Source organism: Pseudomonas sp. Tn43 (assembly GCF_014192635.1).
Classification (GTDB): Bacteria; Pseudomonadota; Gammaproteobacteria; order Pseudomonadales; family Pseudomonadaceae; genus Aquipseudomonas.
On record NZ_JACHYG010000002.1, the window covers coordinates 342,378 to 569,149 of the forward strand.

At 59.1% G+C, this 226,772-nt stretch carries 216 protein-coding genes and 4 pseudogenes (2 of these 220 cut by a window edge); 128 read left to right on the forward strand and 92 right to left on the reverse strand.

From position 1 onward, the window contains the following. The 5 genes from thrC to FHW68_RS05885 form a co-directional block, all read left to right on the forward strand. On the forward strand, positions 1–645 hold the 3' end of the coding sequence (gene thrC / locus FHW68_RS05865; RefSeq protein WP_183679302.1) for a threonine synthase. 744 nt of this gene lie to the left of the window's left edge; only the last 645 of its 1,389 coding nucleotides appear in the window; its start codon lies off the left edge, out of view; the stop codon is at positions 643–645. After that, positions 642–1,079, forward strand: a complete 438-nt coding sequence (locus tag FHW68_RS05870) for an Lrp/AsnC family transcriptional regulator (protein WP_183679304.1) — start codon at positions 642–644, stop codon at positions 1,077–1,079. Before thrC ends, FHW68_RS05870 begins: the two co-directional genes overlap by 4 nt. A gap of 149 nt (positions 1,080–1,228) precedes the next feature. Next, positions 1,229–2,269 carry a homoserine dehydrogenase gene (locus FHW68_RS05875; protein ID WP_095633412.1) on the forward strand — a complete coding sequence of 347 codons (1,041 nt, stop codon included), beginning with the start codon at positions 1,229–1,231 and terminating at the stop codon, positions 2,267–2,269. Between the two features lie 13 nt (positions 2,270–2,282). Continuing rightward, positions 2,283–3,701, forward strand: a complete 1,419-nt coding sequence (locus FHW68_RS05880) for an aldehyde dehydrogenase family protein (RefSeq protein WP_183679306.1) — start codon at positions 2,283–2,285, stop codon at positions 3,699–3,701. 238 nt (positions 3,702–3,939) lie between these two features. Next, positions 3,940–4,554, forward strand: coding sequence for a LysE family translocator (locus tag FHW68_RS05885; RefSeq protein ID WP_183679308.1), 615 nt, complete (start codon positions 3,940–3,942; stop codon positions 4,552–4,554). A 177-nt stretch (positions 4,555–4,731) separates the two neighbouring features. On the opposite strand, the gene FHW68_RS05890 is transcribed toward FHW68_RS05885, so the two are convergent. Next, positions 4,732–5,193: a PRC-barrel domain-containing protein gene (locus tag FHW68_RS05890; protein ID WP_183679310.1), complete on the reverse strand. Its 462-nt coding sequence runs from the start codon at positions 5,191–5,193 to the stop codon at positions 4,732–4,734. Between the two features lie 286 nt (positions 5,194–5,479). Further along, the gene (locus FHW68_RS05895) at positions 5,480–5,995 is read right to left on the reverse strand and encodes a hypothetical protein (protein WP_183679312.1); all 516 of its coding nucleotides are present in this window, start codon (positions 5,993–5,995) and stop codon (positions 5,480–5,482) included. A gap of 246 nt (positions 5,996–6,241) precedes the next feature. On the opposite strand from FHW68_RS05895, the gene FHW68_RS05900 reads away from it, so the two are divergent. Continuing rightward, positions 6,242–7,600: an MATE family efflux transporter gene (locus FHW68_RS05900; RefSeq protein ID WP_183679314.1), complete on the forward strand. Its 1,359-nt coding sequence runs from the start codon at positions 6,242–6,244 to the stop codon at positions 7,598–7,600. Between the two features lie 329 nt (positions 7,601–7,929). Here the strand turns inward: FHW68_RS05900 and FHW68_RS05905 are convergent, their stop codons facing one another. Both FHW68_RS05905 and FHW68_RS05910 read right to left on the reverse strand, forming a co-directional pair. Then, positions 7,930–8,460 (reverse strand): glyoxalase superfamily protein, encoded by a 531-nt coding sequence (locus tag FHW68_RS05905; protein ID WP_183679316.1) that lies wholly within the window; start codon positions 8,458–8,460, stop codon positions 7,930–7,932. A 266-nt stretch (positions 8,461–8,726) separates the two neighbouring features. Continuing rightward, entirely contained in the window at positions 8,727–9,194 is a 468-nt protein-coding gene (locus tag FHW68_RS05910; protein ID WP_183679318.1) for a hypothetical protein, read from the reverse strand. A 297-nt stretch (positions 9,195–9,491) separates the two neighbouring features. On the opposite strand from FHW68_RS05910, the gene FHW68_RS05915 reads away from it, so the two are divergent. Beyond that, positions 9,492–10,109, forward strand: coding sequence for a LysE family translocator (locus FHW68_RS05915; RefSeq protein WP_183679320.1), 618 nt, complete (start codon positions 9,492–9,494; stop codon positions 10,107–10,109). 893 nt (positions 10,110–11,002) lie between these two features. Here FHW68_RS05915 and FHW68_RS27200 read toward each other — a convergent pair. Next, positions 11,003–11,154, reverse strand: a pseudogene (locus tag FHW68_RS27200) (PAAR domain-containing protein); the annotation flags it as partial. 1,148 nt (positions 11,155–12,302) lie between these two features. Then, positions 12,303–12,620 (reverse strand): hypothetical protein, encoded by a 318-nt coding sequence (locus FHW68_RS05920; protein WP_095631325.1) that lies wholly within the window; start codon positions 12,618–12,620, stop codon positions 12,303–12,305. 1,103 nt (positions 12,621–13,723) lie between these two features. Here FHW68_RS05920 and FHW68_RS05925 point away from each other — a divergent pair. The 3 genes and pseudogenes from FHW68_RS05925 to FHW68_RS05935 all read left to right on the forward strand — a co-directional run bounded on the left by FHW68_RS05925 (position 13,724) and on the right by FHW68_RS05935 (position 15,546). After that, on the forward strand, positions 13,724–14,263 hold the full coding sequence (locus tag FHW68_RS05925; RefSeq protein WP_183679322.1) for a hypothetical protein: 540 nt from the start codon (positions 13,724–13,726) through the stop codon (positions 14,261–14,263). Positions 14,264–14,356: 93 nt separating this feature from the next. Continuing rightward, a pseudogene (locus FHW68_RS05930) lies at positions 14,357–15,005 on the forward strand (tyrosine-type recombinase/integrase). 103 nt (positions 15,006–15,108) lie between these two features. Further along, the gene (locus FHW68_RS05935) at positions 15,109–15,546 is read left to right on the forward strand and encodes a hypothetical protein (protein ID WP_095631323.1); all 438 of its coding nucleotides are present in this window, start codon (positions 15,109–15,111) and stop codon (positions 15,544–15,546) included. Between the two features lie 669 nt (positions 15,547–16,215). Here FHW68_RS05935 and FHW68_RS05940 read toward each other — a convergent pair. The 3 genes from FHW68_RS05940 to FHW68_RS05950 all read right to left on the reverse strand — a co-directional run bounded on the left by FHW68_RS05940 (position 16,216) and on the right by FHW68_RS05950 (position 18,415). Further along, on the reverse strand, positions 16,216–17,133 hold the full coding sequence (locus tag FHW68_RS05940; RefSeq protein ID WP_095631322.1) for an AraC family transcriptional regulator: 918 nt from the start codon (positions 17,131–17,133) through the stop codon (positions 16,216–16,218). Positions 17,134–17,214: 81 nt separating this feature from the next. Continuing rightward, positions 17,215–17,472 carry an Atu4866 domain-containing protein gene (locus tag FHW68_RS05945; protein WP_183679324.1) on the reverse strand — a complete coding sequence of 86 codons (258 nt, stop codon included), beginning with the start codon at positions 17,470–17,472 and terminating at the stop codon, positions 17,215–17,217. A gap of 178 nt (positions 17,473–17,650) precedes the next feature. Then, positions 17,651–18,415 carry an SDR family NAD(P)-dependent oxidoreductase gene (locus tag FHW68_RS05950; RefSeq protein WP_183679326.1) on the reverse strand — a complete coding sequence of 255 codons (765 nt, stop codon included), beginning with the start codon at positions 18,413–18,415 and terminating at the stop codon, positions 17,651–17,653. A gap of 288 nt (positions 18,416–18,703) precedes the next feature. Here FHW68_RS05950 and FHW68_RS05955 point away from each other — a divergent pair, with 288 nt between their 5' ends. Further along, positions 18,704–19,648, forward strand: a complete 945-nt coding sequence (locus FHW68_RS05955) for a helix-turn-helix domain-containing protein (protein WP_183679328.1) — start codon at positions 18,704–18,706, stop codon at positions 19,646–19,648. Positions 19,649–19,829: 181 nt separating this feature from the next. Continuing rightward, positions 19,830–20,564, forward strand: a complete 735-nt coding sequence (locus tag FHW68_RS05960; RefSeq protein WP_095631318.1) for an SDR family oxidoreductase — start codon at positions 19,830–19,832, stop codon at positions 20,562–20,564. Between the two features lie 224 nt (positions 20,565–20,788). Here the strand turns inward: FHW68_RS05960 and FHW68_RS05965 are convergent, their stop codons facing one another. From FHW68_RS05965 to FHW68_RS05975, 3 genes are all read right to left on the reverse strand, one after another. Beyond that, entirely contained in the window at positions 20,789–21,511 is a 723-nt protein-coding gene (locus tag FHW68_RS05965) for an SDR family oxidoreductase (protein ID WP_183679929.1), read from the reverse strand. 16 nt (positions 21,512–21,527) lie between these two features. After that, entirely contained in the window at positions 21,528–22,373 is an 846-nt protein-coding gene (locus FHW68_RS05970; RefSeq protein ID WP_183679330.1) for a type 1 glutamine amidotransferase domain-containing protein, read from the reverse strand. 132 nt (positions 22,374–22,505) lie between these two features. Further along, positions 22,506–23,294, reverse strand: a complete 789-nt coding sequence (locus FHW68_RS05975; protein ID WP_095631315.1) for an SDR family NAD(P)-dependent oxidoreductase — start codon at positions 23,292–23,294, stop codon at positions 22,506–22,508. A 127-nt stretch (positions 23,295–23,421) separates the two neighbouring features. On the opposite strand from FHW68_RS05975, the gene FHW68_RS05980 reads away from it, so the two are divergent. After that, the gene (locus tag FHW68_RS05980) at positions 23,422–24,330 is read left to right on the forward strand and encodes a LysR family transcriptional regulator (protein ID WP_095631314.1); all 909 of its coding nucleotides are present in this window, start codon (positions 23,422–23,424) and stop codon (positions 24,328–24,330) included. 84 nt (positions 24,331–24,414) lie between these two features. Here the strand turns inward: FHW68_RS05980 and FHW68_RS05985 are convergent, their stop codons facing one another. The 3 genes from FHW68_RS05985 to FHW68_RS05995 all read right to left on the reverse strand — a co-directional run bounded on the left by FHW68_RS05985 (position 24,415) and on the right by FHW68_RS05995 (position 26,257). Further along, entirely contained in the window at positions 24,415–24,708 is a 294-nt protein-coding gene (locus FHW68_RS05985; protein ID WP_095631313.1) for a putative quinol monooxygenase, read from the reverse strand. 21 nt (positions 24,709–24,729) lie between these two features. Continuing rightward, positions 24,730–25,245, reverse strand: a complete 516-nt coding sequence (locus FHW68_RS05990; protein ID WP_095631312.1) for a cupin domain-containing protein — start codon at positions 25,243–25,245, stop codon at positions 24,730–24,732. Between the two features lie 262 nt (positions 25,246–25,507). Beyond that, on the reverse strand, positions 25,508–26,257 hold the full coding sequence (locus tag FHW68_RS05995; RefSeq protein WP_183679332.1) for an SDR family oxidoreductase: 750 nt from the start codon (positions 26,255–26,257) through the stop codon (positions 25,508–25,510). A 348-nt stretch (positions 26,258–26,605) separates the two neighbouring features. On the opposite strand from FHW68_RS05995, the gene FHW68_RS06000 reads away from it, so the two are divergent. The 8 genes from FHW68_RS06000 to FHW68_RS06035 all read left to right on the forward strand — a co-directional run bounded on the left by FHW68_RS06000 (position 26,606) and on the right by FHW68_RS06035 (position 38,001). Next, on the forward strand, positions 26,606–27,397 hold the full coding sequence (locus FHW68_RS06000) for a YfaP family protein (RefSeq protein WP_095631310.1): 792 nt from the start codon (positions 26,606–26,608) through the stop codon (positions 27,395–27,397). Between the two features lie 48 nt (positions 27,398–27,445). Continuing rightward, positions 27,446–29,170, forward strand: coding sequence for a DUF2138 domain-containing protein (locus FHW68_RS06005; protein ID WP_095631309.1), 1,725 nt, complete (start codon positions 27,446–27,448; stop codon positions 29,168–29,170). Further along, entirely contained in the window at positions 29,140–29,805 is a 666-nt protein-coding gene (locus tag FHW68_RS06010) for a DUF1175 family protein (protein ID WP_221217039.1), read from the forward strand. Before FHW68_RS06005 ends, FHW68_RS06010 begins: the two co-directional genes overlap by 31 nt. Continuing rightward, entirely contained in the window at positions 29,802–34,376 is a 4,575-nt protein-coding gene (locus FHW68_RS06015; RefSeq protein WP_183679930.1) for an alpha-2-macroglobulin, read from the forward strand. The genes FHW68_RS06010 and FHW68_RS06015 overlap by 4 nt, the downstream gene beginning before the upstream one ends. Before the next feature lies 1 nt (position 34,377). After that, on the forward strand, positions 34,378–35,997 hold the full coding sequence (locus FHW68_RS06020; protein WP_183679336.1) for a DUF2300 domain-containing protein: 1,620 nt from the start codon (positions 34,378–34,380) through the stop codon (positions 35,995–35,997). Between the two features lie 3 nt (positions 35,998–36,000). Further along, complete coding sequence (locus FHW68_RS06025; protein WP_095631305.1) at positions 36,001–36,816, forward strand: YfaP family protein; 816 nt, start codon at positions 36,001–36,003, stop codon at positions 36,814–36,816. Positions 36,817–37,138: 322 nt separating this feature from the next. Further along, positions 37,139–37,489, forward strand: coding sequence for a DUF6152 family protein (locus tag FHW68_RS06030; protein ID WP_095631304.1), 351 nt, complete (start codon positions 37,139–37,141; stop codon positions 37,487–37,489). Then, the gene (locus tag FHW68_RS06035) at positions 37,489–38,001 is read left to right on the forward strand and encodes a DUF6644 family protein (RefSeq protein WP_095631303.1); all 513 of its coding nucleotides are present in this window, start codon (positions 37,489–37,491) and stop codon (positions 37,999–38,001) included. Before FHW68_RS06030 ends, FHW68_RS06035 begins: the two co-directional genes overlap by 1 nt. 1 nt (position 38,002) lies before the next feature. Here the strand turns inward: FHW68_RS06035 and FHW68_RS06040 are convergent, their stop codons facing one another. Further along, a complete protein-coding gene (locus FHW68_RS06040) occupies positions 38,003–38,791 on the reverse strand; it encodes an alpha/beta hydrolase (protein WP_095631302.1) in 789 nt (262 codons plus the stop codon). Between the two features lie 121 nt (positions 38,792–38,912). On the opposite strand from FHW68_RS06040, the gene FHW68_RS06045 reads away from it, so the two are divergent. Both FHW68_RS06045 and FHW68_RS06050 read left to right on the forward strand, forming a co-directional pair. Further along, positions 38,913–40,196 (forward strand): NTP/NDP exchange transporter, encoded by a 1,284-nt coding sequence (locus FHW68_RS06045; protein WP_183679338.1) that lies wholly within the window; start codon positions 38,913–38,915, stop codon positions 40,194–40,196. Positions 40,197–40,318: 122 nt separating this feature from the next. Further along, the gene (locus FHW68_RS06050; protein ID WP_095631300.1) at positions 40,319–41,137 is read left to right on the forward strand and encodes an aldo/keto reductase; all 819 of its coding nucleotides are present in this window, start codon (positions 40,319–40,321) and stop codon (positions 41,135–41,137) included. Between the two features lie 180 nt (positions 41,138–41,317). Here the strand turns inward: FHW68_RS06050 and FHW68_RS06055 are convergent, their stop codons facing one another. Further along, on the reverse strand, positions 41,318–43,126 hold the full coding sequence (locus FHW68_RS06055) for a DAHL domain-containing protein (protein WP_095631299.1): 1,809 nt from the start codon (positions 43,124–43,126) through the stop codon (positions 41,318–41,320). Positions 43,127–43,354: 228 nt separating this feature from the next. Continuing rightward, positions 43,355–43,918 carry a GNAT family N-acetyltransferase gene (locus FHW68_RS06060; protein ID WP_095631298.1) on the reverse strand — a complete coding sequence of 188 codons (564 nt, stop codon included), beginning with the start codon at positions 43,916–43,918 and terminating at the stop codon, positions 43,355–43,357. Between the two features lie 223 nt (positions 43,919–44,141). Here FHW68_RS06060 and FHW68_RS06065 point away from each other — a divergent pair, with 223 nt between their 5' ends. Next, positions 44,142–45,062, forward strand: a complete 921-nt coding sequence (locus FHW68_RS06065; protein WP_095631297.1) for a universal stress protein — start codon at positions 44,142–44,144, stop codon at positions 45,060–45,062. Here FHW68_RS06065 and FHW68_RS06070 read toward each other — a convergent pair. Together FHW68_RS06070 and FHW68_RS06075 are read right to left on the reverse strand one after the other, a co-directional pair. Next, the gene (locus tag FHW68_RS06070) at positions 45,052–46,035 is read right to left on the reverse strand and encodes a zinc-dependent alcohol dehydrogenase family protein (protein WP_095631296.1); all 984 of its coding nucleotides are present in this window, start codon (positions 46,033–46,035) and stop codon (positions 45,052–45,054) included. The two genes, FHW68_RS06065 and FHW68_RS06070, sit on opposite strands and share 11 nt — an antisense overlap. Positions 46,036–46,068: 33 nt before the next feature. After that, positions 46,069–46,815: a cyclic nucleotide-binding domain-containing protein gene (locus FHW68_RS06075; protein ID WP_095631295.1), complete on the reverse strand. Its 747-nt coding sequence runs from the start codon at positions 46,813–46,815 to the stop codon at positions 46,069–46,071. A gap of 211 nt (positions 46,816–47,026) precedes the next feature. Here FHW68_RS06075 and FHW68_RS06080 point away from each other — a divergent pair, with 211 nt between their 5' ends. Continuing rightward, a complete protein-coding gene (locus FHW68_RS06080; RefSeq protein ID WP_095631294.1) occupies positions 47,027–49,408 on the forward strand; it encodes a phosphoketolase in 2,382 nt (793 codons plus the stop codon). Between the two features lie 6 nt (positions 49,409–49,414). On the opposite strand, the gene ftsH is transcribed toward FHW68_RS06080, so the two are convergent. Further along, complete coding sequence (gene ftsH / locus FHW68_RS06085) at positions 49,415–51,241, reverse strand: ATP-dependent zinc metalloprotease FtsH (RefSeq protein WP_183679340.1); 1,827 nt, start codon at positions 51,239–51,241, stop codon at positions 49,415–49,417. A 27-nt stretch (positions 51,242–51,268) separates the two neighbouring features. Next, entirely contained in the window at positions 51,269–52,885 is a 1,617-nt protein-coding gene (groL, locus tag FHW68_RS06090) for a chaperonin GroEL (RefSeq protein WP_183679342.1), read from the reverse strand. A 321-nt stretch (positions 52,886–53,206) separates the two neighbouring features. Here groL and FHW68_RS06095 point away from each other — a divergent pair, with 321 nt between their 5' ends. From FHW68_RS06095 to FHW68_RS06125, 7 genes are all read left to right on the forward strand, one after another. Continuing rightward, positions 53,207–53,704, forward strand: a complete 498-nt coding sequence (locus FHW68_RS06095; RefSeq protein WP_095631291.1) for a BCAM0308 family protein — start codon at positions 53,207–53,209, stop codon at positions 53,702–53,704. A gap of 212 nt (positions 53,705–53,916) precedes the next feature. Then, complete coding sequence (locus FHW68_RS06100) at positions 53,917–54,807, forward strand: universal stress protein (protein ID WP_095631290.1); 891 nt, start codon at positions 53,917–53,919, stop codon at positions 54,805–54,807. A gap of 70 nt (positions 54,808–54,877) precedes the next feature. After that, positions 54,878–56,641 carry an acetate--CoA ligase gene (gene acsA / locus FHW68_RS06105; RefSeq protein ID WP_183679344.1) on the forward strand — a complete coding sequence of 588 codons (1,764 nt, stop codon included), beginning with the start codon at positions 54,878–54,880 and terminating at the stop codon, positions 56,639–56,641. Continuing rightward, positions 56,638–57,621 carry a pyruvate dehydrogenase (acetyl-transferring) E1 component subunit alpha gene (gene pdhA / locus FHW68_RS06110; protein WP_183679346.1) on the forward strand — a complete coding sequence of 328 codons (984 nt, stop codon included), beginning with the start codon at positions 56,638–56,640 and terminating at the stop codon, positions 57,619–57,621. The genes acsA and pdhA overlap by 4 nt, the downstream gene beginning before the upstream one ends. Then, complete coding sequence (locus FHW68_RS06115) at positions 57,618–58,604, forward strand: alpha-ketoacid dehydrogenase subunit beta (RefSeq protein ID WP_095631287.1); 987 nt, start codon at positions 57,618–57,620, stop codon at positions 58,602–58,604. The genes pdhA and FHW68_RS06115 overlap by 4 nt, the downstream gene beginning before the upstream one ends. A gap of 40 nt (positions 58,605–58,644) precedes the next feature. Next, a complete protein-coding gene (locus tag FHW68_RS06120; protein WP_183679348.1) occupies positions 58,645–59,760 on the forward strand; it encodes a dihydrolipoamide acetyltransferase family protein in 1,116 nt (371 codons plus the stop codon). A gap of 9 nt (positions 59,761–59,769) precedes the next feature. Continuing rightward, the gene (locus FHW68_RS06125) at positions 59,770–60,033 is read left to right on the forward strand and encodes an acyl carrier protein (RefSeq protein ID WP_183679350.1); all 264 of its coding nucleotides are present in this window, start codon (positions 59,770–59,772) and stop codon (positions 60,031–60,033) included. A gap of 37 nt (positions 60,034–60,070) precedes the next feature. Here the strand turns inward: FHW68_RS06125 and FHW68_RS06130 are convergent, their stop codons facing one another. After that, a complete protein-coding gene (locus FHW68_RS06130; protein WP_183679352.1) occupies positions 60,071–60,637 on the reverse strand; it encodes a phosphoribosyltransferase family protein in 567 nt (188 codons plus the stop codon). Between the two features lie 253 nt (positions 60,638–60,890). On the opposite strand from FHW68_RS06130, the gene FHW68_RS06135 reads away from it, so the two are divergent. Beyond that, the gene (locus FHW68_RS06135) at positions 60,891–61,586 is read left to right on the forward strand and encodes a phosphoribosyltransferase (protein ID WP_183679932.1); all 696 of its coding nucleotides are present in this window, start codon (positions 60,891–60,893) and stop codon (positions 61,584–61,586) included. Position 61,587: 1 nt separating this feature from the next. Next, complete coding sequence (locus FHW68_RS06140) at positions 61,588–62,265, forward strand: dienelactone hydrolase family protein (RefSeq protein ID WP_183679354.1); 678 nt, start codon at positions 61,588–61,590, stop codon at positions 62,263–62,265. A gap of 6 nt (positions 62,266–62,271) precedes the next feature. On the opposite strand, the gene FHW68_RS06145 is transcribed toward FHW68_RS06140, so the two are convergent. Both FHW68_RS06145 and FHW68_RS06150 read right to left on the reverse strand, forming a co-directional pair. Next, entirely contained in the window at positions 62,272–63,639 is a 1,368-nt protein-coding gene (locus FHW68_RS06145) for an erythromycin esterase family protein (RefSeq protein ID WP_183679356.1), read from the reverse strand. Between the two features lie 158 nt (positions 63,640–63,797). Continuing rightward, a complete protein-coding gene (locus FHW68_RS06150) occupies positions 63,798–64,340 on the reverse strand; it encodes an Hsp20/alpha crystallin family protein (protein WP_183679358.1) in 543 nt (180 codons plus the stop codon). Positions 64,341–64,567: 227 nt separating this feature from the next. Between FHW68_RS06150 and FHW68_RS06155 the strand changes: the two genes are divergently transcribed. Continuing rightward, on the forward strand, positions 64,568–66,847 hold the full coding sequence (locus FHW68_RS06155; protein ID WP_183679360.1) for a heavy metal translocating P-type ATPase: 2,280 nt from the start codon (positions 64,568–64,570) through the stop codon (positions 66,845–66,847). Between the two features lie 10 nt (positions 66,848–66,857). Here FHW68_RS06155 and FHW68_RS06160 read toward each other — a convergent pair whose 3' ends face one another. Beyond that, complete coding sequence (locus FHW68_RS06160; protein WP_095631279.1) at positions 66,858–67,283, reverse strand: potassium channel family protein; 426 nt, start codon at positions 67,281–67,283, stop codon at positions 66,858–66,860. Between the two features lie 48 nt (positions 67,284–67,331). Then, positions 67,332–67,979, reverse strand: a complete 648-nt coding sequence (locus tag FHW68_RS06165) for a BON domain-containing protein (protein ID WP_095631278.1) — start codon at positions 67,977–67,979, stop codon at positions 67,332–67,334. A 290-nt stretch (positions 67,980–68,269) separates the two neighbouring features. Here FHW68_RS06165 and FHW68_RS06170 point away from each other — a divergent pair, with 290 nt between their 5' ends. Together FHW68_RS06170 and FHW68_RS06175 are read left to right on the forward strand one after the other, a co-directional pair. Then, positions 68,270–69,658, forward strand: a complete 1,389-nt coding sequence (locus FHW68_RS06170; RefSeq protein WP_095631331.1) for an MBL fold metallo-hydrolase RNA specificity domain-containing protein — start codon at positions 68,270–68,272, stop codon at positions 69,656–69,658. 44 nt (positions 69,659–69,702) lie between these two features. Next, a complete protein-coding gene (locus FHW68_RS06175; RefSeq protein WP_221217040.1) occupies positions 69,703–72,543 on the forward strand; it encodes a cation-translocating P-type ATPase in 2,841 nt (946 codons plus the stop codon). Positions 72,544–72,601: 58 nt separating this feature from the next. Here FHW68_RS06175 and FHW68_RS06180 read toward each other — a convergent pair whose 3' ends face one another. After that, positions 72,602–73,522, reverse strand: coding sequence for a universal stress protein (locus FHW68_RS06180; RefSeq protein ID WP_183679362.1), 921 nt, complete (start codon positions 73,520–73,522; stop codon positions 72,602–72,604). A 438-nt stretch (positions 73,523–73,960) separates the two neighbouring features. Here FHW68_RS06180 and FHW68_RS06185 point away from each other — a divergent pair, with 438 nt between their 5' ends. Continuing rightward, positions 73,961–74,878, forward strand: a complete 918-nt coding sequence (locus FHW68_RS06185) for a universal stress protein (RefSeq protein WP_183679364.1) — start codon at positions 73,961–73,963, stop codon at positions 74,876–74,878. Between the two features lie 67 nt (positions 74,879–74,945). Here FHW68_RS06185 and FHW68_RS06190 read toward each other — a convergent pair whose 3' ends face one another. Together FHW68_RS06190 and FHW68_RS06195 are read right to left on the reverse strand one after the other, a co-directional pair. Continuing rightward, positions 74,946–75,494 carry an Hsp20/alpha crystallin family protein gene (locus FHW68_RS06190; protein ID WP_183679366.1) on the reverse strand — a complete coding sequence of 183 codons (549 nt, stop codon included), beginning with the start codon at positions 75,492–75,494 and terminating at the stop codon, positions 74,946–74,948. Between the two features lie 144 nt (positions 75,495–75,638). Further along, on the reverse strand, positions 75,639–76,535 hold the full coding sequence (locus FHW68_RS06195) for a DMT family transporter (RefSeq protein ID WP_183679368.1): 897 nt from the start codon (positions 76,533–76,535) through the stop codon (positions 75,639–75,641). 88 nt (positions 76,536–76,623) lie between these two features. Here FHW68_RS06195 and FHW68_RS06200 point away from each other — a divergent pair, with 88 nt between their 5' ends. The 4 genes from FHW68_RS06200 to mqo all read left to right on the forward strand — a co-directional run bounded on the left by FHW68_RS06200 (position 76,624) and on the right by mqo (position 81,427). After that, positions 76,624–77,955: a PLP-dependent aminotransferase family protein gene (locus FHW68_RS06200; RefSeq protein WP_183679370.1), complete on the forward strand. Its 1,332-nt coding sequence runs from the start codon at positions 76,624–76,626 to the stop codon at positions 77,953–77,955. A gap of 170 nt (positions 77,956–78,125) precedes the next feature. Next, complete coding sequence (locus FHW68_RS06205) at positions 78,126–78,695, forward strand: YceI family protein (protein ID WP_183679372.1); 570 nt, start codon at positions 78,126–78,128, stop codon at positions 78,693–78,695. Positions 78,696–78,754: 59 nt separating this feature from the next. Continuing rightward, positions 78,755–79,465, forward strand: a complete 711-nt coding sequence (locus tag FHW68_RS06210; protein ID WP_183679375.1) for a GNAT family N-acetyltransferase — start codon at positions 78,755–78,757, stop codon at positions 79,463–79,465. A gap of 315 nt (positions 79,466–79,780) precedes the next feature. Continuing rightward, complete coding sequence (gene mqo / locus FHW68_RS06215; RefSeq protein WP_183679377.1) at positions 79,781–81,427, forward strand: malate dehydrogenase (quinone); 1,647 nt, start codon at positions 79,781–79,783, stop codon at positions 81,425–81,427. A gap of 93 nt (positions 81,428–81,520) precedes the next feature. On the opposite strand, the gene FHW68_RS06220 is transcribed toward mqo, so the two are convergent. Continuing rightward, entirely contained in the window at positions 81,521–81,898 is a 378-nt protein-coding gene (locus FHW68_RS06220; RefSeq protein ID WP_183679379.1) for a c-type cytochrome, read from the reverse strand. Positions 81,899–82,172: 274 nt separating this feature from the next. Here FHW68_RS06220 and FHW68_RS06225 point away from each other — a divergent pair, with 274 nt between their 5' ends. Continuing rightward, positions 82,173–82,865 carry an ion channel gene (locus FHW68_RS06225; protein ID WP_095630657.1) on the forward strand — a complete coding sequence of 231 codons (693 nt, stop codon included), beginning with the start codon at positions 82,173–82,175 and terminating at the stop codon, positions 82,863–82,865. A 77-nt stretch (positions 82,866–82,942) separates the two neighbouring features. Here FHW68_RS06225 and arcD read toward each other — a convergent pair whose 3' ends face one another. After that, positions 82,943–84,370 (reverse strand): arginine-ornithine antiporter, encoded by a 1,428-nt coding sequence (arcD, locus tag FHW68_RS06230; protein ID WP_183679936.1) that lies wholly within the window; start codon positions 84,368–84,370, stop codon positions 82,943–82,945. Between the two features lie 687 nt (positions 84,371–85,057). After that, positions 85,058–85,942: a LysR substrate-binding domain-containing protein gene (locus FHW68_RS06235; protein ID WP_183679381.1), complete on the reverse strand. Its 885-nt coding sequence runs from the start codon at positions 85,940–85,942 to the stop codon at positions 85,058–85,060. 157 nt (positions 85,943–86,099) lie between these two features. On the opposite strand from FHW68_RS06235, the gene FHW68_RS06240 reads away from it, so the two are divergent. After that, the gene (locus FHW68_RS06240; protein WP_183679383.1) at positions 86,100–89,123 is read left to right on the forward strand and encodes an FAD-binding and (Fe-S)-binding domain-containing protein; all 3,024 of its coding nucleotides are present in this window, start codon (positions 86,100–86,102) and stop codon (positions 89,121–89,123) included. Positions 89,124–89,224: 101 nt separating this feature from the next. Here the strand turns inward: FHW68_RS06240 and FHW68_RS06245 are convergent, their stop codons facing one another. Continuing rightward, positions 89,225–90,814, reverse strand: a complete 1,590-nt coding sequence (locus FHW68_RS06245) for a winged helix-turn-helix domain-containing protein (RefSeq protein WP_183679385.1) — start codon at positions 90,812–90,814, stop codon at positions 89,225–89,227. A 243-nt stretch (positions 90,815–91,057) separates the two neighbouring features. On the opposite strand from FHW68_RS06245, the gene FHW68_RS06250 reads away from it, so the two are divergent. Both FHW68_RS06250 and FHW68_RS06255 read left to right on the forward strand, forming a co-directional pair. Continuing rightward, positions 91,058–91,810: an SDR family oxidoreductase gene (locus tag FHW68_RS06250; RefSeq protein WP_183679387.1), complete on the forward strand. Its 753-nt coding sequence runs from the start codon at positions 91,058–91,060 to the stop codon at positions 91,808–91,810. Between the two features lie 43 nt (positions 91,811–91,853). Continuing rightward, entirely contained in the window at positions 91,854–92,267 is a 414-nt protein-coding gene (locus FHW68_RS06255) for a cupin domain-containing protein (protein WP_183679389.1), read from the forward strand. Between the two features lie 91 nt (positions 92,268–92,358). On the opposite strand, the gene FHW68_RS06260 is transcribed toward FHW68_RS06255, so the two are convergent. Continuing rightward, positions 92,359–93,321 (reverse strand): AraC family transcriptional regulator ligand-binding domain-containing protein, encoded by a 963-nt coding sequence (locus tag FHW68_RS06260; RefSeq protein WP_183679938.1) that lies wholly within the window; start codon positions 93,319–93,321, stop codon positions 92,359–92,361. 67 nt (positions 93,322–93,388) lie between these two features. Here FHW68_RS06260 and FHW68_RS06265 point away from each other — a divergent pair, with 67 nt between their 5' ends. The 3 genes and pseudogenes from FHW68_RS06265 to FHW68_RS27410 all read left to right on the forward strand — a co-directional run. Continuing rightward, the gene (locus FHW68_RS06265) at positions 93,389–94,243 is read left to right on the forward strand and encodes a sterol desaturase family protein (protein WP_183679391.1); all 855 of its coding nucleotides are present in this window, start codon (positions 93,389–93,391) and stop codon (positions 94,241–94,243) included. After that, complete coding sequence (locus FHW68_RS06270; protein ID WP_183679393.1) at positions 94,240–94,833, forward strand: NADPH-dependent FMN reductase; 594 nt, start codon at positions 94,240–94,242, stop codon at positions 94,831–94,833. The genes FHW68_RS06265 and FHW68_RS06270 overlap by 4 nt, the downstream gene beginning before the upstream one ends. Positions 94,834–94,841: 8 nt before the next feature. Further along, positions 94,842–95,193 (forward strand): annotated as a pseudogene (locus FHW68_RS27410) (LysE family translocator); the annotation flags it as partial. Between the two features lie 80 nt (positions 95,194–95,273). Here the strand turns inward: FHW68_RS27410 and katG are convergent. Beyond that, positions 95,274–97,562 carry a catalase/peroxidase HPI gene (gene katG, locus FHW68_RS06280; protein ID WP_095630670.1) on the reverse strand — a complete coding sequence of 763 codons (2,289 nt, stop codon included), beginning with the start codon at positions 97,560–97,562 and terminating at the stop codon, positions 95,274–95,276. A gap of 472 nt (positions 97,563–98,034) precedes the next feature. Between katG and FHW68_RS06285 the strand changes: the two genes are divergently transcribed. After that, complete coding sequence (locus tag FHW68_RS06285; RefSeq protein WP_183679395.1) at positions 98,035–98,406, forward strand: hypothetical protein; 372 nt, start codon at positions 98,035–98,037, stop codon at positions 98,404–98,406. Between the two features lie 3 nt (positions 98,407–98,409). Further along, on the forward strand, positions 98,410–98,592 hold the full coding sequence (locus FHW68_RS06290; protein ID WP_183679397.1) for a DUF1289 domain-containing protein: 183 nt from the start codon (positions 98,410–98,412) through the stop codon (positions 98,590–98,592). Positions 98,593–98,758: 166 nt separating this feature from the next. Here the strand turns inward: FHW68_RS06290 and FHW68_RS06295 are convergent, their stop codons facing one another. Beyond that, complete coding sequence (locus FHW68_RS06295; RefSeq protein WP_183679399.1) at positions 98,759–99,655, reverse strand: LysR family transcriptional regulator; 897 nt, start codon at positions 99,653–99,655, stop codon at positions 98,759–98,761. 129 nt (positions 99,656–99,784) lie between these two features. On the opposite strand from FHW68_RS06295, the gene FHW68_RS06300 reads away from it, so the two are divergent. The 3 genes from FHW68_RS06300 (at position 99,785) to FHW68_RS06310 (ending at position 103,248) form a co-directional block, all read left to right on the forward strand. Further along, positions 99,785–101,206, forward strand: coding sequence for an MFS transporter (locus FHW68_RS06300; RefSeq protein WP_095630675.1), 1,422 nt, complete (start codon positions 99,785–99,787; stop codon positions 101,204–101,206). An 84-nt stretch (positions 101,207–101,290) separates the two neighbouring features. Beyond that, on the forward strand, positions 101,291–102,265 hold the full coding sequence (locus FHW68_RS06305) for a quinone oxidoreductase (protein WP_183679401.1): 975 nt from the start codon (positions 101,291–101,293) through the stop codon (positions 102,263–102,265). A gap of 29 nt (positions 102,266–102,294) precedes the next feature. Beyond that, positions 102,295–103,248, forward strand: coding sequence for a LysR family transcriptional regulator (locus tag FHW68_RS06310; RefSeq protein ID WP_183679403.1), 954 nt, complete (start codon positions 102,295–102,297; stop codon positions 103,246–103,248). A gap of 57 nt (positions 103,249–103,305) precedes the next feature. Here FHW68_RS06310 and FHW68_RS06315 read toward each other — a convergent pair whose 3' ends face one another. From FHW68_RS06315 to FHW68_RS06360, 10 genes are all read right to left on the reverse strand, one after another. Continuing rightward, positions 103,306–104,769 (reverse strand): GDL motif peptide-associated radical SAM/SPASM maturase, encoded by a 1,464-nt coding sequence (locus FHW68_RS06315; RefSeq protein ID WP_095630678.1) that lies wholly within the window; start codon positions 104,767–104,769, stop codon positions 103,306–103,308. Positions 104,770–105,064: 295 nt separating this feature from the next. Further along, entirely contained in the window at positions 105,065–105,646 is a 582-nt protein-coding gene (locus tag FHW68_RS06320) for a DUF1842 domain-containing protein (protein ID WP_095630679.1), read from the reverse strand. A 54-nt stretch (positions 105,647–105,700) separates the two neighbouring features. Then, entirely contained in the window at positions 105,701–106,348 is a 648-nt protein-coding gene (locus FHW68_RS06325; protein WP_183679405.1) for a DUF1842 domain-containing protein, read from the reverse strand. Positions 106,349–106,389: 41 nt separating this feature from the next. Then, positions 106,390–106,578, reverse strand: coding sequence for a DUF1843 domain-containing protein (locus FHW68_RS06330; RefSeq protein WP_095630681.1), 189 nt, complete (start codon positions 106,576–106,578; stop codon positions 106,390–106,392). Between the two features lie 232 nt (positions 106,579–106,810). Next, on the reverse strand, positions 106,811–107,698 hold the full coding sequence (gene yghX, locus FHW68_RS06335) for a YghX family hydrolase (RefSeq protein WP_095630682.1): 888 nt from the start codon (positions 107,696–107,698) through the stop codon (positions 106,811–106,813). Between the two features lie 101 nt (positions 107,699–107,799). Further along, a complete protein-coding gene (locus FHW68_RS06340) occupies positions 107,800–109,365 on the reverse strand; it encodes an amino acid permease (protein WP_183679408.1) in 1,566 nt (521 codons plus the stop codon). A 157-nt stretch (positions 109,366–109,522) separates the two neighbouring features. Then, positions 109,523–110,683 carry an iron-containing alcohol dehydrogenase gene (locus tag FHW68_RS06345; RefSeq protein ID WP_183679410.1) on the reverse strand — a complete coding sequence of 387 codons (1,161 nt, stop codon included), beginning with the start codon at positions 110,681–110,683 and terminating at the stop codon, positions 109,523–109,525. A gap of 3 nt (positions 110,684–110,686) precedes the next feature. Beyond that, on the reverse strand, positions 110,687–112,078 hold the full coding sequence (locus FHW68_RS06350) for an aldehyde dehydrogenase family protein (RefSeq protein ID WP_183679412.1): 1,392 nt from the start codon (positions 112,076–112,078) through the stop codon (positions 110,687–110,689). Positions 112,079–112,087: 9 nt separating this feature from the next. After that, positions 112,088–113,461 (reverse strand): glutamine synthetase family protein, encoded by a 1,374-nt coding sequence (locus FHW68_RS06355; protein ID WP_183679414.1) that lies wholly within the window; start codon positions 113,459–113,461, stop codon positions 112,088–112,090. Positions 113,462–113,686: 225 nt separating this feature from the next. Then, complete coding sequence (locus tag FHW68_RS06360; protein WP_095630686.1) at positions 113,687–114,325, reverse strand: TetR/AcrR family transcriptional regulator; 639 nt, start codon at positions 114,323–114,325, stop codon at positions 113,687–113,689. A 100-nt stretch (positions 114,326–114,425) separates the two neighbouring features. Between FHW68_RS06360 and FHW68_RS06365 the strand changes: the two genes are divergently transcribed. Next, positions 114,426–115,124: an NAD(P)H-dependent oxidoreductase gene (locus FHW68_RS06365; RefSeq protein ID WP_095630687.1), complete on the forward strand. Its 699-nt coding sequence runs from the start codon at positions 114,426–114,428 to the stop codon at positions 115,122–115,124. A 140-nt stretch (positions 115,125–115,264) separates the two neighbouring features. Here the strand turns inward: FHW68_RS06365 and FHW68_RS06370 are convergent, their stop codons facing one another. Together FHW68_RS06370 and FHW68_RS06375 are read right to left on the reverse strand one after the other, a co-directional pair. After that, positions 115,265–116,386 carry a P1 family peptidase gene (locus tag FHW68_RS06370; RefSeq protein WP_095630688.1) on the reverse strand — a complete coding sequence of 374 codons (1,122 nt, stop codon included), beginning with the start codon at positions 116,384–116,386 and terminating at the stop codon, positions 115,265–115,267. 193 nt (positions 116,387–116,579) lie between these two features. Beyond that, on the reverse strand, positions 116,580–117,683 hold the full coding sequence (locus FHW68_RS06375; protein WP_095630689.1) for a polyamine ABC transporter substrate-binding protein: 1,104 nt from the start codon (positions 117,681–117,683) through the stop codon (positions 116,580–116,582). 111 nt (positions 117,684–117,794) lie between these two features. Between FHW68_RS06375 and FHW68_RS06380 the strand changes: the two genes are divergently transcribed. Beyond that, the gene (locus FHW68_RS06380) at positions 117,795–118,568 is read left to right on the forward strand and encodes a helix-turn-helix transcriptional regulator (protein WP_183679416.1); all 774 of its coding nucleotides are present in this window, start codon (positions 117,795–117,797) and stop codon (positions 118,566–118,568) included. A 24-nt stretch (positions 118,569–118,592) separates the two neighbouring features. Here the strand turns inward: FHW68_RS06380 and FHW68_RS06385 are convergent, their stop codons facing one another. The 4 genes from FHW68_RS06385 to FHW68_RS06400 all read right to left on the reverse strand — a co-directional run bounded on the left by FHW68_RS06385 (position 118,593) and on the right by FHW68_RS06400 (position 123,237). Continuing rightward, positions 118,593–119,534 (reverse strand): class I SAM-dependent methyltransferase, encoded by a 942-nt coding sequence (locus FHW68_RS06385; RefSeq protein WP_183679418.1) that lies wholly within the window; start codon positions 119,532–119,534, stop codon positions 118,593–118,595. 72 nt (positions 119,535–119,606) lie between these two features. After that, complete coding sequence (locus FHW68_RS06390; RefSeq protein ID WP_183679420.1) at positions 119,607–121,970, reverse strand: TonB-dependent receptor; 2,364 nt, start codon at positions 121,968–121,970, stop codon at positions 119,607–119,609. Positions 121,971–122,111: 141 nt separating this feature from the next. Beyond that, positions 122,112–122,648: a DUF4880 domain-containing protein gene (locus tag FHW68_RS06395; protein ID WP_095630693.1), complete on the reverse strand. Its 537-nt coding sequence runs from the start codon at positions 122,646–122,648 to the stop codon at positions 122,112–122,114. Next, a complete protein-coding gene (locus FHW68_RS06400) occupies positions 122,641–123,237 on the reverse strand; it encodes a sigma-70 family RNA polymerase sigma factor (protein WP_256582782.1) in 597 nt (198 codons plus the stop codon). The genes FHW68_RS06395 and FHW68_RS06400 overlap by 8 nt, the downstream gene beginning before the upstream one ends. Positions 123,238–123,435: 198 nt before the next feature. Between FHW68_RS06400 and FHW68_RS06405 the strand changes: the two genes are divergently transcribed. Together FHW68_RS06405 and FHW68_RS06410 are read left to right on the forward strand one after the other, a co-directional pair. Beyond that, a complete protein-coding gene (locus FHW68_RS06405; RefSeq protein WP_095630695.1) occupies positions 123,436–123,843 on the forward strand; it encodes a response regulator in 408 nt (135 codons plus the stop codon). Between the two features lie 129 nt (positions 123,844–123,972). Then, positions 123,973–124,641 carry an HAD-IA family hydrolase gene (locus FHW68_RS06410; RefSeq protein ID WP_183679422.1) on the forward strand — a complete coding sequence of 223 codons (669 nt, stop codon included), beginning with the start codon at positions 123,973–123,975 and terminating at the stop codon, positions 124,639–124,641. 130 nt (positions 124,642–124,771) lie between these two features. Here the strand turns inward: FHW68_RS06410 and FHW68_RS06415 are convergent, their stop codons facing one another. Beyond that, positions 124,772–125,431: an isoprenylcysteine carboxylmethyltransferase family protein gene (locus tag FHW68_RS06415; protein ID WP_183679424.1), complete on the reverse strand. Its 660-nt coding sequence runs from the start codon at positions 125,429–125,431 to the stop codon at positions 124,772–124,774. A 246-nt stretch (positions 125,432–125,677) separates the two neighbouring features. Here FHW68_RS06415 and FHW68_RS06420 point away from each other — a divergent pair, with 246 nt between their 5' ends. After that, positions 125,678–126,610 carry a pyridoxal-phosphate dependent enzyme gene (locus FHW68_RS06420; protein ID WP_183679426.1) on the forward strand — a complete coding sequence of 311 codons (933 nt, stop codon included), beginning with the start codon at positions 125,678–125,680 and terminating at the stop codon, positions 126,608–126,610. 66 nt (positions 126,611–126,676) lie between these two features. Here the strand turns inward: FHW68_RS06420 and FHW68_RS06425 are convergent, their stop codons facing one another. After that, positions 126,677–126,973: a DUF2388 domain-containing protein gene (locus tag FHW68_RS06425; protein ID WP_095630739.1), complete on the reverse strand. Its 297-nt coding sequence runs from the start codon at positions 126,971–126,973 to the stop codon at positions 126,677–126,679. Between the two features lie 321 nt (positions 126,974–127,294). Between FHW68_RS06425 and FHW68_RS06430 the strand changes: the two genes are divergently transcribed. Further along, positions 127,295–127,801 carry a DinB family protein gene (locus FHW68_RS06430; protein WP_095630698.1) on the forward strand — a complete coding sequence of 169 codons (507 nt, stop codon included), beginning with the start codon at positions 127,295–127,297 and terminating at the stop codon, positions 127,799–127,801. Between the two features lie 151 nt (positions 127,802–127,952). Here the strand turns inward: FHW68_RS06430 and FHW68_RS06435 are convergent, their stop codons facing one another. Together FHW68_RS06435 and FHW68_RS06440 are read right to left on the reverse strand one after the other, a co-directional pair. Next, positions 127,953–129,347 (reverse strand): HAMP domain-containing sensor histidine kinase, encoded by a 1,395-nt coding sequence (locus FHW68_RS06435; RefSeq protein ID WP_095630699.1) that lies wholly within the window; start codon positions 129,345–129,347, stop codon positions 127,953–127,955. Continuing rightward, complete coding sequence (locus tag FHW68_RS06440; RefSeq protein WP_095630700.1) at positions 129,325–130,008, reverse strand: response regulator transcription factor; 684 nt, start codon at positions 130,006–130,008, stop codon at positions 129,325–129,327. The genes FHW68_RS06435 and FHW68_RS06440 overlap by 23 nt, the downstream gene beginning before the upstream one ends. Before the next feature lie 271 nt (positions 130,009–130,279). Between FHW68_RS06440 and FHW68_RS06445 the strand changes: the two genes are divergently transcribed. The 4 genes from FHW68_RS06445 to hcnC all read left to right on the forward strand — a co-directional run bounded on the left by FHW68_RS06445 (position 130,280) and on the right by hcnC (position 134,540). Further along, positions 130,280–131,230 (forward strand): hypothetical protein, encoded by a 951-nt coding sequence (locus tag FHW68_RS06445; protein ID WP_183679428.1) that lies wholly within the window; start codon positions 130,280–130,282, stop codon positions 131,228–131,230. 361 nt (positions 131,231–131,591) lie between these two features. Next, positions 131,592–131,906, forward strand: coding sequence for a cyanide-forming glycine dehydrogenase subunit HcnA (gene hcnA / locus FHW68_RS06450; protein WP_095630702.1), 315 nt, complete (start codon positions 131,592–131,594; stop codon positions 131,904–131,906). After that, complete coding sequence (gene hcnB, locus FHW68_RS06455) at positions 131,903–133,312, forward strand: cyanide-forming glycine dehydrogenase subunit HcnB (RefSeq protein WP_183679430.1); 1,410 nt, start codon at positions 131,903–131,905, stop codon at positions 133,310–133,312. The genes hcnA and hcnB overlap by 4 nt, the downstream gene beginning before the upstream one ends. Then, entirely contained in the window at positions 133,305–134,540 is a 1,236-nt protein-coding gene (gene hcnC / locus FHW68_RS06460) for a cyanide-forming glycine dehydrogenase subunit HcnC (RefSeq protein ID WP_095630704.1), read from the forward strand. The genes hcnB and hcnC overlap by 8 nt, the downstream gene beginning before the upstream one ends. Before the next feature lie 79 nt (positions 134,541–134,619). Here hcnC and FHW68_RS06465 read toward each other — a convergent pair whose 3' ends face one another. Together FHW68_RS06465 and FHW68_RS06470 are read right to left on the reverse strand one after the other, a co-directional pair. Then, positions 134,620–135,231 (reverse strand): glutathione S-transferase, encoded by a 612-nt coding sequence (locus tag FHW68_RS06465; protein ID WP_183679432.1) that lies wholly within the window; start codon positions 135,229–135,231, stop codon positions 134,620–134,622. Positions 135,232–135,307: 76 nt separating this feature from the next. Beyond that, positions 135,308–136,228 carry a MurR/RpiR family transcriptional regulator gene (locus tag FHW68_RS06470; RefSeq protein WP_183679434.1) on the reverse strand — a complete coding sequence of 307 codons (921 nt, stop codon included), beginning with the start codon at positions 136,226–136,228 and terminating at the stop codon, positions 135,308–135,310. A gap of 311 nt (positions 136,229–136,539) precedes the next feature. Here FHW68_RS06470 and iolC point away from each other — a divergent pair, with 311 nt between their 5' ends. From iolC to FHW68_RS06535, 13 genes are all read left to right on the forward strand, one after another. Continuing rightward, entirely contained in the window at positions 136,540–138,477 is a 1,938-nt protein-coding gene (iolC, locus tag FHW68_RS06475) for a bifunctional 5-dehydro-2-deoxygluconokinase/5-dehydro-2-deoxyphosphogluconate aldolase (protein ID WP_183679436.1), read from the forward strand. A gap of 136 nt (positions 138,478–138,613) precedes the next feature. Next, positions 138,614–139,507 (forward strand): myo-inosose-2 dehydratase, encoded by an 894-nt coding sequence (iolE, locus tag FHW68_RS06480; protein ID WP_183679438.1) that lies wholly within the window; start codon positions 138,614–138,616, stop codon positions 139,505–139,507. After that, on the forward strand, positions 139,504–140,313 hold the full coding sequence (iolB, locus tag FHW68_RS06485; protein WP_183679440.1) for a 5-deoxy-glucuronate isomerase: 810 nt from the start codon (positions 139,504–139,506) through the stop codon (positions 140,311–140,313). Before iolE ends, iolB begins: the two co-directional genes overlap by 4 nt. A gap of 43 nt (positions 140,314–140,356) precedes the next feature. Further along, positions 140,357–141,859, forward strand: coding sequence for a CoA-acylating methylmalonate-semialdehyde dehydrogenase (locus FHW68_RS06490; protein WP_095630710.1), 1,503 nt, complete (start codon positions 140,357–140,359; stop codon positions 141,857–141,859). A 25-nt stretch (positions 141,860–141,884) separates the two neighbouring features. Continuing rightward, positions 141,885–142,706 (forward strand): TIM barrel protein, encoded by an 822-nt coding sequence (locus FHW68_RS06495; RefSeq protein WP_095630711.1) that lies wholly within the window; start codon positions 141,885–141,887, stop codon positions 142,704–142,706. A gap of 108 nt (positions 142,707–142,814) precedes the next feature. Beyond that, a complete protein-coding gene (iolD, locus tag FHW68_RS06500) occupies positions 142,815–144,746 on the forward strand; it encodes a 3D-(3,5/4)-trihydroxycyclohexane-1,2-dione acylhydrolase (decyclizing) (protein ID WP_183679442.1) in 1,932 nt (643 codons plus the stop codon). A gap of 39 nt (positions 144,747–144,785) precedes the next feature. After that, a complete protein-coding gene (locus tag FHW68_RS06505; RefSeq protein WP_183679444.1) occupies positions 144,786–145,796 on the forward strand; it encodes a Gfo/Idh/MocA family protein in 1,011 nt (336 codons plus the stop codon). 219 nt (positions 145,797–146,015) lie between these two features. Then, positions 146,016–147,068: a Gfo/Idh/MocA family protein gene (locus FHW68_RS06510; protein WP_183679446.1), complete on the forward strand. Its 1,053-nt coding sequence runs from the start codon at positions 146,016–146,018 to the stop codon at positions 147,066–147,068. A gap of 369 nt (positions 147,069–147,437) precedes the next feature. Continuing rightward, the gene (locus FHW68_RS06515) at positions 147,438–148,364 is read left to right on the forward strand and encodes a sugar ABC transporter substrate-binding protein (RefSeq protein WP_183679448.1); all 927 of its coding nucleotides are present in this window, start codon (positions 147,438–147,440) and stop codon (positions 148,362–148,364) included. Between the two features lie 69 nt (positions 148,365–148,433). After that, a complete protein-coding gene (locus FHW68_RS06520) occupies positions 148,434–149,999 on the forward strand; it encodes a sugar ABC transporter ATP-binding protein (RefSeq protein ID WP_183679450.1) in 1,566 nt (521 codons plus the stop codon). Positions 150,000–150,113: 114 nt separating this feature from the next. Beyond that, a complete protein-coding gene (locus FHW68_RS06525; RefSeq protein WP_095630717.1) occupies positions 150,114–151,136 on the forward strand; it encodes an ABC transporter permease in 1,023 nt (340 codons plus the stop codon). Between the two features lie 328 nt (positions 151,137–151,464). After that, positions 151,465–151,869 carry a TraR/DksA family transcriptional regulator gene (locus FHW68_RS06530; RefSeq protein ID WP_007907888.1) on the forward strand — a complete coding sequence of 135 codons (405 nt, stop codon included), beginning with the start codon at positions 151,465–151,467 and terminating at the stop codon, positions 151,867–151,869. Positions 151,870–152,456: 587 nt separating this feature from the next. After that, complete coding sequence (locus FHW68_RS06535; RefSeq protein WP_371916194.1) at positions 152,457–153,680, forward strand: methyl-accepting chemotaxis protein; 1,224 nt, start codon at positions 152,457–152,459, stop codon at positions 153,678–153,680. 23 nt (positions 153,681–153,703) lie between these two features. Here FHW68_RS06535 and FHW68_RS06540 read toward each other — a convergent pair whose 3' ends face one another. From FHW68_RS06540 to FHW68_RS27215, 3 genes are all read right to left on the reverse strand, one after another. Next, positions 153,704–153,943 carry a DUF2789 domain-containing protein gene (locus tag FHW68_RS06540; protein ID WP_007907886.1) on the reverse strand — a complete coding sequence of 80 codons (240 nt, stop codon included), beginning with the start codon at positions 153,941–153,943 and terminating at the stop codon, positions 153,704–153,706. Between the two features lie 76 nt (positions 153,944–154,019). Continuing rightward, positions 154,020–154,250 carry a hypothetical protein gene (locus FHW68_RS06545; protein ID WP_183679940.1) on the reverse strand — a complete coding sequence of 77 codons (231 nt, stop codon included), beginning with the start codon at positions 154,248–154,250 and terminating at the stop codon, positions 154,020–154,022. A 155-nt stretch (positions 154,251–154,405) separates the two neighbouring features. Beyond that, the gene (locus FHW68_RS27215) at positions 154,406–154,654 is read right to left on the reverse strand and encodes a hypothetical protein (protein ID WP_095630720.1); all 249 of its coding nucleotides are present in this window, start codon (positions 154,652–154,654) and stop codon (positions 154,406–154,408) included. 410 nt (positions 154,655–155,064) lie between these two features. On the opposite strand from FHW68_RS27215, the gene FHW68_RS06550 reads away from it, so the two are divergent. From FHW68_RS06550 to FHW68_RS06565, 4 genes are all read left to right on the forward strand, one after another. Beyond that, positions 155,065–155,535 carry a hypothetical protein gene (locus tag FHW68_RS06550; RefSeq protein ID WP_008067697.1) on the forward strand — a complete coding sequence of 157 codons (471 nt, stop codon included), beginning with the start codon at positions 155,065–155,067 and terminating at the stop codon, positions 155,533–155,535. Beyond that, positions 155,535–155,738 (forward strand): hypothetical protein, encoded by a 204-nt coding sequence (locus tag FHW68_RS06555; RefSeq protein WP_183679454.1) that lies wholly within the window; start codon positions 155,535–155,537, stop codon positions 155,736–155,738. The genes FHW68_RS06550 and FHW68_RS06555 overlap by 1 nt, the downstream gene beginning before the upstream one ends. A 117-nt stretch (positions 155,739–155,855) precedes the next feature. Further along, positions 155,856–156,872 carry an ABC transporter substrate-binding protein gene (locus FHW68_RS06560; protein WP_183679456.1) on the forward strand — a complete coding sequence of 339 codons (1,017 nt, stop codon included), beginning with the start codon at positions 155,856–155,858 and terminating at the stop codon, positions 156,870–156,872. Between the two features lie 243 nt (positions 156,873–157,115). Next, positions 157,116–157,553: a DUF3995 domain-containing protein gene (locus FHW68_RS06565; protein WP_095630723.1), complete on the forward strand. Its 438-nt coding sequence runs from the start codon at positions 157,116–157,118 to the stop codon at positions 157,551–157,553. Positions 157,554–157,655: 102 nt separating this feature from the next. Here the strand turns inward: FHW68_RS06565 and FHW68_RS06570 are convergent, their stop codons facing one another. From FHW68_RS06570 to FHW68_RS06600, 7 genes are all read right to left on the reverse strand, one after another. Continuing rightward, positions 157,656–158,018: a Na+/H+ antiporter subunit G gene (locus FHW68_RS06570; RefSeq protein WP_183679458.1), complete on the reverse strand. Its 363-nt coding sequence runs from the start codon at positions 158,016–158,018 to the stop codon at positions 157,656–157,658. Then, a complete protein-coding gene (locus tag FHW68_RS06575; protein WP_095630725.1) occupies positions 158,015–158,293 on the reverse strand; it encodes a K+/H+ antiporter subunit F in 279 nt (92 codons plus the stop codon). Before FHW68_RS06575 ends, FHW68_RS06570 begins: the two co-directional genes overlap by 4 nt. Beyond that, on the reverse strand, positions 158,290–158,778 hold the full coding sequence (locus tag FHW68_RS06580; RefSeq protein ID WP_183679460.1) for a Na+/H+ antiporter subunit E: 489 nt from the start codon (positions 158,776–158,778) through the stop codon (positions 158,290–158,292). Before FHW68_RS06580 ends, FHW68_RS06575 begins: the two co-directional genes overlap by 4 nt. Beyond that, positions 158,775–160,460: a monovalent cation/H+ antiporter subunit D gene (locus FHW68_RS06585; RefSeq protein WP_183679462.1), complete on the reverse strand. Its 1,686-nt coding sequence runs from the start codon at positions 160,458–160,460 to the stop codon at positions 158,775–158,777. The genes FHW68_RS06580 and FHW68_RS06585 overlap by 4 nt, the downstream gene beginning before the upstream one ends. Next, a complete protein-coding gene (locus FHW68_RS06590) occupies positions 160,457–160,801 on the reverse strand; it encodes a Na+/H+ antiporter subunit C (RefSeq protein WP_008029186.1) in 345 nt (114 codons plus the stop codon). The genes FHW68_RS06585 and FHW68_RS06590 overlap by 4 nt, the downstream gene beginning before the upstream one ends. Continuing rightward, positions 160,801–163,731 (reverse strand): monovalent cation/H+ antiporter subunit A, encoded by a 2,931-nt coding sequence (locus FHW68_RS06595; RefSeq protein WP_183679464.1) that lies wholly within the window; start codon positions 163,729–163,731, stop codon positions 160,801–160,803. The genes FHW68_RS06590 and FHW68_RS06595 overlap by 1 nt, the downstream gene beginning before the upstream one ends. A gap of 250 nt (positions 163,732–163,981) precedes the next feature. Continuing rightward, entirely contained in the window at positions 163,982–164,989 is a 1,008-nt protein-coding gene (locus FHW68_RS06600) for a DMT family transporter (RefSeq protein WP_177409304.1), read from the reverse strand. Positions 164,990–165,004: 15 nt separating this feature from the next. Between FHW68_RS06600 and FHW68_RS06605 the strand changes: the two genes are divergently transcribed. Further along, the gene (locus FHW68_RS06605; protein WP_095630730.1) at positions 165,005–165,568 is read left to right on the forward strand and encodes a helix-turn-helix domain-containing protein; all 564 of its coding nucleotides are present in this window, start codon (positions 165,005–165,007) and stop codon (positions 165,566–165,568) included. Positions 165,569–165,599: 31 nt separating this feature from the next. Next, positions 165,600–167,027, forward strand: a complete 1,428-nt coding sequence (locus FHW68_RS06610) for an FAD/NAD(P)-binding protein (protein WP_183679466.1) — start codon at positions 165,600–165,602, stop codon at positions 167,025–167,027. Between the two features lie 397 nt (positions 167,028–167,424). Here FHW68_RS06610 and ppnN read toward each other — a convergent pair whose 3' ends face one another. After that, complete coding sequence (gene ppnN / locus FHW68_RS06615; RefSeq protein ID WP_095630733.1) at positions 167,425–168,798, reverse strand: nucleotide 5'-monophosphate nucleosidase PpnN; 1,374 nt, start codon at positions 168,796–168,798, stop codon at positions 167,425–167,427. A gap of 225 nt (positions 168,799–169,023) precedes the next feature. Between ppnN and FHW68_RS06620 the strand changes: the two genes are divergently transcribed. Continuing rightward, complete coding sequence (locus FHW68_RS06620; RefSeq protein ID WP_183679468.1) at positions 169,024–169,551, forward strand: DUF3087 domain-containing protein; 528 nt, start codon at positions 169,024–169,026, stop codon at positions 169,549–169,551. A gap of 148 nt (positions 169,552–169,699) precedes the next feature. Continuing rightward, the gene (locus FHW68_RS06625) at positions 169,700–171,277 is read left to right on the forward strand and encodes a sensor domain-containing diguanylate cyclase (protein ID WP_183679470.1); all 1,578 of its coding nucleotides are present in this window, start codon (positions 169,700–169,702) and stop codon (positions 171,275–171,277) included. Between the two features lie 15 nt (positions 171,278–171,292). On the opposite strand, the gene FHW68_RS06630 is transcribed toward FHW68_RS06625, so the two are convergent. Further along, positions 171,293–171,679 carry a DUF2784 domain-containing protein gene (locus tag FHW68_RS06630; protein WP_095630736.1) on the reverse strand — a complete coding sequence of 129 codons (387 nt, stop codon included), beginning with the start codon at positions 171,677–171,679 and terminating at the stop codon, positions 171,293–171,295. A 167-nt stretch (positions 171,680–171,846) separates the two neighbouring features. On the opposite strand from FHW68_RS06630, the gene FHW68_RS06635 reads away from it, so the two are divergent. From FHW68_RS06635 to FHW68_RS06645, 4 genes and pseudogenes are all read left to right on the forward strand, one after another. Next, entirely contained in the window at positions 171,847–172,005 is a 159-nt protein-coding gene (locus tag FHW68_RS06635) for a hypothetical protein (protein WP_183679472.1), read from the forward strand. A gap of 139 nt (positions 172,006–172,144) precedes the next feature. Beyond that, positions 172,145–172,236: pseudogene (locus FHW68_RS27485) on the forward strand (hypothetical protein); the annotation flags it as partial. Positions 172,237–172,373: 137 nt separating this feature from the next. Then, a complete protein-coding gene (locus FHW68_RS06640; RefSeq protein WP_183679474.1) occupies positions 172,374–173,273 on the forward strand; it encodes a polysaccharide deacetylase family protein in 900 nt (299 codons plus the stop codon). A 250-nt stretch (positions 173,274–173,523) separates the two neighbouring features. Continuing rightward, on the forward strand, positions 173,524–173,775 hold the full coding sequence (locus FHW68_RS06645) for a DUF1652 domain-containing protein (RefSeq protein ID WP_183679476.1): 252 nt from the start codon (positions 173,524–173,526) through the stop codon (positions 173,773–173,775). Between the two features lie 29 nt (positions 173,776–173,804). Here FHW68_RS06645 and FHW68_RS06650 read toward each other — a convergent pair whose 3' ends face one another. Further along, on the reverse strand, positions 173,805–174,701 hold the full coding sequence (locus tag FHW68_RS06650; protein WP_095632597.1) for a LysR family transcriptional regulator: 897 nt from the start codon (positions 174,699–174,701) through the stop codon (positions 173,805–173,807). A 146-nt stretch (positions 174,702–174,847) separates the two neighbouring features. Between FHW68_RS06650 and FHW68_RS06655 the strand changes: the two genes are divergently transcribed. From FHW68_RS06655 to FHW68_RS06690, 8 genes are all read left to right on the forward strand, one after another. Then, the gene (locus FHW68_RS06655) at positions 174,848–176,008 is read left to right on the forward strand and encodes a muconate cycloisomerase family protein (protein WP_168185089.1); all 1,161 of its coding nucleotides are present in this window, start codon (positions 174,848–174,850) and stop codon (positions 176,006–176,008) included. A 10-nt stretch (positions 176,009–176,018) separates the two neighbouring features. Next, positions 176,019–176,309, forward strand: a complete 291-nt coding sequence (gene catC, locus FHW68_RS06660; protein ID WP_095632598.1) for a muconolactone Delta-isomerase — start codon at positions 176,019–176,021, stop codon at positions 176,307–176,309. Between the two features lie 55 nt (positions 176,310–176,364). After that, positions 176,365–177,294, forward strand: a complete 930-nt coding sequence (gene catA, locus FHW68_RS06665) for a catechol 1,2-dioxygenase (RefSeq protein WP_183679478.1) — start codon at positions 176,365–176,367, stop codon at positions 177,292–177,294. Positions 177,295–177,413: 119 nt separating this feature from the next. After that, positions 177,414–178,373 (forward strand): AraC family transcriptional regulator, encoded by a 960-nt coding sequence (locus FHW68_RS06670; protein ID WP_311655051.1) that lies wholly within the window; start codon positions 177,414–177,416, stop codon positions 178,371–178,373. Between the two features lie 297 nt (positions 178,374–178,670). Further along, on the forward strand, positions 178,671–180,035 hold the full coding sequence (benA, locus tag FHW68_RS06675) for a benzoate 1,2-dioxygenase large subunit (RefSeq protein WP_095632601.1): 1,365 nt from the start codon (positions 178,671–178,673) through the stop codon (positions 180,033–180,035). Beyond that, positions 180,032–180,520, forward strand: coding sequence for a benzoate 1,2-dioxygenase small subunit (gene benB, locus FHW68_RS06680; RefSeq protein ID WP_095632602.1), 489 nt, complete (start codon positions 180,032–180,034; stop codon positions 180,518–180,520). Before benA ends, benB begins: the two co-directional genes overlap by 4 nt. Positions 180,521–180,530: 10 nt before the next feature. Then, positions 180,531–181,544 (forward strand): benzoate 1,2-dioxygenase electron transfer component BenC, encoded by a 1,014-nt coding sequence (benC, locus tag FHW68_RS06685; RefSeq protein WP_183679480.1) that lies wholly within the window; start codon positions 180,531–180,533, stop codon positions 181,542–181,544. A 176-nt stretch (positions 181,545–181,720) separates the two neighbouring features. Further along, positions 181,721–182,494 (forward strand): 1,6-dihydroxycyclohexa-2,4-diene-1-carboxylate dehydrogenase, encoded by a 774-nt coding sequence (locus FHW68_RS06690; RefSeq protein ID WP_095632604.1) that lies wholly within the window; start codon positions 181,721–181,723, stop codon positions 182,492–182,494. Between the two features lie 38 nt (positions 182,495–182,532). On the opposite strand, the gene FHW68_RS06695 is transcribed toward FHW68_RS06690, so the two are convergent. Then, positions 182,533–182,895: an NUDIX hydrolase gene (locus FHW68_RS06695; protein ID WP_183679482.1), complete on the reverse strand. Its 363-nt coding sequence runs from the start codon at positions 182,893–182,895 to the stop codon at positions 182,533–182,535. A 220-nt stretch (positions 182,896–183,115) separates the two neighbouring features. Between FHW68_RS06695 and FHW68_RS06700 the strand changes: the two genes are divergently transcribed. Continuing rightward, positions 183,116–183,319, forward strand: coding sequence for an SPOR domain-containing protein (locus tag FHW68_RS06700; protein WP_095632606.1), 204 nt, complete (start codon positions 183,116–183,118; stop codon positions 183,317–183,319). 49 nt (positions 183,320–183,368) lie between these two features. Here FHW68_RS06700 and osmE read toward each other — a convergent pair whose 3' ends face one another. Both osmE and FHW68_RS06710 read right to left on the reverse strand, forming a co-directional pair. Then, complete coding sequence (gene osmE / locus FHW68_RS06705) at positions 183,369–183,731, reverse strand: osmotically-inducible lipoprotein OsmE (RefSeq protein WP_095632607.1); 363 nt, start codon at positions 183,729–183,731, stop codon at positions 183,369–183,371. A gap of 11 nt (positions 183,732–183,742) precedes the next feature. Continuing rightward, a complete protein-coding gene (locus tag FHW68_RS06710; RefSeq protein WP_095632608.1) occupies positions 183,743–183,982 on the reverse strand; it encodes a hypothetical protein in 240 nt (79 codons plus the stop codon). Positions 183,983–184,073: 91 nt separating this feature from the next. Between FHW68_RS06710 and FHW68_RS06715 the strand changes: the two genes are divergently transcribed. The 4 genes from FHW68_RS06715 (at position 184,074) to FHW68_RS06730 (ending at position 186,365) form a co-directional block, all read left to right on the forward strand. Then, complete coding sequence (locus tag FHW68_RS06715) at positions 184,074–185,300, forward strand: RtcB family protein (protein ID WP_183679484.1); 1,227 nt, start codon at positions 184,074–184,076, stop codon at positions 185,298–185,300. A gap of 103 nt (positions 185,301–185,403) precedes the next feature. Continuing rightward, positions 185,404–185,640: a hypothetical protein gene (locus FHW68_RS06720; protein ID WP_095632610.1), complete on the forward strand. Its 237-nt coding sequence runs from the start codon at positions 185,404–185,406 to the stop codon at positions 185,638–185,640. A 74-nt stretch (positions 185,641–185,714) separates the two neighbouring features. Then, a complete protein-coding gene (locus FHW68_RS06725; protein ID WP_095632611.1) occupies positions 185,715–186,050 on the forward strand; it encodes a hypothetical protein in 336 nt (111 codons plus the stop codon). An 84-nt stretch (positions 186,051–186,134) separates the two neighbouring features. Then, positions 186,135–186,365 carry a hypothetical protein gene (locus FHW68_RS06730; protein ID WP_095632612.1) on the forward strand — a complete coding sequence of 77 codons (231 nt, stop codon included), beginning with the start codon at positions 186,135–186,137 and terminating at the stop codon, positions 186,363–186,365. Between the two features lie 265 nt (positions 186,366–186,630). Here the strand turns inward: FHW68_RS06730 and FHW68_RS27220 are convergent, their stop codons facing one another. Next, positions 186,631–186,825: a hypothetical protein gene (locus FHW68_RS27220; protein WP_095632613.1), complete on the reverse strand. Its 195-nt coding sequence runs from the start codon at positions 186,823–186,825 to the stop codon at positions 186,631–186,633. A 186-nt stretch (positions 186,826–187,011) separates the two neighbouring features. Between FHW68_RS27220 and FHW68_RS06735 the strand changes: the two genes are divergently transcribed. The 3 genes from FHW68_RS06735 (at position 187,012) to FHW68_RS06745 (ending at position 188,045) form a co-directional block, all read left to right on the forward strand. Next, positions 187,012–187,206: a hypothetical protein gene (locus FHW68_RS06735; RefSeq protein ID WP_095632614.1), complete on the forward strand. Its 195-nt coding sequence runs from the start codon at positions 187,012–187,014 to the stop codon at positions 187,204–187,206. A 165-nt stretch (positions 187,207–187,371) separates the two neighbouring features. Further along, the gene (locus FHW68_RS06740; RefSeq protein ID WP_095632615.1) at positions 187,372–187,677 is read left to right on the forward strand and encodes a hypothetical protein; all 306 of its coding nucleotides are present in this window, start codon (positions 187,372–187,374) and stop codon (positions 187,675–187,677) included. A 113-nt stretch (positions 187,678–187,790) separates the two neighbouring features. Beyond that, positions 187,791–188,045 carry a hypothetical protein gene (locus FHW68_RS06745; RefSeq protein ID WP_095632616.1) on the forward strand — a complete coding sequence of 85 codons (255 nt, stop codon included), beginning with the start codon at positions 187,791–187,793 and terminating at the stop codon, positions 188,043–188,045. Between the two features lie 187 nt (positions 188,046–188,232). Here FHW68_RS06745 and FHW68_RS06750 read toward each other — a convergent pair whose 3' ends face one another. Next, positions 188,233–188,646 carry a CBS domain-containing protein gene (locus FHW68_RS06750; protein ID WP_095632617.1) on the reverse strand — a complete coding sequence of 138 codons (414 nt, stop codon included), beginning with the start codon at positions 188,644–188,646 and terminating at the stop codon, positions 188,233–188,235. 142 nt (positions 188,647–188,788) lie between these two features. Then, on the reverse strand, positions 188,789–189,481 hold the full coding sequence (locus tag FHW68_RS06755; RefSeq protein ID WP_183679486.1) for an SOS response-associated peptidase family protein: 693 nt from the start codon (positions 189,479–189,481) through the stop codon (positions 188,789–188,791). Between the two features lie 227 nt (positions 189,482–189,708). Between FHW68_RS06755 and FHW68_RS06760 the strand changes: the two genes are divergently transcribed. The 10 genes from FHW68_RS06760 to FHW68_RS06805 all read left to right on the forward strand — a co-directional run bounded on the left by FHW68_RS06760 (position 189,709) and on the right by FHW68_RS06805 (position 201,772). Then, on the forward strand, positions 189,709–190,152 hold the full coding sequence (locus FHW68_RS06760) for a CopD family copper resistance protein (RefSeq protein ID WP_095632619.1): 444 nt from the start codon (positions 189,709–189,711) through the stop codon (positions 190,150–190,152). A gap of 117 nt (positions 190,153–190,269) precedes the next feature. After that, complete coding sequence (locus FHW68_RS06765) at positions 190,270–191,616, forward strand: coproporphyrinogen III oxidase (RefSeq protein ID WP_183679488.1); 1,347 nt, start codon at positions 190,270–190,272, stop codon at positions 191,614–191,616. A 22-nt stretch (positions 191,617–191,638) separates the two neighbouring features. After that, a complete protein-coding gene (gene hemN, locus FHW68_RS06770; protein WP_095632621.1) occupies positions 191,639–193,027 on the forward strand; it encodes an oxygen-independent coproporphyrinogen III oxidase in 1,389 nt (462 codons plus the stop codon). Between the two features lie 109 nt (positions 193,028–193,136). Next, positions 193,137–195,317, forward strand: a complete 2,181-nt coding sequence (gene nosR / locus FHW68_RS06775) for a transcriptional regulator NosR (protein WP_183679490.1) — start codon at positions 193,137–193,139, stop codon at positions 195,315–195,317. Positions 195,318–195,373: 56 nt separating this feature from the next. Further along, complete coding sequence (nosZ, locus tag FHW68_RS06780; protein ID WP_095632622.1) at positions 195,374–197,293, forward strand: TAT-dependent nitrous-oxide reductase; 1,920 nt, start codon at positions 195,374–195,376, stop codon at positions 197,291–197,293. Between the two features lie 27 nt (positions 197,294–197,320). Beyond that, positions 197,321–198,607 carry a nitrous oxide reductase family maturation protein NosD gene (locus tag FHW68_RS06785; RefSeq protein ID WP_183679492.1) on the forward strand — a complete coding sequence of 429 codons (1,287 nt, stop codon included), beginning with the start codon at positions 197,321–197,323 and terminating at the stop codon, positions 198,605–198,607. Next, positions 198,604–199,527: an ABC transporter ATP-binding protein gene (locus FHW68_RS06790; RefSeq protein ID WP_183679494.1), complete on the forward strand. Its 924-nt coding sequence runs from the start codon at positions 198,604–198,606 to the stop codon at positions 199,525–199,527. The genes FHW68_RS06785 and FHW68_RS06790 overlap by 4 nt, the downstream gene beginning before the upstream one ends. Next, positions 199,524–200,354 (forward strand): ABC transporter permease, encoded by an 831-nt coding sequence (locus FHW68_RS06795; RefSeq protein WP_183679496.1) that lies wholly within the window; start codon positions 199,524–199,526, stop codon positions 200,352–200,354. Before FHW68_RS06790 ends, FHW68_RS06795 begins: the two co-directional genes overlap by 4 nt. A 31-nt stretch (positions 200,355–200,385) precedes the next feature. Next, a complete protein-coding gene (locus FHW68_RS06800; RefSeq protein ID WP_183679498.1) occupies positions 200,386–200,913 on the forward strand; it encodes a nitrous oxide reductase accessory protein NosL in 528 nt (175 codons plus the stop codon). A gap of 115 nt (positions 200,914–201,028) precedes the next feature. Next, on the forward strand, positions 201,029–201,772 hold the full coding sequence (locus tag FHW68_RS06805; protein ID WP_183679500.1) for an SDR family NAD(P)-dependent oxidoreductase: 744 nt from the start codon (positions 201,029–201,031) through the stop codon (positions 201,770–201,772). Positions 201,773–202,269: 497 nt separating this feature from the next. Here the strand turns inward: FHW68_RS06805 and FHW68_RS06810 are convergent, their stop codons facing one another. The 11 genes from FHW68_RS06810 to FHW68_RS06860 form a co-directional block, all read right to left on the reverse strand. After that, positions 202,270–203,760 (reverse strand): nitrite reductase, encoded by a 1,491-nt coding sequence (locus FHW68_RS06810; RefSeq protein WP_183679502.1) that lies wholly within the window; start codon positions 203,758–203,760, stop codon positions 202,270–202,272. Then, on the reverse strand, positions 203,757–204,596 hold the full coding sequence (cobA, locus tag FHW68_RS06815; protein WP_183679504.1) for a uroporphyrinogen-III C-methyltransferase: 840 nt from the start codon (positions 204,594–204,596) through the stop codon (positions 203,757–203,759). Before cobA ends, FHW68_RS06810 begins: the two co-directional genes overlap by 4 nt. A gap of 70 nt (positions 204,597–204,666) precedes the next feature. Continuing rightward, the gene (gene nirJ / locus FHW68_RS06820; protein ID WP_183679506.1) at positions 204,667–205,845 is read right to left on the reverse strand and encodes a heme d1 biosynthesis radical SAM protein NirJ; all 1,179 of its coding nucleotides are present in this window, start codon (positions 205,843–205,845) and stop codon (positions 204,667–204,669) included. Positions 205,846–206,044: 199 nt separating this feature from the next. After that, positions 206,045–206,560: an Lrp/AsnC family transcriptional regulator gene (locus tag FHW68_RS06825; protein WP_095631809.1), complete on the reverse strand. Its 516-nt coding sequence runs from the start codon at positions 206,558–206,560 to the stop codon at positions 206,045–206,047. Then, positions 206,535–206,981, reverse strand: coding sequence for an Lrp/AsnC family transcriptional regulator (locus FHW68_RS06830; protein WP_183679508.1), 447 nt, complete (start codon positions 206,979–206,981; stop codon positions 206,535–206,537). The genes FHW68_RS06825 and FHW68_RS06830 overlap by 26 nt, the downstream gene beginning before the upstream one ends. After that, positions 206,974–207,489: an AsnC family protein gene (locus tag FHW68_RS06835; RefSeq protein WP_183679510.1), complete on the reverse strand. Its 516-nt coding sequence runs from the start codon at positions 207,487–207,489 to the stop codon at positions 206,974–206,976. Before FHW68_RS06835 ends, FHW68_RS06830 begins: the two co-directional genes overlap by 8 nt. Continuing rightward, complete coding sequence (locus FHW68_RS06840) at positions 207,486–207,944, reverse strand: Lrp/AsnC family transcriptional regulator (protein WP_183679512.1); 459 nt, start codon at positions 207,942–207,944, stop codon at positions 207,486–207,488. Before FHW68_RS06840 ends, FHW68_RS06835 begins: the two co-directional genes overlap by 4 nt. Before the next feature lies 1 nt (position 207,945). Then, positions 207,946–209,124, reverse strand: coding sequence for a cytochrome D1 domain-containing protein (locus tag FHW68_RS06845; RefSeq protein WP_183679514.1), 1,179 nt, complete (start codon positions 209,122–209,124; stop codon positions 207,946–207,948). Continuing rightward, positions 209,121–209,447 carry a cytochrome c gene (locus FHW68_RS06850; protein ID WP_095631814.1) on the reverse strand — a complete coding sequence of 109 codons (327 nt, stop codon included), beginning with the start codon at positions 209,445–209,447 and terminating at the stop codon, positions 209,121–209,123. The genes FHW68_RS06845 and FHW68_RS06850 overlap by 4 nt, the downstream gene beginning before the upstream one ends. 16 nt (positions 209,448–209,463) lie before the next feature. Beyond that, positions 209,464–209,778: a c-type cytochrome gene (locus tag FHW68_RS06855; protein WP_052964437.1), complete on the reverse strand. Its 315-nt coding sequence runs from the start codon at positions 209,776–209,778 to the stop codon at positions 209,464–209,466. Between the two features lie 24 nt (positions 209,779–209,802). Beyond that, positions 209,803–211,494 (reverse strand): cytochrome D1 domain-containing protein, encoded by a 1,692-nt coding sequence (locus tag FHW68_RS06860; protein ID WP_183679516.1) that lies wholly within the window; start codon positions 211,492–211,494, stop codon positions 209,803–209,805. A gap of 199 nt (positions 211,495–211,693) precedes the next feature. Between FHW68_RS06860 and FHW68_RS06865 the strand changes: the two genes are divergently transcribed. The 6 genes from FHW68_RS06865 (at position 211,694) to FHW68_RS06890 (ending at position 217,380) form a co-directional block, all read left to right on the forward strand. Continuing rightward, positions 211,694–212,485, forward strand: a complete 792-nt coding sequence (locus FHW68_RS06865; protein WP_183679519.1) for a CbbQ/NirQ/NorQ/GpvN family protein — start codon at positions 211,694–211,696, stop codon at positions 212,483–212,485. Next, a complete protein-coding gene (locus FHW68_RS06870; RefSeq protein WP_183679521.1) occupies positions 212,469–213,056 on the forward strand; it encodes a cytochrome c oxidase subunit 3 family protein in 588 nt (195 codons plus the stop codon). The genes FHW68_RS06865 and FHW68_RS06870 overlap by 17 nt, the downstream gene beginning before the upstream one ends. An 11-nt stretch (positions 213,057–213,067) precedes the next feature. Next, complete coding sequence (locus FHW68_RS06875; RefSeq protein WP_183679523.1) at positions 213,068–213,325, forward strand: cytochrome C oxidase subunit IV family protein; 258 nt, start codon at positions 213,068–213,070, stop codon at positions 213,323–213,325. Positions 213,326–213,588: 263 nt separating this feature from the next. Then, the gene (locus FHW68_RS06880; protein ID WP_095631819.1) at positions 213,589–214,029 is read left to right on the forward strand and encodes a cytochrome c; all 441 of its coding nucleotides are present in this window, start codon (positions 213,589–213,591) and stop codon (positions 214,027–214,029) included. Positions 214,030–214,032: 3 nt separating this feature from the next. Further along, positions 214,033–215,460: a cbb3-type cytochrome c oxidase subunit I gene (locus tag FHW68_RS06885; protein WP_095631820.1), complete on the forward strand. Its 1,428-nt coding sequence runs from the start codon at positions 214,033–214,035 to the stop codon at positions 215,458–215,460. Between the two features lie 78 nt (positions 215,461–215,538). Continuing rightward, positions 215,539–217,380, forward strand: coding sequence for a nitric oxide reductase activation protein NorD (locus tag FHW68_RS06890; RefSeq protein WP_183679525.1), 1,842 nt, complete (start codon positions 215,539–215,541; stop codon positions 217,378–217,380). A 198-nt stretch (positions 217,381–217,578) separates the two neighbouring features. On the opposite strand, the gene FHW68_RS06895 is transcribed toward FHW68_RS06890, so the two are convergent. Further along, a complete protein-coding gene (locus FHW68_RS06895) occupies positions 217,579–217,773 on the reverse strand; it encodes a protein DnrP (RefSeq protein WP_183679527.1) in 195 nt (64 codons plus the stop codon). After that, positions 217,770–218,453, reverse strand: a complete 684-nt coding sequence (locus FHW68_RS06900; protein WP_008075049.1) for a Crp/Fnr family transcriptional regulator — start codon at positions 218,451–218,453, stop codon at positions 217,770–217,772. The genes FHW68_RS06895 and FHW68_RS06900 overlap by 4 nt, the downstream gene beginning before the upstream one ends. Positions 218,454–219,055: 602 nt before the next feature. Between FHW68_RS06900 and FHW68_RS06905 the strand changes: the two genes are divergently transcribed. Further along, positions 219,056–220,246: an NnrS family protein gene (locus FHW68_RS06905; RefSeq protein WP_095631825.1), complete on the forward strand. Its 1,191-nt coding sequence runs from the start codon at positions 219,056–219,058 to the stop codon at positions 220,244–220,246. Positions 220,247–220,274: 28 nt separating this feature from the next. After that, complete coding sequence (locus tag FHW68_RS06910) at positions 220,275–220,712, forward strand: hypothetical protein (RefSeq protein ID WP_095631826.1); 438 nt, start codon at positions 220,275–220,277, stop codon at positions 220,710–220,712. Positions 220,713–220,787: 75 nt separating this feature from the next. Here the strand turns inward: FHW68_RS06910 and ytfE are convergent, their stop codons facing one another. Next, a complete protein-coding gene (gene ytfE, locus FHW68_RS06915) occupies positions 220,788–221,462 on the reverse strand; it encodes an iron-sulfur cluster repair protein YtfE (RefSeq protein ID WP_183679529.1) in 675 nt (224 codons plus the stop codon). A 154-nt stretch (positions 221,463–221,616) separates the two neighbouring features. Between ytfE and norR the strand changes: the two genes are divergently transcribed. The 5 genes from norR to FHW68_RS06940 all read left to right on the forward strand — a co-directional run. Beyond that, positions 221,617–223,146: a nitric oxide reductase transcriptional regulator NorR gene (gene norR / locus FHW68_RS06920; protein ID WP_183679531.1), complete on the forward strand. Its 1,530-nt coding sequence runs from the start codon at positions 221,617–221,619 to the stop codon at positions 223,144–223,146. A 78-nt stretch (positions 223,147–223,224) separates the two neighbouring features. Further along, positions 223,225–223,872: a pyridoxamine 5'-phosphate oxidase gene (gene pdxH, locus FHW68_RS06925; RefSeq protein ID WP_183679534.1), complete on the forward strand. Its 648-nt coding sequence runs from the start codon at positions 223,225–223,227 to the stop codon at positions 223,870–223,872. A 225-nt stretch (positions 223,873–224,097) separates the two neighbouring features. Further along, positions 224,098–224,652, forward strand: a complete 555-nt coding sequence (gene moaB, locus FHW68_RS06930; RefSeq protein ID WP_183679536.1) for a molybdenum cofactor biosynthesis protein B — start codon at positions 224,098–224,100, stop codon at positions 224,650–224,652. Then, on the forward strand, positions 224,649–225,884 hold the full coding sequence (gene glp / locus FHW68_RS06935; RefSeq protein WP_183679538.1) for a gephyrin-like molybdotransferase Glp: 1,236 nt from the start codon (positions 224,649–224,651) through the stop codon (positions 225,882–225,884). The genes moaB and glp overlap by 4 nt, the downstream gene beginning before the upstream one ends. A 192-nt stretch (positions 225,885–226,076) precedes the next feature. Continuing rightward, positions 226,077–226,772, forward strand: partial view of a peptidase U32 family protein gene (locus FHW68_RS06940; RefSeq protein WP_183679540.1) — the 5' portion only. The gene runs 300 nt beyond the window's last position; 696 of the gene's 996 nt are visible here — the first part of the coding sequence; the start codon lies at positions 226,077–226,079; its stop codon lies off the right edge, out of view.

The following is a 226,772-nucleotide window of genomic DNA, read 5'->3' on the forward strand; positions in this document are numbered from 1 at the left end:
TTCAGCGTTCCAGCAGCCAGCTCTGCCGAGATTTGCGCCGGCTACATGGCTCAGAAGATGGGATTACCCATCAACCAGGTGATCATTTCTACTAACAGTAATGATGCACTTCACCAGTTTATTCATCGCAATCGCTACTCAACCCGAGTCAGCAACCGAACGTTGTCTCCTGCGATGGATTTCTCCCTGTTCTCCAACTTGGAGCGGTTCATTTGGGAGCTGTATGGGCACGATGGGCATTCAGTAAAGGCGCTCATGGAGCACTTTGAAGACTGCGGCGAGTTAAGCATTGGCAACCAGCAATGGCTGCGAGCCCGGGTGCTGTTCGATTCCTATGCAGTCGACGAATCACAGGTTCGCGACGAAGTCGTCAAGTTGTTCCGAGAGACCGGGTCTGCAATCGATCCACATACCGCTGTGGGCGTCCTGGCTGGCCGAATTCATCGACGCAGCCTGGGGGCTCCGATGGTGACCTTTGGGCAAATTGCTCCGGTCAGGTCTGCGGCCCTATTGTCCGAGTTGGGTGTCTGGCGGGGAGAGGTGCCAACGACGCCTGACATTTTTGCTCAGCCACCGTACTTGGCCAAAGGCGATCTGGACGGTCTTTGCCACGCCCTCTTGTCGGCGCAGCAGAGGCATGTATGAAGCGCATTCTGGATCCGCTGGACGAGCGCATACTTGCCGAACTCACCGCGAATGCTCGAATCGCCCATGCTGAGCTGGGCGCCAAGGTCAACTTGTCTCGCAACGCTGTGCGCCAGCGCATTGAGCGTCTTGAGCGAGACGGCGCCATCCAGGGCTATACGGTACGACTGGGTGATTCCCGGCGACCTTCTTCGCTGATCAGTGCAGTCATCTTTGTGTACCGCTACGACCGCATGCGTGGCGAAGTAGTACTTGCCGCGCTGCGCTCGCTCCCCGAGGTGGTTCAGTGTGAAGTATTGAGTGGTGAATTCGATCTGATGCTTCGAGTCAATGCTGCCTCTCCCGAACGCGTTCATATCGTTTGGAAGGAAATCTCTGCGATGCCCGGGGTGGAAAACACCGTCACTTCATTTGTCCTTTCTGCCGTGTTTTGAGCACAAAAAAGTGTTCTGCCTGGCTGCACACACCTTGTCTTGCTGTATGGGCAAAACGGCCAATTAATACAGCACTCCGCCATATTCAACTGCCAGCGTTCGACTCTTAGGATGTTCCTATCAAACAACATCAATAAAGGAACAGCTTTATGACTGAGTACAAAATTGCCTTGGTAGGATTTGGTGGCGTGAACCGTGGCTTCGCCCAATTGGTTGCCGATTCTAATGCCCAGTGGAAAGAGTCCCTGGGCTTTACGATCAAAATTGTCGGTGTCACCGATCTGTTCCTCGGCTCCATCGTTGCTAAAGAAGGTCTGGATGCAAAGCAGTTGGTCGCGCTGCCCGTTGAAAAAGGTGTATTCGCTCAGCTGCCTGGCGGCAATGCCGAGGCCTTCAACGAAACCGTGATCAAGCATTCTGGCGCGCACATGATTGCGGAAGCCACCTTCACCAACCCTGTCGATGGTGAGCCCGCTACTACGTTCTGCCGCTGGGCACTGGAAAGCGGCATCCATGTTGTGACCACCAACAAGGGGCCAATCGCGCTGCACGGCGCCGAGCTCAAGAATTTGGCCCGTCGTCATGGTGTTGCCTTCGAGTACGAAGGTTCGGTTATGAGCGGTACGCCTGTGATTCGCCTGGCACGACAGGCGCTGGCGGGTGCAGAGGTTCAAGGCTTTGAAGGCATTCTGAACGGGACTTCCAATTACGTGCTGACCCGCATGAAGGACGGCCTGACGTTCAACGACGCAGTCACCGAGGCTCAACAGCTCGGCTATGCCGAGGCCGACCCCACTGCTGATGTGGAGGGTTTTGACGTCCGTCTCAAGGTAGTGATCCTGGCCAACGAACTGCTCAATGCTCGATTGAGCGTCAGCGATGTGGCTTGCTCAGGGATTAGCAGCATCAGCTCGGAAGACATCGCTCAAGCAACTGCCAACGGTGCAAGTTGGAAGCTGATCGGTTCTGCAAATCGCGAGGTCGATGGCTCGGTTCGAGCGAGTGTGCAAGCCAGGCTGTTGCCGAATTCCCATCCTCTTGCAGGAATTTCCGGCGCCACGAACGCGGTGTCGTTCAACACCGAACTGTTGGGGGCTGTCACGGTGTCCGGGCCTGGGGCAGGGCGTCTCGAGACTGCCTTTGCGTTGCTGTCAGACATCATCGCCATCCATACCAGCCACGGCAAGTGAGAGGAAAATCGTCATGAGCGTATCCAGCATGGCCAGCATCCAGCTCGTTGATGCCAAACAGATTGATGTGTTCAGTCCATTCGATGGTCGCCTGGTGGGAAGCGTACCTTGCCTCGATGCAACCGCTGTTCCTGGCTTGCTGGAGCGTGCGCGAATTGGCGTGCGTGAGAGTGCAGCGATGCCTCGTCACCAGCGTGCCCGCATCCTTGAGGAAGCAGCCCGTCGTGTAGAGCTTGAGGCTGAAGCATTTGCCCGGCTCATTGTTGCAGAGGCGGGAAAGACGTTGCGACAAGCAGAGAAGGAAGTGAAGCGTTGCGTGAACACGTTGAAGCTATCGGCGGAAGAGGCTCGTCGTAACGCCGGGGAGGTGATTCCATTCGAGGCCTATGAAGGCTCCGAATCGCGCCAGGGTTGGTTCACCCGCGAACCATTGGGGCTTATCGTCGCGATCACCCCCTACAACGATCCGCTGAACCTGGTCGCCCATAAATTGGGCCCGGCCATCGCCGGTGGCAATGCTGTGATTCTCAAGCCTTCAGAGCTCGCACCGTTGTCGGCTCTCAAGCTGGTTGAATGCCTGGTGGAAGCGGGCCTGCCTTCGTCCGTGGTAACCCCGGCGACCGGAGGCGTCGACCTGGGTAAAGCATTGGTGGAACTGCGCGAAGTGCGGATGATTTCCTTCACGGGTGGTTTTGCCACTGGAGAGTCCATTGCTCGCAGTGCAGGCTTGAAGAAGCTGGCGATGGATCTGGGGGGGAATGCACCGGTTCTCGTGCTCGAAGACTGTGATCTCGAACCGACCGTAGAGTCTTGTGTATCGGGTGCCTTCTGGGCAGCAGGACAGAACTGCATCGGCACCCAGCGCATCCTCGTACACCGTTCAATCTACGCGGCTTTCCGTGAGCGCTTTGTCAGCCTGGCCCGTGCATTGATACTTGGCGATCCTGATCAGCGAGCAACGGATGTCGGCCCGATGATTACGGAGCAGGCGGCTCGTCGCACCGAACAATGGGTGAATGAAGCGCTGGCCGAAGGTGCTGTTCTTCTGTGCGGGCACCACCGCCAAGCGGGAAGCTATGCGCCGACCGTGCTGGAGCGTGTAAGCCATGACAGTCGGATTTGGCAGCAGGAAGTCTTCGCGCCGGTGGTCATTCTGGAGCCTTTTGACCACCTGGATGACGCCGTTGCCCTGGCCAACGCGCCGGAATACAGCTTGCACGCGGGCGTCTTTACCCGTGATCTTTCCAAGGCCCTTAAACTCTCGCGCCAAATTGAAGCCGGTGGCGTGATGATCAATGATTCTTCCGATTATCGTTTTGATGCCATGCCTTTCGGTGGCTTCAAGTACGGAAGTCTGGGGCGAGAAGGTGTTCGGTTTGCTTATGAGGACATGACGCAACCCAAAGTGGTTTGCATCAACGAAATGGGTTGAGCGCTTAAGGGGATGGGCGGCCGATGCACGGTCGGCCGCCCCGCTCATTATTGGTGGCAGTGCGGTACAGTCAATGATCAGGCAGTTTGGGCAGACCGACGTTTTCAACAGAATCGGTCGGAATCGGTCGCTCGACAGCCCGCATACTCATCATCGAGAATGAGCCGGGCACTCAGCGCCCAATGGCGATCAGCAATACTAAGGGATGGTCCTGTCCACAGGACTCGCGAGGAAGCACATGATCGATGGTTCCGCTGTTTTGACAGTTTTTTTGGTGTACCTGGCCGGTGTCGTTATCCCTGGACCAAATTTCGTTGCAGTGGTCCATAAAGCGGTGGCTGCTACACGGTCAGAAGCTCTGGCCTTGGTAGCAGGTATCGTACTGGTCAACTTGTTCTGGTCCACCTGTGCAATTGCAGGTTTGGGGGTTGTATTTGCTGCGTTCCCTTGGGCTGCGCTTGCTGTAAAGGTTCTAGGGGCTGTCTACCTGATATGGTTCGGATTCCGACTGTTGATCAATGCGGGAAAGAATACGCTTAGGCCACTAAATGATGCCGTCGCCGGTAGTTGCAGGCAGTCTTTTCTTCAGGGCGTCATTACCAACATTGGAAACCCCAAGTCCATGGCCTTCTATGCCGCTGTTTTTTCAGCCGCAGCTCCCGCCCAGGTTTCGCTAGGCACGTTTTCGTCGATGCTGGCAGTTGTAGTGGTGGTTTCAATGACTTGGTATGGAATGGTTGCAATCGCTCTATCGCAACCTAAGATTGCTTGCGCGTATCAAGGCCGGAAAAAAGCAATCGATCGACTGTGCGGTGGTTTGATTTTGTTTCTGGGGATCCGCCAACTGGTTTAGAACTTGTCCGAGCGCGACAGGCCCTCAAAACCAGACTGGAAATCGCGCTTCTCCATTTGCTGACATACCCCTGTTGCTGTCGACAAACCTGTTTCCACCGCAATGCGCGCCTCAGGTTTGGTACTCCCAAGAAACCTATTGCTCGGCGCGCATTATTTTCGTTTCGGATAGAGACAGTTAGCTTTGGTCGATACGTTGTCTCTGAACAGTATCGTAATCGAAGGGTTTAGTTCCATAAAACGAATGGATTTCTGTTGCCCAGGATTCGTCGGCCATATTAGGCCAGTTGTCCTTGTCGAAACCTGGTGCGTTTTCCAAACGTTCTTTCTCTACGTTTAATACGAAACGCTTATTGACGGTGTCGAGTGTCAATGCATTCCAGGGTACCGCAAACAGTTTTTCTCCCATGCCAAGAAAGCCACCGAAAGATAGAACAGCATAACTTACTCTTCCGTTGCGAACGTCCAGCATGATTTCCTTGATATCCCCGAGGTCTTCTTCATTATGGTTATAAACATCATTTCCGATGAGTGTGTCTGCCCCCATCAGATCGGGGCCAGGACCCTGTTCGTCTGAGTCGGTATCTCGTATGAGGTTGGTTTTGTACATGCCATAGGTGTCGCGATCTTCGTAGTTCATGACTATCTCCTATCAGCAATCGTCAATCAATCAGAAAATGTACCCGGTCGTCTTGATCGCTGTATGAGTAGGAGTCGCCCGTTTTCGAAAAATTTGAATTTTTTTTGCGCATGACGACGAATGGTAAGTGGGGCGTAAAAAAGTTAATCCGCTTTTAATGAGTGCGCTATCTATCTGTAATGCTTTGTTTTTTTATTATGGGTGTTAGCTTGGTTTTATATCGTAGATATGGCACGCAATCGGCTGTTTCAGCTAACCAGGAAAAGTAGCTTGCGACCCAAAGTACCTATTCCTCTGGTGGCGCTTTCAACAGGGTCGGGCGTTTAGGGTGAGGGCTGTAACGTTCTACTTCTCGAATATACTCGCGCGCTTCGCGAAAATAGTAGCGCATCATATGAATTCGCAGGTTCTTCCTTAGGCGCCAATTGCCGTATGCACCTGCGCAAAGAAAGAAAAAAAACAATACTATTATGTTGGAGTCAGATAAGAATATAGCCAGACCTATAAGTGCTACACAGATTAGTTGATCAGGTGTATTAAGCCATCCGCTGTCTGTTCCTCGCTTGCTCAGCATACGAAGCGTCCACCGATAGAAGGCGAAAAAAAGTGCACTCAAGGAAAAGAACACGAACCCTATAATCCAGCTGCCTGATATAAGCGCAAAGCAGAGCTTAACTCCAAAGCCAGCAAAGATAATGCTTGCGATGAATAGACTAAAGAGAGCGTCCCACTGTTGATCGGCGTGGCGATACAACTGTCTTTTGATCTCGGCCCGGTGTATTTCATGATAGCGAGGGTTCATAGGCCTGACCTGGGTTATCCAGCCGGGGAAAAAAGGCGCTTATTTGCCAAGTGTATGGTAGGTAGCCGCTTTGTCCAGGCTGTGCTCTCTACCTGGGAAGAGGGGAAGGATGGCCGCTTCATGCCCGCACAGAAAATCTGACACTCCCATCACTCACGCTCCCCAGTCTGCAAAATAGAAGCGCATTGTTCCCGGTTCCGTAGCGTAGAATTTCCCAACGCAGCCCCCACCCGAGACGGAACCTCAATGCGAACCCCCACCACCCAACACCCCCTCTGGCAAACCTATCTCCTGTTTCTCGCCCCCATGGTCCTCTCCAATTTCCTCCAATCCATGTCGGGCACCATCAACAGCATCTACATCGGCCAATTGCTCGGCACCCAGGCTCTCGCGGCGGTATCGGGCATGTTTCCCGTGGTGTTCTTCTTCATCGCCTTGGTCATTGGCCTCGGCGCTGGTGCAGGGGTGTTGATCGGGCAAGCCTGGGGCGCTCGGGAGTTGCATTTGGTGAAGGCCATCGCCGGTTCGACGTTGCTGTTGGGGGCGATGATCGGGTTGGTGGCGGCGGTGTTGGGCAGTGTGTTTGCCCGGCCGGCGTTGCAGGGTTTGGGCACGCCGGTGGATGTGCTGGACGATGCGGTGGCGTATGCGCATGTGATGATGTGGATCTTGCCGTCGCTGTTGGTGTTTGTGTTGTTCACGCAGTTGCTGCGAGGGGTGAGCGATACGGTGTCGCCATTGTTGGCGCTGGTGGTGTCGACGTGTGTCGGGCTGGCGCTGACGCCGGCCTTGATTCTCGGGTGGTTGGGTTTGCCGCCGATGGGAATTCAGAGTGCGGCATGGGCGGGGTTGGCGGGTAACCTGGCGGCGATGGGGTGGCTGGCGTGGCGGTTGATTCGCGAGGGGCATCCGTTGGCGCCGGATCGGGAGATGTTTGCCTCGATGCGGCTGGACATGGACATCCTCGGCAAGGTATTGCGCATCGGGCTGCCAACCGGGTTGCAGATGGTGGTTTTATCGCTGTCGGAGCTGGTGATTCTGGCGCTGGTGAATCAGCACGGTTCCCAGGCGACGGCGGCGTACGGGGCGGTAACGCAGATCGTCAATTACGTGCAGTTCCCGGCACTATCGATTGCAATCACCGCGTCGATCCTCGGCGCGCAGGCGATTGGGGCAGGGCGCATCGAGCGCATGGGGCCGATTTTGCGCACCGGGCTGTTGATCAATGTGTGCCTGACCGGCGGTTTGGTGGTGTTGGGTTACCTGCTTTCGCACTGGTTGCTGGGGCTGTTTCTAACGGATGATTCCACCCGGGCGATTGCCGAACACCTGTTGCACATCATGCTCTGGAGCCTGTTGGTGTTCGGCTTCCAGGCGATTGTCGGCGGCATCATGCGCGCCAGCGGCACGGTGTTGGTGCCGGTGGCGGTATCGATCGTTTGCGTGGTCGGGGTGCAGTTGCCGATGGCGTATCTGCTGGATGCGCGCTTTGGGCTGCAAGGTGTGTGGATGGCGTTTCCGGTGGCGTATCTGGGCATGCTGATGCTGCAGACGCTGTATTACAAAATGGTCTGGCAGCATCAGAAGATTGAGCGGTTGGTGTAGGGCTTTTGTTTGAGTGCGAAATTGCACTCCACTCGACCACCGGTTGCATGGGATTTGACTGTCATGCTTCGTAACCGTAATCGGCAGAGAATTGCGCATGCAGCGCTTCTCGACAGGCAGAAATCGGCCCAGGCTGTGTGAAAACGTTTTAGATCTGCTTTGACAGTCGGAACCGGAACCAAAATCGCGATCCTACGCAAATTTCAGGTCTGCTGACTAGCAAGATGCTGGCGGATTTTACGTAGCAACGCAGACGTCAAAACAGTGGGTGCGTTTTCACACAGCCTGGACCCAAAGCGGACTGGGTCTCCCCAGCCCGCAAACTAGGATCAGCTTTGGCAGAACCGGATGCGATTGCCGAATGGGTCATAGACTTCCAGAACTTGTCCCCAGCCCTGATGAACAATATCCGGGCGTCCATATCCGTAGCGTTTGCCCTGTAACTCGTCCCGGAGCAATTCGATATTTTGCATCGGAACAAATATCGTCGATCCCGGGCTCGCATCGCCATGATGTTCAGAAAGATGGAGCTGTAAACCGTTTCGGGTTATCCCCAAATACAGCGGTAGATCAGCTTCGAATCGGTGCTCGAATTCGACGCTAAAACCTAGAAAATCAAGATAGAACTCACGCGCCTTGGTTTCGTCAAACATCCGCAATATCGGGATTGCTTTGTCGAATGTAATCGCGGGCTGGGTATCTTCCAGGGGTAACATGGCTGACGCGGTGTTCCAGTCCTTGTAGCCCAGCTGGTGCGCTACCGTTTCTAAGGCCGTGGAGTGAGTCACTGCTTGATTGCGCGACTCTAGCGAGGCACGCAGCCTCTTGGCCATCTGCTTGGCTTGTTCGATTGAAAACATCGTTCCTCCTGTAGTCGAGGCATTTTGGTGCTCGCGTTGCCAAACCTCGACTCTCAAGAGATGCGACAGGATTTGGGAAGAGAAGAAATGCTTTCACCTATCCTTTCGGAAGCGAGCGGCGGGCAGCATCAGCCCGCGCTGATGATACACAGCGGCTCCCGCCAGCGAAAGTTCTCCCGGTTGCAAGTCTCCGGCACGAATCATCAGTCCGTTTTTGGCCGAATTTTGCCTGTCGCGAAGGACGGCAACCGACCCTTAGCTGCCGCTCATGAAGTCGTGTCCCAATAGAAATGGATGTACTCATCTTCATACTCTGCGAACAGCGAAACGATGAATTCCGTTTTCATTGAGTACATCAATATCGCTCCTACAAAACCGGTCGACTCATGCAGCGGTTGTTGGAGCGGAGCGATCAATCCGATCGCCTGATCCGCAACCATCTGATTGAAAACAGCTTCAGAGATTTCCTCAAACTGAGCGTCGGAAACGTATCCTGGGAAACAACTTTCTCCTCCAGGCGGCCAATCCATCCATTCCGCGAAAAGCCAGAAATTTAATCCGTTCTCCCCTTGCCGCTTGCGGGCACGAGTTACCCTGATGCACTGCTGAGATTCCTCGCTTCGAAAAGCGATTCCTGGATAAACGACGTAATAGAGACCGGGGCAACGATTGTGCGCTGTCCAAAAAGTCAGTTGCTCACTGGAGAGTTGATCAAAGTCGCTTCTGTCGAACATGGAAGAACCTAAGGTTTACGTCGCGCTAATGGGCAAGAGCGCCCCATAGTAGCAAAATGCTTTCAATGATGTTTTTCGGGAACCGTCCGCTTTTGGCCGTTTTTTGCCTGTCACGACTGACCGCCATCGACCCAAAGCTGACGGTGGCGACAGGCAGAATCCGGCCCAGAGTGGGTAAAAACACAACTACGCTCAAAGCCCTGTATCAAATTTTTATTTCGTTGTACGTTGAAGCCGCGGGCGGCCTTGAACTGAATGATGACCGTCCCCGGCCACAATACTCGCAAAGGAATGCACATGATCGATGGTCCCGCCGTTTTGACAGTCTTTTTGGTTTACCTGGCCGGTGTCGTTATTCCAGGGCCAAATTTCGTTGCAGTAGTCCACAAAGCGGTAGCTGCTACGCGGTCAGAAGCTTTGGCCTTGGTAGCAGGCATCGTATTGGTCAATTTATTCTGGGCCACCTGTGCAATCGCAGGTATCGGCGTTGTATTTGCTGCGTTCCCTTGGGCGGCGCTGATCGTAAAAGTTCTGGGGGCAGCCTATCTGATGTGGTTTGGATTCCGACTGCTGCTCAAGGCCGGGAAGAGCGCGCTTTCCCCCTGTAATAATGCTGTCGTTGGAAACTTTCGGCAGTCATTCATTCAGGGGGTCGTTACGAACATTGGCAACCCTAAATCCATGGCCTTCTATGCCGCTATTTTCTCAGCGGCAGCCCCCACCCACGTTTCACCAAGCACGTTTTTATCGATGCTGGCAGTCGTAGTGGTGGTTTCGATGACTTGGTATGGAGTGGTCGCAATCGCTCTTTCGCAACCTGAGATCGCTTCAGCGTATCGAAGGAGGAAAAAAGCTATTGATCGATTATGCGGTGGTTTGATTTTGTTTCTAGGGATCCGGCAGCTGGTTCAGTAAGTCTACGATTGAGTATCTATCCAGCCCGAAAACCCTCGCTATGATTTCCGAGGATTTCATCGCAAGGATCGCCCATGAAGCGCTTTATTCAAGGTGAACATCGGGGTCAAGGCACCTTGCTTCCCGAGACGAACTAGAGGCGATTTAGTAAATGGATCAGATCAGGTGCTAACGCGAACCCACTTAACCGAACATGTATATGCAGTCGTCAATGTGCTCCAATTCTTGCTGCGTGTATCGGGAGTTTCCAAATTGTCGAATATCCTCCAATATTCCTCTGATAGGAACTGGCTGTGATGGATCTTCAATTAACTCAATTAAGAGCTGATAATCAGGGGCTAACCCTTTGAGATATTTTTCGACTAGCTCTTTGAGTGCTATTCGAGCTTGCTGATCGGTTAGCATTGTTTCTCCGGCAAAACAGGCGCCCCCCTTCTCGTCGTAACCGGTAAAGAGACGTCCGATGCGATTCAGATGTGTCTACGGAGTTAAAGGGCGATTTACGATTGCCTCTGTTTGCATTTTTCAAGCTCGCTTTGACTTTTCAATGTCGTATCTACGCCAAGTCGATACTTGCAATATTTAATGACCAAGTTTCGCTCCGTCTCGCTTAGCTCGCTAAAATTTTTATCATCTGATTCGTAAGCGAAAATATTTTCAAACTTTATCTGAAATGTCGGGCTTTTCTTAATAAAGAATACTTTTTCCGGATAGGCGTCCTCCATTTTTTCGTAAAAACCTATATAAAGGTTGGCGATAATTGTGATTGATAAGATGATAAGCAGCGATTTCATGATGAAGGTGGTCGCAAAAGTTTAGTTTTAATACGAAGGTTTCTAACAAGCTCCATGCCAATATTACCAGTGCAAATTTTTCCTTCGCCGGCTTGCATCCAAAGCGCTGCCGCAGGTGCAAGTGTCGCCTTTCGTCGCGGCTGCAAGGCCGTCGAAAAAACATCGGGAGATCCGGACGCGAGGGCTTTGGGCCCGTGTCCAGGCATAGGGCAACTGGTGGGATCAGTTATGTGTGCAGCTGGCTTTGCCATGTATGACTTCCTGTCTACGATTTTTCCAAGGTCGACTTTATCAGAGTTGCGTTGAACAGTGGCTCAAGGCATCGCCCCGGTTGGCATATCCGACACAGGTATGAATCGCCTCTGGTTAGACAGGCGTCGTTGAGCGTCAGCTTTCGGCCGATTCTGTTGAAAAAGTCGGCTTGCCCAAAACGCTCGAATATTGTTGGGTGAAAACGCCTCTTTTGCACGCTGCTACGTGAAATCCGAGTCCTACCTTCTGCCAAAAACACAGATTCCAATCTCAAGCGCGTACTTTTCTGCGGTGGAAACCGAAGCCGACTTTTTCAACAGAATCGGCCAAAAGCAGTCGGTGGATAAACTAGTGGCAAATAGATGCCGTCCTGCTACCCTCTTTACCTAGTCGGGTTTGGCTGTCACCCCTGTCGCGTCACCCTTCGATAGATCTCGCGCTTACTGCGACAAGAAACGCGACATGGCATGTCCACCTAATGAGAGAGTGTCAGGATAGCGCCATGAAAGTTCGATGCCCTAGCTGTGGTTATATTGCAGACAAGCTTCCGCCAAGCCTTAGGTGTCCTAAATGCCACGACTTTTCCCACAACTGGCTGATTTATGATTGGGAAAGCTTTGCTTCAATGAAGCGTCGACATATTAGATATAATTTATTCATTATTGGTATAGCTCTAATTAACTTGCTAGTGGCGATCACCTTGAAATCAACAGATGTGTTTCAATGGTTATTCAGCTTGTTATTTATCCCGGGCAGTATCAGTTTGTTTTATTGTCGAAAACAGCTTGATAGTGAATCGGAATATAAAGGGCATAAAGGCAGGTCTTTGATTCCCTGGTTTGTCGGTTTCGGGTGGTTCTAAAGCGGCTAACAAGTCGTATATGGACTCTCCCCACACGTGGTGAGTAATGCTTTCCAACCCTGTCGTCAGTGCGATTGCATTCGTCTATCTAGCCGGTGTTGGGCGTGCTCGCCCTGACCACTCTATATTCGCGCAACAGGGCCAGTCGCTCATGGAACGTGGCAGGTACTTGCCAGCAGTGAATGACCGTAAAGGGTCGATTTCTGCCTGTCGCGAAGGTGGGATGCCGATCTATAGCTGCATCCTTTCGTTATCAGAATTAGGTCGAAGGCTCACACCGACAAGCTAAAGTTTTTCGTACACCACCTCGAATTCTTCACCCAATTCCTGTTGGATGGATTTCAGTAATTTAGCGGCAGCCTCGTCAAATCTTGTGTAATCGTCTGCATTCCAAGGGCCGGGATCAGGTGGGTAATCCCAGTTCAGCGAGGTGTCATGCCACTGTGAAAGCTCGTTAAGCATTGCTTTGACTTCGTCACTGAGTGGTAGCCTCTCTTCAATAGGCCCTACAGAAAATTTATCCCGTGCAATATTATTTCCACACCAAAGGCAACCGCCGCCCCATTCGAACATTAAGCGAACACGATAGCGTTCTGCCCTCATCATTGGGCTCCAATTTTTTGTGGGTACATGGTGTGCAATAGGTTGGCAAAGATATCCACGCTAGGCCAGCGACCGTTATGACAGGCAGCTTAGGGTCGAAAGTTGTCTTTTGCTAACTCCATCGGGACCTCGCTACGCCCCGCTTAGATCGGGTAGCAGCGTGCAGATGGGATTCGTTTGAGTCAGCTTGCTTGCCGGCATCGGCCGGATTTCACTCGGTCCTATGCCCGATCTCTTCCCGGTTTGGCATCGTCCAATCCGAAGTTCTTTCGTAAATCGAATCGACGTGGTTATCCACTTCATAGGTAAATGTCAGCAAGTAAAACGCAAATGCGGTTGCAGCCAGTGCCGCTCTCCCCAAGGGATTCGCATCTTTGGACAAAACCACCTGGACCAATGGCAACCCAGCCTCCCCGAAGGTAGGCAAAGACCGCTTGCGTGAACCATGCGTGTGCTGCGAGAACTCCCCAGAAATGACTCCAGTCCCCGGCGAAGCGCACAAAAGCGTTTACCAATGAGGCGATGACCATCAATGCCAATATCAAATACCGAAAGCGCTTCAAAAATGTAAGGACGTAATGTTCCGATTCCATCAACCCTTTTCCCAATCAAACAGGCTGCACGCGTTTCCCAATTTCCAGATATCGGCAGATTTGAGTCGATCCTGAGTCACAATCAATAGATCCTTCTCCCTTCAAAGTCAGCCGCTACAGCGGCAAGGTTTACGGCAGGTCTTGATTGGTCGGGTGCACGCCCACGTGAAGCCGGCCGGTGTAAAAACCGCCCATTGAAAACATTGCGGCCGTAGCCTGGTCATTGGACATGTCAGGCGCTGGGGCAAAAGGTTTTCAATCAATGATTGTTACAGGGTGAAAAGACGCAGGGGAGATAGTAATTAATCTCCCGCATGATACGTAGGCTGTTGCTCTATCCCAATCGTCCAAATGGGGTCGGTTTCTGCCTGACTCGACAGGCAGCTTTGAGTATTTGCGGCCCATAGGGACGGGCAGCTATCGGCCAAAAGCGGTCGCTCCTTCTCAAGAGCTTCCAGATCAAACCTGAGGCATAATCTGATCGTAAACGGGCCAGAAAATAGCATTCATATGAACATGCATACGCCATATGGGCTGATCACAATAGTTGACGAGCCTACTTACTCGTTTAACTCCACTGACAACGCGCAGCCCTATGCTCTCGACGTCCTCCTTACGGACGAGTCGATCACCTCAATCCATGGTGTGAAATTAAATGGGGACAGCATCCTGGTAGTTGGTGCTGGGGGAGGAGGCACAGCCATCCATAAGCATTCGGCACTCGTGCTCGACCACAAACTCTATTTGGCGGTCGGCGACCACATCGCCTGTTTGTCACTAGAGCTTCCCTATCGGCTTCTCTGGTCCGTTCGGGTCGATACCGCGACGTGCTTTGGTATCCACTATGAAAATCAGCAACAAGCTCTCCTTTCACACGGCGAACTGGAGATTACTCGCCTGTCCATGGATGGCGTCATAATCTGGCAAGCCTCTGGCGCAGATATATTCTCTGAAGGATTTTGCTTATTACCGGACTATATCGAGGCCGTTGACTTCAACAAGTCTGTCTATCGGTTTGATTATGTGACGGGCGAATTACTTCATTATTAGCTGCCCCTTCGACTGTCCGCTTTGGGTCGAATAGCGACCACCACTCATTGGGACTGATCCACCCTTGTCCTCCCCCAACGTGGAGGACGAGCCATGAACACCATTGCAAGATACAACCATCAGCCTTGGAACAAGGGAAAGCTTGTAGGGCAGAAAGCCCCGCTCCGAGTCAGAGATATCTGGGCCATCCGGGTCAGACTCCAGCTCGCGGAGAAGACACGTGATTTGGCGCTCTTCAACTTGGCCATCGACAGCAAATTGCGCGCCTGTGACTTAACCAAGCTGCGTGTCCGAGACATCGCCCATGGAGAGCATGTCTCGTCACGGGCCATTGTGATGCAGCAAAAAAACTCAGCATCCAGTGCAATTTGAAATCACTGAGCAAACCCGAACGGTTCTGGAGGCGTGGATGCATCAGGAGCACCTCCGCAGCGAGGACTTCCTGTTTCCGACCCGATTGCACGCTTCAGACCATCTTTCCACCAGGCAGTACGCGCGAATAGTCAAAGCTTGGGTGACAGCCATTGGCCTTGACCCAACTATGTACGGCACTCACACACTAAGGCGAACCAAGGCATCGCTGATCTATGGTTGGACGAAGAACCTGAGAGCCATCCAGCTCCTGCTTGGCCATACGAAGCTGGAAAGCACCGTCAGATACTTGGGAATCGAGGTCGATGATGCCCTGGAAATGGCGGAACAAACGGAGGTCTGGCTCTCCATAGTGACGGTCGATGCTTGATCGTCGCTATCCGACCCAAAGCGGACGCTCAAAGCAATTCGAACACCGGGTATGATTCGAATTGGGGGTGGGGAATCCACCTGAAGTCATTGCGGATTTGACGATGGAATTTTCCACCACGCTTTGGGAGTGGTATGGACAGGATGAGTACAAGCGAGTTCTTGCGGTGTGCGAGGCAATTCCGGGGCTCACCTTCTTGGCGATGAACGCCGACGCGCAGCGAGACGCAATCCCTTATTGTCCGGCGTGTGAGGCGTGGTCGGAAACGATGCTGCCTCTGAATGAGGCACTTACAGTCTGTGGAGCCGCGATGCCAAGTGAAGTTCGGACTGGACTACAGCAGGTCTGGGACTTGTGTAATTCGCTGCCTGAGACAGCTTTTCATTGCGATGATTGGTGGATCTTCGATCAATATGAATGGCAGCCTCTCCGGGAAGCCGCTGAGCTGGCTCTGGATTTGGTTGAAGCGGTGAAAATATCCCCTTATCTGGATGAATTAATTTTGGATTGTCGAAATGCAGTGCGTGGATTGAAGAGCTAGTAAAGCTGCTGAAGGAGGGTTTCATCAAGGTAATAAAATAGTCTGAGGGTATAGCAATGAACCTCGAACAATTAGCCGAATTTTTTTTAGATACGCAATTGAACACGGGAACCCGTACGATAGATATCCTTTAGGGATTGAGGTTGATGAGTTTGGGGGAGCATATATTGAAATTTCTGAGTCTGGGAAACTGGCCATCGTTGCGAAAGACCGCGGTGAAGAATGTCTAAGGAAGGAAACGACGTCACCGGAGGTGTTGGCTAAATGGGTGTATGAAATTTTCAATAAGAAATAACAAGGAACAATTAATGACGCAAAGGCACGTTTCTTAAGCATATCGAATGGCAGCTTTTGGCCGAGGGTGTGTAAAAACGTTTTTGAGCGCGAAAGGAAATCCAAACTGGACTGGAGATCGCGCTTCTACGCGAAATCCACATCTGCTAACGTGTCGATAAATTTCAGATTTAACGTAGACGCGTACACGTCAATTTTGGCGAAGCGTTTTTACACACTCTGGGCCGAAAGCGGTCGTTCGTAAGTGACAGCTTACGGACAAAAACTGCCAGTAATGAAAGTGGGCTATTCGGGGATTTGGGTTCCAAGGCAACAGCTACTCTGCCCTGAGGAAACGAGTAGAACCGTATCAGCCGTATGCAGCCCATTAAACTCTCACGCAGGGCGGCGAACTCGGTTGGTATCTCTAGATGGGGGACACCCGAACTGGCGACTGTACTCTCGGCTGAATTGCGATGGGCTTTCGTAGCCCACTCGATAACAGGCACTCGCCACATCCAGCCCTTCACCCAGCATCAGACGGCGGGCTTCCTGCAAGCGAAGTTGCTTCTGATACTGCAGCGGACTCATCGCGGTCACTGCCTTGAAGCGATGATGCAACGTAGAGCTGCCCAAATTAGCGACCCGGGCAAGTTCTTCTATGCGTAAGGGTTGGGTGTAATGGTTATTCAACCAGTCGATGGCCCGCGTGACTCGCCGTGTTTGCGAATCACCGAGGGCAAGCTCATACAGCCGGCGTCCGTGCACGCCTCGCAGAAGGCGATAGTACAACTCTCGCAAAGCGAGCGGCGCCAGCATGCCGATGTCTTTCGGTGTTTCCAGCAGCCGTACCAGCCGAAGCACTGTTTCCAGCAGGGGAACATCGACCTTCTCAAGGAAAAGACCAAGCTCCGGCTCGTCGGGGACGCCTGTCGGAGGCGCATCGGCGATGACCTGAGCAATTTCCGTGGCCTCGAAATCAAAACGGATACACAGGTAGGGCGCCTCCGGGCTGGCCATCAGCACGCGCCCGGAAACCGGAAGGGTCACCGACACCACCAGGTAACTGAGCGGGTCGTACAGATAATGGTCGTCACCCAGGCCGATTTCTTTTTGTCCTTGCACGATCAGGCAAAGTGCCGGCTTGTGGACCGTATGGATAAGCTCCGAGGGGGCGTCAAAACGAATGACATGCAGGGGCGCTATCGCGGTCTCATAGATCCCGGGCGTGGTAAAGCGTTGCGTCAGTAAGCGAACCAGTTCGTCACGGTAGATGGCCGTGTTTTGCAGGATGAAAGCATCGCTCTGTTCCATTTCAAGGCTCTCACACGTGTTCATGAGCGTCTGCCCGGAACTTTCCAGGCAGACGATATTCACCCGACATCTTCAAATTGCTCATTGCCGATAGAGGATCATGCCGGCGTGATACAGCACGTCGTCATGAAAGTGCCCGTCAGCGGTGAAGCCGCTATCGTCCCAGTACTGGATGTAGTCCCCCACCATTTCGTAGCGGCCTTGATAGGCGCTCTTATTTTTACCACGGGCCTCGTCGTAACGCCCAGTCGCCAGAAGCTCGTGACGGATGAATCCGTTGGCGGTGACCCACATGCCTGCGTAACGCTGATTTTGAATGGTGCGTCTGGCATTTTTCATCAGTTTTTCTCCTCGATGTCAGGCTTAGCCGATACGACCCAGGGCAGTGCGGTCTGCACCCGTTGCGTACTTTCAGATTACGTAGCCGAGCGCAGCGGTGTTAGGACGAAACTGCCGCAGATTTGCCTGATCCTGTCGGGCTTGCCGAGCATGTCCGGCGGCTCCTTCCTGCGGTGGCTCACCCGGCCGTGACGGTCATGCCGCCGTCTGCCATGACCACCGCACCGACCATGAAGCTGGCACGATCCGAGGCGATGAACGCGACCACTTCGGCGATTTCTTCCGGTTGTGCGGCGCGGCCGATCGGTGCGGCTTCGCCATGTTGGGCGAGAAATGCCGGGCCATCGTCGACCACATTGTTGAGGATGTTGGTCACCACATCCCCCACGCCCACGGCATTGACGCGGATGCCATGGCCAATGACCTCAAGCGCCAGGGTGCGCGTCAGTTGGGCAAGCGCGCCTTTAGAGGCGGTATAGGCGGCAATGGTGGGGAAGGCGAAGTAGGAGGCGTAGGACGCGATGTTGACGATCGAGCCGGATTTATTGAGCATCATCGCTTTGACCGCTTCGCGACTATGCAGGAATGCCGCCGTAGCATTAACCGCCTGAATGCGTTCCCAGTCTTCGCGAGTCATGTCGATGACCAGCTTGTTGATGATGATGCCGGCGTTATTGACCAGAATGTCCAGCCGGCCGAATTGCTCGACGGCCAAAGCGACCGCGCGCTCGGCGGCGCCGTCCTGAGTTATGTCGGCCACCAGTGGTACCAGGCCAGGGCGGGCCAGCGCCTGCACCTCAGGGTTTATATCTTCGGCGATGACCTTGGCGCCGCGGGTATGCAGCAGCAGGGCGATGGCCTTGCCGATGCCACTGGCCGCGCCAGTGACCAGCGCGACTTTACCTGCCACTTCGTTTGGCGTGCTGTTCTTGATATCGGTCATGATGGTTCTCCAGCGTTGTGATCGAGTAGGGGATAAGCCGTGTCGGCGCCGGCAAGGCGCTTGTCATCGGCGACGGGCCTACTGTCTCGCAGCGAGGCGAAGTCAGCTTTCGTGAGATTGCCCACGATGTCGGGGTTTTGCGCCGAATATCAGAGAGGACGGTTCGGTGGTCGGTTCAGCCGGCGGGAAAAGCCCGATATCATCGATCCGGTCTGCATCGAGCGGAGTTTGGGCAGCGTCTGGAGACCTGTCTGGCTTTGCACAGCCGAATATGAAAAGGACGTGTTCATGGCAAATACCGGGCGAACGTCCCTGGAACAACGGTCGACATCCAGCCAGGACTTGCGCATCACAGGGCAGTCCATGCGTGAATACCTGCCAGGCGAGCCGCAGGATTTACTGACGCGCCCGGAAATCATGGACATTGTGATTCAGCTGTTTACCCATCGCAGCGTCATTGAGCCAATTCTCGTACCTGCGGTGGTGGAGCCCCTGCTCGTGCTGGTTCTGGCGGGGGCGGCCAGGGTGGAGGAGCGCGCACTGGGCGGGGAGTGGACTGCGGCAGAGGTCAGCGCCGGCGATTTTTTCCTCACAAGCTCCGATGAGCCGTATGAAATGCGCTGGCAGACTCACGGGGGCGATACCTTCGAAGTCATGCACCTTTATCTGGGGCTGCCGCTGATTGAGCTAGCGTCGCGAGAGCTGTGGGGTGAGCACGCCGGGCCTGTGCGTTTGCGCGATATTTCAGGGGCACGTGACGGGTTCGTCGCGTTTGTTATGGAGCAGTTGCGCACCGAACTGGTTCTGGAGCGCTCGCCCAACGCTCTTTTCGCCCGCTCTCTGGCACAGGCGCTGGCCGTACATCTGGTGCGCAGCTATCGCGCCGAGGCCCGGCCAGGGCGTAGGGTCAACGCCTTGCAAGCCTACAAGCTGCGCAAAGTCACTGACGCCATGAGTGCGGATCTGGGCGCTGAATTCAGCCTGGCAAAACTGGCCAGGCTGGCCGAGCTGAGCGAGTACCACTTCAGCCGCCTGTTCAAGCGTGCGACGGGACTGTCGCCTTCGCAGTACTTCATTCGCTTGCGCATGGTTCGCGCGCGGCACTTGTTGCTGGAAACCCGGCTTAGCGTCATCGACGTCGGGCTGGAGGTCGGCTATTCAAGCCCCAGTCATTTCTCCCAGGTGTTTCGTCGCGAGGTGGGAGTAACCCCCAGCGAGTTCCGTGGCGGTTGAGTGCCGTTGCGTCACACGTTTTGCGGACGATGCACACAGACACGAATAGGCAAAAATTGCGCAGGTTTTGGCACGTGTCGAGCAGGCCTGTGCCCTTAATCTTTTCGACGTACCCCGCAGCAACGCCCGCGTCTTCAGCGGTCGGTGCTGAACTTCAATGCTTACAACAGGAGCTACGGATATGTCGAACATTCAAAACAAAGTCGTCCTGATTACCGGTGCAAGCAGTGGTATTGGCGAAGCGGCGGCCAGGTTGATCGCCGCCAAAGGTGCCCATGTGGTACTCGGTGCCCGCCGTACCGAGCGTCTGGACAAACTGGTCAGCGAGATCCAGGCCGAAGGCGGCTCGGCAAGTGCCTGCGCACTGGACGTTACGGCTCTCGAATCCATGCAGGCGTTCGTCGCGTTCGCCAAGGCGCAACACGGCAAGGTCGATGTGATCATCAACAACGCAGGCGTGATGCCCCTGTCACCCTTGACCTCGTTGAAGGTCAATGAGTGGAACCAGATGCTCGATGTCAATGTACGCGGCGTGCTGCACGGTATTGCCGCCGTCTTGCCGGACATGGAGGCACAAGGGTTCGGCCAGGTCATCAATATTTCCTCAATCGGCGGCCTCGCGGTTTCTCCGACAGCCGCGGTGTACTGCGCGACCAAATTTGCGGTCAGGGCTATCTCCGATGGTCTGCGGCAGGAAACGGACAAGATCCGGGTCACGGTAGTGTGCCCGGGCGTCGTCGAGTCCGAACTGGCCGATACGATTTCCGATGAGGTGGCACGCGAGCAAATGAAAGCCTTCCGGCGTGTCGCGCTCAACGCAGACGCCATTGCGCGAGCGCTCGCCTATGCCATCGAGCAGCCCGACGAAGTTGATGTGAGTGAGATTGTGGTTCGTCCGACCGCCAGCCCACACTAAGCTGTCCAGGGCGCAAGGCGCACCTTGGTTCGGAGGCAGTCGTTCATGAACGACTGCCCTCATCCGATTGCTGCTCGTCACGAATGGCCAGCTAATCGCCGGTTACTGCCGTTCGTGACCGGCAGAAATCGGCCAATAGCCGCCGTTCGTGACTGCCAGCGCGGCCCTTTCATTCAAAATCGCTTCGCCGCTCCATTCGGACGGGGTATAAGCCTCTACTTCTGTTAGATCAGGCTCCTGCCGATTGAAGCACCACCATCAACGTAGAGCGTCTGTCCAGTAATAAAAGAGCTGTGCTCATCAAGCAAGAAAGTTGCTGCGGCAGCGATCTCATGCGGTTGACCAAGACGTCCCATAGGCACTGCCGCAACGTAGGCGGCCTCGCCAGGACTGCCTTCGGGATTTGCGCTTCGGAAAAGATCTGTGTCGACCGGGCCTGGCGCAATCGCATTAACGGTGATACCACTTTGGGCGAGTTCCAACGCCCAACCACGTGTAAAACTGATCAAAGCGGCTTTTGCGGCGGCGTAGGATGTGCGCTGGCGCCCTCCGAGAACCGTTAGGCTGGAGATGTTCACTATTCTGCCCCAGCGCCTGGCGGACATATCTGGAAGAAGAGCCTGTGTTGCCAGCAGCGCTGGATACAGGTTGAGCTTCATAACGTCCTCAAAACTGGTTAGGTCGACCTCCGCGATTCCTTGAGGCTTAACGAGGCCCACGTTGTTAACAAGACCGTCAAAGGTATAGCGGGCTTTCAACCCTTCAAGGGTCTGGACGGTGCTATCGCAATCTCTCAGGTCGGCAGCGATCAATTCCCCAGGAAAACCACTGTCCTCTACCCGTCGAGCGATACCTACTACTCGATGCCCAGCCGATGCGAGTCGCTCGGAGATGGCACGACCAATTCCCTTGCTAGCCCCTGTGATCAAAAAGGTACGCTGCATAATTCCGAAGCCCTTTAGGTTATTTCTTGAGGCGTTCGAGGATTGCTCGGCCCACCCCTGCCGCAGATGCAGGGTTCTGACCTGTTATAAGCTCGCGGTCAATTACGACATTCGGAGCCCAAGGCGATGTGTTGCTCTGGTAACTCCCACCAGCAAGCTCCAGTGCCGCTTGAGGGTAAAATTTCATTTGGCCGCCTCCTAAGTATCCCTTTGCTTTTTCTTCCTCTTCGTTACTGATGACAGTCATGCGGTACCCCGCATAGATCCAAACAGATGGTTTGGGAGCTTTTTTGCCCGCTTCCAGCAATTCGATAAGTCTTTGAGGTTGATCTAGTGCAGACAACAGGGCTATCGGGCCATGACACACCAGTGCAGTGGTTTTTCCAGCAGCATGAAAAGCACGTAGCAATCGGCCTAGAGCGGGATCAGATATCAGATCCTGCATAGGTGCATGCCCCCCTGGCACGTAGAGAGCATCAAAGTGCGAATATCCAATCTGCTCCACGCGCGCCAGACTTATCACCGGTGAGCGAGTTGGCGATGTCAAAAGCAGCTTATCGAGTAAAGACTCGTACTCCTTCAGACGTTGTGGATCACCATTAAAGTAATCGGGAACCGCAGAGCTTCGGTCAAGAGTTGGAGCAAGTCCGTTCGGTGTCGCGAATGTCACCTCATGGCCCGCATCCAGCAAAGCCTTGGTGGGCACCATCAGCTCGTTGAGATAGAAGCCAGTGGGAAATGATTTGTTATCACGCAATTCCAAGTGGTTCTCGTCGGAGAGTACGATCAATACGTTGGCCGCATTTGCGCCTACGCTTACGCTCCCTAATAAAGCGGCTAACAAAATATGCTTATGAGTTTTCATCAATATTTCATCCATTCCGAGCGTGGCCGAGCACACGCGGGGCCACATCAATCTGAGCAGGGCAGAAAAGCTTGTTTCGAAGACGTGCGCTAACGCTTGATCATTTGCAAACCACCCACCACAGCTAATTAATCAGGCGATAGTCTGAACAGTCCCGCCTTCAGCCCGAATCGCTGCACCATTGATTACAGCCGCACGTTCGCTCGACAGGAACGCCACAACGTTTGCGACTTCAGCAGGTTTGGCCAGCCGGAAGATCAGCGAGGAGGGACGGTTCTCCGTCATGAACTTCTTTTCCGCGTCAGCGTACGTCAGTCCAGGGTTCACAGACTCGATGAAGCCTTTGAGGCTTTCTGTCTCGGTAGGCCCTGGCAGGACTGCGTTGACGGTCACCGAGGTGCCCTTGGTCAGCTCCGCCAAGCTGCGTGAGATCGACAATTGCGTGGCCTTGCTCGCGCTGTAATGGGCCATCGACGCCATTGGCGTCAGTGCTACTTCGCTGGAGATGAAAATCACCCGACCATGGCCGCGCTCAAGCATGCCTTTCATGTAGGTACGGGCCAACCGCACGCCACTCCAGACATTAGTCTCAAACATGCGCTGCCAGTCTTCATCACTTGTGCTGAAGAAGTCGCTCAGCTCATAGGTGCCCATATTGTTAATTAGGATATCGATCTGCGGATAAGCAGCGGCAGCCGCCGCCTCACCACCCGCCTTACTGACATCTGCCACCAGCGGCAGAGCGCGCCCTTCACCAAAGCGCTTGTTCAGCTCACTGACGCGCTGCGCCACGCCAGCCTCGCTTCTTCCATTAATAATTACGCGAGCGCCGTCTTCCAGCAACTGCGTAGCAATAGCCAGGCCGATACCAGCTGTAGAGGCGCTTACCAGCGCGGTTTTGCCTTCCAGACCAAGGTTCATACTGTTCTCCAACGTTGAGATTGAGGCGGATCAATCCGCTGGAGATAAGTATGCGGAGCATCGGCTGCATTGATTAGCGCACGCAATGGAATATCATTGAAGAATAAAATTCACATGTTAGGTGGTCATGGACAGTCGAAGCGGAGAAATGCAGGTATTCACCAAGGTCGTCGAGACCGGCAGTTTCTCAGGAGCAGGAAAGCTACTGAACCTGACGCCGTCAGCAGTAAGCAAGCTCATTACCCGACTCGAAGTGCGGTTAGGCGTGCTTCTTTTTGAGCGCTCCACACGACAGCTAGTAATCAGTGGCGAGGGGGCCCGCTTCTACGATAGCTGCGTCCGCATACTCAACGACATTGAAGAGGCAGAGCACGATGCGGTCGGCTCGACAGCGGTGCCCAGCGGCCTCTTGCGAATCAATACTTCGGTGCCTTTCGGCACGCATCAGCTCCTGCCAATAATTAGTGATTTCAACCTCCTGTATCCCGACATCACACTCGATCTTTCACTGACAGACGCCTTGGTAGATCTGAAGCGTGAGCGCATTGATGTAGCGATACGTATGGGGCCGCTGAATGACGCCAGTTTTCGCGCACGCATATTGGGAAGCAGCCGCCGGGCAGTCGTGGCGTCACCCGAGTATTTAGCTCGCCATGGTGCGCCGAAAACGCCGGATGAGCTGGAGAATCATCGCTGTTTTAATTTCAACTTCCGCCGATCTCGTGATGAGTGGCCTTTCAAGCTGAACCAACAAACGCAATATCTGGCGGTGCGCGGCGATATGCTGACCAACAATGGCGAAACCATGCGCCAGATGACGATCAATGGATTAGGGATTAGTCGGCTTGGAATGTTTCATATCGCTGAAGATGTGAAAGCGGGCAGGCTGGTCGAATTGCTCGCTGATTTCAATGCGGGAGACACTGAGGACATCACCGCGATCTTCAATAATCAACGCTACATGCCGCAGCGGGTGAGAGTTTTTATTGATTTTCTGGTGGAACGAATCGGGCCGTTGTTGAGTTCGCTTCGCTAAAAACAAAGACCGCAGTCTTAACTGCGGTCTCTGTCTTTTTTCCGTGAAACTTCGTCCCTGTCAGCAAATTTTTACGAGCCCGATTCAGGCCACTTGGTGCATTTCGTCAAGCTCGAACTCTTGAATGCAGTGTCCAGCGGTATTACGAAACGTGCTTACAGCTTCGCCCTGCATGTGCTTTTGCCAAGCTTGAACTGACTCCCAACGCTCGAAAAACGTCACCAGACCAGGCTCCTGATTGGACACAAAAAGCTCATAGCTAAGGCAGCCTGGCTCCTCGCGAGTCACGGAGACCAACGCTTTTTGAGCATTGATCATCTGTTCCTCAAAGCCTTCCTTAGCCCGCGCGCGGGCGATGATTACCAAGGATCCATGCATCGTCTTTTCTCCTTTTCGAAGTTACTGGACTTTAGGCGGGTACTGATCAATGTCTTCAGCCGATGGGCCACCGTTCACCCAATCCACGACCCAACCGCTTTCCAAGATGTTGAATGTTTGTGACCCAGCTGGTAACCAAGCTTCGTGCACGACTCCACCAGGAGCGCGAAAGAAGCCTCCGTTTTGGATCTTGTAGTGCACCCCTTCGGATTCGAAGTCATGTGTACCACCTACCATGACCACATGGGTTTCTGCGCGTTGATGGGTGTGGGGTTTGATGTGCACTGCCACAGGCGTACGGAACATCAACGTAGTCAGGCCGGTCGCCTTATCCTCATGAAGAATGGCGTACTCTGGGGATCTTTTTCCCAACTGCGGAATGGTCTTCTGCCATTTAAATTGGCTGGGGTTAATCAGCTCAGGCAAGATTGAGGCGGACGACTGCTGCTCAGGAGAAGCAGTCGCGTTTTGAGTCATTCCTTGGATGGCGATCAGCATCGCACCGAGGGTTAGGAGCTTTCGGAAAGAAGGTTGCATGGTGACGATCTCGTTGAGCCGTTGATGGAGGCAAGTATCCATTGGCCCATAGATCGGGATTAGCCACCAGGCGGGAACATGTTTGATGAATCCAATTCAAACCGCACGAGCCACACAGCCAGCAGTGGAGCAAGCCGAATGGCTGCTAATCGCCGTTCTCTGCCGGTCATGATCACAAAGCGTGATGCTCAATTCCGATGCAAATGACTGGTCAGGTCGATGCAAATGGGTGGACAAGTCTGTGCAATTACCCATTTACGTATCAAACGCTGCTCTTGAGCCAGGTTTCAAAGCGCGTCGGTCCGATGATGGGGTGTTCTCCCGGCGTGAGCGAGTGGTCATCGATCGGCGCGCCGAAGTAGGGGACCGTGTCGTCCGCTTGGGCCTGGCGCGGGTCGTTAGTGTGTTGCAAAAACAGGCGCACGAACTCCACCAGCGGCCAGCGCTCGGGGCCCGCCACTTCCAGGGTCTTGTTGCTGGGTGCTTGCACCGCCACTTTCGCCAGCGCTATCGCGACATCGACCGCGGCAATCGGTTGCAGCTCGGCGGAGGTCAGGCGGACGGTGTCGCCGTCCTGCATGCCCGAGTGCGAAATGGCCCCGATGAATTCGAAGAACTGCGTGGCCCGCACTATTGTGTAGGGGATGCCTGAGTCTTTGATGAGTGTTTCCTGGGTCATTTTCGCCCGGAAGTAACCGCTGTCGAGCATGCGCTCGGTGCCCACCACCGACAGAGCGACATGGTGTTTGACACCGGCGGTTTTCTCGGCGGCGAGCAGGTTGCGCCCGCTGGTTTCGAAGAACTCGAGCACGGCAGCGTCTTCGAAGGAGGGCGAGTTGGCCACGTCGACCACCACGTCGGCGCCTTGCAAGGCGGTTTGCAGTCCTTCGCCGGTGAGGGCGTTGACGCCGGTGCTGGGTGATGCGGCCAGGGTTTCATGCCCCAGCTCTTGCAGGTTTTTGCACAGGTGTTTGCCGATCAGCCCGGTACCGCCGATGACGACGATTTTCATGACGAGTCTCCCGATGCGATGTCAGTCCCGAGTGTTTGGACAGATCGAGGGGCTGACGTTGAATCCTGCAACCATTAAAGACCCGCAATGCAATGGCTCCGTGTTGTCCGATAGGTGGTTCGCCCGGACGACGATTCGGGCATCTTGAAAAAATGCAGAGATGCGCACAAAAAGACCGGAAAAACGGATTAGCGGGAATGTTATATTGCCAGCCTTTGTACCTCGTCATGCTTTGAAACATGAAGTGTGATTAAGGCGACTCAAACGCTTTTCAGTACCCAGCAGTAAGATTGATAACGCGCCGAGGATCGGGCGCCAGGTTTCGTTATGCATGGCAGGAGGCGTTACATGCGTTGTGTTCTTTCACTGCTGATCACGCTGGTCTGTGCCCAGGTGGCATGGGCCGAGCCCACGGCCCAATTGTCGGAACCGGTGGGCGGCTGGCGCTATCACGGCCTGCTGGACCGCAGTGAACATCCCCGCGTCGCCTATCCCACGCCGCCCATCGACCGGGGCGTGCAGCGCAATCGGACGATGATCGAAGGCCAGCTCAAAGCCCTCGGCACGTTGCGTCCGCCCCATAGCCTGGCAGTCAACGGCAATCCCCTGAATTTATACACCGACGACCAAGGGCGTTTTGCCCGGCCGTATGCGTTCGGCGCCGGCTCCAACAGCGTCGAAGTGCGCAGTTCCGAGGGCAAGTCGCTCAAGCGCGTTCAATTCTATGAAGCCAACAATTTGCGCACGCCAGCGCGTATTCGCGTGGTGCTGGGTTGGGACGATCCCAAGGCCGAACTTGATCTGCACATCATTACCCCCGACGGCCAGCATGCATTCTGGGCTCGCCCGGCGATGAGCAATGGCGGTGGCCTGGACCCGGACGGGGTCGATGGCCCCGGCCCGGAAATGTTCACCATGACTGCGCCGATGCATGGCACTTATCTCGTTTACGTGAACTATTGGGGCAACTTCGGCAGCGGCGGCTATAACTTCGATGAGACCAGCAACCAGAACGAGGTCATCACCTCGCAAATCAATCTGGTGCTCAACGAAAACACCGTCGACGAAAAACGCGAGACCTTCATCGTGCCTTTGCGGGCGATCGGCGACCTGCTGCTGGTCAAGACTTTCAACTATTAAACATCCCGCACCACGGATGAATTGTGCTTTGTAAACATGAGCGTGAACATGAGCGATAACACGATTTCACCAGCCGTTCCCCCGGCCGCCGACGCACCTGCCGCCAACACTTCCCGTCGCTGGCCGGCGCTGGTCATCGGGCTGTGTCTGGTGGCCGGCGTGGCGGGCGGTTTGGGGTGGTTCCTGAACAAACCCAAGGCTCCGCCCGCGGAACTGGCCAGTGACAAACTGGGCATGAGCCGACCGGATGGTTTGCTCGAAACCCACTCCTTGAGCCAGTTGCCCAAGGATCTGCTGGCGGTGCCGTTTCTCAAGGAAACCCTGACCGAAGATTTCGTCTTCTATTACCAGGCCCACGCCGACCGCCTCGGTTTGATCGGCAGTCTGCGGCGGATCATTTACGAGCATGACCTCAAATGGCAGGACAGCCTGATCGAGCAGCTGTTCGATCAACCGGCGGACGTGGCGCTGTGGCGCGGGGCGGATGGGCGTCTCAAGGATTTTCTGTTGGTGATGGATCGCGGCGGGCTGGCCAAGGTGCTGGAGCCGCTGGCGAAAGTGGCGCTGGATGATACGCAGCTGAGCAAGCTGGCTGAAATCAAAGTCGCCGGCGATGTGGTGCCGCTTTATCAACTCTCCTACAACAACAGCAAAGCGCTGCTGTTTGCCTCACATGGCGACAAACTGGTGGTGCTGTCCAACCCGGCCAAGCTTTATGACACCGGCCACGGTCCAGTCGACGAACCCGGCATGGTCTCGACCGAATCGCTGGAAGCACTGCTCGGCGGCCAGAAACTGTTCCCTGAAGCCTTCGGCCTGCAACCCCGCGCGCCTGAGGTCAAACAACGCCTCTCGGTCAATTCCAGCGTTCTGGCCATGGGTTACCAGCGCTTTATCCCGAACTTCGCCGGCCTGCGTTTCGACATGGACGACAAAGGCTGGCACAGCTTCCTCGCCATGGACGAACTGGAGAACCAGCCCGACTTCGACTTCAAACCGATCTGGCAGGCCATGCCGATGGGCGCCAGTGCTTGCGTGACCTTGCCGCTGGCCGCCGAACAACAGAAACCGCTGCTGGTGAAACTCGGTGCCGACGACGCTGTGGCCCAGGCCCTGACCGAACACATGGCCGGTGCCGCCGGCTTGTGCTGGTACGCCGATTCGCGGCTGTACACGCCGCTGCTGGTGGCCAGCCTGAACGACGATGACAGCGCCAAACTCGACGGCGACCTGGGCAACCTGTTCAGCTCGATGGTCGGCGCCTACGAAGGCAATGTCGCCGAGCATGCGTTCCCGGTGATCGAGAAACAGGAAGGCCAGACCCATCAGTGGCAGCGCCAGGTCAGCTCCAACTTCGGTCCCTACAAGGCCAAGGATGCCGAGCAACCCGACGCGATCACTGGCAAAGCCTTTATGCGCGTCAGCCTGGCGCGCCACGGTTCGACGCTGCTGTTCTCCCTGGACGACAAACTGGTCGACAAAGCCCTCGGCACACTTGATAAACGCTTCCCGCCCATGGCTGACGTCGTGCCGAAAGACCTGCTGATGCCGATCTATTTCGGCCCGGACTCCATGGCGCAACTGATGCAACAGGAAACCCTCGACAGCCTGCCGCAAGACATGGAGCCGGTGTTCTACAACGCCGCGCAAACCTACCTGATCCCGAAACTGCGCACCCTCGGCGGCTATGGCAAATATGCCCTGACCTTGCCTGAAGGCAGCGAGCCCGACGGCCACTGGCAATGGTTGCCGCTGGAGTGGAAAGCCCTGTGACAGCACTTATCCGAGGCCTCGGCCTGCTGGCGTTGTTGCTGGGGACTCGCACCTTTGCCAGCGAAGCCGCCGCGCTCGACCCGCAGCAATCCCAGGTATTTCGCGCCTGGTTCGTGCGTATCGCCCAGGAACAACTGACCCAAGGCCCGAGCCCGCGCTGGTATCAGCAGGACTGCGCCGGGCTGGTACGGTTTGCCGCCAACGAAGCGCTCAAAGTCCATGACGACAAATGGCTGCGCAGCAATGGCCTGTCCAACCGCTACCTGCCGCCGGAACTGCAGCTGAGCGATGCCCAACGCAGCCTCGCCCAGCAATGGCAGCAGGGCGGCGGCAAGGTCGGGCCGTACGTCAACGCGATCAAACTGATTCAGTTCAACAGTCATCTGGTGGGGCGCGATCTGGCCCAGGCCCGGCCCGGCGACTTGATGTTTTTCGATCAGGGCGACGACCAGCACCTGATGATCTGGATGGGCCGCTTCATCGCCTATCACACCGGCACCACCACCCCCACTGACAACGGCATGCGCTCCGCAAGCCTGCAACAACTCATGACATGGAAGGACACCCGATGGATACCCGACGCAGCCAACCCCAACTTCATCGGCGTCTATCGACTCAACTTCCTCTCCCAATGACCGGTGCCCGCATGCTGCGCATTTGCTCTCCAATTCTATTGCTGCTGGCCCTTCTGGCGCCTTTGGCCACGGTCAACGCCGAAGACACCGTCGAGCCAAGCGGCTATACGCCGGTGGCCGGTGAAAGCTTTTTCCTGCTGGCCGACAGCAGTTTCGCCAGTGACGAACAGGCAATGGTTCGCCTCGAAGCGCCGGGCCGCGATTACCGTCGGTTCCGCATGGAGCCTTACGGCGGCGCCGACATTCGTGTGTACCGCATCGACAAGCCGCTGGATTTCCTCAAGCGCCAGAAGAACCTGCACCGCGTGGTCAGCGATGGTCAGTTCAAGGGCGAAGGCCTGTCGAATACCCTGGCGTACCTGTGGGACAACTGGTACCGCAAATCCCGTCGCGTGATGCAGCGGGCGTTTTCCTATGAGTCGCGCAAACAAGTCACCGAAGAAGTGCCGGAACTGAAGATGGGCACCGCCATCGCCGCGCCAACGCCTTACGACGCACAGCCGCAATTCGCCTTGATTCCGGGCCTGCCGGTGGTCAGTCAATTCCGTTATCCGCTGTGGCAAGCCAAACCGATCCAGCCGCCCAAAGGCGTAAACCTGGCCGGTTCTTCCAGCCAGTTCGTCAGCGTCTCGCCGGGCAACGTGTACATCCCGTTGGGCAACCTGAAGCCGGGTCTGTATCTGGTGGAAGCGCTGATCGGCAAGTACCGCGCGACCACCATGGTTTTCATTTCCAACACTGTGGCCGTGAGCAAGATTGCCGGCGATGAACTGCTGGTATGGGCCGCACGCAAACACGAAGGCAGTTCGGTGCCCAAGGTCAATGTGCTGTGGACCGATGGCCTGGGCGTGATGAGCAGTGGCGCGACTGACGCCGATGGTTTGCTGCGTCTGAAACACGTCAGCCCCGAGCGCTCGTTCGTGATTGGCGAAGACGAAGAGGGCGGGGTGTTCGTCTCCGAGAACTTCTATTACGACAGCGAAATCTACGACACCAAACTTTATGCATTCACCGACCGGCCGCTGTATCGGCCGGGGGATTGGGTGTCGCTGAAAATCGTGGGTCGCGAGTTCAAGAACGCGCGGGATTCCGTGGCGCCGAGCGCTGCCGACGTCAACGTCACCGTGCTCGATGCCACGGGCACGGCGCTACAATCGCTGGCACTGAAGCTCGATTCCAAGGTCGGTACCCAAGGCCGTTTCCAGTTGCCGGACAACGCCGTGGCGGGCGGTTATGAACTGCGTTTCAGCTACAAGGATCAGGCCTACAGCAGCGCCTTCCGTGTCGCTGAGTACATCAAGCCGCATTTCGAGATTTCCCTGAATCTGGCCAAGCAGGATTACCGCACCGGCGAACCGGTGAAGGGCAATCTGGTGTTGCTGTACCCAGACGGCAAACCGGTGGCCAATGCCAAGTTGAGCCTGAGCCTGCGCGCCCAGCAACTGTCGATGGTCGATAACGAGCTGCAATACCTGGGGCAATTCCCGGTGGAGTTGACCAGCGCCGAACTGACCACCGATTCCAAGGGCAACGCCAGCCTCGATCTGCCCGCCGCCGAGAAACCGAGCCGCTACATGCTCACCGTGTTCGCCAGCGATGGCGCGGCGTATCGGGTCAAGACCACCAAGGAAATCCTCATCGATCGCGGTGCTGCGAGTTTCCGCTTGAGCGCGCCGCAGCGGTTCAGCGCGGTGGGCGGCCAGGTTGCCTTCAGCTATGCCAACGAAGGGGGCAGCGAGCAGAGCAAAGCGGTCAACCCGAGCAGCTACAGCTGGGTACGACTGGAAGATCAGACCACTGGCGAAGGTAAACTCACCGCCCAAGATAAAGGCTTCACCCTGGCCTTCGATCGTCCGGGCACTTACAACCTGACGCTGAAAGATGATCACGGCCGCGTGCTTGGCGCAACCGGTCATTCGGTCACTGGCGAAGGCGTCAAAGCCGTGCCGGGCACCGTGGAAATCGTCCTCGATAAACCCGAGTACAAAGCCGGCGATGAAGCCCTCGCGTTGATCACTTTCCCCGAGCCGATCATCGATGCGCTGTTGTCGCTGGAACGCGACAAGGTCGAGGCCACGGCGCTGCTGTCCAAGGGCAGCGACTGGTTGACGATGGAAAAACTCAGCGACACCCAATACCGTGCGCGCATCCTGGTGAAGGACAATTTTGCGCCGAATCTGACCTTCTCCGTGCTCTACACCAAGGGTGGTCAGTACAGCTTCCAGAACGCCGGGATCAAGGTTGTCGCGCCGCAAATCGACGTGGCCATCACCACCGACAAAGAGGCGTATCAGCCCGGCGATACCGTGTCGGTTGACCTGACCACGCAGTTCGCCGGCAGGCCGATTCCGGCGCACCTGACGGTCAGTGTGGTCGATGAAATGGTCTACGCCCTGCAACCGGAAGTCGCGCCGACCATCGACCAGTTCTTCTATCACCCGCGCCGCAACAACGTACGCACCAGCGCCAGTTTGTCGTTCATCAGCTACGACGTGGCATTGCCGGGCAGCCCAGGCGCGCCGGGCAAAGCCAACCGCAGTGAACGCGGGGTGAAAGTGCTGGAGCGGCCACGTCGTGAAGACGTCGACACCGCCGCGTGGCAGCCGGAATTGATCACCGATGCGAATGGCAAAACCCGCTTCACCTTCAAAATGCCGGACTCGCTGACCCGCTGGCGCATCACCGCCCGCGCCATTGCCGATGACGGCCAGGTCGGGCAGAAAAAGCAATTCGTGCGCTCGGAAAAACCGCTGTACCTGAAGTGGAGCGGGCCGACCAGATTCCGCAACAGCGACAAACCGGACCTCGGTGTGTTCGCTTTCAGTCAGGCCGATAAACCGGTCAAGGCCGAGTTGGTGATTCATTACGGCGGTGCAGAACAGCGTGTGCCGGTGACCTTGAACAACGGCATCAACTACATCGCCTTGCCGGCGTTCACTGTGGCCAATGGCGAGTGGACCGCCGAGTTGGTGCAGGACGGCAAAACCGCTGATGCCCTGGCCGTGCGCCTGAGCGCAACCGGCGAAGGCTGGCAGGTGACTCAAAGCCAAAGCCTGGATGTGGCCAGCGGTGATACGCCGTTGACCTTGCCCGCAGACGCCACGGATATTCGCCTGCGTCTGGACGACAGCCCGCAAGCGCTGTTCCGTTCGGCGCTCGATGATTTGCTGAGTTATCCGTACGGCGGCGTCGAGCAAACCGCCAGTCGTTTGCTGCCGTTGAGCATCGCTTATCCGACCTTGTCGTCGAACCCGCAGATCCGCGATCGCTTGCGTTTGATCATGCAGAACAGCCGCCTGCGGCTGGTGCAAATGGCCGGCCCGTCGGCGAGCTTCACCTGGTGGGGCTATGACGGTGAGCCGGATGCGTTCCTCACTGCTTATGCCTATTACGCCGACTGGCACGCCAGCAAAGCGTTGGAACTGAGCCTGCCGCCGGAGCATTGGCAGCGGGTGTTGGACGTGTACGCGAAGCAGTCGAAGAACACGCCGTTGTTGCAGCGGGCGTTGATTCTGTCGTTTGCCAGACAGATGCAATTGCCGGTGAACACACTGCTCAGCGGTTTGATCGATGACCTGGTGAAAGCCGGCGAAGGTCATGGGGCGAGCGTGATGGACGACGGCGAAGAGAGCCTGGTCATGAGCGATCCGGATTCGGCATTGGGGCTGGCCAGCGCTCGGGTACTGGCCGCATCGTTGGCGTACCAGGCCAAGGTCATTCTGCCGCAGGCTTTCAATGGTCAACTGGCGGCAGCGCAGCAACAGGTCGCTGCCAGTTCCCAGCCGTTTGTCGAAGCCTTGAACCTGTCGCTGCAAGCCTTCGATCAGGCTCACGCGCAAGCGTTGTTGCAACGCCTGTTGCCGCAGCAATCGACCCTGGAACGCGCCTTGGCGCTGACCTGGCTGCAACGCAGCATCGAGCAGGCTTCACCCACCATCGCATTGGCACCGGGCGAAGGCTGGAAGAAAAACTACGGTGACACCGGTGAGATGTACTGGACGTGGCAGGGTCCTGCGCCCGTGCCCGCAGTGTTGTCGCTGACCGGGGAGCAAGAGCGCCCGCTTCGCGCCGCGCTGAGCTATCGGACCCAGCAACCGCCAGTAAGCCCGATGGCCGTGACCATCACCCGTCGTCTGTCGCGTCTGGTGCCAGGTGACGAAGCGTTCGAATTCAAACTCGAAGCCGTCGGCAGCAAACCGTTGTCCAGCGATAGCCTGTACCTGGATGAAGTGATCATCACCAGTAAAGCTGCAAAACCGCTGCGCTACGGCATGCTCGAAGTGCCGCTGCCTCCGGGCGCGGACGTCGAGCGCACCACCTGGGGCATCAAGCTGATGGGCAAGGCCGGCACCGAGCCGACCGCCCTGGAGAAGGCCCGCTTCGAACCGGGGCAAATGGCTTACGCGATTCCGGTGGATGCCTTGAGCGGTGAATTGCGCCTGCGTCATCTGGTGCGCTTCTCGCAAAAAGGTCAGTTCAACTTGCCGCCGGTGCGCTTCACTCAGGTTTACGCACCGCAGAATCAGGCTCAGGAACAGAAACCGGCACTCGGTCAGGTCACGGTCCACTGACATGACCCGGCGTCTGGTCTGGTGGTTGTTGTGTTTGCTCCCTGCGCTGGCGACCGCGCAGGACGAAGCGTTGCGCCTGGGCTTGAAGGATGAACTGCTGTCGTTGAACCGCACTCAGGTGATCGCGCGCGAGCCATTGCCTGCTGATCTGCAGACGCCGCTGGGCAGCTTGTGGAAGCTGTTTGTCTACGGCTGGCTGGTGGACACCGGCGCGCGTGAACCGGCTTATGAGTGTCGCGGGCAATCGAAGGAAGAGGTTTATTGCTGCACGGCGGGCGGCAGGATTGAGCGTGATCAGGCGTTGGTGAAGTCTTGCGGGTTGTATTTCGAGCCTGCGCGCCTGGGCATTGCCGGTGCTGAGTGGCGCGAGTATTGGCAGGCGAGACAAGCGCCGAAGTGGCTGTTGGACTTGCCCTCGTTACAACCGCAGACCCGGGTTTCGGTGGGTGAGCTGCTGAAGGCCTTGGCCGTGATGCCGGCGCAGGATCAGGCACGGCGGGTGTTGCTCGATGTGGTGCTGAATGCGGCTGACGGCAATGTCGTGGGCGAACTCGGTGGTCGGTTGCGGGTGAAAACCTGGAGTTGGCTGGGGGATCAAGACCCTTCATCACGCCAGGGCGGGTTCGCAGGCTGGACAGCGGACGGTACGCCAATCTGGGCCGGTGGGCGCGGCACCAGTCAAATGGTCTTGCGCAATTACGGTCAGGCACTGGCGACGGTACTGCCTTCGTCCTGGCCCGCCGAGGTAGGGAAGTGCGTCGAGGTCGGTTTGTTTGCGCGGTATCCGCTCAAACGCGTGCTGTCGGGAGATCGCGTGTTGGCGCCCGGGCCTTTGCAAGGCGACTATCGCGTCGAGTTCGCCAACGGCAATCAACTCGATATCCATAGCGACGGCGAGTTGTTCCTGCTCAACGACAAACTCGTCGCCCGCCTGGACCGCGAAGAATACGTCGCCCGCGTCCTGCAGCGCGAAGCCAGACCGGAACCTGCCGAAGCCGCCAAAGCCCTGAGCGTCGCGATCCGCACCTACCTGCTGCAAAACGCCACGCGCAACGGCGCTTGCTTGAGCATCGATGACAGCAGCAGCCGACAGCGCGTCGCCCCACGCCCGGCCGCCACCGAGTCGCGCAACATCGCGGCGTGGACCAGCGATCTGGTCCTCGCCGGCAGCAACATCACTTATCACTCCGACCAACCGGGGCCGGACAAGCTCTCCTGGCAGCAAGCCGTCGAGCAGGCCAACGCCGGTCAACGCTACGACGCCATTCTGCTGCACGCATACCCACGCGCCAGCCTCAGCCGCTGGGATAACCCCGTCGCCTCCTGCGAAGCGCTTCCCGCTGCGCAAGACTGGTTGCAAAAGCAGCGTCGCGGCTGGCGTCTACGGCTGGAAAGCGAAGTCGGCTACAACGAAGTCAGCACTTTTGCCGTTTGCCGCCTGGCCTTTGGCCGTCCTTTTGTCGACCGCGAACGCCAGCGCATTTACGTGCGCGGCGTGCTGTCGCTGCAAGACCGCCTCGACCTGACCCACGAATACCTGCACCTGGCCTTCGAAGCACACCCCAACGGCCAGGATGAAACCTACATCGAAGGGCTCGCCCGCCACCTCTTGCTGGAATAGGCCATGAAACTCCGTTACCCACAGGTCCTCCTGTTCCTTTGTTCCTTTTGCGTATGGCCGACCCCGTTCGCCGCCGATAGCGCGGTCAAACTCGACACACCCATCGGCGGCTGGCGCACCGGCGCACCCCAAGGCGAAGGCGAAAGCTTTCGTCAGACGGTTAATTACCCGGCGTCCTCGGTCAATACACCGGTGGGGCAGGCCAATACCGCCCGCATTACCGGCCAGATCAAATCCGCGCCCAAGGGCAATGAGCCCGGCAAGCTGATCGTCAACGGCGTCAGCATGCCGCTGAAAATCGACCCCGCCGGCCGCTACGATCGCCCGTTCTCATTCCCCAACGGCAGCAACAGCGTTGAAGTCCGCAGCCCCGATGGCCAACAACGGCATCGCACCCAGTTCCTCAACACCAGCGGCGGCGCCACCCCGGCCAAGTTGCGAGTGCTGCTGGCCTGGGACAGCGACGGCACCGACCTTGACCTGCATGTCGTCACGCCTGAAGGCGGCCACATCTGGTACGGCAACCGCGTCGCAGCCAATGGCGGCGCACTCGACGTCGACGTCACCACTGGCTACGGCCCGGAAATCTTTGCCATGCCGGCGCCGATCAAGGGCCAATACCAGGTCTACGTGAATTACTACGGTGGCGGGTATCGCAGTGATGAGCAGGGGCAGGAAGAGGCAGCGCAAGCCCTGACCACGGCGCACATCACAGTAATTACGGAGGAGGGGACGCCGAACGAGAAGATGGAAACGTTCCTGGTGCCGATGCGGGCGGTGGGGGAGTTGACGTTGGTTAAGGGGTTTAGTTATCCGTGATTAGCAGTCCGGTCTGTAGCAGCTGCCGAGCCCGCGAGGCTGCGTTCGAGGACGAAGTCCTCACCAATCGGTGTACACGGTCCCATCTGAAAGTACCGGTTGCCTGATTTTACGACTGCTTCGCAGCCGAACGCAGGCTTCGCCAGCTGCTACAGGGAATGCGTCGGCTGGCAGCAGTGGTCGAGCCTGCTTGAGGGCGATCGATGTAGGTCACGTGTTTGCTCCCGACGATTAGCCTACGCTTTCGTCTCGTCAATGAAGAAACCTGCCAACCACCGTTGTCGTAGCCCCAGCAGCTCCAGATAAAAAGGAGAACCGCATCATGAACGTCTTGCTCAGAAGCATCGGACTGTCATCGCTACTGGTGGCCACTGCGGCGTTCGCTCATCACGGCTGGAGTGAGTACGACTCCAGCAAGTCCATGCAATTGAGCGGAACCATCGAGGAGTCCGGTTATTCCCATCCGCACGGGCTCTTGCGGCTCAGAACAGCCGACAAGACGTGGACCATCGTTCTGGCACCACCCTCGCGCATGGAGAACCGTGGGCTGTCCAAGGACATGCTGAGTGTCGGTACGACGGCGACCGTGGTCGGTTATCCGAATCGAAACAAACCCGATGAACTGCGAGCAGAGCGCATCACTGTCGGCGATAAAACCACCGAGTTGCGCTGATGGACACCACAAGTGCCCGCCTGGGGACAGGTCAGGCGAGCTGGCTGGACTGGCTGGATGACTCGCAACTCGGGCTGGCCATGCGCAGTGAGTTATGGCTTTACCCGATAGTCGAGGTCGTTCATATTCTTGGCTTCGTGGTGCTGGTCGGCTCGGTGTTCATGTTCGATCTGCGGGTGCTTGGCCTGTCCAAAGATATCCCGGTGACAGCACTGGCTCGCCATCTGCTGAGATGGTCCGTTGCTGCCCTCGTGTTGATCGTACCGGCCGGTCTGATGATGTTTACGGCCCATCCCCATGATTTCGCCACCAACAATATTTTCATTTTAAAGTTGTGTCTGATCGCGACGGCGGGCCTCAACGCCGCCCTTTTTCACGTCGGTGTTTACCGTTCAGTCGGCCGGTGGAACACACGCATCGCCGCACCTGCAATCGCCAAAGTACAGGCAGTGCTCTCGATAGGCTTATGGGTCTCCGTGGTGCTGTGCGGCCGACTGTTGGCCTATACCTGACTCACAACGCCGAACCCAGCAGCTGGAGATACAGCGGGCTCTCGGATATCGAATTGTGGCCCGTGCCCGGTATCACCTGCAGCGTGGCCACGCCTTGGGCGAAATGTGTGTAAAGGCGCTCCGTGCTTGAGCGCGGTATGACTTCGTCGTGCTCGGCGGCAATCAACAGCGTCGGTACGGTGATGTGAGCGGCGTATTTCCAGGATTGGAACCTGTCCCGCAGCAGCCACTTCACCGGGAACCCGCGGAACTGGCGGGCGGCGAGGTCTTCAAGGCTGTTGTAGGGCGTGATCAGGATCAGCCGCGAGGCCGGGCGTTGGCTGGCCAGGCGCACGGCGACGCCCGAACCCAGGCTGCGCCCGACTACGGCGATAGTGGGGTGAGTGTTGTAGACAAAGTCAAACAAGGTCATGGCATCGCGTTGAATCGCCTCTTCGGAGGGCGATCCGGAACTGCCACCGTAGCCGCGGTAATGCAGCAAATAGATCGCATGATCGGCAAAGGCCCGGGAAAAATCGGGCAGATTGCGGGAAACGTCCTCGGCATTGCCACCAAAGTAGATCAACGCTTTCGGGCCGTCATGCGGCCTGACGGTCACCAGCACTTGCGCATCGGCAACCTGCAACGTCAGCAGCGTTTCGGGCGCGTCGATCGCGCGGGGTTGCGGGTAGTAAATCAGGGCACGCTGAAATACGAACAGCGTGGCACAGAGCACCAGGTAGGCAACGACAACGAATGCGAAGAGGGACATCAGGGGGCGCGACATTCGGCTAAGTTTAGTGAACGACATGGACTGCTCTGGCCTGACGACGGCTATCGCTTGAGCGCTGTCAGAGTGTAGTACATCGATAGTGGCGGTATGGGAGCGCACCGATGTCCGAGATTCGACGCTTGTATTCGGGCGCCGTCCCATGACGGCCACCGACGCGCTGAAATGGGTCAAGGTTCTGCCGTCCGAACGAACGGCCCTGGTGTTGGGTTTCGCCTTCCATTTCTGCGTGCTTGCCAGTTATTACCTGGTGCGGCCTTTGCGCGATGCCTTGGGGCTGGAGGGCGGTGCCGACAAGTTGCAGTGGTTGTTCACCGCCACTTTCGTGGTGATGCTGCTGATGGTGCCGCTGTTCGGCGCGCTGGTTTCGCGGCTGCCTGCCATGCGTTTCGTGCCGCTGATCTATCGCTTGATCGCCTTGTCGATGCTGGTGTTTGGCGTGTTGATCGCTCAGCGCATTGCGCCGGTGACCGTTGGGCGGGTGTTTTTCGTCTGGATCAGCATCTACAACCTGTTCATCGTTTCGATTTTCTGGAGCGTGCTGGTGGACCGCTTCTCCAGCGAGCAAGGGCGACGGCTGTTCGGCTTTATCGCGGCGGGTGGCACCCTGGGCACGTTCATCGGGCCGCTGCTGGCCGCGACCATGGCCACCCATTTGGGGCCGGTGGCGTTGACCGTTGCGGCGGCCATGCTGCTGGAATGTGCGGTGCGCTGTTATCGGGCGCTGTTGTCGCGCACCACATCGCAGTCTGGCAGTCGCTGGCTGGATGAGCGGCGCATGGGCGGCAGCATGTTGGCCGGAATCACACTGATCCTGCGCTCGCGCTATCTGATGGGGCTGGTGCTGTTCATGTTGTTGCACACCAGTGCCGCGACGTTGCTGTATTTCGAACAGGGAAGGATCGTCGCTGGCAGCTATGCTGATGTGGCCAGCAGGACGCAATTCTTCGCCGTCGTCGATTTGATCGTGTCGGCGCTGACGTTGCTGTTTCAACTGCTGCTGACCGCGCCATTGATCCGCCTGGTCGGTATCGGCGGGGCGTTGCTGGCGTTGCCGTTGGCGACGATTGTGGCGTTTGGCGCCATGGCTTTGGCGCCCGTGCCGGCAACCGTCGCGCTGGCGCAAGGGCTGCGCCGCGCCGTGGAGTTCGCCATCGTGCGCCCGGCGCGAGAAGTGTTGTGGACGGTGGTGAGCCGCGAGGAAAAGTACAAGGCCAAGAATGTGATCGAAACCTTGGTGTATCGCGGCGGTGATGCCGCCAGTGGCTGGCTCTCCGCCGGGTTGACCGCGCTGGGCGCGGGATTTGCTCTGGTGGCGGTGGTGATCGTGCCATTCGCCGGGCTGTGGGGCTGGTTATGTCTGTGGCTGGCCAGACGCCAGGAGCAAAGGGCGACCATGAATGAACAGCCAGGGGGAATTCCATGACCGGTCCTGCTGTCTTCACGCGTAGAAGACTACTTACGCTGGCTGCCGGTGTTTCGGCGGTCTTCACCTTCGACCGGGCCTTTGCTGCATCGGTGCCGTCGACGGAAACAGGAGGCAAGAACATGCTGACCCGAGCCATTCCTTCCAGCAACGAGCCGTTACCCATGGTCGGGTTGGGCACCTATCGCGGCTTTGATGTCGCGCCGTCCGACGCCGCTTACAAGCAACTGCCCGCGGTGCTCAGTGCATTGTTCGAGAAGGGCGGCACGGTGATTGACAGCTCACCGATGTATGGGCGCGCCGAGCAGACGACCGGTGAATTGCTGTCGATCCATCGGCCTCGTTCGCCTGCGTTTCTGGCCACCAAGGTCTGGACCCGTGGTCGCGAAGAAGGCATCGCGCAGATGGAACAGTCGTTCAAGCTGTTGCAGACCGACCGTATCGACCTGATGCAGATTCACAACCTGCTGGACTGGAAAACCCACCTGCCCACCTTGCGCCAATGGAAGAAAGAAGGGCGCATCCGTTACATCGGCATCACTCATTACACGGCGTCGGCGTATGACGAAGTGGAGGCCGTGTTGAAAGCCGAGCCGATGGACTTTTTGCAGATCAACTATGCCCTGGACGACCGCGGCGTCGAGAAGCGCATCCTGCCGCTGTGTCGCGAACGCGGTGTGGCGGTGATCTGTAATCGGCCGTTTGGCGGCGGTGGCTTGCTCACTCGATTGAAAGGCACACCGCTGCCGGGGTGGGCTGCGCAAGTGGAGGTCAATAGCTGGGCGCAATTGGCGCTCAAGTTCCTGTTGGCTCATCCGGCGGTCACCTGTGTCATTCCAGGCACGAGCAACCCGCGCTACATGGCGGAAAACGCTGGTGCCGGTTTTGGCCCGATGCTCACGGATGCGCAGCGTCAACAGTTGATGGCGTTGGTGAGGTAGGCCCGTTGGCGAATAACGCATCTGTAGCAGCTGGCGAAGCCTGCGTTCGGCTGCGCAGCAGTCGTGAAATCGGGCACTGCTGTTCGTCAGGCACACCGCGCATTCAGGGTTTACGACTGCTGCGCAGCCGAACGCAGGCTTCGCCAGCTGCTACAAGGAGTGCGTCGCTGCTGAAGTGGCTTAACTGACTGACATTCCAGCTGCCGGCAATGCGTCGGCAGTCTCCAGCGGAATCTCCAGGGTGAAAACCGCTCCGTGACCCGGTCCGTCGCTATGGACGCGAAGATGCCCGTTCATCTCCACCGCAGCGAGCGCACAACTGTGCAGGCCAAAGCCGTGGCCTTCCTTGCGCGTGGTGAAGCCGTGATTGAAGATGCGGGTCATGTTCTCGGGGGCGATCCCTTCGCCCTGATCTTCCACGCTGAGGCGCAGCGTTACGTTATCGACGATCTTGATGCCCAGCGTCATATGGCGCTGACGGTCGCTGATCTTGGACATCGCATATTTGGCATTGCTGATCAGGTTGATCAGGATCAACAGCAGTCGGTGTTTGTCGCCGATGATCGTCGGCGTGTCCTGGTAGTCCTTGGTGACGACGACATGGTGCCGACTCAACGCGCCGGAGTTCATGCGTAACGCATCCTCGAACAGATCGACGACGCTCAACGGCTCAACCAGCCTGGCGGCCCCGGCATAGGCCTGTTGAGTGGACACGATGTCCTTGATGTGATCGATGCTGTTGGTGAGTTGTGACAGTTCATCAACGATGCTCGATTGCTCGGCCGCGATGGAGTCGACCAGTTGATTGAGGTAACCGCGAAGCAGTTTGCCTTTTTCATCGAAGGTCATGAATTGCCCCAGGTCTTCGGCATGCTCGTTCATCATGTTGACTGCTTTACCCAGGCCCAGGGTTTTGCTGACCGCCAATTTGCGGGTAATCAAATCTGCGGAGACGTTAACGCTGTTCAGTACATTGCCAACGTTGTGCAACACATTGGTTGCGATCTCTGCCATGCCGGCCATTCGTGCGGCATCGACCAGTTCGCGCTCGGCTTCGAGCAATTCGCGGGTGCGTTCCTCGACGCGTTGCTCCAACCGCTCGTTTGCCGTTTGTAACTCGTTGTTCATCTTGTTGATCACGGCATAACTGCGAATCAGGCGGCCGGCCAGATACAACAGCAGCAGCGCCATGATGCCGGCGCATATTCCGAGATAAAGATGATATTGGCGATATGTCGCACCGGCGCGCCGTTGTGTCTCGTTCAATAACTCGTTGATGCTGTCCAGTTGCTGTGCGACCGGAATCACACTGATGCGATCCAGCAGGTCATTGACGATGGGCTGTTCTCGAACAATGGCATTCACATGTTCGACAAATGCAGTAAAAGGCTGGCGCCGATCAAGGGGCAGTTGACCGATGTATTCGTTGAGTTCGTTCAATTGACGGGCGATCTCGTCGGCTTTGTTACGGGAGACATAAAGAGCGTACTCAAGGGTTGCCAATGTGAGATCGAATACGTTTGAGGCGGCGATCACATCCTGGTGGCTGTTCTTGTCCAGCAATGCCTGAATGTCATCTTCCTGTTCGGGCAGGGCATCCAGTGAAGTTCGCAATACCGTGTTGTGCTGTTTGAATTGCTCGACCAATCGGGTTTTGTTTTCCACTGCATCCAGATACCCCTGGCGTCGCGATTGCCAAAGGTTCGAAAGCGGGCCGGCAGCGTTGAGGTCGTCGAGCTGCTGCCATCGTTGCTCTGCTTCAGGATGCGCCACCAGAAGCAGATTGTTGTTCATGCCGATTTTTGCTCTCAGAATTTTCACGTTCCAGTTGGCATCGAACTGCTTGAGTTGGCGAACGAAATCGCGCGACTCGAAGTAGGTCGATGTGTCATGGGAATAGGATTTGATCAGCAAGAATATCAATACACTGAAAAGGGTCAGCGCAATGGCGCCCAGGGCCGTCCATTTGTAATGATTGGAAAGCTTCATTGCGGCATTCCTCCCCAGGCCATCTTGAGAGAGAGGTTTTGCCAACGGTCAATGATTTCCATTTTTGCGCTCCCTGCAAAATGGCGATAATCACCACATTGTTTGTAAGCCTAGCGTTGTTGGTGGACACCGTTGAAAAAAACACCGAATGGCAAGGCGCCCCCTTTGTGACAGCCCTGAATGTTGAAACGCCCCCGGGCGGATTCAATGACGCCCAGGGGCGTTGTTTTACAGAGAGAGGCTATGGATGACCTGACGACTGTCATCGGGGTCGTGACGGGTCTCAAAGCCCAAGCCTTTGGCCAAATCGCGCATGGGGGCATTGTTGGCGGCGTCGATGGAATACATCTGACGGAAACCATTCCTGCGCGCGGCCTTGATCAGATGCTCCATCAGCGCCGTGCCCAGGCCCAGATGCTGGTATTCATCGGCGACCGTCACGGCGCATTCACACTCGTTGTCGGAGGTGGCGGCATAGCGGCTGATACCGATTTCAACCAGTTTGCCGTTGTCGTGGATCAGCGCGATGTAAGCCAACCGCTTCTTGCCGTCGACATCCATCAACTGGTCGAGCATGGCCGTGCCGGGCTCATTGACTTGCGCCAGAAAGCGCATATGCCGCGATTCCGGGGACAGGTGCTTGATAAAGGCGTATTCACGCTCCCGGTCTTTTTCTTTCAGCGGCCGGATCAGCACATGGCGCCCGTCTTTGAGCGCTTCAATCCAGTACTGTCCGGAGACGGCGGCGTAGACGGCGGCCGCTCGGTCATTGTGGTCTTTAACAGTGAGCATGATGCAATCCTCCATCCGGGTTGAAAGGCTCTCGTGTGGCAACCAACCACGCGGTTCCTTTCTTTTTACGCCACTGGCATCCCTTGAATCTGATCTGGATCAGACACTCGTGACAGGCAGGCTCAAACGCTGGCATCTGATGTAAATCAACCGGGGCAGGGGATAACGAGCGCAGTCTGGGAACATACCGGCGCTTTGGACCGGCACCGAATCGAGGTGTGTGATGGGTCACTATCAACGGGTGTTGCTGATCGCCGACCGAACCTTGTACCAATCTCCGGCCTTGCAGCGCGCCGCTGCCCTCGCCAAGGTCAGCGGCGCGATTCTGGATGTGCGGGCGTTCATTGAACCGGCCCCGATCATCCATTTGTGGGAAGAAAAAACCGATGAGGCAGCGTACCAGCGCTATCTGCGCCGATATCGCCGCTGGATGGCGGAAGAAATTCAGCGCCTCAGCGGTGAGGGGCTGAAAGTAAGCGTGGAAGTGGTCTTCACCACTCATCCATTGCTGGACATCCTGAGGTGCGTCGAAGATCTCAAGCCCGACCTGCTGGTCAAGGATGTCACGCTGGAGCCGCTGCTCAAGCGCGTGTTCGTCACCCCTCTGGATTGCCACCTGCTGCGCGAATGCCAAGTGCCGGTGCATCTGGTCAATCAGGCCCGTCATGCTTTGCCGCACCGGATCGTGGCGGCGGTGGACCCGTTCGACCCCTCGACGCAAATCAGCGGCCTCAACGACACCATCATTCAATCGGCGAATGCACTGGCCCTGCAATGCGATGCACCGCTGCATCTGTTGTACGCGTATGACTTGTCGGCGGCCTTCAATGGCGATGTGCCCCTGGTCAGTGGCGGGTGGAACGTAGACTTAGTGGAGGAATTGCGGCAATCCCTGCACCAGGCGTTTGTCAGCCTGGCCGATCGCTATGGCGTGCCACCGGAGCGCCGGCATTTCATCATGGGCCTGCCGGCGCCGGTGCTGAGTGAGTTTGTCGAGGAATATCTGGTCGATGTGGTGGTGATGGGCACCGTGCATCGAACGGGGTTCGATCGATTGATTGGTAGCAACACGGAGCGAGCGCTTTACTCGGTGCCGGGTAGCATTCTGGCGGTCAAACAGCCGGGATCGCGTGTCAGGGGATGAGCACAATCGCGCCTTTGACCTGACCGGCCCGCAGGCTTGCCAGTGCCTGATTGGCATCGTCCAGGGCGAAACAGGTCACATCGCTGTGGACAGGCGTATGACGCAGCTCTGCAAAAAACGCCGTGCCGTCCTCGCGGGTCAGGTTTGCCACTGAACGGACACTGCGTTCGCCCCATAGCAGGCGATAGGGGAAGCTGGGGATGTCACTCATGTGGATGCCCGCGCAAATCACACAGCCACCCTTGACGGTGGCTTCCAGCGCCAACGGCACCAGCGCACCGACGGGGGCGAAGATCAGGCTGGCATCGAGCGGGTGCGGCGGCGGTTGATCCGAGGGACCAGCCCATTCGGCGCCCAGGGTTCGGGCATAGGCCTGACCCTCGCTGTCGCCCGGTCGGGTGAAGGCATACACCTGCTGTCCCCGGCCCCGTGCTACCTGAATCGCCAGATGCGCCGCCGCGCCGAAGCCATAAAGACCCAGATGATGCGCCCCTTTGGCCATTTGCAAGGCGCGAAAACCGATCAGCCCGGCACACAGCAGCGGTGCGGCTTCGGCGGCCGAGAGCGCGTCCGGGATGGGGAAACAGAAATGGGCGTCGGCAACGGTGAACTCGGCATAGCCGCCATCCAGGTGACAGCCGGTGAACCGGGCGCGATCGCAGAGGTTCTCCCGGCCCGAGCGGCAGAATGTGCACTCACCGCACGTCCAGCCGAGCCAGGGAACGCCGACGCGCTTGCCCACCCAGTCGGGTGCAACGTTGGCCCCCACCGCCGTCACTTCACCGACGATTTCATGGCCCGGTACCCGCGGCAGCACCGCTTGCGGCAATTCACCGTCCACCAGATGCAGGTCGGTGCGGCACACGCCACAGGCCAGGACTTTGATTAACAGCTGGTGCGCGTCAGGGCTGGGGATAGCGCGCTCTTCCCGTTGCAGTGGCTGGCCGGGGGCATGCAAAACCATGGCGCGCATGACGATTCTCCAAAAGCCGATGCACCTGGGGGGTCAGGTAGGCGACTGTCGGTGACAGCCGGCGACCAATTGCTTGAGCCCATCCAGATTCAGGACTTTGACGTTACGCCCGCAAATCTCGACCAATTCCAGATCCCGCAGATGAGCGATGCCCCGACAGATGGTTTCCAGGCGCAGGCCCAGGTACGAACCGATCTCTTCGCGGCGCATCTTCAGCACGAAGTCGCTGGACGAGTACCCGCGAATGCTCAGCCGTTGCGACAGGTTCAACAGAAAGGCCGCCAGGCGTTCATCGGAGTTCATGTTGCCCATCATCATGAGCAAGTTGTGATCACGCACGATCTCCCGGCTCAGGAGCTTGTTCATGTTGTGTTGCAGTGAGGGCAGTTCGTGGGCGAGTTTCTCCAGTTGTGCGTAGTGCAGGGGGCAGACTTCACTGTCCTCCAGGGCAAAAGCACTGCAGGCGTGCCGATCGTCACTGATGGCATCCAGGCCGAGCATCTCGCCGGGTATCTGAAAACCGGTCACTTGCTCGCGGCCGTCGACCGACAGCATGCTGGTCTTGAATGAACCGATACGTACCGCATACAGCGAACGCAACGGATCACCGGCCCGGTACAGGGCTGCGCCTTTTTTAACCTTTACCCGCTGAACGATCAGGGTATCCAGCCGCTCGACCTCCTGGCCGGTCAAGCCGATCGGCAGGCACAACTCCAGGACGCTGCAGTTGGAGCACGCGGCCTTCAGATAATGATGTTGATATGGCCGTATTTCGGGCATCGCCGTAGCCCCCTGACAGTGGGGTAAAGGATAGTTCGAATCGCAACTTCAATCGGGCGTTTACAAAGGCAATCGACGAGCGGGAAAAGGCTCTCTCTCATCGAGACGGGGCGGCCGGGGCAAGACTTGATGTAAATCAAGTCTTGCCCGTTGCAGACTCCCAGAATTGGCGCATGTTTATCGGTATACCGAGCCCCTCGCGGAGAACGTCATGAACGATTTTTTGAGTGCCGAGCAACTGGAAGGACTGGATGCCTACTGGCGGGCCTCCAATTATCTGGCGGTGGGGCAGATCTACCTCAAGGACAACCCGCTGATGAAGGAGCCGCTGACACTGGCGCATGTCAAGCCACGGCTGCTGGGACACTGGGGTACGACGCCGGGGTTGAACCTGATTTACACGCACCTCAACCACCTGATCACGACCCACGACCTGAACATGATCTTCATCGCCGGCCCCGGGCATGGCGGCCCGGCGGTCGTGGCCCAGACCTACATGGAAGGGACGTACACCGAATTCAACCCGTCGGTGGGGTGCAACACCAACGGTCTGACCCGACTGTTTCGGCAGTTTTCCTGGCCCTACGGCATTTCCAGCCATGTTTCAGCGCAGATTCCGGGGTCGATCCATGAAGGCGGCGAACTGGGCTATAGCCTGGCCCATGCCTACGGCGCCGCGTTCGATAATCCGGATTTGATGGTGGCGTGTGTCATTGGCGACGGCGAGGCCGAAACCGGGACGTTGGCGGCCAGCTGGCACTCCAACAAGTTCCTCAACCCGGCGCGTGACGGGGCGGTGCTGCCGATTTTGCATCTGAACGGGTACAAAATCGCCAACCCGACCGTACTCTCCTGCATCAGCGAGGAAGAGTTATCGGCCTTGATGTATGGCTATGGCTACGACCCGTATTTCGTCGAGGGCGATGATCCGGCAGAGGTTCATCAAGCGCTGGCCAAAACGCTGGACACCATGGTGCTGGAAATTCGGGAAATTCAGCGGATCGCGCGCCAACGGCCGCAAACCCGGACACCGGAACGGCCGTTATGGCCGATGCTGGTGTTACGCACGCCCAAGGGCTGGACCGGGCCGACATTCGTCGATGGTCGTCGGGTCGAAGGCACCTGGCGCGCGCATCAAGTCCCGCTGGCCGATTTCCAGCAACACACGCATTTGCGCCAATTGGAGGAATGGCTCTACAGCTACCGACCTGACGAGCTATTTGACGCCAATGGCACCTTGCTGCCCGAAATCGCTGCCCTGGCGCCGACCGGCCACCGGCGAATGAGCGCCAATCCCCACGCCAACGGTGGGCTGCTGTTGCGATCGCTGGAGCTGCCGCGGTTCACCGATTATGCGGTGAATGTCGAGGTTCCCGGTGGTCTGCGTGCAGAAGCCACACGGGTGCTGGGAACATTTTTGCGAGATGTGATGAAAGCCAACCTGGCGTCGAGCAATTTTCGTCTGTTCGGTCCGGACGAAACCGCCTCGAACCGTCTGGATGCAATGTATGAAGTCAGCCTCAAGGCATGGATGGAGCCGCTGGGCGTCGACGACGTCAATCTGGCGGCCGATGGCCGGGTGATGGAGATTTTGAGCGAACAGGTGTGCGAAGGCTGGCTCGAAGGCTATTTGTTGACGGGCCGGCATGGGCTGTTTTCCTGTTACGAGGCGTTCATCCACATCGTCGACTCGATGTTCAACCAGCATGCCAAATGGCTGAAAACCGCCGCTGAAGTGCCATGGCGCAAACCCATTGCCTCGCTCAACTATTTGCTCACGTCCCATGTCTGGCGCCAGGACCATAACGGCTTTTCCCATCAGGACCCGGGGTTCATTGATCTGGTGGCGAACAAGACCGCGGACGTGGTCCGGATCTATCTGCCGCCCGACGCCAATTGCCTCTTGTCGGTAGCCGATCATTGCCTCAGAAGCCGCAATTACGTCAACGTGATCGTGGCCGGCAAGCAACCGGAGTGGCAATGGCTGAATATCGATGCGGCGATTCGTCATTGCCAGGTCGGCATCGGACGGTGGGACTGGGCCTGCCAGGACGATAGCGACCCCGACGTGGTCATGGCCTGTGCCGGCGACGTGCCGACCCTGGAAACCCTGGCCGCGGTCACCTTGCTGCGCGAATACGTGCCGGATTTGCGGGTGAGGGTGATCAATGTCGTCGACCTGATGGTCCTGCAACCGTCGTACCACCATCCCCATGGTTTGCCGGACAACGCATTCGATGAACTGTTCACCGTCGACCGGCCCGTGATTTTCGCCTTCCACGGCTATCCCGCGCTGATCCACCGACTGCTGTACAAGCGCACCAATCACGAAAATTTTCATGTTCGCGGCTTCAAGGACGAGGGGGCGACCACCACACCGTTCGACATGGCGGTGCTCAATAACCTGGACCGATATCAGCTGGCGCTGGATGTCATCGAGCGCGTGCCCAGGCTGCACGATCAGCTCCAGACTGCCCGGGCGCGTTACTGGGCGACGATGGAGAAGCACAAGCTTTATCTCATCGAACACGGGCAAGACATGCCCGAAGTGATGCAGTGGCAATGGACGCCGACGCCGGATAACCGGGCTTGATGGGGATCACAGTTTCGGTAATGCCGGGGCCGGCTTGAGCGGCATCAGTGGCGGGAATTCCTCAGGGGTGAGGGTTTCCTTTTCCAGCAACAGGCGGGCCCCCTCATCCAGGTCGGCCCGACGACTTTGCAGCAATGCCTTGGCCCGTTGGTAGGCTTCATCGAGCAGGGCGCGAATACCCAGGTCGATTTCCCGGGCGGTCTGCTCCGAATAATCCTTCTCGCCCACCGTGGCCATGCGGTCTCCCAGGTACGTTGCGTTTTGCCGCTCCAGCACCGATTGTCCGAGTTCGGCGCTCATGCCGAACCGGGTGATCAGTTGCCGGGCGATATCGGTCGCACGGACAAGATCATCGGCGGCCCCGGTAGAAATCTGGCCGTAGACCAGGTCTTCGGCGGCACGTCCGGCCATCAGCACGACAATCCGGTCCTTGAGCGTCTGGCAACTGATCAGGAAGTGATCCTCGGTCGGTCGCTGCAGGGTATAGCCGAGCGAGCCGATGGCGCGGGGCACGATCGACACTTTATGCACCGGGTCCATCGCCGGCAGCGTACTGGCGGCCAGGGCATGCCCCATTTCGTGATAGGCCACCACCCGGCGCTCGTCGGGATCGAGCAGGCTGCTCTTGCGTTCGAGCCCCGCGATGAGGCGCTCCACCGCTGCGGTGAAATCGTTCAGGCTGACCGCTTCGGCGCCGCGTCGAGTGGCGACGATGGCCGCTTCGTTAACCAGATTGGCCAGGTCGGCGCCGGTGAAACCAGTGGTGATCTCGGCGATACGCGCACCATCGAGCCCTGGCTCCACAATGACTTTTTTGAGATGGACCTTGAGGATGGCCTCCCGACCTTTGCGGTCAGGGCGGTCGATCAGAATCTGCCGGTCGAAGCGCCCGGCCCGCAACAACGCCGGATCGAGAACCTCCGGCCGGTTGGTCGCGGCCAGCAACACCACGCCCTCGCGCGGATCGAAGCCATCCAGCTCGGCCAGTAACTGGTTGAGGGTCTGTTCCTTTTCGTCATTGCCGCCCAGCGTACCGACGCCGCGCATCTTGCCCAGCGCGTCCAGTTCATCGATGAAGATGATACAGGGCGCCGCCTGCCTGGCCTGCTCGAACAGGTCGCGGACCCGGGCGGCACCGACGCCGACGAACATCTCGACGAACTCGGAACCGGAGATCGAAAAAAACGGCACACCGGCTTCACCGGCAATGGCTTTGGCCACCAGGGTCTTGCCGGTGCCTGGCGGGCCAACCAGCAAGGTGCCCTTGGGAATGTGCGCGCCCAGGCGTGCGTATTTGGCCTTGTCCTTGAGGAACGAGACGATCTCCACCAGCTCGGCCTTGGCTTCGTCGATGCCCGCGACATCGGCGAAGGTGACCCCGGTGTCGCGTTCGACAAACACCTTGGCCCGGGATTTACCGACATTCATCAGCCCGCCAAGGCCTTGTTTGTCCGCCATCCCGCGAAACAGGAAATGCCAGAACACCATAATCAGGACAAACGGCAACAACCAGCCCAACAGGCTGTTCATAAAGGTATTTTCAGTGACTCCGGTAAAACCGACGCCCGATTGAGAGAGTTCGGTCGCCAGCGCCGGATCGACTCGCACGGTGGAGAACCGTTCGCGTCCGTCGATGGGCTCATGCAACTTGCCGCTGATCTGGTCCTTATCGACCCGCAAATCACTGACTTTTTGCTCGTTCAACAGTTGCAGAAACTGGCTGTACGGGAGGGGCTGCACGGCCTGGCGCTCGCCAAAGAATATCTGCATGAGGCTCAGCACGATAAAAGCGATCGCGAAGTAGGACAGGTTCCACTGCTCGTTCTTTTTCATGGCCTTGGGCTACTCACGTCATGCCGATCATTCAGGAAACGGTGGCTGGGCAGGAGATTCCTTTTGTTCAATGTCAGTCAGGGTCGCCTCGGTAAGCAGCAAAATACTGGCCACTGAGACGGCATTTTCAAGGGCGATGCGCACCACCTTGGTCGGATCAATGATACCGGCTTCGTACATGTCGACATAACAATTGGCAGACGCATCGAAGCCAGTGTTTCCCGGTTCCGCGAGCATGCGCGCAACGACCACGCCGGCATCCACCGCCGAGTTCTCGGCGATGATCCGGGCCGGCGCTTCCAGGGCACGGCGAAGAATCTGCAGCCCAGTCTTGACGTCCCCCTCGTGGTTGGCCTCCTCGGCCGCGATAATCGGCACAGCCTTGAGCAGGGCCAGGCCGCCGCCGGGAACAATGCCTTCGGCAATTGCCGCGCGGGTCGCTGAAATCGCATCATCCAGGGCATCTTTACGTGCCTTCATCTCGGCTTCGGAAGGGGCTCCGACCCGGATCACCGCGACTCCGCCAGAGAGCCTGGCCAGTCGCTCTTGAAGTTTTTCACGGTCGTAATCGCTGGTGGTACTGTCCATTTGCGCACGGATCTGCTGCAGACGCGCCTCGATAGCCTCGCGTTTACCCGCCCCCCCGATCAGCGCCGTGCTGTCTTTCTGCACAACGACCCGATGCGCTCGTCCCAACTGGCTCAATTCGACCTGTTCGAGGTTGATGCCCGTTTCATTGGATATCACGGTTGCACCGGTCAGAACCGCAATGTCCTGGAGCATTTCCTTGCGTCGATCACCGAAGCCTGGCGCCTTGATCGCCACCGCCCGCAATACGCCCCGAATCTGATTGACCACCAGCGTGGTCAACGCTTCACCTTCTATGTCGTCTGCGATCAGGACCAGCGGTTGTCCACTTTTGGCGATTAACTCTAACAATGGAAGCAGGTCTTTGAGTGCGCCGATTTTATAATCACAGAGCAGCAGGTAGGCATCATCGAGTTCGACTTGCATCTTCTCTGCGTCCGTCACGAAGTAGGGCGAGACATAACCACGGTCCAAGCGCATCCCTTCCATCACGTCGACCACTGTTTCAGTGGTCTTGGACTCCTCGACACTGACCACACCTTCAATGCCGACCTTCTCCAGAGCGTCGGCAACCAGCTGACCGATGACAGCGTCGTTATGCGCCGAAAGCGTGGCGACCTGGATCTTTTCCTTTGGTGTGCTGACCGGGCGCGATTGGGCGACCAGCGATTGCATGACCAGAGCAAGCCCGCGGTCCATACCGCGTTTCAGGTCGATTGCACTGGCACCCGCGACGACGTTGCGTATTCCGTCAGCCAGGATTGCGTGGGCCAGAATCGTTGATGTACTGGTCCCGTCTCCTACCGCCTCGCTGGTGCGCTCCGCCGCCTGACGCAGCATCTGGGCACCCAGGTTCTCCTCGGGATCCAGCAGGTCGATCCGTTTGGCAATCGTCACGCCATCATTGCAGACCGTCGGATTACCCCATTTATTCTGAATCAACACCGATTTCGATTTCGGCCCAAGGGTCACTCGAACCGCGTCCGCCAACTGTGTTGCCCCGCACAGGATTTTCTCGCGAGCGGTAGCACGAAACAGGATTTTGGTGTGAGCCATCAGGTTGCTCTCCTGAGCAGTTCTACAACAAGTATGTCCTTGCAGCTTCTATGAAGTAACCCGTGCGGCGTTGACTTTTATCAACAAAGTCACAACCTTGCCGCCCCCTCGAATGCCAGTATACGGAGCACCCTCCGCACGGATGACCGACCGTCGGTTGTTGGCACGAATTGACAATTATCAACCTGTGCAACGAGGAACCGGGTCCAAATGAAATCTTGAAATTCACGGTGTTTTCAGTGGGTGCCGCGGGAAGAGGGGCGATTTGAAAACACGGCTTCGCGTGGGATTTTTATCCAGGACATTTGTGAGGAAAAGACCATGGACAAGTATCAGCAGAGTCAAAAAAACAAGCTGTTCAAAACCCCGGCGCATGATCCGTATTGTTTGCCGCGAGTCGAAGGTTCTGCCATCTGCTCGCAGTGTGGAGCCGCTTATCAGGCGGGTAACTGGACCTGGAAGATTCCTGAAAACACGGTGATTCATGACGCGCAATCGATGATCTGCCCTGCATGCCGGCGTATCAGTGACAGCAAGCCTGCCGGTACGCTGACGCTATCGGGCAGCTTCTTGCTTGAGCATCTGAATGAAATCATCAACCTGATCAAAAATACCGAGGAACAGGAAAAAGCGGAGCATGCCCTGGAGCGCCTCATCAGCCTGACCGACTCGGACGGTGCGCTGATTGTGACCACCACCGGTATCCATCTCGCGAACCGCCTGGGTCATGCAATTGAAGCGGCTTTCAAAGGACATGCCGATTATCAGTACAACGATGACGAGTACGGGCTGAGCGTCAGCTGGACTCGTGATGAATAAAACCAGCAGGTGCGCACCAACTGCTATCGCTTCCAGGCTGAGTGATGCGGGCAGCCTGCCTTGGCGCAGGTATTTGATCTATATCAACGCCAGGGAGACCCCGACGGAGGAGTCTGAAGTTAACGCTGGTGCTTGACCCAGCGAGCACGCAACGGCTGCCTCCCGCAACAGGCAGTGCAGGCGTTGAAAAGCCACCTGTCTGGAGTCAGCTCATGAGCCAGTATCAACGGTTATTACTGATCATCAACCCGGCCCTGCGCCACTCGCCTGCAATACATCATGCAGCGGCCCTGGCCAAGGCCAGCGGGGCAACGTTGCACATAGTTGCCTTGATAAAGTCATTGGACATTCTGTCGCTGCTGGAAGAGGGCGTGCGGGAAACGGCTCGGGAGGGCTACCTGCAGGATCATCGCGATTGGCTGCAGAGTCAGGCAAAAAATATCCGTGGTCGGGGGATCGAAGTGACGACGGAGGTGGCCTGGGCCGATGACCTGCAGCAGGACATTCTTGATCACGTCACGGAAATGCAGCCCGACCTGTTGATCAAGGAAGTTCAGCATGAGTCAGCGCTCAAGCGCGCGCTCTTCACTCCTCAGGATTGGCACCTGCTGCGCCACTGTCCGATTCCGGTCTATCTGGTGGGCGCCAGTGGCCATGCCTTGCCGCGCAAGGTGGTGGCGGCGGTTGATGCTAGCGATACCGACCCTTCAGACAGCGAGCTGAATGAGCGGATTATCCAGCAGGCTACCGGGCTCGCGTTGCAGTGTGATGCCGAGTTGCATCTGCTGTACGCCTGCGACACTTCGACAGACTATCTGGGGGATATGGGCGGTGGCGGTCTGACGCTGTTGGAACTGACCAGGCAGATGCGTAAAACCCTGGAGAAATCGTTTCTCAAGTTGGCCGGTCGATACGGTGTGCCGTCTGACCGTCGGCATTTCATCCTGGGACATCCCGTCTCGGCGCTGAGTGAGTTCGCCTTTGAGCAACACGTGGATGTGATCGTGATGGGCAGGGTCCAGTCTCACGGCTTGAACAAGCTTGTGGGCAGCACGACCGAACATATCCTGTATCAGGTGCCTTGCAGCGTTCTGGCCGTCTAAGGGCGGACCGGCATCATTGAAGTTGGCCACTGGCTGTGAGCAATAGCCCTGTATCGACGAGGTAAATCACATGCATTTGCCGATTATCAAAAAAACAATCGCCGATTTGCCGACTACGCCCAATTGGCTGGAAAGCGAGCAAGCCCGCCAAGCCTTTTCGTGGCAGGTGGAAGCAGACGAATTGGCCCGATTGCCGGGAGGCGGTTTGAACCTTGCCTATGAGGCGGTGGACCGGCATGCAATGGGCGGGAATCGCCAACATACGGCATTGCGCATTCTCGATCGCAATGGCGGGCACCGCGACATCAGCTACGCACAGTTGAGTGCGCAGACCAACCGATTTGCCAATGTGCTCAAAAAATTGGGCGTGGCCCCCGGCGAACGAGTGTTTGTGCTCTGCGGCCAAGGGTTGGAACTGTATCTGGGCGTGCTGGGAGGCTTGAAGCTCGGTTGCGTGGTTTCACCGTTATTCTGCGCGTTCGGCCCTGAGCCCATAGAAACCCGCATGCGGCTTGGCGAATGCAGCGTGCTGCTAACCAGCGAAACGCTTTATCGGCGCAAGATTGCGGCTATTCGTCAACGTTTGCCGACACTCAAACATGTGTTGCTGTATGACGCAGAGGGTGGGAATACGACGGCTGTGGAGGGCGCCCACAGCTTGCATCGACTGCTGGCCGAAGCCGATGACACTTTCGACATCGTCCGGACAACGGTCGACAGTCCCGCACTTTTACACTTCACCAGCGGCACCACAGGCACTCCCAAAGGTGTGTTGCATGTCCACGGCGCCACGCTGACTCACCGTGTCACCGCTAAATACGCGCTGGATTTGCACCCCGAAGATATTTATTGGTGCACCGCCGATCCGGGCTGGGTCACGGGGACTTCATACGGGATCTTCGCGCCGCTGTTGCTGGGTGTTACCAGCGTGGTCGAGGGCAACGAATTCGATGCCGAACGCTGGTACCGGATTCTCGAACAACAACGGGTAACGGTCTGGTACACGGCCCCGACGGCAATCCGCCTGTTGATGAAAGCGGGCGACGCATTGGCGCGCAGCCATCGCTTTGCGTGTCTGCGCTTTATTGCCAGCGTCGGAGAGCCGCTCAATCCCGAGGCGGTCTGGTGGGGCAAAGAGGTGCTGGGGCTGCCGATCCACGACAATTGGTGGCAGACCGAAACGGGCGGAATCATGATTGCCAATACCGTTTCGATGGCTATCAAACCAGGTTCGATGGGCAAACCCCTGCCAGGCGTCGAGGTCGCCATCGTCGAGCGCGGCGCGGACGGTGCACTGGTATTTCTCGATGATAATGAGGTCGGCGATCTGGCCCTGAAGCGGCCATGGCCCGCCATGTTTCGGACTTATCTGGGGCAGGAGGAGCGTTATCGACAGAGCTTTGTCGGTGAGTGGTACCTCAGTGGTGATCTGGTGCGTCGCGATGCCGATGGTTACTACTGGTTCGTTAGCCGTGGCGACGATGTCATCAAATCGGCCGGGCACCTGATCGGTCCGTTCGAAGTTGAAAGCTCGCTCATGGAACATCCGGCGGTGGCCGAAGTTGCGGTGATTGGCAAGCCCGATCCACTGCTGGGTGAAACCGTGAAGGCCTTCATTTCGCTCAAGAGCGGTTTCACCGCCAGCCAGGCCCTGCACGATGAGTTGCTTGGTCATGGACGCAAGCGCCTCGGTGCCGTGGTCGCGCCAAAGGAACTGGAGTTCGTGCAGGTACTTCCGCACACGCGTAGCGGAAAACTCATGCGACGTCTGCTAAAGGCCCGGGAGCTGGGTTTGCCTGAAGGTGATACTTCCAGCCTGGAGAATCCGTCGTGAGTCTCCAATCGTTGCCTCAGGATATTGCGCTCGACTTGCTACGGGACATGGTGCGCATCCGCCGTCTTGAGGAGCGCGCCGGCGAGTTGTACGGGGAGGGCAAGATCCGTGGTTTCCTGCACCTGTACATCGGTGAAGAAGCGGTCGCCGTCGGCGTTTTGCATGCATTGGCTGCCGATGATGCGGTGGTCGCGACTTATCGCGAACATGGCCATGCACTGATCAAGGGTGTGCCCATGAAGACGATCATGGCCGAGATGTACGGACGCCAGGAAGGATGTTCGCGAGGACGCGGCGGTTCAATGCACTTGTTCGATGCCAGCACACGTTTCTTCGGCGGCAATGCCATCGTGGCCGGTGGCTTGCCACTCACGGTCGGCCTGGCGCTGGCCGACCGTATGCAGGGGGGATCGCGTCTCTCTACGTGCTTTTTTGGTGAAGGCGCGATGGCGGAGGGCGCCTTTCATGAGTCCATCAACCTGGCCGCGTTGTGGCAGGTGCCGATGCTGTTTTGCTGCGAGAACAACTTGTATGCCATGGGCACGGCCCTGGCGCGTTCGCAGTCGCAAACCGATTTGTGTACCAAAGCCTCGGCGTACAAGGTCGATACCCGATCCGTCGATGGCATGGATGTGATTGCGGTGTACGAAGCCGCTTGTGACGCTGTTAAACATATCCGGGAGGGGCATGGGCCTTTTTTTCTGGAGTTTCGCACCTATCGATTTCGTGCCCATTCGATGTTCGACCCGCAGCTGTATCGTGACAAGGCTGAGGTGGAGCAATGGAAGGCGCGCGGACCGATTCATACCTACAGTGCACAACTCAAGGCAGAAGGCCTTTTGGACGAGCCCGGTTTTCTGGAGATCCTGGCCGAGGTGGACGCTGAAGTGGAAGCCGCTGTCGCTTATGCCGAAAGCGGGAGCCTGGAACCGCTTGAGGATTTGTCTCACGATGTTTACACCTCGAGGTCGGCATCATGAGCGCTCGCATGACGTATCGCGAAGCGTTGCGCGAGGCCCTGCGCGACGCGCTGCAGCGGGACCCACGGGTATTTCTGATGGGCGAGGACGTCGGCCGTTACGGTGGCAGCTATGCCGTGTCCCTGGGGTTGCTTGAAGCGTTCGGCCCCGAGCGCATTCGAGACGCGCCGCTGTCGGAATTGGGCTTCGTGGGGGCCGGTATCGGGGCCGCCTTGGGCGGCATGCGGCCGATTGTAGAAATCATGACCGTGAATTTCAGCCTGCTCGCCCTCGATCCTCTGATGAATACGGCAGCAGCCCTGAGGCACATGTCCGGCGGACAGTTCTCCGTTCCCCTGGTCGTGCGCATGGCCACAGGCGCGGGACGTCAGCTCGCCGCGCAGCACTCCCACAGTCTGGAAGGTTGGTACGCGCATATTCCCGGCCTGAAAATTCTGGCTCCGGCGACCCTCGAAGACGCACGCGGCATGCTCTGGCCAGCGCTGCTGGATCCAGACCCGGTGCTGATTTTCGAACATGCCCAGCTCTACAACATGGAGGGCGATACAGGCGACTGGGAGACGCTGGACATCCGTAGCGCCAAGGTCCGGCGTGTCGGTAACGACCTGACCCTGATCACCTACGGCGGCACACTCGGCAAGGCCCTGACGGCGGCTGAGCAACTGGCCGGGGAGGGCATTGATTGCGAAGTGATCGACCTGCGGGTTCTGCGCCCTCTGGATGACCAGGCAATCATGGCCTCGGTGTGTAAAACCCGTCGCGCCCTTGTCGTCGATGAAGGCTGGCGTAGCGGCAGTCTGGCCGCCGAGATCATCACGCGGATCGTCGAACAGAGCTTTTTCGAGCTGGATGCTCCGCCATCCCGGGTGTGCAGCGCCGAAGTACCGATCCCTTATCCCCGGCATCTCGAAGAGGCTGCATTGCCACAAGTGTCGACGATCGTCGCGGCCGCGCATGAGCTGTGCCAGGGAACGTCAGCGTGATGACGTCAACGTGTCGAAGCCAAGGCCGGGAGGGTCAACCATGATCGAATTCAAATTGCCGTCTCTGGGGGCCGATATGGATGAAGGCACGTTGCTGGAATGGAAAATCCATCCGGGCGATGCGGTCAAGCCTGGTCAGGTGATTGCCGTGGTCGATACGGCCAAGGCCGCCATCGACGTAGAGTGCTGGCACGACGGCACGGTCATGCAGTTGCTGATCGACATCGGAGCCAAGGTGCCCGTGGGTACACCCATCGCGCTGTTGCTGGAACCCGGTGAAAGTGCGCAGACTGCGCGACGGATACCGACTCCACCGGTGCTGACCGCAGAAGAAAACCGCTCCGGTGCACGCCCGCGAATTTCTCCGGCTGCACGCAAGCGCGCTGCCGAATTGGGGTTCAGTCTCAGCCAATTACAAGGCCATGGCCCCCACGGTGTGGTTACCCTGGAAGATGTCGAGGCTGCCGCCCGTGTGGCCCCGGAGCCGGACCATAACCAGGCCATGCGTCACACGATCGCAGCGGCCATGAGCCGTTCGAAGCGCGAGATTCCCCATTATTACCTGAGCGAAACCATCGCCTTGGGTAAGGCCATGGCCTGGCTGCAGGCACACAATGCACAAGGCACATTACAGGAGCGTCTGTTGCCCAGTGCACTACTGCTCAAAGCGGTGGCGTTGGCCCTGCGCGACTATCCGCAGCTCAACGGTTCCTGGCAGAACAATGCCTTTGAACCTGCACTCGATACTGACCTTGGGGTGGCAATTACCCTGCGTCAGGGCGGTCTGGTCGCCCCGGTTCTGCGTCATGTGGCGGACACAGCCCTGACCGATTTGATGAGAGAGCTGGCCAGCCTGGTCGAGCGCGCCCGCAGCGGCTCTCTGCGCAGCTCCGAGCTCGGTGGCGCGGGCATAACGGTCACTCAACTCGGCGATCAGGGCGTAGACAGCGTACTGGGTGTGATCTATGCGCCGCAGGTCGCTCTGGTCGGCTTCGGTCGTATCTGCGAGCGCCCCTGGGTGAATGAAGGCCAGTTGTGCGTCATGCCCACCGTCGTCAGCAGCTTGTCAGCTGATCATCGGGTCAGCGACGGTCACTATGGCGCTCGCTTTCTGGGGGAAGTCCGTCGCTTGCTGCAAACCCCAGAGAACCTATGAGGTAAGCCTATGGACCCGCTATTGGTACGCAATCAGGTGTTGAGCGCCTTGAAGAGCATCGCTCCTGAAATCGAGCCTGAGCAATTACACAGTGACCGGTCGCTACGCGAGGAGGTTGATCTGGACTCGATGGACTGGCTTCGCCTCATCGAAGCCCTGCATCGGAGTCTGGGCATTGTCATCCCTGAAACCGATTACCAACAGGTGGATACCCTGGACAAACTTGTCGCCTATCTGATGCAAAAAGGTCAACCCAGTGAGCAGGCACCTTGAAACCCCTTGGTCAGTTATCCCTTGGTCAGTTGCACCGTCAGCGGGCGGCGCCATGACGCAGCACTTCAATGCAAAACTCCATTTCATAGGGCGGCACGTTGCATTCGACGATGTCATGGGCGGCCACTTGCAGGTGCACGCCGACAATATCGGCATGGATCGGCTGCTGGCAGACATGCCGGTCGACCAGTACCGCCGTATAGACCCGGCGAGCACCCAGTTGCGCCAGGTACGCGCAAGTGCGCAGGAGCGAGTGGCCTTCAAACAGCACGTCATCGACAACCAGCAGGGTGGTATTGGCAAGGTCCAGCGTGTTGAGAAGCGGGTTCTCGGTCAGTGCCGTATGTGCATGCAGCACCTTGAGGTCATCGGCATAGCGCTTGACCTTCAACGGGTAGAGAGGCAGCTCTGGCTGGCCGGTCTGACGTGACAGATGTTGCCGTAAACGCTGTGCCAGAGGCTCGCCGCGGCGCTGGATGCCAACCACTGCCGCTTGTGCAGGCGGTAACAGGGTTGCGGCCTGGCGCGCCATCGCCTGCAGCACCGAATCGAGTTCATCGCTGTCGTACAAACGCAACCGCTGATTCGCAGGCAGGTCAGGCATGGCAGCCTCCCATCCAGAGCCGGTGAGTGAATCATAGCGTAAGGGGCTGTGTGGGGCATGCGCCTGGGAGGCCCAGTGGACAGCCTTGCGCGGGGACTTGATAAAAATCAACAACAAGGAGACTTCAGGAGCGGAATCTAAACTGAAGATGATGTTTGATTCAGTGAAGACGTGATGGCTGTCCACAGACTGGAGAAGTCAGGGTGGTGTAATACGAGCCGACACGCGTGATCGTCCGGGGAGGTTTCAAGTGATTCGGAATTCCTCATCGCAAACCATCTTGCGCGACCGGGTTGATGCCGGTCGAAGACTGGTAGAACCGTTGCTCAAATACGCTCATCGACCCGATGTCATCGTTCTCGCCTTGCCCCGTGGCGGCGTGCCGGTGGCCTATGAAATTGCCACGGCCCTGAAGATTCGCCTCGACCTGATGCTGGTCCGCAAGCTCGGGGTGCCCTCTCATGAGGAGTTCGCCATGGGCGCAATTGCCAGTGGCGGCATACAAATCGTCAATGAGGAGGCGCTGCGGGCGAACCGTATCGATCAGCGCACACTCGATAACGTGGTCGCACGGGAAACGCAGGAGTTGTTGCGTCGCGAGCGTGCCTACCGCGGGACGCGGGCGCCGGTGCAACTCAAGGATCAGGTGGTGATTCTGGTCGACGACGGCCTGGCGACCGGGGCCTCTATGATGGCGGCGATACGCGCGGTGCGCCTGCAATCACCGTCGCGTATCGTCGTTGCGGTGCCGGTGGCACCGCTCGATACGCTCGAAGCCCTGTATAGCGAAGTCGATGAGGTGATCTGCCCGCTGATTCCTGAGTGGATGATGTCGATTGGTTATTGGTACATGAACTTTTCCCAGACCTCGGACGATGAAGTTATCGATCTTTTGCATCGGGCCTGGCACAGAGAATCCGGCGGGAGTGTTCCCGGTCAGGAGGATTGAAATGATTGAGGCTCGCTATCGAAAGCTGGACCTGGGGGACGTGGCGCTGTCTGCTGACTTGCGCCTGCCCAAGAACGCTGTCGGCCTGGTGGTCTTCGTCCATGGCAGCGGCAGCAGTCGTTCAAGCCCGCGTAATCAACACGTTGCCGAGTCTTTGGCCAGGCGGAGGCTGGGTACCTTACTGTTCGACCTGCTCACGGAACCAGAGCAATACCTGGATAACCAGACCCGGGAACTGCGTTTCGACATCGAACTACTTTCCAGACGACTGGTGAAGGTAATCGACTGGATTGGCCAGGATGCAGAACTGCAACAGCTTCGGATCGGATTGTTCGGCGCCAGCACCGGTGCCGCTGCGGCGCTAAGGGCAGCGGCCGATCGTGCGGACCGGGTGCATGCCGTGGTGAGCCGGGGAGGGCGGACCGACCTTGCAGGTGCGGCGCTGGCCCGCGTGAAGGCGCCGACCCTGCAAATTGTCGGTGAGCAGGATCCGATAGTGATCGATTTGAATGTGCAAAGCAGTCATGCCTTGCGGTGTGAGAAACGTCTGGAAGTCGTGCCGGGCGCTACGCATCTTTTTGAAGAAAAAGGCGCGCTTGAAACCGTCGCCAGGCTGGCTGGCGACTGGTTCGAGCGGTATCTGCACGGTGGTGGTCCAGTGTCGACCTCCACCGGTTGATGCTTGTCAGACGCCAAATGGAAAGGTTTCGTCTTCCGGTTCCAGCGTCTGGCTTTTTGGCAAGGGCAAGGCCGTCACCGGTTGCGTCTGTTCAATCCAGACCATGGCGTCGAATTGTTCGGCCAGCACCGCCTCGAAGTAGTGACTGCTGCGTTCGGTTTCGGGGCGATAAATCACCCCGATGGCCCGCTCCAGCAGCGGTTCGGACAGGGCTCGACGCAGGTCTTTTCGCTGCGGATCTCGCCAGTCGGTCAATGAAGCCGGCACGCCGGCCTTGAGGAACTGACGCTCCCAACTGTCTGGACGAGATGGCCGAACGTCCTTGATGAGCATCTCCCCATCCCAGTCATCGGCCGCGGCCACTTGGCCACGGTCGGTGCTCATGCCGATCAGCACGACATCGCGCCCATAGGCACTGCGGCACAGCTGCCCGATATTGAACTGCCCCCTCCAGCCCATCTGCGTGGCGGCCGCATTGCCAATATGCGAGTTGTGCGCCCACACCACGGCTTTGGCTTGAGGGCCCCGGTGCTCAAGCAGCGCCTGTAATGTGTCGAACATATGCCGGTCACGCAGGTTCCAGGAGGCGGTCGAACCTCGATAAATCGCGCGGTAATACTGTTCCGCCGCCCGGACGACCCGGGCGTTTTGCGTTGCATCGAAGAACGCCTCATCGTCCTGGATAAGCCCGGCCAATTGTTCGGCGAGCATGGCATTGAGTTGCTCGACCACCGCATGCTCGCAAGGCATTACACCGTCGCGTTCGACAAAGTGGCCGTACAGCGCAGGATCATCCTGCCAAGGCGTCAAACAGCCATAGCGCCGCCGAGCTTCGTGTGCCAGCTGCGGGTCGACTCGGTCCAGATAACTCAGCACTTCATGGATCGAGTTGCGCAAACTGTAAACGTCGAGGCCGCGAAACTCGACGCGGCGTTCAGGCGCATGTTGATGGTTGTACTGATGCAGCCAGTGGGCGAACGCTTGCACATCGGTATTGCGCCACATCCAGGTGGGGAACCGGCTGAAGATGTGCCGTGTCCACGCCGAATGCGCCAACCCTCGGGCATAACGGTCAACATGGCCTGCGTCTGGCCAGTCGGCTTCAACGGCAACAATGTTGAACCCGTGCTGCTCGATCAGTCGTTGGGTGATCGCCGCCCGGGTTCGATAGAAATCGCTGGTGCCATGGCTGGCTTCTCCGATCATCACCACGCGCGCATCCGCGTAGCGGTCGAACATTTCACCCAATGCGGCCGAATTCAGTTCCGGCAAGGGTTCGGCGTACTGACGCAGGAGCGGGGCGATGGAGGCCTCGTCAATGTGCGTATGCGCGCCATAAAGTGTGTTCAGCCTGTCTTGGGAAGGTGTGTTCATGAACGTCACCCCATAAAGGCGGGTTGGCCGTCGTGCCATGCGGCGCGGTATTCACGTCGACTGTCAGGGGCCGCACTGACTTGCACTGTTTGATCTATTTTCACAAGGATAAAAAGCCCCTCGGCGGTTTCCCGACAAGGGGCAGGACGGTCGGGCGATCAGTCGGCCTTGATCGGCACGACTTTATCCGCCTGCATGGCCTCAGGCTTTTTCGGCAGCGAGACCTTCAGCACGCCTTTGTTGAAACTCGCTTCGATCTTCTCGGCGTCGACGCCTTTGGGCAGGTTGAACATCCGCTCGAAGGAACCATAGCTACGCTCGTTGAGGTAATAGCCCTTCCTTTTCTCTTCTTTCTCCTCTTTCTTTTCGCCTTTGATGATCAGGCTGCCGTTGGACAGTTTGATCTCGATGTTCTTCTGATCCATGCCGGGCAATTCGGCAGTGACTTCGAAGCTTTTGTCATTCTCGGTGATGTCTACCGCAGGCATTCCGCGGCCTGACAGCTCTCGGCGCCACAGAGGGTCTACATCGAATAACCCACGGCTGAATGGCGACAACCCTGAACCGTGATGGAAGTCTTCAAACAAGTGATCCACCTGTTGGCGAAGCTTTTCCAAGGGCCGCCACAGATCGGTTGTCGATGGGCGCAGAGCGGTTTTTTCTTCGGTTTTCACGGGGACTTTTTTCGCAGAGTCGGTCATTTCGTTTCTCCACTGAGTGAATAGCAGATACGGCGGTGTGAACGCTGACTCTTAATCTCTACGTGAATGGCCAAAGCCAGTTTGATCCAGATCAGAAAGAGCGCAGACAGCAATGGGGGGCTGGCAGCAGCCGTTGCGCTAACGATAAATACAGACGCATTGCGGACATGCCGGCCATTGGAGTCCTAAGCTCTATCCATTCATGTCGCGTGCAGGAACTCACATCAATGCTCGGTAAGTGGCTGGACCCGGCGCTATTGCTGCTCACCACCCTGACCCTGCTGGCCGGGGGCATTGCGCAGATCGCCCAACAGTCTGACTGGGCGTCGATTTTCTGGGCCGCAGGCAGTCTGGTGATGGCTCTGGTATTGCTCGTCGAGATTGCCGGGCGCCTGGCCCGGCGCGAGGCCGGTGTCGATCTGATTGCATTGCTGTCGATTGCAGCGGCGCTGTTTTTTGAACAGACGCTGGTGGCGGCGGTGATTGCCTTGATGCTGGCGTCAGGACGCATCCTCGAGTTTTTTACCAAACAACGCGCCGAGCGCGAGCTGCGTGCGCTGGTAGACCGGGCGCCACGCTTTGCCTGGCTGCAAGAAAATGGCGATTTACGGCAGATACCGGTTGAGCAGATCCAGCCGCAGCAGACACTGCTTGTACGCTTGGGGGAGGTGGTACCGGTCGATGGCTGTCTACTCAGTTCTACCGCCGTTCTGGACGAATCGGCACTCAGCGGTGAGTCACTGCCGGTCACCCGCCAGGCAGGGGAGCAACTGCCCAGTGGCGTGACCAATGTCGGTGCGCCCATTCTACTGGCTGCCACGCGAACGGCAGCGCAGAGCACCTATGCCGGGGTGGTGCGCCTGGCCGAAGCCGCACGACGCTCGCGCGCGCCTTTCGTGCGTCTGGCCGACCGTTATGCATTGCTCTTCATTCCTCTGACATTGCTGATTGCCGGGATCGCCTGGTACATCAGTGGAGATTCTTTGCGAGCGCTGGCGGTTTTGGTGGTGGCCACACCTTGTCCTTTGATTCTGGCGGTGCCGATCGCAATCATGTCAGGTATCTCCAGAGCGGCGCGGCGCGGGATCCTGATCAAGGACGGCGTGACCCTGGAAGCGCTGGCCGGGGTCAAGCAAGTGTTTCTCGACAAGACCGGCACGCTGACCAGCGGCCATGCCCGTCTGCAGTCGATTGAAACCAACGGAGCGTTCGAACCGCAGCGCCTGCTTGGCCTGGCCGCTTCGCTGGCGCAAGCCTCGACGCACCCGATTTCCCAGGCCATTGTCACAGCGGCCTGTCAGCGTGGATTGCCGCTCAGCCTGCCGCAGGACGTTGAGGAAATTCCGGGCGCAGGTCTTAGCGGGCTGATCGATGGCCTGCGGGTGCGTTTCGGCACCTTGTCGTTCGTTCATAAAGACATGCCTGTGCCTGGCTGGGCCACAACCATGCTGCGTCACATGGATTACCTGGCGTGCAGTGGCAGTTTCATTGAAGTGGATGGGGCACTCGCCGGTTTGCTGGTTTTCTCGGACAACCTGCGTCGGGAAACCCCGCTAACCCTGCGTCGACTGCGCAACAGAGGCATCGAGCGAGTCGTCATGCTCACGGGTGATCGCCTGGAAACCGCCGAGATGATTGCGCTGTCGGCCGGTATCGACGAGCTGCGTGCCGGGTTGACCCCTGAGGATAAAGTGCGTGTGGTCCAGGAAGGCTGCCTGCGCGCCAGCACACTGATGGTGGGCGATGGCATCAACGATGCCCCCGCATTGGCGGCGGCCCATGTCGGTGTGGCGATGGGAGCCAGCGGTGCCACGGCCTCTGCGCAAGCCGCGGGGGTTGTGCTGCTGGTGGATCGCCTGGATCGCCTGGTAGAGGCGCTGGACATTGCCCGCCGAACCCGTCACATCGCCCGCCAAGGCGTGTTGGTCGGCATGGGCATGTCCTTGCTGGCCATGGTTGTGGCGGCCTTCGGTTACTTGCCGCCACTTATTGGCGCGATTGTGCAGGAAGGCATCGACGTGGTGATCATTATCAATGCCCTGCGTGCATTGATGCCGTCGCGAGGTCTGCGCCAACAGCTTGCCGGAGAGCATATCGATCGCCTGCAGGATGAACACGATCAACTCTGCGCAGTGCTGAGCGATCTGCATAAGATGGCCAACGACTTTGCCCTGCGTCCTCTTGAGCAAGCACAGGCCGACCTGGACGAACTGGTGAATAAGCTGCAAACCTCACTGGCCCGCCATGAACACGAAGATGAAAAAAACCTGTACCCGTTGCTGACGCGAAACATGCAGGGTGAGGATCCCTTGTCGGCATTGAGCCATGCCCATCGAGAGATCTTTCGCCTTATTCATGTGCTGGCGCGTATGAGCGCTGACTTCAGTGCCGACCCTGCAACGGCTTGCGCCGATGAGATTCAGCACCAGTTGATTCGTCTGGATACCCTTGTGCAACTGCACTTCGACCAAGAGGAGGAACTGTTCCGTTATCTCGACAGGCGCTAAGGGCGGAGGGTTATTTGCGCTTCCAGTACTTCTGCATTTCGATAAACAGAAAGGATGCCGTCCAGGTGATGAGCACCAGACCGGTCAGGGCCTCCAGACCCGTGAGGTACTTGAGGTTGCCCACCGGTGCAATGTCGCCGAAACCGATTGTGGTGTACGTGGTGAATGAAAAATACACGCAGTCCATCAATGAACCGTCGAAACTGCCGATCAGGCTGCCCCATTTTCCGGAGCGCACCATCAGGTGATAGACCAGCGCGAAGCACCACACCTCTATGGCATGGGCCACCAGAGCACCGAACACCCCGACGACAATCCTGAAGCGGCTCCAGAGTTTAAGCTTCGGCAGCCAGTCATTGAGGCGTAACAGGCATTCGTAGTGAATCACCACGACACTGATCACCACCAGCGTATTGATCAATGTGACCGCGAACATCATGCCCCTCCAGTGAAACGCGGCCAGTGCGATCCACAGGTCATTGACTCAGGCGAGCAGCAAATGATCTTCAACCTGCTTCACGCCGGGCACCGACCAGGCTGCACGTTCCGCGATCTTGCGTTCGCGCCACAAATGAACCCTGCCTTCAAGCTTCACGGTGTCGCCTTCGACCTTGACGTGGATCTCCTTGGCATCGACTTCGGCATTGCGTTTGAGGGCATCTTCGATACGTTGCTGGACATCGACTGCATTCACCCGCGCACGAAGGGTCAGCAGGTTGTCGATGCCGACCACTCCCGACAATTTGTGCACGGCCCGCTCCACGGTTTCTTTCTGGTATTGCCAGTCCACTTCGCCTTCAAGGGTGACCCAGCCGTTCTGCACCGTGATTTCGATGTCATCTTCGGGAACGTCTGAGCTCCACGCGATGATGTTCAAGGCCCGGGCAGCGATGGTGTCATCCGCCGTGCCAGCGTTTTTCTCTGGTCTGACCTGAATTTCTTCGGCCAGCGCGCGTACGCCCTTGATGCTTTTTACCGCGCGTTCCGCATTGATTTTCTGTATGTAGCTCTTGACGTGGCCGGAGAGGGTAACGACGCCGTTGTCCACGGTCACACCGATGTTGGCAGCATCGATACCTGGCTGGAACTCAAGCTCTTCCAGAATGCGTTGACGCAAACTCAAGTCGCTCATGGTGATGCCCTCTGTCCGATGGATGGATTGCAGCGGGCGCAAAGCCTGGCCCGATCAGGTTTTTTTACACGTGAATGGCATCAAGACATTGAGTTAAATCAACAACGCTTCTGTGGGTGCGTCCGGCTGTCACTAGCGGTCATTCATTGACAAAAATCAGAGTCCCACGGCCATCCGCCAGCTACTGTTCATCACAACCTGACATTTCCCTGCCGCCATGAACCGAGGGGAAAACCATGGATAAGCGTTTATCCGTCGGGTAAAGCGATACCTGGCATGAGGAAATGATGATGCGTATGACATTTCTCGGTGCGGCGGGCACGGTGACCGGCAGCAAGTACCTGCTGGAACATCACGACCACCATGTGCTGATCGATTGCGGTTTGTTCCAGGGCTATAAACAACTGCGTCTGCACAACTGGGACCGTTTCCAGGTACCGGTTCGCGACCTCGATGCCATCGTGCTGACCCATGCCCATCTGGATCACAGTGGCTATTTACCGGTGCTGGTGCGCAACGGTTATCGCGGGCCGGTGTATGCCACCCCCGCAACCTGTGAACTGGTGAAAATCCTGTTGCGCGACAGTGGCCGCTTGCAGGAAGAAGAAGCCGAGTTTGCCAATCGCCATGGCTTCTCCAAACACAGTCCGGCGCTGCCGCTTTATACCGAGCATGACGCCGAGCAGGCGCTCAAGCTGTTGCATCCGGTGGAGTTGCATCACCGGGTCCAGATTGTTCCGGGCATGAGCATTCTGTTGCGCTGCGCCGGGCACATACTGGGCGCCGCCACGGTGGAAGTGGTGGCCGATGGCATGACGCTGGTGTGCTCCGGGGACCTGGGGCGGCCGAACGATCCATTGATGTTCGCCCCGCAAATCATCGAGCAGACCGATTATCTGCTGGTGGAATCGACCTACGGTGACCGCCAGCACCCGGTTGAATCCCCGGAGGAGCAACTGGCTCAGGTCATCACCCGCACCGCTTTGCGCCACGGCATCACGCTGGTGCCCTCATTTGCGGTCGGACGCGCGCAATTGCTGATGTATTACCTGTACAGGCTTGTCCAGGCACGGGCGATTCCGGACCTGCCGATCTACCTCAACAGCCCCATGGCCACCGACGTTACGCGCCTTTATCAGCGTTTTCGCAGTGAACACCGCTTATCACTGCAAGAGTGCGAGGGCATGTGCCATGTCGCGCAGTTCGTGCGCTCGACCCGAGACTCAATCGAACTGGACCAGCAACGCACCCCGGCGGTGATCATCGCCGCCAGCGGCATGGCCACCGGTGGGCGCGTCCTTCATCACCTCAAGGCACTGGCCCCCAACCCGTTGAACACGTTGCTGGTGCCGGGCTTCCAGGCGGGCGGTACCCGTGGTGCGCAGATCGTCGCCGGTGCGCCATCGGTGCGTATTCATGGCAAAGACGTGCCGATCCGGGCCGAGGTGGTACCGATGCAAACGCTGTCCGCCCATGCCGATGCGGATGAAATCATGCAGTGGTTGCGCGGGTTCAAACGGCCGCCGAAACACACTTATGTGGTGCATGGGGAACCGAATGCCTCGGATGTACTGCGCCGGCGTATCAGTCTGGAACTGGGCTGGTCGGTGTCGGTGCCGGAGTACCGCGACAGTGTTGAATTAACCCCCCTCGATCAGCCCTCAAGCTCATCGCTGTGACATAAACCCCTTGGCCGGTTGTCCGGCAAGGAGCCGGGGATAAGATGAGCATGACAGTCGAGTCTGGCAGCCACACGATCACTCACCCTCACCTTGAAGACGTGGGAATGGTTGCCCGTGAGCTGGACACTGACATCGGCCTGGGCTTGTCCAGTGCACAAGCCCAGGCCCGTCTGAACCGAGACGGGCCCAATGCGTTACGGGTTCAACCGGTCAAACCCGCCTGGCATTATCTACTGGTGCAGTTTCAGGATCCGCTGGTGTATCTGCTGCTCGTCGCAGTGGCCATTACCTTGGCCATCTGGTGGCTGAGCGATAGCCGCGATTGGCCTGTTGATGCATTGGTCATCACCCTGATTGTGCTGGCTAATGCATTCCTCGGATTTTTCCAGGAAACCCGCTCACAGCGAGCTGTGGCAGCGCTGGCCAGACTGACCCAAACCTCGTCCTCCGTCATTCGCAATGGAGCCTTGACGCGTATCCCCAGTGAGCAACTGGTAGTCGGCGATCTGCTGGTGTTATCCGAAGGTGATTCGGTGGGCGCCGATGCTCGTCTTGTTCAGGCCAATGCCTTGCGGATCCTGGAAGCATCGCTGACCGGAGAAAGTGAAGCGGTCTCGAAAAACACAACGTGTTCGAGCACCGAAGTCCCTTTGGCAGAGCGCTCCAATATGGTGTTCAAAGGCACAGCCATCGCCCAGGGTTCAGGGCTCGGCATCGTCACGGCCGTTGGTATGGCGACTGAAATCGGGGCGATCGCTCATCTGCTGGACGTCACGCCCGAAGAGGTGACGCCACTGCAAAAGGAAGTACGCGCCATAGGGCGGATGCTCGGCATGGCGGTTCTGCTGATCGCGGCGGTTGTCGTTGCGGCAGTGCTGATGCTCACTGATGTTCACACGGTCGACGACGTGCTGCGGGTGCTTCTGCTGGGTGTGTCTCTGGCGGTCGCCGCGGTGCCAGAGGGGCTGCCTGCGGTTTTATCACTGGTGCTCGCATTCGGCATGCTGCGGATGGCCCGCAACAAAGCCATCATCAAGCGACTGTCTTCGGTTGAGACCCTGGGGTCTGCATCGGTCATCTGCACCGACAAGACCGGCACGCTGACCCGTTCTGAAATGACCATCCAGCAAACCATGACGGCATCAGGCAAAGGGGTCGTCAGCGGCGTCGGTTATGCCCCGCAGGGGCAGATTCACCACCAGGACCTGCCCATGAGCGGCGGCCCGGTGCACAGCGAAAATGTGCTGTTACTGCGTGGTGGAAGCCTGGCGGGCAATGCCGCGCTGGCGCAGCAGGAAGAGGGCAGCTGGGTGATTCAAGGCGATCCGACCGAGGGCGCTTTTCTGGTGGCGGAGCGCAAGCTTGATGCCCCGGTTCGCAGCACGGAACGCTTCGAGCGCGTGGCGGAAATACCCTTTACCTCTGATCGAAAAATGATGTCGGTACTGGTCATCGATCATGAGCGCAACGATGAGCGATTGCTGATCAGCAAGGGCGCGCCGGATGTGCTTCTTCAACATTGCACACACGTTCAGGTCGGCATGGATGTCGTGCCACTCACCGACGACCTGCGTGCCAAAGCCGTGGCCGATGTGAATGAATTATCGGGTGCCGCTTTGCGCACGCTGTCCGTGGCGTACCGTCCGTTGTCACCCGAAGAGGATGTCACGGCCGGTCAACCCCTTGAGAAAGCGCTGGTTTTCATCGGGACGGTCGGCATCAGTGATCCACCGCGCGAAGAAGTCGCGCCAGCCATTGCCGAGGCCCATCGGGCAGGCATCCGCATCATCATGATCACTGGCGACCATCCGCGAACGGCTGCCCGCATCGCCGAGGACCTGGGCATCATCCAGGCCGGTGGAGGGGCTTTGACCGGTGCCGACCTGGATGAACTGGACGATGCGGCCTTGGCCGAGGCGGTCAAATCGACATCTGTTTATGCACGCGTGGCGCCCTCGCATAAGCTGAGGATTGTCGACGCGCTTCAGGCGCAGGGGCATGTGGTGGCGATGACCGGGGATGGTGTGAATGATGCACCGGCACTGAAGTCAGCCGATATCGGCATTGCCATGGGCATCACCGGAACGGAGGTGACCAAGCAGGCGGGAAAAATGATTCTGGCTGATGATAACTTCGCGACCATCGTGCTGGCCGTTCGCGAAGGGCGCGGGATTCTGGACAATATCCGCAAGTTTCTTCGTTACTTGCTGTCTTCCAATATGGGGGAAGTTCTAACGGTCTTTCTTGCCGTCGTCGGTGCCGGGATTATTGGCTTGGTAGACGAGAAGGGCGGGATCATCCTGCCGCTGCTGGCCACACAGATTCTGTGGATCAACCTGATCACTGATGCGGCGCCTGCCATCGCGATGGGGCTCGATCCGCACAGTGAGGATGTGATGACACGCAGCCCGCGCAAGCCAACGGATCGAATCATCGACACAAACATGTGGAGCGGCGTGCTCCAGGTCGGTCTGGCGATGGCGTTGGCGAGTTTGCTGACGGTCGACTGGATGCTGCCTGGTGGCCTGATACCGGGCAATGAATCGCTGGTTCAGGCCCGTACGGCCTGTTTTACGGTGCTGGTATTGGCGCAACTGTTCAATGCACTGAGTGCTCGCTCGGAATCAGCCAGTGCATTCATCGGATTATTCGCCAACCAGTGGCTCTGGGGTGCAATAGTCTTGGCGATGACCTTGCAGATTGCCGTGGTGCACTGGCCACCACTGAACAAGGCTTTCAATACGAGTGCATTGACGCTGGGCCAGTGGGGCCTGTGTTTTGCTATGGCCAGCACAGTTTTCTGGTTCAGTGAATTGCGCAAACTTGTGTTGCGTTTAAGCAGCCCGTGGCGAGAAAAGAACCTGTGCCAGAAATTGTCCTGAGTTTGCTGGCCCGGCTCAGCGCCCGACAGCCGTGTCCGAGCGAGGTCCCGGCTTCGCTCTACAGGTCTTCAGGTGAAAGCACCCATACGCTGCACGGCATTTTGTACAGCAAATGCTCCACGGTGCTGCCCACCAGTCGATCCATGCCACGATGGCCGACCCGGCCCATGACAATCACATCGACGTTGTACGCATCGGCGTAATGGGTAAGAACCTTGGCCGGGTTGCCCATGATCATGTGCTGTTGCTCCGGCGCAATACCGTTGCGTTCGGCCAGTTCGCGGAAGGCATCGGCTTGTGCGTCGAACAGTGTCTTGGCTTTGCCTGAAGAGAAAAACGTCGAGCTGTTATCGAAATCGAACTCGTCCGCGCTGATCGATGACAGGTCATGGGCGTAGATAACATCGAGCTCGGCGTTGCAGGTGCTGGCCAGTTTTGACGCCTCGCGCAGAATCCTGTCGTTGAAATCCTTGTACTGAGTATTGCTGTGGAAGGGGTCGACCGCGGCGACGATCTTGCGCGGCAAGGCGTGCTGCACATGGCTGACAAAATGCAGCGGAACCGGGCATTCGCGCAGCAAATGAATATCCAGGGGCGTGAACATGATCCGTGACAGCAGCGACTCGTATTCCAGAGCCTTGATCAGGACTGCCATCGGTTGTTCTTTGAGGTGAACGAGGATTTCCTGCAACGGTCTTTCAACCCAAACCACCTCAGTGGTGACGGGCACGCCGATTTTACGCAAGGGACGGGCCTGTTCTTCGAGCCATTGGCGATGGCGCTCGACATACCCGAGCCGCATCTGCTCCAGCACTTGTCCATTGACCAGGTTGGCCGTTGCCAAACCTTCCAGGTAATCGAAGGCGACGATGTGCAGGGCCGCGCCCGAGGCCTTGGCCAACGCGGCGGCCCGGTCGAACGCGGGGCTGTTTTCCATGAGCGGCGAGACGACCAGCATGAAGCGTAATTGCTCAGACATGACAAAACTCCCGTCAAAAATTGCACAAACACCTGTGCTTCATGGCCCCCTGCGTTTGGGCACCGAAACCCTGTATTTATCCTGTCACTGACGGGGGGAACGGGATTGATCTTTATCAACCGGGCGAGTGATGCCGCATGCAGCCCGACGTGTGGTGGAGGCGTTGCAGAGCCGCTTTCGGGTTTGTTTGCAGCAAACTGACGATTCAGAAGAACGGTCGACCCGATAGCTGACAAAGATCAAATCCTGCGGCTCTGAAACGCTCACTCTGTGGTTCTATCCGCTGCATCGAGATGGCCGTGCGCCGAGGTGCCCTATGTCGCAGACACAGCGTTTACTATTGATCGCTCCTTGTTCCATGACTCGTACTCCGGCGTTCGACCGGGCCGCCCTGTTGGCCGGTGCGATGCAATGGCCGATGCTGCAAGGAGAGTAGAGGTGAACATTCAACGTCTGCTATTGATTGCCCCGACCGAAATGGTCCATACACCGGCTTTCGATCGGGCGCGAGCCCTGGCCTGTGCAACCGGTGCAATGTTGCACATCGTCGCTTTCGATCATGTTCAGGCACTGGCGGTGGCCGGCCTGTTCGATCACGACGCAATGGCCCAGGCACGGGAAGGTTACTTGCAGGTGCATCGCCACTGGCTGGAACAGCAAGCCCGGTTTCAACGATGCGAGGGGTTGCAGGTGACCACTGAAGTAGTCTGGGCCAGACCGAGCCTGGCGCATCTGCTTGAGTACGTGAATGACTTCCATGCGGACCTGGTGATCAAGGACACCCACCGTGTGTCGGCACTCGACCGGGCCTTCCACCGACCGCTGGACTGGCAATTGCTGCGAGGCTGTCCGGCGCCTTTGCACCTGGTCACCGATGCCGTACACCCAAACCCGTCGAGCATACTCGCCACCGTCGACCTGTCCCATCTGGAGGCGCTGACCCAAGGGCTGAATGACCGGATTCTCGACCTCGCTTCGACACTGGCGCAATCCTGCGGCGCCACCTTGCACCTGCTCAACGTCAACGGCTGGTCGCAGTTGGGGGAGTCTGAGGTGAACGTGCCGACCGCCACACTGGATGGCAGTTTGCGAGACGCGGTCATCGATGCTCAGCTGGAGGCCTTCGAGGTGCTTGCCGAGCGCTACGGAATCGAGAAACAACAGCAACATCTATTGCCTGGGATCCCCTCTGAGGTGATCGCACATTTTGCACAACGACACGCCTTCGACATGGTGGTATTGGGGACAACCTACCATCACGGGATCAATATTTTCATCGGCAGTACAGCCGAAAGCGTATTGAACCGGGCACCTTGCAGTCTGACGATCATCAAGCCATCGTCCCAGGTCGACTGACAGGCGCAAAACAACAAAAAAGCCCCCCGGTTTCCCGGCAAGGGCTTTGTGGGTTACTGAAGGCGATTCAACTGGATTTGATTTGCACCTTTTTCTCCGCATTCATGGCTTCGGGTTTTTTCGGCAGCGAAATACTCAGCACGCCTTTGCTGAAATTTGCTTCGATCTTGTCGGTATCGACACCTTTTGGCAGGCTGAATGCCCGTTCGAAGGCGCCATAGTGACGCTCTGACAAGTAATAGCCCTTTCTTTTTTCTTCCTTGTCCTCTTTCTTTTCACCCTTGATGATCAGATTGCCGTTGGACAATTTGATGTCGATATTTTCCTGATCCATGCCTGGCAGTTCGGCGGTGATTTCGAAGCTTTCATCTTTTTCGGTAATGTCCACCGCCGGCACGCTGCGCCCGATGAATTCCCGATTCCAGAATGGTTCGACATCGAATAACCCACGCCGGAAAGGCGTCAGCATCGAGCCACGATTGAAGTCTTCGAACAGGTGATCGACCTGCTGGCGCAGTTTTTCCAGAGGACGCCAAGGGTCTGATGTCGCCATCTGTTGTTGATTGGTTTTTTCTTCGTCGGTCTGCACCGGCATTTTCTTCTCTAAATCGGCCATTTTTCATTCCTCCTCTCGAGTACTGCGGTGGGCCGGAAACAACTCGGAGGCCGGTCCACCACGACGATTCAGGCCTTACCTTAAAAGGTTAGTATTCCTGCGACGGCCAGACCGACCAACAGTCGGTTTCTGACGGCGAGCAGTCTATTTCGAGAACTTGCGTGCACCGACCACGCAAAGGATCACCGCAACGGTCACACCCAACATGCCAAGGCTGACGTGTTCATGCAGCAGCGTGGCCGCCAGCGCCAGGCCAAAAAACGGCTGCAACAACTGCAGTTGACCGACGGCGGCAATCCCGCCCTGGGCCAATCCGCGATACCAGAACACGAAGCCGAGAAACATGCTGAACAGCGAGACGTAAGCCAGGCTGAACCATGCAGTCGGCGTTATTCCCGAAAGCGAAGGCGGGGCCAGAAACCAGGTCAGCGGGATCATGACCGGCAGCGACAGCACCAGGGCCCAGGAAATCACCTGCCAGCCGCCCAGTGTTCTTGAAAGCTTGGCGCCTTCTGCATAGCCCAATCCGCAGGCGAGGATGGCCAGCAACATCAGAATGTCCCCCGCAGGAGAAGCGCTCAGGCCTTGGGAGACGGCAAACCCCACCACCAGCAGGCTTCCCGACACCGAGAAAAACCAGAAGACCAGCCGCGGACGCTCACCACCGCGCCAGACCCCAAAGGCTGCCGTGGCCAATGGCAACAGGCCAACGAAGACGATGGAGTGCGCAGACGTCACATATTGCAGCGCCAGCGCCGTCAGTAGCGGAAACCCCACTACAACGCCCAAAGCCACAATTGCCAGGGAAAGCAGCTGACCCTTGGCCGGCCGTTGTTCGTTGAAAAGCAGCAACATCCCCAGCGCCAGAAAGGCAGCGATGCTGGCCCGGGCAACCGTCAAAAAGACCGGGTCAAATTCCAGGACAGCCACCCGCGTCGCCGGCAGCGAGCCGCTGAAAATGAGCACGCCGAGGAACCCGTTGAGCCAGCCGCTCGCGCTCTTTACCGTGGTGTGGGTTTGCAGGTTCGATGTGCGTTCCATTGAGGACTCCCTTTATGCCAGTTGCATGGGAGGCATCGTATGGACGAAACTCAATACAATCAAAATATTGTCATGGATACACTTGCCCATGCCTCGTTCACGCTACAAATCACTGGTCGATGAATTTGCCGCGGACATCCGTTCAGGACGACTGTTGCCAGGCACGCGCCTGCCGACCCACCGCCAGTTGGCAGCAACGCAAGGCCTGGCGCTGGTGACAGCTAGCCGGGTTTACGCGGAGCTGGAAGCCATGGGCCTGGTCAGCGGGGAAATGGGGCGGGGCACCTTCGTGAGAGAAACCTCGTGGTCGCCGGGCCAGAGTATCGATCAGCATAGCGTTGCCGCCGGCATGACGGACCTGAACTTCAACTATCCGGCGCTTCCAGGGCAGGCGGAACTGCTGCGAAATGCCCTGCGCCAGCTCGCCTCGGCCGGCGATCTGGAAGCGTTGCTGCGCTACCAGCCACACGCGGGGCGTCTGCATGAACGTGCTTCGGTGGCGCGTCATTTGCGCGTCCGAGGCCTGGCGGTCGAGGCGGAGCAAGTGCTGATCGTCACCGGTGCCCAGCAAGGGCTGGCCGTGACCATGATGGCGCTGTTGCAACCCGGTGACGTGATTGCAGCGGACGCGTTGACCTATTCAGGCTTCAAGGCCCTGGCCGACTCACTGCACCTTGAAATCGTGCCCATTCCCGTGCTCGATCACGGCCCGGATCTGGAGGCGCTGGAAAGCCTGTGCCGGCACAGGCGCGTACGGGCCGTGTACACGATGCCGACTCTGCATAACCCGTTGGGATGGGTGATGAGTGCCGACCAACGCGATTGCCTGGTGACGATTGCGCGCCGGCATGGGCTGCTGATCATTGAGGACGCCGCTTACGCCTTCCTCGCGGAGAATCCTCCCGCGCCGCTGGCGGTACTCGCCCCTGAGAGGACGATTTACGTGTCAGGGCTCTCCAAAAGCGTGGCCACGGGGTTGCGCGTCGGCTTCGTCGTCGCCCCCCTTCAACACGTGCCCGCGCTGGAACGCACGGTCAAAGCCACCACCTGGAACACTCCCGGTGTGATGACAGCAATCGCCACTGCCTGGCTCGACGATGGCACCGTCATGCAACTGGAGGCCGAGAAGCGCCAGGACGCGCAAGCGAGGCAAGTCGTGGCCGGCGAGGTACTGGCGGGGCTGCGATGCATTCGCCATCCCTCGTCGTATTTTCTTTGGCTGCCGTTGTCGGAAGACGCAAGGGCCGACCAGATCGCCATGGCGTTGATGCGCGAAAATGTCTCGGTTTCCACCGCCGAACCGTTCGCCACGTCAGCCAACGTCCCCCATGCGTTTCGCCTGGCGCTGGGCTCGGTGGAGATGGGCGCATTGCGCGAGGCGCTGGAAAAAGTGAAGTGGATGATTGGAGCTTATTCGTAATAAGCCGCCAATCCTTGTAGCAGCTGTCGAGCTCCAGCGAACGCAGGCTTCGCCAGCGGCTATGGATCGCATTTATTCACGGACCTAGCGTATTCAACGAATATTTGCTTAAGTCCACTGACACACCTGTGCGGTGATTGAATCCCAAGGCGCTTCAACCGGAGAATCCCATGCCCCCTCGATTCCCGCGTTTCGCCGCATTGCTCGCCATCCTCCTGGCCGGCACCTTGCCCTGCGCCCATGCCGTCGAATACACGCAAGTAAACACCACCGCCAGCAAGATCTCGTTCACCTATAAACAGTTCGGCTCCAGGGCGTACGGCACCTTCGGCAAGTTCGACGCCACGCTCGATTTCGATACGGCGAACCCCACCGCGGCCCACGCCAAGCTGACCATCGACCTTGCCAGCATCGACGCCGGGGGCAGCGATGCCAACAGTGAGCTGCAAAAACCTGCCTGGTTCAACACGGCGGAGTATCCGGTGGCGACCTTTGAATCGACTGGGGTAAAAGCGCTGGGCAATCACCGCTACCTGATCACCGGCAATCTCAACCTTCGGGGCATGACGCGAAAGTTGCAGGTCACGGTATTGCTGAAGCCGGAGAAGGGCATCGGCCTCTTCGATGGCGATATCATCGTGAAACGCCGGGACTTCAAGATCGGCGAAGGGGAGTGGGCGGACAATGTTGTCTCCAACGACATCAATATCCGTTTCCGCATCGTCGCGCCCGAGCGGTGATTTTCCTGCGAGGGCTCGATCTGTGACAATAGCGGGCTTAACCCGGAGTCTAAAACGCAATGCCCCAGCTCACCCACTTCGCCACCCCGTGCCCGGAGCCCATCAACAGCCAGATTCTGCAGATGGTCGTCGACAACCTGACCGACATCAGCATGGTGGGCATCGCGCCGAGCAACCCGTTGTACAACATCTATCAATACGCGGTGGGTTATGAGGTTCATCTCTACCTCGAAGCGCTCAGTGGCGCCAAAGGCATCGCGGTCGAACTGATCGTCGCCACGGATGATGAAGACCCGGAGCAAGTCATCGGCTTTCTGCTGTACTTGCCGGTCAAGGACGACCCCCAGGCGTGCGGTGTGGCGTACATGGCGGTGCAGGCCAGCCACCGGCGGCGGGGCGTCGCCCGGGCGATGCTGCAAGACATGCTCGACCGCTACCCGCATACCGAACTGACCTGCACCGTCGCCAAGGTGCCCTGGTTCGAATCGATGGGCTTCCAGGTGCTGGGTGTGCGCGGCACTCAGGTGCTGATGAACACCCGTGATCACGGCACCGAAGGCTTGATGGGCTTGCTGGATGTCACCTCGATCTACAGTTCTGTGGAGGTGCGGCAGATACATACGTATCTGCTGCAAAAACACGGCAAGCGGGCAATGATCGATGCGGAGAAGCAGCGCGACCGGCATCTCGACCAAATGACGCGCAACGCCAAGGCGTTTGTGCTGGATCGTTTGAGCAAAGATGCCGGGCGTGGGTCTCGTCCCGACTAGCGTGCAGTCCTTTCGGGCGCGCAGGCTGGCCGAGGCGTGATATTCTGTCGCATTAACTTGGTTTGACTTATTCGGTTCGTACGTTCACAGACGTCCGACAGAATCAATGTCGCTCAAGTAACTGAGCCAATAATGATAAAAAGTCAGTGCACGAGGGACATATAACTGAGGTCGATGGAGACACGTCGGCCTTGTGTGCCCACCTTCAAATCCTTATCGATGCAGGAACTCACGGTACGCTGCCTGCGTATCCGTACACCTGGGTTGCTCATGTTGAGGAATGAGGGCGGATGGCGTTTATCATAGGTGCTACAGATGTTTAAGAAACTGAACACGGCCCTGCTGGGGCTGACTTTGTCGATGGGGATCACGTCCGTTCAAGCGGAAGAGGCAAAGAAAGTCGATGTGCTGCTCATTGGCGGCGGCATCATGAGTGCAACGCTGGGTGTCTGGCTCAATGAGCTGGAACCTGGTCTGTCGATGGAAATGGTCGAGCGCCTCGACGGCGTCGCCCAGGAAAGCTCCAACGGCTGGAACAACGCCGGTACCGGTCACTCCGCCCTGGCCGAGTTGAACTACACCCCGGAAGACGACAAGGGCAACGTCCAGATCCCGAAAGCCGTTGAAATCAACGAAGCCTTCCAGATCTCCCGTCAGTTCTGGGCCTGGCAAGTTCAGCAAGGCGTGCTGAAGAACCCGCGTTCGTTCATCAACTCCACTCCGCACATGAGCTTTGTGTGGGGCGATGACAACATCAAGTTCCTGAAGAAGCGCTACGAAGCCCTGCAAGCGAGCCCGCTGTTCGCCGGCATGCAGTACTCCGAAGACCCGGCTGTGATCAAGAAGTGGGTTCCGCTGATGATGGAAGGGCGTGACCCGAGCCAGAAAGTCGCGGCCACCTGGAGCTCGCTCGGTACCGACGTCAACTTCGGCGAGATCACCCGCCAGTTCGTCGCACACCTGCAAACCACGCCAAAGTTCGACTTGAAAGTGTCTAGCGAAGTGCAAGACATCACCAAGAACGAAGACGGCAGCTGGCGCGTCAGCTACAAAAACCTGAAAGACGGCACCAAAACCGAAACCGACGCCAAGTTCGTCTTCATCGGCGCGGGCGGCGGTGCACTGCACCTGCTGCAGAAGTCCGGCATTCCTGAAGCCAAGGAATACGCAGGCTTCCCGGTTGGTGGTTCGTTCCTCGTGACCGAAAACCCGACCCTGGCCGAGCAACACCTGGCCAAGGCCTACGGCAAAGCCTCGGTTGGCGCACCGCCCATGTCGGTTCCGCACCTGGACACCCGTGTCCTGGACGGCAAGCGCGTCATCCTGTTTGGCCCATTCGCGACCTTCAGCACCAAGTTCCTCAAAGAAGGCTCGTACCTGGACCTGCTGACCACCACGACCACACACAACGTGTGGCCAATGACCAAGGTCGGTATCAAGGAATACCCGCTGGTCGAGTACCTTGCAGGCCAACTGATGCTGTCTGATGAAGACCGCCTCAACGCCCTGAAAGAATACTTCCCGAACGCCAAAGCCGAAGACTGGCGCCTGTGGCAAGCCGGCCAACGCGTGCAAATCATCAAGCGTGATGAAGCCGCTGGTGGCGTGCTGAAGTTGGGTACCGAGATCGTTGCTTCCGCTGACGGCAGCATCGCCGGTCTGCTGGGCGCATCGCCAGGCGCATCGACCGCCGCACCGATCATGCTGACCGTGCTGCAGAAAGTGTTCAAGGACAAGGTCGCCTCGCCAGCCTGGCAAGAAAAGCTGCACCAGATCGTGCCGAGCTACGGCACTCAGCTGAACAGCAACCCTGAGAAAGTGGCGCAAGAGTGGGCTTACACCGCCAAGGTGCTGGAGCTGACTCCGCCGCCAGCGATGGGTCAAGTGGCGGCTCCGGCTGCTGCTCCGGCCGCTCCGGCTAAGGCGCCGAAGGCTAATGCTGCGACAGATATGGCTTTGTAAGTAGAAGCTTGATTGGAAAGCCCACTGGATCGGTGACGGTCAGTGGGCTTTTTTGTGGGGATTGTCTCGTCCTGAATAAGGTCATCTCAAAAATCATCGATTTTTTGAAATCACACCACCCATATATTGATTTAAATCGCGCAGATCTTTAACGCTCCATGAATGCGGCGATAGCTTTACACCGTTCTCTCGCAAAGTTTTTGGAATCAAGTCTCCATTGGGGCGAAGTATTATCGACGATACAATTACGCCCGGATAATCTTTCAATCGTTTTTTGAAAGCGGATGTTGTTAGATCAGGTGTTGGGGGATTGCTTTTATTAGCCAGTGGTCCTGTTGCCTTGAGATCTATTCCATGGCACATGGAGCATCGCTGTAAATAGAGGTTTTTTCCATTGGCATTATCCGCGAAGGACAGTGATGTTTGAATTAACGATAAAATTCCTAGCGAAACGATGAATGATATTTTCATTGTTTTTATCTTCCTTGATGGGGTCAGCGTCGACTGGACACGATTTTGTGCGCGGGAAGATATCAGCCAACGTGCCGGCCCATACAGTCATTTCTGACGCCCATGGAATCAATTTTTCCAGGTGACTGCGTCTGGCCGACCGCTGCCCTTCCTGACAGGTCGCAACCCATATCCGCCCCCCAAGAATTCCACCCCCGACTATTCTAAAGCCAAGTCAGATTTCAACTGTGCAAGGTCAGATATCGAGCGTTACTTCAGCCTCCAGGAAACCGATATGACAAATCCGCAAGATAAAGCCGATGAGGATTTAGCTCAGGGGATTATGGGGAAAGGTCCCTACACCTATCTATTGCTGCTCTTGCTTGGGTTGATCCTTCTGTTTCCCTTTCTTGAGGAAGGCATATTGGCTCGTACCTTGCTCGGTATTCTTTTTTCGATTGTGCTGCTCGTGGGGGCTTTCACCACTCGGCAGACTCGGCGGGGGTTCATTTTAAAACTGGGCCTGGCATTGCTTGGCGTTGGCCTTCAATGGACGGCGTTATGGGCCGGGAGTGTCGCCATTCTTAGCCTTGCCGGGATCGCGTATACGGCGTCTCTTGCCGTCTCGTTTAGCGGGGTGCTTTTCTACATTCTCCAGCGTGGGCCAATTACACCCGGCAAGCTGCATGGCGCGCTGGCGGGTTACATCATGCTGGCTTTCGTTTGGTCCTTCGTTTATGCCCTGGTGGAGATATCCAGCGCTGGCTCATTCGGTCCTGACCACCTCGATTTCGCACAGCCTGGCACCTTTTTCAAATTAATCTATTTCAGCCTCACGACGCTCACCACCACGGGTTACGGAGATATTATCCCGCTGACCAATCATGCCCGCTCGCTGGTAATGGTCGAAGAGTTTTCAGGTGTCTTTTACGTGGGTGTTGTGATCGCTCGGTTTGCCGGTCTTTATCCATCGAACCAGGCCAAGTGACGGACGACCGATTACCTCGGTTTTCATTGAAGCCGCATGGCAGACGGAGCGCGCCGTCCGCCATGCAAACCCTTGCTTCAAAGGCTGAGGAAGCCGCTGTAGAGGCCGTATCCTGCGAGCAGCGCACCGATCATCACGACAACGAAAATGACTTTTTCAATGGAGGTGAACACCGGTTGGCCCAGTTCGCGCTTGGCCTTGGCGAACAGGATTGCGCCAGGCGCATAAAGCAATGCAGACAGCAGCAGGTACTGCGCCCCGGCCGCGTACACCAGCCAAACGGCATAGAGCACAGCGATCGCCCCGATGACCAGGTCCTTGGTGCGCTCGCCCGGAGCCTGCTCGTAGGTTTCGTTACGCCAGGCCAATAGCAGAGCGTAGGCGGCGGACCAGAAGTACGGCACCAGGATCATCGAGGTTGCCAGGTACAACAGGCTTAGATAGGTGGAGCTGTTGAACAGCGTGATAATCAGGAACAGCTGGATAAGCCCGTTGGAGAGCCATAGCGCATTGGCGGGGACCTGGTTGGTGTTCTCCTTGCGCAAGAATGCCGGCATGGTGTGGTCGCGGGCACTGGCAAAGAGGATTTCCGCGCACAGAAGCGTCCAGGACAACAACGCACCGACCAGTGAGACGATCAGCCCTACGCTGATCAGCACTGCCCCCCAGTGACCCACCACATGTTCCAGTACGCCCGCCATGGACGGATTTTTCAGGCCGGCCAGTTGTGCCTGGGCCATGATCCCCTGAGAAAACACGTTAACCAGAACCAGTAACAGCAGCACGCCAATAAAGCCAACCACGGTCGCCTTGCCGACGTCGCTGCGCTTTTCAGCGCGGGCGGAAAAGATGCTGGCCCCTTCAATGCCTATAAACACCCAGACGGTGACCAGCATCATGTTGCGAACCTGATTCATTATTGTGCCCAGGTCACTGTTGCCAGCCCCCCAGAAGTCGCTGGTAAAAACATCCATCTTGAAGGCCACGCCGGCAATAACAATGAACAGCGCCAGCGGTACCATCTTGGCGATGGTTGTGATCACGTTGATGAAGGCGGCTTCCTTGATTCCGCGCAGCACCAGGAAATGCAGGAGCCAGAGCAGTACGGAGGCGCAAATGATTGCCGGTAGCGTGTTGCCTTCTCCGAACATGGGGAAGAAAAAACCCAGGGTACTGAACAGCAACACCATGTAGCTGACGTTGCCGATCCAGGCACTGATCCAGTAACCCCACGCCGAAGAGAAGCCCATGTAGTCGCCAAATCCGGCCTTGGCATAGGCGTAAACCCCGCCATCGAGCTTGGGCTTGCGGTTGGCCAGTGTCTGGAAGACGAATGCCAGCATCAGCATGCCGACGCCAGTGATCAGCCAGCCGATCAACGTGGCGCCAGCACTGGCACTTTTAGCGATGTTTTGCGGTAGCGAAAAAATCCCGCCGCCCACCATGGAGCCGACGACCAGAGCGATCAATGCTCCAAGCTTCAACTTATCGCTGGAGGTAGAGATCTGGGTATCTTTGTGAGGCAGGGCATCTTTGTCGATGTTGCTGACGGAATCGACCATCTGAATCTCCTTACCAAAACGGAATCGTTCAAGAGGTGACGGGCTAACAAGAGATGGTCGCTAATGCACTGCATGACCTCTTCGAGTGACGCATGCCACCGAACAGACTGCTTTTTCGCTGCTGGAACAGGGTTGATGTCACACCCCCTCATTTGGGTACGAACAACTAAAACGCATTAAAGTCGCCGTTTCGTACCAGTCAAACAGGCTTCTACCGCACTGAGCCTGGCTCAATCGTTAGATCCACCTGGCGCTCCCGAAAGAGGGGACGCAAGATTCAAGCAACTTCAGTGTAGCTTTCATTCAAATATTGCAATCTGCGAGCCTGCATTCGGCTGCTACAGATCGCAGGTCACGATAAGTCGTCCTATTGTTCAGTTCGGGTCTGATACGGTTTTTCCTTCGCCATCTGCATCTGTAATGGGATCAGCCTGCGGCTCACAATGACAGCACGGTCAGCAGAGGCGGTAGCCGCTGCACCGCAAACTCATTACGTAGGAGGCCCAATGGGCAAGATGGCATTTTTCCTGGGTGGATTCCTGATGTTGACCATTTTGATTGGTGCGCTCGCCACGATCTCTCCGGCGTAAGGGCAGGACCATCTTTGGCCTTGAGATCTTGGGCGGGCGTTTATATCTGTTTCAGCAACCAGGTACGGAACGCAACGAGCGACGGCAGCATTTCGTTGCGCGGCGGGTAGGTCAGGTAGTAGCTGCGCTGACTGGCGAAGGGCAGGTCCAGGCCGATCAGCTCTGCATTGGCCAATTCGTCGGCCACCAGAATACGAGGCACCAGACCTATTCCGATGCCGGCTCTGACGGCCTGGATCAAGTGTGAGGTGAGTTCGAAACTCGGCCCCAGGCGCATCATTCGATGGGGCAAGCCGTGGTGGCTGAACCACTCGCCCCAGACGTTGGAATTACTCGCCACATTGAGCAGCGTCTGCCCGCCAATGCGCTCCGCAGGCCAGGCGTCATGGGCCTTGGCCGCTTGCGGAGAAATGACCACTATCAGTTCTTCGGTGTGCAGCCGATGGCTGATCAGGCCCGGTAAATCAGCATTGCCGACGACAATCGCGGCATCGATGCCGCTGGTTTCAAAGTCGATGGCATCGATCCGGGAGTTGATGTGCACCAGCATGCCAGGGTGGCTTTTATAAAAGTCATGAAGGCGCGGCAATAACCACTTCGAGCCAAAGGTAGGCAATGTCGCCAGGCGCAACGTGCCGCTGCCTGATTGATAAGCCATGGCCTGCAACGTGGCGCTGCGGATGCGTCCGAGCGCTTCGCTCATTTCCCGCTGATAAAGACGACCGACATCGGTCAACTTCACTTGACGGCCTTCACGGCGAAACAGCGTCAGGCCCAGTTGCTGCTCCAGCGCCTGGACCTGGCGGCTGACTGCGCTTTGGGTCAGCGAGAGTTCCAGCGCCGCGTGGGTGTAGCTTTCATGTCGGGCGGCGGCTTCAAAGGCCAGCAGCAACGACATCGAGGGGGTGAGGTGTCGGTAATTCATTCGTAAAAGTCATCGATAGCGGCAGGATTATCCGTTTGTCCGGTGCCCGAGCCTGCAGGATCATTGGCGCAGCCGACGACCTGAGGCTGACGTATTAATGCTCAGGCGACAAGTGTTTTGATTTTTCGTGATTAGACCTACAAGAGACCATCCAGCGATGATCGCCCCGTTGATGACCGTTGAACCCGCGGCACAGTACCCCGAATTTCTGCAAGCCTTGCGCGCCAGCGGCTTCCGCGGTCAGCTCAGTGCCGACTATGCCACTCGGACCGTGCTGGCGACCGACAACTCGATTTACCAGCGTCTGCCGCAAGCGGCGGTGTTCCCCTTGGACGCGGACGACATCGTGCGCATCGCGACCTTGATGGCCGAACCGCGCTTTCGCCAGATCAACCTGACCCCCCGAGGTGGCGGCACCGGGACCAACGGTCAGTCATTGACCGATGGCATCGTGGTCGATTTGTCACGGCACATGAACGCTGTCCTCGAAATCAATGTCGCCGAGCGTTGGGTACGGGTGCAGGCGGGCGTGGTCAAGGACCAGCTCAATGCCGCGCTCAAGCCTCATGGATTGTTTTTCGCCCCGGAGCTGTCGACCTCCAACCGCGCCACCGTGGGCGGCATGATCAACACCGACGCCAGCGGCCAGGGCAGCTGCACCTATGGCAAGACCCGCGATCATGTTCTGGAACTGCACAGCGTACTGCTCGGCGGTGAGCGCTTGCACAGTCAGCCTTTGTCCGACGCGGAACTGGAAGTGGTGTGCGCACAATCCGGCCGCCTCGGCGAGGTGTATCGCACCGCGCGGCATATTCAGCAAACCCAGGCCGAGCTGATCGAATCGGTGTTCCCCAAACTCAATCGCTGCCTGACGGGTTACGACCTGGCGCACCTGCGTGATGAGCACGGACGCTTCAACCTCAACAGCGTGCTGTGCGGTGCGGAAGGTTCGTTGGGCTACATCGTCGAAGCCAAGCTCAACGTGCTGCCGATTCCCAAGTACTCGGTGTTGGTGAACGTACGCTACGCCAGTTTCATGGATGCGCTGCGTGACGCCAACGCGTTGTTGGCGCACAAGCCGCTGTCCATCGAAACCGTGGACTCCAAAGTGTTGATGCTGGCAATGAAAGACATTGTCTGGCACAGCGTCGCCGAGTATTTCCCGTCGGACGCCGAGCGCGCGACGCTGGGTATCAATCTGGTGGAGTTCAGCGGGGAAGACCTGGCGCAAGTGAACGCTCGCGTGGCGTCCTTCGTGGCGCATCTGCAGGCCGACACGACGATCGAGCGGCTGGGCCACACGTTGGCTGAAGGTGGCGAAGCAGTGACCCGGGTATACGCCATGCGTAAACGCTCGGTCGGGCTGCTGGGTAACGTCGAAGGCGAGATTCGCCCGCAGCCGTTCGTGGAAGACACCGCCGTGCCGCCGGAAAAACTGGCCGACTACATCGCTGAGTTCCGGGCCTTGCTCGACAGCCATGGCCTGGCCTATGGCATGTTCGGGCATGTCGATGCGGGTGTGTTGCATGTGCGCCCGGCGCTGGACATGAAAGACCCGGCCCAGGCCGCGCTGGTCAAACCGATTTCCGATGCCGTGGCCGAGCTGACCCGGCGCTATGGTGGTTTGTTGTGGGGCGAGCATGGCAAGGGTTTGCGCTCCGAATATGTCCCTGAGTTTTTTGGCGAGCTGTACCCGGCGCTGCAATCGCTCAAGGGCGCGTTCGATCCGCACAATCAGCTCAACCCCGGCAAAATCTGCGCTCCGCCGGATGCTGCCCAGGGCTTGCTCAAGGTTGACGAAGTGACGCTGCGCGGGGAGCTGGATCGGCAAATCGACGAGCGTGTCTGGCAAAGTTTCGGCACCGCTGTGCACTGCAACGGTAACGGCGCTTGCTACAACTACGACCCCGACGATGCGATGTGCCCGTCGTGGAAAGCCACCCGTGAACGCCAGCATTCGCCAAAGGGCAGGGCGTCATTGATTCGCGAATGGTTGCGTCTGCAAGGCGCGGCCAATATCGATGTACTGGAAGCGGCGCGGGGCAAGTTGTCGTGGTTGCGCGGGTTGCCAGCGAGGGTGCGCAATAACCTGGCACGCTCACGCGGCGAGGCGGATTTCTCCCACGAAGTCTACGACGCGATGGCGGGCTGTCTGGCCTGTAAATCCTGCGCCGGACAATGCCCGGTCAAGGTCAACGTCCCGGAATTCCGATCGCGTTTTCTGGAGCTCTATCACGGTCGTTACCAACGTCCGCTTCGCGATTACCTGATCGGCTCGCTGGAGTTCACCATTCCTTATATGGCCTATGCGCCGGGCCTGTACAACGCGGTAATGGGCTCAACATGGATGAGCCGCTTGCTTGCGCGACACGTCGGTATGCTCGACAGCCCGCTGATCAATCGATATGACTTACAGGCCACATTGACCCGCTGCAAGGTGGCCGTCGCCAGCGTGCCAGCCCTGCGCGAGCTCACCGTCGCGCAACGTCAGCGCAGCGTGGTGTTGGTGCAGGACGCTTTCACCCGTTACTTCGAAACACCGTTGCTGGCGAGCTTTATCCAGTTGGCGCATCAGTTGGGCTATCGCGTGTTTCTGGCGCCTTATAGTGCCAACGGCAAGCCGTTGCATGTACAGGGTTTCCTCGGCGCATTCGCCAAAGCGGCAATTCGTAATGCCAGTCAACTCAAGGCATTGGCCGACTGCGAAGTACCGTTGGTGGGGCTGGATCCGGCGATGACGCTGGTCTACCGCCAGGAATATCAGAAAGTGCCGGGGCTCAATGATTGCCCAAAGGTCTTGCTGCCCCAGGAATGGCTCTTCGATGCATTGCCTGAAAACCCGCAACCCGCAACACAGACATTCCGTTTGCTGGCGCACTGCACCGAGAAGACCAATGTGCCGGCCAGTACTTCGCAATGGGAAGCCGTGTTTGCCCGGCTTGGCCTCACGTTGGTGACGGAGGCGACGGGCTGTTGTGGCATGTCCGGAACCTACGGCCATGAAGCCCGCAACCAGGACACCTCGCGAACCATTTTCGAGCAGTCATGGGCCGGCAAGCTGGACAAGGCGGGAGAAGCACTGGCAACGGGTTACTCCTGTCGCAGTCAGGTAAAGCGTCGCGCCAACAGGCAACTGCGTCATCCGCTGGAGGTGCTGTTGGAGAAGGCTGCAACCTTTTGACCGTTTGATCTGAAAAATAAAAAAGCCCCGTCCCAACCAAATGGGACGGGGCTTTTTACTGCGCTTGGGCAGCAAGCCATTGGCCGTTCACCGGCCCGCGGTCACTCAGGCAACCCAGCCAGCCGCAACCCATCGGCAAGCCGTGCAAAATCCTCAGGACGCTGGATTGGCAGCCAGTCCTTCAGGTTGGAGACGCGCAAGGAAGGATCCAGCTCGTGCAAACGCTGGATCGCCTGCTGCGCTTTGTCCATACGTCCGCTCAGCGCGTGGCTGGCCGCCATCAGGGCGGCCGGCACCAGGAGGCTGGGTAGATTCCCCAGCGCTTTTTCCGCCCAGATGGAAGCGGGACCGAAGCGTCCGGCGATGAAGTGCGCGAGCGCCATCCCGACCTGCATCCTGAACATTTCCGGATCCAGCGGACTCAAGCGAACGGCATGGGTTAAATCTTCAATGGCGGCGTCTGTTTCACCGCGCAACGCGCGCAGGATTCCGCCCAGGAACCAGGCAGGGGCGAGGTTGGGGTTGAGCAGGCGTGCCCTGTCGAGCAGGGCAATGCCGCCATCAATATCGCCGGCGAGATGGCCGAGTGCATGTCCGCCTCGCGTCAGCGCCACCGCATCATCCCGGCCGAGCTCCACCGCCAGACGTGCGAGTCGTACGCCCTCGGCGATTTCTCGAGGCCGGTCGGTCATCCAGCCATTCAATTTGCGCCAGAAGTGGCACCAGGCTGCCATGCCATAGGCCGAGGCGAACTCCGGATCGAGCTCGATGGCCTTGGAGAACAATGCCAATGCTTGCTCGATGGCTTCGCGGGTGCCGTTGTGCAGTTTTGCCATTGCGCGCAGGTAATAGTCGTAAGCGTCCAGGCTTTCGGTCGGTTTGCGCTTGGCGCGCTCGATTTCCGCCCGTTCCAGCTGCGGCGCTATGGCGCCGACGACCCTTTCGGCGATTTGATCCTGCAACTCGAAGATGTCATCGAGCATTCCTTCGAAGCGCTCCGCCCAGATATGCGTTCCGGTCGTCGCGTCGATCAACTGCCCGGTGATGCGTATCTTGTTCCCGGATTTGCGCACGCTACCTTCCAGCACGTAGCGCACGCCGAGCGTCTGGCCGACGCCCTGAACGTCCACGGTCCGCCCCTTGTAGGTGAAGCTCGAATTGCGTGCGATGACGAACAGCCAGCGGATACGCGACAGGGCGGTGATGATGTCTTCCACCATGCCGTCGGCGAAATACTCCTGCTCGGGATCGCCGCTCAGGTTGTGGAAGGGCAAGACGGTAATGGAGGGTTTATCCGGCAGGACGAGCGGGGGAGCAGGCGTTTGCTTCAAGTCCACAGGCGTGGGTTCTTCGATGCCAGGCTGTCGCGTTTCCCCGATCTCATCCACTTTGATTTCGCCGACGAAGCGGTATCCCTTACAAGCGACCGTACGCACCAGGCGCTGCTCTTCGCCGGTATCGCCGATGGCCTTGCGCACCGCATTGATGTGGCTGGTGATCGTCGACTCCGAGACGATCCGACCGCTCCACACCGCCTTGAGCAGGTCATCCTTGCTGACGACGCGATCGCGGTTGCTGACAAGCTGCAGCAATAGATCGAAGACCTGCGGCCCGACAGCCACCACTTGCCCGCGCAAGGTCAGTTCCCGGCGCTCCTGATCGAGCACGTAGTCTTCAAACACGAATGGCAAGGTGAAGAGTCCCCTGGTCCAGCGCCCCTCGACTCCGTGTCCGGGCTGGCTATTGGTAAGTGGTATCGATAATACGGCAGCGCCCGCGGCAAGAGATACCCGTCGAAAACTGTTTTCTGGACGAAAAACCAAGCTTCCTTGAAGGCAAACCCAAGACCGGTACAAGGACGTCCCTGACGCACGCTGGCATTCTCGATCTGCACCGACAGCAATGGTTGCAGTCGAGAGTAGCGGAGAGAAACCATGAAGATCGTCGTCATTGGAGGCACCGGCCTCATCGGATCGAAACTTGTGAATATCCTCCGCGAGCGCGGCCATGACGCGCTCGCAGCCGCCCCCAGCACGGGCGTGAACAGCATCACCCGCGAGGGCCTGGCCCAGGCGATGGATGGCGCCGATATCGTCGTCGACGTAGCGAACGCGCCTTCGTGGGAAGACCAGGCCGTTCTCGATTTCTTCGAAACGTCGAGCCGTAACCTGCTGGCTGCCGAGGCGGATGCTGGGGTTCGCCATCACGTAGCCCTGTCGATCGTGGGTTGTGAACGGCTTCCCGAGAACGGCTATTTCCGGGCCAAGGTCGCGCAGGAAAACCTGATCAAGGCGTCCGGCATTCCTTACACCATTCTGCGGGCCACACAGTTCTTCGAGTTTGTCGGCGGCATTGCGCAGGCGGCCACCGTCGGTGAGGAGATTGGCCTGTCACCGGCGCTGATCCAGCCGCTGGCGTCCGACGACGTGGTGGCGGCGCTCACCGAAGTCACGCTGGCAACGCCGGTCAATGGCACGGTCGAAGTCGCCGGCCCCGAGGCCATGCCGCTCGACGAACTGGTCAGGCGCTTCCTGCGGGCCACTCAGGACGCGCGCAAAGTCGTGCCGGATGTGCATGCGCGCTACTTCGGTTCGGTGCTCGACGATCAATCGCTGACCCCCGGCCAGAACCCGCGCCTGGGCGCGATCCACTTCGAGGACTGGCTCGGTCAGTCGACGGCTCGGTAACGGGCCGCGCGCTCACACCACCTACGCATCAAGGAGCATCGCCATGGTTACCCGAAATCTCTTGGCCGCTGCCGTCGCGGCACTGTCGATCAGCGCAGCATCGGCCGCCGAGCCGCCCCCAGGCAAGGTGTCGGTCGTATTCGATCGGCCCATTCCCAACCTCTCTGGCAAGAGCATGAAGGGCGTGCTCGTCGAGTATGGGCCGGGCGCCGCGTCGCCGTCCCACACCCATCCGAAAACGGCGTTCATTTATGCCACGGTCCTGGAGGGCTCGTTTCGCATCAAAATCAAAGGCGAGCCGGAAAAGATCTACAACGTCGGCGAAAACTTCGTAGAGGAACCGGGCTCCGTGCACGAAGTCAGCGCCAATGCCAGCGACACGAAGCCAGCTCGCCTGCTGGCCGTGTTTGTCCTCGACAGCAACGAAAAGGAGCTCGTCACGCCCATCAAAAAGTGAGACAGCCCACCTGCCAGCGACCCACTACACTTTCTCCAGCCAGTCTGGGCAACCGTCCGGGGGCACACTCCAGGATAATCTGGCCGCCACCTTATTTCCTGTCACGCCACCGACTTCGAGCATGGAGATAAGCCGTCAAATCGCTGTAGCCCAATTGGGCTGCAATCTCCGTTAACGACTCGCCTTGCAATTCAAGATGCAATTCCAGTTCTGCACGAACCTGATCGAGTAATTGCCTGAAGGTCGTGCCTTGTTCTTCCAGGCGTCTGCGTAATGTTCTGGGCGTCTGGTGCAGCGCCTTTGCCAGATCGTCAAGATTTGGCGTTTCACCTCTGGCCAGAGAGCGTCGCGCACCTTCGGCGACCTTGGCTGACCAACCGCTGAAATTGCGATGCGCGGCAATCCGTCGATCCAGTTCCTGAGTCAATAACTCCAGCATCCCGTGATGACGGGTCTGCATCGGTAGACTCAAGCTTTGCGCATGGAAATAGAAGCGGTTAACCGGGCAGTCAAACTCGATACGGTCTCCAAACCATTGGGTGTATTGCTTGTAATACGACGGACGCGAATGCCTGAATTTTGCCAGAATCGGCTGCACATTCTGCCCCGTTCCACGTCGCAATTGCGCGATGGACATCACGCCGTAGTGTTCGATGACGTACCGCGCCAACTCGCCTGGCGCATCGACGCACAGCTCGATCCCGACGCCGTTTTCGTCATTCACCAACCTCACATTGTCGGTGTCCGATGCAAGCGGTGCGTACTGCGCCCAAAGGTGCATGGACGACAAAACGTCGGGGCTATAAAGGCAAAGATAAGCCAGGACGTGCCAGTCCTGAGGCGTGAACAGCGCGAACAGCTTTAACCCGATAGCCGGATCAATGCGCGCCGCTTCGCGCCAAAGTTGATCCAGTTCGATCAGGCTGTAATCCGTGCTTTTTCGGGAAACCTGGCTGTCAAGAAAGCGCTCCAGGACTTGGCCCAGCCGGCCTCGATGAAAGCGCTGGGGCGGGCGATTGGCCGGTTCTAGCTCGATTCTGTCCATTTCGCGCATTGGGAGGGTTGGCTCCTGGGTTTCTAATGACATGGCATTGCCCGCAAGGGCCTGAATCGAGAGTGCCATGAATATAACTATGCTCGCCAATAACCCTGCTGTAATAGTGGCCGGGATTTTCCTTGCCTTCATTTTGCTGGAACTTGCCTGTTCCTCGTTTCGTCAGTCATCAGGCGGTAAACGTGACGTACTCATTGAAGTCGTCGGTTCCGGCATCCTGGTGGCGATCACGTTCCCTTTAGTCATGTGGCTAAGCGGCAAGATAGCAAGTCAGGTTGTACCGGAGATGAAGGATGCGTTGGCTGGAATCCCATGGATTGCAGGATTTGTCTTGTTTTTATTGTTCGATGACATGAGCCAATATTGGTGGCATCGCCTGACTCACCGGGTTCCCGCACTTTATGCATTGCACCGTGCGCATCATTCCGCACCCTATATGAGTGTGCGCATCGTCTATCGCAACAACAGTTTCTACTATCTTCTGATGCCCGGCATCTGGTTATCCGGGGTGCTGATCTACCTTGGGCTTGCACCCGTTTATTATGGTTATCTGATTCTGAAAATGACCGTGATTTTCGCCGCACACAGCAGCGTGGCGTGGGACGATAAACTTTATCGCATTCGCGCATTACGCCCGGTTGTCTGGATTTTGGAGCGAACCTTCTCCACACCCTCCACTCACTCTGCGCATCACGGGTTGACTGCCGAGGATGGCGTTACCCATTACAAAGGCAATTTTGGCAACCTGTTGTTTTTTTGGGACGTACTGTTCGGAACCGCAAAAATTACCCGTCGGCGCCCGCCAGCCTACGGAATCGAACACTTGTCACCGATAAGCTGGAAAGAAGAATTGTTCTGGCCAATCGTGCGTTCCCGTCGTACCGCACCCAAGGTAAATGCTAGCCAGAAGGTGGTGCGATGAGTCGTCATATCGTTCTGCTGGCCGGATCGAACAGATCAAACAGTCAATCAGTCAAAGTCGCCAGGTATCTGCGCGATCGATTAGAGAAACTTCAGCTGTGTGACTCAAGCGAACTGATAGACCTGGCTTCCAGTCGGCTACCGCTTTGGCCAGAAGAAGACACCGACAAAGTCTGGAATGCCCAGCAATCCATCCTCAAAAGAGCAACGGCACTGGTCGTGATCAGCCCAGAGTGGAATGGCATGGCTTGCCCAGCCCTGAAAAACTTCTTTTTGTACGCAGGTTTCGGCGAACTTGGACATAAGCCTGCGCTGTTGGTGGGCGTTTCGGCAGGACTTGGCGGGGCATATCCAATTGCAGAGTTACGTGCATCGAGCTACAAAAATAGCCGGATCATGTATTTGCCTGAACAACTCATCATCAGAAACGTAGAGTCGATGTTAAACAGCGCAGAACCTTCAGATGAAAGTGATATTCGCATTCGGGCACGTGCCGACTGGGCTCTGCAGATACTTTGTCAATACGATGCAGCTTTTCGCACCCTACGACCTGCAATCGAATATCGGTCAGAGTTCTCTACCGGCATGTAAAGCCGCGGATGCTGAAGATCAAAAGACTGGCCGGTGGCGTTATTCCAGAGCCAAATTTCGTTGCAGTAGTTCACAAAGCGGTGGCGGCTACGCGGTCAGAAGCTTTGGCCTTGGTAGCAGGCATCGTATTGGTCAATTTATTCTGGGCCACCTGTGCAATCGCAGGTATCGGGTGTTGTATTTGCTGCGTTCCCTTGGGCGGCGCTGATCGTAAAAGTTCTGGGGGCAGCCTATCTGATGTGGTTTGGATTCGGACTGCTGCTCAAGGCCGGGAAGAGCGCGCTTGCCCCCTGTAACAATGCTGTCGTCGGAAGCTTTCGGCAGTCCTTTATCCAAGGGGTCGTTACGAACATTGGCAATCTATCCTGGCCGATAGATCAGCAAAAACCACAACGCCTCCACACAGGGAGGCGTTGCGGGTTTCAGCAATATTGCTCAGATCATCTCAGATCAAACCGGTCCAGATTCATCACCTTGTCCCAGGCGGCAACGAAGTCATTCACAAACTTTTCCTTCGCATCGTCGCTGGCATAGACCTCAGCCAAGGCCCGCAACTGCGCATTCGAACCAAACACCAGATCAACCCGGGTACCCGTCCATTTAAGGTCGCCGGTTTTCCGGTCGCGCCCTTCGAACTCCTCGTTGTCGTCCGAGACCGGTTTCCATTCCACGCTCATGTCCAGCAGGTTTGTGAAGAAGTCGTTGGTCAACGCTTCCGGTTGTTTCGTGAAGACGCCATGCTGGGTTTGCCCGACGTTGGTATTGAGCACGCGCATCCCACCAAGGAGCACGGTCATTTCCGGCGCGGTGAGTGTCAGCAGTTGCGCCTTGTCGATCAGTAAGGCCTCGGCCGGAACGCGGTATCTGCTCTTGAGGAAATTGCGGAATCCATCGGCGGCAGGTTCCAGGTATCCAAAGGATTCAACATCCGTTTGTTCTTGCGAGGCGTCCATTCGTCCCGGCGTGAAAGGCACCGTGACGGTGTGGCCGGCATTTTTTGCCGCTTGTTCGACACCGGCGCAGCCAGCCAGCACGATCAGGTCGGCCAGCGAGATCTTCTTGCCGCCGCTGTTGAACTCGTTCTGGATGCTCTCGAGTTTCGCCAATACACTCGCCAGTTGCTCAGGCTGGTTGGCTTGCCAGAATTTCTGCGGAGCCAGGCGCAGGCGTCCACCGTTGGCGCCGCCGCGTTTGTCGGAGCCGCGGAAGGTGGAGGCCGCTGCCCACGCGGTCGATACCAGTTGCGAGACCGACAGGCCGCACGACTGGAGTTTGCCCTTGAGTGCGGCCACGTCACTGTCGGTGACCAAGGCATGGTCGACCGCCGGGATCGGGTCTTGCCACAGCAGTTCTTCGTCGGGCATTTCCGGGCCGAGGTAGCGCGAAAGCGGCCCCATGTCGCGGTGGATCAGCTTGAACCAGGCGCGGGCGAAGGCGTCGGTCAACTGATCGGGGTTCTCAAGGAAGCGCCGCGAAATCGGCTCATAGATCGGGTCGAATCGCAGGGCCAGGTCCGTGGTCAGCATGGTCGGATTACGCCGCTTCGACGGGTCGTGAGCGTCCGGGATGATGCCGGCGCCGGCGCCATCTTTGGCTGTCCACTGGCTTGCACCGGCGGGGCTCTTGGTCAGTTCCCACTCGAAGCCGAACAGGTTTTCCAGGTAGTTGTTGCTCCATTTTGTGGGTGTGGTGGTCCAGGTCACTTCCAGGCCGCTGGTGATGGTGTCGCCACCCTTGCCGCTGCCGAAGGTGCTTTTCCAGCCCAGGCCCTGTTGTTCGAGGCCTGCAGCTTCGGGCTCGGCACCAACGTTATCGGCTGGTCCGGCGCCGTGGGTCTTGCCGAAGGCGTGGCCGCCAGCGATCAGCGCGACGGTTTCTTCGTCATTCATTGCCATGCGGCCGAAGGTCTCGCGGATGTCCTTTGCCGCAGCGAGAGGATCGGGATTGCCTTCCGGGCCTTCCGGGTTGACGTAAATCAGGCCCATTTGTACCGCGGCGAGCGGATTTTCCAGGTTACGTCCTTTGTCGGTACGGCTGTCCTCATTTTCCCCAGGCTCTGCAACGAGGGGGCCTTCGCCGGGTTCTTGCATGGGTTCCTTTTTGTCTTTCTCGTAGCGAGTGTCACCTGCCAGCCACTTGCTTTCCGAGCCCCAGTAGACAGCTTCATCCGGTTCCCAGACGTCTGGCCGGCCACCGGAAAAACCGAAGGTCTTGAAGCCCATGGATTCGAGCGCAACGTTGCCGGTGAGGACGATCAGGTCGGCCCAGGAGATGTTGCGACCGTATTTTTGTTTGATCGGCCAGAGCAGCCGCCGCGCCTTGTCGAGGCTGACGTTGTCTGGCCAGCTGTTGAGCGGTGCAAAACGCTGCTGACCGGAGCCGGCACCGCCACGACCATCACCAACGCGATAGGTGCCGGCGCTGTGCCAGGCCATGCGAATGAAGAGCGGCCCATAATGACCGAAGTCTGCCGGCCACCAGTCTTGCGAATCGGTCATCAGGGCGTTCAGGTCTTGCTTGAGCGCCTGAAAGTCGAGGCTCTTGAAGGCTTCGGTATAGTTGAAATCCTTGTCCATGGGGTTGGACAGGGGCGAGTGCTGGTGCAGGATCTTCAGATTCAGTTGGTTCGGCCACCAATCGCGGTTCGTCGTGCCACCGCCCGCGGCGGCGTGATTGAACGGGCATTTCGATTCATTTGCCATGTGTGCGTTACCTTTGGTCGTAATCATCCGGCTATCGAGCCCGGGGTGGGCACGCAATAGCGACGAGCGAAATCAATGACATAGGCTGCAGCCGTTCGATCAACCGTTCATCGTGGTCACAGGGGAATCTGAATAGCGGCAAATCGAGTTGCCTATACGGTGGCCCACGGCAAGCCTAGTACGCTTCTGATTCATTCGTATCTTTATCAAGTCTCAACCGGCCGGCGTCACGCCGACGCTGCATTAAGGTTAGACGCCTATAAAGCAGTCAGCTAATAGGTGGGGTATTCACGCTTGATAGGCAGAATCTTTTGCCGTCGAGATGAGGCCGATCAAAAGATCGCAGCCTTCGGCAGCGCCTACAGGGCATGCGTCGTTTATATGATCTCCAACACAAAAGCTGTGGGAGCGCTCGGATCAGCCCGAATTCCGTTGTTCGCCAAACGGTATCGTATGATGAGCCCCTTTTCACCGATACCCACCAAGGACCCTTACCCCGATGTCTTTAAGCAAACGCGATCAGGCCCATATCGAACGTCGCCTGGTCGCCACCCTGACCGAGGCGTGTGAAACCGCCAAAGCGGAAATAATCGGGTTCTGTTGGCTGACCCATGAAGTCGATTACGCGGTCTTTCCTTCCAGCCTGCAGGTGATCTGGGTCTTCGATACACAGGCCAACAAGGATCAAGCGCTGGCGAGCGGGCAGGGTGCGCGCATGGTCGAACTGACAGCCGTGGCGTTAAGTGAAGCGGATGTTCTCGTCAATCCGGTAGCGGCCCATGTGCAGTTCGATTCTGAAGAACAATGTCAGCGCACCCATGCCGGCAACTGGCAGCAGCGCCTGGCACACAAGCGTTCGACGCGGGGTTGAAACGTGGCCAAGGATATCGAAAACCCGTGTATTTCCGTTTGCCAGCTGAGCGGTGAACTGTGTGTCAGTTGTGGCCGCACCAAAGACGACATCAGAAAATGGAAACGCATGAAGCGTCCGGAAAAAATGGCGGCGGTGCAGCGCGCGAATGTGCGGTTAAAGGGGCTTCAGAAAAGGAAGGGCTGAAGATTGTGATACCAGGCCGCAATGCGATCCGTAGCAGCTGCGCAGCCTGCGTTCGGCTGCGTAGCAGTCGTAAAATCAGAGAGTGCGCCATGTCTGGTAGAACGCGTTAACGGGACTCACGACCCGCCGAACGCAGCCTTCGGCAGCTGCTACAAAAGCGTGTCGCTTAACCGGGCTGCGCACAAACCTTGCGCACACATTCACGCAGCCACCGATGCGCTGAGTCGGCATCCATGCGTGGGTGCCAGAGCATCGAAAGGGTAATCGGCGGCAGGTTAAGCGGAAGATCAAAACTGTGCAGGCCGGCACGCAGGTTTGCGGTGTGTTGTGCAGGCACGGTGGCGATCAGGTCCGAGGCGCGAGCCAGCGCCAGCGCGGCGGAGAAACCGCTGACGAGGGTGATGATTTCCCGCCCCAGCCCCAGCGCTTCAAGGGCTTCATCCATCGGCCCCTTATCGAGCCCGCGTCGCGAGACCAGGATGTGCCTGCCAGCGGCATAACGGGAGGCGGTGACTTCGCCTTTGCTCAGCGGATGCCCCGTGCGCACGACGCCGATGAAGCGATCTTCGAACAACGCACGGGTACGCACTTCCGGGCTCGTCGTGCCGCCGACCACACCGGTTTCCAGGTCGACGGAACCGTCGCGGAGGGCGGCGCTGTCCTTGTTCAGCTTTTGCACGAAGTGCAAGCGCACGCCAGGTGCTTGTTCACTGACACGGGCAATCAGCGCCGGACCGAAGTTTTCAACGAAACCGTCGCTGGTGCGCAGCGTGAATACACGGCTCAATTGCTTGAGGTCGAGCTGTTCGGCGGGGCGTAAAACAGCTTCGGCGTCTTGCACCAGTCGACTGACCTGTTCGCGCAATTCGAGCGCCCGAGGCGTTGGCACCAGCCCGCGTCCGGCCCGGACCAGCAGCGGGTCGCCCGTCGTTTCGCGCAATCGCGCCAGTGCCCGGCTCATGGCCGACGGGCTCAGGCGCAGTCGTTGCGCGGCGCGTGCGACGCTGCCTTCGGCGAGCAGCGCATCCAGGGTAATCAGCAAATTCAGGTCGGGAGTCGTCATGCCCGCAACGTTAGCACGACGTGGAGATGACATGGCGTCAAACGCAACTATTAGGTGCAAGTGGTGCGTCTTCCGCCCTATCACGCTCGGGAATACGCTGCTGATCTACCTTTCAGATGTGGCCAAACCATGAAACTCATCACCCAATCGGGCTCGGTTCGCTGGGCGCTCGCCAGCCTTTCGCTGTCGATGTTGATGCCTTCGCTCGACACCAGCATTGCCAACGCGGGATTGCCGACACTGGCCGAGGCGTTCGAGGCTTCCTTTGCGCAAGTGCAGTGGATCGTTCTGGCGTATCTGTTGGCGATCACCACGCTGATTGTCAGCGTCGGACGAATCGGTGACCTGGTCGGCCGTCGACGTTTGCTACTGGCGGGCATCGGTATTTTTACCTTGTCGTCCCTGGCGTGTGGGGTCGCGCCGTCGCTTGGGTGGCTGGTCGGCGCCCGGGCGGTGCAGGGGGGCGGGGCGGCGATCATGCTGGCGCTGACCGTGGCATTTGTGGGTGAGACGGTGCCGAAAGCACAGACCGGCAGCGTTATGGGATTGCTTGGCACGATGTCGGCGGTCGGCACCACGCTGGGGCCGTCGCTTGGTGGGATGCTGATCGCAGGCGCAGGTTGGCAGGCGATTTTTCTGCTCAACATACCGCTGGGTGTTCTGAATATCTGGCTCGCGTATCGCTATTTGCCGACGGATGAGCCGCAGACGAAAACGCGGCGGGCAGGATTCGACAAGGCTGGCACGTTGCTGCTGGGGTTGACGCTAGCGGCGTATGCGCTCGCCATGACAATCGGGCACGGTGATTTTGGGCCGCTCAATATCGCGCTGCTGCTGACGGCTGTTGTCGGCGCCGGGATTTTCATATTCGTTGAGGCCAGGGTTGCCTCGCCATTGATCAAATTGGCGCTGTTCCGCGAGCCAGGATTGAGCGCGAGCCTGGCCATGAACACGCTGGTTTCGACGGTGATGATGGCGACGTTGGTGGTCGGGCCGTTTTATCTTACGGGGGCGCTTGGGCTCGGCACGGCACTTGTCGGTTTCGCCTTGTCGGCAGGGCCGTTGGTGGCGGCGCTGACCGGTATACCGGCCGGTCGCCTGGTGGATCGTTTTGGCACTCGGCGCATGACCGTCGCCGGGCTTGTCGCAATGGCACTCGGCACGGGTGCTTTATCGACGATGCCGGCGGATTTCGGCATCCTCGGTTATCTCGCGCCTATCGCGGTGATCACGGCCAGTTATGCGTTATTTCAGGCGGCCAACAACACCGCGATCATGGCCGACGTCCGACCGGATCAGCGCGGCGTAATTTCCGGCCTGCTCAGCCTGTCGCGCAATCTCGGGCTGATCACCGGCGCCTCGGTCATGGGCGCGGTGTTTGCCTTTGCCTCGGCGACGGCAGACATCACCACGGCATCTCCCGTCGCCATCGCCAGTGGTATGCAGGTAACGTTTGCCGTCGCCATGCTATTGATCGTCCTGGCCCTCGCTGTCGCTTTGACGCTGCGAGTTTCACACTGCTGCACTGCATGCAGTAATGAACTGCAGTGAGGCTGTATTGTTCGCATGAAATCGAATGCCGATACTTCCCCCACACAGCGCAGATGGGCTGCGCTGAAGTGAAGGAGTCAGGCAATGGTTTCTGTCGTTCGTATCGCACACACCGGCGCACCTGAGGTGATGACCATCGAGCAGGTGACGGCGCGTGAGCCGGGGCCGGGTGAAGTCTGGCTGGAGCAGGAGGCGATTGGCGTCAACTTCCTTGATGTGAGTCAGCGCAAGGGCGCCGTACCGCTGCCATTACCGTCGGGTCTGGGCCTTGAAGGGGCGGGCCGGGTTGCCGCCATCGGCGCGGGGGTGAACAACGTCAAGGTGGGTGATCGGGTGGCGTACGCAACCGGGCCTGTTGGCGCCTACGCCAGTGCGCGGCTGTTTCCGGCCGAGCGGCTGGTGCCGATTCCAGACGCATTGACGGCTGAAGAGGCCGCCGCAGTGTTGTTCAAAGGCATTACCGCGCAATACCTGCTGAAGACGACGTATCCGGTCGGCCCCGGCACCACTTTAGTTCTGTATGGCGTAGCGGGCGGCCTCGGGCAAATCATGGCGACGTGGGCCAAACACCTGGGGGCTTTTGTCATCGGCATTGTGTCCCGGGCCGAGAGTGTCGAGACAGCCAAGGCGCTGGGTTGCGATGCGGTGCTGGTGTTCAATGCCCAGACACTGGCCGCGGATGTGGCGCAGATCACCCACGGCAAGAAAGCCGATGTGGTCTACGATCCCATCGGGCGGGTGTCGTTCGAAGCGTCGCTCGACTGCTTGCGACCGCGCGGGTTGATGGTGTCTTTCGGGGCATCCTCCGGAGCGCCGACGGCGGTCGAAGTGGCCACGCTCAATGCCAAAGGCTCGCTGTTCCTGACCCGTCCTTCACTCGCCGCGCACACCACGGACATCGCCGAATACCGGCAACGGGCCGATGATGTACTGGCCGCGGTCGAGACGGGCATAATCAAGCCCGGCATTTGGGGCCGCTATGCATTGGCCGACGTGGCCAAGGCCCATGCCGATCTGGAAGGCGGCCAATCTCGCGGAGCGATCGTCCTCAAGCCGTGATTGTTTTTACCTGAACAAAAGAGTGTTTTGTGAACCCACTGGACAGCCGCCACATCGATGAAATTGCAGCGCTTCTTGCGGTCGCCTCGGCGCATTCGTTCGTGGCTGCCGGACGCTTGCTGCAACGCCATCCGACGGTGATTTCAAAGCGCCTGGCGGCCATGGAAAAGCGCTTGGGCGTGCGGCTGATGGAGCGCACGACGCGTCAAGTGCGGTTGACCGATGCCGGCAACCGTCTCGTCGAACGTCTGCGCTCCGCCACGGGGTTGATCATCGAAGCCGAGCAGGAAGCGTCACTGGGCGCGGCGCAGGTTCGTGGCGTCTTGCGCCTGGCTTTTCCTGCGGCGATGGGGCGTTTGTGGCTGGCGTCGATGTTGCCGGAATTTCTGGCGGCTCATCCGCTGGTCTCCGTCGAGGTGGATTACAGCGATCGCGTGGTCGACATCATTGGTGAGGGATTCGATGCGGCGGTTCGTATTGGCGAATTGAACGACAACCGCCTGGTCGCTAAGAAGCTCAGCGATCATCGGCGCATTCTCTGCGCCTCACCGGGTTACATAGAACAGCACGGCTTACCGACCAGTCCGAAGGAACTCACTGATCATAATTGCCTTGGCTTCACCGGTCTGGCGGCATTCCCTGAATGGCGCTTGTCGAAGGGTGATCGGCAGGAGAGGGTCATCACCAGGGGCACCTTGACCTCGAACGACGGCGAGGCGTTGCTCGCCGCGGCCAAGGCCGGCGTCGGTATTTTGGGCGCCGGCGAGTGGCTGATGAGCCGGGAGATCGCCAGCGGCCAGATGGTTCGCGTTCTGCCGGAGTGGGACCTGGATGCCCAGGGCGGGATTTATCTGGTGCGAGCGTCAGCGGCGTTCACGCCGGCAACGCTCATGGCATTCAAGGAGTGGCTGGAGGCAAGTTTTGCGCAAGGGCCGCCTTGGCTTTTCGTAGGAGCCAGGCTTGCCGGCGAAGGCGCTCTTTAGGACGCCTTCGTCGGCAAGCCTGGCTCCTACATGGGCGTTTTTATGGGCATGACGAAGTCACATTAAGGTATTTCGCGGCATCCCCAGCAGGCCGGTCAGGGTGTTGATAATCGCTTGTTGCCGCGCACGGTCTGTCTGGTGCACCGCTTCTGCAGCGGCCACATCGGCGTCGCAGTGAGGACAGGTCACTTCGTGCGCATGGATGTACTGCAAGCAACCCCGACACAGCGCCAGTTGCGGTGGAATACGTCCTTCGTCCGGCGATTTCTGGCCCTGGTTTGCCCAGGCCAGTTTGATCACCTGGCCGCTGTCGCTGACGCTGCTGACCGTTTCGCCGGTGTCGATGCGTTCGGTGATCAGGTCAAAACGTCCGACGGCGAAGGAGGTCTTCGCCGCGTCTTCGAGTTTGACGATGCGCTCGCGCAGCCCGCGTTTTTGCAGGTCCAGCGCGCGGTAATGGCAGTAGGGGTTGTTGCCGGGTTTGCCGAGCAGGGAATGCGACGTCCAGGTGCAGCCGCCACGGCAGACGTCGTTGTAGTAACAGCTTCGGCAGTAACCCCACAGGTCTTCGACGCCGCGCAAGCGGCCAAAGTGCATGCCTTCGCTGTAGTGCCAGATATCGTGCAGGCTCATGTTGCGCACGTTGCCGCCGGAAAATCCCACGGTTGCCAATGACGGACATCCCTTTACCGTGCCGTCGGCTTCCAGCGCCAGCACAGTCTGGCCAGCGGCGCAGCCGCTCCAGTGCACGCGCTCGTCGCCGAAACCACGCCACATGTGTTCGTAAGGGCCGTAGTAACCAATGTTGTTGCCCACGTTCATCAGCAGGCCGCGGTCGACCCCTTCGCGATACAGACGCGCCAGCAACGGCATCACTTCCAGCAGTTGATAAGGCTGCAACAACAGCTCCGGGTGATCGACGGCATTGCCCATCGCGACCGTCAGCTGGATCTGCCAGTGAGTGGCGCCCAGGCCGATGATCAGGTCCATCAACTCGGGCAAGTCGGGCAACGTGGCTGCGCCGATTTGCGTGTTGACGCTCACCGCAAGGCCGGACTGTTTGGCCCGTCGCAGGGTATCAACCGCCTTGTCGAATGAACCCGGCACATTGCGCACCGCGTCATGCAGCGGGGCCAATCCATCCAGTGAAACACCGACGCCATTGAGCCCGGCATCTACCGCTGCCTGCATTTTCGCGGGCGTCAGGTTGCGTCCGCCGGTTTGTATGGCGCAGTACATGCCGTGATCGTGGATGGCCTGGATCAGTTGCGTCCAGTCCTTGCGCAAATAAGCTTCACCACCGATCAGGGTGATCTCGCGGGTGCCGAGGGCGGCCAGGGAATCGATGACGTCCAGGCATTCCCGGGTGTTCAATTCATCGGGGCGTCTGTGGCCGGCGCGTGAGCCGCAATGCAGGCATTTGAGGTCGCAGGCCAGGGTGATCTCCCAGACCACATGCACCGGCACGTAGCGTTTGAGGTCGGTTTCACTGAGGTAGCGGGCAGGTCGAGTGTCTGACATGGAAAATCCTTGCGCACAACGCGTGCGCGGCACGAATCCATCGAAGTGTTCGCGCCTTCCTTGGGTCAGTGGCGCGACCGGATTTACCTTTTATTGTTGAGCCCGAGCATTGGCCAATCCCCGTCAGATAAGCCGTAATGCAATCTGTAGCAGCTGCCGAAGGCTGCGTTCGGCGGCGAAGCAGTCGTGAATTCAGGCACTGCGGTCTATCAGGTAAACCGCATGGGCAGGTTTTACGACTGCTGCGCAGCCGAACGCAGCCTCGCAGGCTCGGCAGCTGCTACGGGGGACGTGGTTAGCGAGCCTCCAGCCGGGCGATTTCAACGTTCAACTGGTCCAGTGCATTGCGCAGCGCACCGCTGTGGGCCAGTTGCTGTTCACCCTGGCTGACCACGGCCTTCAGTTGCGCCAGGTCACCGCTGGCTTGTGCTTGCTGTACCGCGACGGCGTAGAGCGGCACCGCATGGTGCGGATGCTCTGGGCGCACAATTGCGGGAGCCTGGCTGACCGCTGCGTGTTTCACGTAATGCCAGTGACCCTGTTCCTGATATTTGTAGTCGACATAACCGCTGGCCCAATCGCCGCCCAGGATGCCCTTCAAACCGAAGGTCTGGGCGATCTGGCTGAGAGGGCCGCTCGGGCTGCCGGCCAAGGTGAGGATGATGTGATTCTCCGCCGTCGGCGTCAGCTTGGCCTCGGAGTACTCACCCCATACGCGGGCACGGAAGTTGAGGGTCGGGTAGGTGCTTTGGAAAATACTGGCAATCCCGCTGACCTTTTTCTTTGCGGTATCCACCAGCAGATCCAGGGTTAAAACCGGTGCGCCCAGCAGGTGATTGCTGACGTTGAGGCGGGTATGAAAAAGTCCGATTGACATGGTGCTACTCCCTTATTTGTATTGAAAACAAGTCGGGCATCTTTCGTGGTCGAGTCAGCGGCGTTCCTGGCGGCTGATTTCGTCCTTGGCCGTTTCAAGCGCACTCTGCAGTTGGGGTTGCTGATCCAGTTGCTGCTGGGCCAGGCGCGACAGGTTTTTCATCTGGGCCAGGTCACCACTGGCCATTGCACTTTGAATCGGCGCGGCGTACAGCGGCATGATGGGCGGATACGATGATTCCGGCGGAATGACCGGACCGGGTTCCAACGGCAGCGGGGAGACGCGGGACGGCACCGCCTCAATGAGGTGGGCGGGCGCATTGTTGACCTCGACCCACTGCTGCTGACCATTCAAGTACGAATAGTTGGCGACGCCTTCTTTCCAGTCGGTGCCCACCACCAGTTGCAACTTGAAATTCACGATGGAATTGGAGCCAGGGCCGCCATGATTGCCCTGGGCGGTGATCAGGATTTTGCTGACGCCGGGTGACATGACTGTCAGGTAGGTGTACTCGCCCCAGACATCGGTGTGCACATCCAGCGGCGGGTTGGTCGCCTGAGTGATTGCAGCGGTGCCGTTTACAGTCTCGTCAGGGGTAAAGACCAAAAGATTAAGTGCCAGACTTTGTGCACCCGCTGCCGAAGTACCAATTCGGTAGGCGAGTGGAAACAAACCGACAGATTGTTGAGTAAAACCAGACATGGTTATTGCCTCCATTGCAATAAGGGGAGCGGAAATAGCTGTTAGTGCTTTTCCAGGCGTGCGACTTCCTTTGCCAATTGCTCGTAAGCGGTAGTTAGCTCTTTGTTTTCTGGTGTGGATGCATCGCGTTGTTTCAACAGCGTCTTCATTTGCGGCAGGTCGCCTGCCTTGATCGCGCTTTGGATGGCCACCCCATAGGGGGGCATGCTATGGCGAGTTGAATTGCTCATAACGGTTCCTTCCGTGGTGTTTAGGCACTGCTGTCATCAGCAGTTTTTGCAGTTAAGCAGGCGCGGATAAATATGCAATGGATAAGAGGAACGTAATTTTTAATATTATTTTATTAATCGCGGTGGGTTAGCAGGCGGTAGGTTCAATATTAAGAATGGCGATGAAGAACGATAGGTTCAGTGACTTCTTCATAAGTGTTATTCCGTATCGCCATTATGTGTATTTGCTTAATCAAGCCAAGTAACGCCGAAACCAGGCCAGTGTCCGGTCCCAGGCAAGCCTGGCGGCGGCATCATCGTATCGAGGGGTGGAGTCGTTGTGAAAGCCATGGTTCACCCCTGGATAGATATAGGCTTCATAGGTCTTGCCGGCCGCTTTCAACGCCTGTTCGTAGGCGGGCCACCCTTCATTGATCCGTGTATCCAGTTCGCCATAGTGAAGCAACAGTGGGGCTTTGATTCTGGGGACATCTTCAGCCTTTGGCTGACGGCCATAAAAGGGTACGGCGGCCCCTAGCTCCGGATAGGCCACGGCTGCGGCATTGGCGACTCCACCGCCATAACAGAAGCCGGTGATGCCGACTTTACCGCCGGTGGCGTCATGCTTCATCAGCCACTCGATGGCGGCGAAAAAATCATTCATGAGCTTTTCCGGGTCGACGGTCTGCTGCAGTTCCCGGCCTTTATCATCGTTGCCGGGATAGCCGCCCACCGACGTCAGGCCGTCAGGGGCGAGTGCGATGAACCCCGCTTTGGCGAGGCGCCGGGCGACATCCTCGATGTAAGGATTAAGCCCACGGTTTTCATGCACGACCACCACCGCCGGTACCTTGCCGGTGGCTTTGGCAGGGCGCACCCAATAGCCACGAACCTTCCCGTGACCCTTGGGCGAGGGGTAGGTGATGTACTCGGCAATGATATCCGGGTCGGTAAATTGCACCTGTTCGGCCAGCGCATAATTCGGGCTCAAAGTGGCGAGGAGGGCCGTTGCCGTCAATCCGCCAAAGGTGAACAGCGCCGCACGATCAAGAAACGCTCGACGGCTGATTTTACCGTGGGCGTAGCAGTCGTAGAGTTCGAGCAGTTCCGGGGGGAAATCTTTCGCCGTGAGACGGTCCATTTACGTGCTTCCTGTTGGTTGATCCGGATTCGGTTCGACGCCAAAAAACCGAGCGCTCTGTAGCAGCAGCCTCGCAGGCTAGGCAGCTGCTACAGATCGTTTTACGACCCCGCCTGTTTATTCAACGCCTCTTCAGCCGCTGCAATTTCTGCCTGACGCTTGATGATCATGTCGCCCACGGGCGGGCCCTGGAAGCGCCGGGCTTCAAAGGCGAACCAGACAATTGCCGTCAGAATCAGAAAACCGAGCGTGATGTACAGCGCCCAATCGTTCGGTGGCTGAATGCCGATCAAAAAGATCAGCACCATCGAAAGGATTGAGAGGATGGCGAACAACGAATAAAACCCGCGCCCCATGTTCCACGGCCCCATGGTCGGCCACTTCGCAGTCCCGTAGGTAAACAGGCCCAGCACGATGGGAATGATGAAGGAGAAGAACAGGAAGATTACCGTGCAGGAGACCACGATCGTGTAAACCGGGGTTTCGCCGATCGATACCAGGGACGATCCCCACACGAACAACACCGCGAGCGTGGCACCGGTCCAGATCGCTGGCACGGGGCTGCGATGGGTCGGTGAGACCGAGGCCAATGCTTTGGAGAAGGGCAGGCCGCCGTCACGGGAAAACGCGAAGATCATGCGCGAAACCGAGGTCACGGTCGCCAGCCCACAGAGAACCTGCGAGATGAAAATCGCCACGTAAAGCGCCATCTTGATCGTCGGGTTCACCTGAGTGTCCATCGCCCAGAAGAACACATTCCAACCCTGCTTTGCCGCTTCGTCCATGCTCGGTAGCATCAGCACAAACGAGCAGAGCATCACCCAGCCGAACAGCAGCGACCAAGCCACCGAGCTGACCATCCCGACCGGTACCGACACGGATGCCCGATGGGTTTCTTCGGAGGTATGCGCCGAGGCGTCGTAGCCGGTGATGGTGTAGATCGGCAAGAGCAGGCCGAGCATGAAAATCCAGCCGTTCGACACCTGTGGCCAGACGTTGCCGCCAGCCTCGCCGGAATAGTTGCTGAAGGTCACCAGTCGGGTGAATTCATAGCTGGGCGCAGCGATCAGGCAGACGATAGTCAGGGCGAGCGCCGTGGCGAAGATCAGGTAGCCTGAGAAGTCGGTGAGTTTTGCGGTCAGGCCGATGCCGAAGTGGTTACACAAGGCCTGGAGGCCGGTCAGGACCGCCAGGAAAGTAATCCGTGTGGTGATGGTGTCTTCCATTCCCAGGGCCGGTCCGAAGGCACCGAAAAAGAAGTAATAGGTACCGACGTTGATCGCGCCGAGCACCGTGATCAGTCCCAACAGGTTGAACCAGGCCGTCAGCCAGCCGGTAAAGCGGTTACCGAGAATCGAGCCCCAGTGATAGAGGCCGCCAGCGGTTGGGTAGGCCGAGGAAATCTGTGCCATGGCCATGGCGAAAACCCCGGAGATCAGGCAGCCCAGTGGCCAGCCGATACCGATTGCCGCACCGCCTGCACCCGAAGTGCCCTGTGCCAGCGAGTTGATGCCACCCGAGAGGATGCAAATGATCGAAAAGGAAATGGCAAAGTTGGAGAAAACGCCCATGCGTCGCGAAAGCTGCTGGGCATAGCCCATGCTGTGCAACACCTTGATGTCGTCGTCTTGTGGCGCGGTGGCGCCGGGTTGGCTTACTGGACTCATAGCGTGTGCTCTTGTTCAGGTTTTGATCCACATCCATCCGCGTTATGCGTTGCCGAATGGGTTCGTCTTCAACCCCCTGTCGTACTGCTCCTGCCTCTAACGGTTGAAATCCATCCAGGTTGCGTGCTCACACGTTGGCCATGGACAGACGATTGCTCTAGAGACGGCCGTGAAACGCCGCGTCGAAAATTTCTGCCGCGCCAGTTCGTGTCAACGGCAGCGGGTTGCCGCCGGCGCAGGGGTCGACAATCGCCATGTCGGCGATCAGATCGGCCTGCTTGTCATCCACCCCCAGTTCAAACAGCGTATGGGGCACGCCGATGTCTTTGCGCAGCTTGAGGACGAAGGCCAGAAAGCTCTCGAAGCCCGGGGAAGGCAGACGCAAATAAGCGGCCAGACGGGTGATGCGTTCCTCAATGGCCGGGCGGTTGAACTTCAGCACATAGGGCATGAACGTGGCATTGGTCATGCCGTGGTGGGTGTCGTACAGAGCACCCACTGGGTGGGCGAGTGCGTGCATGCCACCCAACCCTTTCTGGAAAGCGGTGGCGCCCATTGCGGCGGCCGCCAGCATTTGCGCGCGCGCATCGAGGTCGGAGGGGGTGTGTACGGCGCGTACCAGTGCATTGGCCACCAGGCGCATGCCTTCCACCGCAATGCCTTCGGCCATCGGATGAAAACCGGGAGCGCAGTACGATTCCAGGCAATGGGCAAACGCATCCATGCCGGTGCCGGCGGTGACTTTTGCTGGCATGCCGATGGTCAGGGCCGGGTCGCTGATGACTACCCGTGGCATCATTTTCGGGTGAAAGATGATGCGTTTGGTGTGGGTGCGTTCGTCGATGATCACCGCCGCACGGCCCACCTCGGAGCCGGTGCCGGCTGTGGTTGGCACCGCAATGACCGGGGCGATGCTGCTTTCGTCGGCGCGTGTCCAGTAATCGCCGATGTCTTCGAAATCCCAGACCGGTCGGGTCTGGCCGCTCATGAACGCGATGAGCTTGCCCATGTCCAGGCCACTGCCACCGCCGAAGGCGACCACGCCATCGTGGTTGCCGGCGCGCCAGGCATCGAGCCCTCCCGCCAGATTGGCTTCAATCGGATTCGGCTTGAGGTCGCAAAACAGCGCTACACCGAGGCCGGCAGCGCGCAAGGATTCCACCGCCGCCGTGGTGATCGGGGCACGCGCCAGGCCGCTGTCGGTGACCAGCAACGGTCGCTGGATCCCTTGGCTGCGGCAGACCTCGGCCAATTCGGCGATGCGGCCGATGCCAAAGCGGATGCTCGTGGGGTAATTCCAGTTCGCGGTCAGGCTCATGGCTCAGATCTCGTGGCGCAGATGGAAGGATTTCGCGCGGGTCAGGTGTTCATAGCCCAGGCGTGACAGCGTGACGCCGCGCCCGCTGTTTTTCATCCCGGTCCAGGCCAGGGCCGGGTCCAGATAATCGCAGCGGTTCATGAATACGGTGCCGGTGGCGATCTCGTCGCCGATGCGTTCGGCGGAAGCGAGATCCTGGGTCCAGATGGACGCGCTGAGCCCGAACTCACTGTCGTTCATCAACGCGATGGCTTCGTCGTCGCTGGCCACCGGCATGATGCCGACCACCGGGCCAAAGCTTTCCTCGCGCATCACCGACATTTTATGGGTGACGTCCACCAGTACCTGCGGCGCTAGATAGGCGCTGCCGGGTGCATCGGCGGGAAAATCCTGTGGATCGATCAACGCCCTGGCCCCTTGTGTCAGTGCATCGGCGATCTGCCTGCGAACGAATTCAGCGGCGCTCGGCGCCACCAGCGGGCCGAGGGTGGTGGCTTCGTAAAGCGGGTTGCCCAGTACGTATTGGCGGGTCAAGTCGACGAAGCGCTCGACAAAGGCCGGGTAGATATTCTCATCGACATAGATACGTTCGACGGCGCAGCAGCTTTGCCCGGAGTTGAAGAAACTGCCATCCACCAGGTTTTCCACCGCATGCTCAAGGTTAGCGTCTGCCCTGACGTAGGCGGGGTCTTTGCCGCCGAGCTCCAGACCCATGCCGAGGAAGCGGCCCATGGCAGCGGCTTCCATGGCTTTGCCGGCCCCCACCGAGCCGGTGAAGTTCACCTGCTGCACACGTCCTGAAGCGATGATCGTGGCGGTCTGCTGATGATCGAGCAGCACGTTGTGGAACAGGCCTTCGGGCAGATGAGCACGGCGAAACGCCTCGGCGAAACGCTCGCCCACCAGCAAGGTTTGCGAAGCGTGTTTGAGGATCACGCTGTTGCCCGCCATCAGCGCCGGGATGATCGTATTGACTGCCGTCAGATACGGGTAATTCCACGGCGCGATAACCAGCACCGTACCCAACGGCTCGCGTTTGATCCAACGCCGAAAACCGGCGACAGGGACAGGTTCAATCGCCGCCAACGCTTCAGGCGCAATGGCGATCATGTGTCGCGCACGCTCCTCGAAACCACGCAGCTCGCCAGCGCCGAAGCGGATCGGGCGGCCCATTTGCCAGGCCAGTTCCGGCACGATCTCGGCCTTCATCGCCAGCATCGCGTCCACGGCGGCGCTGCATAAGGCTGCGCGCTCGCTCAGTGGCCGGCGTTGCCATTGCGCCTGGGCCACTGTGGCCTCCGCCAGAGCCTGCTCGAGCTGCGCCGCATCGGCACGGCGGCGTTCGGCGTAGACCCGGCCATCGACCGGAGAGATGAGTTGAACGATCTCAGTCATGGTGTGTGCTCAATAGCGCTCGAAGCCGCGCTGCAGTTCCCAGTCGGTGATGCGCCGGTCGTACTCTTTCTGTTCCCACTCGGCGGTGTGCACGTAGTGGTCGATCACTTCATCGCCGAACGCCTCGCGCAACATGCTCGAGGCCTTGAGCGCGGCGCAGGCCTCGCGCAGGGTTTTCGACACTTCAGGCAAGTGCTCGTCGACGTAGGCATCGCCTTCGAAGGGCGGCGCCAGGTTGAGTTTCTCGTCGATACCGGCCAGCCCCGCGGCGATCAACGCCGCGAAGGCCAGATAAGGGTTGAGGTCGGCGCCACCGATGCGGCATTCGATGCGGATGGCCTTGCTGCCTTCGGCGCATAAACGAAAACCTGCGGTGCGATTGTCCCGGCTCCATACGGCCCGCGTCGGCGCGAAAGTGCCGGCCTGAAAGCGCTTGTACGAATTGATATAGGGCGCAAGAAAACAGGTGATGTCGTTAGCGTATTTGAGCTGACCGGCCACCCAGGAACGCATCAGCTTCGACATGCCGAATTCGGCCTTGGGGTCGAAGAACAGCGATTTTTTGCCATTCTTGTCCCACAACGAGTTGTGCACGTGGCTGCTGGAACCGGCGGCGTCATAGCGCCACTTGGCCATGAACGTGATTGCCTTGCCCTGCAGTTGGGCGATCTCTTTGCAGGCGTGTTTGATGATCACGTGATGGTCGGCCATGGTCAGGGCATCGGCATACCGGATGTTGATTTCTTCCTGCCCCGGCCCCCATTCACCCTTGGAGTTTTCCACGGGAATGCCGGATGCCTGCAGATGCTTGCGAATCGCCCGCAATACCGGCTCCTCGCGGGTGGTCTGCAGGATGTTGTAATCCTCAATGTAATGGCCGGCGGTTTTGGGCTTGTGATAGTTGCGTTTGTGGATCGCCTCATAACTCTCGTCGAACAGATAGAACTCCAGCTCCGAGGCAAACATGCCGGTATAGCCGCGTTCGCGCAGGCGCTCGATCTGCTTTTTAAGGATCGCCCGCGGGCTGTGCGGCAGGTCGCGACGGTGGTGATGATCGAGCACATCACAGAGCACCAGCGCCGTGCATTCCAGCCAAGGCACGCGACGCAAGGTGGCCATGTCGGGTTTCAGGACAAAGTCGCCATAACCTTTGCTCCAGCTGGCCGCGGCGTAACCCGGCACCGGTTCCATGTCGATGTCGTCAGCCAGCAGGTAATTGCAGCAATGGGTTTCTTCATGGCCGCTGTCGATGAAAAACTCGACCTGGAATCGCTTGCCGACCAGTCGTCCTTGCATGTCGACCATGCAGACCAACACGGTATCGATTTCGCCAGACGCCGCGGCGCGCTTGAGTGCATCAAAGCTGAGGAGGGGCTCGGTCATCACGTCAATCCTGCGTGAAAGGTTTGGGCCTGTCTGAGATAGCTGTTGCAGACGCTCTCCAGAAAAAACCAAACCCTGCAGAATCGAGCATCGTGAGCAATGAGCTGCTCAAAGCTTAGCCTACTGTTGCTATGCGCAAGTTTCGGCCGGATGTGAGCGGCGGTCCAGGGAGCACACCGGCACTGCCGCCATGAGGGTTGATAGCATCGGGTTAGAAAGGGCCGCTCAGGTTTCGAGGCCGACGCCAATGCATGCGCTTCTTTCGACCATCCCTACGATCGTTGCGAAAAGTTCGTCTTGTGCCTGCACTGGCGTGATCTCGCCAATCGCGGCGGCATGGGACAGCGCCTCGGCTGCACCGAGCATCGCCCGAAGGCTCGCTGGCGCAATTTCACCCGTGCCGGTGAAGGGAAGGAGGGCGCTGCGGCACTTGTCCATGAAGATCGCTTCGTACTCACGCTTGATCTTTTCCAGCTCGGGCGAGCTGGTCAGCGCCGCGATCACGCCGGGTATCTCGCGGCCCTGGAGAAGGACGCAATCAACATATGAAGACGCGATGACCGTTGCCTTGCTGGCCAGCGTCGGTTCACTGGTTTGAAGCGCGGCGTCCATGAGCGAGGTCTGACGTGCGTCGAACTCCTGATAAAGCGCCGCCAGCAATCCGGGGCGGGTGGTGAAATGGTCATACACCACCGGCTTGGTCACCCCCGCCTGTTCGGCGAGCCGACCAAGGGTCAACGCTTCCGTCCCTTCCTCTCGAACCAGCTGCCAGGCGACATCCAGCAACTGGCGCTGGCGCTCTTCGCGCGACATTCGGCGACGTGGTTGGGGGGAATCCTGCTCAGGTGTTTCGGTGCTTGACATGCTTATGTACCAAAAGTAGCTTACTGATCGTAACTTACCAAGAGTATATAAGGCTCGTCTCCAGCCCTCAATCACTCATTCCGTAGCAGGAGTTTTCGACATGCACGCACTCATTGTTGTCGCTCACCATGATCTACAATCGCTCACCCATAGCCTCGCCAGGCAGATCGGCGAAGGTGTATGCGCAGCTGATTCCGACCACTCTTTCGAGATCGCGGACCTTTGGGCGCAAGGATTCGATCCGAGGTTCGGCGCGGCCGATCTCGCCGTCCATCACCGGGAAGCCCCACCCCCTGCCGATGTGGCCGCCGAGCAGGCGCGAATCGATGGCGCCGATGCGCTGGTGCTGGTGTATCCGGTTTATTGGTGGTCGATGCCGGCGCTGCTCAAAGGCTGGATCGATCGGGTGTTCGCCAATGGCTGGGCATTCGATTTCAGTGCCGATGCCAAGTTGGAGAAGAAGCTTCGCCATCTGCGGGTTCACCTTGTGGGCGTTGGTGGCGCCGACGCGGGAACCTATGCGCGCCATGGTTATGCCGATGCCATGAAAACGCAGATCGACCATGGGATCTTCGATTATTGCGGTGCCAGCGTTGTGACGTCCGAGCTGCTATTCGAATCGGAAATCCAGGAGCCGACGGTTCATCTGGAGGCTGCGTGGGTGATCGGTCGTGATCTTTTCGGTGCATCCAGACGCAGCGACGCGGCCCAGGATGTTCATCTTTGCCAACCGGCCAGCGCCAATGCTTTTCGACAGACAAAAAAAGAGCCTCGAAGCTCTTTGATGGGGAGGAAGTAGAGCCAGAGGCTCAAGATGCGCATGAAACAAGTGGTGAGCTTATTGGGGTTCAGTTCACTCACCACCTACGCAACGGCTTTAAACCTCCAACCGCTACGTATCAACATCGTAAGAAGGTGGGGGCTGGCACTCAAGTACCATTAGTCTAATCCCCCCGGCCAACCGGCCTGGCGCAACGCTTTGAGCAAGGTGTTGGCATCCAGGCCCGGCACCGTATGGCCGTTACCTTCGGCGGTATTCGAGGCCAACAGGGCGTTGATGATGGCTTCCTCCACAGCTTCGGTGGCGGCCAGGAACAGTTCGCTGATGTGGTCGTTGTTGACCATCCTCAGGTGATCGCAAGTAGGCGCGCCTTTGCCTTCATAGGCGGCCGGCGGTACGTGCTGATTGCCGGTGGCGAAGGCCACGAAAATGTCGCCGCTGTGGTCTTCATTGCCGCCACCGGTGCGGGCCAGGCCGAGGCTGGCACGTTGCGCGAGGCGGGTGCATTGGTGTGGCAAAAGAGGCGCGTCGGTGGCCAGGCAGACGACGATGGAGCCCATGCCCGGATGGGGCAGGGAGGCTTTGAGGAAGGGCGAGTCGACCTGCTCCATGTAACGCCCCACCGGGTAACCGTCGACGCGCAATTCGTGACGAATGCCGTGGTTGGCCTGGACGATTGCGCCGACGGTCCAGCCTCCTTGAGCGCTATTCAACCGGCGCGATGCGGTGCCGATCCCGCCCTTGAATTCATGACAGATCATCCCGCTGCCCCCGCCCACCGCGCCTTCGATGACCGGGCCGCCGACGGCTGTGCGCAGCGCTTCGGCCACATGTTCAGGACGTACATGAAAACCATTGATGTCGTTGAGCAAGCCGTCGAACGTTTCCAGCACTACCGGCATGTTCCAGTAAAGGCGCCCATCGTCGGGTTGCTCCTGACGATCCAAATCGATCAGTGCATCGCGCACGATGCCCAGGCTGTGGGTATTGGTGAAGGCAATCGGGCTGGTCAGCAGACCGGCCTCGCGAATCCACTCAAGCCCCGTGGCGTCGCCATTACCGTTGAGCACATGGACGCCGGCGAAGCATGGCTGTTGATTGGCGGAACCGGCGCGTGGCTCGATCAGCGTGACGCCGGTATGGATGTCGCGGTCGCTGGCGGTTCGTCCTCGCACATTGCTGTGGCCGACCCGTACGCCGGGCACATCGGTGATCGCGTTGAGGGGGCCGGGTTGCAGTTGGCCGAACTGAATGTTCAGATCGCGGGCTCGTGGTTTCATCGTTTCTCTCATCTTCAGTTCGTGGCAGAAAAGGGGGGACTTACTGACAAATGCCAGTCAGGTGCGGAACCTGTGGGAGCGAGCCTGCTCGCGATAGCGGTTTATCATTCAACACGGATATCGACTGACCCACCGTCATCGCGAGCAGGCTCGCTCCTACATGGGATTGCGTTTGGCTGAGAGGCATCGGGAATCACTGACCGTTTTTCACGGCGCTCCAGACGCGAGTGCGCACGCGCTCGGTCGCCTTGGGCAGAGGTTCAAGGGTAAACAGCTTGGCCAAGGCCTCGGCCGGCGGGTAAATGGCAGGGTTGTTGCGAGTCGCCTCGGCCACCAGGCTGGTCGCGTTGCGGTTGCCGTTGGGGTAGGACAGATGGTCCGTGACCGGGGCGATGACTTCGGGGCGCATCAAATAGTCGATGAACGCCAGGCCTTGCTGCGGATGTGGCGCGTCCTTGAGCAGCACCAAGGTGTCGAACCACACCGGCGCCCCTTCCTTCGGCAGGCTGTAGGCGATCTTCACACCATTGCCCGCTTGTTCGGCGTTGGTCTTGGCTTCCAGCATCGCGCCGGACCAACCCACCGCCACGCAGATGTTGCCGTTGGCCAGGTCGCTGATGAATTTTGAAGAGTTGAAGTAGGTAATATGCGGGCGCAGCTTGAGCAAAAGCGCCTGGACTTTCTTGTAGTCCTCGGGGTTGGTGCTGTTGGGCGGCAGGCCCAGGTAATGCAGCGCGACCGGCAGCATCTCCGAAGGCGAGTCGAGCATCGCCACGCCGCACTCGCCGAGCTTGGCCAGGTTCGCTTCGTTGAACACCAGCTCCCAGGAATCCACCGGCGCCTTGTCGCCCAGTGCGGCCCGGACCCTGTCGACGTTGTAGCCGATGCCGTTGGTGCCCCACAGATACGGCACAGCGTACTGGTTACCCGGATCGTTGTTGGCCAGTTTCGCCAGCAGCGCGGTATCCATGTTTTTGTAGTCAGGCATTTGCGCCCGAGGCAGTGGTGCAAGCGCCCCGGCCTTGATCAGCGTCGGCAGGCTGAAATTGCTGGCCACCACCACGTCGTAGCCGCTGCGGCTGGTCAGCAGTTTGCCTTCCAGGACTTCGGCGCTGTCGAAGGTGTCGTAAACCGGCTGGATCCCTGTGTCGCGCTTGAAATCCTGCAAGGTGTTGGGGCCGATGTAGTCGTACCAGTTGTAGACGTTCACGGTGGGGGCGTCGGCGGCGATCGCCGAAAGCGAAGCGCACAAACAGGCGCCCAGTCCCAGGTTGATATGCGAGCGATGACCACTCATGATGCGGCACTCCTGGCCTGCTGCAGGCCGGTGATGATCAGGTGCTTGCAGCGTATCGGCAGGCGGGGGACTCACCCATTCCCATCATGGGTTACTCGAAAGGGGTAGGGCGTGGACGCGTTGCTCAAGGAATTGCCGGTGCACCAAGGGTTGGCGCGGGTCTTTGCGGCGTTGGGTCAGGACGGATTCTGGCGTGCGCTGGTGGACACGCTACGGCTATTGGTGCCGATGGATAACGCGCTGGTCGCGGTAATGCGATCGGGGCGAGTGCCACGGCTGCTGATTGATTTCGACGCTAAGAGCGGCGCCGACGAGCATGAAGAACTGGCGGACTACTGCGCCGGCATGTATCTGCTCGATCCGTTCTACCAGGCCGCTTGTGCCGGTATTGCCGATGGCTTGCACAGCCTGGCCGCCGTGGCTCCCGACCAGTTTCAGCAGAGCGAGTATTACCTGAGCTATTTCCACTCGGTGGTGGGTAGCGACGAGTTGCAGTTCATGGTCAACGTCGACGGCGCGGTGCTCGGTTTATCGTTGGGCCGCTCGACGGCGTTCACTCTTGAAGAGCAGGGCCGTCTGCTGTGCGTGCGCGACTGGGTGCTGGCGGCCATGCGCCATCACCTGCAACTGATGCCCCCGGAAGGGCCTACCGCCGAGGCCGTGGCTGGCGACTTGGCGACCCTGCTGGATCTCTTCGATGCGCGTTTGTCGATGCGCGAAATCGAAACGGCGCGGCTGATCCTCCAGGGCTTCTCCACCAAAGCCATCGCCCAGCAACTGGGTATTTCCCCGGAAACGGTGAAGGTGCATCGGCGCAATCTCTATCACAAGCTCAATGTCGGTGGGCATGGCGAGCTGTTTGCGCTGGTGTTGCAGCCGCGTTGATACCTTGTGGGAGCGGGCGGTGACTCAGTTTTTCAGCGTGAACACCAACGCCTTCAACCCGCATTCAACATCGGCATCCGGAAACTCCGGCGGATTTTCCAGCCGCTGCTCAAACCGCAGGCTCGGCGCTTCGCGGGTGACGCCATCGATGAGGAAGTCCGCACCGAAAGCCGGATCGTTCATGCAGGCCAGTACCGTGCCTTGAGGGCTGAGCAGTTCCGGCAGGCGACGCAGCACGCGCTGGTAATCCTTGGTCAGCAGAAAACTGCCTTTCTGAAAGGACGGCGGGTCAATGATCACTAGATCGTAAGGCCCCTTGCTGATGACCTTGCCCCAGGACTTGAACAGGTCATGGCCGAGAAAACTCACCTTGCTCAAGTCATGCCCGTTGAGCCGATGATTGTCGCGGCCACGGCTCAGGGCCGAGCGAGCCATGTCCAGATTGACCACATGCGTGGCGCCACCCGCAATCGCGGCCACGGAAAACCCGCAGGTATAGGCGAACAGGTTCAACACCCGCTTGCCATCAGCATTGGCCCGCACCCAGTCGCGGCCGTAGCGCATGTCGAGGAACAGGCCGGTGTTCTGTTTGCGGCCCAGGTCCACACGATAATGCAGACCGCCCTCGGTGATCGTCATCTCGTCGATCGGCTCCCCGAGCAGCCATTCGGTGGTGCTTTCCGGCAGGTATCGATGCTGCAGCAGCAAGGTATGCGCGCCGGAGGTCGTCCAGGCAGGCGACTGCGTGATCGCCATCAGCCGCTGCTTCAAATCCTCCAGTTGCGACGCTTGCGGTTCCTTGAACACGCAGACCAGCACCACGCCTTGCAGCCAGTCGACGGTCAATTGCTCCAGCCCTGGCCAGCAGCGGCCACGGCCGTGGAACAGTCGACGGGTTTCGGCGGGTGCAGCCGCAAGCGCAGTCAGCAAATGGTCGTGGAGGACGGAGAGGGCATCTGGGTTCATCGGGCAAGGTCGGCCATGCAAAGGGGGCGGCATTTTAACCACAATTCGCCCCCACGAACGACCAGCGCGCGTTTACCAATCCACCGAATAGCTGACCGCCAATCGACGCCCTTCGGCATGAGGGTAAGGCGCGGCCGCATTGGCCTGCATGTAGAGCGTTTCATAGTTGCGATCGCTCAAGTTATAGACGCCCATGTCCAGTTTGCCGACCGGCAACTCCACGCCGGCCAGCAGATCGACCGTGGTATAGCCTTCGATTTTACGCCCGTTGCCATCCTTGAAACCGGCGTCGTAGCTGTCCAGGCGCATCGCCTGCAACCGCAGGTTGTAGTCGTCCTGTTCATAGGCGACGAAGGCGGTGGTCTTGGCTGGAGAGATGCGCGTGGCCGGCAAATCGAGCCATTCGCCGTTCTGGCGGGTTTCGCCTTTGGTCCACGCGTAGGTTCCGCCCAGCGACCAGGCTTGATCGAGGTGATAAGTCAGGCTGGTCTCGACACCGCGTACGCGTTCTTTCTGATCGATCAGCCGTTGCGCACGGGTGACGGAATCGTAGTACTGCGTCACGTCCGAGCGGTTCTCGAACAGCGTGACGTTGGCCTGCAACGACTCCCAGTCACCGCGCCAGCCGAGTTCGTAACTGTCGACCTTGATCGCCTGAGCGTTGAGGTCCTGGATGTTGTAACTGCCGCGCACATCACGCAAGAAGCGCTGCACATCGGGCAGCGAGAAGCCCTGGCTGAAGTTGACGAATACATCCTGCTCGCTGCTGATGTGGTAAACCGCACCGAGGTTGTAAAGAGTGTCTTCGTACTTCAGCGTGCCGCCGGGCAACACTTCGGACACGCCCGCTTGCCAAATGCCGCCAAAGGCGATGCTGTCGGCCACATCGCTGTGAATCCACTCGTGCCGCGCACCGCCGCGCAGGGTCCAGTCGCCGATGTCCCAACTCGATTGAGCAAAGAGTGCCGTGGTGTTGGTTTCAATGTCCGGGCCGAAGGCGTAGCGCTCGCCTGTCGGCGTGTAGGCCAAGCCGTCGACGCGATAACGGTCGCCCTGCTGGCTGATTTGTTCGTTCTCGAAATCGGCGCCCCAGACCAGGTTGCCGGTAGCGCTGCCAATCGAGGGCAGGGTGCTTTCCACGGCGGTGCGCAGGCCATAGACCTCGGCTTCGCTCTCGGAGGCTACGACCCCGGCGTTGGCACCCCAGTTGTAGGGGAAGAACCGCGCCTGCTGTTTGCGCCAGTAGCTTTCCACCATCAAGTGCTGGCCGAACAGATCGCGATCGCTGTAATTGAAATTCACGGCCTGGTTATGGGTGAACGGCTGGTCGCTCAACTGTAAGCCTTTGATCGCCACCGACTCGCCATTGCGAGAGCCGGCCACATAGCCGGTGTCTTGTTTGTCCTCGTACTCCTGCAGGGACAGGCTCAGGCGCCGATCGTCATCCAGATCGAAGCCGAATTTGGCGTGCAGGTCATGGCTCTCGGTGTCCATATTGCTGCTCTGAAACGCTTCCTGGGCGATGCGGTTGCCGTTGCCGTCGAACTGGTCGTTGCGTTGCAACAGGTCGGCGGACACGTACCAGTCGAAGGCATTCTGGCGCCCGGTCGCGCTCTGGAACACTTCGTAGGCAAAACCTTTGCGGTTGAGGTTGTCGGCGGTGCTGAGGCCTACGCGGCTGCTCATCGCCAGGGATTGCCCCTCGTTACGCTTGGTGATGACGTTGATGATGCCGCCCGAGGCGCCCGCGCCGTAGAGGCTGCTGGCACCGGAGACCACCTCGATGCGTTCGATACTCGACGGCGCGATGCTGTTGAGCTGGCGTGAAACGTCGCGACTGGCGTTCTGCGAAACACCGTCGATCAACACCAGCACGTTACGTCCGCGGATGGTCTGGCCGTAGTTGCTCATGGTGCCGGAGGAGGGCGCCAGACCGGGCACCAGCGTGCCGAGAATATCGGCCACCTTGCGCCCGGCAGCGGATTGTTGCGCGATCTCCTTTGCCTGAATCAACTGCACGGTGCCGGGAATCGAGGCGATGCTGGCCTCGCTGCGTGTGGCGGACACTACGGTGTCGGCCAATGACAGCGAGCCGCTGCCCAGTTCCAGCGGCACCGGAGCCGGTTGTAGCGTGACGCTGTTTTTTCCGCTCAAGCGCCATTGCAGGCCACTGTCGCGCAACAGGCTATTGAGTGCCTGTTCGGTGCTGTAATCGCCCTTGAGCGACGGCGCCATCTTGCCACGCAACAGCGCCGCATCGACGCCGATCGACAGCCCGGTCTGCGAGGCCAGTGTCGTCAGTGCCGAGTCCAGCGGCTGGCTGGCCAGTTCGAAATGATAAGTGTCTGTCGCGGAGTCGGCGAAGGCCGGAACGGCGCAGCCCAAGGCAAGTGCCAGAGCGCTCAGGCGAAAGAAGGAAAAAGTCTGATGGGTCATTGTTGTTGCTCGTGAAATCGACTGTATTACCTCCAATGACCGGGCTGAAATGAAATCGGGCAGTTGTCTTGAAGATTTTTTTGAGCGCCGTTTGATCGGGCGCCCCCCCGCGCCCCTACAAAAGCCGATCGGGCTCAGGGCTTAGCGCTGCCGCACCTGCACCAGGTATTTGCTGTAGGTCTCGATACGAATCGGCAAGGCCGCCTGCAACAACGCCAGTGCGGCATCGCTGTCTTGGGCGGGCAGCACGCCGGTGAAGCGCAGGGTTTGCAATTGCGCACCCGACGCCCAGATAACCCCCCGACGATGCCGATCGATTTCGGCCAGTACTTCGGGCAACGGCCTGTCGTGGAAAACCAGTCGGACGGGGAGCGAAGCGGTTGCCTGCGTGGCGGGCGCCATCCAGCTCTGCACGGGCAGCCATTGGCCGACGGCGATCGCCGCCGGCAACACCAAGGCTGCGCCTATCAGGCGGGCGCGACGAGGCCGGGTTTTGGCTGGCGGCGAGAAGGATTGCCACAGCTGCTGAAGTTGTTCGAACAGTTGCGCATGGCGCACATCGGCAGCGTGCCAGGCGTTGAATTCGGCCAGAACTTCAGGTGAGGGCGCCTCGTCCAGACGCACCAGCCAATCGGCCGCCTGCTCGCGGATCTGATTCTGGGTGAGGCTTTCAGTCATCGCTCAACCCCTCGGGCAGCGTGTCGAACAAACGGGCATGGCAGTGTGCGAGCGACTTGGCCAGGTACTGCTTGACGCTGCTTTCGGAAACTTGAAGGTGCCTGGCAATCTCGGCATAGGAACAGCCATCGACACGCGCCATCAAAAAAGCCTTGCGCGGTTTCTCGTCCAGCTCTTCGAGCAATAGCAACAGCACTTTGCCGAGCAATTGGCGCACGGCAATGATCTGTTCCGGGCCCTGTTGGGTCTGCTGATCGAGAAGAACGACCATGCTGCGCAGGGTTTCTTCCTCGACCCGGCGACGATGATACTGATTGATCAACAGACGATTGGCTGCCACCAGCAGATAAGCCCGTGGTTCCTGCAATGTCGGCAAAGTGTCCAGGCCCAGCAATTTGACGAAGGTGTCATGGGCCAGATCAGCGGCATTGTCGGGGCAGCCGAGCTTTTTGCGCAGCCAGCCGAACAACCAGCCGTGATGGCCACGGTAAAGCTCGGAAAGGGACGAAGCGGACTGACCCGGCACGACGAAACCTCGAACGAAGATAATTCGCAAATGGGAAATTGTTGCAATTGCGAATGCTGTCATGTTGCTGCGCGACGTTCAAGTCTGATGCGATGAGCCAAGACTCGATGAAAACCGCAAGGGTCGCAAAGAATGCATTTCAGCTGATTTCGTCGTCCGGTTGTATCAAAAATGAATTTCCACGAAGTCCGCTGCTCATACCTGTAAGTGGCGGATTTGAGCTCGCGCAAATCATTTATGTAATCAGGGAGTGGCACAGTCATGGGTCCAGTATCAACGGCGGGCGCGCACTTGTCTGACGGATTGATTCTTGTGGTGGAAGACGACCCGTTGATTCTTGAGTTTCTTTGCGAAATTCTTCAGGAGGAAGGCTTTGCGGTTGAAGCAAAGATCAGCGCGGACGCCGCGTCGCAGTTTCTGGAGCAGCATGCGCCGGAGGTCGGACTGTTGCTGACGGACATCACCATGCCGGGCAAACTCAATGGCGCGGACCTGGCCAATCAGTTCGGCGACCGTTGGCCAGACAAACCGATCATGATCATGTCCGGCTTCGAAACCCCGAAAAGCTCCGGGGTCAAGCATCCGGTTGCGTTCATCAAGAAACCCTGGGCGGTGGGACAGTTGCTCGATTGTGTACAAAACGCCCTGCATTCGAACCGGACCGCGTAGGAGCTGCCGAAGGCTGCGATCTTTTGATCTTCGTTCTAAAAGCAAAATCAAAAGATCGCCGCCCGTACCAGCTCCTGCGTGGGTGATGTACATTGCCTGACAACTTTCGCCGGTTCTGGAACTCGCCCTTTGTCCATTCAAGCCTCTGTGTTCAACACCTCGTACCGCGCCTTTCTGTTCGATATGGACGGAACTGTCCTCAATTCCATCGCCGCCGCCGAGCGGATCTGGACCACCTGGGCCCGGCGTCACGGTGTCGATGTCGACACCTTCCTGCCGACCATCCACGGTGCTCGCGCCATAGACACCATCAGCCGTCTGGCCTTGCCCGGTGTAGATGCTGAAGCTGAAGCCGCATGGATCACCGAGGCGGAAATCGGCGATGTGGAAGGGATTGTCGAGGTAGCCGGCGCGGCGAGTTTCCTCAGATCGCTGCCCGCCAATCAATGGGCCATCGTCACCTCGGCGCCACGGGCGCTGGCCTTGCGCCGAATGGTGGCGGCAGGCATTCCCGAGCCTTTGGTGATGGTCACTGCCGAAGACGTCAGCGCCGGCAAGCCCGACCCAGCGGGTTATCGGTTGGCCGCCAGTCGGTTAGGGGTCGAACCCACCGAGTGCCTGATCTTCGAAGACGCCGCCGTGGGGATTCGCGCAGGTGAAGCGGCGGGCGGCCATGTCATGGTCATCACCGCGACCCATGTTCATCCGCTCCAGACCTCGCACGCCACCCTGGCGGGTTACGACTCGGTCGCGGCGCGAGTGGATCTCAACAGCCAGATCACCCTGTACGCACTCTGATGTGTGAGGGCTTTCAGTCACATCAATGCTGAATGTGCCACCGCCTTCGCGGGCAAGCCTCGCTCCCACAGGAATCACCGCTACCCCCCAGGCTTGCCCGCGAAGGCGACGGTGGGGTTGGCGTTATGTGTTAGTAAATCCCCGGAATCAATCGCCAGCTACGGGCGCAGTAAGCCTCATATTCACTGCCGAATTGCGTGCGTAACAGCGCTTCTTCGGAGCGAATGCGGGCGATCAGCGGGATCAACATCAGCGCCACCAGCAGCAACCCGACCCCCGATCGAAAGGCCAGCGCCCAGCCCACGCCATTAATCAGCAGCCCCAAATAGCTGGGGTTGCGCAAGGTCCGATAAATCCCGTCGGTGACCAGGCGGTGCCCCGGCTGAATCGCCACCAGACCGCTGAAACGCTTGCCCAGCACAAACACCGGCCACATTCGCAGCGCGCCGCCGCCGATGAACAGTAGCGCGCCCAGCCAACGCACGCCCTCGCCACCGAAGGTCCAGAAGTCGATCCGGTCGGTATAGGCTGGCAGATACCCACTCAATAACCCGAGTACCCCGAAAACCGGCAGCACCCAGCGATTGGCGCGGTCTTCGCGCTCGCCGGAGCTCAGGTTACCCTCGCTGAACAAAGACACGATCGCCATCACCAGGGTTGCAAGCGCAATGACCACCAACGGCGGGTGCGAGAAGAAAGCTGCCAACCCACCCAGCCCGAATACCGCCAGAGCGAGGTAGGCCAGGGTGCTGATGAGGGTGAAAAAGGCGAGTTTGGCCGAGATGTTCATGACTGATTTCGCAAAGGACATGTAGGCGCTGTCGCAGGCTGCGATCTTCTGACTTTAACCCTATCAATATCGCTCAAAAAATCAAAAGATCGCAGCCTTCGGCAGCGCCTGCGCGGGGCAGCGCGTTATCGCCACAACGACAGCCGCGCAGCTGGGTGAACTAAGCTTGGATAAGGATGGTTCCATCTATTCACTCCCGGCGCGTTGAACATCCCGCTGGGCCGGGAGCGTCAAAAGGAGCACGCGATGCTTCATATCAGAACGCCCCTGATTCTGCACCCAGGCCTGTCGACCTCCACCCGGCGAATCTGGCTCAAGCTGGAAAACCTGCAACCCAGCGGCTCATTCAAACTGCGCGGCATGGGCCTGCTGTGCAGTCAGGCCGCGCAGCAGGGCAAGCGCAAAGTGGTCTGTCCTTCCGGGGGAAATGCCGGGTTGGCCACCGCTGTGGCCGCCGCCAGCCTTGGGCTGAAAGCCTGCATCGTGGTGCCGAACACCACCCCGCAAACCACCCGCGCCAGAATCACGAAAACCGGTGCCGAGGTGATCGTCCATGGCAAGGTCTGGGACGAAGCCAATCAACGGGCGAAAGAACTCGCAAAGGGCGCGGACACCGAATACGTACCAGCCTTCGATCATCCGGTGCTGTGGGAAGGGCATAGCACCATGGTCGATGAAATTCTCGAGGACTGTCCTCAGGTCGATGTGTTGGTGACGTCGGTGGGCGGTGGAGGGTTGCTGGCGGGCCTGCTCACCGGACTGATTCGTCATCAGCGCATGGATTGTCGAATCGTTGCTTGCGAAACCTGGGGCGCGGCGTCTTTCGCGGCCGCTATCCGTGCCGGCCACCCGGTCAGATTGCCGCGCATCGATACCGTCGCCACCTCACTTGGCGCGGCGCAAGTGGCGGCCTGGCCGGTGCAGCACATTCTCGATTTTGCGCATGAATGCGTGGTGCTCAGCGATGAGGAGGCGATCATGGGCGTGGTTCGTTACGCCAACGATTTGCGTCAGTTGGTCGAGCCGGCGTGCGGCGTTTCATTGGCGGTGGCGTACCTGGACCATCCGGCGATCGCCGAGGCTCATGATGTGGTGATTGTGGTGTGCGGGGGCGTCAGCATCAGCGCGCAATTGGTCGCCAACTGGGCGCGGCTGTCCGCTGGAGCGCAAGCAACCTAGGGCCCGAGCACTCTCCCGGTGTCACGAGCCCACGGCTGACTGTTTAGAGGTTTCAGAGAGCGGATCTTATTGAGCGAGGATCGCTTTGGCCAAGTCTTCATCGCTGGCCTGGAGGTCAGGGTGATCTTGTCGAATCTGCTTCAACACTGACTCCAGATAAGCGCCGCGAATCGTACCGCCACTTGCCACGAAGCTTGAGGCGTCATCCCGGGCGGGAATCACGATTTTGTCATCTTTGAATGTCGAGTACAGCGATGCGGAGATACCGGCCGAGGTGGCGACATCTTTTGCCTCTACATCGGCCATGGCCGAACCAGCTGGCAAACAAAGCACTAGTGAAGATATGAGCAATAGACGGCGCATGAGGGCGTCCTCCGAAGCGGAAAGGAAGTAACACATAATTTAGGATGCCTGACAGTGCCCAGTAGTTCCCTACCGATTCGATAGTGCATTCCTGTGTAGCTGGCGAAGCCTGCGTGCGCCTGCGCAGCAGTCGTGAATTCACGCCCTGCGGTCTATCAGGTAAACCGCATGGGCAGGTTTTACGACTGCTGCGCAGCCGCACGCAGGCTTCGCCAGCTGCTACACAGGTTGCCGCGAACGCTGCCGGTTATCAGTGTCTGTAATGGCATCCACCGAGCGGGCTATTCTTGGCAATGCGCCCATCGATATGGGAGACCTCTGATGATCAACGTACGCACTGCCCGCATGCTCGCCGATTACAGGCGCTGGGCCGATCAGCGACTCTTCGACAGCCTTATGGCCCTGCCACCGGAAGAGCTCAACCGCAAACGGGTGTCAGTGTTCAACAACATTATCGGCACCTTGAACCATGTCTACGTGGTCGACTGCATCTGGCAGGCGCATCTGGAAGGGCGCGGTCACGGCTTCAAAACCTCCCATGGGCTGCTTCATCCTGAACTCACCGAGCTGCGACTGGTGCAACAGGAGATCGATCAATGGTTTTGTGGATGGAGCTCGGCCCAGACCGAAGACTCGCTGGATAAACCCATCGAATTCACCTCGGTTTCGGGCGAAAACGGGGTCATGAGTGCCGGCGCGATACTGTTGCACGTGGTCAACAACGCCAGCTTTCACCGAGGCTGGGTGGTCCAGATGTACTGCGAGATACCGGCCATGCCGCCAATCACCGACCTGCCGGTGTTTCTGCGCGAGGTTCCGGGGTATTGAGTCAAACCCTGCAGTTCCCGACCCAAACGAATCTCCTGTGGGCGCGGGCTTGCCCGCGATAGCGGAGTGTCAGGCGACATAGCTTTCTGTCAGGCTGCCATCGCGGGCAAGCCCGCTCCCACAGGTTACGTGTCAGTTCAGGAGATTTGGATCAGGCCTGAGCAATCAGGCTCTGCCGGCAATCGAGTACCAACAACGCGCCTCCCGGTTCGTTGCTGCCCACTTCCAGCGTAAACCCATGCAGGCTGACAATCGCCGCGACGATCGACAGGCCCAGACCGAATCCGCTTTGCGGGGTACCACCTTCGGCGCGATAGAAACGCTGAAACACCGCCTCACGCTCGGCCAGCGCAATGCCGGGACCGGAATCGAGTACTTCGATCCGCGTATGGCCTGCAGCATTTACCCCACGCAAAATCACCTCGCCACCGGGCGGCGTGAACTTGATCGAGTTGCTCAGCAAATTCGCCAGGGCTTCGAACAGCAGCGCCCGGTCGCCGTTGAGCCAGGGCAAGGGCTCGGGCAGTTGCAGTTCAAAGGTCAATTGGCCTTCTTCGGCCAGCGGCAGATAAAAGTCATGCAACTCTTGCAGCAACGGCACCGGGTCCAGTTGCACGAAACCCGAACGGCGCTGGCGATCTTCCAGCTCGGAAATCCGCAACAAGCCGCGAAAACGTGCCATCAACGTATCGGCCTCGCCGAGCACGCAATCCAGTTGCACGGCCAGCGTCGAACCCTCATCGGCCTGTTGCTGAATCCGGTACAGCTGCGCCCGCAGGCGCGTCAGCGGTGTGCGCAGGTCATGGGCGATGTTGTCGCATACGCCCTTGACCTCGTTCATCAAGCGCTCGATGCGTTCGAGCATCGCATTGACGATGGCGGCGAGCATATCCAGCTCGTCACGGCGGTTGGACAACGGCAGGCGTCGGGTCAAATCGCCGGCGACGATGGCTTCGGCGCTGGCCTGGATCGCCCGGATTCGCCGCAGCGGGCGCCTTCGCAATAAGTGCCAGCCGGCGATGCCGGGCAGAATGGTCAGCGACACGCCCCACAGCAGCGCATGCAGAATGATCCGGGTCACCGCAAACAACGAACCGTTGTCCCGCATCAGTACCAGCCAGCGCCCGTCCAGGGTCCGGGTCGCCGAGGCATCGCAACTGTCGGCGGGCAGGGTCGGGTCATCGGCATCGACGCAGTCGCTGAGAATATGAATCTTGCCGTCCAGCGGCAGGCCTTGGGGGATCTGGCGCAGGGGCCCGCTGAGGTGACGCCGCTGGTCATCGAACAAGCCATAGGCATCAATGCCACGCACATCGAAGGTCACGCTGGCGGCGAGGGCATCCTCCAGTTGTGCGCCCTGAAAGCGAGAAAACAGATGCTGACGTTGCATCAACGAATGCTTGGCCAGGGTGTCCAGGTAATTGGACACCTCGTAATACATGACGCCCATCAGAATCCCGCTCCAGGCCACGAACAGCGAACTGTAAAGGGCCAGCAAGCGGCTGCTGGAGGAGCGCCAGCCTTTAGAGGGGTTCAGCAATGACATAGCCCGAGCCTCGCACCGTCCGGATCAGTGGGGCTTTGCCTGGCGGGTCGATCTTTTTGCGCAAGCGGCCGATGTGCACGTCGATCAGGTTGGTGCCGGGGTCGAAGTGATAACCCCAGACTTCTTCGAAAATCATCATCCGCGACAGAATCTGCCCGGTGTTGCGCATCAGAAATTCCAGCAACTTGTATTCGGTGGGCAACAGCGTCAGCAACCGGCTGTCGCGACTGGCCTCGTGGCTGATCAGGTTCAACTCCAGATCGGCCACACGCAAAGTGGTGGCCTGGGCGGTCATGGTGTTCTGTCGACGCAACAGGACTTCGACCCGGGCGGCCATTTCATCGGTGGCGAACGGTTTGGTCAGGTAATCGTCACCGCCGGCGCGCAGGCCACGCACCCGTTCATCGACATCGGAGAGGGCGCTGATCATCAGGATCGGCGTGGCCACGCCCAAGGTGCGCAGGGTGGTGACAATCGCCAGGCCATCGAGCTCCGGCAGCATGCGGTCGAGGGTGATCAGATCGTAGTCACCGCTGACCGCGCGTTCCAGGCCTTCACGGCCATTGTCCACCCAATCCACGTCGAGGCCGTGGCTGCTCAGTTCGGCGACGATTTCCCGGGCGGTGACAGCGTCGTCTTCGATGGTCAAGATGCGGGTCATAGGGCTTTGCCTGATTAGAATGTTCAAGACGTTGCGCGGCATTTTGCCAAGAAATGATCGATGGTTTTCTAAATAAAACTTCATACAGACCCGTTTTGACCAATGCATAAAACCCGCCGTCAGGGCCGTATTCTTGCAATCTGCATGGTCCTGAGAAGTTCATTGTTTTCAACTCATTGAAATAGAAATATTTTTCCAGGTGGCGCGACTGGCACGGTGACTGCAATTGCTCGTTTGACGAGTTGTAATACCTGCCTGGAGCACTACAACAATGAACAGATCCTCTGATGGTTTTTATCCTGCCGCAGATGAGTTCAGCACGCTCTCGGGCGTGTCCTGGGCCGCTATCTTCGCCGGGGCCGCGGCGGCTGCGGCGTTGTCGCTGATCCTCGTGCTGCTGGGGTTTGGCCTGGGTTTTTCGGCGGTTTCGCCGTGGGCCCATGAAGGCGTCAGCGCCAAAAGCCTGGGTATCTCGACGATTGTGTGGCTGGCCTTTACCCAGATCGTGGCGTCCGGGCTCGGTGGCTACATCGCCGGTCGCCTGCGGGTGAGATGGGCCTACTTGCATGGCGATGAAGTTTACTTCCGTGACACGGCCCATGGCTTCCTGGCCTGGTGTATCGCGACGCTGGTGACCGCGACCCTGGTGGTCGGCTCGGTCAGCAACATCGTCAGCGGCGGTGTGCAGGCCGGGGCCAAGGTCGCCGGCGGTGCCGCCAGCGCCATGACCCAGGCTGCCGGCAGCGCGGTCGCTAACACCGACAATGACCCTTACGGTTACTTCATCGACAGCCTGTTTCGCGATGATCGGCCCGTCGCCGTCAGCGAAGACGCGGTCAATGGCACCGTCACCCGGATCTTTGCGCGCAGCTTGCGCAATGAGGGTCAATTGGCGCCCGAGGATCGGGCCTACCTGGCGCAACTGGTCGCCCAGCGGACCAACCTCACTCAAGCGGACGCCGAGCGCCGTGTCGATGAAGTCTATGCCCGTACTCAAAAAGCCGTCGCCGACGCCAAACTGACGGCGCAACAAGCGGCTGACACCGCAGCTAAAGTCGCAGCCTTGACCGCGTTGTGGATGTTTGTCGCGCTACTGGCCGGTGCATTTTTTGCCAGCCTCGCCGCGATCTTCGGCGGTCGTCGTCGAGATGCCGTGGAGTACCTGGAAACCGATGCCTACGTGACCACCACCACAACCACGACGCTGCCACCTGTTCGCTAACCCAGGAGAACCTTCATGCGCTCTATATTGCTGTTCTTTCTCGGTGTACCGATCCCGATCATCATTCTGATTGCCTTGCTCACGTGACCCCTTTGAGGCACTTGCCAGCGCCGCTTCTGCTTCAGGTAGAAGCGGCGTTTTGCTTTTCGGATGCCCGGTGAAAAGCGCGGCAGCTTTTACTGGCCTGGATCAATGTTTCGTTCGGGGGCATGCCTTACCGTGAACAATCCAGGCCCTTGTTGCGGCATCGACCAGTACCCGAGCAGGCCCCTCGTCTTTTTTATCTCATCGGGCCATCGCAAGTGTAAGTGCAGCATGGAGCTGGCAACCCTTACCTGAACCTTTCAAGGATGAACGCCACATGCAACGCCAAGACAGAACCTTCGATATCCAACCGCTGGTGCGGGCGGACATGACTGTGCGCATCAATGGTCAAACCGTTAACGCCGCCATCGGCGAAACCGTCCTGACGGTCATTCAATCACTGGGTATACGCCAAGTGGCCCGCAACGATCATGATCAAGTCAGCGGTGCCTATTGCGGCATGGGCGTGTGCCAATGCTGCCTGGTGAGAATCAATGGCCGACATAAACGTCGCGCCTGCCAGACGATCGTGCGTGAGGGCATGGACGTCGAAACCCGGGCCAACCGCATCACCGGATGGCAAGCGCCATGAGCCTGCATCCGGTGATCGTCGGCGGCGGGCCGGCGGGTATGGCGGCGGCCATTGAACTGGCCCGGCATGGCGTGCGGTGTACTTTGCTGGAGGAAGCCTCGCGCCTCGGTGGGGTAGTCTATCGCGGCCCGTTGCGCGATAACGTTCAACTGGACTATTTGGGGCCGCGCTATTCAGAAGCGCTGGCCAAACTGCATGGCGATTTCCGGGAGCAGTCGGGTCTGATCGATGTGCGCCTGAACCATCGCGTGGTGGGTGCTGAAGGCACTCGCGCATTGGTGCTGCTGGACGCCGATGAGCGCCTGCAGGAAATCGAGTATTCGCAGTTGCTGTTGGCTGCCGGTTGCCATGAACGCAGCGTGCCATTTCCCGGCTGGACCTTGCCTGGCGTGATCCTGCTGGGTGGTCTGCAACTGCAAATCAAGAGCGGCGTCGTAAAACCCCAGGGCCCGGTGGTGATTGCGGGCAGTGGTCCGTTGTTGCCGCTGGTGGCCTGCCAGCTGCATACCTGCGGGGTGAGTGTTGCCGGGGTCTTTGAGGCGTGCGCGTTCGGCAAGATCGCTCGGGAAAGCCTCGCGCTGTTGAACAAGCCCCAGCTGTTTCTCGACGGTTTGAGCATGCTTGCGTACCTGAAATTGCACGGCATCCCCATGCACTATGGCTGGGGCGTGGTCGAGGCTCAGGGCGAGGGCGAATTGAAATCGGTGACCGTCGCGCCGTACTCCAGCACTTGGGTTCCAGACTTCAGTCGCGCCGAGCAGGTTGCCGCGCAGACCCTGGCGGTCGGCTACGGCTTCATTCCGCGCACCCAACTCAGCCAGCAAATGGGCCTGGATCACAGTTTCAGCGACGACGGCTACCTGCGGGCCAGCGCCAATGTCTGGCAGCAAAGCAGCGAGCCCCACGTGCACCTGGCCGGTGACATGGGCGGGATTCGCGGTGGCGAAGCGGCCATGCTCGCGGGACGGATCGCGGCGGTATCGATCCTTCTGCAACGCAATGTGCTGGACCTGGAACTGGCGCTTGTGCGGCGCGACCGTTGCCTGTCGAAACTCAAATCCATCGTGCGCTTTCGCGCTGCCGTCGACCGCTACACCGAGCGCGGCGCCGGGCAGACCGCACTGCCCGCCGCCGACACGGTGATCTGCCGCTGTGAACACGTGACCCGCGCCGACATTGATCGGGCGCTGGAGCAGGGCGTGCAAGACCTGGCCGGCCTGAAAATGCGCACCCGTGTGAGCATGGGCGATTGTCAGGGCCGCATGTGCGTGGGGTATTGCACCGACCGTTTGCGCGAAGCCACCGGCCGGCAGGATGTGGGTTGGCTGCGACCGCGTTTCCCCGTCGACCCGATTCCTTTTTCAGCGTTTCAGCCTGTGGGCACGGAGGCCGCAAGCCATGAGTAAGTTTTACGACGTGGTCATCGCCGGCGGGGGTGTGATCGGGGCGTCCTGCGCCTATCAATTGTCCAAGCGCAAACACCTGAAAGTCGCGTTGATCGACGCCAAGCGTCCTGGCAATGCGACCCGCGCTTCGGCCGGTGGCTTGTGGGCGATCGGCGAATCGGTGGGGCTGGGATGCGGGGTGATCTTTTTTCGCATGATGTCGGCCAATCGCAAGCGCCAAGCCCATGGCGCCGCCGTGGCGGTGGACTCCAGCACGCCGCACATCCTGCCGCAGGCATTCTTCGATTTCGCCTTGCAGTCCAACGCGATGTACCCGGACCTGCACCGGGAGTTGCAGGAACATCACGGGATGGATTTCAAGTTCGAGAAAACCGGACTGAAATTCGTGATCTATGACGATGAAGACCGGCTCTATGCCGAGCACATTGTCGCTTGTATTCCGCACCTGGCGGATCAACTGCGATGGCTCGATCAAGCGGCCTTGCGCGAAGCCGAGCCGAGCGTCAGTCATGAGGCAAGGGGCGCGCTGGAGTTTCTTTGCGACCATCAGGTCAACCCGTTCCGCCTGGCCGATGCCTACACCGAAGGCGCACGGCAGAACGGTGTGGACCTGTATTTCAACACCAATGTCACCGGTGTGTTGAAGCACGGCTCGCGGGTCAACGGCGTGCTGACTGATGAGGCCGGCGTATTCCGTTGCGATACGCTGATCAACGCCGCCGGTGCCTGGGCCGCCGACCTCAGCGAACAGGCCACCGGTATTCGCATTCCGGTAAACCCGGTGAAAGGCCAGATCCTGCTGACCGAGCGCATGCCGAAGATCCTGCACGGTTGCCTGACCACCAGCGACTGTTACGTGGCGCAAAAAGACAACGGCGAAATCCTGATCGGCAGCACCACGGAAAACAAGGGTTTCGACGTGACCACCACCTACCCGGAAATCAGCGGCCTGGTGCAAGGCGCGCTGCGGTGTATTCCGGCGCTGGCCGATATCAGCCTGAAACGCTGCTGGGCCGGGTTGCGTCCGGGCTCGCCGGACGAGCTGCCGATTCTTGGGCCGATGCGAGGGGTAGAGGGTTATCTGAATGCCTGCGGACATTTCCGCACCGGTATTCTGACGTCGGCGATTACCGGCGTGTTGCTGGACAAACTGGTGAACAACGAGCCGTTGCCGCTGGACATCACGCCGTTTCTGGCGGATCGGTTTGCAGGGGATGCCGCAGGTTGAATCGAAGGGAATGGAATTGGCTTGAGGACGCCCGCATGATGATCGTTCCCACGCAGAGCGTGGGAACGATCGTTGTGGCTCAGTTAATCGGCGTACCGACAAACACCTCAAGCCCCTCGGCATACTCTGTGAACGCATTTATCCGGGGAAACTGCGCGGCCTCCACCTGATCCGGCACCACCAGTTTGGTAAAACTCCAGGCCACCGCCAGGGTAATTCCGTCTTGCGCAATCGAACCGTCGATCTTCAGCGGCTGTTTTTCCAGCTCCCGCTCCAGCGCCGAATACGCCGCGGCCAATTGCTTTTCGACCCGTTCCACCCAGGGCGCGTACTGAATTTCCGCCGGCCGCAGGTTGCGTTCGTAGTAAAGCTGCACCGATTTTTCGCACGCCGCCAACGCCAGGCCGGTCAGCCGTAGCGAGCGCAGGCGTTGCTCCAGATCGTTGGGTATCAGGCTTTTACCCGGCGCGGCCAGAGCCTCCAGGTAGTCGATGATCAGCGTCGAATCCATCAACACCTCGCCATCATCCAGCACCAGGGTCGGCGCCTTCACCACGGGGTTGATCTGCTGGAACTGTTCGAAGTTTCTGAATACCGAAACCGACTCGTGCTCCAGCGGTATGCCCAGGCACTTGGCAGAAATGGCGACGCGTCGCACATAGGGCGAATCCAGCATGCCGATCAGTTTCATTGAGCCTCTCCTTCAGACGGTCCATGGGGGATGGACAACCTTAGCCGAGGTTCAGCGACCTGCAAACGGCTTCGCGTTAATCCTCGAAGCCCGCCTGCTCATGAATCTCATCAACCTTCAATTCCAGTCGATAAGCCACGGCGATGAAAAGCGCCTGGCACAGGCACAAGGTCGCACTCAGCGAGCGGAAGGCAAACGAACTGCCTTCGTTGACCAACAGCACGGTGTTGGCGCGCTTGGCCAATGGCGACAGGTTGCTGTCGGTGATGATCAGGGTTTTCGCTTGATGATGCTGGGCAATACGCAGGCAGTGCTGGGTTTCCTTGCCGTAGGGCGTGAAGCTGATGGCGATCACCAGATCATTGGCGCGCACGCTGCGCATCTGCTCGCGGTAACTGCCGCCCAGCCCCGACACCAGGTGGATGCGCTTGTTGGTGTGTTGCAGGTTGTAGACCAGGTAGTCGGCTACCGCGAACGAGCGGCGCACCCCGACCACATAGATGTTGTCGGCATTCACCACCAGGTCCACGGCTTTGTCGAAGGCCTGGTCATCGAGCTCCAGCCCCAGCCGTTCGATGCCCGACAGGGTGGCGTTGATGCATTCGCGAGCCAGATCGCCACCGCTGGCCTTCTGGGACTTGTTGGCGATCATGCTGCGAATACGCTGCTGGTAGTTCTGCACCGGCGTGGTTTTGTGGGTATAGGCCTCGCGAAACAGCGCCTGCATTTCGCTGAACCCGCTGAAGCCGAAACGCTGGGAAAACCGCACGATGGCCGACGGGTGCACTTCGCATTCGCGGGCGATATCGCTGATGCGGTCGACCATGATCCGGTCGCGTTGCTGGCTCATGTAGCTGGCAATGCGTTTGAGCTGGCGTGGCAGGCTTTCGTATTCATCGGTGATCAGCTGCAACAAACGCTCGGCATTGATCGGAGGGCTGACCAGATCGCTGTCGGGCGTGCTCTCGGTCGTGGCCGGCTGATCGGTGCGGGACATAAGGAATCCTTCTGGCTTGTGCTTATAGAGATGACAGGCGGGTCATCCCCTGACAATAGGTTGGCTGTGCGCAGTTTACAGGTTAGGCCCTAATAAAATCTTGAGCTTGCGGCCGTTATCGGCTCTGCTGAAACGATGCACTGTGTCTGGAAACGCTTGCGTAGAAGTTTATTGGAAAAAATATTCCATGTGAAAAATATTTGGAATAATTATTGATTGTTGGGTCCTGGTCGTTTTAGTCTGCATCCACCAAGAGTGTTCGGCGCCTTCATCGCCCCGAACGCAGGCTGATAAAAATAACAGGAGCCAGCATGGGCCAGACTCGTTTTGCCAGTGGGCGTCAATTGGATCTGATTTGCCTTGGGCGCCTGGGCGTCGACCTTTATGCGCAGCAAGTCGGGGCGCGGCTGGAGGATGTGAGCAGCTTCGCCAAATACCTCGGCGGGTCGTCCGCCAACATCGCTTTCGGCACCGCTCGGCTGGGTCTGAAATCGGCAATGTTGAGCCGGGTAGGGGACGACCACATGGGTCGCTTCCTCGTAGAATCGCTAGCCCGCGAAGGCTGCGACATCAGCGGCATCAAGGTCGATCCGGAACGCCTGACCGCTATGGTCCTGCTGGGCCTCAAGGACCGCGAAACCTTTCCCCTGGTGTTCTACCGCGAAAACTGCGCCGACATGGCGTTGCGCGCCGAAGACATCAACGAAGCCTTCATTGCTTCCAGCAAAGCCCTGCTGATCACCGGCACCCATTTCTCCACCGACGGCGTCTACAAGGCGAGCATCCAGGCACTGGACTATGCCGAGAAGCACAACGTCAAACGGGTGCTGGACATCGACTATCGCCCGGTGCTCTGGGGCCTGGCCGGCAAGGCGGACGGCGAAACCCGATTCGTCGCCGACCAGAACGTCAGCCAGCACGTGCAGAAAATCCTCCCGCGTTTCGACCTGATCGTCGGCACTGAAGAAGAGTTTTTGATCGCCGGCGGTTCCGAAGATTTACTCACCGCGCTGCGCAATGTTCGGCAACTGAGCACGGCGACGTTGGTGGTCAAGCTCGGCCCGCAAGGCTGCACGGTGATTCACGGAGCGATTCCGGCGCGTCTTGAAGACGGCGCGATTTATCCCGGTGTGCGCGTCGAAGTACTGAATGTGCTGGGGGCCGGCGATGCCTTCATGTCGGGTTTCCTCAGCGGCTGGCTGGAGGATGCCAGCGATGAGCGCTGCTGCCAGTTGGCCAATGCCTGCGGCGCTCTGGTGGTGTCGCGCCATGCCTGCGCCCCGGCAATGCCGACCCGCGCCGAACTCGACTATCTGTTCAACAGCCCGGTGCCGATCACCCGGCCGGATCAGGACGCCGTGTTGCAGCGCCTGCATCAGGTCAGCGTGCCGCGCAAACAGTGGAAGCAACTGTTCATCTTCGCCTTCGATCATCGTGGGCAACTGGTGGAACTGGCCCACAAGGGCGGGCGCGACCTGAGCAGTATTGGCGAACTCAAACAACTCTTTATCCAGGCCGTGGAGCGGGTCGAAGCGGATCTGCGTGAGCAGGGCGTCGAGGCCGACGTTGGCTTGCTGGCCGATCAACGTTTCGGTCAGGACGCACTGAACGCCGCCACCGGTCGTGGCTGGTGGGTGGCGCGGCCGGTGGAAGTACAGGGCTCGCGGCCATTGGCGTTCGAACACGGGCGTTCGATTGGCAGCAACCTGATCGCTTGGCCGCAGGAACAAATCATCAAGTGCCTGGTGCAATTCCATCCCGATGACGAGCCACTGCTGCGTCTGGAGCAGGAAGCGCAGATCAAGGGTTTGTATCAGGCGTCGCAAGTCAGCGGTCATGAACTGCTGCTGGAGATCATTCCGCCCAAGGATCACCCGTCCGCGCATCCGGACGTGCTGTATCGCGCCCTCAAGCGCCTCTACAACCTGGGCATTTACCCGGCGTGGTGGAAGATCGAAGCGCAAAGCGCCGAGCAATGGAAGCAGCTCGACGAGCTGATTCAGGAACGCGATCCGTATTGCCGTGGCGTGGTGCTGCTGGGCCTGAATGCCCCGGCGGCGGCTTTGGCCGAAGGGTTTCAGCAGGCCAGCCAGAGCCAGAGCTGCCGAGGTTTTGCCGTTGGCCGGACGATTTTCCAGGAGCCGAGCCGCGCGTGGATGGCCGGTGAAATCGATGACGAAACATTGATCCGCCAGGTGCAGGGCACGTTCGTCGAACTGATCGACGCCTGGCGCATGGCCCGGGCCTGACATAACACCGCGTTATCGTTCTTCGCGGGCAAGCCTCGCTCCTACGGGAAGCTGCGGTGTTCTGTAGGAGCGAGGCTTGCCCGCGAAGGCGGCCTCAGACTCAACGGTAATTTAGAAAACAATAAAAGGTGCAGCCATGCCCGCTATCCGAATTGGCATCAACCCGATCTCATGGAGCAACGACGACTTGCCGTCCCTCGGTGGCGAGACGCCGTTGAGCACTGCCCTCAGCGAAGGCAAGGACATCGGCTACGAAGGCTTCGAGCTCAACGGTAAATTCCCCAAAGATGCCAAAGGCGTCGGCGACGTGCTGCGGCCTTACGACCTGGCGCTGGTCTCCGGCTGGTATTCCAGCCGTCTGGCCCGCCGTTCCGTGGCCGAGGAAATCGACGCCATCGCCAGCCATGTCGAGTTGCTGGCGAAGAACGGCGCCAAGGTGCTGGTCTATGGCGAAGTCGCCGATTCCATTCAAGGCCAGCGCATTCCACTGGTCGAGCGCCCGCGTTTCCACACCGACCAAGCCTGGCAGGGATACGCCGACAAACTCACCGAACTGGCGCGCTTCACCCAGGCCCAGGGCGTGCGCCTGGCGTATCACCACCACATGGGGGCCTACGTCGAATCCCCGGCGGACATCGACAAACTGATGGCCTTGACCGGCAGCGAAGTCGGCCTGCTGTTCGATTCGGGCCACTGCTACATGGGCGGCGGTGAACCCTTGCAGGTGCTGCGCAAACACATCGAACGCATCTGCCACGTGCATTTCAAGGATGTGCGCAAACCAGTGGTGCAACTGGCGCGCAACAACCTGTGGAGCTTCCCGGACTGCATCATCAACGGCACCTTCACCGTGCCCGGCGATGGCGACATCGACTTCGGCGCCTTGCTCGACGTCCTGCTGGGCGCCGATTACCAAGGCTGGCTGGTGGTCGAGGCCGAGCAGGACCCAGCGGTGGCACCGAGTTACGTCTATGCCAAAAAAGGCTACGACACCTTGCGCACGCTGCTCAACGAGAGGACCGCGCGATGAGCCTGTTGGTCAAGAGCAATGCCCGCGGCCGGACCATGGTCGAGTTGGGGCTAGGAGAGCTGGAATACGTCGGTTTCGCCGCTTATCGCCTGAGCCTCGGTGAAACCCTGCCAATCAGTGCCGACGACAAGGAATTGTGCCTGGTGTTGCTTAGCGGTCGGGTCAGCATCAAGGGTGAAGCACCGGGGCAGGGCGCGTTTGATTGGGACAACATTGGCGATCGCCACTCGGTCTTCGAAGATAAATCGCCGTTCGCCGCGTACTTGCCACCGGGTAGTCAGGCACAAGTGGTCGCACTCAGCGACGTGCAGATCGCCGTCTGCGCCGCGCCCGGTTCGACCGCCGAAAATCACAGCCCACGGCTGATCCAACCCGACAGCATGAAACGCAGCGTGCGCGGCAAGGGCGCCAACACCCGCTATGTCTGCGACATCCTGCCGGACACCGAGCCGGCCCATTCGCTGCTGGTGGTGGAAGTGCGTACGCCGTCCGGGCATTCGTCGAGCTACCCGCCGCACAAGCACGACACCGACGATTTGCCGCACCAGAGCTTTCTCGAAGAAACCTATTACCACCAGATCAACCCGCCCCAGGGCTTCGTGTTCCAGCGGGTCTACACCGACGATCGCAGCATCGACCAGGCCATGGCCGTGGAAAACAGCGACCTGGTGGTCGTGCCCAAGGGCTATCACCCAGTCAGCGTGCCCTACGGCTACGAGTCGTATTACCTGAACGTGATGGCCGGCCCGAAACGTGTCTGGCAGTTCCATAACGATCCGCAGCACAGTTGGCTGCTTGACCTGTGAACTGAACGCCTGAATTCCAACTTCTGCACGGAGAACACGATCAATGAGCAACGCCCCGATCATCGGCCACTACATCCACGGTCAAGTGCAAGACAGCAGCAGCGAACGGTTCAGCAACGTCTTCAACCCGGCCACCGGCAGCGTTCAGGCACGCGTCGGGCTGGCCAGCCAGAAGACCGTCGACGAAGCGGTCGCCTCGGCTCTGAAAGCCTTTCCGGCCTGGTCCGAACAATCGTCCCTGCGCCGTTCGCGGGTAATGTTCAAGTTCAAGGAATTGCTCGACCAACATCACGATGAGCTGGCAGAAATCATCAGTCGCGAACACGGCAAAGTGTTCTCGGATGCCAAGGGCGAAGTGACCCGCGGCATCGAAATTGTCGAATACGCCTGTGGCGCGCCGAACCTGCTGAAAACCGAGTTCAGCGACAACATCGGTGGCGGCATCGACAACTGGAACCTGCGCCAGCCGCTGGGCGTGTGTGCCGGCGTAACCCCGTTCAACTTCCCGGTGATGGTGCCGCTGTGGATGATCCCGCTGGCGCTGGTCACCGGTAACTGCTTCATCCTCAAACCGTCCGAACGCGACCCGTCGGCCAGTTTGCTGATGGCGAAATTATTGTCCGAAGCCGGGTTACCGGACGGTGTGTTCAATGTGGTTCAGGGTGACAAGACCGCAGTCGATGCCTTGCTGCAACACCCGGACATCGAGGCGATTTCCTTTGTCGGCTCGACGCCGATTGCCGAGTACATCCACCAGCAAGCGACCTCGCGCGGCAAACGTGTACAAGCGCTGGGCGGGGCGAAGAACCACATGATCGTCATGCCCGACGCGGATCTGGACCAAGCGGCAGATGCATTGATCGGTGCCGCTTACGGCTCGGCCGGTGAGCGCTGCATGGCGATTTCGATTGCCGTGGCGGTGGGCGATGTCGGCGATCAACTGATTGCCAAACTGCTGCCGCGTATCGATCAACTGAAAGTCGGCAACGGCTTGAAGGCTGACAGTGACATGGGGCCGTTGGTGACGGCCGAGCACAAGGCCAAAGTCGAAGGTTTCATCGACGAAGGCGTGGCCCAGGGCGCGCAGCTGATTGTCGATGGCCGCCACTTCAAGGTGCCGGGCGCCGAGAACGGCTTCTTCGTCGGCGCGACGCTGTTCGATAACGTCACGACCGAAATGAGCATCTACCAGCAAGAAATTTTCGGTCCGGTGCTGGGCATCGTTCGGGTGCCGGATTTCGCCAGCGCCGTGGCGCTGATCAACGCCCATGAGTTCGGCAATGGCGTGTCGTGTTTCACCAGCGATGGCGGCATCGCCCGCTCGTTCGCCCGCAGCATCAAGGTCGGCATGGTGGGCATCAATGTACCGATTCCAGTGCCCATGGCCTGGCACTCGTTCGGTGGCTGGAAGCGCTCGCTGTTCGGTGATCACCACGCCTACGGTGAAGAAGGCATCCGCTTCTACAGCCGCTACAAAAGCGTGATGCAGCGTTGGCCCGACAGCATTGCCAAGGGCCCTGAATTCAGCATGCCGACAGCCAAATAACTCACCTGTGCGGAGAACAACAAAAATGAGCAAACCCCTGCGTTTCGCCCTGAACCGTATGGTCGCCCCACGTTTGTCCCTGCCCGCGTTCATCGAGCTGGCGGTGGCCCTCAAGGCCGGCGCCATCGAGATTCGCAATGACCTCAAGGGCGTCGAGATCGAGGACGGCACCGCGCCCGAACATGTGCGTGAGCTATGCGAGGCCAAAGGCATCACCGTGCTGTCGATCAACGCGCTGTATCCGTTCGATGTGTGGAATGACGAGCGCCGCGAACACGCGCTGAAACTTGCCGCTTATGCCCGTGATTGCGGTGCGCAGGGTTTGGTGATGTGCCCGTTGAACGAGCGCGCCGATCCACGAACCGAAGCACAGCGTGCTGCCGGCCTGCGCACCGCGTTGAGTGAACTGGCGCCGATCCTGCGTGATCACGGCATCCTCGGTTTCATCGAGCCGCTGGGTTTCGAGGAGTGCTCGCTGCGGCGCAAACGCACCGCGGTCGACGCGATCAAGGCCATGGGGGGACTGGATGTGTTCCGTCTGGTGCATGACACCTTTCACCATCACTTGGCCTGCGAACATGAGTTTTTCCCCGAACTGACCGGGCTGGTGCACATCTCCGGCGTCGAAGAGGCCGAGGCACCGCTGGCGACCATCCGCGATGGCCACCGGGTGCTGGTGGGTAAGGGCGATATCCTCGGCAACGCGGCACAGATCGAGACCTTGCTCGCTACCGGCTATAGCGGCTACCTATCGTTCGAACCGTTCGCCGACAGCGTCCATGGCCTGGCGGATATCCAGACGGCGATCGGCGCGAGCATGGATCACCTGCAGAAATCCCAAGGTTAATGGAGGAACCCTGTGGGAGCGGGCAAGTCGGGTCGCCGCACCGCCGCTCCCACAGTTGATCGCATTCCACAGCACACACCGGATTTAGCTTCAAAGGAAGGTGCAAGCATGACCACAACAAGACTGACCATGGCCCAGGCCCTGGTGAAATTTCTCGATAACCAGTACATCGAGGTCGATGGCGTTCAAAGCAAATTCGTCGCCGGGATCTTTACCATTTTCGGCCACGGCAATGTGTTGGGTCTGGGGCAAGCCCTGGAACAGGACAGCGGCGACCTGATCGTGCATCAGGGCCGCAACGAGCAAGGCATGGCCCATGCCGCTATCGGTTTTGCCAAGCAACACTTGCGGCGCAAGATCTACGCCTGTTCTTCATCGGTGGGCCCGGGCGCGGCGAACATGCTGACCGCTGCCGCCACGGCCACTGCCAACCGCATCCCTTTGCTGCTGTTGCCCGGCGACGTCTACGCCTGCCGCCAACCGGACCCGGTGCTGCAACAGATCGAGCAGTTCCACGATCTGAGCATCAGCACCAACGATGCGTTCAAGGCCGTGAGCAAATACTGGGACCGGATCAACCGTCCCGAGCAACTGATGACGGCAGCGATCCACGCCATGCGCGTGCTGACCGACCCTGCCGAAACCGGCGCGGTGACCCTGGCGTTGCCGCAAGACGTGCAGGCCGAGGCTTACGACTACCCGGATTACTTTCTGCAAAAGCGCGTGCACCGCATCGAGCGTCGTCCGGCGACTGAAGCGATGCTCGGTGATGCACTGGCGCTGTTCAAAGGCAAGCGCAAGCCGCTGATTATTTGCGGTGGCGGGGTTAGATATTCCGGTGCCAATGCGGCGTTGCAGGCGTTCGCCGAGCGCTTCGATATTCCCTTCGCCGAAACCCAGGCTGGTAAAAGCGCGCTGGTAGCGAGTCATCCGCTGAACGTCGGCGGGATCGGCGAAACCGGTTGCCTGGCGGCGAACCTGTTGGCCACGGATGCTGATTTGATCATTGGTGTCGGCACTCGCTACAGCGATTTCACCACCGCGTCGAAATCCTTGTTCAAACACCCGCAGGTGCAATTTCTCAATCTTAATATCAATCCCTGCGACGCCCTGAAACTCGACGGTGTGCAACTGCTGGCAGACGCCAGAAGCGGTTTGCAGGCACTGGCCGATGCATTGGGCGATTACCGCTCGAGCTGGGGCGATCAACCCCGCCAGGCCAAGGCGCAACTGGATGAAGAAGTCGATCGCATTTATCAGGTCGAATACCAGGCAAAAGATTTCGTCCCGGAAATCAACGACCACATGGACCCGGCTGTGTTGCGCGAATTCATCGAGCTGACCGGTTCCTGCCTGACCCAGAGTCGGGTGCTTGGCGTACTCAACCAAACCCTGGCCGATGACGCCGTGATCGTCGCCGCCGCCGGCAGTCTGCCCGGTGACTTGCAGCGCAGCTGGCGCAGCAAGGGCGTGAACACTTACCACGTCGAGTACGGTTATTCGTGCATGGGTTACGAGGTGAATGCCGCCTTGGGCGTCAAGCTCGCCGAGCCTGAGCGCGAGGTCTACGCGCTGGTGGGCGATGGCTCCTACATGATGCTGCACTCGGAACTGGCGACCTCGATCCAGGAGCGGCGCAAGATCAACGTGGTGCTGCTGGACAACATGACCTTCGGCTGCATCAACAACCTGCAAATGGAACACGGCATGGACAGCTTCGGCACCGAGTTCCGTTTTCGCAACCCGGAAACCGGCAAGCTCGATGGCGGTTTCGTGCCGGTGGACTTCGCCATGAGCGCGGCGGCTTACGGCTGCAAGACTTACACAGTGAACACCGTTGAAGAGTTGCACGCTGCATTGGCGGATGCGCGGTTGCAGACGGTGTCGACGCTGATCGATATCAAGGTTTTGCCCAAGACCATGATTCACAAATACCTGTCGTGGTGGCGGGTCGGCGTGGCGCAAGTCTCCACCAGCACCCGCACCGATGCGGTGGCCAAGACCCTGAACGAACGACTGGCCAAAGCCCGTCAGTACTGATTGCCCTGAACGAACAACAACAAATCCAGGAGTCATGAAATGTCTTTGAAGCTTGGCGTCATCGGCACCGGGGCCATCGGCCAGGACCACATCCGTCGTTGCAGCCAGACCTTGCTCAATAGCCAGGTCGTTGCGGTGACCGACATCAACTTGCAGCAAGCTGCGAAGGTCGTTTCCGACCTTAAACTCACCGCTGAGGTCTATCCCGACGGCCACGCGCTGATCAAGGCGCCCGAGGTCGAAGCGATCCTCGTCACTTCCTGGGGCCCGAGCCACGAAGCGTTCGTGCTGGCGGCGATTGCGGCAGGCAAACCGGTGTTCTGCGAGAAGCCGCTGGCGGTCACCGCTGACGGCTGCCGCAAAATCGTCGAGGCCGAAGTGGCCCACGGCAAACGCCTGGTGCAGGTCGGTTTCATGCGTCCTTATGACGAGGGCTATCGAGCACTCAAAGCAGTGATCGACAGCGGGCAGATTGGTGAGCCACTGATGTTGCACTGCGCGCACCGCAACCCGACCGTGGGTGAGAACTACAAGACCGACATGGCGATCACCGACACGCTGATCCATGAACTGGACGTGTTGCGTTGGTTGCTCGACGACGATTATGTGTCGGTGCAAGTGGTGTTCCCGCGCAAGACCAGCAAGGCCCACGCCCATTTGAAAGACCCACAGATCGTGCTGCTGGAAACCGCCAAGGGCACGCGCATCGACGTGGAAGTGTTCGTTAACTGCCAGTACGGCTACGACATCCAGTGCGAAGTGGTGGGGGAGACCGGCATCGCCAAACTGCCGGAGCCGTCGCAGGTTCAGTTGCGCAGCGGGGCGAAGCTGTCCAACGCGATTCTGATGGACTGGAAGGACCGGTTCATCGCCGCATACGACGTCGAGTTGCAGGCGTTCATCGATGGCGTACGGGCCGGGCAGGTCGGCGGGCCGTCGGCATGGGATGGTTTCGCGGCAGCGGTGGCGGCGGATGCCTGCATCGAAGCACAAAACAGCGGTCAGATCGTAAAAGTCGGCCTGCCAGACCGCCCCCGTTTCTACGGCTAACCCCAAATCCCCTGTAACTGATCGTACCCACGCTCTGCGTGGGAATGCCATGCTCGAACGCGTGACCCGCGAACTCTGTCGCTAACCCCCGTAACAGATCGTTCCCCCGCTCCGCGTGGGAATGCATCCCGTGACGCTCTGCGTCACAAAGCGGACGCAGAGCGTCCATGGCGGCATTACCACGCAGAGCGTGGGAACGATCATAAGAAGGAGTTGATAATGCGTATCGGACTTGTCGGTTACGGCCATGGCGGCCGGTTTTTCCATGCTCCGCTGATCAGCAGTTTGCCGGCGGCGACGTTCGTGGGGGTGGTTACCCGTTCTGCCGAGCGTCGGCAACGGCTGGCTGCGGAATATCCTGGTGTGCCGGCCTTCGACAGCATCGGCCAACTGGTCGAAGCCGGGGTCGATGTGCTGGTGATCTCCACGCCGCTCAAAGGTCGCCCGGCGCTGGTACTCGACGCCATCGAACACGAGGTGGCGGTGGTCAGCGACAAGCCGTTCGCGGCTGATGCGCAACAAGCACAAACCCTGATCACCATGGCCGAGCGCCAAGGCGTGCAGCTGAGCGTCTATCAGAACCGGCGCTGGGATTCGGATTTCCTCACCGTGCGCAAACTCATCGAGTCCGGGGCGCTGGGTCAGGTCACCCGTTTCGAGTCGCGGATCGAGCGCTATTCGCCGCAGTCGGTGAACAACGGCAGCGGTGGCGGTTTCCTGCGCGATCTGGGCAGCCATCTGGTGGATCAGGCGCTCCTGTTGTTCGGCCCCGTCACCAGGGTTTACGCCGAACTCGATTACCTGGAAAAAAGCCAGAGCTTCGACAACGGCTTCTTTATGTCCCTGACCCATGCCAACGGCGTGATCTCGCAGCTGGGCGGCAGTTGCCTGCAAAACACCCCCGGCCCGCGCTTTCGCGTGACCGGCACCCAGGGCTGCTACAGCGTCGACGGTCTGGACGGGCAGGAGGCATCAACCCTCGCCGGGCTTACGCCCCAATCCGAAGGCGAGCGCTGGGGCGTCGAGGAGCATCGGCGCTGGGGCTGGTTCGAACAGGGCGAGGTGCGTGAACGGGTGCCATCCGAGCGGGGTTGCTGGAATCAGTTCTATTTGCAGCTACAAACCGCGTTACAGAGCGGTGGCCCACTGCCGGTCGACGCCCGTGATGCACTGGCGACCACCCGCGTGCTAGACGCTGCGCGGCTCAGCTTCGAGCGCCATCAAGTGGTGACATTGAGCCCGTTTCGCAGTCATGGAATAAAAACAGAATAAAATTCTAAAATGAGTTGATATAGAAATTATTTTCCAATAAAGTCATTTCCAGGTTGCCGACTATCAACGTCCGATCACGCTCAAGCAGGCCTTGAACGAGTGAAGGACGGACCCAAAAAACAAGAAACAGAAGCCAGGTACCGTCGATGAAAACCTTCACCTCTGCTGTGCATGTTTTATGTTCCGCGCTGCACCTCACTGGCGACCTGCCTCGCATTTCGTTTCATTCCTTTTCTCGCTTGCTTTGCGTCGAACGCAACGGCGCCCTGGTTTGCTGTATTCCGGGTGCACCGATTGTCCGCTTGCCCGTTCACTGAAATCGTCACGCCTCATCCATAAAACCAACAAGAATGTGGAGAAAGACTTTTCATGAAGACCAAGATCCGCTTCGCCTCACTTGCCTTTTCCCTGATGTTCGCCAGTGGTGCCGCACTCGCTGACATGAAGATCGGCGTCAGCATGTCGCAGTTCGATGACACCTGGCTGACCTACCTGCGCGAATCCATGGACACCAAAGCCAAGTCCTATCCCGATGGCGTCAAGCTGCAGTTCGAAGACGCGCGCAGCGACGTGGTCAAGCAACTGAGCCAGGTAGAAAGCTTCATCAGCCAGAATGTCGACGCCATTGTGGTCAACCCGGTGGATACCGCCGCCACCAAAAAAATCACTGAAGCAGCGGTCAAGGCCGGTATTCCGCTGGTGTACGTCAATCGTCGTCCCGATGACCTGAACCTGCCCAAAGGTGTGGTCACTGTCGCCTCCAACGATCTGGAGGCCGGCCAGATGCAGATGCAGTACCTGGCCGACAAAATGGGCGGCAAGGGCAACATCGTGATTCTGCTCGGTGATTTGGCCAACAACTCCACCACCAACCGCACCAAGGGCGTAAAAGAGGTGCTGACCAGGTACCCGAACATCAAGATCGAGCAAGAGCAGTCCGGCATCTGGTTGCGGGACAAGGGCATGACCCTGGTCAACGACTGGCTGACGCAGGGCCGCCAATTCGACGCGGTGGTCTCTAACAATGACGAGATGGCGATTGGCGCGGCCATGGCCCTGCAACAGGCTGGCGTCGCCAAAGGCAGTGTGCTGATCGCCGGCGTCGACGGTACGCCCGACGGATTGAACGCGGTGAAGAAGGGCTCTCTGCTGGTCTCGGTGTTCCAGGACGCCAAGGGTCAGGCAGACGGTTCAATCGATACGGCGGTGAAAATGGCCAGGAACGAACCGGTCGAACCGGCCGTGTGGGTGCCGTATCGCCTGATCACGCTGCAGAACGTCGACACCTTCAAATAGTCCGTCCGTTCGATAACAACAATAAGCACGCCAGGTTGCAACGCGACCTTGCTGATGGAGTACCTGATCATGTTCGCTTCAGCGACTGCTTCGAGCACCCCGTTAATGGGTGTCCCACCGACGACACCCTCTGTCGATGAGCCGTACCTGCTGGAAATCATCAACGTCAGCAAGGGTTTTCCCGGTGTGGTGGCCTTGTCCGACGTACAGCTTCGGGTGCGTCCCGGTTCCGTGCTGGCGCTGATGGGCGAGAACGGCGCCGGCAAATCCACCTTGATGAAAATCATTGCCGGCATCTACCAACCCGATGCCGGCGAGTTGCGCCTGCGGGGCAAACCGGTGGTTTTCGAAACACCGCTGGCGGCGCTCCAGGCCGGGATCGCCATGATCCATCAGGAACTCAACCTGATGCCGCACATGAGCATTGCCGAGAACATCTGGATCGGCCGCGAACAGCTCAACGGCCTGCACATGATCGACCACCGCGAGATGCACCGTTGCACCGCCACATTGCTTGAACGCCTGCGGATCAATCTCGATCCCGAAGAGCTGGTCGGCAACCTGAGCATCGCCGAACGACAGATGGTCGAGATCGCCAAGGCTGTGTCTTATGACTCCGACGTCCTGATCATGGACGAGCCGACCTCGGCCATCACCGATAAGGAAGTCGCGCATCTGTTCTCGATCATTGCCGACCTCAAGCGCCAGGGCAAAGGCATTATCTATATCACCCACAAAATGAATGAAGTGTTCAGCATCGCCGATGAAGTGGCGGTGTTCCGTGACGGCGCTTACATCGGCTTGCAACGGGCCGACAGCATGGACGGCGACAGCCTGATTTCAATGATGGTGGGTCGCGAGCTGAGCCAGTTGTTCCCGGTGCGTGAGAAGCCGATCGGCGATTTGTTGCTGTCGGTACGCGACCTCAAGCTGGACGGCATTTTCGAGGGCGTCTCGTTCGACCTGCATGCTGGCGAGATCCTTGGCATCGCCGGGTTGATGGGCTCGGGACGGACGAATGTCGCCGAAGCGATTTTCGGTATCACCCCAAGCGACGGTGGCGAAATCCGCCTCGACGGCGAAGTGGTGCGCATCAGCGATCCGCACATGGCGATCGAGAAAGGTTTCGCGCTGTTGACCGAAGATCGCAAACTCAGCGGCCTGTTCCCGTGCCTGTCGGTGCTGGAGAACATGGAAATGGCGGTGTTGCCTCTTTACGTCGGCAACGGCTTCATCCAGCAGAAAGCCCTGCGGGCGTTGTGTGAAGACATGTGCAAGAAGCTGCGGGTGAAAACGCCGTCGCTGGAGCAATGCATCGACACGCTGTCCGGCGGCAATCAGCAGAAGGCCTTGCTGGCGCGCTGGCTGATGACCAACCCGCGCATCCTGATTCTCGACGAGCCGACCCGGGGCATCGATGTCGGTGCCAAGGCCGAGATCTACCGGCTTATCTCCTACCTCGCCAGCGAAGGCATGGCGGTGATCATGATTTCCTCGGAACTGCCGGAAGTGCTCGGAATGAGCGATCGGGTCATGGTCATGCACGAGGGCGACCTGATGGGGACCCTCGACCGCAGCGAAGCGACCCAGGAACGGGTGATGCAACTGGCCTCGGGCATGTCCCAGTGTCATTAAATCAAGGGTGAACGCAGTTCAAGGGTGAAAGGGGATTGTGTGGCGAGGGAGCTTGCTCCCTCGCTACAAACAAACTCCCTCGCCACACGGATTTCATTTGAAGGGTGAGTGGTTATGAACGCGATACTTGAAAACAAGCCTGCAATGGCACCGGTCAAGAGTCGCCGGCGCTTTCCGACCGAGTTGAGTATTTTCCTGGTGCTGATTGGCATCGGTCTGGTCTTCGAAATGTTCGGCTGGATCGTGCGGGACCAGAGCTTCCTGATGAACTCCCAGCGTCTGGTGCTGATGATCCTGCAAGTGTCGATCATCGGCCTGCTGGCGATCGGGGTGACCCAGGTCATCATCACCACGGGTATCGACTTGTCTTCCGGTTCGGTGTTGGCGTTGTCGGCGATGATTGCCGCCAGCCTGGCCCAGACCTCGGACTTTGCCCGGGCGGTGTTTCCGTCCCTGACCGACTTGCCGGTGTGGATTCCAGTGATTGTCGGGCTTGGGGTGGGATTGCTGGCGGGGGCGATCAACGGCAGCATCATTGCGATCACCGGCATTCCACCGTTCATTGCCACCCTCGGCATGATGGTCTCGGCCCGCGGCCTGGCGCGCTACTACACCGAAGGTCAGCCGGTGAGCATGCTCTCGGATTCCTACACGGCCATCGGACACGGTGCGATGCCGGTGATCATCTTTCTGGTGGTGGCGGTGATTTTTCACATCGCCCTGCGCTACACCAAGTACGGTAAATACACCTATGCCATCGGCGGCAACATGCAGGCGGCGCGCACCTCCGGGATCAACGTCAAGCGGCATCTGGTGATCGTCTACAGCATCGCCGGGTTGCTTGCAGGCCTGGCCGGTGTAGTGGCGTCGGCGCGGGCCGCGACCGGACAGGCCGGAATGGGCATGTCTTATGAACTGGACGCGATTGCCGCGGCGGTCATCGGCGGCACCAGCCTGGCCGGTGGCGTCGGGCGGATCACCGGCACCGTGATTGGCGCATTGATCCTTGGGGTCATGGCCAGCGGCTTTACCTTTGTCGGGGTTGATGCTTATATTCAAGACATCATCAAGGGGCTGATTATTGTGGTGGCGGTGGTCATCGACCAGTACCGCAACAAGCGCAAACTCAAGCGCTGAAGGCCGGACTAAACGTGAAAATGCGCCACGCCTGACCCGCGTGGCGCAGCCGTTTGTCTCCTATGTACAGCCGCTCGACTGAATTTCTTGCTATAAACGCACTCCGATATGCGCCTCAAAGCCTGCCGTAGCGCACTTTCAGGGTTTTGTCGGACAGATTTGCTGTCTTTTCAGTTGCTGAGGCCTCAAGTCGGCCTTAGACTGCCGCCCCTCGTAAATTGAGTGCCGGGTGGCGCTTGGAATAAACGGCGCCTTTCCAATGAATGCTTCAGGTTCAACGGATCGCTCCCTAATTCGCCTTAATGCACGTTTTTTTATAGAGATATCAATGACAAAGGACAAGTTGCTGGCCATGCCGGCGGATGACTACATGAATGCCGAGCAACATGCTTTTTTCTCTGAGCTGTTGCAGAACATGAAAGTCGAAACCCATGAGCGCATCGAACAGAACCGCATCGCCATCGAGAGCCTGGACACCCCGGCCGATCCGGCTGACGCAGCTTCTGTCGAAGAAGAGCGCACCTGGCTGGTGAACGCGATCGATCGCGACCAGCGCATGCTGCCTCAGTTGGAACAAGCCCTGGAACGCATCAAAGAAGACAGCTTTGGCTGGTGCGACGACAGCGGCGAGGCCATCGGCCTGAAACGCCTGCTGATCAGCCCGACCACCAAGTACTGCATCGAAGCTCAAGAGCGTCACGAGCAGATCGACAAGCACCAGCGTCAGGCCTGATTCAGTAGCGCCCCCTCGCGGGCAAGCCTCGCTCCTACAGACATCTGTAGGAGCGAGGCTTGCCCGCGAAGCTTTTTGTCGTCCGAAAAATCTCACTCACTTCTGTTGATCTGCTGCAACTCCCACTACTAACGGACCATAGATAATGGCTTTGTAGTGGCGTTTAATGCGATTACAACAATTAGAAGACACGTGGGGTGACGACGATGACGAGGGACGGATCTCTGGTTGAGGCAATGCCTGCACCAGTACTTGTGCCGAAAAACCTTTGGCTGACGCCGACCTTGCAAAGCATCGCCCTGATGCTCTTGTTGTGCGGCATGGTGTTGGCTGGCTGGTCGCTTTACCTTGGCCTGCCTTTAGCCGTGCTGGTTATCTGGCTGCCGCGACTGCGCTCGCGCACTCTCCCTGACACGACCCCTGCAGACAGTTCCAGCGCCATCGCCGAGTTGACTCGCGATCTTTCCTACACCACCAGTCATAACGCCCTGTCGGCTGCCGGCGTGGCCTATTCGGTCAAGCAACTGGCAGACAAACTGCAATCGCAGCTCAATGCCGCGGCGCAGATTGTCAGCAGTGCTGAAGTGATGATCGTCACCGAACACGCTACGTCGAAACTCAGTCGGGAAGCCTTGAGCGCGGCCAGCGAAGCCCATCAGAGCAGCGCGGCAGGGCGCACGGAACTGGTCGAGTCCATTGCACGCATGCATCAACTCAGCCAGCGTGCCAGCAGCAGTCGTGAACTGATCGAAGCGCTGAGCCTGCGCAGCGACGATATCCAGCGGGTCACGCTGGTGATCCAGTCCATTGCCAGTCAGACTAATTTGTTGGCGCTGAACGCGGCCATTGAAGCGGCGCGGGCCGGGGAGCATGGTCGCGGGTTTGCGGTGGTGGCTGATGAGGTTCGCGGGCTGGCCGCGCGCACGGCGACGGCGACCGGCGAAGTCGGGGAGATGGTCGCCGATATTCAGCAACGCACCGCGCAAGTGGTGGAGCAGATTCGTCAACTGGCGAGCGATCTGAATACCGGTGTTGCGCAAGTCGAGCACACCGGGCAGCACCTGGAAAACATCGCGCGCCTGGCCGCTGGCGTCGAAAGGCAGGTCGGGGAAATCGCTCAGGGCGCGGACACCAACCGCGAACAACTCGACAGCCTGTTCCACGCCATCGAACAAATGCGCAGCGATCTGGCGATCAGTGATCAGCAGACCCAGCGGCTTGCCCAGGCAGCAGTGCAAATGGAAGGGCAGGCCGAAACCATCAGCGAGCGCCTGGCCGAAGTTGGACTGGATGACTATCACCAGCGCATTTACGACCTGGCCCGCGAAGGCGCGAGTCAGATTGCGGCGCGCTTCGAAGCGGACATCGATCAGGGCCGGATCAGCCTCGATGACCTGTTTGATCGCAATTATCAAGCGATCCCTAACACCAGTCCGGCCAAATACCAGACCCGTTTCGACCGCTACACCGATCAGGTATTGCCGGGGATTCAGGAACCGTTGCTGCCGCGCCATGAAGGCCTGGTGTTCGCCATCGCCTGCACGCAGCAGGGTTATGTGCCGACCCATAACACCGTGTTCAGCCAGCCGCTGACCGGTGATGTGCAGGTCGATACTCTGCAAAACCGCACCAAGCGCAAGTTCGCCGACCGTACCGGGATCCGCTGTGGCAGCCACCAGCAGGCGGTGCTGTTGCAGACCTACACCCGCGACACCGGTGAACTGATGCACGACCTCTCGGTGCCGATCATGCTCAAGGGCCGGCATTGGGGTGGTTTGCGGTTGGGTTACAAACCGCAAAGTCCTCGCTGAGAGTCCCGGCAATTATTATCGTATTAGTGGATCTGGTGCATGCGCAGGTTCAGGTCGTCGACCACATGGGCCCAATCGGCATCTTCACGCAGTTGTTCCTTGAGGAAGCCGGCTTGTTGCGGGGTCCAGAACTCGGCATCGATGAGTTTTTTGTCGTCAGCCAAGGGGGAATGACGGGCAATGAAATCGTCGATGGCCTTTTCACTGGAGTCCAGGCCGAGTTGATCGAACAAACCTTTCAAATCATGGGTGGGTGAGTCCATCTTCATCTCCTTGCAGATAATCCGTTGCGTCGAGTGCGAGCAAAAGCAGGGATGAGCATAGACTGCAAACCGACTATCAGGCTTTCAATGCCCCTTCATCGACCGCAAGCTTCAGGGCTTTCGCGGCATCCCGGGCGGCCATGGCCGCGACATCCGCGGTCTTGAACCAGCGATCCCTTTCGACCTGGTGAAACGTCACGGTGGTCAACGGCGGTTTGGCGCGCATGATAATGACTGCCTGGAATTCGCCTTCGACTTCTCTGGCTTCGCCCCGGATAAAAAATTCACCGATATCAAATTCCGTCACGTAGCCGTCTTCCCTTGAAATAGTTGTTGCGTTGAACGCCGTCCGCCCTGGGGCGGGTTTCATTGGTCGGGCAGTATGGCAGTAGTTGCCTGCCGGCGGCTGAGTTAAGTCGCCGGTGTGACGAAACGTCTATGGAAGTGAATGCAGCAGGTGCTTCAACTGCTTGCCTCGAGCGAACGGGCAAGGGCGCAGGCATCATTATGGTTGCCACGGAAACCTCTTACACGCCCGGTGGATATTTCCCTGATGTGGAAAAAGGCGTTGCCCGCCAATACCACCTGAAAACGCGGAAGCAGACGCTCCGGCGCCAGGAAGTCCTGCGGGTGGAGGCCCATCGAATGCAGAGACGACGAGCCGTTTGTGTGTCGGGTGTATGGCTGGGCAAAGTGAGTCAGTGTGCACATATGAAGTCCTTTTCGTGGTTTTACCGACGTGTGTACGTTGTTATGGGTAGTCTCGGTGAGCATGGCTGCTCTAGAATCGCCATCGATGGTTGGCGATTGGTGCCCATCTAAAGCAATTTTTTACTGGCGATATGTCGGAAAAGTGCTTTTTTTAAAGAGATTTTTCCCTAAAGTTGGTAATCCGGTTTTTATCTGGCCGTCAGAAGGGCATTTTCCTTCAACATCTGACGACCGCCAGGCAAGACGCCGCGAGGGATGTTCCAGTAATCTTCTCAAACCTCGCGATGAATGGGCCCTCTGCTCATTCCAGGATTCGACCCGGGTCATTGGCTACACCTCGGCATTGCCGCTTTTTTCTGCTGTGCGCGTTTCCTGCGTACGGCGTCATTTTCAGATGTGGGGATGTTTCCTTGGCAGTAAGTAATCTCGATATGCATGCTTTGTTCGTACTGGGTGATTTGCGCGCAAAGCTGGTTAAACAGTTTCAATCACGTTTCGTCTACATCACCGAACAGAACGCTGAAGGTATTTACATTGCCGAGCTCGACACCGAAGCAGCGCTGGTGGTGGATGACAAGCCAGGGCTTAAGCTCAAGGTCGGCGATCATTTCAGTGCCTCCGTATTGCCCAGTCGGGAAGGCGGCAAGCTGGACATCAAGTTCCGCGAAATCAAACTGACGGTATACGGGCTGGGGGATTACGCGTTCGTGACCACCGCAGACGGCCATGGCATTGTGTTCAAGGAAGGTCATAGCGTGGTGATGGTGTTCGCGGCCCATCAACAATTGCAGGAAGGCCTGACCAAAACCCTGAAAGCCGTGACCGCCAAGGCCGCCAAGTGGCGCAAGGGCGAACTGGTGACCTTCAAGGCCAGTGAGTAATGAGCCCGACCCGCGCCGATTTCCACGAACAGAACCAGGCCAGTGCGCACGCCGAGGCGCAGCGTCTGTTGGCTCAAAAGGCCGTTCTGCAGGGCGCCTGGCTGAGTTGGGTGGCGTCACAGATCTACCTGTTGCGTCCGGCGGCGTACGCCAGCATGGTCAGAAGAGAGCTTGCAGGCTTGCAGGAAACTTCCGAAAGTTAATCCTCGCCCCTCAAAAGCAGGAACCTCAACTACAGTCAGATGACTGAGTATTCAGAGGCTTGCGGTCTACTTTGTCAGGCCATCCTGCTATTGCTGTGAAGCGCGAGGTGCAAAAGCATGAGGGGATTTCGACGGTTGCTGGCCGCTACCCTGGCCACGTTCGGTTTGTTGGCTTCACCCGCTCCGGTGTTCGCTGCCCAGGCGCCGATTCACTTCGCCGACCTGAACTGGGAAAGCGGCAGCCTGATTACCGATATCCTGCGGATCATCGTCGAGAAGGGCTATGGCTTGCCGACCGACACCTTGCCGGGGACGACCATTACCCTGGAGACCGCATTGGCCAACAATGACATTCAGGTCATTGGCGAGGAATGGGCCGGTCGCAGTCCGGTCTGGGTCAAGGCTGAGGCCGAGGGCAAAGTCGTGGCTCTGGGCGATACGGTCAAAGGTGCTACCGAGGGCTGGTGGGTACCGGAATATGTGATCAAGGGCGACCCGGCCAAGGGCATCAAGCCAATGGCGCCGGATCTGCGCAGTGTCAGCGATCTGCCGCGCTACAAAAACGTATTCAAAGACCCGGAAACCCCGGGCAAGGGGCGTTTTCTCAACAGCCCGATCGGCTGGACGTCGGAAGTGGTCAACAAACAAAAGCTCAAGGCCTATGGGCTGGACGACAGCTATGTGAACTTTCGCAGTGGTTCGGGGGCGGCGCTGGACGCAGAGATCAGTTCGTCGATCCGTCGCGGCAAACCGGTCCTGTTCTATTACTGGTCGCCGACCCCGTTGCTCGGCCGCTTCAAGCTGATTCAGTTGCAAGAGCCTCCGTTTGACGCCGAAGCCTGGAAAACCCTGACCGACGCCGACAACCCCAATCCGAAACCGACGCGTTCGTTACCCTCCAAGCTGTCCATCGGCGTGTCCACGCCATTTCAGAAACAATACCCGCAGATTGCCGAGTTCTTTACCAAGGTCGATTTTCCGATCGACGCGTTGAACAAGGCCCTGGCTGACATGAGCGAGAAACACACCCCGCCACGTCAAGCGGCAGAGGCGTTCATGAAGGCGCACCCGGACGTGTGGCAGGCCTGGGTGCCCAAGGATGTGGCGGACAAAGTTTCTGCGGCCCTGAAATAAACCGATTTGTGCACACCGGGAAATCCCGGATCTACATAGAGTCCGTAGGAGCTGCCGCAGGCTGTGATCTTTTGACTTGGCTTTAAAAAACAGGATCAAAAGATCGCAGCCTGCGGCAGCTCCTACAGGGCGCGCGCTTCTTTATCGTGTGTGCAGCGGAGCGTCAGTTCGATAGCAAATACCCTTACAAAAAGCCGCAAAGAAGTTCATCCTGCTGCAACATTTCACACCGGATGCCTGAATATGAGTCTTTTGGTCGCGCAATGGATTGCTGCAATCTTTTTATTGATCAGCCTGGTCCACCTGTATTGGGCGGCGGGTGGCAAATGGGGTAGCGAGGCGGCGGTGCCGCGCGTACCAGGTAAGGAGGGTGAGGCATCGAGGCCGGCATTCAAGCCGTCGAGTTTTGGCACGTCACTGGTAGCGGTGGGCTTGCTGTTGATCGCGATGCTGGTGTGCCTGCGGGTCGGGTTGTATCTGCCCACGGTGCAGCATTGGTCACTGCAATGGGTGATCAGCGCGATCGCGATGCTGATGTTCGCCCGGGCGATCGGCGATTCGAATCTGGTGGGTTTCTTCAAGCAGGTCAAGGATTCGAAGTTTGCCCGGCTGGATACCTGGGCGTATTCGCCGCTGTGTGTGGTGTTGGGCGCGGGGTTGTTGGCAGTCGCCTGGATTTGAAAAGCTTTGCGGGCATGCCTCGCTCCCTACAAGGTCTGCGCATAACCTAGGAGCGAGGCTTGCCCGCGAAGAGGCCCTGCAATTCAACGCAAACCTCTGGATTCAACTCCCGCTTTCGGTCCGCCGACTACTCACCTCAGCCGGCACATCATCCCCTGCCATGCGTTTGCGAAACAGCGCCGCGCGAGCCAGCAGCAGCGTGGTCACTGGCACGGTGATCGACAACAGAACCGGAATCAGCCAGGCATGCAGTACCGGCGTCGATTTGAGCGCCGAAAAATAGATGATCGAAGCCAGTGCCACGCACCACGCGCCTAAAGTCGAGGCCAGTGCCGGTGGGTGCATACGCTGGAAATAGTCCTTCATCCGCAGCAGCCCGGCCGCGCCGATCAGCGTAAACAGGCTACTGAGCACCAGCAGGATCGCCACGGCAATTTCCACCCACAGAGACAATTCAGGCCTCATTCGATCACCTCGCCGCGCAGAAGGAATTTGGCCAGGGCGAACGAACCGACGAAGCCGAACAGGGCGATCAGTAGCGCCGCCTCGAAATAAGTGTCGCTGGCATAACGAATACCCAGCGTGAGCATCATCAGCATGGCGACGATGTACAGGTAATCCAGCGCCAGAACCCGGTCCTGAGCCGAGGGGCCCTGGAACAGCCGGATCAGGGTCAGAATCATCGCCATCGAAAAGATGAACAGGCTCAACAGGATTGCGTTCGACAGCAATGCGCTCATTCGAATATCTCCATCAACGGGCGCTCGTAGGTCGCCTTGAAGTGCTGGATGAATTGGCTTTCGTCGCCCAGATCAAAAACATGCAGCAGCAGAATGCTGCGATCCAGCGCCAGTTCCGACCAGACCGTGCCGGGCACCACTGTGCAGATGATCGATAGCGCCGCCAGGCCGTTGGCATCGCGCAAATCCAGTGGCACCTTGATGAACCGCGAGCGAGGCGCTCGGCGGCCCGCATTGAGCACGCCCCAGGCCACGGCAAGGTTGGACACGATCACGTCGCGCCCGACCAGCAAGAACAAACGAAAAATCACCCCGGGCCGACGAATGCGGACCGGCCTGGGCCGCAGCTTGCGCATCATCAGTGGCGCGCAGAGTCCCAATATCGCGCCCAACAGCAGATTGCCGGGGCTCATCGACAGATTCAACACCAGCCACAGCAGCCACAACGCCAGCGACAACCACGGGGCAGGAAACAAACGCTTCATGGTTGCACCTCCAACAGCGCAGCCGTGGGTTGCGGGCCCGGAACCACGCGGGTGCCGAATACCGCCATCACATATTGCTGCGGGTTGTTCAATGCGTCGGCCGCCGCTTGGGTGTAGCGCAGCAGCGGTTCAGCCTTGAACGTCAGCGCAATGCTCAGCCCCAACAGAATGACGATCGGCACGCACTCCAGGCGCCGCAGCAAGGGCGATGGACGCTCTTGCGGGGTCCAGAAGCGCTGGATGCCCAAACGTGAGAAAGCGATCAATGAGGCCAACCCGGACAAGATTAACAGGGCGAAGAACCCCCACGCGCCGTTCGAAACCGGTTCACCGCCGCCATTGCCAACGCCCAGCGGATTGAGCAGGGCGCTGAGCAAACTGAGTTTGCCGATAAACCCGGAAAGCGGCGGCATGCCGATGATCAGCAGGGCGCAGGCGATAAAGCTCAAGCCGAGGAAAGCCATGGTCCAGGGAATCACCTGTCCGACCACGGCTTTGCGGTCGTCATCGAGGTTGAAGCCTCTGGGCGGCTGCAAGGATTCCAGGGGCCGTGGCAGCAACTCGCCGTCATCGAACAGCGGCATTTCGTTGGCCGACCGCGAGCGCTCGATCAACTCGGCGAGCAAGAACAGCGCGCTCAAGGCCAGGGTCGAGCTGACCAGATAGAACAGCGCCGCGCCGATCAGATTCGGCTGGGCAAAACCGATGGCCGACAACAGAATGCCGGCCGACACCAGGATGCTCAGGCTGGCCATGCGTTCCAGGCGTTGCGCGGCGAGGATCGCCACGGCGGCGCAGACGATGGTCGCCATGCCGCCGTAGATCAACCAGTCGCCACCGAAGTACGCGGATGCCCCGGCCTGGCCGGAGAACAGCAGCGTCCACAGGCGCAGCAAGGTGTAGACGCCGACCTTGGTCATGATCGCGAACATCGCCGCCACTGGCGCGCTGGCTGCGGAATAGGCCGGCACCAGCCAGAAATTCAGCGGCCACATGCCGGCCTTGGCCAGGAACGCCACCGCCAGAATCGCTGCCCCGGCGTGAAGCAAGCCGCGATCGGCTTCCGGCACCAGCGGGATTTTCAGCGCCAGGTCGGCCATGTTCAGCGTACCGGTGACGCCGTAGATCAGCGCCGCGCCAATCAGAAACAGCGACGAGGCCAGCAGGTTGATCGAGATGTAATGCAGGCCCGACGACACTCGCGCCCGACCCGAACCGTGCAGCATCACCCCGTAAGAGGCGGCCAGCAGCACTTCGAAAAACACGAACAGGTTGAACAGGTCTGCCGTCAGGAAGGCGCCGTACAGGCCCATCAACTGAATCTGGAACAGCGCGTGGAAACTCGAACCGGCACCGTCCCAGCGCGCCATGGCGAACAACAGGGCGCTGACGCCGATGATTCCGGTCAGCACCAGCATCAGCGCCGACAGACGATCGACCACCAGCACAATACCGAACGGCACCTGCCAGTTGCCCGGCAGGTACACACCGATGGAGCCCGGCACGCCGGTGGTTTGCGTCCATTGCAGCAGCATCACGGCAATGCCCAACCCCAGCAGGCTGGAGAACAGGTTGATTTTGGCTTTTAACGGGCGGTGTTTTTCGCCCAGCATCAGCATCACCGCGGCGGTCAGCAGCGGTAGCAGAATGGGGGCTGCGATCAGGTGCGCCATCGGATTCATTCTTTAGGCTCCCGGCCATCCACATGGTCGGTACCGGTCAGGCCCCGGGAGGCGAGCAGCACCACCAGGAACAGCGCGGTCATGGCGAAGCTGATAACGATTGCGGTCAGCACCAACGCTTGCGGTAGCGGGTCGGTGTAGTGCAGCAAATCCTGAGGCACGCCGTCCTTGATGTTCGGCTCCTTGCCGATGAACAGGCTGCCCATGCTGAAGATGAACAGGTTGACCCCGTAGGACAGCAAGCACAGGCCCATGACCACCTGGAACGTCCGTGGCCGCAGGACCAGCCACACGCCGGACGCGGCCAGCACCCCGATGGCGATTGCGATGACTTCTTCCATCAGATGGCTCCTTGCAGGTCAGCCGCTTTGGCCACGGGTTTGGGTTGCGCGCTGGTTTTATGACCACGGACCGATTGGTGGGCGAGGGCGGTCAGAATAAGCAGCGTGGAGCCGACTACCACGGCGTACACACCAATGTCGAAGAACAGTGCGCTGGCGATGTGAATCTCGCCCAGCAGCGGCAATGTGAAATGCCAGGTGTGAGTGGTAAGGAAAGGATACCCGGCCGCCATCGCCCCGAGCCCGGTGACCGTGGCAAACAACAGCCCGGTGCTCATCCAGCGCAGCGGCCGCAGGCTCATTTGCGCCTCGACCCACTGGGTACCGGCGACCATGTATTGCAGGATGAACGCCACCGACATCACCAGACCGGCGACGAAACCGCCGCCGGGTTGATTGTGCCCGCGCATGAACAAGTACACCGACACCACAAACGCAATCGGTAGCAACAGACGGACCAGCACCGCTGGCACCATCATGAAACCGAGCGCGGTGTCGCTGGCGTGACGCGGATTGACCAGATCGGTGACCACGTCGGGTGCCAGCAAGCGCTGTTGGGCCGGCAGTTGCAGGCTTTCTTTTGGCGGACGGAAGCGTCGCAGCAGGGCGAATACAGCAAGAGCCACCGCCACCAGTACAGTGATTTCGCCGAGGGTGTCGAAGCCACGGAAATCCACCAGCATCACGTTGACCACGTTGCTGCCGCCGCCTTCGGGCAGGGCGCGACTGAGGTAGAACGAGGAAATGTCGTTGGGCGTCTGGCGGGTCAGCATTGCGTAGGACAGCAGCGCCATGCCGCCACCGACCGCGATCGATAGCAGCAAGTCGCGGATACGGCGGATGCGTGCCTTGCGCAGGCTGCTCGGCAATGGTGACACCTCTTCGATTCGCCGTGGCAGCCAGCGCAGACCGAGGAGGATCAACACCGTGGTCACCACTTCCACCGCCAATTGCGTCAGGGCCAGATCCGGCGCCGAAAACCAGACGAAGGTCACGCAGGTCATCAGGCCGCAGACGCTGACCATGGTCAGGGCGGCGAGCCGGTGATACTTCGCTTGCCACGCCGCGCCAAGGGCACAGGCAATCGCCAGCAGCCAGAGAGTCACGAACACGATCGAGCCTGGGATTTTCGGCCGGTCGCCCCAACTCAGGCTGCTGTGCAGCATCGGGATCAGCCCGGCCAGCACGGCGGCGAGTACCAGCAGAAACAGCTGGGTTTGCAGGCGCCGGGTGCTGATTCGCTGCTCCACGCGACGGGCCAGGCGCATCATGATCACCAGGCCGCGCTCGAACAGGCGTTTGCCGTTGAAGTGGCTGATCAGCGGTGGGTGCGGGAAGCGCCCGCGCTTGAGCTGATTGCGCAACAGCAGATAAAGGATGATGCCGCAGGACATGGCGATCAGGCTCATGATCATCGGTGCATTCCAGCCGTGCCAGATCGCCAGGCTGTACGGGGGTAGCGTCCCGCCCACCACCGGCAATGCCGCCGCCGCGAGCAGCGGGCCGACCACTTGAGCAGGGAAGATCCCCACCACCAGACAGGTAAACACCAGCAATTCCACGGGGGCGCGCATCCAGCGTGGCGGCTCGTGCGGAATGTGCGGCAGGTCGGTGGCGGTCGGGCCGAAGAACACGTCAACGGTGAAGCGCAGGGAATAGGCCACGCTGAACGTCCCGGCGATGGTCGCGACGATCGGCAGGGTCATCTCGATCCAGGCCGTCGCGTTGATGAACACGGTTTCGGCGAAGAACATCTCTTTGGACAGGAAACCGTTGAGCAGCGGCACGCCGGCCATGGACGCACTGGCGACCATGGCCAGGGTGGCGGTGAACGGGATCAGTTTGATCAGGCCGCTGAGTTTGCGAATGTCCCGGGTGCCGCTTTCGTGGTCGATGATTCCGGCGGCCATGAACAGCGAGGCCTTGAACGTGGCGTGGTTGAGGATATGAAACACGGCGGCCACGGCGGCCAACGGACTGTTCAGGCCCAGCAGCAACGTGATCAGGCCCAGGTGGCTGATGGTCGAATAAGCCAGTAGACCCTTGAGGTCGTTCTGAAACATTGCGCAATAAGCGCCGAGCAACAGCGTGCAGGCGCCAGCCCCGCTGACGATGTAGAACCATTCTTCGCTGCCGGACAGCGACGGCCACAGGCGGGCGAGCAGAAACACCCCGGCCTTGACCATGGTCGCCGAATGCAGATACGCCGAGACCGGTGTGGGCGCCGCCATGGCGTGGGGCAGCCAGAAGTGGAAGGGGAATTGCGCGCTTTTGCTCAAGGCGCCGATCAGGATCAGAGGCAGCAGAATAGGGTAGAGGGCATGTGCGCGAATCAGATCGCCAGCGGCCAGGACCTTGTCCAGGTCATAACTGCCGACCACATGGCCGAGCAGCATGACCCCCGCCAACAAACACAAGCCACCGGCACCGGTGACCATCAATGCCATATAGGCACCCCGTCGCGCATCGGGGCGGTGGTGCCAGTAGCCGATCAACAGGAATGAAAAGAGACTGGTCAGCTCCCAGAAAAATACGATCTGGATCAGGTTGCCGGAGATCACCAACCCCAGCATGGCGCCCATGAACGCCAGGAAAAACGCGAAGAAACGCGGCACCGGATCATCCGGCGACATGTAGTAGCGGGCGTATAACGAAACCAGCGTGCCGATGCCCAGCACCAGCATCGAGAACAGCCAGGCGAAACCGTCCATGCGCAGCACGAAGTTCAAGCCCAGGCTCGGTAGCCAGTAGAATTCCTCGCGGATCACGCCGCCATTGGCGATTTGCGGGTACAAGAGCGCGACCTGGACGGTGCCGATCAGGGCCACCAGACCAGCCAACAGCGATTCGGTGTTACGCGCATTGTGCGGCAGCAAGGCTGCCAGACAGCTGCCGATAAAAGGCAGAAGCAGTAGAACTATCAGAGACATAGGCTTCTAATCTGCGGAAGTTTGGTGAAGCATCATACGTGCCAGTTCCCCCGATCACCAAACGCCAAGCTGTCGCAGAATCCTACAAAGTAAACGGCAAATTCGTGTTTATCATTGTTTCAGGGAGCGCGATTTCGCCTGTTCGATCGTTCCCACGCTCCCGCGTGGGAATGCCTCAATGGACGCTCTGCGTCCGCTCGTGGGACGCGGAGCGTCCCGGGCTGCATTCCCACGCAGAGCATGGGAACGATCAGTGCTCGGCTTCGCGATCCAGATCGTCCTCAACCTCAAGAACCGCCTTACCCTTGGTCTTCAACTCACTGACAATTACCGCCGCCACAATCAACCCCGCGCCCACCAACGCAATGGCCGGCAATCGCTCCCCGGCGATCCGCCCGACAATCCCGGCCCACACCGGCTCACCGGCATAGATCAACGTTGCCCGCGTCGGCGACACACTCTTCTGCGCCCAGTTCATCGCCACCTGAATCGCCGCACTCGCCGCGCCTAATCCCAAAGCGCTGCACAACAGCAACCAGGAGAAACCCGGAATCACTTCCTGAGTCGGAACCACCATCAGAAACGCCAGCACCGAAGTCACCGCCAGCTGCACCACCGTCACCCGGCGTACATCGACCTGGCCGGCATAGGTGCTGATCAGAATGATCTCCGCCGCGATCGCCACGGCGCTGATCAGTGTGGCAATTTCACCGGGGCTGAAATTGAACGAAGCGCCGGACGGTCCCGACAACAGCATCAACCCGGTAAAGGCCAGCATGATCCCGATGCTCGGCATCAACCCCGGCCGCCGACCCAGGACCAGCCATTGCAACAACGGCACGAACGGCACATACAGCGCGGTAATGAACGCCGACTGACTGCTGGGAATGCTCTGCAAGCCCACGGTCTGCAAGCCGTAACCGAGCATGATCGCCACACCGATAAACGCCCCGGCCTTGAGTTCGAACAGGGTCAGTTCGCGCAGATGACGCCAGGAGAACAGCGCCACGATGCTCGCCGCCGCGGCAAACCTCAGACCGACGAAAAACATCGGCCCGCTGACGGTCATTGCATGCTGCACCAGCAAAAAGGTCCCGCCCCAGACCATGGTGATCAGCACCAACACGCACTCAGCTTTGCTGAACCGTGAGAAACGGGAGGAAGCAGGGGAGGAGTTCACTGACGTCATGACCTTGCGCGCTACCTGAGGGAGACGCACAATGCGCCGGAAGTTGGGCAGTATACTGCGCAACACCATCAAGTGAGCAATATAGTGCACAAAGATTCCACCCAACGGGCGTCGGTTCTCCAGCACGTCAGCCAAAACGTCCGACGTCTGCGCCACGCCGCCGACATGAGCCAGAGCGCCCTGGCCGAAAAGTCCGGGGTCAGCCGCCGCATGCTGGTGGCCATCGAGGCCGGCGAGAAGAACGTCAGCCTGACCACCCTCGACCGCGTGGCCGAAGCGCTGGAGGTAGCCTTCAGCGACTTGATCCAGGCCCCTGAATCCCGCGACCCGAGCCGCATCAATGAACTGGCCTGGGCCGGCACGATCCCTGGCAGTAAAGCGGTGTTGCTGGCCAAAGCTACCGCCACTCGTGAAGTGGAACTCTGGGAATGGCGCCTGGAACCGGGCGAGCATTACCCCTCGGAACCGGATGCCGATGGCTATAGCGAACAGATTTATGTATTCGAAGGTTGTCTGACGTTGATGCTGGGAGGTCAACCGCAGAAAATCGCCGCTGGTGAGTTCTTCATGTTCGCCAGCAACCAGGCGCATTCCTACCGCAACGAGGGTGATGTGGCGGCGCGGTTTGTGCGTAATGTGGTGATTTGATTGTTTGTAAACATTGACCAGTGAGAACGCCATGACTGACACCCCAAGCGGACAGGCGAGCGATGCTATCCGTCACGCGGACATCCTGATCATCGGCGGCGGCCTGAGCGGCGCGATGCTGGCGGCGCAATTATTGCGCCTGCCCGGCAAGCGTCAGGTGTTGGTGATCGAACCTCGCGCCGAACTCGGTCGGGGCGAAGCGTACAGCGCGGTCGAACTGGGCCATACACTCAACGGCAACGCGGCGCGAATGAGCGTCGATCCGGACAACCCCGATGACCTGACCCAGTGGCTCACCGAACACATCGCCACCGGTGGCTGGCCGGAGTCGCATCAGCAGTCGGTGCCGATCAGTGAGTTGTTTCCGCCGCGCGGGCTGTTTGGCGTTTATGTGCAGCAGCGTCTGGCCGAAGCGCAAGCGGTGGGGGCCGGGAACGGTTCAACGGTCGAGCATGTGCGGGCCGAAGTGATTGACCTGCAGATAATGGATGATGCGGTGCGGCTGACCTTGAGCGATGGGCAACGCTTGCAGGGCGCTTATACCGTATTGGCAACGGGGATGTTCCCCGCCGCGCGCACGCCGCAAAAGCAATCCAGCGGCCTCAATGCCGCCGCCCTCGATCCGTGGGATGTGGCTGCCATGCGCCAGCTCGATCCGCAGTCCACGGTGCTGATCATCGGTTCCGGTTTGACCATGGTCGATGCCGTGGTGTCGCTGGAGCAGGCCGGGCATCGCGGGCCGATCGAGGTGTTTTCCCGGCATGGGCTGTTGCCCCATGTGCGGCGGCAGCCGCCGGAGTGGGTGGATTTCCTCGCCCAGGACCACAGCATTCGCACGCCGCGTCAGTTGATGCGTGAACTGCGCCGACACTGTCGGGAAGCCATCGCCCAAGGCATCGACTGGCAGGCTCCGCTCGATACGGTTCGGGCGCACATCGGGCGTTTGTGGAGCCAGGCGAGCGACGTGCAACGCCGGCAGTTCGTGCGCCATGTGCGGCCGTGGTGGGAAAGCCATCACCATCGCTCGCCACCCTTGAGTGCCGAGTTGGTGGCGCGGCTGCACGGGGAAGGACGCTTGCGGATTCAGGCTGCATCCTTCAAAGGGCTGGAGCCTTCGTTGAGCGGTGGAGTGAGTATCCGCATCCGTCGCCGTGGCGAGGCCGAGACTTGCGTGGTGCATGGCGCGGCACTGATCAATTCCAGCGGCATCGAATACGACTGGCGACGCGTGGCGCGGCCATTGCCTCAGCAATTATTGACGCGCGGGCTGGTGCGACCGGGGCCATTGGCGTTGGGCATTGCCGCTGCGGTTGACGGCGCGGTACTAAACGCCGAGGGGCATGTCGCCAACCGTTTGTTCGCCATGGGCCCGCCGCTGCGGGGGATGTGGTGGGAGAGCACGGCGGTGACTGACGTGGCGAGCCAGGCCAAGTTGCTTGCGGCGCGGTTGGTGGTTTGACCGAATGCTGGACGGTGTTTTTTCGGACCTCATCGCGGGCAAGCCCGCTCCCACAGGTATCTGGTTTGACCCAAGAATGCGGGAACGACACGGATCACTGTGGGAGCGGGCTTGCCCGCGATGAGGCCGGTACAGCCGCTACAAAGCCCGGTGTCAGGCAAAGAAAAGCGGATGTATCTACTTCACTTGTCGATTTGTCGAAGCGTCGTCTGATTGTTTATTCGAATACGATGCTGGAGATGGGGCTTCTGTGGCGAGGGGGCTTGCCCCCGTTGGGTTGCGAAGCGACCCCAAATCCTGCAATCGCATGTTTTCAGGTGCAACGCCTACACCGGTTTTACGACTGCTGCGCAGCCGAACGGGGGCAAGCCCCCTCGCCACAATGGGTTCCACTGACTTAAGCCACCACCTGATAACACGGCACATACTCCGCACCACCCGGCAGTTTCATCCGGTGCTGGGCGACGAAGGCTTTGAGCAGTTTGTCCAGCGGCTGCATGACGGCAGCATCGCCACGGATCTGGTAGGGCCCGTGTTCTTCGATCAGACGAATGCCCTTGTCCTTGACGTTGCCGGCGACGATGCCGGAGAACGCGCGGCGCAGGTTGGCGGCCAGTTCGTGGGAGGGCAGGTTGCGGCTCAGTTGCAGGTTGGCCATGTTGGCATGGGTCGGGTCGAACGGGCGCTGGAAACCTTCGTCGATCTTCAGCAGCCAATTGAAATGAAACGCGTCGTTGCGCTCGCGGCGGAACTGTTTGACCTCTTTGAGGCCTTGAGTCATTTGTCGCGCCACTTCAATCGGGTCGTCGATGATGATTTCGTAGTGCTTCTGGGCGGATTCACCGAGGGTGGCACCGACGAAGGCGTGCAACTGCTCCAGATACGGCGCGGCGCTTTTCGGCCCGGTGAGGACCACGGGGAAGGGCAGGCCTTCGTTGTCCGGGTGCATCAGGATGCCGAGCAAGTATAGAAACTCTTCGGCTGTGCCCGCGCCACCCGGGAAAATGATGATGCCGTGGCCGACGCGGACGAACGCTTCCAGGCGTTTCTCAATGTCCGGCAGGATCACCAGTTCATTGACGATCGGGTTGGGCGCTTCGGCGGCGATGATCCCGGGTTCGGTCAAGCCGAGGTAGCGGCCACCGTGGATACGCTGTTTGGCGTGGGCAATGGTTGCGCCTTTCATCGGGCCTTTCATCACGCCCGGGCCGCAACCGGTGCAGATGTCCAGGCTGCGCAGGCCGAGTTCGTGGCCGACTCGCTTGGTGTACTTGTATTCTTCGGTGTTGATCGAGTGGCCGCCCCAGCACACCACGATTTTCGGTTCGACGCCGGGGCGCAGGGTACGAGCGTTGCGCAACAGGTGGAAGACGTAGTCGCTGATGCCTTGGGAGGTGCTGAGGTCGATGCTTAGAGCGTCGAGTTCGTTTTCGGTGTAGACGATGTCGCGCAGGGCGCTGAAAAGCATTTCGCGGGTGCTGGCGATCATTTCGCCATCGACGAAAGCGTCGGCCGGGGCGTTCAGCAGCTCCAGGCGCACGCCGCGGTCTTGCTGGTGAATGCGGATTTCGAAATCTTTGTAGGCTTCCAGAATGGTTTTGGCGTTATCGACGTGGGCGCCGGTATTGAGGATGGCCAGGGCGCACTGGCGGAAAAGGGTGTAGGTGATGCCGGATGAGGCTTCGCTCAGTTGCTGTACTTCACGTTGGGACAGTGTTTCCAGGCTGCCTTTAGGGCTGACCGAGGCGTTGATTACATGTCGTTGGGTCATTCAATGATCCTTAAAACGATGTCACCCGCCGGGCAGGCGCATGGCATCCGAATAGTGTGTATCCATGGAGAAGATGGCACGAACTGCGCTGAATCGCCATGTTCCCCGTTTGACATGGAAAGATGAAAAGGAGCCCCAGCATAGCTAAATCCCTCGCAGAGGCGATAATGCCCCGCAGTCTTTTTGCCACAGCGCTTTTTAATTGACGCAAGGAACCCCGTTGCGATGTTCGAAATCCAGCCCATGAATGCCCAAACCTACCGACGCCAGACGCGGCGCAGTACGATCATCATCGCCTTGATGTTCCTGGCGCTGGCGATGGTGTTGTCCACGGCGGCGGTGGTGTTGTTCGGTGAGCCGGGCGGCGACAATCTGCGTTTTAACGTGGGCGGGGTGTTTGCCGCATTGTTGCTGATGGTGGCACTGATGCGCGGCACGTTCTGGACTCAGGAATGGATGGCGTCAGCGGTCTATGGTTGGCAGCTCAAGCGCAGCCTGATGAGCATCACCAACGTCATGCACCTGGTCACGGCGGCCGTGGAGAAAGGCGATCCGAGCGCTATGAAGTTGCTGCGGTTTTATCATCTGGGCTTGAGCCAGATGCACGAGCTGGACGGCAACTCCAGCGACCATAGCCAACTGACCCGTGAAATGGACCAGCACAAGGCGCGGATGGAAGCGCTGGGTATCGAGACCGAACAGACACGATTGAATCCGGCCTGGCTTGAGGCGGTGAAACAGACGCAGAGGTAGCCTGCGATCGTTGGCGATGAGCATTTTCGTGCAAATCACCTATCGTATTCGTTGATGAATCATAGTGGTCCGAGCATCAGCCACGGCTGGCTGACGCTAAAAGGGCGAACGGGAAATTTCGCCATGTCATAAGGGATTAAGGAGCGTCATGGGGCATCCGTCCGTCAAAGATCGTATCGAAAGCACCCGGCTCGCCACGTCTTGGTTACCCGGGCAGGTTCAGTCGAAACTCAAGGTTCGATACGCAGTCTTCCTGCTCGTTGCGGTGTGCCTGTCCATGACGGCCATTGCGATCGGTGAAAGCTGGAACGCACGTCAGTATCATTTGCACGGCAGTGAAGTGGAAATGTCCAACCTGGCGCAAACGCTCGCCTCGCAGGCGCAAGCCTCGATCAAACAGGCCGATACACTGCTGTTTGCCGTGGTGGATCGCCTTGAAAACGATGGCATGGAACCGGAAAAAATTCCCAGACTGCAACGTTTGCTCCACGCCCAGCGCAGTGAACTGGCGCAGATTCATGGGCTGTTCGTTTTCGACGAAGAAGGACGCTGGATCGCCAACTCCAATAACGCGGTGCTGGCCAATGCCAATAACTCCGACCGTGAATATTTCATCTACCACCGTGATCATCCCGACCGAGGTCCTCATATCGGTCCATCGATAAGAAGTCGTTCGACCGGTGAGTGGGTCATGACCGTGTCACGCCGGATCAATCATGCCGATGGTCGGTTTGCCGGTGTGGTGGCAGCTTCGATCTATCTCAATCATTTCCTGGACCTGTACAACAGCATCGACATGGGCAGTAACGGTGTGATCAATCTGATCGCCGACGACGCCACCATTGTCGTTCGCCGACCGTTCAATGAAGCCGATATCGGCACCAATGTCGCCAAGGGGCCGCTGTTTACCCAGCTGTTGCCCAAGGGGAATTCCGGAACGGCCATCGTCAAATCCTACGTGGACGGGGTGGAGCGGGTGGTGGGGTTTCGGCGGGTCGAAGGTTATCCGCTCATCGTTTTTACCGCCCTGGACAAGGAAGAAGTCCTGGCCAGCTGGCGGCAGGAGTCACTACTCAGTGCCGGGATCGTCGCATTGCTGCTGGGGTTTTTGAGCCTTCTGGGCTATCGCCTGATTCGTGTCATGAAGCAGCAGAATACTATTCAGCACGATTTGCTGGAGGCTCAGGAGAAACTCCTTGAGGTCAACCACAGCCTCAAGTTGCTGGCTCTGGAGGATGCCCTGACCGGCCTTTCCAACCGGCGTCAATTCGACCTGTTCATCCTGGCGGAAATGGGCCGTGCCAGGCGTACCCACACCAGCCTTGGGTTGCTGATGATCGATGTCGATCATTTCAAGAGCTTCAATGATCACTACGGTCATTTGGCGGGCGATGAGTGTTTGCGCAAGATCAGCGCCATCATCACCGACAACATCCAGCGCCCCGGCGATCTTGCGGCTCGATTCGGTGGTGAGGAGTTTACGGTGGTGCTGCCCGGCACCGATTATGTGGGTGCCTTTCTGGTGGCGGAAAAGATCCGTCGCGCGGTTCAGCAAATCGACATCAAGCATAGCGGCAGCCCCGAAGGCCTCGTCACGGTCAGTCTGGGGGTTTGTGCCTACAACCAGACGGTGCAGAGCCAGCCTGAAGATTTGATCGGCGCCGCAGACAAAGCGCTGTATGTGGCCAAGGCCAGTGGCCGGAACATGAGTGTCATTGCCAACTGAACTCAAACAGAGCGGTTATTGCCCTGGATGAGTCGGATGTCGCAGCTTCCATAAGTGGATCAACCGCAGGTAGATCAGCACGTTGATCGCCAGCACCACGCTGCCCAATCCTAGCTGAATCGTGGGGGTCAGCCCGGCCGGATAAATAATCGGCCACACGTAATGTTCAATGAAACCGCCGCCATAGCCGGTTTGCCCGGCCGCGTGGCGCATAAGGTTTTCCCATTCGGTCAGGGGGCACGGCAGGTGGAAAACTTCCACGGTCACGCCCCACGCGGCGGCGGGCAGGTGCCACCAGGCCAAGTGGTGCCATTTGAGCACCAGCAACCCGCCGAACAGTACGAACAGAATGAACAACAAGTGAGACAGGACCAGCCCGTCGGCGGCAATTCGGTAAAGCATGTCGATTCCCTGATCTGAATCATTCCATGGTACTCGCGCCGGATGATCGCCAAAAGTGCGCAAGGTTGTGTCTTCTTTTTGCTGCGGTGGTGGCTCTGAATCGTCTCATCCGAAACTGTTCTACGCTTAAAAACAGATGACTGATCTTTTGAGCAACGGAGGTAGATATGGCCACGGAACCAACACGTCCAGACCCGGATGAGGACGTCGATGAACCGACTGAGGAGGAGCTGGAGCGCCAGAGACGTTCGACGCCGGACTGGAAGCATCCCGATGACGGTAAGGAACTGTCGGACCGCGACCAGGAGCGTCCGTTGAAGCCCTGACAGATCTTTAGTTTGGTTCAACTTCAAACATCGCAGCCTTCGGCAGCTCCTGCATTGAATGGCGCAGGAGCTGCCGAAGGCTGCGATCTTTTGATGTTGATTTTTATGGCATGGGGCGAGAGTGAGTCATTTGCGGTGTAAACACTTCCCGGCTGAAGCGCTGAACACTGGCGCGCTGAGTTGGGTTTTCTTGGCAATTCAGGATTTCGGGCCGCCAAACAGGCACCGGTCACGCACGGCGGAACCAAACACTGCGTCCCCTTATCCAACCTCGGCTCGCAGCGATCTGCGGGCCGGTCGAGGGATGAATGGGCGAGGGGTTTTTGCCATTACACGTGATGACCGCAAGGTCTGGTCCAAGGCAAAAGATGAAACAGTTGGTCAAGGTTTTCTCCGCATTCGCCATCGCAGTCGGCTTGCTGGGCTGCATTGCCGCGCCCATTGAAATGACGCCGCAGACGCAACAGAGTCTGCACGCACAAGCGCCGATCCGTTTTCTGCTGACCTTCGACGACGGGCCCAGCGCATCCGGCTTCTACAACCCGACCGTCACCGTGCTCGACAGCCTGGCGCGCAATCCGCTGCAACCCGACATTAAAGCTGTGTTTTTCGTGCAGACCCGTGACTCACGCGCTGGCGGCAGTGAAGCAGGTCGACAGATCATGCGTCGCGAACACGCCGAAGGTCACCTGCTGGGCTTTCACACCGGCACGCGCCGGCATACCAATCATCGTTCACTGGAGCCGGAAGAACTGGAGCAGTCGCTCATTGATGGCAGCGCAGACATCGCCGCGATCAGCCACGCCACGCCGACCTTGGTGCGCCCGCCATTCTGGAATTACGACAAGCGTACCTTTGCGGCCTATCAACGACATGGCATGCACCTATTGCTGACCGACCTGAGCGCCAATGACGGCAAGATCTGGGGCTTCAACGCCAGCCCCCGTCGGCGGGCCAACATGCTGCGGCAACTCTCCGAAGTCCGCGAACGCATTGCCCTTGGTGAGTTGCCGACGGTGGACGGGGTGATTCCGGTGGTGGTGACCTTTCACGACCTGAATCGCTACACCGCCCGGCATACCCGCGAATACCTGCAAATCCTGCTCGACAGTGCCAGCGCCACCGGGCTGGTCACGGCGCAGAAAGCGTTTTACGACGACACGGCAGCGCTGCAGCGAGCGGCCATGGCGCGGACCGTTCGTCACAGTTCAGAAGCGGTTAAGTTGCCAGGGTTCTGGAACTGGTTGTGGGGCGCAGACACCCACTGAGTGATGTCGGACGATTGATTGTGTAGCAGCTGCCGAGCCTGCGAGGCTGCGTTCGGCTGCGCAGCAGTCGTCAAACCAGAACTTGCGGTGTATCAGGCAAACCGCGTTAGCAGGATTCGCGACTGCTGCGCAGCCGAACGCAGCCTCGCAGGCTCGGCAGCTGCTACAGAACAGAACTCGCTGGCGCGTTGCGCAAGTTGAACTACGCTGAGTGGATCCAATCGGAAAACCGCCTCCGAGGGCGCTTGCCATGATTCCAGTTCCCCAGCTTTGCAGCATTGTGGAGTCCGGTTTCAAACCGCTGTCCTGCGAATGCACCGTGAATCGCGATGACACTTTGCGAATCAAGGTCTTCGATCACAACACGGGGCGGATTGAGCTGTTGATTACCGGCGTATCCCCCGACGAATTGACCAGCATCCGTGATATTTCCAACCTGATCGGCGAACTTCGCACCGAAATGCGTGCCGGGCGTCGCGCCTTCGCTGGTGTAATAGCCTAACCACGACTCCCAGTAGCAGCTGTCGGCTGCTACCGATCGCATCTGTCGCGCGGCAGCAGTTCATCGATCATCTGCAAACAGTGATTCAACCCCTGCGATACATCGCCCATGCGTCTGCTGAGGATAATCGGCGAGGTGGCGTTGTCTTCCAGCACCGGGGTAAAACCAATGTCGTCGCGGTGCAGTAACTGCACTGAGGCCGGCACCAGCGTCACCCCGATTCCCGCACCTACCAGGCCGATTGCTGTTTGCAGCTCATTGGTCCATTGCGCCACGTTGATGTGCACGCCATAGGATTCGAACAAGGCGATCACATGATCGGCATAACTGGGGCGAGGATTGCCGGGGTAGAGGACAAACGGTTCTTTTGCCAGTTCACGAAGGCTGATCGGCCCGGCCAGTAATGGATGGCCGGCGGGCAGGGCGGCGACCAGCCGGTCTTCCGTCAAAACCGTCTGGATGATCGCCGGGTCGTCGATGCGGATGCGCCCGAAGCCGATATCAATGCGCCCGGCCTTGAGCGCCTGCACTTGTTGCAAGGTGGTCATTTCCGAGAGCCCCAACTCCAGCGCCAAAGGCTCGCCGCTGCGCAATCGGCGAATCAGTTCCGGCAGCACGCCATACAGTGTCGATGGCGCAAAGCCGATGCCCAGCCAGGTCTTTTCGCCCAGCCCGATCCGCCGTGTGTTGTCGCACACCTTGCCCAGTTGTTCGAGCAAGGCGGTGGAATGCTCGTGGAAAAACCGCCCGGCATCCGTCAGCTTCAGCGGTCGCCCGCGTTCCAGCAGCAGCACCCCGAGTTCGTCTTCCAGCTGCTGGATCTGCCGGCTCAGCGGCGGTTGGGCGATGTGCAGCAGTTCGGCGGCGCGGGTGAAGTTGAGGGTTTGAGCCAACACCTGAAAATACCGCAGGTGACGCAGTTCCATGGGGCCTCCCGGACGTCGATCGGTTGAATGCCTTTAAGCTGTTAAATACCTTCAAGGTATCGAACCAGACCAATTCTATATTGGCCGCCCGGAAAAAGCCGTACGAGAATCCGTTCCAGAACTTCAAGAACCTGACGGGTATCGACATGCGTGCAACTGCCATTGAATCGATCGAGACGATCATCGTCGATCTGCCGACCATTCGCCCGCACAAGCTGGCGATGCACACGATGCAGAACCAGACACTGGTGATCATCCGTGTGCGCTGTGCCGACGGTGTTGAAGGGGTTGGTGAATCGACCACCATTGGCGGTCTGGCCTATGGCAACGAAAGCCCGGACAGCATCAAGACCAATATCGACAAACACTTCGCGCCCTTGCTGATCGGCCAGGACAGCGGCAATGTGAATGCCGCGATGTTGCGCCTGGAGCGCAGCATTCGGGGTAACACCTTCGCCAAATCGGGTATCGAAAGCGCTTTGCTCGACGCCCAAGGCAAGCGCCTCGGCCTGCCGGTCAGCGAACTGCTGGGGGGCCGTGTTCGCGATGCGCTGTCGGTGGCCTGGACCCTGGCCAGCGGCGACACCGCCAAGGACATTGCCGAAGCGGAGAAAATGCTCGACCTGCGCCGGCATCGGATCTTCAAGCTGAAAATCGGCGCTGGCGAGGTCAACCGCGACCTGTCGCACGTCATTGCAATCAAAAAGGCGCTGGGCGATCGCGCCAGCGTGCGGGTCGATGTCAATCAGGCCTGGGACGAAGCGGTCGCATTGCGCGCCTGCCGGATCCTGGGAGCCAACGGCATCGACCTGATCGAACAACCGATCTCGCGCCATAACCGCGCCGGCATGGTGCGCCTGAATACCGTGAGCCCGGCGCCGATCATGGCCGATGAGTCCATCGAATGCGTGGAGGATGCCTTCAACCTGGCGCGGGAGGGCGCGGCTTCGGTATTCGCCCTGAAAATCGCCAAGAACGGCGGCCCGCGTGCCGTGCTGCGAACCGCCGCGATTGCCGAGGCGGCCGGTATCGGCCTGTACGGCGGCACCATGCTCGAAGGCGGTATCGGCACGCTGGCCTCGGCCCATGCCTTCGTCACCCTGAACACACTGGGCTGGGACACTGAGTTGTTCGGCCCACTGCTGCTCACCGAAGACATTCTCAGCGAGCCATTGGTCTATCGCGATTTCCAACTGCACGTCCCGCACACCCCGGGGTTGGGCCTGAGCCTGGATGAAGAGCGCCTGGCGTTTTTCCGTCGGGACAAAGTCTCCAGGATCACATCCACTGCCGTTCATCAAGCCTGAGGAGGGCATCATGCTGTTTCACGTAAGAATGACTGTGAATTTACCGGTCGACATGAACCCGGAACGCGCCGCTCAGCTCAAGGCCGACGAAAAAGCCCTGGCCCAGCGCCTGCAAGAGCAAGGCAAGTGGCGTCACCTGTGGCGCATCGCCGGGCTCTATGCCAATTACAGCGTGTTCGATGTCGACAGCGTTCAGGAACTGCATGACCTGCTGATGCAATTGCCGCTGTACCCGTACATGGCGATCGAAGTCACCGCGATGTGCCGGCATCCTTCGTCCATTCGCGAGGATGACCGCTGAACCCGGCCTGTCCAGTTCGCTACGCTAATAATTACAAGATGAGGAACCCACCAAAATGAACGTCAAGATTTCCCACACTGCCAGTGCCCAGAAGTTTCTCGAGGATGCCAGCGGTCTGCATAACGAAGCCGGCAATCCGCGGGTCAAGGCGCTGATTTACCGCATCCTGCGCGATTCGGTGAACATCATCGAAGACCTGGCCGTGACCCCGGAAGAATTCTGGAAAGCCGTCAACTACCTCAATGTGCTGGGTGCGCGTCAAGAGGCCGGGTTGGTGGTGGCCGGGCTTGGTCTGGAGCATTACCTGGACCTGTTGATGGACGCCGAAGACGAGCAGGCCGGCAAGGCCGGCGGCACACCGCGGACTATCGAAGGGCCGCTGTATGTGGCCGGTGCGCCCCTATCGGAAGGCGAGGCGCGGCTGGATGACGGCGTCGATCCGGGTGTGGTGCTGTTCATGCAGGGGCAGGTGCGCAACACCGCCGGCGAACCGCTGGCCGGCGCGGTGGTGGATGTCTGGCACGCCAACACTGGCGGCACTTATTCCTATTTCGATACCACTCAATCGGAATTCAACCTGCGTCGTCGTATCGTCACCGATGCCGAGGGCCGTTACCGTTTTCGCAGTATCGTGCCGTCGGGCTATGGCTGCCCGCCGGACGGTCCGACCCAGCAATTGCTCGATCAACTGGGGCGTCATGGTCAGCGTCCGGCGCACATCCACTTCTTCATCTCCGCGCCGGATCATCGTCACCTGACCACCCAGATCAATCTCGACGGCGATCAATACCTGCATGACGATTTCGCCTACGCCACCCGCGATGAGCTGATTGCCAAGATCACTTTCAGCGATGATCCGCAGCGAGCGGCGGCTCATGGCGTGAGCGGGCGCTTTGCCGAAATCGATTTTGACTTCACCCTGCAGTCGTCTGCCCAGCCTGAGGAGCAGCAACGCCACGAACGGGTTCGCGCGCTCGAGGACTGATGCCCTCGACCAGCCGAACCGGGCCACGAGATAACCGACCGTTTATCTCGTGGCCTTCTGTGTTTCGGCCAGGGCACTAGAATGGCGGCGCAATCAACAATAACAACGAGAGTGATCCGATGATGCAAGCGCAATTGTTGAGTCATCGCAGCAGAGTCTTCGACCATGCCGACCCTTACGCGGTATCCGGCTACGTCAATCAGCACGTCGGCAATCATTGCCTGCGGATGCCTCGGGCTGGCCGGCCGCTGGCCAGCCTCGATCATCGCAAATTCGCCAGCCTCGACCTGTGTCGCATCAGTTACGGCGCCAGTGTGCGGGTCATGTCCCATGCGCTGGACAGCATCTATCACTTGCAAGTATTGCTGCGCGGCAACTGCCTGTGGCGTGGCCATGGTCAGGAACATTACTTTGCGCCTGGTGAGTTGCTGCTGATCAACCCCGATGATCCGGTGGACCTGACCTATTCCAGTGATTGCGAAAAATTCATCCTGAAAGTCCCGGCGCGGCTGCTGGAGTCGGTGTGCGAAGAGCAGCGCTGGCGGTATCCGGAGCAGGGCGTACGGTTTCTGGAAAATCATTATCAGCTCAATGAGCTGGAAGGTTTCGTCGGTCTGCTGGCGATGATTTGCCAGGAGGCCGAAGCCACCGAGCAGATTCCCCGGGTGCAGGAGCACTATGCGCAAATCATTGTCAGCAAGATGCTCGGCCTGATGAAGACCAACGTCATGCGCACCGACCCCGGCTCACCCTCGGCCACGTTCGAGGCGCTGGTCGATTACATCGCCTGCAACCTCAAGCAGGACATCGACAGCGAAGAACTGGCGCGCCAGGCGCGGATGAGCCTGCGTTCGCTGTATGGGTTGTTCGAACGCAACGCGGGGGACACGCCGAAAAACTACATCCGGCAGAAAAAGCTCGAACGTATTCACGCCAACCTGAGCGACCCGACCTGCAACGTGCGCAACGTCACGCAAGTGGCCATGGATTACGGCTTTCTGCACCTGGGCCGGTTCTCCGACAGCTACCGCAAACAGTTCGGCGAATTGCCTTCCGATACCCTCAAGCGCCGTCATTGAATAGGTTGCGATAAGTAACCTGTGGCGAGGGAGCTTGCTCCCGCTGGACTGCGCAGCAGTCCCATTCTTTGTTTGATCGTTCCCACGCTCCCGCGTGGGAATGCCTCAACGGACGCTCCGCGTCCGCTTTTGGGACGCAGAGCGTCCCTCGCTGCATTCCCACGCAGAGCGTGGGAACGATCGGGTCGCTTCACCCTCTGCACAAAACGGATACAGGTCTGCACCCGGCGGATAGTCCGTCCCATCCCCGCGTCCTAGCATGGCCCTGCCTGAATAAAAACAATGGAGGCGGCGGCCATGTCCCTGCGACCCGAATACCTTCACTCCCTGCTTGAAGAAGACCCTGAGCAGGGCATCTATCGCTGCAAGCGCGAGATGTTCACCGATCCGCGGCTGTTCGACCTCGAGATGGAACACATCTTCGAAGGCAACTGGCTGTACCTCGCACACGAAAGTCAGATACCCAACAATAACGATTTCTACACCACCACCATGGGGCGTCAGTCGATCTTCATCGCGCGCAACAAGGACGGTGAGTTGAACGCCTTTATCAACGCATGCAGCCACCGTGGCGCGATGCTCTGCCGGCACAAGACCGGCAACAAGAGTTCCTACACTTGCCCCTTCCACGGCTGGACCTTCAACAACTCCGGCAAGCTGCTCAAGGTCAAGGACCCGGCAGCGGCCGGCTACCCGGCGAGCTTCAATTGCGAAGGCTCCCACGACCTGACCAAAGTCGCGCGTTTCGAATCCTATCGCGGCTTCCTGTTCGGCAGCCTCAAGGCCGATGTCGTGCCGCTGGTCGAGCACCTGGGCGAGTCGGCGAAGATCATCGACATGATCGTCGATCAGTCCGCCGATGGCCTGGAAGTGCTGCGCGGTTCCTCCAGCTACATCTACGAAGGCAACTGGAAACTCACTGCCGAAAACGGTGCCGACGGTTATCACGTCAGCTCGGTGCACTGGAACTACGCGGCGACTCAGAACCAGCGCAAACAGCGCGAAGCCGGCGATTGCAACCCGACCATGAGCGCCGGCACCTGGGCCAAGCAGGGCGGTGGTTTCTATTCCTTCGACAAGGGCCACATGCTGCTCTGGACCCGTTGGTCCAACCCTGAGGACCGTCCGCTGTACGAGCGTCGTGACGAGTTGGCCCGGGATTTCGGCCAGGCTCGCGCCGACTGGATGATCGAGAACTCGCGCAACCTGTGCCTGTACCCGAATGTGTACCTGATGGACCAGTTCAGCTCGCAGATTCGCATCGCCCGACCGATCTCGGTCAACCGCACCGAAATCACCATTTACTGCATCGCCCCCAAAGGCGAAAGCGACCACGCCCGGTCCAGCCGGATTCGTCAATACGAGGATTTTTTCAACGTCAGCGGCATGGCGACGCCGGACGATCTGGAAGAGTTTCGCTCCTGCCAGACGGGTTACCAGGGCAGCGTCACCACGTGGAACGACATGTCCCGTGGCGCCGAACATTGGGTCGAAGGCGCTGATGACGCGGCCAAGGAAATCGACCTGCATCCGCTGCTCAGCGGCGTGCGTACCGAAGACGAAGGCCTGTTCGTGCTGCAACACAAGTATTGGCAGCAAACGATGCTCAAGGCGTTGGCCGCCGAGCAGTCCGGACTGATTGCCGTGGAGGCCGTGCAATGACCATCACCTATGACGCTGTGCGCGATTTTCTCTACCGCGAAGCGCGTTACCTCGACGACAAACAATGGGACGACTGGCTGGAGTTGTACGCGCCGGACGCCACCTTCTGGATGCCGTCCTGGGACGACAACGACGAGCTGACTGAAGACCCGCAGCGAGAAATCTCGCTGATCTGGTACGGCAATCGCACCGGCCTGGAAGACCGCATCTTCCGCATCAAGACCGAGCGTTCCAGTGCCAGCGTGCCGGACACCCGCACCTCGCACAACCTGAGCAATATCGAACTGATCGAACAGGCCGACGGGCTGTGCAAGGTGCGCTTCAACTGGCACACCCTGAGCTTTCGCTACAAGACCGTCGACAGCTATTTCGGCAGCAGTTTCTACACCCTCGATGTGCGCGGTGAAAACCCGTTGATCAAGGCCAAGAAAGTGATCCTGAAGAACGACTATGTTCGTCAGGTCATCGATGTCTACCACCTCTGAGGCGGCCGTCATGACTCATTCCATTGCATTCAATTTCGAAGACGGCGTCACCCGATTCATCGACGCCAACGCCGGCGAAACCGTGGCCGATGCCGCGTATCGCCAGGGCATCAATATTCCCCTGGACTGCCGCGATGGCGCCTGCGGCACCTGCAAATGCTTCGCCGAGGCTGGCCGCTACGACTTGGGCGAGGACTACATCGAAGACGCCCTCAGCGCCGACGAAGCACAGCAGGGTTTTGTCCTGACCTGTCAGATGCGCGCCCAGAGCGATTGTGTGGTGCGGGTGCCGGTTTCATCGGATGTCTGTCGCACCCGTCAGGCCAGTTACGACGCGACCATCAGCGCCGTGCGGCAGTTGTCCGACAGCACCATCGCGCTGTCGATCAAGGGCGAGGCCCTGAGCAAACTGGCATTTCTGCCGGGGCAGTATGTGAACCTGGGGGTTCCCGGCAGCGGGCAGACTCGCGCTTATTCATTCAGTTCGTTGCAGCGTGACGGCGAAGTCAGTTTTCTGATTCGCAACGTGCCCGGCGGTTTGATGAGCAGTTTCCTCACCGGCATGGCCAAGGCCGGCGACAGCATGAGCCTGGCCGGGCCATTGGGCAGCTTCTATCTGCGCGACATTCGTCGTCCATTGTTGCTGCTGGCGGGTGGCACTGGCTTGGCGCCGTTCACCGCGATGCTGGAAAAAATCGCCGAGCAGGGCAGCGAGCATCCACTGCATTTGATCTATGGCGTGACCAACGATTTCGACCTGGTGGAACTCGATCGACTCGAAGCCTTCGCCGCACGCATTGCGAACTTCAGCTTCAGTGCCTGCGTGGCCAATCCCGACAGCCGGCACCCGCTCAAGGGCTATGTGACCCAACACATCGAGCCACGGCATTTGAACGATGGCGACGTCGACGTCTACCTGTGCGGCCCGCCGCCGATGGTCGAGGCGGTCAGCCAGTTCATCCGCGAACAAGGCATTGCGCCGGCGAACTTCTACTACGAAAAATTTGCCGCCAGCGCGGCCTGAGCCGCTGGTGGGAGCGATGAAAATCCTGTGGGAGCGTGGCTTGCCCGCGAAGAATGCACTGCGGTTTTTCAGGCATTACGCGTCATCGTTCTTCGCGGGCAAGCCACGCTCCCACAGGTTCTGCGTTTTAACTGACCTGGTTCGAACCGGCCGGCATCCTTCATCACGAGGTACACATGAACAGATTCCACGAAAAAGTCGCGCTGATTACCGGTGCCGCCCAGGGCATCGGCCGGCGCGTGGCTGAACGCATGGCCGCGGAAGGCGCGCGACTGATTCTGGTCGACCGTTCCGATCTGGTGTTCGAGCTCCAGAAAGAACTGGGGCAGCGCAGTCAGGTGCTCGCACTGACTGCCGACCTTGAGCAATACAGCGAATGCCTGCGCGTGATGCGCACCGCTGTCGAACGTTTTGGTTGCCTCGATGTGCTGGTCAACAACGTGGGCGGCACGATCTGGGCCAAACCTTTCGAGCACTATGAAGAGGCGCAGATCGAAGCCGAAGTGCGCCGTTCGTTGTTTCCGACATTATGGTGTTGCCATGCCGCGCTGCCGTTCATGCTCGAACAAGGTAGCGGTGCCATCGTCAACGTTTCATCCATTGCTACCCGCAGCGTCAATCGCGTGCCGTACGGTGCGGCGAAGGGCGGGGTCAATGCGCTGACCGCCTGCCTGGCGTTCGAAACGGCCGGTCGTGGCGTGCGGGTCAACGCGACCGCCCCCGGCGGCACCGAGGCGCCACCGCGGCTGATCCCACGCAACACCGAGCAACAGAGCGCGCAGGAAAAGCTCTGGTATCAACAAATTGTCGACCAGACCCTCGACAGCAGTTTGATGAAGCGCTACGGCACGCTGGATGAGCAGGCCAGCGCTATCCTGTTTCTGGCCAGCGACGAAGCCTCCTACATCACCGGCATGGTCATGCCGGTCGGTGGGGGCGATCAAGGCTGACAGCTTGCAGTTGGCGTCGGGGCCTGAATACCTGCGACCTACAAGCGACGCCGAAACGCTTTGACGATTCTGAGCGCGGCGTCGCTGATTTTCAGATTGTGGACGGCCTCCAGCGGATACCAGATGCAGTCGAAGATTTCATTTTGTGGACGAGCCTCCGCCAGGTTTACGACCGATGCTTCGTAGACATGGTGCCGAGTGCTGGTTGTTTCCAGTTCCATGAGGTACAGCAGGCCGTCGACCCCCAGTCCTGTTTCTTCGTAAAGCTCTCGTATGGCCGCGCCCGCAGCGGTTTCGCCTGGTTCTACTTTTCCGCCGGGCAAGGTCCAGGGAGACTTTGGCTTGCGCACCAGGAGGATATGTCGATCCTGTTCGCAAATGACCGTGGCACGTACTTTCATGAGTTACCCGACTGCTGTTGTCATAAAACAGACATAAAAATGCAATATTCAGACCGAAGTCCGTTGAGGTGTCTGCTTTAAGGTTTTGAGTCGACAGGTTTGCTGAAAGTGCGATTGGAATGCCGGAATGCCGACGCGACGTCTGGTTGGTACTTCAGTGAAAGTCGGGTGTAAGGTAGTGGAGTCGATCCAGAACTATCACTGCCGAATGGAGATGACTATGAGCGTTCCGATGCTGAACAAAATGCACATGAACGGCTATGACGTACTCAGTGTGAACAACGGCCCCTGGCGGGTGTGCACCAAAGGTGACCGGCTTGGCGCTTTTGCAAGCAAAGAGGAAGCATTGGCCTACGCGGCTTCGCTTCCCGCCTACAGAGCCCGGTCGGGTAAAGCGTCACGCAGCCATAAATCAGACAAATAGAGCGTTGTAGCAGCTGCCGAGCTTGCGAGGCTGCTGCTACGCTCTGGCATCAATAGCCGCCGCCACCCATCCCGCCTGTGGAAGGGGAATATTCTCTGGCTTTTTGTTGGGCTCGACTCCATTGCGCACAGGTCATGAAGCTTTTGTGGTCGACCTTGCCCTGCTTGTCGAAACTGACAATGTACGGCTGCTGACGGCCATCCTGGATCAGCTTGTAATCAAAGCAGGTACCAGGTTCCACCGTGCGCTTGGTGATCGATAAAGGCTGGCCGCCAATCTGCTGGACTTGTTCCTTGCTCATGCCAGTTTCGACCTTGGCGACCAGCGGTTGGTCTCGATAAATATGTGATTCGGTGTTGCAGCCACCTGACGCCGCCAGCACGGCGATCAGCGCGCATAGACGCTTGTTCATGGCAGCGCTCTCTAGTGAGCTTTCGTTCGACTGATGGATTTGGCTTTTACTTCTTCAGCATAGCCCGCCAGTCGCTCTTCATCGCCATGGAACAACTCGCACAGCCTTATCGTTGCCTCGGCGTCCACGTCATTGCCGGCCAGGCGCAATTGCTCTGCGATACGCAAAAGCTCTACCGCCGACCACCTCAGGTCCGAGGCTATACCTTGCAAGTCGCGCCGAAGTTGCTGTTCCTCTTCGTTAAGCCACATGATGACCTCCTGCAATTCCCCGCTACGAAATAGTAGTCCTATTTACCTGTCTGGAGCGTTATGTTCGTCTGATCGCAAGAGAGTCGAAATCATGCAAAAACCTGTCTACCAATTGCTGGAAGTCGCCAACGGTAAACCCATCAAACTGTGGGCCGAGGGTGTGCCGGTCGAAAGCGAAGCCCGGCAGCAGTTGATCAATATCGCGAAGATGCCCTTCATCTTCAGGCACCTGGCGGTGATGCCGGACGTGCATCTGGGCAAAGGGTCCACTATCGGCAGCGTGATCCCCACCGTGGGCGCGATCATTCCGGCGGCGGTGGGGGTGGACATCGGCTGCGGCATGATTGCCGCGCGTACTTCACTCACCGCCGACGACTTGCCAGACAACCTGCACGGCCTGCGCAGTGCCATCGAAAAAGCCGTGCCTCATGGCCGCACGTTGAGCCGTGGCCGCCGCGATGAAGGCGCCTGGAACCACGTTCCACACCAGGCCGATCAAGCCTGGGCGGCGCTAAGCCCACGGTTCAAGGCGATCACCGACAAGTACCCCAAACTCGCCAGCACCAACAACCGTCAGCACCTGGGCACCCTCGGTACCGGCAATCATTTCATCGAAGTCTGCCTGGACGAAGCCAACCGCGTCTGGTTCATGTTGCACAGTGGTTCTCGCGGCGTTGGCAATGCCATCGGGACTCTGTTCATTCAATTGGCCCAAGCGGACATGCGCCAGCACATCGCCAATCTGCCGGACCGCGACCTGGCCTATTTCAAAGAGGGCAGCCGGCACTTCGATGACTACGTCGAAGCGGTGGGCTGGGCTCAGGACTTCGCTCGGCAGAATCGGGCCTTGATGATGCAGTCGGTGATTCAGGCCGCGCGGCAAGTGATCCGCAAACCCTTTGAGGTCGCGCTGGAGGCGGTGAACTGCCACCACAATTACGTGCAGAAAGAGCGGCACTTCGGCGAAGACGTGCTGGTCACCCGCAAGGGCGCGGTGTCGGCGAAGAAAGGCGAACTTGGGATCATTCCCGGCTCCATGGGCGCCAAAAGCTTCATCGTTCGAGGTCTTGGCAACGAGCAATCGTTCTGCTCCTGCAGCCACGGTGCTGGTCGGACCATGAGCCGCACCAAAGCCAAGAATACCTTCACCGTCGCGGACCAGATTCGCGCGACCGCTCATGTGGAGTGCCGCAAGGATGCGGCGGTCATCGATGAGATTCCGATGGCCTACAAAGACATCGATAAAGTCATGTACGCCCAGCGTGATCTGGTGGAAGTGCTGCACACTTTGCGACAAGTGGTCTGCGTGAAGGGATAGTGATGGAAGGTGGTTCCACTGGTCGGGAACATTAACGTGAGATGACAGCTCTGCTGTCGTATTGAGGTAGTGATTTATTCGCTGGGGCGAGGCTATCTCGAAAATGACGACTACCGATGATTTCAGACACCATGCACATGAGCTGATCGTTGACCTGGATGCGGCCACCACGGAAATGATGAAACTGATCTCGGCCCATCAGATGAGTGGTCCGGAATGGGAGCGGGTCATGAAATGGCAGCATGAAGCGTACGAGCGATGGATGGCCTACCTCAATGCAAGATCGTATCCCGATTCCGGCTCGGGAGCCGGGCAGGGGCAGGGCGAAGCTCCTTTATAGACTTCGTCGGCTGCTTGCTGGATGTCTGCGCAAGTACAGGCTACATTTCCCGCTTTTCAGGATAGGGAAGCGTTATGCGCAGGTTGGTAGCGGGAATAGCGGTGGCTCTGTTGGCGGGTTGTTCATTACCCGCATCCGTGGTGCCCGGCGAGCCCAATGTCAGCAAGTACAGCGAGAAGGCGCCCAAGGAATATGCCGCGTGTGTATTACCGTTATGGCGTCAGGACGTGCCAGGGGCGACGCAATCGCCGATTTCCAATGGCTACCGGATCACCGCGCCAAGCATTATCACGGCCGACGAAATTCTCGACATCGTGAAATCGAAGGATGGCAGCCGGGTTTCGCTTTACCAGGGGCCACCGTGGGCCAAGTCAGGGGCGCTGCGCCAGGCGGTCCGGGATTGTTTGTAACGCCCGCCGTTGCCGTATGTCGGAACTGAGGAACGGTCATGCCTGAATCAACTTCCAAGGGCTGACAGTCCTTGGAGTTTGGCCATGAATGATGATCGAAAAAAGGCAGCCCTCGATGCCTGGTACCGGCTCTTGAGAGAACCGGAGGCCGGGATGGATTGTGAAGAACACTACGACAAACTGCTGAAGGCGGCGGATGGAATCCAAGAGGCCGGGCTCATCAGCAACGCTCAATGGCGCGAGCTGGTGCGCGATGCACGGGAGGCTTTTTCCACTGCAATCGAGGGTGCCGGAAGCGGAACAGTCAGCAAATGACTTGAAAATAGTGTGGATATTTAAAGGCTTAGGAGATTTAGTAACTGGATAGTGAATTAGAATATCTTGTTACATGTCCTCCAATTGGGTAGTATTGCCTCGCGTTCACCACCACGGTTTATGCATTTTTAAAGCCCAGGCGTCCATCAGCTGCCTGGGCTTTTTTTTGTCTGGAAGTTAGGTAGCAGTTTATGAACACGCTGCCGGGCGCAATGCCAGCAGCGTGGAGGATGACCGGATGGGAACGCGATGGATGCCTGTCGTTTTACCGGGCCGGATCAGCTTTGCGCCGATCGCTGCCGGATGGGTTGCCAGTGTCAAGAAGCCTCCTCTCCACCAGGACATTTTGCAGGGCCTGGCGTGCCGACGGGCTTAGCTGATGTTCTCTTTCCTTGAGTTCGAGCAAGATGGGGTTGGACCATCCACGATAGGTTTGCTCGGAAATTCGAGTAGATGTCATCTATCTCTCCTTTGATGAGTCGCCCGACAACACAGTGGGCGAAGTCCTGTGCGCTAAAAATCCTAGTTGAGGAAACGTCTTGTCGCCAGTGGGCGGATGGCAAGGAGGTGCCGGTCATCCTTCCACACGGGTAGGCCACGATTCGGGCATAAACTTAAGGAGCTACCTCATCAAAAGGAGCCGCATATGATCGCCGACCAAATGAATAGACAGGAGTCGGAGCAAAGCACTGTTTGGGACCAATACTTCTGTGCCGCGTTGATTGCCGAAAGCCATCTGACGGCACCGGTGGTAGGAGAAGCCACCCACGAAGACAGACAGAATCTGTTGATCCAAAGGGCCAAGGCACTCGCCGATAAGATGCTGGAAAACAGAAGATAGCCGGAGCCCAGCCATTGCGCTGGGCTCTTCACTTTTGATGAACGATTGATTGGCCAGGTGGTCATTGCAGTTGGCGCGACGGGATGCCTGGTTTTCTGCTGGAGTGAACGGCTCCTGGGTCGCGGATCGTCTACAGTTTGTAGTTCATGGAAACGGAGATCGAACATGAAGTGCTTAATTTGTCAGGCGGCCTCTAAAACCGGTCAAGCCGCTCAAGACTGGACAGAGGTCGATTGCCCGGCCGGATGTGGACGCTACAAGGTCTCTGCGAACCTTGTTGCGAGAATGAAATTCAGAAACGAGTGCTTTGACATCGAACGCACAAGACAATGGCTTGAGATGTCACGCAATGATGATCCGGTACCGTTGATATCAACCTACGATTACAACGTTTCCTTATTGCGTTGCGACACCGAGGAGAAGTCGGTCACTGCGCCGATTCGCTCCAGGCAATCACTGACTTCGGATTAAGTCCTGGCTGTCAGTTTCAGAAAAGTAACCCCGCTATTTGTCACTCTCCCTATCCAGGTTGTCAGCGTTGATGGCGGGCTGAAGCGGCTATGGCTGGATCGGGAGGTGTGGCTATGAACTGTCCGCTTTGTGGAAATACTTATGCGCTGGAAGATTCTTCGTACGGCAGTGGCTTGCGCATTCATTGCGAGCCGTGCGGTGGTTTCTATCGAATTTCAACAACCCTGAGCGGCTTGGCCGAGGGAAAGATCTATGACACCGAGCGCGCTCGAGCCCGCCTGAAAAAGAAGCGTGATACTGACGACCTGGAAGACCAGGAGCCGGCCCTAGGCGCGCAAGACAAAGACCTGCTCATCGAGCCGGACTGACCTGTCACAGAGCGTGCGCCGGATGCAGCGAAAGGTGCTTGCTTGATGCATTAGCGGATGCCGGGAGAATCACTCGCCTGACCGCTGAAACCGAACGCAAGGATTCCAGCCCAAGCCAGGCGAGCGCATGCCGGATCCATGGCCACTTTAATCCTGATGAGCGTTTAGACGCCCGTTGTCCCACCGGTCAATGGGCCTGCGCCACGCCGCGCAATACAGTCGCAGCGGCAGATTGAGATCGGGTGCTGGCAATGTTGCCCAGCGATACGACACCCACCAGACGCTTTTCCCGATTCAGTACGGGCAGGCGACGCAGTTGAATGTCTGCCATGTTCTTTGCCACATGCTCGATGTCTTCATCCTCGAAGCAATAGCGGATGCCGCCCGTCATTACCTTACTGATAGGGGTTTTGCCGGGGAGTCCTTCGGCTACGGCTCTAATGGCTATATCCCGGTCCGTTATCATGCCAACCAGACGCTCCTGTTCCTCAACCATAATGGCACCGCTGTCGATCCTGGCCATCATGTTCGCGGCCTCCTGGATCGTCTGGTTTGGCTTGGCTGTTAACACATCTTTGGTCATGACTTCCGAAATCTTCATGAAAAGACTCCTTTAAAGTAATGCTTCAGTGATTAAGGGCTGCCAAATTTTTCGACTGGGAGGGAAAGTGCGGGTTCAGATTGTTTTATCCCCGCTCGTCATGGTGGCGCAGCCTTATTGGCGATTCGGAATTCGGAGCGCGTCAGGTGCGCGGGCCGTCGACAGGCTCTATCAGTTCTGAGCCCTGGTTCTTCACATTGCCCACGGCCATGTCCACTTTGAACCATTCGAAGACGTCGCAAGGTTCGCGTTGTTGCAGGAGTATCTGTTGGGCGCGCTCCTTGGGCGTGTATGGATCAATCCATTCGCGCGCCAATTCGGGACTGAGCGTCACCGGCCGCCGATCGTGAATATCCACCATGCCGCCTTCACTGTCCGCGGTAATGATCACGAAGCCGTCATGCTCGTCCGGCTCCTTTTCGTACCTTGGGTACTGACCGATCGCGGCGCACAGGATCGGCGCGCGATCCTTTCGACGGATCAGGTAAGGCTGTTTCTTCGGACCGCCTTCGTAAACCCATTCAAACCAGTTGTCGATGGCGACAATTGCCCGGTGCGGCCATATCTCCTTGAAGAACGGGTCGTGGGCAACTTTTTCGACCCTGGCGTTGATCGGTGTCGCGTGATCCCTGGCCCAGTGCGGTCGCCAGCCCCAACGAACCCTGTCGGCGTGCAGCATGCCGCTTTCTTCATGGAGGAGGGCGAGCTGAGTCGATGGCGCGGCGTTGTAGAGCTCGAGCGGCTGATCGCCGGCATTATTGACCAAGGCGTTGGGCATGCTCAGCGCCGCCACGAATTCGTGGATACCTCGATACTGCGAAAGTCGTCCGCACATGGCTGAGCCCTCATGCTGAAGCTTAAGCTTAGACAATAGTTTCAAGGTAAGCGTTGAGGCGGGCTAACCAGCAACGCCTGCAAACAACGGGTCGCCGCTTGTGTTCGCAAACCCGCGGCCAGGCCGCTTCGGGGATTCGCGGGTTTCTTGATTGATGTCAATTCGCCTGAGTCGACCGGCTCTGTATTCTGCGCAGAAACCGACAGCTGAACCGAGGGCGAACATTCATGCTCTATCCGCTGTTTCTGACCTTTCATCTGTTTGCCGCCCTGATCTTTATCGGCACAGTGTTTTTCGAAGTCCTGTTCCTGGAAAGCATCCGCAAACAGTTGCCCGCCAAAGTAATGCTGCTGGTCGAGGAGGGTATTGGCCGCCGCGCCCGCACCTTGATGCCGTGGGTGCTGCTGGTTTTGTTCGGCGCGGGGCTGGGCATGGTCTGGCTGCGCTATTTACCCGTTCTTGCAACGCCAATGGCTTCATCGTTCAGCACCTTGCTGCTGCTGAAAATCATGGTCGCCGTGAGCGTGCTGCTGCATTTTCTGGTCGCCCTGTTTTTGTTCAAAAGCGGCCGAATGAACGCTCGCTACCTGCATTTCATCCATGGCAGTGTGTTTTGCCATTTGGTCGTCATCGTGCTGCTGGCCAAGGGAATGTTCTACCTGACGTGGTGAGCGGCCTTGCCCCAAGGTCTGTCCTGCAAGCACTTGGTTTGCGCTTGATACAAGTCAAGGAGCATTGATCGTCAATCCCCGACACTGTTGATCCGCAGCCAGTCTCGGAGACCTGTCATGCTCGATTTTTCTCACGCCCCCGGCGAACTGATCGCTCGGTGCGACCAGGGCGTACTTGACCCCAACTGTCATGTCGATACGCAAAGGTTTCATGACGGCATTGGCTCCCTGGATTTGCTTCGTGCCTTGCGCGTCAGCCGTCAGAAACGACGCCCGATCGCCCTGAATGTGCAGTTGCCTTCCCGGCTCAAGCCATCCTTTTGTTCCCCGCCCGATGCCTCCTGCGAGCACGGCGACATCGAACAGTACCTTCAGCGCCTGGAACACGAGATCGACGTCGTCGGTTGCCACCTCAGTTCCGAACAGCGCGTCGAAGAGTTTCATCTGAGCGGCGGAACGCCCACCAGCGCTCATCTCGATCGGCTGATGAGTCATCTGCGTGGCCGGTTCAACTTTCTTGAACATGAGTGCGGCGACTACAGCGTTGATGTCGACCTTCACCATACCGATTGGACAACCATGGGCGCGCTGCGGGGCCAGGGATTCAATCATGTCAGCATCGGTGTTCCGGATATCGACGGCGACTGTGACCTGTCCGTGGCCTGCTACCAGAACCCGGCCCCTGTTCATTCACTGATCGATGCCGCCCGCACCTTTGGTTATCGATCCATCAACGTCGATCTGGGGTTTGGTCATGCCTGGCAAACGCCAGAAAGTTTCGCGCTGAAACTGACGACCATTATCGAGCTGGAGCCGGACAGGCTGATGGTGTTCGATTATGCCCGGCCACCACGCCGCTATCGGCCAAGGCTCGGCGACAAGGTCAGGGCACTGTGCAGCCAGGACGATAAAGGCGCGATGCGCCAGATCGCCTTCGAACAATTGATGGGCGCGGGTTATCACTACATCGGTATGGGGCAGTTCGTGCGGCCCGATGATGATCTGGCGATCGCTCAGGAGCGCGGCCGGTTGCGCCGCACGTGTGACGGTTTTACCCGTCACGGCTATTGCGACCACATCGGTTTCGGTTTGGGGGCTATCAGTCAGATCGACGATTTGTACACGCAAAACACCGATGCAATCGAACGCTATCAGCAGCAACTGGACCGGGACCAATTACCCACCTCTCGTGGCTGGCGTTTCGAGGCGGGGGATCAGATACGGCACATGGTCACGGAGCGCCTGGCGTGTGATCAAGAGCTGGATATCCGTGCCATCGAACGGCGTTATGGGCTGATCTTCCATCAATACTTTGCGGCTGTCTGGCCACTGCTGGAGCAATTGAGTCGTGACGGGTTGATTGAATTGTCGGACCGGTTCATCAGCATTCTTCCCGCCGGCCGGCCGGACGTGGATGCCATCTGCAACCTGTTTGAACAGGATTCAGGCAGTGCAAGGCATTAACCAATCTACGAGTTGATTGATCATGAAACCTGCATTCGATTTCAATCGAGCCCTGGTCGAAAAATATGACCGCCCAGGGCCGCGCTATACCTCTTACCCCACGGCGCCACAGTTTCATCAGGCGTTTGCCCTCGACGACTATCAGCGTGCCGCCTGCGACAGCAACCGGGCGGCGGTGCCCAAGCCGTTGTCGGTGTATATCCACATTCCGTTCTGCAAGAGCCTTTGCTACTACTGCGCCTGCAACAAAATCATTACCCGCAAAACCCATCGGGCCGTCGAATACCTGACGTACCTCAAACGTGAAATCGTCATGCAGGCGGCGTTGTTCGACAGCACGCGCAAGCTCACGCAACTGCACTTGGGCGGGGGCACGCCGACGTATTTGACCCGTGAACAGCTGGCGGAGCTGATGGACTGCCTGCACCAGGCGTTCGACATGGACGACAGCGACGAGCATGAGTTTTCCATCGAGGTCGATCCGCGCACCATCAGCGCCGAGCAGATCCAGTCGCTGCGCCAACTGGGGTTCAATCGCCTGAGCTTTGGCGTACAGGACTTCGATCCCGACGTGCAGGCGGCGGTCAATCGCCAACAAAGCGAAGAGCAGATTTACGCGCTGGTCGCGGCGGCGCGTGAGGCGCAATTCAAGTCGATCAGCGTCGATCTGATTTACGGCCTGCCACTGCAAACCGTGAACAGCTTCGACATCACCCTGGGCAAGATCATTGCCCTGCGCCCGGACCGGATTGCCGCCTACAGCTACGCCCATTTGCCAGAGCTGGTGCGCGCGCAACGGCTGATTCGCCCGGCGGACATGCCGCCACCGGAGCGCAAGCTGGAGTTGCTCGAGCTGACCATCCGCCGCCTGACCGAGGCCGGTTATGTGTATATCGGCATGGATCATTTCGCCTTGCCGGACGACGAACTGGCGCTGGCCCGCACCCATGGCACCCTGCAACGCAATTTTCAGGGCTACTCGACCCACGCCGACTGCGACTTGATCGGCCTTGGGGTGTCTTCGATCGGCAAGGTCGGCGACAGCTACAGCCAGAGCGTCAAGGAGCTTTCGCAGTATTACGCCCGTATCGATCAAGGTTTGTTGCCGGTGCATCGAGGTTATCGCTTGAGCGCTGACGACCTGCTGCGCCGCGAAGTGATCAGCGACCTGATGTGCCACGGGCGGATCGATTTCGCCAAGTTCGAAGCAGGTCATGGCATTTGCTTCACCGAGTATTTTGCCGATTCGCTGGCGCGACTGGACGAGCAGGTACGTGACGGGCTGCTGCAGATTCACAGCGACGAGTTGGTGCTGTTGCCGCCAGGGCATTTGATGATGCGCAGTACCGCAATGGCATTTGACGCCTATCTGGGAGAGGAGCAAAAAGGCCGGTTTTCCCGCACCGTTTGAGGCTTCGGGAGCTCTGGCGCAAGGAATTTTATCGAGTTGATTTCAATCAAGGGCGGGGCGCGCAACGCTCCCTAACATGGCCGCAAGCCCTTTTGAAATCAGCGAATTCATGACAACCCATCAGCCTTCGATACATGGCAATCCACGCATTTGGAGCGTCGGGCTGGTGGTGATGGTCTTGCTGATGATCGCCGTGTTCGCGACGGTGCAGGCCAAGTCATACGGCGACATCGAGCAGCAGCGCATCGAGAAGGTCTTCCCGCAAACCGATTCAATCTCCGACCCCGAAGGCACGTTCAAGGTGCGCACGCTGTCGGCGGCCGGCAAGGTCATCGGTTATGTGTTCCAGAGCCTGGACGTGGTGGACATTCCGGCCTACTCGGGCAAACCCATCAACACTCAGGTGATCCTCGACACCGCCGGCGTGATTCGGGACGCCTATGTGCTGGAGCACCACGAACCGATTCTGCTGATCGGCATCCCCGAAGAAAAGCTCCACGGTTTCAGTGCCCGATACGAAGGGATCAAGGTCAGCCAGCGGGTAGTCGTCGGGCATTCCAGCGACCCGAGCGCGGTCACCGTGGATGCCATCGCTGGTGCAACGGTCACCGCCATGGTGGTCAATGAGGTCATCATGCGTGCCGCCCATGAGGTGGCCGTATCGTTGAAGCTGATCGAGGACAGGGGCGGGGTGCTGAACAAACCTGCCACTGTGCGCCAGGATTTCTACGAGCCCGCCACCTGGGAGCAACTGACCGGTAACGGCGCCATTCGCCGGTTGAACCTGACCCGTGGGCAGGTCGATGCCGCCTTCAAGGGCACCGAAGCCGAGGGCGTCGACAACGCTGGCCCGGATCAAGTCGATGACACCTTCATCGAGCTGTACACCGCTGACTTGAACCCACCGACCATTGGCCGCGCGCTGCTGGGCGACAACCCATATCGCTTGCTCATGCAGGAACTCAAACCCGGCGAACAAGCCATTATGGTGCTGGGGCGCGGGCTGTTTTCCTATAAAGGCTCTGGGTATGTGCGCGGCGGGATTTTCGATCGGGTGCAATTGCGCCAGTTCGGCAACATCATCAGCTTTCGCGACATGGACCATCAGCGACTCACCGACGTGTTTGCCGAAGGCATGCCCGAGTTCGATGAAATGTCGATCTTCATTGTCCGCGAACCGGCCGGTTTCGATCCGGGATCGCCGTGGTCCCTGGAGCTCCTGGTGCGGCGGCAGACGGGACCGGTCAGTGGCACCTTCAGCAGCTTCGAACTGCCTTATCAATTGCCCGAGCCCTACCTTGAGCGACCGGCGCCCAGTGCCGAAGAGCGGGCGGCCATCGAGGAAGCCAGCCGGCCGATGTGGTTGACCATCTGGTATCAGAAACACTTCCAGATCGCCGTCCTCGCGAGCGCATTGTTACTGCTGACGGCCATCCTGTTCCTGCAAGACAAACTCACCCGCCGGCCACGCTTTCTGCACTGGCTGCGTCGTGGTTACTTGCTCTTTACCGTGGTCTTTCTGGGCTGGTATGCCTTGGGGCAATTGTCGGTGGTCAATGTCCTGACCTTTGTGCATGCGCTGTTCGAGCACTTTCGCTGGGAGCTGTTTCTTTCCGATCCGCTGGTCTTCATGCTCTGGGTCTTCGCCGCCGCGAGCATCCTGCTGTGGGGCCGTGGCGTGTTCTGCGGCTGGCTGTGCCCGTTCGGCGCCTTGCAAGAGCTGATCAACGAAGCCGCGCGCAAGCTGAGAATTCCCCAATACGAATTGCCGTTCGCGGTGCATGAGCGGCTGTGGGCGATCAAATACATCATCTTGCTGCTGCTTTTCGGCATCTCCCTGGAGTCGATGTCCACCGCCGAGCTGTTCGCCGAAGTGGAGCCGTTCAAAACCGCCATCACCCTCAAGTTCGACCGTCAGTGGTGGTTCGTGCTCTATGCGGTGGCGCTGCTGGTGATCAACGTTTTCACGCGCAAAGTCTATTGCCGCTACATCTGTCCCTTGGGCGCGGCACTGGCGATCCCGACCAAATTGCGTCTGTTCGACTGGCTCAAGCGCCGCCAGGAATGCGGCAGCCCCTGCCAGTTGTGCGCCAAGGAATGCGAGATCCAGGCGATTCACCCTGATGGCCGGATCAATGCCAACGAGTGTCACTACTGCCTCGATTGCCAGATGACCTATCACAACGAAAACAAATGCCCGCCGCTGATCAACAAGCGCAAGAAGCGCGGCAAGCCGGCACCCGTGGCGGCGCAACTGATACCCGTCGTGCAAGTGCAGGCGGCTGAATGAAGCTCGCGAGCGCACCTGCGCAGTGACCGTTTTTATCCCTTCAAGGAGTACGCAACATGACTGACACAGAATCCACAAAACCGGTGCAGGAAGAAGAACACGCGGGACTCAGCCGTCGCGGTTTTCTGGGCGGCAGCGCCGTGACCGGTGCGGTGCTGGCGGGTGCGGCAACGTTAGGCGGCGCAGTGTTCAGCCGCGAATCGTGGGCTGCGGCGGTCAAGGATGCGCAGGCGAAAATCCATGTCGGCCCCGGTGAGCTGGACCAATATTATGGCTTCTGGAGTGGCGGTCATCAGGGCGAAGTGCGGGTGCTCGGTGTGCCGTCGATGCGTGAGTTGATGCGTATTCCGGTGTTCAACGTCGACTCGGCCACCGGTTGGGGCCTGACCAACGAAAGCAAGCGGATCCTGGGCGACAGTGCGAAATTTCAGAATGGCGATTGCCATCACCCGCACATCTCCATGACCGATGGCAAATACGACGGCAAGTACCTGTTCATCAACGACAAGGCCAACTCCCGGGTCGCGCGCATCCGCCTGGACATCATGAAGTGCGACAAGATCCTCACGGTGCCGAACGTGCAGGCCATCCACGGCCTGCGCCTGCAAAAAGTGCCGTACACCAAGTACGTGTTCGCCAATGCCGAATTCGTCATCCCGCACCCCAATGACGGCCGCACCTTCGACCTGCAAGACAAGAACAGCTTCACCCTGTTCAACGCCATCGATGCCGAGAAAATGGAGATGGCCTTCCAGGTGATTGTCGATGGCAACCTGGACAACTCCGACGCCGATTACACCGGCAAGTACGCCGCGTCCACCTGCTACAACTCGGAGAAGGCTTACGACCTGGGTGGCATGATGCGCAACGAGCGCGACTGGGTCGTGGTGTTCAACATCCCGCGCATCGAGGCTGCGATCAAGGCTGGCAAATTCATCACCCTGGAAGACTCGAAAGTGCCGGTGGTCGACGGTCGTAAAACCGATGGCAAGGACTCTGAATTCACTCGCTACATCCCGGTGCCGAAGAACCCTCACGGACTCAATACCTCATCCGATGGTAAGTACTTCATTGCCAACGGCAAGCTGTCGCCGACGGTCTCGATGATTGCCATCGACCGGCTGGACGACCTGTTCGCCGATAAATTCAAGGACCCGCGCGAGGTCATCGTCGCCGAGCCTGAACTGGGCCTGGGGCCTTTGCACACCACCTTCGACGGTCGCGGCAACGCCTACACCACGCTGTTCATCGACAGCCAGGTGGTGAAGTGGAACATGGAAGAAGCGATACGTGCCTACAAGGGCGAGAAGGTCAATTACATCAAGCAGAAGCTCGACGTGCAGTACCAGCCCGGGCATAACCATGCCTCGCTGACCGAAACCAATGAAGCGGATGGCAAATGGCTGGTGGTGTTGTGCAAATTCTCCAAGGACCGCTTCCTGCCAACCGGACCGTTGCACCCGGAAAACGACCAGTTGATCGATATTTCCGGCGACGAAATGAAGCTGGTGCATGACGGCCCTGCGTTTGCCGAACCTCATGATTGCATCCTGGCGCGCCGGGACCAGATCAAGACCCAGAAGATCTGGAACCGCAACGACCCGTTCTTCGCCGCCACCGTGGAACTGGCCAAGAAAGACGGGATCAACCTGGAGACCGACAACAAGGTCATCCGCGACGGCAATCATGTGCGGGTCTACATGACCTCCATGGCCCCGGCCTACGGGCTGACCGAATTCACGGTCAAGCAGGGCAACGAGGTCACCGTGATCATCACCAACATCGACCAGATCGAGGACGTGACCCACGGTTTCGTCATGACCAACCATGGCGCCAGCATGGAGATCAGCCCGCAGCAAACCTCGTCCATCACCTTTACAGCCGACAAGGCCGGCCTGCATTGGTACTACTGCAGCTGGTTCTGCCATGCGCTGCACATGGAAATGGTCGGCCGCATGAAGGTCGAGCGGGCCTGACGGTTGCCAATCAACGGGAGCGGGCCGATGACCGATATCAAGCGCACTCCGATCAAGGTCGCGTTTGCGCTCCTGCTGATGTCCGGCAGCGCGCTGGCGGTGCAACCCATCACCACATTGCCGTTGCGGGTTGACGCTGAACAACGCTGGCACTTGCCAGCGGGCGAGTACGTTGGCTCGTTCAGCGTCGATCAACCGATGCAGATTCTCTGCGAGCCCGGCGCGGTGTTTCAGGCGCAAGGGCAGGGCAATGGTGTGACGGTCAGCGCGCCCGATGTGCGCATCGAGGGCTGTACGTTTCTGGACTGGGGGCACGACCTTACGGCCATGAATGCGGCGGTGTTTCTGCAGCCCCAGGCCCGTGGCGCGGTGATCAAAGGCAATCGCCTGCAGGGCCAGGGTTTCGGTATCTGGGTCGACAGGACGCAGGATGCGAGCCTGATCGACAACCGTATCCAGGGAGATCCGGCGCTGCGCTCCCAGGATCGCGGCAACGGTATTCATCTGTACGCGGTGCAGGGTGCCAGGGTCATTGGCAATCAGGTGCGCGACAGCCGCGATGGCATCTACATCGACACCTCCAACGGCAACCTGCTGCAGGGCAATACCCTGGAAGACCTGCGTTACGGTGTGCATTACATGTTCGCCAACGACAACCGGCTGATCGGCAACACCACCCGCCGCACCCGCACCGGCTACGCCCTGATGCAAAGCCGCAAGCTCACGGTGACCGGCAACCGCTCTGAACAGGATCAGAACTACGGCATCCTGATGAACTACATCACCTATTCCACCTTGCGCGACAACTTCGTCACGGACGTGCGCGACGGCTCGACCGGTGACAGCATGATCAGCGGCGCCGAGGGCAAGGCATTGTTCATCTACAACTCGCTGTTCAACAGCATCGAACACAACCACTTCGAGCACAGCGCCGTGGGCATTCACCTCACCGCGGGCTCCGAAGACAACCGCATCGCCGACAACGCCTTTGTCGGCAACCAACGGCAGGTCAAATACGTCGCCACCCGCTTGCAGGAATGGTCGGCGGATGGCCGGGGCAATTACTGGAGCGATTATCTGGGCTGGGATCGCAACAACGATGGCCTGGGCGATATCGCCTATGAACCCAACGACAACGTCGACCGCCTGTTGTGGCTGTACCCCCAGGTGCGGCTGTTGATGAACAGCCCCGGGATCGAGTTGCTGCGCTGGGTACAACGGGCCTTTCCGGTCATGAAGTCGCCGGGCGTCCTGGACAGCCATCCGCTGATGAATCCCACCACACGACCCATGACCCAGGAGCCCACCGCATGAACGTCATCGACATGGAAGGCGTCAGCCAGCGCTATGGGTACACCACGGTGTTGCATCAATTGAACCTGAGCCTGGGCGAAGGCGAAGTGCTGGGCTTGTTCGGGCACAACGGCGCGGGCAAGACCACCAGCATGAAACTGGTGCTCGGTCTGCTTCAGGCCAGTGAAGGGCAGGTCCGGGTGTTCGGCCGCACGCCCAGTGATCCGCAGGTTCGGCGTCTGCTGGGCTATTTGCCGGAGAACGTGACCTTCTATCCGCAGATGAGCGGCCAGGAGACCTTGCGGCATTTCGCCCGCCTCAAAGGCGCAGCGCCGGCGCAAGTGGACGTGTTGCTGGAGGAAGTCGGCCTGGCGGGCGCGGCGCATCGACGGGTCAAGACTTATTCCAAAGGCATGCGCCAGCGCCTGGGACTGGCCCAAGCCTTGCTCGGCGAGCCGCGCTTGTTGCTGCTCGACGAGCCGACCGTCGGCCTCGATCCCATCGCCACTCAAGACCTCTATCGGTTGCTCGACCGGCTGCGCAGCCAGGGCACCAGCATCATTCTCTGTTCCCACGTATTGCCGGGCGTCGAAGCGCATATCAACCGTGCCGCGATTCTGACCCGGGGGCGCTTGCTGGCCCTCGGCAGTCTGCGCAGTTTGCGCGAGAAGGCCGGTTTGCCGACGCTGATTCGCGCCAACGGGCTCAAGCACGCCGGGCCGTTGCAGCAATCCTGGAACAACGCCGGGCATATCACTCAGCGCTGGGGCGTGGAGGGTCTCGAAGTGGCTGCGCTCACTGGCAACAAACTGGACTTGTTGCGCCAGTTGCTCAATGAACACGAGCCGGCGGACGTGGAAATCGACCCACCGTCCCTGGAAGACATCTACCGCTATTACATGGGGCGGGCCGGTACGACCCCCAGTGGAGAGACCGTATGAACCCGATCTGGAACATGGCCCGCAAGGAGTTCAATGACGGTTTGCGCAACCGCTGGTTGTTGGCGATCAGCCTGTTGTTCGCGGTGCTGGCGACCGGCATCGCCTGGTTGGGGGCAGCGGCTTCCGGGCAATTGGGTTTCACTTCGGTGCCGGCCACCATCGCCAGCCTGGCCAGCCTGGCGACATTCCTGATGCCGCTGATTGCCTTGCTGCTGGCCTATGACGCCATCGTCGGCGAAGACGAAAGCGGCACGTTGTTGCTGTTACTGACCTATCCGCTGGGGCGCGGGCACATTCTGCTCGGCAAGTTCGTCGGCCACGGATTGATCCTGGCGCTGGCGATTGTCATCGGTTTCGGCTGCGCGATGCTTGCGATTGCGGTGCTGGTGGAGGATGTCGAACTGAACCTGCTGCTCTGGGCGTTTGGACGATTCATGCTGTCATCGACATTACTGGGCTGGGGCTTTTTGGGGCTGGCCTATGTGCTGAGCAGTGTGTCTGCCGAGAAATCCACGGCCGCCGGCTTGGCGCTGGGGGTGTGGTTCTTCTTCGTGCTGGTGTTCGACCTCGCGCTGTTGGCACTGCTGGTGCTCAGCGAAGGGCAGTTCAACCCCAAGGTGTTGCCGTGGTTACTGCTGCTCAATCCCGCCGACGTCTATCGCTTGATCAATCTCTCCGGTTTCGAGCCCGGCGCCGGTAGCGCTGGTGTGCTGACGTTGGGCAGCGATTTGCCGGTGCCGGGCTCGATGCTCTGGTTGTGCCTGTTGCTGTGGGTGGCGGTGCCTTTGGGCTTGGCCTGGTTGCTGTTCCGTCGACGGGCGACATGAATTCACACCTTGGTTTTTGGAGCATCTGACGATGAGTAATCTGTATTCGACGACGGTACGCGCCGCGGCGGGCCTGATGGTCTGTCTGCTGCTGACGGCCTGTGACAAACCCGTGCAAGCCACCTACAGCGACGCCGCCACTGCCTTTCATCCCAGTGATGAATGCCATGTTTGCGGCATGATCATCGACGGCTTCCCCGGGCCCAAGGGCGAAGTGGTCGAGCGCAGCGGCATCAGGAAATTCTGCTCCACGGCGGAGATGATCGGTTGGTGGCTGCAACCGGAAAATCATCATGGCGAGGCCCGGTTGTATGTCCACGACATGGGCCGCAGCCCATGGAACGCACCCAACGATGCCCACCTGATCGATGCCAAGGATGCATTCTACGTGATCGGCACCCAACTCAAGGGGGCAATGGGTGTGGTGCTGGCGTCGTTCTCCAGTCAGCAGGCGGCGGAGAAACTGGCCGCCGACCAGGGCGGTCGTGTGCTGCGTTTCAGCGAAATCGATCAAGCGATACTTCAGCAGCAGCCAGCGATGTCGCACTCGGCTCATTGATCGGCGAGCCATTGAGAAAAGTGATCGCCGTCAAGTCGGTATTTCTGCGTCTGTTCAAAGATAGGGGCTCACAACGTCCTCAGTGCTTGGCATTAACGATGCCCAGGAGAACATGATGCAAACCGAGTTTCAGGATCGTCTGGCGGTGATCACCGGTGCCAGTTCCGGGATTGGCCTGGCGTTGTGCGCCGCGCTGTTGCCGCGTGGGGTCAAGGTGTTGGCGATGTCACGCACCGTCGGTGAATTGCCGGCCTTGCAGCAGATCTACGGCGAACGGCTGCAATGGTGCGCCGGGGACGTTACCTGCCAGGAAGACCTTCAAGGGCTGGCCCGGCGGGCGGCAACGCTGGGGCGGGTGGATTATCTGGTGCCTAACGCGGGCATTGCCGAAATGGCCGACAGCCTGGACATGCCGGCCTTCCAGCGCCAATGGGCGGTCAACGGTGCCGGGGCGTTGAACACCCTGGCGGCGTTGCGCGGCGAGTTGGCGAGCCCGGCTTCGGTGGTGTTTGTCGGTAGTTTCCTGACCGGTTCGAGCTTTCCCGGCCTGGCCGCCTGCATCGCCAGCAAGGCCGCGCTGGCGGCTCAGGCACGCACACTGGCGGTGGAATTTGCGCGTTATGACGTGCGCATCAATCTGGTCTCGCCGGGGCCGACCGCGACCTCGATGTGGGACAACCTGGGGTTGAGCGATGGTGAACTCGATGACGTCGCTGACACCTTGGTCAAACGTCTGCTGCCGGGGCATTTTCTGGATGCGTCGGCGGTGGCCAATGTGATTATCTTTCAACTGTCCCAAGGCGCCCGGGGTGTTTATGGGCAGGATTGGAAGGTTGATAACGGTTATACGTTGGGGTGAAGCCGCGCAGAATGTTGGCGAGTGTCCCATCGCCAAAAGATCGCAGCCTTCGGCAGCTCCTACAGGGTGTACGCCATTCAAATGTAGGAGCTGCCGAAGGCTGCGATCTTTTGGGCGCACCACAGATTAATGCGAAGTCCTCTCCGCAAATTCAATCTTGCGGCTCGCCATGCCCTCACTCCGGTCCTGCTCCGTGGGCCCGCCGCCATCGGCCATCCATGGCCGGGGGCGGCTACCGCGGCATCCTTGCCGCGGTGCCCACTGCGCAGAACCTGCGCTCGGCCTTCCGACGGGGCAGATCAAGATCAACAGCCAAAGCAAGATCAACAGCAGTCAGCGCCTACTCACTGATCGTTCCCATGCTCCGCGTGGGAATGCCGCCGGGGACGCTCTGCGTCCCGCTGTCGACGCAAGGCTTGAGTCCTGCGCACTGGTGACGCGGAGCGTCACGGGATGCATTCCCACGCGGAGCGTGGGAACGATCTAAAGATCGCAGGTTAATGCGAAGTTCCCTCCACAAACTCAATCTTGTTACCCACGTTATATTTGCCCGACGGCTTGTTCATCGGCAGGCGCTTGATCTCTTTGAGGGTATTGCTGTCGTACACAATCAACGCGCCATCGTTAGCCCAAATACTCAAAAGCAGGTAGCGGCCATCGCGGGTGAACTCGACATGGGCGGCGGTCTTGCCGGGCATCGGGCGCAAGGTGTGGGCGACTTCCAGGGTTTGTTTGTCGATCAGGTGGATCGCATCGTTATCTGGCCCGAAGAACACGTCGGTCCAGGCATACCGCGAGTTGATGTGACTGCGCATGAAGAACCCCGGGCCGAGGGTCGGAATTTCCTTGATCAGTTTCCAGGTCTTGAAATCGATGACCGAGATCAGTCCCTTGCTGATGTTCGGCGTGGCGAACACCCACTCACCGTTACGTTTCCAATAGGTCCCGGACCCCAGATGCGGCATGCCCGGCAGCGGTATGTCGGTGACCACCTTGCCACTGTCGAGATCGACTACCTGACCGCCCTTGGCCTTGCGCGAGGTGGCCAGCAGTTGCTTGTAGTCCGGTGAAAAGGAAAAGTCGTCCAGCACATCTTCGGCTTTGATACGACGCGGTTCGAAGTCCGGTGTGCCGGCGCTCGACAGTTCCCAGACTTCCTTCACATCCTTGAGCGCCACGATGAAACTGTCCCGTGGCGGGGCGGTGTAGACCGCGCTGACCCGTGACGCGGTGCCGTCCTGGCCGATTGCGGGGATGGTTTTGACCGGCGACAGATCGCGGGCATCGAGTATTACCAGATTGCCCGGCAGATAATTGCCCACCAGCACCCAGCGACCATCCTTGCTCACCGCCAGGTTGCGGGTATTGAGCCCGGCGCGGACCTCGGCGATCAGCTTCAGGTTGTGCAAGTCATACAGGCTGACCCAGCCATCCCGTGAGGCGACGTAGACGAAGCGTCCATCCGGCGAGAACTTTGGCCCGCCGTGCACCGCAAAGTGCGTAGTAAACCGCGCCAGCACCTCGAAACGATCGCCGTCGAGGATGTCGATGTGATGGTCGCCGGCTTCCACCACCACAAACAGGTTCAGCGGATCGGCGCCATGCTGGGGCGTGTCGGGCAGTTTGCTGATGTCGGCGAGGATGGAATGACTGCCGCGAATGTCCTCGTTACTCCAGACAGGCGGGGTGGCCGGTGGTTGCCGAAGGTAGTTCACCAGCGCGTCGATCTGGGCGGGATTGAACACGCTGGCATACCCGATCATCTGACTCGCGGGGCGCCCGTTCTGGATGACGCTGCGGATTTCATCGGGTTTGATCCGGCTCAGGCTCTCCGGCAGCAAGGCTGGCCCCGTACCGCCGAAACGGTTGGCGCCATGGCAGCGCTGGCAATGCTGTTGGTAGAGGTCGGCGGCCGCGTCGGAGGATGGTAGTGCACCGGAATGAGCTGTACCGATCCATAACAAAGGGGCAAGCAGCATGCGCTTCATATCGCCACCTTACCGTGGCGTTGCGACACGGGAGCGGCGTAAAAGCGCGCCGGATATTCCTGCTCTCGGGTGGCGAACAGATCGATCACTTTGCCGATCACCGTCAGCGTCGGAATGCCCGGTGGGCAATCCAGCGCCAGGGTCGGCAACTGCCGCAATGTGCCTCGAGCGACGTACTGGTCGGGACGCGTGCCATTGCTGATCAGCGCCGCCGGTGTATCGGCGGCCATTCCGGCTTCGATCAGGCGCTGGGCGATAATCCCGAGGTTCGATAACCCCATGTAAAACACCAGGGTCTGGCTGTTGTCGGCGAGGCTGCTCCAGGGCAATTGCAATTCACCATCGCGCTGCAAATGCCCGGTAATGAAGCGGCAGGAATTGACCAGGTCCCGGTGGGTCAGCGGAATGCCGGCATAAGCGCTGCAGCCGGAAGCGGCGGTGATGCCCGGGACCACCTGGCAATCGATGTGGCGTTGCAGCAGGTATTCCAGTTCTTCGGCGCCACGACCGAATATAAACGGATCGCCGCCCTTGAGCCGGACCACGCGCTGCCCCTGATCGGCAAGGTCGGCGAGCAGTTCGTTGATCTGTTCCTGGGGCAGGCTGTGGCATCCGCTGACCTTGCCAACGTAATGCCGGGCGCAGGTGAGAGGGATCAAGCTCAGCAGCTCGGGGCTGATCAGGCGGTCGTAAACCACGGCGTCGGCCTGCATCAACAGGCTCCAGGCGCGCAGGGTCAGCAGGCCTGGATCACCGGGGCCGGCGCCGACCAGGGCCACTTCGCCCGGTCTGAACGGGGACGCAAGTGCGGCTGGTAAAACAATCGATGGGTGCATGTGACGTCCTTGGTTCTTCATCAGGTGGGCCGGCTCCATCCTTTGCCAGATGGCTCGCCAGGCGGGTGCTTCAGTGCATGACGCAAGGGATGGTCATTAATGGCGGCATACCGATTTCTTCATCGCTGAGATAGCAACCGGGGTCCTGGCCCCAGAGGTCGCCTTCGGCCCAGGCGCGGGTGCGGGTATTGCCGTTGCAGATGTTCAGCCAGCGGCATTGGCCGCAACGGCCACCGACGGCGCGCGGATGTGCACGCAGTTGCTGCAACAAGGCGTCCGGCCGGTCCAGCCAGAGCGTGCGAAACGGCGTGTGCCGGACGTTGCCCACCGAGTGCTGCCACCAATAGGTGTCGGGGTGCACTTCGCCGGTGTTGTCGATGTTGGCGATGCCGCTGCCCGAGGCGTTGCCGCCCCAGGCCCTAAGCATGTGTTCCAGGCGCGGGTAATGTTCGGGCAGATGCAGGCCCACCCATTGCAGCAAGAGAATTGCGTCGGCATCGTTGTTGCCACTGACAAAATCGCTGTCGCGACCGCGCTCGATGTCTTGCCAGGCCCGTTCGAAGATCAGCGTCATCGCTTTGCGGCTCATCTGCTGCCGGGCGTCGAGCTTGCGGCTGCGTTTGCCGCGACCGCTGTAGTTGAGGTGCGACAGATAAAATTTCTGCACGTCGTACTCGCGCATCAGCGCCAGCAATTGCGGCAATTGTTGGTGGTTCTCCTGGGTCAGGGTAGTGCGCAGGCCGACGCGAATACCCTGTTCACGACAGAGGCGGATCGCCCGCATGGAGCTGGCGAAGCTGCCCTTGAGTTGGCGGAATGCATCATGGGTGGCTTCCAGGCCATCGATGCTGATCCCGACATAATCAAAATTCGCCGCGCGGATCTGCGCGATGTTCTGCTCATTGATCAGCGTGCCGTTGGTGGACAACGCAACAAACATACCGTGGGTGCGGGCGTAGGCGCTGAGCACAAACAGATCGTCGCGCAACATGGGTTCACCGCCGGAAAGAATCAGCACCTTCACCCCGGCGTCGTGCAGATCGTCGATCACGGCCAGCGCGGCGGGCGTATCCAGTTCATCGCGAAAGACGCTGTCGGCGGACGTGGCGTAGCAGTGTTTGCAAGTCAGGTTGCAGCGCCTGAGCAGGTTCCAGATCACCACCGGCGGCCGGTTGCTGCCCGGTGGGCTGGTTCTGGGAGCAGGCGCGTGGCCGGCCAGGGCGCGCAGGTATTGGCTGATCCTCAACATGCAAATCTCCTTGAGTCGGGGGTGTGTTCTGCGCGAAGCGGGTGGTAAACGCAAACCTGATGCCCGTAGCAGCTGCCGAGCTTGCGAGGCTGCGTTCGGCTGCGCAGCAGTCGTAAAACCTGTATGCGTGGTGTGTCTGACATACCGCACTGCCTGATTTAACGACTGCTGCGCAGCCGAACGCAGGCTTCGCCAGCTGCTACACGGTGTGCGTCGAACTGGCCGGCACGACGCGCAAACCGGTTTTCTTCAGGATGCGGCTGCTCACCAGCATCTCGTCGGCGGCGCAGGCTTCGCCCAGCAAGTAGCGCAGGTGTTCGCGGTAGCTGTCGATCTCCTCGCGGCTGCGACCGTGGACCATGGCGAACAGGTTGTAGCGCCACGCGGTACGTCGCGGGCGTCGATAGCAATGACTGACGAAGGGCTGCGCACCGATCAGCGCGCCCAGGCGTGGCATGTCGGTATCGCGCACATCCCAGACCGTCATGCCGTTGTAGCGATAGCCCAGGCGATAGTGGTTGGGGACGGCGGCGATACGCCGGATGGCGCCCTCGGCCTGCAAACGCTTGAGCAAGTCCAGGGTGGATTCGATGCTCAGCTCCAGCTGTTCGGCGAGCCAGGCCCACGGATCGTCCAGCAGCGGCAGGCCGGCCTGGGTCAGCTCGATCAGACGCTGAGCCAGGGTGTCTTCAGACCGGGAAGTACAGACCGACATGGTAGGTCTCCTCTTTGGGCAAGTTGAGCAGCGGCAGGCCAGTCAGGGTTTCGATGTGCTGCAGGGTCTGGGTGATACCTTGTTCGGTCGGGCAAGCGAGTACGAACCACATGTTCCAGGCGTGTTCGCGTCGGTAGTTGTGCGCCACTTCAGGCAGCGCGTGCAGTTGCTCGGCGACGGCTTCGAAACGCTCTTCCGGCACCGCCAGCGCAGCAAGAGTGAAGGCGCCGCCGAGTCGTTCGATGTCGAACATCGGGCCGAAACGGGTGAGCATGCCGTCTTCCAGCAAATCATGGAGGCGGTCGAGCAGTTCGCTGCTGCTGCTGCTGTCCAGTTCGGCGGCCAGTGCCTGCCACGGGTGGCGCACCAGCGGCAGGCCCAGTTGCAGACGGTTGATCAGCCGACGGTCGAGGTCATCCATGGGTGGGGGCTCCGATTGGTGAGGGGGTAAAGCGTCCGCCGCACTGTTTGAACGCGTGAGTGCTGAACAGCAATTGATGGGGCAGATCGCTCAGCAAGTGTTCTTCCAGCAACGCCTGAATCTGCGCCTCGACCTGCGCGCGTCGGCGCCCGTGAACCATGCAAAAGAGGTTGTAGCGCCACTGCGGCAGACGCCGCGGCCGTTGGTAGCAGAGGGTAATGCCGTGCGCCCGGCCCAGGCGTTGGCCGACTTCGTCGATCAGCGCATCCGGCACATCCAGCACCAGCATGGCGTTGGCGGTAAACCCCAGCGCGCGATGGTTGAGCACCAGACCGATCCGGCGAAACAGCCCTTGCTCGTGCCACTGGCGCATTTGCGCGAGCACCTGGCTTTCGTCGGCGTCTATTCGTTCGGCGAGGGCCTGATAGGGGCGCGATACCCGCGGCAATCCGCCTTCCAGCTGCCGACGCAGCGCCAGTGCCTGTGTGGGAGTCAACCCCGGCTTCATGAGCTTTCTCCCAGGGCAAAACCGAGGTCGATGCGGTAAGCCGTCTGCATCGGCAGATCCAGCGGCATGAGGCCGGTGTCGTTCTCAAGTTGTTCGAGAACCCGTTCGATGTGTTGGCGATCAGGGCCGGTCAGCACAAACCACAGGTTGTAGAAATGCTCCCGCGCGTAGTTATGGTTGACTTCGGGGTATTGGCTGATGTGTTCGGCGACCTGTTGCAAGCGTTCGGCGGGCACGGCGAGGGCGGCGAGGGTGCTAGCCCCGGCGCGACTGTGTTCGAACACCGGGCCGATCCGTGAGAGGGCGCCGGCCTGATCCATTTCTTCCAGGCAGGCCATCACCTGGGCCTCGCAACAACCGAGCATCCGCGCCATCTCCTTGTACGGTTCCGCGCACAGCGGCATGCCGTGCTGGAAGCGGTCGATCAATTGGCGGCTGAGCAGGTCGAGGTTCATGTCAATAACCCATTTTTTGCGCGCGACTGCTGAAGAAGATGCCGCTCGGCGCGGTGGCGGGAAGGGTGCTCAGTTGCTTCAGGCTGTACGGGTCCCAGACCTGAACCTGATCGCCATCGCGTAACGACAGCCACAACTGATCGCCGCGCGCGGTGAATTCCATGTGCAGCACCGCCGGCCCTGGCCGCAGATCGGCAACCACGGCATGGGTTTCAGTGTCGATGACTTGAACCCGATCATTGTCCGGGTAGGCGAAATTGACCCACAGCTGCCGACCGTCCGGCCGCGACGTGACGAACACCGGTTGGCCAGCCACCGGGATGGCAGCAGTCTGCTTCCACGTACGCGAATCCATCACCAGCACCTGATGCCGGCCGACGGCGGGCACGAAGGCCTGGTGATCGGCGATGGCCCAGCCTTCCAGATGCGGCATTTTGTAGACGGGCAGTTTCGCCTGGCCGCGTCCGTAATTGCCGAGCACTCGCTGCACCCCGCGCTCGGGGTGCCAGAGGTCGAGTTGCGCCATGCCGTCTTCGCCGAACAGTCCCGCCATGTAATAGCGACCATCCGGGGTCACCAACGCGTCATAGGGTTGCTGGCCGATGCCGGTGAAACGGCTGATTTGCGGCGTGTTGCCCTGACTGAAGTCGGCGCTCCAGATCTCGCCGGTATCGAACAGGCTGAACACAAAACGCTGACCGGGCGCATCGACCAGGCCGACCACCCGTGAGCGCTTGCTGCCATCGGCCAGGGGCGTGGCCGGAATATTGGCCACCAGTTGCAGGTTTTCGGCATCGAACACCTTGACCCCGCCGGGCACGTAGTTGGACACGGCGATGAGTTTGCCGTCCTGACTGATCGCGCCGCCGATGCTGTTGCCGCCCTGTATCAGCCGTTGATCGATGCGTTGGGTCAGCAGGTCGATCTTGCTCAGCCCGCCGTCGCGGCCGAACACATAGGCATAACGCTGGTCGCGGGAAAACACCACCGAGGCATGGGACAAATCGCCCAAACCCTCGAGTCGGACCAGTGCCGTGCGGGTGTCGCTTTCGATGATTTGCACGCTGCCGGTGGCGCGCTCCACCACCACGCCCAGATCGCCGGTGCCACGCAACGGTGTCTGAACACACGCGGATAACAACAGCCCGGTCGCCGCTATAAGCAGGGTTGATCGGATCATGGTGCGGGGTATCCCTGGAGAAGAAGATCGACCAGCCAACGGATGTCATCCGGGCTGAGCAGAGGGGCCCAACCGGGCATTGCGGTGCCGGGCCGGCCGTGGCTGACGGTGGCTATCAGGCTGTCCCTGGACTTGCCCGCCAGCGTTGCGCGGGTCAGGTCGGGACCCAGCCCGCCGGTCATGTGCAGGCCATGGCAGGCGCCGCAGTCCTGGGCCAGCAGGTGTTCGAGTTGTGCCTGACGCTTGGCATCGGGCGCGGCAACCGTGGTTGCACAAATGAGGAGGAGGGCCGCCAGAATCGCAGCGTGTCGATAAACCTTCATGGCGCCCTCCAGTTGGCTATTTGAGACTCAGGACCCAGGTTGCAAGTGTCTTCGCTTCTTCATCCGTCACCGGGTTTGCCGGCATTGGCATCGGGCCCCAGTTGCCTTGCGTACCGTTCTTGATGTGGCTGGCCAGGGTGTCCACAGCCCCGGCCACGCCCGCATTCTTGGCCGCGACATCCTTGAGCGCCGGGCCGACCAGCTTGGTGTCGATGGAATGGCAGGCGGCGCAGGGTTTGCTCTTGAACAGCTCCTGGCCGTCTTGGGCCATGGCCGGCTGCACGCTCAGCGCAGCGGTCAGGGCGAACAGTGAAAACAGAATATTTTTCATGGGGATTCCTTGCATTGATGGAGCTCAATAGATGTCGTGTTGGGTGTTGTAGACGTTGAATTTTCCGGTGGGGGTGATCAGTCGCTTGTCCTTGATGACTGATTTGAGCTTCAGCGTTTTGTCGTCGATCACGACCAGCGCCGACTCCTCTGACTGACCGCTCCATACGGAAAACCAGACTTCATCGCCGGCCTTGTTGTATTCCGGCTGTACCACCCGCATCGCGCCTTGCTTGATGCCGGCGTACTCGGCGATGGGCAGCACGGTGTAGCCGGCGTCGAGTTTGTCGATGTTGAACACCGCCACCGACTGGCTCAGCTTGGCGTCCGGGTTGAGGGTGGTGTCGACATACAGGTGGCGGGAGTCCGGGTGGGTTTTGATAAACAAGGATCCGCCGCCCTGGCCTTTGAGCGAGGCGACCTGTTTCCAGGCGAATTGCGGGTGTTTGACCGGGTCGGTGCCAATCAGCGAAATGCCGTCATCACCGAGGTGGCTGGTGGCCCAGACGGGCCCGTAAGTGGGATGGTTGAAGTTGGCGCCACGCCCCGGGTGAGGGGTTTTCCCGACCTCCACCAAAGCGGCCAGCTTGCGATCCTTGGAGTCGATCACCGCGACTTTGTTGGAGTTGTTGGCGGCGGTCATGAAGTAGCGGTGCGTGCTGTCCCAACCGCCGTCATGCAGGAAGGGCGAAGCATCGATGTAGGTGATGGTGAGGTTTTTGATGTCCTGGTAATTTACCAGCATGACCTTGCCGGTTTCTTTGACGTTAACGATGAACTCCGGCCATTCATGGGAGGCGATGATCGCCGCGACCCGTGGTTCAGGGTGATATTCCTGCTTGTCGACGGTCATGCCGCGGGTCGAGACGATCTGTTTGGGCTCCAGGGTTTCGCCATCCATGATGGTGAATTGCGGCGGCCAATAGGAGCCGGCGATGGTGTATTTGTCTTCGTAGCCCTTGAACTTGGAGGTCTCCACCGAGCGCGCCTCGATGCCCACTTTGACTTCGGCGACCTTGGTCGGCTCCACCGGCCACAGGTCGATCATGTCGATTCGCGCGTCTCGACCAATCACTAGCAGGTAGCGACCGGAGGCGGAAATCCGCGAGATGTGCACCGCATAACCGGTCTCGATCAACTTGACGATTTTCTTGCTGTCACCGTCGATCAGGGCAATCTTGCCGTCATCGCGCAACGTCACCGAAAACAGATTGGGCAGATTGAGTTTGCTCAATTGCTTCTTCGGACGGTCCTCAGGCTTGACCAGCACTTTCCAGGTTTTCAGCGTCTCGGCCATGCCCCATTCAGGTGGCGTCGGCGGCGCGTGCTGAATGAACTTGGCCATTGACGTGATCTGATCCTTGGTCAGCGCATTGGACGTCCCCCAGTTCGGCATGCCCGCCGGTGAACCGTAGGTAATCAACGCCTCCAGAAACGGTTGCCCGCGGGACTGGGTGATGTCCGGTGTCAGTGGTTTGCCAGTGGCGCCTTTGCGCAGAACACCGTGGCAGCCGGCGCAGCGCTGGAAATAAATTTCCTTGGATGAGTCGAACTCGGCCTGACTCATGTCGGGCGCCCCGGCGGCTTTGATCATTAGCGGGCTGGCCGCAGCGGCAGCGGGCTCGTCGGCCCGGGCCGCATGAGTCACCGCAAGGGCCAGCGCCGAACACCATGTGGCGACAGTCAGAGCAAACGTTTTTCTATTGCTGATCAGCATTCCATTTCTCCTCAGGCAAGACCTTTGCGATGTGCTGAAACGGCAGCGCAGAACGCAGGTTCTTAGTGCCGTGCAAGGCTATGCCCGAGCAGGCCAATGCTTGCTTGACCGCGATCAAGTTTGCCGGCCATGTCACTTGCCAGGTTGTCGCAGGGGCCCGTAGCGTGTGGCTTGAATCCGCTTTTGGAACAGACAGCCCATGGACCGAATCCAGTCTTGCGACCCCTTCTATCAACCGCTCAACAATGAGGAGGCGCTGTTCGAGCAAGCCTGGCGACACGGCATGCCGGTGCTGATCAAAGGCCCGACGGGGTGCGGCAAGACCCGTTTCGTCCAGCACATGGCCCATCGGTTGAAACTGCCGCTGTACACCGTGGCTTGCCATGACGATTTGAGCGCCGCCGACCTGATCGGCCGCCATTTGATCGGTGCCCAGGGCACCTGGTGGCAGGACGGGCCACTGACCCGCGCGGTACGTGAGGGCGGTATTTGTTATCTGGACGAAGTGGTCGAAGCGCGTCAGGACACGGTGGTAGTGTTGCATCCACTGGCCGATGACCGTCGCGAGTTGTTCCTGGAACGCACCGGCGAAGTACTGCAGGCGCCGCCGTCATTCATGCTGGTGGTGTCGTACAACCCCGGCTACCAGAACCTGCTCAAAGGCATGAAACCCAGCACCCGGCAACGCTTTGTGGCGATGCGTTTCGGCTATCCGCCGGTGGCCGATGAAGAGCGCATTGTCGCCCGGGAAGCGCAGGTGGACAGCGCGCTGGCGGCCCAAGTGGTCAGGCTGGGACAGGCCCTGCGCCGGCTGGATCAACATGACCTGGAGGAAGTCGCCTCCACGCGGTTGCTGATTTTTACTGCGCGAATGATCCGCTCCGGCATGAGCCCGCGTGAAGCGTGCATGGCCTGCCTGGCCGAGCCGCTGAGTGATGATCCGCTGACGGTTGCGGCGCTGATGGGCGTGGTTGATGTCCACTTCGGCTGAGTTCAGACGCGTTGCGCCGGGGCACTTGCCGGGTGATTTGGCGATGTGGTTTTTCATTCTGGCCGAGCTGTCGGTGTTCGCCATTCTGATTCTGGCGTTCGCCGTGACCCAGGCACTCAAACCGCAGCTGTTCGGTGAAAGCCGTCTGTTGCTCAACACCTCTACCGGCCTGGCGATGACCCTGAGCCTGCTCACCGCCGGGCTGTTCGCCGCGCTCGCTCAAGAGCACGTCAAGCGCTCTCGGTCTCGCCACGGTGCTGTCTACCTGCTGGCAGCGTTGTTCGCGGCCAGTGTCTACGTGGTGTTGAAACTCACGGAATACCGGCACTTGCTGGCCTCGGGGCTGGGCCTGGAGCACAACACCTTTTTCACCCTCTACTGGATCCTCACCGGTTTTCATTTTCTCCATGTACTGCTCGGCATGGTCATCCTCGGCTGGCTGGCCGAGCGTTGCCGTCGTGGCCTGTACAACGCCGCCAACCGCAGCGGGCTTGAATCGGGTGTGCTGTATTGGCACATGGTCGATCTGATCTGGGTGGTGCTGTTTCCGCTGGTCTACGTGCTGAATTGACGGAGGTTCTGATGTCGGCTTCCAGGTTTTTGCTGATCTGTTGGGCAGCGCTGGCCGCGTTAAGTGTGTGCACCGTGGTGCTGGCACAGACAGGCGCAACATGGTTGCTGTCGGTGGCCATTTTGCTGGTGGCGGTGGGCAAGGCCTGGTTGATTACCGATGGCTTTATGGAAATGCGCCATGCTCCGCGATTGTGGCGGCGGCTGATGGTGAGCTGGGCGGTGGTGTTGGCGGTGGTTGTGGGGCTGACGCTGATGTCGCTCGACTAATCACCTGTGGCGAGGGGGCTTGCCCCCGTTGGGCTGCGAAGCAGCCCTAAAACCTGCAATCACATTTCATCAGGCATATCGCATTCATAGATTTGCGACTGCTGCGCAGCCGAACGGGGGCAAGCCCCCTCGCCACAGGGGCAGGCGTTCGGCTTTATGGTGCCAATACCCGACCAAAACCATCTGCCTTTCTTGATCGCCATCAAGCAGGTTTCAACCCTTCGCTTTCTATCATGGGCACGCCAAGCAAAGAGGAAGCGACCATGTCAGAGACCTTCACCAAAGGCATGGCCAGGAATATCTACTTCGGGGGAAGTATCTTTTTCTTCCTGATATTCCTGGCCTTGACCTATCACACGGAACAGACCTTTCCAGTGCGCAGCAACGAGGCGCAGTTAACCGAATCGGTGATTCGCGGCAAGACGGTCTGGGAGCAAAACAACTGCATCGGCTGCCACACGCTGCTGGGCGAAGGCGCCTACTTTGCGCCGGAGCTGGGCAATGTGTTCCAGCGGCGTGGCGGGGAGACAGGTTTCAAACCCTTTCTGCATGCCTGGATGAAAATGCAGCCGCTGGGCGTACCGGGCCGGCGCGCGATGCCGCAGTTCAAGTTGAGTGAGCAAGAGGTGGATGACATCGCCGAGTTCCTCAAATGGAGCTCGAACATCAACACCAATAACTGGCCGCCAAACAAGGAGGGCTAAGAGATGAGCATGGCTAATCCGCATCTGAAATTCGCCTCGCAAGCCGTGGCCAAACCGTACTTCGTGTTCGCCCTGATGCTGTTTCTCGGTCAGGTGCTGTTCGGTTTGATCATGGGTGTGCAGTACGTGGTGGGCGACTTTCTGTTCCCGATCATTCCCTTCAACGTGGCGCGGATGGTGCACACCAACCTGCTGATCGTCTGGCTGCTGTTCGGCTTCATGGGCGCTGCCTATTACCTGATTCCGGAAGAGGCCGACCGTGAACTGCACAGTCCGAAGCTGGCGATCATTCTGTTCTGGGTATTCGCCGCCGCGGGCGTGCTGACGATCCTCGGCTATCTGCTGGTGCCTTATGCAGGCCTGGCCAAACTGACCCACAACGAGTTGCTGCCAACCATGGGCCGGGAGTTCCTGGAGCAGCCGACCATCACCAAGATGGGCATTGTGGTGGTGTGCCTGGGCTTTCTCTATAACATCGGCATGACCCTGCTCAAAGGTCGCAAGACCACCGTCAGCATGGTGATGATGACCGGGCTGATCGGCCTGGCGGTGTTCTTCCTGTTCTCCTTCTACAACCCCGGCAACCTGGCCCGCGACAAGTTCTACTGGTGGTGGGTGGTGCATCTTTGGGTGGAAGGCGTGTGGGAACTGATCATGGGGTCGATGCTCGCTTTTGTCCTGATCAAGATCACCGGTGTCGACCGGGAAGTGGTGGAGAAATGGCTGTACGTGATCATCGCCATGGCGCTGATTACCGGGATCATCGGCACCGGTCACCACTTCTTCTGGATTGGTGCGCCTGAGGTCTGGTTGTGGGTCGGCTCGATTTTCTCCGCATTCGAACCGCTGCCGTTCCTGGCCATGGTGATCTTCGCCTTCAGCATGGTGAAGAACCGTCGCCGGCAACACCCGAACCGCGCCGCCACCCTGTGGGCCAAGGGCACCACCGTCACTGCGTTCTTCGGTGCGGGTGTCTGGGGTTTTCTGCACACCCTGGCACCGGTCAACTTCTACACCCACGGTTCGCAACTGACGGCGGCTCACGGTCACCTGGCCTTCTACGGTGCTTACGCAATGATCGTGATGACCTTGATCAGCTACGCCATGCCGCGTTTACGCGGGCTGGGTGAAGCCGCTGACGAGCGTTCGCAGACTTTTGAAATCTGGGGCTTCTGGTTGATGACCCTGTCGATGGTGATGATCACGCTGTTCCTTACCGCTGCCGGTGTCGTCCAGGTTTACCTGCAACGCTGGCAGGCCGACGGAATCGCGTTGCCGTTCATGTCCACGGTCGAACATTTGCAGGTGCTGTTCTGGGCACGTCTGGGCGCCGGTCTCGGCTTCTTCGCCGGCTTGCTCTGTTACCTGCTCAGCTTCAGGCAACGTGGCCGCGCCGCCTTGCGCGCCCCGGCTGCGGTTGTACCTTCATGAGCGGGTGCAATGGCTAGAAAAGGTCGGCCCGGCTGATACAGCGGGCCGTTTTTTTGGTTTCCAGCAAGGGCAAGCATCATGGCATTTACCGTCGAACTGGAAGAGTGGGTAGGCAGTGTCTGGCATCGTTTCATCATCCGGCGTGCCAGCCCGGACTTCCCTGAAGCGCGGGTTGAACTGGCCAGCCAGCAACGCCCGCTGGCGCTGTTGTTTCGCGCCATGGGCGGCGCCAATGGCATCGGTGTGGAAGCGGCCAGCGACCGCGATCTGCTGCTGCGCCGAAATGTGTTGCAGCAGATCGCCGGCACCTGCAAACAAGTGCCGTTGGCGTGGTGTGACGCGAATAATTTGCGGCTGCCATCGAGCCTGGCGGTGTTCCCTGAAGTCGCCCTGAACGAGGAACTTTATCGCTGGCTCGCCTTGCTGGCGGCACAGGCCGGGCCGATGCGCCACTGGGGGCGGGACAATCAACGCTGGACGCAGCAGCTGTTGCAACGCTATCCCGCGTTGCGTGCTCGTTACAAACGACTGGTCGATGGGCATCTGCAATTGCGCCCCGATCCGGCCTCGTTGAACCCCAGCGAAGCCGCACTGGAACGGGCGCTGCGCCAGGCGCTGCGCGAACCGGGCAGTGTCGAGCATTTCCCCCGCAGCGAACGGGCCGCATGGCCGCTGCCGCTGTGGTTGTATCCGCCGCAAAACCTCGCCAGCCCGCAGGCTGCGGATCTGGGCGATGAATCCGAAGAGTCGCTGACCACGCTGCCCGGCGAACAGAAAAGCGGGCGTAAACGCGCAACACGGATCGATGAAAGCACCCGCGATGGCGGGCTGTTGGTGGTGCGCCTGGAAAACCTGTTCAGCTGGACCGAGCACGTGGATCTGGATCGCTGGTCGGACGACAGCGAAGACCCGGACGCCGCCCGAGTCGCCGATGATCTGGATGAACTGACCCTGTCGCGCACCCGTCTGCGCAAGGGCGGCGGCCTTAAGCTGCACCTGGATCTGCCACCGGCCGATGTCGACGATATTCCCCTCGGCGAGGGCATCAAGTTGCCGGAGTGGGACTACCGCAAACAACAGATGCAGGACAGTTTCGTCAACCTGCAAATGATGGTACCCCGTGACTGTGAGGCGCAGCCGTTGCCCTCGCGATTGAAAGCTTCGGCGCACCGCTTGCGGCGCCAGTTCGAGCACCTGCGCAACGACCGCCAATGGTTACGCCAGCAACCCCAGGGCTCTGAGCTGGACATGCAGGCCTGGCTGGATTTTCACGTTGAGCGCGAGCATGGCCAGTGTGCCGAACGGGGTCTGTTCATGGAGCAACGGCAGACCCGCCGCGACCTGGCGTGCCTGTTGCTGGCCGACGTGTCGATGTCCACCGATGCCCACCTGAACGATGAGCATCGAGTGATTGATGTCATCCGCGACAGCCTGCTGCTGTTCGGCGAAACCTTGTCGGTGTTGGGCGATGATTTCGCCCTGTACGGGTTTTCCTCGCTGCGCCGTCAGCAAGTACGCATGCAGGAACTCAAGGCGTTCACCCAGCGTTATGACGACACCACCCGAGGTCGCATTCAAGGGCTCAAGCCGGGGTATTACACGCGCATGGGCGCCGCCATTCGACAGGCCACGCAACTATTGGGCACGAGCAAGCGGCGCAGCAAACTGTTGCTGCTGCTCACGGATGGCAAACCGAATGATCTGGACCTGTATGAAGGGCGCTACGGTGTCGAAGACACCCGCGAGGCGGTGCTGCAGGCGCGGCGTCAGGGGCTGACGCCGTTCTGTATCACGATCGATCGCGAGGCCGGGGATTACCTGCCGTACATGTTCGGTGCCAATGGCTACACCTTGATCCGTCAGCCCGAACAATTACCGCTGCGCTTGCCGCAGTTGTACCGCCAGCTGACTCAACTGTGATGTCCTTGACCACCTGCGTCCTTGTAGCAGCTGGCGCAGCCTGCGTTCGGCTGCGAAGCAGTCGTAAAACCATTCACTGCGGTGTTTCAGTAGTACCGTGGGCTCAGGATTACGACTGCTTCGCAGCCGAACGCAGCCTTCGGCAGCTGCTACAGGGACGCAGGCTGCGCCAGCTGCTACAGGGGATATGTGCGGTCTTCAACTGCGCGGCAGCCAGAAAAACATCGTCACGCAGAAGATCGTGAGGCCAACGCAGAACCACATGAATCGACGCTGGCGACGTTCTTCGGCATGTTCGGCCAGTACCGGCAGGGGCATGCCGCATTGGCGGCACTCGATCTTTTGTGGTGGGTTGGCGTGTTGGCAATACAGGCAGACAGGCATGGCACTCACTCGAACTGTTCCAGGCGCAGGCGATCAAGAATGGCGATCTGGCGGCCGTCCTGAGTGATGATGTTTTCATCGATCAAGCGGCGAATGATCCGCGAAAAGGTTTCCGGCTGGATCGACAGATGCCCGGCAATCAATTGCTTGGCCATCGGCAGCTCGAATTGGCTGTCAACGGTTTGCTGGCGCACCAGTTGCGTCAGCAGATAACGCACGACCCGGTGGGTGGCGTTTTTCAGCGACAGGGTTTCGATTTCATTGACCCGTTGATGCAAGCGAACGCAGAGCTTGCCCAGCAGTGCAAAGGTCAGCCGACTGTTGCTCTGCAGCAGGCGCATGTAAGTGCTGTTGGATAACCGGTAGAGCTGGGTAGGGCAGATCGCTTCGGCAGAGGCCACATAGTTCGGGGTGTCCATCAGCATCATCGCCTCGGCGAAGGTTTGCCGATCGCTGATGACCTCGAACACTTTCTCCTGCCCATCGGGGGTCAGCCGGTAGATTTTCACCGCGCCGGCAATGATGAAATAGAACGAATCGGCCGGCTCACCTTGACGAAACAACGGCTCGCCTTTGTCGATGCTCAACAAGTGGCTGGTACTCATCAATTCATCCAGCTGTTCTTCATTCAACGGCTCGAACAAGTGATGACTGCGCAGAATCTGGTGATGGACGCGATGAAGCACCATGGGAATTCATCCTGAAGACAGAGAAGGGAGGACAGGTCAGACGAGAACCAGGGAAACGCCACTGGCCAGGGCCAGGATCGAGGTCAACACAACAAACCAGGCCAGTGGCTGGATGACTTTTTTCATGACGACTCCGGGTAATCGAAAGGGATCCAGGATTTTTGAAAGGTTGCCCATGCAGAGCAAGACGCGGGCCAGGCTTGGAGAGCCTTGTTTATGGGGGTTCTCAAGCATGAGGGTAAAAAAGACTATGCTCTGCAGGGTGTAAATAACCCTGAAATGGTCATTTTTACCCTGGCAACCGATCACTTCTGTGGCGAGGGGGCTTGCCCCCGTTCGGCTGCGCAGCAGTCGTAAACCGGCAGATGGGTTCTATCTGACGCGCCGCGGGTGCTGATCCTGGGAGCGCTTCGCACTCCAACGGGGGCAAGCCCCCTCGCCACGGGGCCATCATTCTCCCGGTCCAGGCATCGGGGCACGTCCTTTGCACACTTGATCTGCGACAACGGCAAGGAATCGGTAATACCCGATGATTGCCCTGGATTTACCTCGGCGCCTGCGGGTGGGCGCAAAGGTCGGCAACAAGGTAGAGGAGTGGTTTTATGCAAGTGCTTGACCGCCGTAAAGCGATGGCCATCACGCCGCTGTTTCGGCTGGCCTTTCGGCCGTTTTTCCTCGCCGGCTGCCTGTTGGCGGTGCTGGCCGTTCCGCTGTGGCTGGTCGCTTTTAGTGGTTCGATGTCCGACTGGCAACCGGCAGGCGGTTGGCTGGGCTGGCATCGGCATGAATTGCTGTTCGGGTTCGGCTTGGCGATTATCGCGGGCTTTCTGCTGACGGCCGTGCAGACCTGGACCGGTCGCCCCGGCCTCAGCGGCAAACCGTTGGCCGCTCTGACGCTGCTGTGGTTATTGGCGCGAGTGGCTTGGCTGGCCAACGCGCCGTGGCCGTTGCTCGCGGTGCTGGAACTGGCGTTCCCGTTGGCGGTGGCGGTGCTCATGGGTTTCACCTTGTGGAAGGTGCGGCAGAAACGTAACTACCCGATTGTGGTGGTCTTGCTGTTGTTGGCCGTGGCCGACGGGTTGTCCTTGTACGGCCTGGTCGAGGGGCATGAAGGCTGGCAGCGCCAGGGTGTGCTGAGCGGCATCTGGCTGGTGGCGGCGATGATGGGGTTGATTGGTGGGCGGGTGATTCCGTTCTTCACCCAGCGTGGCCTTGGCCGGGTCGAAGGCGTTGCCGCCTGGCCCTGGCTGGATAGATTGCTGTTGGTGGGCTCGCCGCTGGTGGCGTTGTTATATGCCGCAGGACCTGCGCTCAACCCCACTGTCTGGGTGGGCCTGTTGTTCGCGGTGCTGGCGGCGGGGCATCTGGTGCGACTGGTGCGCTGGCATGACCGGGCACTCTGGCACGTACCGTTGCTGTGGTCGCTGCACCTGGCTTATGGCTGGCTGGCGGTGGCGTGTCTCGGGATGGCGCTGTGGCATTTCGGCGTGCCGATCAATCCGAGCCTGGCGGTGCATTGCCTGACCATCGGGGCCATGGGCGGCCTGGTGTTGGCGATGATTGCGCGGGTCAGCCTGGGGCATACCGGCCGTGCGCTGGAGCCGCCGTCGGGCATGACCCTGGCGTTCATCTTGCTCAACCTGGCGTGCCTGAGTCGGGTCGTGTTGGTCGAGTTCTTTCCTTTGCCGGCATTGTGGCTGGCGGGTCTTTGCTGGGCGCTGGCGTTTGCGCTGTATGCCTGGCGTTATGGGCCGATGCTGTTGCGGGCCCGGGTCGACGGTCATCCGGGATGAGCACGCGAACTGACAGAGGCTGGCGCTGATGTATCCCTTTTTACTGGTCACGCATTTGCTGGCAGCGATTGCTTTCATCGGCACGCTGTTTTTCGAGGTGGTCATCTGGCATCGCGCGCGCCAGCGGTTGGTGGATACTGCGCAAACCACGGCCGATCAGGCGATTGCCATGCGTTCGCGCAAGGTGCTGCATGGTGTGGTGTTGCTGTTGTATGGCGCCGGCATTGGCCTGGCGTGGCAGTACCGGGGCGCATTGAGTCAGCCGCTGGCCAGCAGTTTTGGCACGTTGCTGAGCCTCAAGATCCTGTTGGCCCTGAGCATCATCGGTCATTACTTGCTGCTGGCTTATTGGCTGACCCATGCGCGCCTGACCGTGACTCGCGCCAGCTGGATTCGCCGCAGCATTCTCGGGCACATGGTATTGATCGTGATCCTGGCCAAGGCGATGTTCTATTGGCACGGTTGATCATGAGCGGTCCCGGATAAACCAGACCCGCGTCAACCGGTAGGCTGCCGCGGGTAGGCGGTGACTGGCGATCGATCAATGACGAGGGTTGAGGGCATTGATGAACAACACGTTGTTTTCCAGATGGATGTGCTGCATCAAGTCATCTTTGAATTCCTGCAGCCCGCGATAGAGGGCGCGCCAAGTGTTACAGGCATCGGCAGGCGGGATGATGTCATTGGTCAGGGCGAGTATTTTCTCCAGTGCTTCGCCATGTTGATCATGTTCGAAGCGCAGCACCTGGATCGGCGGAACCGCATGAGCACCGATGCCTTGTTGCAGCATCGGGAACAGCACCTGTTCTTCCTTGAGCATGTGGCCTTCGAGCTCTTGCTGCATGTCGGTCAAAAGATCGGCCAGGCCGTTGGGGCAGCTGCTGCGCGCGCCATGGACCTGCTCGACGCGGCGGGCCAGGCGGATCAGCTCCGGCAGTTGCTCGCGGTGTCGGGCGTGGTAGCGCGTCAGAAGGTGGGCGATCAGCAGTCCCAAAGGTTCGTTACGCCAGTCGTGCTGGGTTTCGCCGGCGTCTTGCAGAATGTTCAGGGCGTCGGCAATGAGGACCGGATCGAGGTTTTTGCCAAGGGCCGCTTCACGCAGGCTTTTATGCCCGCCGCAACAGAAGTCCAGTTTGAAGGTGTGGAAGATCCGGGTGGCACCGGGAATGTCGCAGGCCAGTTGGCCGAGGCTTTGTTCCAATAGGGTCTGGCTCATCAGGGTTCCTTGTTTGGGTTTCAACGGTTTCCCAGGCTCATTGCATCCGACGTGCCATATTCAACTGATTGAAAAACATCGGTTATTTTTTAGTTGTGGTGATACAAACCCCGATGCTTCAGGGTGAAACCAACCATAGAGGGTGATTACTACCATGCTGCGAGAAAGCCTGGCAGCCGACCTGATCGTCGAGTTGCCCAATGCCGTGCGGTTGCAACGATTGGTCCAGACCCTGCGCGAATACTTCAACAGTGGCGCCGTGGGCTTGTTGCGTCTGGATGACGACAGCCTCAGGCCGGTGGCGACGGTGGGGCTGGTTCATGAAGCGTTGGGGCGCCGCTTCGTCATTGCCCAGCATCCTCGGCTGGCGGCAATCATGGCGTCGCGCGAGCCGACCTGGTTCGAACCCGACAGTCGCTTGCCCGACCCTTACGACGGCTTGCTCGACAACCACATCGGCGAGCCGCTGCCGGTGCATGACTGCATGGGCGTGAGCCTGTATGTCGAGGGGCGGATCTGGGGCGCGATCACCCTCGATGCGCTGCACGCCGGGACCTTCGACAGCCGGGCGCGGGAAGAGCTCAAACGCTGCACCTTGCAGATCGAAGCCGCTGTGCGGGTCACCCGGCTCGAGCAGGAAAACCGCAGCTTGCGCCTGTCCCGCAGCGATCCCCAGGATTTGCGAATGCCGGTCGAGGAGGGCGAGATCCTGGGGCAGAGTGAGGTGTTGCATCAGTTGCTCAATGAGCTGGATGTACTGGCCGACTCCGATCTGCCGGTGTTGCTGTTGGGCGAGACCGGGGTCGGCAAAGAGTTGTTCGCCCGGCGTTTGCATCGTCTTTCAAGGCGCCACCACAAACCGCTGATACACGTTAACTGCGCCGCTTTGCCGGAGTCGCTGGCGGAGAGTGAGTTGTTCGGCCATGTCAAAGGCGCCTTCTCCGGCGCCACCAGTGACCGTGCCGGACGCTTCGATGCCGCCAATGGAGGCACGCTGTTTCTCGATGAAGTCGGAGAGCTGCCCTTGAGCGTGCAAGCGAAGTTACTGCGCACCCTGCAGAACGGCGAGATCCAGCGCCTCGGCGCCGACAAGCCGTTGCACGTGGATGTGCGCATCATCGCCGCCACCAACCGGCACCTGCCGGACAGCATCCGCGATGGCTTGTTTCGCGCCGATCTGTATCACCGGCTTTCGGTGTACCCGGTGCCGATTCCGCCCCTGCGCGAGCGCGGTAATGACGTGTTGATGCTCGCCGGGCATTTCCTTGAACTCAATCGGGCGCGGCTTGGCCTGCGTGGTTTGCGCCTGTCGCCGGCGGCGGAACGCGCGCTGCTGTTTTATACCTGGCCGGGCAATGTGCGTGAACTGGAACACGTAATCAGCCGGGCGGCGTTGAAGCAGCTCAGTCGCGGTACGAGTCGCGCGTTGATCATGACGCTGGAGCCTGAAATTCTCGATCTCGACAGCGCGATGGCGGCATCGGGGGCGGCGGTCGAGCCATCCCTGGACGTTACCGTTGATCTGCCGTTCCAGCCCTTGGGCGAAGCCGTTGACGATTACCAGCGCAAGAAAATCCTCCAGGCCCTGAGCCTGTCCGGGGAAAACTGGGCCAGCGCCGCGCGGATTCTGGAAGTCGATCCCAGCAACCTGCACAAACTGGCGCGGCGGCTGCGTCTCAAGTAGGCGACAGTGTTGATGGCGGTCAAGGTGGCCTTGCGCAGTGCCTCGCACACTGCGTAAAACCTTCTGGAGATTACCGCCATGCCCCTGTCCCTGGCCCAAATGCGCCGCAACTACACCCTCAATGGCCTGCGAGAGGAGGCGGCGCTGGACGATCCGCTGGCAATGTTCCGCCAGTGGCTGCAGCAGGCCCGCGACACCGAGTGCGCACCTGTCGAGGCCAACAGCATGGTGCTGGCGACGGTCGACCCTGAAGGACGGCCCCACTGTCGGGTTCTGCTGCTCAAGGGCTTGAGCGATGAAGGTTTTACTTTTTTCGGCAATTACCAGAGCGACAAGGGTCAACAACTGGTCGCCAATCCCTATGCGGCGATGACGTTTTTCTGGCCGGGACTGGAGCGTCAGGTGCGAATCGAAGGGCAGGTGTCCAGGCTCGATCCGGCGTTGTCGGATGCATATTTCGATTCCCGTTCCATGGCCAGTCGCCTGGGCGCCTGGGCTTCACCGCAAAGCCGTCCGCTGGCCGATCGCGCGGCGCTGGAAGCCATGCTGGCTGACACCATCAAGCGCTTCGTTGGCCAGGCCGTCTCGCGTCCCCAACATTGGGGCGGCTACTGCTTGCGCCCTGAGCGTCTGGAGTTCTGGCAGGGGCGGGCCGACCGCTTGCATGACCGTCTCGACTACCGGTTGCGTGATGGGCTGTGGCAGCGAAACCGGTTGGCGCCTTGAACACGATGGGGACAGTGTGGGAGCGGGCTTGCCCGCGAAGGCGTCATTTCAGTCAATACATGTGTTGAGTCGAGTATCGCCATCGCGGGCAAGCCCGCTCCCACAGGTTTTGTGCCGGCACATTCTTTCTATGTCCCTGACGAGGTACCTCCTTGGAGGAATAGGCTCGCTCGCCATTCCGGTTCAGGCTTCGGGCCATACCCTCATCTACGGGAAGACCTGGATATGGCCCATCTGGCGCAACGCACGTTTGAACCCCTGAACATTGCCGTACTGACCATCAGCGATACACGCACCTTTGACACCGACACGTCGGGGCAGACCCTGACGGATTTGCTGCAAACAGCCGGGCATGTGCTGATCGATCGTGAGCTGGTCAAGGACGACATTTATCAGATCCGCGCCACCGTTTCCCGGTGGATCGCCGATTCCACGGTGCAAGTGGTGCTGATGACCGGCGGCACCGGTTTCACCGCTCGCGACAACACCCCGCAAGCGGTCTTGCCATTGCTGGACAAACATGTGGAAGGCTTCGGCGAGTTGTTCCGCCAGGTGTCTCTGGAGGAAATCGGCATGTCCAGCCTGCAGTCCCGGGCATTGGCCGGCATGAGTAACGGCGTACTGGTGTGCTGCGTTCCAGGCTCGCCGGGTGCCTGCCGGACGGCCTGGAACAAGATCCTGCTCGAACAACTGGACAGTCGCACCGGCCCATGCAATTTCGCCCCTCATCTGAAACCGCAAGCGCAGCGGGTCATCGACGCCTGCGGGACACGCTCATGACCGGCCGGGTGTGCGACCTCGGCAACCTGATGCCGGTGGACGAGGCCATCAGCCGTCTGCTGGACCAGGCACCGCCGCCGCCCCTGGCGCAAAGGGTTCGTCTGGATCAAGCCATGGGGCGAGTACTGGCGGCGGACATTCATTCCCCGGTGAACCTGCCGGCCTGGGACAACAGTGCCATGGACGGCTATGCCTTCAGGGCGGCTGACCTGCCCCAGGCGGGTGGCTGTTTATCGATTGGCGGGCGCATTGCGGCGGGGGATCAAGCGTGCGCGCCCTTGCTCGCGCAGCAAGCGGTGCAGATCTTTACCGGCGCGCCATTGCCACCGGGCGCCGATACCGTCGTGCCGCAAGAGCGCTGCCGGGTCGAGGGCGAGCGCGTCTGGTTGCCGTCGGTGTCCGCGGGCGATCACGTGCGCAAGGAGGGTGAGGAAGTTCGCCGCGGGGATCTGTTGCTCAAGGCCGGCAAACGCCTGCGCGCACAAGAGCTGGGGTTGTTGGCCGGTGCCGGGATTGCGCGGGTCGAGGTCTATCGACCGTTGCAGGTGTGCCTGCTCAGCAGCGGTAATGAACTGCGTGAGCCGGGCGATCCGTTGGCGCCGGGGCAGATTTACAACAGCAACCGGTATTGCCTCGCCGCTTTGTTGCGCGGCTGGGGCGTCGAAGTGCACGACTATGGCGTCATGGTCGATGAGTTGGCGGCCAGCCGGCATGCGTTGAGCCTGGCGTCTTCGGAATGCGACTTGCTGTTGAGTTCCGGTGGCGTGTCAGTGGGCGAGGAAGATCACCTCAAACAGGCTATCGAGGAACTGGGCAACGTCGATTTCTGGCGGCTGGCCATTCAGCCGGGCAAGCCATTGGTCTTTGGTGAAGTGGCCGGCAAACCCTGGATCGGCATGCCGGGAAATCCTTCGGCGGCGTTGATTACCGCGCTGGTGGTGGTACGTCCGTTCCTGCTCAGGGCCCAAGGCGTGACTGACGTACTGCCGGTGCCCTTGGCCGTGCCCGCCGGGTTCGACTGGTTGCAGCGTAACAAGCGTCGGCAGTACCTGCGGGCTCGATTGACGCCCGGTGCCGACGGCCAGTTGAGCGTGGAACTGCACCCTCAGCAAAGCTCGGCCATGTTGACCGCCGCATGCTGGGCCGATGGGCTGGCGGTGATCGAGTGCGAGCAGCAAGTGCTCAAGCACGACAACGTGATGTTCCTGTCCTTCGCCGACCTGATGCAATGATGGCAATTGATTGCCGTCAAGGCCATGCCTGCCGGTCTCGCTAGACTGTGTGGCGAGGGAGCTTGCTCCCGCTGGGTCGCGAAGCGGCCCTGTTATTTAGGCCTGCTGCGCAGTCCAGCGCGAGCACGCCACAAGCGCATTCCAACCATGACTGATTAGGCCCCGGACTGCGTTTTTTCATGAGGATTACCCATGCAACTGGTCTGCCCGGCAGGGAACCTGCCTGCGCTTAAAGCGGCGGTGCGTCAAGGCGCCGATGCCGTCTACGTTGGCTTTCGCGATGACACCAACGCCCGGCATTTCTCGGGGCTGAACATGGACGACAAGCAGTTCGACGCCGCGGTCGCCCATATCCGTCAGCATCAACGCAAACTCTACGTCGCGGTCAACACATACCCGCAACCCAAGGGCTGGGAGCGCTGGCAGCGGGCGGTGGATCGTGCCGCTGATTTCGGCGTCGATGCGCTTATCGCCGCCGACCCCGGAGTGCTCGACTACGCCAGTCAGCGCCATCCGCAACTGGCGTTGCACCTGTCGGTCCAGGGCTCGGCGACCCATGCCGCCGCGCTGGAGTTTTATGCGCAGCGCTATGGCATTCGCCGCGCGGTGCTGCCGCGGGTGTTGTCATTGGCGCAAGTACGCCAGGTCGCTGCCAGCAGCCCGGTGCCCATCGAAGTGTTTGGTTTCGGCAGCTTGTGCATCATGGCCGAAGGGCGTTGCCATCTGTCTTCCTACATCACCGGCGAGTCGCCCAACCTGTGCGGTGTCTGTTCGCCCGCCAAAGCGGTGCGCTGGAGCGAGGACACCGAAGGCTTGAGCGCGCGCCTCAGCGAAGTGCTGATCGATCGCTACACCCCTGACGAGCCGGCCGGTTACCCGACCTTGTGC

Excerpts from the sequence above, each read along its gene's own strand:
- FHW68_RS05870 (WP_183679304.1), top strand. The coding sequence starts at position 642 with ATGAAGCGCATTCTGGATCCGCTGGACGAGCGCATACTTGCCGAACTC.
- FHW68_RS05875 (WP_095633412.1), top strand. The coding sequence starts at position 1,229 with ATGACTGAGTACAAAATTGCCTTGGTAGGATTTGGTGGCGTGAACCGT.
- FHW68_RS05880 (WP_183679306.1), top strand. The coding sequence starts at position 2,283 with ATGAGCGTATCCAGCATGGCCAGCATCCAGCTCGTTGATGCCAAACAG.
- FHW68_RS05885 (WP_183679308.1), top strand. The coding sequence starts at position 3,940 with ATGATCGATGGTTCCGCTGTTTTGACAGTTTTTTTGGTGTACCTGGCC.
- FHW68_RS05890 (WP_183679310.1), bottom strand. The coding sequence starts at position 5,193 with ATGAACTACGAAGATCGCGACACCTATGGCATGTACAAAACCAACCTC.
- FHW68_RS05895 (WP_183679312.1), bottom strand. The coding sequence starts at position 5,995 with ATGAACCCTCGCTATCATGAAATACACCGGGCCGAGATCAAAAGACAG.
- FHW68_RS05900 (WP_183679314.1), top strand. The coding sequence starts at position 6,242 with ATGCGAACCCCCACCACCCAACACCCCCTCTGGCAAACCTATCTCCTG.
- FHW68_RS05905 (WP_183679316.1), bottom strand. The coding sequence starts at position 8,460 with ATGTTTTCAATCGAACAAGCCAAGCAGATGGCCAAGAGGCTGCGTGCC.
- FHW68_RS05910 (WP_183679318.1), bottom strand. The coding sequence starts at position 9,194 with ATGTTCGACAGAAGCGACTTTGATCAACTCTCCAGTGAGCAACTGACT.
- FHW68_RS05915 (WP_183679320.1), top strand. The coding sequence starts at position 9,492 with ATGATCGATGGTCCCGCCGTTTTGACAGTCTTTTTGGTTTACCTGGCC.
- FHW68_RS05920 (WP_095631325.1), bottom strand. The coding sequence starts at position 12,620 with ATGAGGGCAGAACGCTATCGTGTTCGCTTAATGTTCGAATGGGGCGGC.
- FHW68_RS05925 (WP_183679322.1), top strand. The coding sequence starts at position 13,724 with ATGAACATGCATACGCCATATGGGCTGATCACAATAGTTGACGAGCCT.
- FHW68_RS05935 (WP_095631323.1), top strand. The coding sequence starts at position 15,109 with ATGGAATTTTCCACCACGCTTTGGGAGTGGTATGGACAGGATGAGTAC.
- FHW68_RS05940 (WP_095631322.1), bottom strand. The coding sequence starts at position 17,133 with ATGGAACAGAGCGATGCTTTCATCCTGCAAAACACGGCCATCTACCGT.
- FHW68_RS05945 (WP_183679324.1), bottom strand. The coding sequence starts at position 17,472 with ATGAAAAATGCCAGACGCACCATTCAAAATCAGCGTTACGCAGGCATG.
- FHW68_RS05950 (WP_183679326.1), bottom strand. The coding sequence starts at position 18,415 with ATGACCGATATCAAGAACAGCACGCCAAACGAAGTGGCAGGTAAAGTC.
- FHW68_RS05955 (WP_183679328.1), top strand. The coding sequence starts at position 18,704 with ATGGCAAATACCGGGCGAACGTCCCTGGAACAACGGTCGACATCCAGC.
- FHW68_RS05960 (WP_095631318.1), top strand. The coding sequence starts at position 19,830 with ATGTCGAACATTCAAAACAAAGTCGTCCTGATTACCGGTGCAAGCAGT.
- FHW68_RS05970 (WP_183679330.1), bottom strand. The coding sequence starts at position 22,373 with ATGAAAACTCATAAGCATATTTTGTTAGCCGCTTTATTAGGGAGCGTA.
- FHW68_RS05975 (WP_095631315.1), bottom strand. The coding sequence starts at position 23,294 with ATGAACCTTGGTCTGGAAGGCAAAACCGCGCTGGTAAGCGCCTCTACA.
- FHW68_RS05980 (WP_095631314.1), top strand. The coding sequence starts at position 23,422 with ATGGACAGTCGAAGCGGAGAAATGCAGGTATTCACCAAGGTCGTCGAG.
- FHW68_RS05985 (WP_095631313.1), bottom strand. The coding sequence starts at position 24,708 with ATGCATGGATCCTTGGTAATCATCGCCCGCGCGCGGGCTAAGGAAGGC.
- FHW68_RS05990 (WP_095631312.1), bottom strand. The coding sequence starts at position 25,245 with ATGCAACCTTCTTTCCGAAAGCTCCTAACCCTCGGTGCGATGCTGATC.
- FHW68_RS05995 (WP_183679332.1), bottom strand. The coding sequence starts at position 26,257 with ATGAAAATCGTCGTCATCGGCGGTACCGGGCTGATCGGCAAACACCTG.
- FHW68_RS06000 (WP_095631310.1), top strand. The coding sequence starts at position 26,606 with ATGCGTTGTGTTCTTTCACTGCTGATCACGCTGGTCTGTGCCCAGGTG.
- FHW68_RS06005 (WP_095631309.1), top strand. The coding sequence starts at position 27,446 with ATGAGCGATAACACGATTTCACCAGCCGTTCCCCCGGCCGCCGACGCA.
- FHW68_RS06010 (WP_221217039.1), top strand. The coding sequence starts at position 29,140 with ATGGTTGCCGCTGGAGTGGAAAGCCCTGTGACAGCACTTATCCGAGGC.
- FHW68_RS06015 (WP_183679930.1), top strand. The coding sequence starts at position 29,802 with ATGACCGGTGCCCGCATGCTGCGCATTTGCTCTCCAATTCTATTGCTG.
- FHW68_RS06020 (WP_183679336.1), top strand. The coding sequence starts at position 34,378 with ATGACCCGGCGTCTGGTCTGGTGGTTGTTGTGTTTGCTCCCTGCGCTG.
- FHW68_RS06025 (WP_095631305.1), top strand. The coding sequence starts at position 36,001 with ATGAAACTCCGTTACCCACAGGTCCTCCTGTTCCTTTGTTCCTTTTGC.
- FHW68_RS06030 (WP_095631304.1), top strand. The coding sequence starts at position 37,139 with ATGAACGTCTTGCTCAGAAGCATCGGACTGTCATCGCTACTGGTGGCC.
- FHW68_RS06035 (WP_095631303.1), top strand. The coding sequence starts at position 37,489 with ATGGACACCACAAGTGCCCGCCTGGGGACAGGTCAGGCGAGCTGGCTG.
- FHW68_RS06040 (WP_095631302.1), bottom strand. The coding sequence starts at position 38,791 with ATGTCGTTCACTAAACTTAGCCGAATGTCGCGCCCCCTGATGTCCCTC.
- FHW68_RS06045 (WP_183679338.1), top strand. The coding sequence starts at position 38,913 with ATGACGGCCACCGACGCGCTGAAATGGGTCAAGGTTCTGCCGTCCGAA.
- FHW68_RS06050 (WP_095631300.1), top strand. The coding sequence starts at position 40,319 with ATGCTGACCCGAGCCATTCCTTCCAGCAACGAGCCGTTACCCATGGTC.
- FHW68_RS06055 (WP_095631299.1), bottom strand. The coding sequence starts at position 43,126 with ATGAAGCTTTCCAATCATTACAAATGGACGGCCCTGGGCGCCATTGCG.
- FHW68_RS06060 (WP_095631298.1), bottom strand. The coding sequence starts at position 43,918 with ATGCTCACTGTTAAAGACCACAATGACCGAGCGGCCGCCGTCTACGCC.
- FHW68_RS06065 (WP_095631297.1), top strand. The coding sequence starts at position 44,142 with ATGGGTCACTATCAACGGGTGTTGCTGATCGCCGACCGAACCTTGTAC.
- FHW68_RS06070 (WP_095631296.1), bottom strand. The coding sequence starts at position 46,035 with ATGCGCGCCATGGTTTTGCATGCCCCCGGCCAGCCACTGCAACGGGAA.
- FHW68_RS06075 (WP_095631295.1), bottom strand. The coding sequence starts at position 46,815 with ATGCCCGAAATACGGCCATATCAACATCATTATCTGAAGGCCGCGTGC.
- FHW68_RS06080 (WP_095631294.1), top strand. The coding sequence starts at position 47,027 with ATGAACGATTTTTTGAGTGCCGAGCAACTGGAAGGACTGGATGCCTAC.
- ftsH (WP_183679340.1), bottom strand. The coding sequence starts at position 51,241 with ATGAAAAAGAACGAGCAGTGGAACCTGTCCTACTTCGCGATCGCTTTT.
- groL (WP_183679342.1), bottom strand. The coding sequence starts at position 52,885 with ATGGCTCACACCAAAATCCTGTTTCGTGCTACCGCTCGCGAGAAAATC.
- FHW68_RS06095 (WP_095631291.1), top strand. The coding sequence starts at position 53,207 with ATGGACAAGTATCAGCAGAGTCAAAAAAACAAGCTGTTCAAAACCCCG.
- FHW68_RS06100 (WP_095631290.1), top strand. The coding sequence starts at position 53,917 with ATGAGCCAGTATCAACGGTTATTACTGATCATCAACCCGGCCCTGCGC.
- acsA (WP_183679344.1), top strand. The coding sequence starts at position 54,878 with ATGCATTTGCCGATTATCAAAAAAACAATCGCCGATTTGCCGACTACG.
- FHW68_RS06115 (WP_095631287.1), top strand. The coding sequence starts at position 57,618 with ATGAGCGCTCGCATGACGTATCGCGAAGCGTTGCGCGAGGCCCTGCGC.
- FHW68_RS06120 (WP_183679348.1), top strand. The coding sequence starts at position 58,645 with ATGATCGAATTCAAATTGCCGTCTCTGGGGGCCGATATGGATGAAGGC.
- FHW68_RS06125 (WP_183679350.1), top strand. The coding sequence starts at position 59,770 with ATGGACCCGCTATTGGTACGCAATCAGGTGTTGAGCGCCTTGAAGAGC.
- FHW68_RS06130 (WP_183679352.1), bottom strand. The coding sequence starts at position 60,637 with ATGCCTGACCTGCCTGCGAATCAGCGGTTGCGTTTGTACGACAGCGAT.
- FHW68_RS06140 (WP_183679354.1), top strand. The coding sequence starts at position 61,588 with ATGATTGAGGCTCGCTATCGAAAGCTGGACCTGGGGGACGTGGCGCTG.
- FHW68_RS06145 (WP_183679356.1), bottom strand. The coding sequence starts at position 63,639 with ATGAACACACCTTCCCAAGACAGGCTGAACACACTTTATGGCGCGCAT.
- FHW68_RS06150 (WP_183679358.1), bottom strand. The coding sequence starts at position 64,340 with ATGACCGACTCTGCGAAAAAAGTCCCCGTGAAAACCGAAGAAAAAACC.
- FHW68_RS06155 (WP_183679360.1), top strand. The coding sequence starts at position 64,568 with ATGCTCGGTAAGTGGCTGGACCCGGCGCTATTGCTGCTCACCACCCTG.
- FHW68_RS06160 (WP_095631279.1), bottom strand. The coding sequence starts at position 67,283 with ATGTTCGCGGTCACATTGATCAATACGCTGGTGGTGATCAGTGTCGTG.
- FHW68_RS06165 (WP_095631278.1), bottom strand. The coding sequence starts at position 67,979 with ATGAGCGACTTGAGTTTGCGTCAACGCATTCTGGAAGAGCTTGAGTTC.
- FHW68_RS06170 (WP_095631331.1), top strand. The coding sequence starts at position 68,270 with ATGCGTATGACATTTCTCGGTGCGGCGGGCACGGTGACCGGCAGCAAG.
- FHW68_RS06175 (WP_221217040.1), top strand. The coding sequence starts at position 69,703 with ATGAGCATGACAGTCGAGTCTGGCAGCCACACGATCACTCACCCTCAC.
- FHW68_RS06180 (WP_183679362.1), bottom strand. The coding sequence starts at position 73,522 with ATGTCTGAGCAATTACGCTTCATGCTGGTCGTCTCGCCGCTCATGGAA.
- FHW68_RS06190 (WP_183679366.1), bottom strand. The coding sequence starts at position 75,494 with ATGGCCGATTTAGAGAAGAAAATGCCGGTGCAGACCGACGAAGAAAAA.
- FHW68_RS06195 (WP_183679368.1), bottom strand. The coding sequence starts at position 76,535 with ATGGAACGCACATCGAACCTGCAAACCCACACCACGGTAAAGAGCGCG.
- FHW68_RS06200 (WP_183679370.1), top strand. The coding sequence starts at position 76,624 with ATGCCTCGTTCACGCTACAAATCACTGGTCGATGAATTTGCCGCGGAC.
- FHW68_RS06205 (WP_183679372.1), top strand. The coding sequence starts at position 78,126 with ATGCCCCCTCGATTCCCGCGTTTCGCCGCATTGCTCGCCATCCTCCTG.
- FHW68_RS06210 (WP_183679375.1), top strand. The coding sequence starts at position 78,755 with ATGCCCCAGCTCACCCACTTCGCCACCCCGTGCCCGGAGCCCATCAAC.
- mqo (WP_183679377.1), top strand. The coding sequence starts at position 79,781 with ATGTTTAAGAAACTGAACACGGCCCTGCTGGGGCTGACTTTGTCGATG.
- FHW68_RS06220 (WP_183679379.1), bottom strand. The coding sequence starts at position 81,898 with ATGAAAATATCATTCATCGTTTCGCTAGGAATTTTATCGTTAATTCAA.
- FHW68_RS06225 (WP_095630657.1), top strand. The coding sequence starts at position 82,173 with ATGACAAATCCGCAAGATAAAGCCGATGAGGATTTAGCTCAGGGGATT.
- FHW68_RS06235 (WP_183679381.1), bottom strand. The coding sequence starts at position 85,942 with ATGAATTACCGACACCTCACCCCCTCGATGTCGTTGCTGCTGGCCTTT.
- FHW68_RS06240 (WP_183679383.1), top strand. The coding sequence starts at position 86,100 with ATGATCGCCCCGTTGATGACCGTTGAACCCGCGGCACAGTACCCCGAA.
- FHW68_RS06250 (WP_183679387.1), top strand. The coding sequence starts at position 91,058 with ATGAAGATCGTCGTCATTGGAGGCACCGGCCTCATCGGATCGAAACTT.
- FHW68_RS06255 (WP_183679389.1), top strand. The coding sequence starts at position 91,854 with ATGGTTACCCGAAATCTCTTGGCCGCTGCCGTCGCGGCACTGTCGATC.
- FHW68_RS06260 (WP_183679938.1), bottom strand. The coding sequence starts at position 93,321 with ATGCGCGAAATGGACAGAATCGAGCTAGAACCGGCCAATCGCCCGCCC.
- FHW68_RS06265 (WP_183679391.1), top strand. The coding sequence starts at position 93,389 with ATGAATATAACTATGCTCGCCAATAACCCTGCTGTAATAGTGGCCGGG.
- FHW68_RS06270 (WP_183679393.1), top strand. The coding sequence starts at position 94,240 with ATGAGTCGTCATATCGTTCTGCTGGCCGGATCGAACAGATCAAACAGT.
- katG (WP_095630670.1), bottom strand. The coding sequence starts at position 97,562 with ATGATTACGACCAAAGGTAACGCACACATGGCAAATGAATCGAAATGC.
- FHW68_RS06285 (WP_183679395.1), top strand. The coding sequence starts at position 98,035 with ATGTCTTTAAGCAAACGCGATCAGGCCCATATCGAACGTCGCCTGGTC.
- FHW68_RS06295 (WP_183679399.1), bottom strand. The coding sequence starts at position 99,655 with ATGACGACTCCCGACCTGAATTTGCTGATTACCCTGGATGCGCTGCTC.
- FHW68_RS06300 (WP_095630675.1), top strand. The coding sequence starts at position 99,785 with ATGAAACTCATCACCCAATCGGGCTCGGTTCGCTGGGCGCTCGCCAGC.
- FHW68_RS06305 (WP_183679401.1), top strand. The coding sequence starts at position 101,291 with ATGGTTTCTGTCGTTCGTATCGCACACACCGGCGCACCTGAGGTGATG.
- FHW68_RS06315 (WP_095630678.1), bottom strand. The coding sequence starts at position 104,769 with ATGTCAGACACTCGACCTGCCCGCTACCTCAGTGAAACCGACCTCAAA.
- FHW68_RS06320 (WP_095630679.1), bottom strand. The coding sequence starts at position 105,646 with ATGTCAATCGGACTTTTTCATACCCGCCTCAACGTCAGCAATCACCTG.
- FHW68_RS06325 (WP_183679405.1), bottom strand. The coding sequence starts at position 106,348 with ATGTCTGGTTTTACTCAACAATCTGTCGGTTTGTTTCCACTCGCCTAC.
- FHW68_RS06330 (WP_095630681.1), bottom strand. The coding sequence starts at position 106,578 with ATGAGCAATTCAACTCGCCATAGCATGCCCCCCTATGGGGTGGCCATC.
- yghX (WP_095630682.1), bottom strand. The coding sequence starts at position 107,698 with ATGGACCGTCTCACGGCGAAAGATTTCCCCCCGGAACTGCTCGAACTC.
- FHW68_RS06340 (WP_183679408.1), bottom strand. The coding sequence starts at position 109,365 with ATGAGTCCAGTAAGCCAACCCGGCGCCACCGCGCCACAAGACGACGAC.
- FHW68_RS06345 (WP_183679410.1), bottom strand. The coding sequence starts at position 110,683 with ATGAGCCTGACCGCGAACTGGAATTACCCCACGAGCATCCGCTTTGGC.
- FHW68_RS06350 (WP_183679412.1), bottom strand. The coding sequence starts at position 112,078 with ATGACTGAGATCGTTCAACTCATCTCTCCGGTCGATGGCCGGGTCTAC.
- FHW68_RS06355 (WP_183679414.1), bottom strand. The coding sequence starts at position 113,461 with ATGACCGAGCCCCTCCTCAGCTTTGATGCACTCAAGCGCGCCGCGGCG.
- FHW68_RS06360 (WP_095630686.1), bottom strand. The coding sequence starts at position 114,325 with ATGTCAAGCACCGAAACACCTGAGCAGGATTCCCCCCAACCACGTCGC.
- FHW68_RS06365 (WP_095630687.1), top strand. The coding sequence starts at position 114,426 with ATGCACGCACTCATTGTTGTCGCTCACCATGATCTACAATCGCTCACC.
- FHW68_RS06370 (WP_095630688.1), bottom strand. The coding sequence starts at position 116,386 with ATGAAACCACGAGCCCGCGATCTGAACATTCAGTTCGGCCAACTGCAA.
- FHW68_RS06375 (WP_095630689.1), bottom strand. The coding sequence starts at position 117,683 with ATGAGTGGTCATCGCTCGCATATCAACCTGGGACTGGGCGCCTGTTTG.
- FHW68_RS06385 (WP_183679418.1), bottom strand. The coding sequence starts at position 119,534 with ATGAACCCAGATGCCCTCTCCGTCCTCCACGACCATTTGCTGACTGCG.
- FHW68_RS06390 (WP_183679420.1), bottom strand. The coding sequence starts at position 121,970 with ATGACCCATCAGACTTTTTCCTTCTTTCGCCTGAGCGCTCTGGCACTT.
- FHW68_RS06395 (WP_095630693.1), bottom strand. The coding sequence starts at position 122,648 with ATGACTGAAAGCCTCACCCAGAATCAGATCCGCGAGCAGGCGGCCGAT.
- FHW68_RS06400 (WP_256582782.1), bottom strand. The coding sequence starts at position 123,237 with ATGACAGCATTCGCAATTGCAACAATTTCCCATTTGCGAATTATCTTC.
- FHW68_RS06405 (WP_095630695.1), top strand. The coding sequence starts at position 123,436 with ATGGGTCCAGTATCAACGGCGGGCGCGCACTTGTCTGACGGATTGATT.
- FHW68_RS06415 (WP_183679424.1), bottom strand. The coding sequence starts at position 125,431 with ATGAACATCTCGGCCAAACTCGCCTTTTTCACCCTCATCAGCACCCTG.
- FHW68_RS06420 (WP_183679426.1), top strand. The coding sequence starts at position 125,678 with ATGCTTCATATCAGAACGCCCCTGATTCTGCACCCAGGCCTGTCGACC.
- FHW68_RS06425 (WP_095630739.1), bottom strand. The coding sequence starts at position 126,973 with ATGCGCCGTCTATTGCTCATATCTTCACTAGTGCTTTGTTTGCCAGCT.
- FHW68_RS06430 (WP_095630698.1), top strand. The coding sequence starts at position 127,295 with ATGATCAACGTACGCACTGCCCGCATGCTCGCCGATTACAGGCGCTGG.
- FHW68_RS06435 (WP_095630699.1), bottom strand. The coding sequence starts at position 129,347 with ATGTCATTGCTGAACCCCTCTAAAGGCTGGCGCTCCTCCAGCAGCCGC.
- FHW68_RS06440 (WP_095630700.1), bottom strand. The coding sequence starts at position 130,008 with ATGACCCGCATCTTGACCATCGAAGACGACGCTGTCACCGCCCGGGAA.
- FHW68_RS06445 (WP_183679428.1), top strand. The coding sequence starts at position 130,280 with ATGAACAGATCCTCTGATGGTTTTTATCCTGCCGCAGATGAGTTCAGC.
- hcnA (WP_095630702.1), top strand. The coding sequence starts at position 131,592 with ATGCAACGCCAAGACAGAACCTTCGATATCCAACCGCTGGTGCGGGCG.
- hcnB (WP_183679430.1), top strand. The coding sequence starts at position 131,903 with ATGAGCCTGCATCCGGTGATCGTCGGCGGCGGGCCGGCGGGTATGGCG.
- hcnC (WP_095630704.1), top strand. The coding sequence starts at position 133,305 with ATGAGTAAGTTTTACGACGTGGTCATCGCCGGCGGGGGTGTGATCGGG.
- FHW68_RS06465 (WP_183679432.1), bottom strand. The coding sequence starts at position 135,231 with ATGAAACTGATCGGCATGCTGGATTCGCCCTATGTGCGACGCGTCGCC.
- FHW68_RS06470 (WP_183679434.1), bottom strand. The coding sequence starts at position 136,228 with ATGTCCCGCACCGATCAGCCGGCCACGACCGAGAGCACGCCCGACAGC.
- iolC (WP_183679436.1), top strand. The coding sequence starts at position 136,540 with ATGGGCCAGACTCGTTTTGCCAGTGGGCGTCAATTGGATCTGATTTGC.
- iolE (WP_183679438.1), top strand. The coding sequence starts at position 138,614 with ATGCCCGCTATCCGAATTGGCATCAACCCGATCTCATGGAGCAACGAC.
- iolB (WP_183679440.1), top strand. The coding sequence starts at position 139,504 with ATGAGCCTGTTGGTCAAGAGCAATGCCCGCGGCCGGACCATGGTCGAG.
- FHW68_RS06490 (WP_095630710.1), top strand. The coding sequence starts at position 140,357 with ATGAGCAACGCCCCGATCATCGGCCACTACATCCACGGTCAAGTGCAA.
- FHW68_RS06495 (WP_095630711.1), top strand. The coding sequence starts at position 141,885 with ATGAGCAAACCCCTGCGTTTCGCCCTGAACCGTATGGTCGCCCCACGT.
- iolD (WP_183679442.1), top strand. The coding sequence starts at position 142,815 with ATGACCACAACAAGACTGACCATGGCCCAGGCCCTGGTGAAATTTCTC.
- FHW68_RS06505 (WP_183679444.1), top strand. The coding sequence starts at position 144,786 with ATGTCTTTGAAGCTTGGCGTCATCGGCACCGGGGCCATCGGCCAGGAC.
- FHW68_RS06510 (WP_183679446.1), top strand. The coding sequence starts at position 146,016 with ATGCGTATCGGACTTGTCGGTTACGGCCATGGCGGCCGGTTTTTCCAT.
- FHW68_RS06515 (WP_183679448.1), top strand. The coding sequence starts at position 147,438 with ATGAAGACCAAGATCCGCTTCGCCTCACTTGCCTTTTCCCTGATGTTC.
- FHW68_RS06520 (WP_183679450.1), top strand. The coding sequence starts at position 148,434 with ATGTTCGCTTCAGCGACTGCTTCGAGCACCCCGTTAATGGGTGTCCCA.
- FHW68_RS06525 (WP_095630717.1), top strand. The coding sequence starts at position 150,114 with ATGAACGCGATACTTGAAAACAAGCCTGCAATGGCACCGGTCAAGAGT.
- FHW68_RS06530 (WP_007907888.1), top strand. The coding sequence starts at position 151,465 with ATGACAAAGGACAAGTTGCTGGCCATGCCGGCGGATGACTACATGAAT.
- FHW68_RS06535 (WP_371916194.1), top strand. The coding sequence starts at position 152,457 with ATGATCGTCACCGAACACGCTACGTCGAAACTCAGTCGGGAAGCCTTG.
- FHW68_RS06540 (WP_007907886.1), bottom strand. The coding sequence starts at position 153,943 with ATGGACTCACCCACCCATGATTTGAAAGGTTTGTTCGATCAACTCGGC.
- FHW68_RS27215 (WP_095630720.1), bottom strand. The coding sequence starts at position 154,654 with ATGTGCACACTGACTCACTTTGCCCAGCCATACACCCGACACACAAAC.
- FHW68_RS06555 (WP_183679454.1), top strand. The coding sequence starts at position 155,535 with ATGAGCCCGACCCGCGCCGATTTCCACGAACAGAACCAGGCCAGTGCG.
- FHW68_RS06560 (WP_183679456.1), top strand. The coding sequence starts at position 155,856 with ATGAGGGGATTTCGACGGTTGCTGGCCGCTACCCTGGCCACGTTCGGT.
- FHW68_RS06565 (WP_095630723.1), top strand. The coding sequence starts at position 157,116 with ATGAGTCTTTTGGTCGCGCAATGGATTGCTGCAATCTTTTTATTGATC.
- FHW68_RS06570 (WP_183679458.1), bottom strand. The coding sequence starts at position 158,018 with ATGAGGCCTGAATTGTCTCTGTGGGTGGAAATTGCCGTGGCGATCCTG.
- FHW68_RS06575 (WP_095630725.1), bottom strand. The coding sequence starts at position 158,293 with ATGAGCGCATTGCTGTCGAACGCAATCCTGTTGAGCCTGTTCATCTTT.
- FHW68_RS06580 (WP_183679460.1), bottom strand. The coding sequence starts at position 158,778 with ATGAAGCGTTTGTTTCCTGCCCCGTGGTTGTCGCTGGCGTTGTGGCTG.
- FHW68_RS06585 (WP_183679462.1), bottom strand. The coding sequence starts at position 160,460 with ATGAATCCGATGGCGCACCTGATCGCAGCCCCCATTCTGCTACCGCTG.
- FHW68_RS06590 (WP_008029186.1), bottom strand. The coding sequence starts at position 160,801 with ATGGAAGAAGTCATCGCAATCGCCATCGGGGTGCTGGCCGCGTCCGGC.
- FHW68_RS06595 (WP_183679464.1), bottom strand. The coding sequence starts at position 163,731 with ATGTCTCTGATAGTTCTACTGCTTCTGCCTTTTATCGGCAGCTGTCTG.
- FHW68_RS06600 (WP_177409304.1), bottom strand. The coding sequence starts at position 164,989 with ATGGTGTTGCGCAGTATACTGCCCAACTTCCGGCGCATTGTGCGTCTC.
- FHW68_RS06610 (WP_183679466.1), top strand. The coding sequence starts at position 165,600 with ATGACTGACACCCCAAGCGGACAGGCGAGCGATGCTATCCGTCACGCG.
- ppnN (WP_095630733.1), bottom strand. The coding sequence starts at position 168,798 with ATGACCCAACGACATGTAATCAACGCCTCGGTCAGCCCTAAAGGCAGC.
- FHW68_RS06620 (WP_183679468.1), top strand. The coding sequence starts at position 169,024 with ATGTTCGAAATCCAGCCCATGAATGCCCAAACCTACCGACGCCAGACG.
- FHW68_RS06625 (WP_183679470.1), top strand. The coding sequence starts at position 169,700 with ATGGGGCATCCGTCCGTCAAAGATCGTATCGAAAGCACCCGGCTCGCC.
- FHW68_RS06630 (WP_095630736.1), bottom strand. The coding sequence starts at position 171,679 with ATGCTTTACCGAATTGCCGCCGACGGGCTGGTCCTGTCTCACTTGTTG.
- FHW68_RS06635 (WP_183679472.1), top strand. The coding sequence starts at position 171,847 with ATGGCCACGGAACCAACACGTCCAGACCCGGATGAGGACGTCGATGAA.
- FHW68_RS06640 (WP_183679474.1), top strand. The coding sequence starts at position 172,374 with ATGAAACAGTTGGTCAAGGTTTTCTCCGCATTCGCCATCGCAGTCGGC.
- FHW68_RS06645 (WP_183679476.1), top strand. The coding sequence starts at position 173,524 with ATGATTCCAGTTCCCCAGCTTTGCAGCATTGTGGAGTCCGGTTTCAAA.
- FHW68_RS06650 (WP_095632597.1), bottom strand. The coding sequence starts at position 174,701 with ATGGAACTGCGTCACCTGCGGTATTTTCAGGTGTTGGCTCAAACCCTC.
- FHW68_RS06655 (WP_168185089.1), top strand. The coding sequence starts at position 174,848 with ATGCGTGCAACTGCCATTGAATCGATCGAGACGATCATCGTCGATCTG.
- catC (WP_095632598.1), top strand. The coding sequence starts at position 176,019 with ATGCTGTTTCACGTAAGAATGACTGTGAATTTACCGGTCGACATGAAC.
- catA (WP_183679478.1), top strand. The coding sequence starts at position 176,365 with ATGAACGTCAAGATTTCCCACACTGCCAGTGCCCAGAAGTTTCTCGAG.
- FHW68_RS06670 (WP_311655051.1), top strand. The coding sequence starts at position 177,414 with ATGATGCAAGCGCAATTGTTGAGTCATCGCAGCAGAGTCTTCGACCAT.
- benA (WP_095632601.1), top strand. The coding sequence starts at position 178,671 with ATGTCCCTGCGACCCGAATACCTTCACTCCCTGCTTGAAGAAGACCCT.
- benB (WP_095632602.1), top strand. The coding sequence starts at position 180,032 with ATGACCATCACCTATGACGCTGTGCGCGATTTTCTCTACCGCGAAGCG.
- benC (WP_183679480.1), top strand. The coding sequence starts at position 180,531 with ATGACTCATTCCATTGCATTCAATTTCGAAGACGGCGTCACCCGATTC.
- FHW68_RS06690 (WP_095632604.1), top strand. The coding sequence starts at position 181,721 with ATGAACAGATTCCACGAAAAAGTCGCGCTGATTACCGGTGCCGCCCAG.
- FHW68_RS06695 (WP_183679482.1), bottom strand. The coding sequence starts at position 182,895 with ATGAAAGTACGTGCCACGGTCATTTGCGAACAGGATCGACATATCCTC.
- FHW68_RS06700 (WP_095632606.1), top strand. The coding sequence starts at position 183,116 with ATGAGCGTTCCGATGCTGAACAAAATGCACATGAACGGCTATGACGTA.
- osmE (WP_095632607.1), bottom strand. The coding sequence starts at position 183,731 with ATGAACAAGCGTCTATGCGCGCTGATCGCCGTGCTGGCGGCGTCAGGT.
- FHW68_RS06710 (WP_095632608.1), bottom strand. The coding sequence starts at position 183,982 with ATGTGGCTTAACGAAGAGGAACAGCAACTTCGGCGCGACTTGCAAGGT.
- FHW68_RS06715 (WP_183679484.1), top strand. The coding sequence starts at position 184,074 with ATGCAAAAACCTGTCTACCAATTGCTGGAAGTCGCCAACGGTAAACCC.
- FHW68_RS06720 (WP_095632610.1), top strand. The coding sequence starts at position 185,404 with ATGACGACTACCGATGATTTCAGACACCATGCACATGAGCTGATCGTT.
- FHW68_RS06725 (WP_095632611.1), top strand. The coding sequence starts at position 185,715 with ATGCGCAGGTTGGTAGCGGGAATAGCGGTGGCTCTGTTGGCGGGTTGT.
- FHW68_RS06730 (WP_095632612.1), top strand. The coding sequence starts at position 186,135 with ATGAATGATGATCGAAAAAAGGCAGCCCTCGATGCCTGGTACCGGCTC.
- FHW68_RS27220 (WP_095632613.1), bottom strand. The coding sequence starts at position 186,825 with ATGACATCTACTCGAATTTCCGAGCAAACCTATCGTGGATGGTCCAAC.
- FHW68_RS06735 (WP_095632614.1), top strand. The coding sequence starts at position 187,012 with ATGATCGCCGACCAAATGAATAGACAGGAGTCGGAGCAAAGCACTGTT.
- FHW68_RS06740 (WP_095632615.1), top strand. The coding sequence starts at position 187,372 with ATGAAGTGCTTAATTTGTCAGGCGGCCTCTAAAACCGGTCAAGCCGCT.
- FHW68_RS06745 (WP_095632616.1), top strand. The coding sequence starts at position 187,791 with ATGAACTGTCCGCTTTGTGGAAATACTTATGCGCTGGAAGATTCTTCG.
- FHW68_RS06750 (WP_095632617.1), bottom strand. The coding sequence starts at position 188,646 with ATGAAGATTTCGGAAGTCATGACCAAAGATGTGTTAACAGCCAAGCCA.
- FHW68_RS06755 (WP_183679486.1), bottom strand. The coding sequence starts at position 189,481 with ATGTGCGGACGACTTTCGCAGTATCGAGGTATCCACGAATTCGTGGCG.
- FHW68_RS06760 (WP_095632619.1), top strand. The coding sequence starts at position 189,709 with ATGCTCTATCCGCTGTTTCTGACCTTTCATCTGTTTGCCGCCCTGATC.
- FHW68_RS06765 (WP_183679488.1), top strand. The coding sequence starts at position 190,270 with ATGCTCGATTTTTCTCACGCCCCCGGCGAACTGATCGCTCGGTGCGAC.
- hemN (WP_095632621.1), top strand. The coding sequence starts at position 191,639 with ATGAAACCTGCATTCGATTTCAATCGAGCCCTGGTCGAAAAATATGAC.
- nosR (WP_183679490.1), top strand. The coding sequence starts at position 193,137 with ATGACAACCCATCAGCCTTCGATACATGGCAATCCACGCATTTGGAGC.
- nosZ (WP_095632622.1), top strand. The coding sequence starts at position 195,374 with ATGACTGACACAGAATCCACAAAACCGGTGCAGGAAGAAGAACACGCG.
- FHW68_RS06785 (WP_183679492.1), top strand. The coding sequence starts at position 197,321 with ATGACCGATATCAAGCGCACTCCGATCAAGGTCGCGTTTGCGCTCCTG.
- FHW68_RS06790 (WP_183679494.1), top strand. The coding sequence starts at position 198,604 with ATGAACGTCATCGACATGGAAGGCGTCAGCCAGCGCTATGGGTACACC.
- FHW68_RS06795 (WP_183679496.1), top strand. The coding sequence starts at position 199,524 with ATGAACCCGATCTGGAACATGGCCCGCAAGGAGTTCAATGACGGTTTG.
- FHW68_RS06800 (WP_183679498.1), top strand. The coding sequence starts at position 200,386 with ATGAGTAATCTGTATTCGACGACGGTACGCGCCGCGGCGGGCCTGATG.
- FHW68_RS06805 (WP_183679500.1), top strand. The coding sequence starts at position 201,029 with ATGCAAACCGAGTTTCAGGATCGTCTGGCGGTGATCACCGGTGCCAGT.
- FHW68_RS06810 (WP_183679502.1), bottom strand. The coding sequence starts at position 203,760 with ATGAAGCGCATGCTGCTTGCCCCTTTGTTATGGATCGGTACAGCTCAT.
- cobA (WP_183679504.1), bottom strand. The coding sequence starts at position 204,596 with ATGCACCCATCGATTGTTTTACCAGCCGCACTTGCGTCCCCGTTCAGA.
- nirJ (WP_183679506.1), bottom strand. The coding sequence starts at position 205,845 with ATGTTGAGGATCAGCCAATACCTGCGCGCCCTGGCCGGCCACGCGCCT.
- FHW68_RS06825 (WP_095631809.1), bottom strand. The coding sequence starts at position 206,560 with ATGTCGGTCTGTACTTCCCGGTCTGAAGACACCCTGGCTCAGCGTCTG.
- FHW68_RS06830 (WP_183679508.1), bottom strand. The coding sequence starts at position 206,981 with ATGGATGACCTCGACCGTCGGCTGATCAACCGTCTGCAACTGGGCCTG.
- FHW68_RS06835 (WP_183679510.1), bottom strand. The coding sequence starts at position 207,489 with ATGAAGCCGGGGTTGACTCCCACACAGGCACTGGCGCTGCGTCGGCAG.
- FHW68_RS06840 (WP_183679512.1), bottom strand. The coding sequence starts at position 207,944 with ATGAACCTCGACCTGCTCAGCCGCCAATTGATCGACCGCTTCCAGCAC.
- FHW68_RS06845 (WP_183679514.1), bottom strand. The coding sequence starts at position 209,124 with ATGATCCGATCAACCCTGCTTATAGCGGCGACCGGGCTGTTGTTATCC.
- FHW68_RS06850 (WP_095631814.1), bottom strand. The coding sequence starts at position 209,447 with ATGAAGGTTTATCGACACGCTGCGATTCTGGCGGCCCTCCTCCTCATT.
- FHW68_RS06855 (WP_052964437.1), bottom strand. The coding sequence starts at position 209,778 with ATGAAAAATATTCTGTTTTCACTGTTCGCCCTGACCGCTGCGCTGAGC.
- FHW68_RS06860 (WP_183679516.1), bottom strand. The coding sequence starts at position 211,494 with ATGCTGATCAGCAATAGAAAAACGTTTGCTCTGACTGTCGCCACATGG.
- FHW68_RS06865 (WP_183679519.1), top strand. The coding sequence starts at position 211,694 with ATGGACCGAATCCAGTCTTGCGACCCCTTCTATCAACCGCTCAACAAT.
- FHW68_RS06870 (WP_183679521.1), top strand. The coding sequence starts at position 212,469 with ATGTCCACTTCGGCTGAGTTCAGACGCGTTGCGCCGGGGCACTTGCCG.
- FHW68_RS06875 (WP_183679523.1), top strand. The coding sequence starts at position 213,068 with ATGTCGGCTTCCAGGTTTTTGCTGATCTGTTGGGCAGCGCTGGCCGCG.
- FHW68_RS06880 (WP_095631819.1), top strand. The coding sequence starts at position 213,589 with ATGTCAGAGACCTTCACCAAAGGCATGGCCAGGAATATCTACTTCGGG.
- FHW68_RS06885 (WP_095631820.1), top strand. The coding sequence starts at position 214,033 with ATGAGCATGGCTAATCCGCATCTGAAATTCGCCTCGCAAGCCGTGGCC.
- FHW68_RS06890 (WP_183679525.1), top strand. The coding sequence starts at position 215,539 with ATGGCATTTACCGTCGAACTGGAAGAGTGGGTAGGCAGTGTCTGGCAT.
- FHW68_RS06900 (WP_008075049.1), bottom strand. The coding sequence starts at position 218,453 with ATGGTGCTTCATCGCGTCCATCACCAGATTCTGCGCAGTCATCACTTG.
- FHW68_RS06905 (WP_095631825.1), top strand. The coding sequence starts at position 219,056 with ATGCAAGTGCTTGACCGCCGTAAAGCGATGGCCATCACGCCGCTGTTT.
- FHW68_RS06910 (WP_095631826.1), top strand. The coding sequence starts at position 220,275 with ATGTATCCCTTTTTACTGGTCACGCATTTGCTGGCAGCGATTGCTTTC.
- ytfE (WP_183679529.1), bottom strand. The coding sequence starts at position 221,462 with ATGAGCCAGACCCTATTGGAACAAAGCCTCGGCCAACTGGCCTGCGAC.
- norR (WP_183679531.1), top strand. The coding sequence starts at position 221,617 with ATGCTGCGAGAAAGCCTGGCAGCCGACCTGATCGTCGAGTTGCCCAAT.
- pdxH (WP_183679534.1), top strand. The coding sequence starts at position 223,225 with ATGCCCCTGTCCCTGGCCCAAATGCGCCGCAACTACACCCTCAATGGC.
- moaB (WP_183679536.1), top strand. The coding sequence starts at position 224,098 with ATGGCCCATCTGGCGCAACGCACGTTTGAACCCCTGAACATTGCCGTA.
- glp (WP_183679538.1), top strand. The coding sequence starts at position 224,649 with ATGACCGGCCGGGTGTGCGACCTCGGCAACCTGATGCCGGTGGACGAG.